This is a genomic window from uncultured Chitinophaga sp. (genome assembly GCF_937898475.1).
Lineage (GTDB): Bacteria > Bacteroidota > Bacteroidia > Chitinophagales > Chitinophagaceae > Chitinophaga.
Genome location: NZ_CALEJS010000032.1, coordinates 1 through 188,531, shown reverse-complemented (window position 1 = coordinate 188,531; position 188,531 = coordinate 1). Strand labels below are relative to the sequence as shown.

The 188,531-nt window shown below is 48.9% G+C and carries 164 protein-coding genes and 1 tRNA gene; 80 read left to right on the top strand and 85 right to left on the bottom strand.

The genetic code is table 11. The features are described from left to right. Nucleotides 1-92 precede the first annotated feature (92 nt). The 6 genes from Q0577_RS20385 to Q0577_RS20360 all read right to left on the bottom strand — a co-directional run bounded on the left by Q0577_RS20385 (nucleotide 93) and on the right by Q0577_RS20360 (nucleotide 4,666). Entirely contained in the window at nucleotides 93-476 is a 384-nt protein-coding gene (locus Q0577_RS20385; RefSeq protein ID WP_298739582.1) for a LysM peptidoglycan-binding domain-containing protein, read from the bottom strand. Nucleotides 477-494: 18 nt separating this feature from the next. Beyond that, nucleotides 495-980 (bottom strand): BON domain-containing protein, encoded by a 486-nt coding sequence (locus Q0577_RS20380; protein ID WP_298739579.1) that lies wholly within the window; start codon nucleotides 978-980, stop codon nucleotides 495-497. Between the two features lie 107 nt (nucleotides 981-1,087). Continuing rightward, entirely contained in the window at nucleotides 1,088-2,491 is a 1,404-nt protein-coding gene (locus Q0577_RS20375) for an MBL fold metallo-hydrolase (RefSeq protein ID WP_298739576.1), read from the bottom strand. A 193-nt stretch (nucleotides 2,492-2,684) separates the two neighbouring features. Next, entirely contained in the window at nucleotides 2,685-3,044 is a 360-nt protein-coding gene (locus Q0577_RS20370; protein ID WP_073084462.1) for a metalloregulator ArsR/SmtB family transcription factor, read from the bottom strand. Nucleotides 3,045-3,302: 258 nt separating this feature from the next. Beyond that, a complete protein-coding gene (gene tsaB, locus Q0577_RS20365) occupies nucleotides 3,303-3,998 on the bottom strand; it encodes a tRNA (adenosine(37)-N6)-threonylcarbamoyltransferase complex dimerization subunit type 1 TsaB (RefSeq protein WP_298739573.1) in 696 nt (231 codons plus the stop codon). Then, nucleotides 3,989-4,666, bottom strand: coding sequence for a 3-hydroxyacyl-CoA dehydrogenase family protein (locus Q0577_RS20360; protein ID WP_298739571.1), 678 nt, complete (start codon nucleotides 4,664-4,666; stop codon nucleotides 3,989-3,991). The genes tsaB and Q0577_RS20360 overlap by 10 nt, the downstream gene beginning before the upstream one ends. A gap of 70 nt (nucleotides 4,667-4,736) precedes the next feature. Here Q0577_RS20360 and Q0577_RS20355 point away from each other — a divergent pair, with 70 nt between their 5' ends. Next, a complete protein-coding gene (locus tag Q0577_RS20355) occupies nucleotides 4,737-5,117 on the top strand; it encodes a RidA family protein (RefSeq protein WP_298739569.1) in 381 nt (126 codons plus the stop codon). Between the two features lie 95 nt (nucleotides 5,118-5,212). On the opposite strand, the gene Q0577_RS20350 is transcribed toward Q0577_RS20355, so the two are convergent. Further along, nucleotides 5,213-6,847 carry a L,D-transpeptidase family protein gene (locus tag Q0577_RS20350; RefSeq protein ID WP_298739566.1) on the bottom strand — a complete coding sequence of 545 codons (1,635 nt, stop codon included), beginning with the start codon at nucleotides 6,845-6,847 and terminating at the stop codon, nucleotides 5,213-5,215. A 112-nt stretch (nucleotides 6,848-6,959) separates the two neighbouring features. On the opposite strand from Q0577_RS20350, the gene Q0577_RS20345 reads away from it, so the two are divergent. Then, complete coding sequence (locus Q0577_RS20345; RefSeq protein ID WP_298739564.1) at nucleotides 6,960-7,280, top strand: cupin domain-containing protein; 321 nt, start codon at nucleotides 6,960-6,962, stop codon at nucleotides 7,278-7,280. Between the two features lie 98 nt (nucleotides 7,281-7,378). On the opposite strand, the gene Q0577_RS20340 is transcribed toward Q0577_RS20345, so the two are convergent. From Q0577_RS20340 to Q0577_RS20330, 4 genes are all read right to left on the bottom strand, one after another. Then, a complete protein-coding gene (locus Q0577_RS20340; protein ID WP_298739562.1) occupies nucleotides 7,379-8,929 on the bottom strand; it encodes an Rne/Rng family ribonuclease in 1,551 nt (516 codons plus the stop codon). A 349-nt stretch (nucleotides 8,930-9,278) separates the two neighbouring features. Then, the gene (locus Q0577_RS27260; RefSeq protein ID WP_223233134.1) at nucleotides 9,279-9,374 is read right to left on the bottom strand and encodes an AURKAIP1/COX24 domain-containing protein; all 96 of its coding nucleotides are present in this window, start codon (nucleotides 9,372-9,374) and stop codon (nucleotides 9,279-9,281) included. Nucleotides 9,375-9,410: 36 nt separating this feature from the next. After that, nucleotides 9,411-10,259, bottom strand: a complete 849-nt coding sequence (locus Q0577_RS20335; protein ID WP_298739559.1) for a tetratricopeptide repeat protein — start codon at nucleotides 10,257-10,259, stop codon at nucleotides 9,411-9,413. 24 nt (nucleotides 10,260-10,283) lie between these two features. Further along, nucleotides 10,284-10,571, bottom strand: coding sequence for an HU family DNA-binding protein (locus Q0577_RS20330; protein ID WP_029464490.1), 288 nt, complete (start codon nucleotides 10,569-10,571; stop codon nucleotides 10,284-10,286). Nucleotides 10,572-10,942: 371 nt separating this feature from the next. On the opposite strand from Q0577_RS20330, the gene mutY reads away from it, so the two are divergent. The 7 genes from mutY (at nucleotide 10,943) to Q0577_RS20295 (ending at nucleotide 17,009) form a co-directional block, all read left to right on the top strand. Continuing rightward, nucleotides 10,943-12,007 (top strand): A/G-specific adenine glycosylase, encoded by a 1,065-nt coding sequence (mutY, locus tag Q0577_RS20325; RefSeq protein ID WP_298739557.1) that lies wholly within the window; start codon nucleotides 10,943-10,945, stop codon nucleotides 12,005-12,007. A gap of 97 nt (nucleotides 12,008-12,104) precedes the next feature. Beyond that, complete coding sequence (locus Q0577_RS20320) at nucleotides 12,105-12,557, top strand: single-stranded DNA-binding protein (RefSeq protein ID WP_298739555.1); 453 nt, start codon at nucleotides 12,105-12,107, stop codon at nucleotides 12,555-12,557. Nucleotides 12,558-12,761: 204 nt separating this feature from the next. After that, complete coding sequence (gene gldE, locus Q0577_RS20315; protein WP_298739552.1) at nucleotides 12,762-14,075, top strand: gliding motility-associated protein GldE; 1,314 nt, start codon at nucleotides 12,762-12,764, stop codon at nucleotides 14,073-14,075. Between the two features lie 30 nt (nucleotides 14,076-14,105). Beyond that, a complete protein-coding gene (locus tag Q0577_RS20310; RefSeq protein ID WP_298739551.1) occupies nucleotides 14,106-14,690 on the top strand; it encodes a hypothetical protein in 585 nt (194 codons plus the stop codon). Between the two features lie 68 nt (nucleotides 14,691-14,758). Continuing rightward, nucleotides 14,759-15,328, top strand: coding sequence for a DUF3109 family protein (locus tag Q0577_RS20305; protein ID WP_298739549.1), 570 nt, complete (start codon nucleotides 14,759-14,761; stop codon nucleotides 15,326-15,328). Between the two features lie 93 nt (nucleotides 15,329-15,421). Beyond that, nucleotides 15,422-16,801, top strand: a complete 1,380-nt coding sequence (locus Q0577_RS20300) for a LutB/LldF family L-lactate oxidation iron-sulfur protein (protein WP_298739547.1) — start codon at nucleotides 15,422-15,424, stop codon at nucleotides 16,799-16,801. A gap of 10 nt (nucleotides 16,802-16,811) precedes the next feature. Beyond that, on the top strand, nucleotides 16,812-17,009 hold the full coding sequence (locus Q0577_RS20295) for a YqaE/Pmp3 family membrane protein (RefSeq protein WP_298739545.1): 198 nt from the start codon (nucleotides 16,812-16,814) through the stop codon (nucleotides 17,007-17,009). A gap of 14 nt (nucleotides 17,010-17,023) precedes the next feature. On the opposite strand, the gene Q0577_RS20290 is transcribed toward Q0577_RS20295, so the two are convergent. The 4 genes from Q0577_RS20290 to Q0577_RS20275 form a co-directional block, all read right to left on the bottom strand. Next, on the bottom strand, nucleotides 17,024-18,694 hold the full coding sequence (locus Q0577_RS20290) for a GDSL-type esterase/lipase family protein (RefSeq protein ID WP_298739543.1): 1,671 nt from the start codon (nucleotides 18,692-18,694) through the stop codon (nucleotides 17,024-17,026). After that, nucleotides 18,687-19,265, bottom strand: a complete 579-nt coding sequence (locus tag Q0577_RS20285; protein ID WP_298739540.1) for a sigma-70 family RNA polymerase sigma factor — start codon at nucleotides 19,263-19,265, stop codon at nucleotides 18,687-18,689. Before Q0577_RS20285 ends, Q0577_RS20290 begins: the two co-directional genes overlap by 8 nt. 168 nt (nucleotides 19,266-19,433) lie before the next feature. Further along, nucleotides 19,434-20,948, bottom strand: a complete 1,515-nt coding sequence (gene purH, locus Q0577_RS20280) for a bifunctional phosphoribosylaminoimidazolecarboxamide formyltransferase/IMP cyclohydrolase (RefSeq protein WP_298739538.1) — start codon at nucleotides 20,946-20,948, stop codon at nucleotides 19,434-19,436. A 13-nt stretch (nucleotides 20,949-20,961) separates the two neighbouring features. Then, nucleotides 20,962-22,926, bottom strand: coding sequence for a ComEC/Rec2 family competence protein (locus Q0577_RS20275; protein ID WP_298739534.1), 1,965 nt, complete (start codon nucleotides 22,924-22,926; stop codon nucleotides 20,962-20,964). A gap of 1 nt (nucleotide 22,927) precedes the next feature. On the opposite strand from Q0577_RS20275, the gene Q0577_RS20270 reads away from it, so the two are divergent. After that, nucleotides 22,928-23,059, top strand: coding sequence for a hypothetical protein (locus Q0577_RS20270; protein ID WP_298739532.1), 132 nt, complete (start codon nucleotides 22,928-22,930; stop codon nucleotides 23,057-23,059). A gap of 405 nt (nucleotides 23,060-23,464) precedes the next feature. Then, on the top strand, nucleotides 23,465-26,683 hold the full coding sequence (locus tag Q0577_RS20265) for a S41 family peptidase (protein WP_298739530.1): 3,219 nt from the start codon (nucleotides 23,465-23,467) through the stop codon (nucleotides 26,681-26,683). A gap of 91 nt (nucleotides 26,684-26,774) precedes the next feature. Here the strand turns inward: Q0577_RS20265 and carB are convergent, their stop codons facing one another. Beyond that, complete coding sequence (gene carB, locus Q0577_RS20260) at nucleotides 26,775-29,591, bottom strand: carbamoyl-phosphate synthase large subunit (RefSeq protein WP_298739528.1); 2,817 nt, start codon at nucleotides 29,589-29,591, stop codon at nucleotides 26,775-26,777. A gap of 276 nt (nucleotides 29,592-29,867) precedes the next feature. On the opposite strand from carB, the gene Q0577_RS20255 reads away from it, so the two are divergent. Next, entirely contained in the window at nucleotides 29,868-30,905 is a 1,038-nt protein-coding gene (locus tag Q0577_RS20255; protein WP_298739526.1) for a hypothetical protein, read from the top strand. Nucleotides 30,906-30,993: 88 nt separating this feature from the next. On the opposite strand, the gene Q0577_RS20250 is transcribed toward Q0577_RS20255, so the two are convergent. Then, nucleotides 30,994-32,223, bottom strand: coding sequence for an MFS transporter (locus Q0577_RS20250; protein ID WP_298739524.1), 1,230 nt, complete (start codon nucleotides 32,221-32,223; stop codon nucleotides 30,994-30,996). Between the two features lie 34 nt (nucleotides 32,224-32,257). Next, nucleotides 32,258-33,004 carry a DeoR/GlpR family DNA-binding transcription regulator gene (locus Q0577_RS20245; RefSeq protein WP_298739523.1) on the bottom strand — a complete coding sequence of 249 codons (747 nt, stop codon included), beginning with the start codon at nucleotides 33,002-33,004 and terminating at the stop codon, nucleotides 32,258-32,260. 95 nt (nucleotides 33,005-33,099) lie between these two features. Between Q0577_RS20245 and Q0577_RS20240 the strand changes: the two genes are divergently transcribed. Continuing rightward, a complete protein-coding gene (locus tag Q0577_RS20240) occupies nucleotides 33,100-33,618 on the top strand; it encodes a 5'(3')-deoxyribonucleotidase (RefSeq protein ID WP_298739520.1) in 519 nt (172 codons plus the stop codon). Here Q0577_RS20240 and Q0577_RS20235 read toward each other — a convergent pair whose 3' ends face one another. Continuing rightward, nucleotides 33,619-34,149: a hypothetical protein gene (locus tag Q0577_RS20235; protein WP_298739517.1), complete on the bottom strand. Its 531-nt coding sequence runs from the start codon at nucleotides 34,147-34,149 to the stop codon at nucleotides 33,619-33,621. It lies immediately after the preceding gene. Nucleotides 34,150-34,379: 230 nt separating this feature from the next. After that, complete coding sequence (locus tag Q0577_RS20230) at nucleotides 34,380-35,009, bottom strand: helix-turn-helix transcriptional regulator (protein WP_298739514.1); 630 nt, start codon at nucleotides 35,007-35,009, stop codon at nucleotides 34,380-34,382. 415 nt (nucleotides 35,010-35,424) lie between these two features. Between Q0577_RS20230 and Q0577_RS20225 the strand changes: the two genes are divergently transcribed. The 6 genes from Q0577_RS20225 to Q0577_RS20200 all read left to right on the top strand — a co-directional run bounded on the left by Q0577_RS20225 (nucleotide 35,425) and on the right by Q0577_RS20200 (nucleotide 41,656). Then, the gene (locus Q0577_RS20225) at nucleotides 35,425-35,718 is read left to right on the top strand and encodes a hypothetical protein (protein WP_298739512.1); all 294 of its coding nucleotides are present in this window, start codon (nucleotides 35,425-35,427) and stop codon (nucleotides 35,716-35,718) included. 93 nt (nucleotides 35,719-35,811) lie between these two features. After that, complete coding sequence (locus Q0577_RS20220) at nucleotides 35,812-36,357, top strand: hypothetical protein (RefSeq protein ID WP_298739510.1); 546 nt, start codon at nucleotides 35,812-35,814, stop codon at nucleotides 36,355-36,357. Between the two features lie 136 nt (nucleotides 36,358-36,493). Then, nucleotides 36,494-37,651 (top strand): hypothetical protein, encoded by a 1,158-nt coding sequence (locus Q0577_RS20215; protein WP_298739508.1) that lies wholly within the window; start codon nucleotides 36,494-36,496, stop codon nucleotides 37,649-37,651. Nucleotides 37,652-37,689: 38 nt separating this feature from the next. Beyond that, a complete protein-coding gene (gene acs / locus Q0577_RS20210; RefSeq protein WP_298739505.1) occupies nucleotides 37,690-39,603 on the top strand; it encodes an acetate--CoA ligase in 1,914 nt (637 codons plus the stop codon). A gap of 94 nt (nucleotides 39,604-39,697) precedes the next feature. Then, nucleotides 39,698-40,681, top strand: coding sequence for an LptF/LptG family permease (locus tag Q0577_RS20205; protein WP_298739503.1), 984 nt, complete (start codon nucleotides 39,698-39,700; stop codon nucleotides 40,679-40,681). 27 nt (nucleotides 40,682-40,708) lie between these two features. Further along, a complete protein-coding gene (locus Q0577_RS20200; protein ID WP_298739501.1) occupies nucleotides 40,709-41,656 on the top strand; it encodes an alpha/beta fold hydrolase in 948 nt (315 codons plus the stop codon). Here Q0577_RS20200 and Q0577_RS20195 read toward each other — a convergent pair whose 3' ends face one another. From Q0577_RS20195 to Q0577_RS20175, 5 genes are all read right to left on the bottom strand, one after another. Beyond that, complete coding sequence (locus Q0577_RS20195; protein WP_298739499.1) at nucleotides 41,657-42,220, bottom strand: L,D-transpeptidase; 564 nt, start codon at nucleotides 42,218-42,220, stop codon at nucleotides 41,657-41,659. A gap of 225 nt (nucleotides 42,221-42,445) precedes the next feature. Further along, complete coding sequence (locus Q0577_RS20190; RefSeq protein WP_298739496.1) at nucleotides 42,446-45,391, bottom strand: M16 family metallopeptidase; 2,946 nt, start codon at nucleotides 45,389-45,391, stop codon at nucleotides 42,446-42,448. A gap of 575 nt (nucleotides 45,392-45,966) precedes the next feature. Next, entirely contained in the window at nucleotides 45,967-46,902 is a 936-nt protein-coding gene (locus tag Q0577_RS20185; protein WP_298739494.1) for a hypothetical protein, read from the bottom strand. A gap of 30 nt (nucleotides 46,903-46,932) precedes the next feature. Continuing rightward, nucleotides 46,933-48,279 carry a hypothetical protein gene (locus Q0577_RS20180; RefSeq protein ID WP_298739492.1) on the bottom strand — a complete coding sequence of 449 codons (1,347 nt, stop codon included), beginning with the start codon at nucleotides 48,277-48,279 and terminating at the stop codon, nucleotides 46,933-46,935. A gap of 2 nt (nucleotides 48,280-48,281) precedes the next feature. Beyond that, a complete protein-coding gene (locus Q0577_RS20175) occupies nucleotides 48,282-48,767 on the bottom strand; it encodes an RNA polymerase sigma factor (protein WP_298739490.1) in 486 nt (161 codons plus the stop codon). A 293-nt stretch (nucleotides 48,768-49,060) separates the two neighbouring features. On the opposite strand from Q0577_RS20175, the gene kbl reads away from it, so the two are divergent. The 6 genes from kbl (at nucleotide 49,061) to Q0577_RS20145 (ending at nucleotide 54,206) form a co-directional block, all read left to right on the top strand. Then, nucleotides 49,061-50,260, top strand: coding sequence for a glycine C-acetyltransferase (kbl, locus tag Q0577_RS20170; RefSeq protein WP_298739489.1), 1,200 nt, complete (start codon nucleotides 49,061-49,063; stop codon nucleotides 50,258-50,260). Nucleotides 50,261-50,644: 384 nt separating this feature from the next. Continuing rightward, nucleotides 50,645-51,454, top strand: coding sequence for a class D beta-lactamase (blaOXA, locus tag Q0577_RS20165; protein WP_298739486.1), 810 nt, complete (start codon nucleotides 50,645-50,647; stop codon nucleotides 51,452-51,454). Nucleotides 51,455-51,554: 100 nt separating this feature from the next. Then, nucleotides 51,555-52,583: a VWA domain-containing protein gene (locus tag Q0577_RS20160; RefSeq protein ID WP_298739484.1), complete on the top strand. Its 1,029-nt coding sequence runs from the start codon at nucleotides 51,555-51,557 to the stop codon at nucleotides 52,581-52,583. A gap of 2 nt (nucleotides 52,584-52,585) precedes the next feature. Beyond that, on the top strand, nucleotides 52,586-53,308 hold the full coding sequence (locus Q0577_RS20155) for a tetratricopeptide repeat protein (RefSeq protein WP_298739482.1): 723 nt from the start codon (nucleotides 52,586-52,588) through the stop codon (nucleotides 53,306-53,308). Between the two features lie 37 nt (nucleotides 53,309-53,345). Continuing rightward, complete coding sequence (locus Q0577_RS20150) at nucleotides 53,346-54,032, top strand: MgtC/SapB family protein (protein ID WP_298739480.1); 687 nt, start codon at nucleotides 53,346-53,348, stop codon at nucleotides 54,030-54,032. Next, nucleotides 54,033-54,206 (top strand): DUF433 domain-containing protein, encoded by a 174-nt coding sequence (locus tag Q0577_RS20145; protein ID WP_366884788.1) that lies wholly within the window; start codon nucleotides 54,033-54,035, stop codon nucleotides 54,204-54,206. A gap of 168 nt (nucleotides 54,207-54,374) precedes the next feature. Here Q0577_RS20145 and Q0577_RS20140 read toward each other — a convergent pair whose 3' ends face one another. The 4 genes from Q0577_RS20140 to Q0577_RS20125 all read right to left on the bottom strand — a co-directional run bounded on the left by Q0577_RS20140 (nucleotide 54,375) and on the right by Q0577_RS20125 (nucleotide 61,238). After that, entirely contained in the window at nucleotides 54,375-55,484 is a 1,110-nt protein-coding gene (locus Q0577_RS20140) for an efflux RND transporter periplasmic adaptor subunit (protein WP_298739478.1), read from the bottom strand. Nucleotides 55,485-55,489: 5 nt separating this feature from the next. Further along, nucleotides 55,490-58,714 carry an efflux RND transporter permease subunit gene (locus tag Q0577_RS20135; protein WP_298739476.1) on the bottom strand — a complete coding sequence of 1,075 codons (3,225 nt, stop codon included), beginning with the start codon at nucleotides 58,712-58,714 and terminating at the stop codon, nucleotides 55,490-55,492. Beyond that, nucleotides 58,711-60,126 carry a TolC family protein gene (locus Q0577_RS20130; RefSeq protein ID WP_298739475.1) on the bottom strand — a complete coding sequence of 472 codons (1,416 nt, stop codon included), beginning with the start codon at nucleotides 60,124-60,126 and terminating at the stop codon, nucleotides 58,711-58,713. Before Q0577_RS20130 ends, Q0577_RS20135 begins: the two co-directional genes overlap by 4 nt. Nucleotides 60,127-60,377: 251 nt before the next feature. Further along, on the bottom strand, nucleotides 60,378-61,238 hold the full coding sequence (locus Q0577_RS20125; RefSeq protein ID WP_298739474.1) for a helix-turn-helix domain-containing protein: 861 nt from the start codon (nucleotides 61,236-61,238) through the stop codon (nucleotides 60,378-60,380). Between the two features lie 159 nt (nucleotides 61,239-61,397). On the opposite strand from Q0577_RS20125, the gene ispG reads away from it, so the two are divergent. The 3 genes from ispG (at nucleotide 61,398) to Q0577_RS20110 (ending at nucleotide 64,944) form a co-directional block, all read left to right on the top strand. Next, nucleotides 61,398-63,353 (top strand): (E)-4-hydroxy-3-methylbut-2-enyl-diphosphate synthase, encoded by a 1,956-nt coding sequence (gene ispG, locus Q0577_RS20120; protein ID WP_298739473.1) that lies wholly within the window; start codon nucleotides 61,398-61,400, stop codon nucleotides 63,351-63,353. A 256-nt stretch (nucleotides 63,354-63,609) separates the two neighbouring features. After that, a complete protein-coding gene (locus tag Q0577_RS20115) occupies nucleotides 63,610-63,870 on the top strand; it encodes a hypothetical protein (RefSeq protein ID WP_298739471.1) in 261 nt (86 codons plus the stop codon). Nucleotides 63,871-64,044: 174 nt separating this feature from the next. Further along, complete coding sequence (locus tag Q0577_RS20110; RefSeq protein WP_298739469.1) at nucleotides 64,045-64,944, top strand: LysR substrate-binding domain-containing protein; 900 nt, start codon at nucleotides 64,045-64,047, stop codon at nucleotides 64,942-64,944. Between the two features lie 48 nt (nucleotides 64,945-64,992). Here the strand turns inward: Q0577_RS20110 and Q0577_RS20105 are convergent, their stop codons facing one another. The 6 genes from Q0577_RS20105 to Q0577_RS20080 all read right to left on the bottom strand — a co-directional run bounded on the left by Q0577_RS20105 (nucleotide 64,993) and on the right by Q0577_RS20080 (nucleotide 68,532). Then, nucleotides 64,993-65,496 (bottom strand): lipocalin family protein, encoded by a 504-nt coding sequence (locus Q0577_RS20105; RefSeq protein ID WP_298739467.1) that lies wholly within the window; start codon nucleotides 65,494-65,496, stop codon nucleotides 64,993-64,995. Nucleotides 65,497-65,573: 77 nt separating this feature from the next. Further along, nucleotides 65,574-66,071, bottom strand: a complete 498-nt coding sequence (locus Q0577_RS20100) for a hypothetical protein (protein WP_298739465.1) — start codon at nucleotides 66,069-66,071, stop codon at nucleotides 65,574-65,576. 22 nt (nucleotides 66,072-66,093) lie between these two features. Continuing rightward, nucleotides 66,094-67,086 carry an MvdC/MvdD family ATP grasp protein gene (locus Q0577_RS20095; protein WP_298739463.1) on the bottom strand — a complete coding sequence of 331 codons (993 nt, stop codon included), beginning with the start codon at nucleotides 67,084-67,086 and terminating at the stop codon, nucleotides 66,094-66,096. Beyond that, nucleotides 67,079-68,053, bottom strand: a complete 975-nt coding sequence (locus Q0577_RS20090; RefSeq protein WP_298739461.1) for an MvdC/MvdD family ATP grasp protein — start codon at nucleotides 68,051-68,053, stop codon at nucleotides 67,079-67,081. Before Q0577_RS20090 ends, Q0577_RS20095 begins: the two co-directional genes overlap by 8 nt. Nucleotides 68,054-68,121: 68 nt before the next feature. After that, nucleotides 68,122-68,289, bottom strand: a complete 168-nt coding sequence (locus tag Q0577_RS20085) for a microviridin/marinostatin family tricyclic proteinase inhibitor (protein WP_298739458.1) — start codon at nucleotides 68,287-68,289, stop codon at nucleotides 68,122-68,124. A gap of 75 nt (nucleotides 68,290-68,364) precedes the next feature. Beyond that, nucleotides 68,365-68,532: a microviridin/marinostatin family tricyclic proteinase inhibitor gene (locus tag Q0577_RS20080; RefSeq protein ID WP_298739456.1), complete on the bottom strand. Its 168-nt coding sequence runs from the start codon at nucleotides 68,530-68,532 to the stop codon at nucleotides 68,365-68,367. Nucleotides 68,533-68,900: 368 nt separating this feature from the next. Here Q0577_RS20080 and Q0577_RS20075 point away from each other — a divergent pair, with 368 nt between their 5' ends. The 4 genes from Q0577_RS20075 to recR all read left to right on the top strand — a co-directional run bounded on the left by Q0577_RS20075 (nucleotide 68,901) and on the right by recR (nucleotide 75,287). Continuing rightward, nucleotides 68,901-69,893 carry a lipid A deacylase LpxR family protein gene (locus Q0577_RS20075; protein ID WP_298739453.1) on the top strand — a complete coding sequence of 331 codons (993 nt, stop codon included), beginning with the start codon at nucleotides 68,901-68,903 and terminating at the stop codon, nucleotides 69,891-69,893. 63 nt (nucleotides 69,894-69,956) lie between these two features. Then, a complete protein-coding gene (locus Q0577_RS20070; RefSeq protein ID WP_298739450.1) occupies nucleotides 69,957-73,127 on the top strand; it encodes an ATP-dependent DNA helicase in 3,171 nt (1,056 codons plus the stop codon). Between the two features lie 67 nt (nucleotides 73,128-73,194). Beyond that, the gene (locus tag Q0577_RS20065; protein WP_298739448.1) at nucleotides 73,195-74,646 is read left to right on the top strand and encodes an Ig-like domain-containing protein; all 1,452 of its coding nucleotides are present in this window, start codon (nucleotides 73,195-73,197) and stop codon (nucleotides 74,644-74,646) included. Nucleotides 74,647-74,663: 17 nt separating this feature from the next. Then, nucleotides 74,664-75,287: a recombination mediator RecR gene (recR, locus tag Q0577_RS20060; RefSeq protein WP_298739446.1), complete on the top strand. Its 624-nt coding sequence runs from the start codon at nucleotides 74,664-74,666 to the stop codon at nucleotides 75,285-75,287. 88 nt (nucleotides 75,288-75,375) lie between these two features. Here the strand turns inward: recR and Q0577_RS20055 are convergent, their stop codons facing one another. Then, the gene (locus Q0577_RS20055) at nucleotides 75,376-75,591 is read right to left on the bottom strand and encodes a hypothetical protein (RefSeq protein WP_298739445.1); all 216 of its coding nucleotides are present in this window, start codon (nucleotides 75,589-75,591) and stop codon (nucleotides 75,376-75,378) included. Between the two features lie 397 nt (nucleotides 75,592-75,988). Here Q0577_RS20055 and Q0577_RS20050 point away from each other — a divergent pair, with 397 nt between their 5' ends. From Q0577_RS20050 to Q0577_RS20025, 6 genes are all read left to right on the top strand, one after another. Further along, the gene (locus Q0577_RS20050) at nucleotides 75,989-77,005 is read left to right on the top strand and encodes a homocysteine S-methyltransferase family protein (protein WP_298739444.1); all 1,017 of its coding nucleotides are present in this window, start codon (nucleotides 75,989-75,991) and stop codon (nucleotides 77,003-77,005) included. A gap of 17 nt (nucleotides 77,006-77,022) precedes the next feature. Beyond that, entirely contained in the window at nucleotides 77,023-79,761 is a 2,739-nt protein-coding gene (gene metH / locus Q0577_RS20045; RefSeq protein WP_298739442.1) for a methionine synthase, read from the top strand. Between the two features lie 39 nt (nucleotides 79,762-79,800). After that, a complete protein-coding gene (locus Q0577_RS20040) occupies nucleotides 79,801-80,565 on the top strand; it encodes an exodeoxyribonuclease III (RefSeq protein ID WP_298739441.1) in 765 nt (254 codons plus the stop codon). A gap of 5 nt (nucleotides 80,566-80,570) precedes the next feature. Continuing rightward, a complete protein-coding gene (locus Q0577_RS20035; protein ID WP_298739438.1) occupies nucleotides 80,571-80,873 on the top strand; it encodes a DUF4286 family protein in 303 nt (100 codons plus the stop codon). A gap of 306 nt (nucleotides 80,874-81,179) precedes the next feature. After that, the gene (locus Q0577_RS20030) at nucleotides 81,180-81,449 is read left to right on the top strand and encodes an HU family DNA-binding protein (protein ID WP_029465307.1); all 270 of its coding nucleotides are present in this window, start codon (nucleotides 81,180-81,182) and stop codon (nucleotides 81,447-81,449) included. 156 nt (nucleotides 81,450-81,605) lie between these two features. After that, a complete protein-coding gene (locus Q0577_RS20025) occupies nucleotides 81,606-81,722 on the top strand; it encodes a 30S ribosomal protein THX (protein WP_298739420.1) in 117 nt (38 codons plus the stop codon). A gap of 89 nt (nucleotides 81,723-81,811) precedes the next feature. Here Q0577_RS20025 and pdxH read toward each other — a convergent pair whose 3' ends face one another. Beyond that, complete coding sequence (gene pdxH / locus Q0577_RS20020; RefSeq protein WP_298739418.1) at nucleotides 81,812-82,459, bottom strand: pyridoxamine 5'-phosphate oxidase; 648 nt, start codon at nucleotides 82,457-82,459, stop codon at nucleotides 81,812-81,814. A gap of 84 nt (nucleotides 82,460-82,543) precedes the next feature. On the opposite strand from pdxH, the gene Q0577_RS20015 reads away from it, so the two are divergent. Then, nucleotides 82,544-83,668, top strand: a complete 1,125-nt coding sequence (locus Q0577_RS20015; protein WP_298739417.1) for a DUF3298 and DUF4163 domain-containing protein — start codon at nucleotides 82,544-82,546, stop codon at nucleotides 83,666-83,668. Between the two features lie 74 nt (nucleotides 83,669-83,742). Here Q0577_RS20015 and pyrH read toward each other — a convergent pair whose 3' ends face one another. The 8 genes from pyrH to Q0577_RS19975 all read right to left on the bottom strand — a co-directional run bounded on the left by pyrH (nucleotide 83,743) and on the right by Q0577_RS19975 (nucleotide 93,290). Then, nucleotides 83,743-84,456 (bottom strand): UMP kinase, encoded by a 714-nt coding sequence (gene pyrH / locus Q0577_RS20010; RefSeq protein WP_298739416.1) that lies wholly within the window; start codon nucleotides 84,454-84,456, stop codon nucleotides 83,743-83,745. Nucleotides 84,457-84,568: 112 nt separating this feature from the next. Next, nucleotides 84,569-85,393 carry a translation elongation factor Ts gene (gene tsf / locus Q0577_RS20005; RefSeq protein WP_298739415.1) on the bottom strand — a complete coding sequence of 275 codons (825 nt, stop codon included), beginning with the start codon at nucleotides 85,391-85,393 and terminating at the stop codon, nucleotides 84,569-84,571. Nucleotides 85,394-85,540: 147 nt separating this feature from the next. Beyond that, on the bottom strand, nucleotides 85,541-86,554 hold the full coding sequence (gene rpsB, locus Q0577_RS20000) for a 30S ribosomal protein S2 (RefSeq protein ID WP_298739414.1): 1,014 nt from the start codon (nucleotides 86,552-86,554) through the stop codon (nucleotides 85,541-85,543). A 109-nt stretch (nucleotides 86,555-86,663) separates the two neighbouring features. Further along, a complete protein-coding gene (gene rpsI, locus Q0577_RS19995) occupies nucleotides 86,664-87,053 on the bottom strand; it encodes a 30S ribosomal protein S9 (protein WP_298739413.1) in 390 nt (129 codons plus the stop codon). A gap of 14 nt (nucleotides 87,054-87,067) precedes the next feature. Beyond that, a complete protein-coding gene (gene rplM, locus Q0577_RS19990) occupies nucleotides 87,068-87,511 on the bottom strand; it encodes a 50S ribosomal protein L13 (RefSeq protein ID WP_298739412.1) in 444 nt (147 codons plus the stop codon). Nucleotides 87,512-87,835: 324 nt separating this feature from the next. Next, a complete protein-coding gene (locus tag Q0577_RS19985; protein ID WP_298739411.1) occupies nucleotides 87,836-89,236 on the bottom strand; it encodes a RagB/SusD family nutrient uptake outer membrane protein in 1,401 nt (466 codons plus the stop codon). A gap of 10 nt (nucleotides 89,237-89,246) precedes the next feature. Further along, nucleotides 89,247-92,315 (bottom strand): TonB-dependent receptor, encoded by a 3,069-nt coding sequence (locus tag Q0577_RS19980; protein WP_298739410.1) that lies wholly within the window; start codon nucleotides 92,313-92,315, stop codon nucleotides 89,247-89,249. Between the two features lie 249 nt (nucleotides 92,316-92,564). Further along, the gene (locus tag Q0577_RS19975; protein WP_298739408.1) at nucleotides 92,565-93,290 is read right to left on the bottom strand and encodes a zinc metallopeptidase; all 726 of its coding nucleotides are present in this window, start codon (nucleotides 93,288-93,290) and stop codon (nucleotides 92,565-92,567) included. Between the two features lie 589 nt (nucleotides 93,291-93,879). Between Q0577_RS19975 and radA the strand changes: the two genes are divergently transcribed. The 6 genes from radA to ricT all read left to right on the top strand — a co-directional run bounded on the left by radA (nucleotide 93,880) and on the right by ricT (nucleotide 100,012). After that, nucleotides 93,880-95,247, top strand: a complete 1,368-nt coding sequence (radA, locus tag Q0577_RS19970; RefSeq protein WP_298739407.1) for a DNA repair protein RadA — start codon at nucleotides 93,880-93,882, stop codon at nucleotides 95,245-95,247. 42 nt (nucleotides 95,248-95,289) lie between these two features. Continuing rightward, the gene (locus tag Q0577_RS19965; RefSeq protein ID WP_298739406.1) at nucleotides 95,290-95,985 is read left to right on the top strand and encodes a ComF family protein; all 696 of its coding nucleotides are present in this window, start codon (nucleotides 95,290-95,292) and stop codon (nucleotides 95,983-95,985) included. A gap of 87 nt (nucleotides 95,986-96,072) precedes the next feature. Beyond that, nucleotides 96,073-96,606 (top strand): glutathione peroxidase, encoded by a 534-nt coding sequence (locus Q0577_RS19960; protein WP_298739405.1) that lies wholly within the window; start codon nucleotides 96,073-96,075, stop codon nucleotides 96,604-96,606. Between the two features lie 133 nt (nucleotides 96,607-96,739). After that, on the top strand, nucleotides 96,740-97,276 hold the full coding sequence (locus Q0577_RS19955; protein ID WP_298739404.1) for a hypothetical protein: 537 nt from the start codon (nucleotides 96,740-96,742) through the stop codon (nucleotides 97,274-97,276). A gap of 20 nt (nucleotides 97,277-97,296) precedes the next feature. Then, entirely contained in the window at nucleotides 97,297-98,436 is a 1,140-nt protein-coding gene (locus Q0577_RS19950; protein ID WP_298739403.1) for a hypothetical protein, read from the top strand. A 271-nt stretch (nucleotides 98,437-98,707) separates the two neighbouring features. Beyond that, complete coding sequence (gene ricT / locus Q0577_RS19945; protein ID WP_298739402.1) at nucleotides 98,708-100,012, top strand: regulatory iron-sulfur-containing complex subunit RicT; 1,305 nt, start codon at nucleotides 98,708-98,710, stop codon at nucleotides 100,010-100,012. Between the two features lie 76 nt (nucleotides 100,013-100,088). Here ricT and Q0577_RS19940 read toward each other — a convergent pair whose 3' ends face one another. Beyond that, nucleotides 100,089-101,141, bottom strand: coding sequence for a nucleoid-associated protein (locus tag Q0577_RS19940; RefSeq protein WP_298739400.1), 1,053 nt, complete (start codon nucleotides 101,139-101,141; stop codon nucleotides 100,089-100,091). A 136-nt stretch (nucleotides 101,142-101,277) separates the two neighbouring features. On the opposite strand from Q0577_RS19940, the gene Q0577_RS19935 reads away from it, so the two are divergent. Further along, nucleotides 101,278-102,162, top strand: coding sequence for an SMP-30/gluconolactonase/LRE family protein (locus tag Q0577_RS19935; RefSeq protein ID WP_298739399.1), 885 nt, complete (start codon nucleotides 101,278-101,280; stop codon nucleotides 102,160-102,162). 72 nt (nucleotides 102,163-102,234) lie between these two features. Here Q0577_RS19935 and fabG read toward each other — a convergent pair whose 3' ends face one another. From fabG to lptB, 3 genes are all read right to left on the bottom strand, one after another. Next, the gene (fabG, locus tag Q0577_RS19930; protein WP_298739398.1) at nucleotides 102,235-102,984 is read right to left on the bottom strand and encodes a 3-oxoacyl-[acyl-carrier-protein] reductase; all 750 of its coding nucleotides are present in this window, start codon (nucleotides 102,982-102,984) and stop codon (nucleotides 102,235-102,237) included. A gap of 46 nt (nucleotides 102,985-103,030) precedes the next feature. Further along, on the bottom strand, nucleotides 103,031-104,488 hold the full coding sequence (locus Q0577_RS19925) for a GH3 auxin-responsive promoter family protein (RefSeq protein WP_298739397.1): 1,458 nt from the start codon (nucleotides 104,486-104,488) through the stop codon (nucleotides 103,031-103,033). Nucleotides 104,489-104,605: 117 nt separating this feature from the next. After that, a complete protein-coding gene (gene lptB / locus Q0577_RS19920; RefSeq protein ID WP_298739395.1) occupies nucleotides 104,606-105,370 on the bottom strand; it encodes an LPS export ABC transporter ATP-binding protein in 765 nt (254 codons plus the stop codon). Nucleotides 105,371-105,441: 71 nt separating this feature from the next. Between lptB and metF the strand changes: the two genes are divergently transcribed. Next, nucleotides 105,442-106,395, top strand: a complete 954-nt coding sequence (gene metF, locus Q0577_RS19915) for a methylenetetrahydrofolate reductase [NAD(P)H] (protein ID WP_298739393.1) — start codon at nucleotides 105,442-105,444, stop codon at nucleotides 106,393-106,395. Between the two features lie 186 nt (nucleotides 106,396-106,581). Here metF and Q0577_RS19910 read toward each other — a convergent pair whose 3' ends face one another. The 5 genes from Q0577_RS19910 to Q0577_RS19890 form a co-directional block, all read right to left on the bottom strand. Beyond that, entirely contained in the window at nucleotides 106,582-107,250 is a 669-nt protein-coding gene (locus Q0577_RS19910) for a porin family protein (protein ID WP_298739391.1), read from the bottom strand. Between the two features lie 194 nt (nucleotides 107,251-107,444). After that, nucleotides 107,445-108,149, bottom strand: coding sequence for a porin family protein (locus Q0577_RS19905; RefSeq protein WP_298739390.1), 705 nt, complete (start codon nucleotides 108,147-108,149; stop codon nucleotides 107,445-107,447). Nucleotides 108,150-108,360: 211 nt separating this feature from the next. Then, nucleotides 108,361-109,002 (bottom strand): porin family protein, encoded by a 642-nt coding sequence (locus Q0577_RS19900; protein ID WP_298739389.1) that lies wholly within the window; start codon nucleotides 109,000-109,002, stop codon nucleotides 108,361-108,363. A gap of 140 nt (nucleotides 109,003-109,142) precedes the next feature. Further along, nucleotides 109,143-109,844 carry a porin family protein gene (locus tag Q0577_RS19895; RefSeq protein ID WP_298739387.1) on the bottom strand — a complete coding sequence of 234 codons (702 nt, stop codon included), beginning with the start codon at nucleotides 109,842-109,844 and terminating at the stop codon, nucleotides 109,143-109,145. Between the two features lie 148 nt (nucleotides 109,845-109,992). After that, a complete protein-coding gene (locus tag Q0577_RS19890) occupies nucleotides 109,993-111,396 on the bottom strand; it encodes a TlpA family protein disulfide reductase (RefSeq protein ID WP_298739385.1) in 1,404 nt (467 codons plus the stop codon). A 158-nt stretch (nucleotides 111,397-111,554) separates the two neighbouring features. Here Q0577_RS19890 and rlmD point away from each other — a divergent pair, with 158 nt between their 5' ends. The 8 genes from rlmD (at nucleotide 111,555) to Q0577_RS19850 (ending at nucleotide 120,412) form a co-directional block, all read left to right on the top strand. Continuing rightward, nucleotides 111,555-112,970, top strand: coding sequence for a 23S rRNA (uracil(1939)-C(5))-methyltransferase RlmD (gene rlmD, locus Q0577_RS19885; RefSeq protein ID WP_298739383.1), 1,416 nt, complete (start codon nucleotides 111,555-111,557; stop codon nucleotides 112,968-112,970). Nucleotides 112,971-112,976: 6 nt separating this feature from the next. Continuing rightward, nucleotides 112,977-113,804, top strand: a complete 828-nt coding sequence (locus Q0577_RS19880) for a rhomboid family intramembrane serine protease (RefSeq protein WP_298739381.1) — start codon at nucleotides 112,977-112,979, stop codon at nucleotides 113,802-113,804. 27 nt (nucleotides 113,805-113,831) lie between these two features. Then, a complete protein-coding gene (locus Q0577_RS19875) occupies nucleotides 113,832-114,767 on the top strand; it encodes a rhomboid family intramembrane serine protease (protein WP_298739379.1) in 936 nt (311 codons plus the stop codon). Between the two features lie 106 nt (nucleotides 114,768-114,873). Beyond that, nucleotides 114,874-116,004, top strand: a complete 1,131-nt coding sequence (locus Q0577_RS19870) for an endonuclease/exonuclease/phosphatase family protein (protein ID WP_298739377.1) — start codon at nucleotides 114,874-114,876, stop codon at nucleotides 116,002-116,004. 55 nt (nucleotides 116,005-116,059) lie between these two features. Further along, nucleotides 116,060-117,178: an endonuclease/exonuclease/phosphatase family protein gene (locus Q0577_RS19865; protein ID WP_298739374.1), complete on the top strand. Its 1,119-nt coding sequence runs from the start codon at nucleotides 116,060-116,062 to the stop codon at nucleotides 117,176-117,178. Nucleotides 117,179-117,225: 47 nt separating this feature from the next. Further along, nucleotides 117,226-118,722, top strand: a complete 1,497-nt coding sequence (cysS, locus tag Q0577_RS19860) for a cysteine--tRNA ligase (RefSeq protein ID WP_298739373.1) — start codon at nucleotides 117,226-117,228, stop codon at nucleotides 118,720-118,722. Between the two features lie 28 nt (nucleotides 118,723-118,750). Beyond that, nucleotides 118,751-119,728: a M28 family peptidase gene (locus tag Q0577_RS19855; RefSeq protein WP_298739372.1), complete on the top strand. Its 978-nt coding sequence runs from the start codon at nucleotides 118,751-118,753 to the stop codon at nucleotides 119,726-119,728. Nucleotides 119,729-119,776: 48 nt separating this feature from the next. Beyond that, nucleotides 119,777-120,412 carry a DNA-3-methyladenine glycosylase 2 family protein gene (locus tag Q0577_RS19850; RefSeq protein ID WP_298739371.1) on the top strand — a complete coding sequence of 212 codons (636 nt, stop codon included), beginning with the start codon at nucleotides 119,777-119,779 and terminating at the stop codon, nucleotides 120,410-120,412. A gap of 13 nt (nucleotides 120,413-120,425) precedes the next feature. On the opposite strand, the gene Q0577_RS19845 is transcribed toward Q0577_RS19850, so the two are convergent. From Q0577_RS19845 to Q0577_RS19815, 7 genes are all read right to left on the bottom strand, one after another. After that, nucleotides 120,426-120,842 carry a hypothetical protein gene (locus tag Q0577_RS19845; RefSeq protein WP_298739370.1) on the bottom strand — a complete coding sequence of 139 codons (417 nt, stop codon included), beginning with the start codon at nucleotides 120,840-120,842 and terminating at the stop codon, nucleotides 120,426-120,428. A 13-nt stretch (nucleotides 120,843-120,855) separates the two neighbouring features. Then, entirely contained in the window at nucleotides 120,856-121,671 is an 816-nt protein-coding gene (locus Q0577_RS19840) for a hypothetical protein (protein ID WP_298739369.1), read from the bottom strand. Between the two features lie 225 nt (nucleotides 121,672-121,896). Next, nucleotides 121,897-122,904 (bottom strand): recombinase RecA, encoded by a 1,008-nt coding sequence (gene recA, locus Q0577_RS19835; RefSeq protein ID WP_298739368.1) that lies wholly within the window; start codon nucleotides 122,902-122,904, stop codon nucleotides 121,897-121,899. 229 nt (nucleotides 122,905-123,133) lie between these two features. After that, entirely contained in the window at nucleotides 123,134-123,826 is a 693-nt protein-coding gene (locus Q0577_RS19830; protein ID WP_298739366.1) for a hypothetical protein, read from the bottom strand. A gap of 9 nt (nucleotides 123,827-123,835) precedes the next feature. Next, nucleotides 123,836-125,344: an RNA polymerase factor sigma-54 gene (rpoN, locus tag Q0577_RS19825; RefSeq protein ID WP_298739365.1), complete on the bottom strand. Its 1,509-nt coding sequence runs from the start codon at nucleotides 125,342-125,344 to the stop codon at nucleotides 123,836-123,838. 122 nt (nucleotides 125,345-125,466) lie between these two features. Then, nucleotides 125,467-126,081, bottom strand: coding sequence for a ribonuclease HII (locus tag Q0577_RS19820; protein WP_298739364.1), 615 nt, complete (start codon nucleotides 126,079-126,081; stop codon nucleotides 125,467-125,469). A gap of 54 nt (nucleotides 126,082-126,135) precedes the next feature. Continuing rightward, the gene (locus Q0577_RS19815) at nucleotides 126,136-126,567 is read right to left on the bottom strand and encodes a hypothetical protein (protein ID WP_298739363.1); all 432 of its coding nucleotides are present in this window, start codon (nucleotides 126,565-126,567) and stop codon (nucleotides 126,136-126,138) included. A 211-nt stretch (nucleotides 126,568-126,778) separates the two neighbouring features. Between Q0577_RS19815 and Q0577_RS19810 the strand changes: the two genes are divergently transcribed. Both Q0577_RS19810 and Q0577_RS19805 read left to right on the top strand, forming a co-directional pair. After that, entirely contained in the window at nucleotides 126,779-128,935 is a 2,157-nt protein-coding gene (locus tag Q0577_RS19810) for a S46 family peptidase (protein ID WP_298739361.1), read from the top strand. A 251-nt stretch (nucleotides 128,936-129,186) separates the two neighbouring features. Further along, nucleotides 129,187-129,459, top strand: a complete 273-nt coding sequence (locus tag Q0577_RS19805; RefSeq protein WP_298739360.1) for an IPT/TIG domain-containing protein — start codon at nucleotides 129,187-129,189, stop codon at nucleotides 129,457-129,459. Nucleotides 129,460-129,513: 54 nt separating this feature from the next. Here Q0577_RS19805 and Q0577_RS19800 read toward each other — a convergent pair whose 3' ends face one another. The 5 genes from Q0577_RS19800 to typA all read right to left on the bottom strand — a co-directional run bounded on the left by Q0577_RS19800 (nucleotide 129,514) and on the right by typA (nucleotide 133,974). Beyond that, complete coding sequence (locus tag Q0577_RS19800) at nucleotides 129,514-129,915, bottom strand: nuclear transport factor 2 family protein (RefSeq protein ID WP_298739359.1); 402 nt, start codon at nucleotides 129,913-129,915, stop codon at nucleotides 129,514-129,516. A gap of 9 nt (nucleotides 129,916-129,924) precedes the next feature. Next, complete coding sequence (locus Q0577_RS19795) at nucleotides 129,925-130,428, bottom strand: META domain-containing protein (RefSeq protein ID WP_298739358.1); 504 nt, start codon at nucleotides 130,426-130,428, stop codon at nucleotides 129,925-129,927. Nucleotides 130,429-130,474: 46 nt separating this feature from the next. Next, nucleotides 130,475-131,344 carry an SIR2 family protein gene (locus Q0577_RS19790; RefSeq protein ID WP_298739357.1) on the bottom strand — a complete coding sequence of 290 codons (870 nt, stop codon included), beginning with the start codon at nucleotides 131,342-131,344 and terminating at the stop codon, nucleotides 130,475-130,477. A gap of 57 nt (nucleotides 131,345-131,401) precedes the next feature. Next, on the bottom strand, nucleotides 131,402-132,022 hold the full coding sequence (locus tag Q0577_RS19785) for an alpha-ketoglutarate-dependent dioxygenase AlkB (protein WP_298739356.1): 621 nt from the start codon (nucleotides 132,020-132,022) through the stop codon (nucleotides 131,402-131,404). A gap of 140 nt (nucleotides 132,023-132,162) precedes the next feature. After that, a complete protein-coding gene (gene typA / locus Q0577_RS19780; protein WP_298739355.1) occupies nucleotides 132,163-133,974 on the bottom strand; it encodes a translational GTPase TypA in 1,812 nt (603 codons plus the stop codon). A gap of 401 nt (nucleotides 133,975-134,375) precedes the next feature. Here typA and Q0577_RS19775 point away from each other — a divergent pair, with 401 nt between their 5' ends. Beyond that, entirely contained in the window at nucleotides 134,376-135,392 is a 1,017-nt protein-coding gene (locus Q0577_RS19775; RefSeq protein ID WP_298739354.1) for an alpha/beta hydrolase, read from the top strand. Here Q0577_RS19775 and Q0577_RS19770 read toward each other — a convergent pair. Both Q0577_RS19770 and Q0577_RS19765 read right to left on the bottom strand, forming a co-directional pair. After that, complete coding sequence (locus Q0577_RS19770) at nucleotides 135,358-137,622, bottom strand: patatin-like phospholipase family protein (RefSeq protein WP_298739353.1); 2,265 nt, start codon at nucleotides 137,620-137,622, stop codon at nucleotides 135,358-135,360. The genes Q0577_RS19775 and Q0577_RS19770 overlap by 35 nt on opposite strands. Before the next feature lie 81 nt (nucleotides 137,623-137,703). Then, complete coding sequence (locus Q0577_RS19765; RefSeq protein WP_298739352.1) at nucleotides 137,704-138,771, bottom strand: COX15/CtaA family protein; 1,068 nt, start codon at nucleotides 138,769-138,771, stop codon at nucleotides 137,704-137,706. A gap of 113 nt (nucleotides 138,772-138,884) precedes the next feature. Between Q0577_RS19765 and Q0577_RS19760 the strand changes: the two genes are divergently transcribed. Together Q0577_RS19760 and Q0577_RS19755 are read left to right on the top strand one after the other, a co-directional pair. Next, nucleotides 138,885-141,161 carry a hypothetical protein gene (locus tag Q0577_RS19760; protein ID WP_298739349.1) on the top strand — a complete coding sequence of 759 codons (2,277 nt, stop codon included), beginning with the start codon at nucleotides 138,885-138,887 and terminating at the stop codon, nucleotides 141,159-141,161. Nucleotides 141,162-141,317: 156 nt separating this feature from the next. Continuing rightward, on the top strand, nucleotides 141,318-141,746 hold the full coding sequence (locus Q0577_RS19755) for a hypothetical protein (protein ID WP_298739347.1): 429 nt from the start codon (nucleotides 141,318-141,320) through the stop codon (nucleotides 141,744-141,746). Between the two features lie 33 nt (nucleotides 141,747-141,779). Here the strand turns inward: Q0577_RS19755 and Q0577_RS19750 are convergent, their stop codons facing one another. After that, complete coding sequence (locus Q0577_RS19750; RefSeq protein ID WP_298739345.1) at nucleotides 141,780-144,734, bottom strand: glycoside hydrolase family 3 N-terminal domain-containing protein; 2,955 nt, start codon at nucleotides 144,732-144,734, stop codon at nucleotides 141,780-141,782. Between the two features lie 259 nt (nucleotides 144,735-144,993). Here Q0577_RS19750 and Q0577_RS19745 point away from each other — a divergent pair, with 259 nt between their 5' ends. The 3 genes from Q0577_RS19745 to Q0577_RS19735 all read left to right on the top strand — a co-directional run bounded on the left by Q0577_RS19745 (nucleotide 144,994) and on the right by Q0577_RS19735 (nucleotide 147,269). Beyond that, a complete protein-coding gene (locus Q0577_RS19745; RefSeq protein ID WP_298739343.1) occupies nucleotides 144,994-145,581 on the top strand; it encodes an adenylate kinase in 588 nt (195 codons plus the stop codon). A 93-nt stretch (nucleotides 145,582-145,674) separates the two neighbouring features. After that, nucleotides 145,675-146,718: a GTPase ObgE gene (obgE, locus tag Q0577_RS19740; protein WP_298739342.1), complete on the top strand. Its 1,044-nt coding sequence runs from the start codon at nucleotides 145,675-145,677 to the stop codon at nucleotides 146,716-146,718. 125 nt (nucleotides 146,719-146,843) lie between these two features. Beyond that, nucleotides 146,844-147,269, top strand: a complete 426-nt coding sequence (locus Q0577_RS19735) for a hotdog domain-containing protein (RefSeq protein WP_298739341.1) — start codon at nucleotides 146,844-146,846, stop codon at nucleotides 147,267-147,269. Here Q0577_RS19735 and Q0577_RS19730 read toward each other — a convergent pair. The 4 genes from Q0577_RS19730 to Q0577_RS19715 form a co-directional block, all read right to left on the bottom strand. Then, nucleotides 147,266-148,519 carry a multidrug effflux MFS transporter gene (locus Q0577_RS19730; RefSeq protein WP_298739339.1) on the bottom strand — a complete coding sequence of 418 codons (1,254 nt, stop codon included), beginning with the start codon at nucleotides 148,517-148,519 and terminating at the stop codon, nucleotides 147,266-147,268. The two genes, Q0577_RS19735 and Q0577_RS19730, sit on opposite strands and share 4 nt — an antisense overlap. A 76-nt stretch (nucleotides 148,520-148,595) precedes the next feature. Beyond that, nucleotides 148,596-149,471: an acyl-CoA desaturase gene (locus Q0577_RS19725; protein ID WP_298739338.1), complete on the bottom strand. Its 876-nt coding sequence runs from the start codon at nucleotides 149,469-149,471 to the stop codon at nucleotides 148,596-148,598. 101 nt (nucleotides 149,472-149,572) lie between these two features. Beyond that, nucleotides 149,573-149,645 (bottom strand) — tRNA-Thr (locus Q0577_RS19720). A 96-nt stretch (nucleotides 149,646-149,741) separates the two neighbouring features. Then, a complete protein-coding gene (locus Q0577_RS19715) occupies nucleotides 149,742-150,116 on the bottom strand; it encodes a hypothetical protein (RefSeq protein WP_298739335.1) in 375 nt (124 codons plus the stop codon). A gap of 134 nt (nucleotides 150,117-150,250) precedes the next feature. Here Q0577_RS19715 and Q0577_RS19710 point away from each other — a divergent pair, with 134 nt between their 5' ends. Next, nucleotides 150,251-151,003, top strand: coding sequence for a DUF72 domain-containing protein (locus Q0577_RS19710; protein WP_298739333.1), 753 nt, complete (start codon nucleotides 150,251-150,253; stop codon nucleotides 151,001-151,003). On the opposite strand, the gene Q0577_RS19705 is transcribed toward Q0577_RS19710, so the two are convergent. Further along, nucleotides 151,000-151,305, bottom strand: a complete 306-nt coding sequence (locus Q0577_RS19705; RefSeq protein WP_298739332.1) for a YbaB/EbfC family nucleoid-associated protein — start codon at nucleotides 151,303-151,305, stop codon at nucleotides 151,000-151,002. The genes Q0577_RS19710 and Q0577_RS19705 overlap by 4 nt on opposite strands. Nucleotides 151,306-151,398: 93 nt before the next feature. Between Q0577_RS19705 and Q0577_RS19700 the strand changes: the two genes are divergently transcribed. The 3 genes from Q0577_RS19700 to Q0577_RS19690 are packed head-to-tail and all read left to right on the top strand — an operon-like array spanning nucleotide 151,399 to nucleotide 156,334. Beyond that, nucleotides 151,399-152,637, top strand: coding sequence for an NAD(P)/FAD-dependent oxidoreductase (locus tag Q0577_RS19700; RefSeq protein WP_298739330.1), 1,239 nt, complete (start codon nucleotides 151,399-151,401; stop codon nucleotides 152,635-152,637). A gap of 48 nt (nucleotides 152,638-152,685) precedes the next feature. Then, entirely contained in the window at nucleotides 152,686-153,753 is a 1,068-nt protein-coding gene (locus Q0577_RS19695) for a DUF2891 domain-containing protein (RefSeq protein WP_298739327.1), read from the top strand. A 19-nt stretch (nucleotides 153,754-153,772) separates the two neighbouring features. Continuing rightward, on the top strand, nucleotides 153,773-156,334 hold the full coding sequence (locus Q0577_RS19690; protein ID WP_298739326.1) for a DUF3857 domain-containing protein: 2,562 nt from the start codon (nucleotides 153,773-153,775) through the stop codon (nucleotides 156,332-156,334). A 66-nt stretch (nucleotides 156,335-156,400) separates the two neighbouring features. On the opposite strand, the gene Q0577_RS19685 is transcribed toward Q0577_RS19690, so the two are convergent. From Q0577_RS19685 to Q0577_RS19665, 5 genes are all read right to left on the bottom strand, one after another. Beyond that, nucleotides 156,401-156,730, bottom strand: coding sequence for a Dabb family protein (locus tag Q0577_RS19685; RefSeq protein WP_298739324.1), 330 nt, complete (start codon nucleotides 156,728-156,730; stop codon nucleotides 156,401-156,403). Between the two features lies 1 nt (nucleotide 156,731). Then, nucleotides 156,732-158,042 carry an amidohydrolase family protein gene (locus Q0577_RS19680; protein WP_298739323.1) on the bottom strand — a complete coding sequence of 437 codons (1,311 nt, stop codon included), beginning with the start codon at nucleotides 158,040-158,042 and terminating at the stop codon, nucleotides 156,732-156,734. A gap of 39 nt (nucleotides 158,043-158,081) precedes the next feature. Beyond that, nucleotides 158,082-159,278 carry an FtsX-like permease family protein gene (locus tag Q0577_RS19675; RefSeq protein WP_298739321.1) on the bottom strand — a complete coding sequence of 399 codons (1,197 nt, stop codon included), beginning with the start codon at nucleotides 159,276-159,278 and terminating at the stop codon, nucleotides 158,082-158,084. A 16-nt stretch (nucleotides 159,279-159,294) separates the two neighbouring features. Further along, nucleotides 159,295-159,945 carry an ATP-binding cassette domain-containing protein gene (locus Q0577_RS19670; RefSeq protein ID WP_298739318.1) on the bottom strand — a complete coding sequence of 217 codons (651 nt, stop codon included), beginning with the start codon at nucleotides 159,943-159,945 and terminating at the stop codon, nucleotides 159,295-159,297. 70 nt (nucleotides 159,946-160,015) lie between these two features. Beyond that, nucleotides 160,016-161,806 (bottom strand): DUF4836 family protein, encoded by a 1,791-nt coding sequence (locus Q0577_RS19665; RefSeq protein ID WP_298739317.1) that lies wholly within the window; start codon nucleotides 161,804-161,806, stop codon nucleotides 160,016-160,018. Nucleotides 161,807-161,965: 159 nt separating this feature from the next. Between Q0577_RS19665 and Q0577_RS19660 the strand changes: the two genes are divergently transcribed. The 7 genes from Q0577_RS19660 (at nucleotide 161,966) to Q0577_RS19630 (ending at nucleotide 173,906) form a co-directional block, all read left to right on the top strand. Next, nucleotides 161,966-162,253 carry a YciI family protein gene (locus Q0577_RS19660; protein ID WP_298739315.1) on the top strand — a complete coding sequence of 96 codons (288 nt, stop codon included), beginning with the start codon at nucleotides 161,966-161,968 and terminating at the stop codon, nucleotides 162,251-162,253. 404 nt (nucleotides 162,254-162,657) lie between these two features. Further along, complete coding sequence (locus Q0577_RS19655; RefSeq protein WP_298739313.1) at nucleotides 162,658-165,903, top strand: TonB-dependent receptor; 3,246 nt, start codon at nucleotides 162,658-162,660, stop codon at nucleotides 165,901-165,903. A gap of 17 nt (nucleotides 165,904-165,920) precedes the next feature. Beyond that, the gene (locus tag Q0577_RS19650; RefSeq protein ID WP_298739312.1) at nucleotides 165,921-167,627 is read left to right on the top strand and encodes a RagB/SusD family nutrient uptake outer membrane protein; all 1,707 of its coding nucleotides are present in this window, start codon (nucleotides 165,921-165,923) and stop codon (nucleotides 167,625-167,627) included. 186 nt (nucleotides 167,628-167,813) lie between these two features. Beyond that, nucleotides 167,814-168,239: an SRPBCC family protein gene (locus Q0577_RS19645; RefSeq protein WP_298739311.1), complete on the top strand. Its 426-nt coding sequence runs from the start codon at nucleotides 167,814-167,816 to the stop codon at nucleotides 168,237-168,239. A gap of 193 nt (nucleotides 168,240-168,432) precedes the next feature. After that, nucleotides 168,433-169,497, top strand: coding sequence for an efflux RND transporter periplasmic adaptor subunit (locus Q0577_RS19640; RefSeq protein ID WP_298739310.1), 1,065 nt, complete (start codon nucleotides 168,433-168,435; stop codon nucleotides 169,495-169,497). A gap of 36 nt (nucleotides 169,498-169,533) precedes the next feature. Further along, the gene (locus tag Q0577_RS19635; RefSeq protein WP_298739309.1) at nucleotides 169,534-172,605 is read left to right on the top strand and encodes an efflux RND transporter permease subunit; all 3,072 of its coding nucleotides are present in this window, start codon (nucleotides 169,534-169,536) and stop codon (nucleotides 172,603-172,605) included. Nucleotides 172,606-172,607: 2 nt separating this feature from the next. Further along, nucleotides 172,608-173,906 (top strand): TolC family protein, encoded by a 1,299-nt coding sequence (locus Q0577_RS19630; RefSeq protein ID WP_298739306.1) that lies wholly within the window; start codon nucleotides 172,608-172,610, stop codon nucleotides 173,904-173,906. 9 nt (nucleotides 173,907-173,915) lie between these two features. Here Q0577_RS19630 and Q0577_RS19625 read toward each other — a convergent pair whose 3' ends face one another. Together Q0577_RS19625 and msrB are read right to left on the bottom strand one after the other, a co-directional pair. Beyond that, complete coding sequence (locus Q0577_RS19625; protein WP_298739305.1) at nucleotides 173,916-174,452, bottom strand: SRPBCC family protein; 537 nt, start codon at nucleotides 174,450-174,452, stop codon at nucleotides 173,916-173,918. Between the two features lie 114 nt (nucleotides 174,453-174,566). Beyond that, complete coding sequence (gene msrB, locus Q0577_RS19620) at nucleotides 174,567-175,037, bottom strand: peptide-methionine (R)-S-oxide reductase MsrB (protein WP_298739303.1); 471 nt, start codon at nucleotides 175,035-175,037, stop codon at nucleotides 174,567-174,569. A gap of 200 nt (nucleotides 175,038-175,237) precedes the next feature. Between msrB and mutL the strand changes: the two genes are divergently transcribed. Further along, a complete protein-coding gene (gene mutL / locus Q0577_RS19615) occupies nucleotides 175,238-177,121 on the top strand; it encodes a DNA mismatch repair endonuclease MutL (protein ID WP_298739302.1) in 1,884 nt (627 codons plus the stop codon). A gap of 47 nt (nucleotides 177,122-177,168) precedes the next feature. Here the strand turns inward: mutL and Q0577_RS19610 are convergent, their stop codons facing one another. Beyond that, on the bottom strand, nucleotides 177,169-178,638 hold the full coding sequence (locus Q0577_RS19610; protein ID WP_298739301.1) for a gluconokinase: 1,470 nt from the start codon (nucleotides 178,636-178,638) through the stop codon (nucleotides 177,169-177,171). A gap of 96 nt (nucleotides 178,639-178,734) precedes the next feature. On the opposite strand from Q0577_RS19610, the gene Q0577_RS19605 reads away from it, so the two are divergent. The 4 genes from Q0577_RS19605 (at nucleotide 178,735) to Q0577_RS19590 (ending at nucleotide 183,554) form a co-directional block, all read left to right on the top strand. Next, complete coding sequence (locus tag Q0577_RS19605) at nucleotides 178,735-180,474, top strand: GMC family oxidoreductase (RefSeq protein ID WP_298739299.1); 1,740 nt, start codon at nucleotides 178,735-178,737, stop codon at nucleotides 180,472-180,474. 62 nt (nucleotides 180,475-180,536) lie between these two features. Beyond that, entirely contained in the window at nucleotides 180,537-181,223 is a 687-nt protein-coding gene (locus Q0577_RS19600) for a gluconate 2-dehydrogenase subunit 3 family protein (RefSeq protein WP_298739297.1), read from the top strand. 39 nt (nucleotides 181,224-181,262) lie between these two features. Further along, the gene (locus Q0577_RS19595; protein ID WP_298739295.1) at nucleotides 181,263-182,717 is read left to right on the top strand and encodes a Gfo/Idh/MocA family oxidoreductase; all 1,455 of its coding nucleotides are present in this window, start codon (nucleotides 181,263-181,265) and stop codon (nucleotides 182,715-182,717) included. A 177-nt stretch (nucleotides 182,718-182,894) separates the two neighbouring features. Next, complete coding sequence (locus tag Q0577_RS19590) at nucleotides 182,895-183,554, top strand: hypothetical protein (protein WP_298739293.1); 660 nt, start codon at nucleotides 182,895-182,897, stop codon at nucleotides 183,552-183,554. Between the two features lie 7 nt (nucleotides 183,555-183,561). On the opposite strand, the gene Q0577_RS19585 is transcribed toward Q0577_RS19590, so the two are convergent. The 3 genes from Q0577_RS19585 to Q0577_RS19575 all read right to left on the bottom strand — a co-directional run bounded on the left by Q0577_RS19585 (nucleotide 183,562) and on the right by Q0577_RS19575 (nucleotide 187,290). Further along, nucleotides 183,562-184,887, bottom strand: coding sequence for a D-alanyl-D-alanine carboxypeptidase (locus tag Q0577_RS19585; RefSeq protein ID WP_298739291.1), 1,326 nt, complete (start codon nucleotides 184,885-184,887; stop codon nucleotides 183,562-183,564). 75 nt (nucleotides 184,888-184,962) lie between these two features. After that, the gene (locus tag Q0577_RS19580; RefSeq protein ID WP_298739290.1) at nucleotides 184,963-186,303 is read right to left on the bottom strand and encodes a Gfo/Idh/MocA family oxidoreductase; all 1,341 of its coding nucleotides are present in this window, start codon (nucleotides 186,301-186,303) and stop codon (nucleotides 184,963-184,965) included. Between the two features lie 45 nt (nucleotides 186,304-186,348). Further along, complete coding sequence (locus tag Q0577_RS19575; RefSeq protein ID WP_298739288.1) at nucleotides 186,349-187,290, bottom strand: formylglycine-generating enzyme family protein; 942 nt, start codon at nucleotides 187,288-187,290, stop codon at nucleotides 186,349-186,351. A 170-nt stretch (nucleotides 187,291-187,460) separates the two neighbouring features. On the opposite strand from Q0577_RS19575, the gene Q0577_RS19570 reads away from it, so the two are divergent. Further along, nucleotides 187,461-188,381: a TIM barrel protein gene (locus Q0577_RS19570; protein WP_298739285.1), complete on the top strand. Its 921-nt coding sequence runs from the start codon at nucleotides 187,461-187,463 to the stop codon at nucleotides 188,379-188,381. Nucleotides 188,382-188,531 lie beyond the last annotated feature (150 nt).

The window sequence follows — 188,531 nt, the reverse complement described above, 5'->3', positions numbered from 1 at the left end:
CTGTGTTAAAGGTCTTAATTTTTTAACCTTTGACACAGTTTATTTTACAGTCTCCGCAACCTGGCACATCAGCATTCAACACCTCCGTATAATTAATTAGATGGTATTTTCAGCTTCTGCCCCGGATGTATAAGGTTTGGGTCCTTGATCTGGTCTTTATTAGCCTCATAGATCTGCTGCCAGGTTAATCCAGGGTAATTCTTTGCTATCTTACTCAGACTGTCCCCTGATTTTACTTCGTAAACTTGTTCTCCCCCTCCGCCACCGGATACACTGATATCCAGCCTGGCATCTGCCGAGCGGAATTCAGGATCCAGCTGCTCATATGTGTCCCACAACTTTTGTTTCACCTCCTCAGAGGGCGCAGCGCCGGTGATATATAGTACATTATCCTGCTCGGTAATCTGCAGGTTACTCAGACCGGCAGCATTTGCCTGGTCTATCAGTGCTTTATATTTATCCTGTAGTGCGCTCATAGTAGTGATTTTTAGAGCTTATTGCAATTTGAGGTTATTCTTTACTTTCTTAGGCTTTGCTTCCTGCGCCGTTTGCATAATCTTACGCAGGTCGCTCTTCTTAGCGGTGCCTTCCAGTGTCACTTCCCCATTAGATACGCTGACAGTTACTCCCGAGTAGCCCGCTGCGCTGAAGGAAGAATCCAGCGATTTCTTCAGCATATCATCCGGGTTCATGGCAACCGGTGGAGGAGGGGGCAGGGGCACCTGTACGTTGATGTTATTAACAACAGACTTAATGCCTTTTACATTTTTGGCGGCGTCCTCCGCAGTTTGTTTGGCCGTTTCGTCTGATACGTCACCGCTCAGGGTTGCCACACCATCCTGAACAGTAGCAGAGACTCCGGGTGTAGCGGTCAGTTTTTCATTTACGGCCTGCTGCAGTTTACTGTCGTTGGGTTTGCATGCAAACAAACAAACGCCTGTAAACATAAGACAGGCTAATAATAAAGATCTGTAGCTCATGGTTAAATGAATTTCTTACAATAACAACCCAGACAAAGGCTTTGTTTAAAAACAAAAGCGGATGTGCTTTTGCACATCCGCTTTTTATAGCATTTTATGTATTGTAATCAGTTCAGTACGTTCTTTTCCTGTACAATCTCAATACCCTTCTCTTCCTTAATCTTTGCAAAGCCCCCTGCTACATTACGCAGGTTGTGAATGCCTTCTCTTTTGAGCAGTGAGCAGGCTATAATACTACGGTAACCGCCCTGGCAATGTACATACAGGTTATGAAGATCATCAAAATCTGCCATAGTGCCCGGATCTGTCATCTCGCTCAGGTTCAGGTTAATGGCGCCTTTAACATGTCCGTCTGCAAATTCAGCCGGTTTGCGCACATCTACCACTACGAGGTTCTCATCATGGGGCAGGTCCATCGCCAGCTCATCTGCTTCTACCGTAATGATCAGGTCTCTTTGTTCGCCGGCGGCAATCCAGGCTTCGTAACCACCTTCCAGGTAGCCGCTAACGTTATCAAAACCTACACGGGCCAGGCGTACAATTGTTTCTTCTTCCTTTCCCGGTGCAGTAACCAGTATAATTTCCTGGTCAAATGGCAACAGACTGCCGGCCCATTCTGCAAACCGGCCTTCCAGCCCGATATTTATGGAACCGGGCACAAAGCCTTCTGCAAACTCATTAGCCATACGTGTGTCCAGTATCAGCACTTCTGCCGCCATCTTTTCCTTGAAGGTGGCAATGCTGAGCGGACGCAGGCTTTTCTCCATCACGGCCTTCAAAGCATCATAACCTTCTTTATTGATCTTGGCATTTACCGGGAAATAAGAAGGCGGAGCCGCCAGATCAGTGGTTACCTGTTGTATAAAGGTATCTTTATCTGCTGCCAGCAGTGCATAGTTGCTGCGCTTTTCATCTCCGATAGTGCTGTACGTATCAGGGCCAAGATTCTTACCACAGGCAGAGCCAGGGCCGTGTGCAGGATAAACGATCACATCATCCGGCAGGGATTTAATTTTCGTGTTCAGCGAATCAAACAGCAGGCCGGCCAGTTCTTCCTTGCCAAGATTGCCGCTGAACAGATCCGGGCGACCTACATCGCCTACAAAAAGGGTATCGCCGGTAAATACACTGTGTGGCTTTCCACTCTCATCGTACAGTAAATAGCAGGATGATTCCAGTGTATGCCCCGGAGTATGTAACACTTCCAGTGTCAGGCCGCCTATTTTGAAACGCTCACCGTCTGCAGCCAGGTACACAGGGAACTCTGTTTCTGCATTAGGACCATATACAATAGACGCCCTGGTGGCAGCAGCGAGGTCCAGGTGCCCTGACACAAAGTCTGCATGAAAGTGGGTTTCAAAAATGTATTTGATGGTAACGTTGTGCTCTTTAGCCAGGTCAAGATAAACATCAATGTCCCTTACGGGGTCAATCACCGCTGCCTCTCCTGCGGATGCAATAAAGTATGCAGCCTCAGAAAGACAATTGGTATATAATTGCTTAATGAACATGGTTTTTGATTTACGCAAAAATACGAAGGTTTGCGCGTTTACAGAAAAGGCATAGTCATTAGTTTATTTTAACATCCGGCTGATTGATGAATGAAAAAATAAAGTTATAGTCAGGCTGGCGCCAATAAAAAAGTATCCCGCCTGCGGGCGGGATACTTCAATATGATTACTGGTGGGGGCTACTTTTTTACAATTAACCTACCAGCTCTTCCACAAACTTTGCCACTTCAGCAATACGCTGCTTGTTGATAGTATAGTGGATAAATTTACCATCTCTCTCTGTAATTACAATGCCCGCCCTGCGTAGTATCGCGAGGTGCTGAGATGCTACGGACTGCTCCAGACGAAGCTTTACGTAAATCTCAGTTACAGTCATTTTCTTATGATCTTCCAGCAGCTTGATCATCTGCTGGCGCAGCTTATGGTTAATTGCACGCAATACCATAGCCGCCTTTTTAACGGCAATGTAATCCAATTTGATTTGGTCTTTTTCATTGTTACCTCTAGAAATAATAAGAGTATTAGAAGAGGTCGTTAATAATGTTTTTTCCATCGCATAATAGTTTTTTAAAAATGATGAAATGAAAGGGATCAACGGACAGTTTCAAACCCACACCTGTTAGAAAACAGTACCGGGTATCGATTTATACAAAATTATAATATTTGTCACAATAAAAAAAACTTCTATACCTTATTTTTTCATATATAACCGGCCCTATCTGCAAATAAAGCGCAATTTGACAGTTTTATGACAATTTACAACGATAGTAGTAGGGAATTCAGGGGTAAATGTGGAAAGCAGGAGGCAAAATCAACTTTTTTTGTCATTTCTCCCTTGTGTGGGGGTATAAAATGGTTTCAGGTAAAAGGGACTGAAATATGCAAGATCTTCAAACAGGTTTTCGCGGAAAGCCGCTTCCGTTAAGGGTATCATATGTTCCGCGCTGATACGGTAAGGCGCAAAAACAGCGTTAGCTTGAGGTCCCAGCAGTTGCTCCCACTTCGTACTACCGTCGCCGAAAAAATACATCTTGTTTTTACCTAACCATTCATTAAAAGCATCCGCAGTTAATATGAGTGCTTTAGGTTCGATCACCGGGGCAAGTCCTGCGTCATATACGGCTGTATACACCTCCATACGGCGCGCATCCAGCAGCGGGCAATACAATGCATGCTGATCCTGTAATGCAGCACTAAGGCCCTGTGCCATCATTTGGAGAGTAGAAATACCGATCAGCGGTCTGTTCCAGGCATAACACAATCCTTTGGCGGTGGCCACACCTACACGAAGCCCGGTGTAGGAACCCGGCCCTCCGCTTACAGCAACAGCGTCCAGCTGTGCAGGCGTGATACCTTGTGTATTAAAGATTTCCTGTATGAACAAAGTTAAGGTAGCAGCATGGTCACGCTCCTTGTCATTTGTCAGCGTTTGTAATACAACGCCATCCTTTGCCAGTGCCACAGATCCGATAGCTGTAGCAGTGTCTATATTTAATATTAATGCCAACCGTTCGCTGTTTTTTGCGATTCTTCCTCCAGGAGCGCGCTAACGCGATAACGCTCATCTCCCGTTGCTTTATATACCGCAGTTAATACATCAAATACATGTTTAATACCTATCCTTTTCGCCCACTCAAAAGGCCCGTAAGGATAGTTGGTACCCAGTCGCATGGCAGTATCAATGTCCTGCCTGGAAGCGGTACCCTCTTCGGCAGTAAAATAAGCTTCATTGATGATCATGCACACCACCCGTGGAGTGACCAGGCCTACTGCATCCTGCACCAGGGAGTAAGACCAGCCCAGTTGCTGCATCAGGCGCTCAATCCCTTCCTGCTGCGCTTCGTCCAATATAGCCATTTCCGTAAGCGGCCGGTTAATAAAACCGGGTAGCCAGTTGCAGGCAACAATGTTAAAGCCCTGGCTGAAAGCGTGCTGGTGCATCAGTTCGGCCAGCGAAGATTTTGCCATGCTTCCCCATACCGGTACTTCCGGAGTCCTGGCATAAACTGCGGCATGTGCGGGCTCGTCGTCCAGTATCAGGTCTATCACCAGGTCAAAACGGCCGGGCAAAGATACTTCATCCGGGTTTTGCACCCAATGCAACCGGTGGCCTTCCAGTCCTTTTTGCTGCAGCTCTTTGTAACGTGCGGCATCTCCTACTACCAGGATGTTCATAGCTGAAATTTCTGCAAACCTACGGACAAATTCCAAATCCTGAATTTGGGATTTATTTACTTTTACACATATGGAAAAACAGATCATCAATACCAAACAGGCGCCGGAGCCCATCGGCCCGTATAACCAGGCTGTGAAAGCCGGCAATATGTTGTTTGTATCCGGGCAGATAGCACTGCACCCTGATACCAATCAGCTGGTAAAGGAAGATATCGTTGCTGAAACGCACCAGGTGATGCAGAACCTGAAACATATACTGTCTGAAGCGGGAATGGACTTTAATGACGTAGTAAAGGCCACCATCTTCATTACAGATATGAATAATTTTTCCCAGATCAATGAGATCTACGGCAAGTATTTTAGTAGTCATTTCCCTGCCCGTGAAACGGTACAGGTGTCTGCGCTGCCCAAAGGCGTTAATGTGGAGATATCGGTTATTGCCTGCAAATAATTAATAATTAACAATGAATAATTAACAATACTTACAGTACGTGTGACCTGAATGAATGGCAGGTTTCACAATTATTAATTATTCATTCTGCATAATTAATTACTAAAAAGCTGCGCAGCCAACCGTTTGTCGTGGCCATAAACATCGTCGCGGAAATTGAGTTGTCCCTTACTGTTCACAAATGCGGTGAAGTAGCCTATGAACACGGGTACCTGGACTTTCAGGGATACATATACTTCCTTATTGCCGTTCATAGCCTTCTCAATTTTTTCCGAATTCCAGGCAGGATCGTTCCGCAGTAACCATTCTGCCAGGCGTTTGGGTTCTGCTACCCGTATACATCCATGACTGAAAGAGCGTTTCGTTTCTCCAAACAGGTAGCGCGAAGGAGTGTCATGCAGATAGATGTTATATTCGTTCGGGAACAGGAACTTTACCTTACCCAAGGCATTGGAGCGCCCAGGTTTCTGCCGGATGATATACGGGAAACTGGAACCGGAATATCTGCTCCAGTTAATACTGCCCGCGGGGATCTCCTTGCCGCTGGCATTTACCACCTCCATATTCTGCCTTGTTAAATAGGCCCGGTTACGTTTCACTGCCGGCAACACCTCGTTGGCCAGTATGCCGGGCGGCACGTTCCAGTAAGGACTGAATACTACAAACTTCATGATCCTTGTAAAAATAACGGTGCTGGCGCCTGGTTTACCTACAACTACATTGCAGCTCCAGGCCAGCTTACCGCCTTCGTATACGTGCAGCTTAAACTCAGGGATATTTACGAGTAAATAGTTATCGCCTGGTTCTACCGGTACCCAGCGCATGCGTTCCATATTCAGCAGTACCTGCTGTATACGTTTCTGCAACGGCACATTCAGTGCGTTTAATACCGGCTGTTGTATAGTACCGTTCACGGTAAGGCCCATACGTTCCTGGAAATTACGTATAGCAGTATCGAGAGCGGGCGTGAACAACGAGCTGGTATCCGCCACCGGCAGGTCGCCCCAGGTATGCAGCCGGTGCTTTACCTGCGTGATCACGGCTGCTGTATCTCCTTTCTTATAGATCTTTTTATCCGCATAGATAGAATCCCAGCGACCGCTCTTGTCCATATCATCAAGCTTTTTCAATGCATTCCGGAGCAAGATATAATACCTGTTCACCGGCTCTTCAAACGTATTACCGGGACGCTGTACCAGTGAGTCCAGCAAACTTTCCATATCCAGCTTCTTACGTGGTATGAACCATTCCAGGTCTTTGGCAGTGTCTGAGGTCATACCTCCCCATTCTTTGCTGCCATAATCGAAGAACTGGCCGGTGAGCATCATTTCCACCCTGGACATATCTGCCGCAGTAACCCTGCCGCTGTCCTGCGCTATCTTATCGTACAGCTGCTGCAGCGATGCACGTACAGCGTTGCTGTCCAGCTGCGTCATATTCAGGAAGTTGCCTGCCTGCTCGGTAAGCCTGCCATCGCCGGATACCCAGGCATAGTGGTAATTTCTCTGCCGGTAAAAATTCTTCATCAGGTCGGCATAGCTACGGTAGGCGGTATCCTGCTGCAGAAAACTGTCCAACGCAGTGCTGTCCAGCACCCGGTCTATGTACTCTTCTTTTGTATAATGGCTGGTATCCCTCACAAGCGGGGGACCTGCTTTCTGGCCCCGGTGGCAGGCCGCATTCAATAACAATAACAACAACAGCAGAGCGCTTATTTTTCGTAGCTGCATAAACGTAAGGGGGATTTATTATGGTTCCAACAATGACGGGGGCTGCTGACTTTTTGGTAAAATGGCCCCATCCACCTATTTTTAAACAAATTTTACCTTAAATAAGTTTGCCATGCCACCCAAAGCGCTACACGACATTCCCGGCCGCCTTACTGTACCAGGCCACACCGGGCGTTTCATACACGGAGAAAAAAGCACCCTGGCCTTTTGGGAGATCACGGCCGGCTCGGTATCTCCCCTCCATCAGCATGTGCATGAACAGATCACCTACATTGCCGAGGGCACTTTTGAAATGCAGCTGGGAGAAGAGGTGTACACCCTGCACCAGCACGATACACTGATCATACCCTCCAACACACTGCACGGCGGGAAGGCTATTACAGACTGCCGTATCATAGATACTTTCTGTCCGGTACGGGAAGACTACAGATAAAAATAAGGGTTTAAGAATTTGAGCGTTGCATGTTTGTATGGAGACAATCTCAAACATTCAAACGCTCAAACTTTCAAACCCTTGAACCCTAAAGAATTTTATAGTTTAATTTCTTCGTCGCTTGCGTCAAAGAAGCGATACTCTGTAAGATGGTAATTGGTGTCTGCTTTTACCCTGATCCATTTGCGGAACTGAAAATACCATTTCCACTGGCGGCTGGTCAGGAAGCCTTTTGTGAGGAAAGCGCTTAAAATGGGGTGCACCCTGATGGTAAGACCTTTATGTTGGTGATTGATCAGGTACTGCAGGTTCTTTTCTATTTCATCAATGATCAGCACGGATGCGCCTATTTTGCCGGTGCCTTTGCAGGAGGGACAGTCTTCCGCTACTGAAATGGTCACTTCCGGCTTTACACGCTGACGGGTGATCTGCATCAAGCCGAATTTGGAGATCGGCAGGATGGTATGTTTAGCCCGGTCCTGGGCCATAAACTTTTCCATCGCTTCATACACCACCTTCTTGTTTTCCGGCAGCTTCATATCAATGAAGTCGATAATGATGATGCCGCCAAGGTCGCGCAGGCGTAATTGCCGGGCAATTTCCGCTGCCGCTTCCAGGTTGCTGGCCAGGGCGTTCTGTTCCTGGTTATTGCTGGAGCTTTTGTACCCGCTGTTCACATCGATCACATGCAGGGCCTCGGTCGCCTCGATAATGAGGTACACGCCGCTGTCAAGGTTCACCGTTTTACCAAAGGAGGCTTTCACCTGCCGGGTAATGCCATAGTGATCAAAAATGGGAGCGCCATTATGGTAATAAGTAACAATATCCTGTTTTTCAGGAGCTATTTTCTGAATATAAGCCCTGGTATCAGAATAAATGTTCTTGTCATTAATGACTATACGGTTAAAGCTTTCATTGAGCAGGTCGCGGAGAATGCTGGTGGTTTTGGCCTGTTCGCTGAGTATTTTCTGAGGAGGTTGTGCGCTGCGGAGGTTGGTCTGGATATTTTTCCATGTTTCTACCAGCGTGGTCAGGTCCTCATGCAGCTCTGCCGTTTTCTTGCCTTCTGCGGCGGTACGTACAATAACACCGAAATTAGGTGTTTTGATAGCCTCTACTATTTTCTGCAGGCGTTTTCTTTCTTCGGAAGAATGTATCTTTTTAGATACCGCTACAATATCGTTGAAGGGTGTTAACACTATAAACCTTCCGGGAAGAGATATCTCGCAGCTCAGGCGTGGGCCTTTTGAAGAGATGGGCTCTTTTAATATCTGCACCAGGATATTGGGCTTACCTCCTAATACATCCGTGATCTTGCCGGTCTTTACAATTTCCGGTTCGTTCTTAAATTTTGTAAAGTCAAATCCTTCGGGGGATTTATCAGAGATAGCAAGCTGGGTGAATTTGAGGATGGACCGGATATAAGGGCTAAGGTCGGTGTAGTGTAAAAAGGCATCTTTCTCAAAGCCAACATCTACAAAAGCTGCATTAAGGCCCGGGATCAGCTTTTTAACTTTTCCCAGGTACAAGTCCCCTACTGCAAAATTGGGATTGCCGCTCTCATGATGCAACTCCACCAACTTCTTATCCTCCAGCAACGCTATCTCCACACCAGTCGGTGCCGCATTTATAATAAGTTCCTTATTCAAGCGTCCAAAATTTTTACCATTATAACTTCACCTTCATTCATGGGTGATGCGGGCTGTGTTTTACAACTACCCACATACCAAAAATCGCTAACTGTACAACACAATCAGCTAATTCGTCACATACGTGATGATGGATTGCTTAAGGGTTTAGTGATCTGCAGGCGATGTCCGGGAAATGCTGTTGCGGGATCTGGTGGAAATTACCTGCATGACCTTGGCAATTTAACAAATTGAGAGCAATTCACAATAATAATGATTGCCGGAATCATGCAGGCTATATGAAAATCTTATCTGACCACGCGTAGCAATATACCTGTTTAGTATAAATGGCGGGAAACAGGAGAAATACTTATTTCTTATTTTTCTTATGCCGGTTTTTTCTTAACCTTTTCTTACGCTTGTGAGTGGCAATTTTATGTCTTTTTCTTTTCTTACCGCAAGGCATACTTTAATAAGTTTTTAAATGTTTGAAAATAAAATATTATTGAATGCTTTTAATATAACCGTCTATTTCTGCCTTGAGTGCCGGATCCTTTAATAGTTCCTTACATTTCTGGAATAAATCCACTGCTTTCTTCACGTCACCCTTGCTTCTGTAGGCTTCGGCCAGCACGAAATAGATCTTGGCCTCTTCCGGATGTCTGGGAAGCAAGGCTTCCAACCGTTCTATTGCTTTATCATACTGCCCTGATGTAATGGCCAGGTTAGCTAGCGTAACCTGTGCTTCCACATTATCAGGGTGTTCTGCCACAACTGCTCTCAACTTCTGGACCCCTGTCATGGGTTCGCCGGTGTTCATATACACCAGCGCCTGTTGTATCTTGAGCGAATCGTTGCCGGGATTGAGTGTGATTGCCTGATCCAGGAGCTCAATAGCCTGTTGAGCCTCCCACTTCATGATTCCCGGCTCCGGGGCATGCTGCAGGTGCTCCAAAAATAAATTGGCTGCAAAGGTGAGGCTTTTTTCGGAATTTTCCAACTTAGCTGCCTGGCCCAGGTAATAGGCGGCAACGGGTAACTGGTTAAGACTGTCCCAGGTGGCGTACAATGCCTTATAAGCAGCTATTTGCTGGTTCTTTACATCACCTCTTACCACTTTATTCTCCCAGGAGTTGATCAGCAAAAGCTTTTCGGCAGGGATCTTTTTCTTGGCAGATGAGAGCAGGTCACTGAATGAAATAGGTTGTACGTCCTGTCCGCTGGACATAGAAGCGGCAGTTGGCATTGCTTTCTGACCCTTTTCAGGCCGCGGTATGGTACGACCAAAGGCCAGCAATACAATCAGTAATGCTACAGCAGTACCTACCAGGAGAACTTGCGATTTTTGCATGCCTAAATTTATTAGGCAGCAAAATTAAGAACTTTTGAGCTTCTTTACTTCAGCAACAAATTCTTTAGAAGGTTTGAAAGCAGGAATGTAGTGCTCCGGTATCTCCACAGCTACATTCTTCTTAATGTTACGGCCAATCTTGGCGGCTCTCTTTTTTGTGATGAAACTACCAAAACCCCGGATGTAAATGTGCTCGCCATTTGCCAGCGCTTCTTTGACCTCCTTAAACATGGCCTCGAGTGTTACTAACACATCTACTTTGGGGATGCCGGTTTTTTCAGCAATGTTGTTTATCAAGTCAGCTTTTCTCATAATTGAAGCGGAGGATTACTTATTTCTCAAAAATATTTAAAAAAATTATAATTACTGGTTTTAAGTAAGATAAATTTTATCTTTTTTCCTCATACCACCCTTGCCAATCTTTACAACATGCTTATATTGAATTGGTTTCGATGTTCTCAAATATCATGCAAAGTACCGGCCAGAAAAGGTTTCATACTCACTGCGTAACACCTTTTATGAATGGTGGAGCGTGAAATGGAAAATTTCACAAAACCATTGAGTAACGAATATACAAAAAATAATATTCATATCAGATTATTTTTTTGTCTCCGGCCTGTTATTTATAATTATATCTCCCCAGCCGTTTTCTCATCAGCCCCCGCCTCCTATATTTGCAGCGCATGAAAATGTTTTTTACAACGCAGCTGCTGGAATGGAACCATCAACACAATAGCCGTACCATGCCCTGGAAAGGGATCAAAGATCCCTACCGTATCTGGCTTTCGGAGATCATTCTCCAGCAAACCCGGGTAGAACAGGGCCAGCCTTATTACGAACGCTTTATTACTACCTACCCCACCATACAGGATCTTGCCGCCGCGCCGGATGAAGCTGTATTCCGCCTCTGGCAGGGACTGGGCTATTATGCCCGTTGTAAAAATATGCTGGCGGCCGCCCGGCAGGTGGTACAAAGCTATCAGGGCCGCTTCCCGGATACTTACGAAGCAATACAGTCGCTCAAAGGCGTTGGTCCCTACACCGCCGCAGCCATCGCGTCCTTTGCCTTTAACAGCCACCATGCTGTGCTGGACGGCAACGTTTTCCGGGTGCTTTCCCGCTATTTTGGAATTGACACGCCGGTAGACAGTACCGCCGGCAAAAAAGAATTTGCAGCGCTGGCGCAGGAGCTGCTGCCCGCCGGCCAGTCTGCCGTTTATAACCAGAGCATTATGGATTTCGGGGCCTCAATATGCAAACCGCAACAGCCGCTTTGCCCGCAATGCCCCCTGTCAAAAAAATGTGTGGCACTCCGGCAGCAGATTGTTGCCCTGCTTCCCGTAAAGTCCAAAAAACTCGTCATAAAAAAACGATACTTCTATTATATAGTATTGGATTACAAAGGCCAGGTGTTTATCCGCAAACGTACCGGCAATGATATATGGCAAAACCTGCACGAATTCATATTGCTGGAAACACCCTCCCCCATCACCGTACAGGAACTGCAGGCTTCCTCCGGCTTCAAAGCGCTGCTGCAGGATGTATTTTATACCGTACAGGGTATATCTCCCGCTTTTAAACAGCAGCTTACCCATCAAACTATACATAGCCAGTTCCTGTTGTTATCTGCAGCAAAAAAGCCTGCTATAACAAATTATATGGCTGTACCCATTAACCGGCTGAACAATTATGCCTTTCCGAAAACAATCACCGATTTCCTTGAAAATAAGTCCCTGGGATTGTTTTAGCGCGATAAAAATTTCTGCGCTGATTGTAAAAAAATATTAACTTTAAAGAGGTTGTTTATAAGAAGAACATTTCATCAATAGATTAAATCCTACAACTATGAGAGGTGTTAATAAAGTAATCCTGATTGGCAACTTAGGTAGGGATCCGGATGTACAATTTTTGGAAGGCAATATCGCAGTAGCTAAATTCTCATTGGCGACTACAGAAACATTCAAGGATAGGGCAGGCAAGCTCATTTCCCAAACAGAATGGCATACAGTAGTACTGTGGCGCGGACTGGCAGAACTGGCACAAAAATACCTGCACAAAGGCAGCCTGGTATATATAGAAGGCCGCCTGCGTACCCGTAGCTGGGAAGACAAAGAAGGCAATAAGAAATTTGCCACGGAAGTGGTGGGTGATAACCTGGTAATGCTTGATAAGCGTATGGACATGAACAATGCAGAACACGCTATCCACCATAGCAACACAGGTAGCTCCACCGGCGAAAATTTCCCCAACGAAATACCTCCTTCCATGAGCGAACCGGCAGACGACCTGCCTTTTTAAATCTGATACAGGCGCAGCTCCGTTATCCATGAAAAATTATTAGTATTTTTACTGATAGTCCCAAATTGGGACATTCCCTTATATTTGCATAAGGGAAAGCGATTCGACGATCATAAGCCAGAATTTCTTTCCCCTTATTTTTGATTAAAAGTTAACAACTTGGATATCCATTCGGCAAGCATTTTATCCGGTAAACCATTCCTTTTGCAAGCCACCAATGCGCCAATCGCCACACCAAACGTGGTTATATACCTGCTGGTAATATTTATATTATTATTATTGGCATTTATAGTATCAGGTGCAGAGGTAGCCTTCTTCACCCTTAACTATAAGGACCTGAACGTACTGAAAACACGCCAGAATACCAGCGGTAAACTCATTACCAAGCTGCTTGAAAAGCCTAAATCACTGCTTGCCTCCCTTCAGATCGCCAGCATCCTGCTGGGCGTGGCCTTTATCATGGTCACCAATTACCTCATCACCCAGATGGAAGACCTGCAAACCCTGCCAGTGGTTTCCCTCCTGGTAAGGATCGCCTTCATCAGCTTTATTCTGCTATTTTTCGGACAAGTACTGCCCAGGGTATGGGCCGCCCAGAACAACATACGCTTTGCCACCTATTTTGCCTGGTTTGTCAGTATCATTCATGCTACCCTGGAACCAATCAGCGATTTCTTCGTAAACCTCAGCAACAGTATAGAAGACCGCCTCTTTCACCGCCAGAGCGGACACGTGAACTACCAGGAAATTGATCAGGCCATCGAGATGAGCGTTGATCCAACCGCCTCCCAGGAAGAAAAAAACATCCTGAAAGGCATCCTGAAGTTCGGCAACATCACCGTTAAACAGATCATGCGCACCCGCCTCGACGTGTCCGGCCTGGAATACGACAGCGGCTTTGAACAGGTAGCCAAACAGGTGGCAGACCTCCACTACTCCCGCCTGCCCGTTTACAAAGGCAACCTCGATAATATCGTTGGCGTGATTCATACCAAAGACCTGCTGCCGCACCTGGGCAAAGGCAATACCTTTGACTGGCATGAAGTAATGCGCCAGCCATTTTTTGTTCACGGCCATAAACTGATTGAAGACCTCCTCACTGAATTCCAGACCCGCCGCATGCATTTTGCCGTAGTGGTAGATGAGTTTGGCGGCACCAGCGGTATCGTTACCCTGGAAGATATCATGGAAGAAGTAATTGGCGATATTAAAGATGAATTTGACGAGGAAGAGTTCAACTACAGCAAAGTAGACAACTTTACCTATGTTTTTGAAGGCAAAACCATGCTGAATGATGTTTGCCGCATCATGAACGTACCGCCAGACACTTTTGAACATGTAAAAGGCGAAAGTGATTCGATCGGCGGACTTATCCTGGAGCTGGCCGGAAAATTTCCGGAAGAGAACAGCGTTATTAATTACGGGAATTTTGACTTCACCGTACTGGAAGTTAGCAAGATGCGTATTCAAAAGGTACAGGTCATTATCCGCCAGGATGAAGGCATTGCAGCCGGCTAAACCTGTTATCTGATTATCTAAAACCGTAAAATGAGGTACTTTCTTTTACTCTGTATAATATTGGGCGCCACCGCCTGCGAAGAGGTATATACACCCAAACCCCGGGGCTATTTCAACATCAGTTTCCCGGCAAGAGAATACCGCGTTTTTGATAAGCCCGGGTACCCCTATACCTTCGAATATCCTGTATATGCCAATATTACCCGCGACAGTAGCTTCTTTGGCGAAACGCCCGAAAACCCATACTGGATCAATGTAGAATTTCCCTCTCTCAACGGCAAGATCTACATGAGCTACAAAGAGATCGGGAAACATAGCAACACCCTGGAAAAGCTTGTGAACGATGCTTTTAAAATGACTTACAAACACACCTACAAGGCAGATTATATTGATGAAAAAGATATCCATACCCCAAACGGCGTAAGCGGCCTGTTCTACGAAGTAGGTGGTAACGCAGCCAGCGCCAAGCAGTTTTTTGCTACAGACTCGGGCCATCACTTCATCCGCGGAGCGCTCTACTTCGACGCTACCCCCAATGCAGACTCCCTCGCACCGGTACACAAGTTCCTCCAGGAAGATATGCTCCACCTGGTAGAGACCTTACGTTGGAGATAAAAGCTGTTAGCTTATTTTGTACCTTTGCCCCTGGCTAAAAGCCGGCAGCTAAAAGCTTACCGCTAACAATGATTATAATAGACGACAAATACATTAGTGACGAAGTAATTGAGGAGCAATTCGTCTGCAACCTGAGTGCCTGCAAAGGAGCCTGCTGCGTAGCCGGCGACTGTGGCGCCCCGCTTGAAAAACAGGAAATAAAAACCCTGAAAAAGATCTTCCCTAAAATCAAATCTTACCTGCGCGAAGAAGGCATACAGGAAATTGCCGCCACCGGCACCCATACCATCGACGATGAATACGGCTATGTAACGCCTATCGTCAACAAAGGCATCTGTGCTTACGCCGTTATTGATGAACATGGCATAGTAGGCTGCGGTATTGAAAAAGCATACAATGACGGCGTGGTCAACTTCAAGAAACCGATCTCCTGCCACCTCTATCCCATCCGCATTAAGAAATATGAGAGCTTTGAAGCAGTTAACTACGACCGCTGGGATATATGTGCGCCGGCATGCCGCAACGGTAAAAAGCTGCAGGTGCCTGTATACCGCTTCTTAAAGGAGGCGCTGATCCGCAAGTACGGCGATGAGTTCTATTCCGTGCTGGATAAGATCGCAAAGAAAGCAAAGCCTTAAAAGCTGGCCGGGTTTTTGACACCAATCCGCAGTTTTAGCCCTATCCGTGAAAGTTGCCTATCTTTATTTTGGATCTTGGAATTTTAGTTAGATATGCACCAAACAGCATCCACTTTCCTGGAAAAGAGCGAGCAAAAAGCTACCGATCTGGGTCACCGCCGCACTATCAATTTCAACATTGGTAAATATAATACTGCAGTAAAGGCAGGTAAACAGCAGTTCACCGACCTGCTGACGGCTCGCGAACGCGCCAAGAACATCAAATGGAGAGCACTGGAGCACCTGGATAAATACCTGGAAGAATTTGAAATGCACTTTACCCAGCGCGGAGGTAAAGTGATATGGGCAGAGAACACCCAACAGGTACAGGAAGAGATCCTCGCCATCTGTAAAGCCAAACAGTGCAAAAGCATCGTTAAAAGCAAATCAATGGCTACGGAGGAAGTGCACCTGAACAGCTTCCTGGCGCAACAGGGTATAGAATGTGTGGAAACAGACCTGGGAGAATACATTCAGCAGCTGGACGGAGAACCTCCCTACCATATTGTTACGCCGGCCATGCATAAAAGCAAGGAAGATGTAGCGCAACTCTTTGCCGAAAAATTAGGCACCCCTCCCAACCTTACACCCGAGGAACTTACACTGGTTGCGCGGGAGAACCTTCGACAAAAATACCAGCAGGCAGAAATAGGCATCACCGGCGCCAACTTCATTATTGCGGATGCCGGTGCTGTAGCCGTAAGTGAAAACGAAGGTAACGCCCGTCTGAGTACCGCTTTTCCCAAGACGCATATCGTGCTGGTAGGTATCGAAAAAGTACTGCCCTCCATCAATGACCTGGCGCTTTTCTGGCCATTGCTGGCTACCTACGGTACCGGGCAGCAGGTAACCGTATACAATTCTATTTTCAGCGGCCCCCGCCAGGAAGGGGAGACTGATGGTCCGGAGGAAATGTACGTGATCCTTATGGATAACGGCCGCACCAATATACTGGAGGATACCGAGGCCCGTGAAGCCCTTTACTGCATCCGCTGCGGCTCCTGCCTGAATGCCTGCCCCGTATACAAGAACATTGGCGGCCACACCTACGGCACTACCTACAGCGGCCCCATTGGCGCTGTTATTACGCCTTACCTTACAGACATGGATTCGTATGGCCATCTGAGTTATGCCTCCTCTCTCTGCGGCAACTGTACAGAAGTATGCCCGGTGCGTATCAACCTGCATGAGCTGCTGCTGCATAACCGCCACAAAGCAGTGGAAGAGAACTATACTTCCGGGGGAGAAAAAATGGCCTGGTTTGCCTGGAAACAAGCATCGCTGAGCCGCAGAATGATGAATATGGCCGGCGGAAAAATGAAGAACTTCTTTATAAAACGCTTTTTTGGGAAGGCATGGGGAGATGACCGGGAGCTGCCGGTGTTTGCTCCAAAATCGTTCAACCAGTTATGGAAAGAAAGAAATAACAGCTAATACTTTTTTTATGACCCTTATCGCTATACTGTTACCCTGGCTGTCCTTCCTGTTAAGGGGAAGGATCCTTTCCGGCATTCTCTGCCTGGTGTTACAAATTACCCTTATCGGCTGGCTGCCGGCAGCTATCTGGGCCGTGGTCTCTCTCAACAACGCCCGGGAGGACCGGCGGAACAGGGCTTTGATCAAAGCCATCCGGGAGAAATAGAGAAATAAACTTACTTACTGGATCTTTGCTGCCACCCGCTCAAACATGATGCGGTGCCCCAGGCCGTTCAGGTGTACACCGTCGCCACTATCATACTGAGGCGCTATATTACCGTCTGCCGTGCCCAGTCCGTCCCAGAAATCAATAAAATTGTTCCGGTAGCTGCTCATTATAATATCCCGCATGCGCTGCAGTTTCTTACGTTTGTCTGCAGTGGTATTACGGGGTTGTGTGGTTGTAATATAGTAGCGGATGCCCTGCTGACGTAAAATATCCGTCACCATCTTCAGGTTAACGCGGAAATCTTCTACAGAGAACCCTTCCGTGATATCATTGGAGGGCAGGTTAATGATGATAAGATCCGGCTTCAGGGATAGTGCCTTGTCAATATTATGTTCCAGGTCAGGCTTCGGTTTGTAGAAGGGTAAGTCCCGGCCTTCCGGCAATATCTTGTAGCTGGTGAAACCACCTACGGCAAGATTGGTTACCCTTACCGATGTATCATCTGATTGCAGGTACTCGCGGAGCAGGTTTACCCAGGCGCTGTCAGGCGTTTTAGGCCCCGTGCCTGCAGCTGTTGAAGATCCCAGTACCACAATGTGATGTGCACGTTGATGCTGATTGGCTTTGCGGGCACGTTTGGCCCTGCCAGACAGTTTTCCCATAGCCGTTACCACTACTTCACTTAAGGCCTCTCTGGACGGCTCCAGGGCCACCGTCACATTGTCCTGCTGTTTGTCAAATCGCAACTGCTGACTGTTATAGCCAATATAAGCCAGTTTCAATAAAGGAGATTCCGTCGTATCCAGTGGTATAGCGAAAGCTCCTTTACTGTCTGTTATAGCCGCTTTATTACCGGCGATGACATTTACACCGGGCAAAGGTTCGCCGCTCACCTTGTCTACCACTCTCCCGTTAAAAAAACGCTCAGCGGGAGCAGATAAGGCCACTCCCCGAACGGTTCTCCTCACCTTAGTCCCGTAGGCAGTTATCAACCCTTGTGGATCTCCGGCAACTGCATTTCCTTCCACTGCCTTATTTGTCACAAGCAAACCGGCGCTGATGCTGTCCTCCGTTCTGCTTATGGCAGCTATTTTTTCCGTTACTGCAGCCAACGCAGCATCACGGGCTTTAGCTGCTTCCAGAGCTACTTCCGGTGTATGCTCCTTCTCAAGCTGGCGCGCTTTAACAGGTGGCCGCGCGGTCGCAGGCAAAGGGGGCTTTTTGTGAGTTCCTGATTTGGCCGGTGTGTCTGCAGCAGGTGGGACCTGCACCTGTTTAGTACTGTCAATTGCTTTATATGCCCGGGGAGCCGGTTGCTGCTCTTCCGATCTGGCGAAATTCTTTTGAAGCTCGGCAGATTGTTGCCGGTTGATCCATAAAAAACTCAGGGCCAGTATTACCAGGATGGCAGCAGCGGATGCCCAACGGTAGTACAGCAAACGCAGCCGGCCCTTATCAGACTTTGCCACCCGCTGCTCCAGCCTTTGCTGCAGCTCTGCCAGGTGTGCAGACTGATCAGGTTCATGCCCGGCGTAACCTTCCAGGGCTTCTGCCAGAAAAGGATCGTCCAGGGCCTGCCGTTCCAGGGCATGCATAGCTTTATCATCCAGCTCGCCGGCCAGGTACTGGCGTATAAGCGCTTCGCTTACCCTTGGTTTATTATTTGAATGCTTGTCAGGCATGTTTCTGCTCCATACATATTTTCAGGTTACGCTTGCCGTTCTGTATATAGCTCTTCACTTTCTTCATTTCGTATCCTGTAAGTTCTGCCACCTCGCGGTAACTTTTCTCCTGCAGGTAGAACAGCTGCACGCTTTTCTGCTGTTCAGCCGGCAGGGTTTCCAGGCATTGCTCCATGGCCTGCAGGCGCCCTTCCAGGCTAAACCCGTTTTCATGATGTAATAATTCCTCGCTTTCCATAACAGGCCGGTCTTCCAGGGATACCACCCTTCCTTCCCGCGGTTTCATGGCCCGCAGCTTCATGAGGCAATGATTGCGCGTGAGCACATGCAGCCAGCTTTTGAAGTTTTGCACCTCGTGCTGCTGCAGCTTGGGGATCAGCTCTTCAAATATCTGCATCACAGCGTCTTTACTGGCAGTTTCATCAAAATAGCGCAGGCACACCCCATATACCAGATTCATATAGCGTTGATAGAGCGCAGCCAGGAACTCCAACTTGCCGGTGGTTTTGTACTCCCGGATAAGGCCGGCGTCTGTTGCGTCCTGCATGGTATTGTGGTGTAGGAATGCCATATCTTCTACAGCAATACTAATAAAAATTTTTCTAGCCTGTTAAGTGATATTATTTTAACGAAATGCGGGGGGATATAGAAAAGCAAGGATAGTGCAGGGATCAGGCAGTTAATATAGTATAATGTGAAGCTACCGTGCACCGGTTTGCGGCACACGGTAGCGTGCAAGTTAGTGTTTAAAGTGGCGCATACCCGTCATCACCATCACCATGTCATGCTGCTTGCAGAACTCGATGGAGTCGTTGTCTCTTACAGACCCACCGGGCTGGATCACGGAAGTGATGCCTTCGGTATGGGCAATGCGTACGCAGTCGTCAAAGGGAAAGAAGGCGTCTGAAGCCATGGCAGCGCCTTTCAGGTCAAAATTGAACTGGTGGGCCTTTTCAATGGCATGGCGCAGGGCATCCACACGGGAGGTCTGGCCGCATCCCTTACCGATCAGCTGCTTGTTCTTTACCAGGGCAATGGCGTTTGATTTCAGGTGCTTGCACACCAGGTTGGCAAACTGCAGGTCTTCTTTTTCCGCCTGGGAGGCAGGACGGGCGCCGGCATCGTTCCAGTCTTTGTAGCTACCTGCATCATTGTCCTGCACCAGTACGCCGTTCAGTACATTCTTAAACATATAGGGCTGTCCGGCAGGCTGACGCTGTTCTAACAATATGCGGTTCTTCTTGGTAGTGAGAACGGCCAGTGCATCTGCATCAAAGCCTGGGGCAATGAGTATTTCAAAAAATATCTCGCTGATAGACTCCGCAGTGGCTTTGTCTACCACTACGTTGCATGCCAGCACGCCGCCAAAAGCGCTTTCCTTATCGCCTGCCAGGGCAGCTTCCCAGGCCTCTTTCAGCGTGGGACGGCTGGCAATGCCACACACATTGGTGTGTTTGATAACGGCAAAAGTGGTTTCCTTAAACTCCTGTACCAGCTGGCAGGCGGCGTCTACATCCACCAGGTTGTTATAGGAAAGCTCCTTGCCGTGGAGCTTGTTGAACAGCTCCTGCAGGTTGCCGTAAAATACCCCACGCTGATGCGGGTTCTCACCGTAACGCATTACCTGGCCTTCCGCTACGGAAGACTGGAAGTACTGCGCAGGTTCATTATTCAGGAAATACCTGGAAATAGCCACATCATAATGGGCGCATACTTCAAATGCTTTTGCGGCAAATTTGCGGCGTTCTTCAACAGTGGTATTGCCTTTATTTTCCACCAGTACCTGCTCTAAGTCTGCATACTGATCTTTGCTGGCTACGATCACCACATCTTTGTAATTCTTACCGGCTGCACGGATCAGCGATACGCCGCCAATGTCTATTTTCTCGATGATGGTCTGTTCGTCGCTGGTGCTTTTTACGGTTTCCTCAAAGGGATAAAGATCTACTATCACCAGGTCAATTTCCGGTATTCCGTACTCCTGCAATTGCGCAAGGTCCTGCGGGTTACCACGACGTGCCAGTATACCGCCAAATACCTTTGGGTGTAAGGTTTTTACCCTTCCGCCCAATATGGACGGATAGGCCGTCAGGTCTTCAACCGCTACACATTGCACTCCCTGCTCCTCGATAAATTTCTGCGTACCGCCCGTAGAATAAATAGTTACACCTTGTTCACCCAGTTTCTTCACAATGTTCTCCAGGTTATCTTTATAGAAAACGGAGATCAATGCTGATTTAATTTGCTTTTGCATGAATGGAAAAACATTAGAAATTAATAAGATAGGCTCCCTGATCCGGAACCGAAAAGCAGCGCAAAGTTAGGGCGCTGCAATCATTTTTCCACTGCTGTATTTGCCATAATGGGTTGGAAGCGTCAAAAATGATCATCTTAAAAACAAACATATCCTTTAATTGCATGATACTCAACTTTGGACGATGAGACAATAGCAGATAGTCTGTCCGGAATTTTTTTAAAGGGATGGATGGCCGCCAGCTACTGTCTATGATCACCAGCCTTGTATTACCGGTGCAGATAAACCCGCTGCTTACACCTTCAGGGATTCCGGGCTGCTGTAGACCCGGCGTATAGTTGTCCTTTACCAGGTATTGCTGCCTGGATGGCTGCAGGTATCTTTCTACCAGCGCCTTGTTATGCAGTAAGCCGGTATCTCCTGCAAACTGTACCCGCCTTTCCCTGATAATATCCACGGCCGTGTAACCGGGAACGTTATACACGATGATCAGCCTTCTTTTCTGTGCCTGTATAAGGTCTATGGCATATACACCACTCCAGCAAAGAACAAATGCAAGGGCTGTTATCAGCCCCTGTTTCCACCGCCCCAGCCACAAGGCCAGCAGAGCTGCCATAATTATATAGGCAAACACGGTTGCATACAGCGGCATATAGATATGATCTGTTACCGCGTAGGGCAGGCTTTCAATAAAGGCGGCCAGTTTATTCATCCCATTGATCAGCTGTTGCAGCACCATACCCGCGTAATGAGCTGCTACAGGAAAAGGCGATAAGGCCAATAGTAAAATAAGACCATACAGGATAACCGTGGAAAGGGCCACTATTACCAGGTTAGCCGGCAGAAAAAGGTTCGGGAACTGGTGAAAATAGTACAGGCACACTGGCAGGGTAAGCGCCTGTGCCGCCACACTTACCGCTGCCCCCTGCCATAACTTATCCAGCCACCACCACCGGATAGGCCACAGCTCATACAAGGGGCGGTAACACAGTACGATGCCCAGCACCGCCAGGTAGGATAACTGGAATCCAACATCCAGCAGCAACCAGGGATCATAACACAACAACAGGAAAGCAGACGCCGCCAGGGTGTTATAAATATTGGCATAACGGCGCAACAGCAGCTCTCCCGCAGCAATAACGGTGAACATCACCGCTGCCCGTAAAATAGACGCAGCTCCCCCCGCCAGGAGGGTAAAGCCCCATAACAGTACGCAGATAAGCAGCATTTTGATCACACCGGAATACCGGTGTGCTGGCCACCACTGCAGTAACCATAACAGGCAGCTGTAGATCAGCGCCAGGTGCATGCCTGATATGGCAATAATATGCACCACACCTGCATTGGTATATGACTGCACCAGGGTGCTCTCGAGGTCATAACGGTAGCCTATCAGCAAAGCTGCCGCCAGTGCGGATTCCGGCCCTCTGCCCAGGTACTGTTGCAGCGTGCGGATACACCAGTTCCTTGCGGGCAACAGGTAACGGGCCTCCATCCCCTCTGCCTGCAGCGATGATCTTTTCCAGTAGCCTGTCCTGATATATGCCTGGTGAAAGATCTGCCTGGCGGCGCAATACCGGCGGTAATCAAAAGCGCCGGGATTACCGCTGCTACTTACAGGCTGCAGTTCTCCGCAGATCAGTACCAGGTCTCCGCAGGTTAAGCTGGCCGCGGCCGTATCCCGTTGGAAGTACAAGAGTAGTTTACCATTTGCCCTTAGCGCTTTTCCATTACGGATAAATGCGTCCACCACTGCCACGGCCTTATAACTGCGCGCTTTTTCCTGCAAGGGTTCCTGTAGCCTCACCAATAAGGAGTTCTTACTATAAAAATGCTTTCCGAAATGATCAGCGTGGCGCCTTGCATCCTTCAGCCATACCAGCAAAGCGCCGCTGCAGCAGATGAGCAGATACACCCACATGCTGCGCAGGTTTCTCAGTACATATTGTTGGCCTGTAGCCAAAAATCTGATCAACATCATGCCCGCAATTGATGTCAAAACCAGGCAGACCATCCACCGCCAATCGCAGGAAAGCCATAGCTGCAGCCCGATACCGGTAGTGAATGCAATGGATAAACGTAAAAAGGGTGCGGTACGCAATGGACGATAATTTGGATTAACAATGTTTTTTAAGCGAGCGAATGTAATCAATCAACACCCCAAAATATGTTTATCATGTGTTAACAGGTGCATGAAAAATCTACCCCGGATCGCCCCGGAAAAGATCAAAAAACGATGGGTTACGTTAAAATCCCGTTAACATATTAAGATAATACTTATTTTATTTATATTGATTATCAATATTGTTTGATTTAAATAAAATTCAATCTGTTATTGATTAGTTAACATCTTTTTAAATTATAATATTTATAGTAAACTGCATTACCGGTCACGCTATTTTATTCGTAAATAGTCGTGTCTTTAATGGTTATTTTGAGGGAAAAGAAAGAGCCTGATTTTTATCAGGCTCTGATTTTTTTTACACTATCTTACAAACCTCAATTTTAACAAGCCTATGTATTTACGTTACTGTGCCCTGCTCTTGACAGGGCTGGTTGTTTCCCTAACTTCCAATGCACAACAGGAAACTTTATTATTAAGATCGCCATCTGTAAGTCAGGATAAGATTGCTTTTGCCTATGCCGGTGATATCTGGGTAGCAGGTAGAGATGGCTCAAATCCGCGCCGCATCACGGTTAATCCCGATGTAGAAGCTGAGCCCATGCTGTCTCCCGACGGTAAGTGGATTGCATTCAGCGGCAATTATGATGGTAACAATGATGTGTATGTTGTATCTGCAAACGGTGGTATTCCCCGCCGCATCACCTTCCATCCTTACGGAGATATTGTAAGGGGATGGCATGGTAATGATAAGATAGTGTTCTCATCTGCGCGTGAATCTTATTCTCCGCGTTATTACAAATTGTTTGAAGCAGATATCAACGGCGGACTGCCACAGGCACTGAAAATGCCGGAAGCGCACCAGGGAAATATCTCTCCGGATGGCAAATACACTGCTTATATCAAAAGTCCTGATCCTACTGAAAAATCAGGCGTTTACAGGCCTTTCAAACACTATCGCGGCGGCAACATGCCAAAGATCTGGATCTTCAATAACCAGACGCTGGAAATCACTGAAGTACCGGCAGCAGGTGCTAACAACACACGCCCCGTATGGATGGGTAATGACGTATACTTCCTGAGCGACCGTAACGGCACTACCAATGTTTTCCGCTATCAGCTCACTGATAAACAGGTTACACAGATCACCAACCATAAAGACTTTGATGTAAAAACACTGGCTGCCAGCGGCAACAGCCTTGTATATGAGCAGGCAGGTAAAATACATCTCTGGGAGAACGGCCGGTCAAAAGCCCTTGAAATAGCCCTGCAGGCTGATCTGCCGTATAAACGGCCCCACTGGACAGGCGGCAGCGTACGTAATATGAAGATATCACCCACCGGTGTGCGCGCTGTTGTAGAAGCCAGGGGCGAGATACTCACCGTTCCTGCAGAAAAAGGCGATATCCGTAATCTTACCAATACAACAGGCGCACATGAACGTGATCCGTCATGGTCGCCAGATGGTAAATGGATTGCCTACTTCTCTGATGAAAGCGGCGAGTATACCTTAAAGCTTCGTGATCAGAAAGGTGAAAAGCCGGCTATTACTATTTCCCTGGGAGAGCCCAGCTTTTACTATGATCCTGTCTGGTCGCCCGATAGTAAAAAGATCATCTATCATGATAAACATCTTCGTTTGTACTATATAGATATTGATGCTAAAAAGCCTGTTCTGATCGATGAAGATACCTACGACCGGCCCGACCAATCCTTTGCTGCCAGCTGGAGCCAGGATTCCCGCTGGATCACTTATCATAAAAGGCTGCCCAACATTCTGCGTGCTGTATTCATCTATGATGTAGCTACAGGTAAAAGCCACCAGATCACCGACGGGCGCAGCGAAGCCAGTCAGCCCACTTTCAGCCGCGACGGCAAATTTCTCTTCTTTACTGCCAGCACCAACTACGCGCTCAATACAGGCTGGCTGGACATGACCAACTACGAACGAGATGTACAAAGCAGCATCTACGCAGTAGTACTGGCCAATGAAGCGCCTTCATTACTGGCGCCGGAAAGTGATGAAGAAACCATTAAAAGCGGCGATACTCCTGCAAAACCAGCCGCTGCAGATACATCAAAAGCATCGAAAGATAAATCAAAGAACATCCGTATCGATCTGCAGGATATTGATCAGCGTATCGTTGCATTACCGCTCTCCGCCAAAGCATACACACGCCTCAACGCCAGTGTGGATGGCAAACTGTTTTACCTGGATGGCGGCAATCTTTATGCTTATGATATTGCCAAACGTAAAAGCGATGTGGTCATCAATACCGTTAGCAACTATGAGATCAGCGCAGACGGTAAAAAACTGTTGTACGCCAGCGGCAGCAACCTGGGTATTGTGAGTACCAGCGGTAAATCTACCAACAGCGATGGCAGGCTGAATACGTCTGGGATCCGCATCATGGTAGATCCGGCAGCAGAATGGAAACAGATGTTTAATGAACTGTGGCGCATGGAAAGAGATTTCTTCTATGTGGCCAACATGCACGGAGCCGACTGGAAAGCAATCAGGCATAAATACGAGCAATTCCTGCCCTATGTAAGTCACCGCGAAGACCTCAACTATCTTTTTAATGAGATGATGAGCGAGCTGGTGGTAGGGCACAACTATGTAGGACTGGGCGATGCGCCTTCGCCCATAAACGTGAACGTGGGCCTGCTGGGTGCAGACTATACTATTGAGAACGGGCATTACCGTTTCCGCAAAATATACTCCGGCCTTAATTGGAACCCGCAATTCCAGGCTCCTCTTACCCAGCCAGGCATACTGGTGAAGGAAGGCGATTACCTGCTCGCCGTAAACGGTAAACCGCTGGAAGAGAAAGATAATATTTACGATCTGCTGCAGAACACTGTGGGTAAACAGGTGCGCATCCTGGTAAACAGCCAGCCCTCTGCTACCGGCGCCAAAGAATTTACGGTGGTACCCGTCAATGCTGAAATCAACCTTCGCAACATGGCCTGGGTAGAAGGTAACCGCCGCCGGGTAGACCAGCTCAGTAACGGGCAGCTGGCCTATGTATATATGCCCAATACCGGTAGTGATGGCTATACCTTCTTTAACCGCTACTACTTCTCCCAGCTGGATAAAAAAGGCGTGGTGCTGGACGAACGCTTCAATGGTGGCGGCTCTGCAGCAGACTATGTAATAGACCTGATGAACCGCGAACTGCTCAACTACTGGGCTACCCGCGATGGCAGACCGCAAACCACTCCGGGCAACGCTATCTTTGGCCCCAAGATCATGGTCACCAATGGTTATGCAGGCTCCGGTGGAGACCTGATGCCTTTCCTCTTCCGTGAAAAGAAAATGGGACAGCTGGTAGGTACCACTACCATGGGTATACTGGTGGGTATTTATAATTATCCCGTATTGATGGATGGTGGCTATGCCACTGCGCCCCGCCTGGGTATCTTCAGCAAAGACGGAAAATGGATCATCGAGAATGAAGGCGTTGCGCCGGATGTAGAGATAGAAATGACACCGTCAGATGTGATTGCAGGTAAAGATCCGCAGCTGGACAAAGCGGTAGAGCTGCTGATGAAGGAAGTGAAGAAAACCGCCGATGTAACAATACCTAAACCACCTGTCAGGGCAAAATAAAAACGATTAAAGAATAAAACGTTTAAGGGCTTGAAACGTTCGCGGATAACCGCGGCATTTCAAGCCCTTAAACTTTTAAACTTTCTAGCCTTTATTTACTCAGGTACATGCTCTTTTCTTTATACAACTGCCTGAAATAAGGATCACGCAGGTCTTTAATGAAGCGGATGGCTTCACCGGTAGACTTCATCTCAGGGCCCAGTTCTTTATTAACGCCCGGGAACTTGTTAAAAGAGAATACCGGTTCCTTAATGGCGAAACCGTCCAGTTTCTTCTCTATTGTGAAATCGGTCAGTTTATTGGCGCCCAGCATTACTTTGGTGGCAATGTTGAGGTAAGGTACCTGGTATGCTTTGGCAATGAAAGGCGTAGTACGGGAAGCGCGGGGGTTGGCTTCTATCACATATACCTTTCCGTTCTTAACGGCGAACTGTATGTTGATCAGGCCACGGATGTCCAGCGCACGGGCAATCTTCTCTGCATAGTACTCCATGGTTGTTACTTCCAGGGGACTAAGATTGAAGGCCGGTAATACAGCGTTACTGTCGCCGCTGTGGATGCCCGCCGGTTCTATATGCTCCATCACGCCCATCACGTGGAAGTTCTCACCGTCAAAGATGGCGTCTATTTCAGCCTCCTGGCAACGATCCAGGAAGTGATCTATCAGGATCTTGTTACCGGGCAGGTGTTTCAGCAGGCTGATCACCGCTTTCTCCAGCTCTTCTTCATTAATCACGATACGCATACGTTGGCCGCCCAGTACGTAGCTGGGGCGTACCAGCACCGGGTAACCTACTTCCTTGGCCACTTCAATGGCTTCGTCTGTAGTATAGGCGGTACCGTAGTTAGGATAAGGAATGTTCAGTTCTTTCAGCAGATCAGAGAAACGACCGCGGTCTTCAGCAATATCCATATTATCGAAAGAGGTGCCGATGATACGGATGCCTTTCTCTTCCAGGCGCCTGGCCAGCTTCAATGCGGTTTGTCCGCCCAGCTGTACAATCACACCTTCCGGTTTCTCCAGCTCGATGATTTCCCACAGGTGCTCCCAGAATACCGGCTCAAAGTACAGTTTATTGGCCATGTCAAAGTCTGTTGACACGGTTTCAGGGTTACAGTTCACCATAATGGCGTCGTACCCGCATTCCTGTATGGCCTGCAGGCCATGGGTGCAGCAGTAGTCAAACTCAATACCCTGGCCTATACGGTTAGGACCGGAACCCAGTACGATCACTTTCTTTCTTTCAGAAGGAATGCTTTCGTTCTGTGAATCAAAAGCGGAGTAAAAGTAAGGCGTCTTTGCTTCAAACTCTGCTGCGCAGGTATCTACCATTTTATAGGTACGCGTAATGCCGAGGGCTTTACGCTTTTCGTATACTTCTTCTTCGGTGAAGTCGCCAAAGAGGTGGGCGAGCTGTTTGTCTGAGAAGCCCATCTGTTTGGCTTCACGCAGCAGCTGGGCAGGAACACTTTGCAGATCATGCTCCGCCAGTTGTTTCTCCAGGTTCACGATATCGTTGATCTGGTGCAGGAACCAGCGGTCTATCAGGGTCAGTTGCTGGATGGTTTTTACAGATACCCCTTCCATCAATGCATCCTTGATACGGAAGATGCGGTCCCAGGTGGGCGTTTTCAGCCTTTCCAGCAGCTGGTCGCTCTTCATGAGTGATTTGCCGTAGTAGCCCAGGCCAATGGCTTCGTTCTCCAGGCTCTGGCAGGCTTTCTGAATGGCTTCGGGGAATGTACGGCCAATGGCCATTACCTCTCCTACAGATTTCATCTGCAGACCCAATGTTTCATCGGCGCCTTTGAACTTGTCAAAGTTCCAGCGCGGTACTTTTACAATCACATAGTCCAGCGCCGGTTCAAAGCAGGCAGAAGTATTGCCTGTGATCTGGTTGTTCAGTTCATCCAGCGTATAGCCAATAGCCAGTTTGGCGGCTATTTTAGCGATGGGATAACCCGTGGCTTTGGAAGCCAGTGCAGAAGAGCGGCTTACACGGGGATTTATTTCAATAGCAATGAGCTCTTCGTTCTCAGGGTTCAGTGCAAACTGTACGTTACAACCGCCGGCAAAATTGCCAAGGTCGCGCATCATCTGCATGGCCTTGTTACGCATCTCCTGGTAAGCAGTATCGCTCAGGGTCATGGCGGGCGCTACGGTAATGGAGTCGCCGGTGTGCACACCCATTGGGTCCAGGTTCTCCACGGTACAGATGATCACTACGTTGTCGTTCTTGTCGCGCAGCAGTTCCAGTTCAAATTCTTTCCAGCCCAGCACAGCTTTTTCTACCAGTACCTCGTGTATGGGAGAGGCCTGCAGGCCGCGGTTCAGCGCTTCATCCAGCTCATCCTTGCTGTGCACAAAACCCCCACCGGTACCGCCTAATGTAAATGAAGGGCGTATTACCAGCGGAAAGCCTATCTCCTGCGCAAACTCTTTTCCTTCCAGGTAAGAGTTGGCAGTTTTAGCGGGCGCTACAGGAACGTTCAGTTCTATCATCCACTGGCGGAACAGTTCACGGTCTTCCGCTTTGTTGATCGCTTTAATGTCTACCCCGATCAGGCGTACATTATACTTTTCCCAGATACCCAGTTCATCGGCTTCTTTACAAAGGTTCAGCGCAGTTTGTCCGCCCATGGTTGGCAGTACAGCATCTATCTGGTTCTCTTCCAGTATCTGCTCTATACTTTCCACGGTAAGCGGCAACAGGTATACCCTGTCGGCCATCATAGGATCCGTCATGATAGTGGCCGGATTAGAGTTGATCAGTACCACCTTTATCCCCTCTTCCCGCAGAGAACGGGCTGCCTGGGAACCGGAATAGTCAAATTCGCAAGCCTGACCAATAATAATAGGACCAGAACCGATAATGAGAACAGATTTGATAGATGAGTCTTTTGGCATTTGTATATAATCTATTGAAAATGAAAAACCCTGTTGATTTTCATGCCAAGTGATGGACAAAAAAAATCGTGCAAAATTAAGCGTTTCAAAGTATTGTGGGGAAATTAAATTTTCTTCAGGCGCTGTAAAATGCGCTTCCCTTAAACAATCGATTTAAAACATAGTATTATATGTTGTAGTATTTAACACGTATTCACCACATAAAGCATTAGTATAAATAGACATGTAAACCCTTACCTTTGCGCCGTAAATTTTATTTTTAATAACCTGATATCTATGAAAAAAATCTTTCTGTTCCTGTTAACCGCCGGTATAACCCTTTATGCCTGCAAGAAAGACAAAGACAACCAAGAGACTCCCGGTGTACAGATTGACCCGGCTGATGCCAAGGCGCTGACTGCCGCCGTAAAAGTGTTTCACGGCACCAACATTACCGGAGCAATTCCGCTCACGCCAGTTACGGAAGCTCCCGTATTGGCAGCCTCTTCCAACAACCAGACCATCATGGCGATCAGCGGACGTTATGCCGTGATCATCCCCGAAGTAGCATCCGGCGAGGTTTCCGGTTACTATGTACAGATCACCGGGGCTGATTCTTATTTCAAGGTGGATTATTCCAAGCCCGTCTCCGGCCGTAAAAAGCCCCGCACAAGCTCCGGTCTGTCCAGAATAACCGGCAGTAATGCAGATTCGGCCATCGTTATTGTACTGCCCGCCAATATAAAACCCGGTACTTTCTGCCTGGAATATGCGGCTTATGATGCTGAGAACCGCCTAAGCAATTTTATCAAAGCCTGCGTAACCGTTATTGCCGCCGGAACAGATGAAAGCGGAACGGCCATCCTTGGCAGCTGGAGGCTAAGCCGCGAACAAAGGGACGGCGAATGGCGGGATCCCTACAAGGCAGACAGCTCATTTAACCAGTATGCTTGCTCCGCGGATACGCTTGCAGCCTGCTCCCCCAACTTTACCAATTGCATTAGCGTAGCCCAGTATATTAACCAGGTGGTGACAAGCGAAGTCACCTTTGCTGATAATGGCAGGTTTGAATCTTATTTTTCTGAAAAGTACATGTATCTTTCGCTGGCGCGCACACCCTGTAACAATCCGTCCTACATTACCAATGATGAGAACTGGACGGATGCAGGCGGCTGGTCTTACAATGCAACCACCAAAAAGCTGACAGTGGTATATGATTATGACGATGGTGAGCCTAATTATGACGTGCTGATCATTCCTGTAGTTGAACTGAGCAGCACAAAACTGGTGCTGGAGAATGAGCCGGACGAGCGGTCTGAATACGTAAGAAAATAAAGGCAACCGCTTTTAATAAAGAAAGTCCCGGTAAGAACTTACCGGGACTTTCTGTTTTTATTATTATATGGCTGAACAAACTCGTTTTTTATGCTTTTACCCTGCTGCCCATAACAGCAATACAGGTACCCATCAGTGCAATAATGGAGAAAGAAATGCTTAAGTTGGACGCCTGCGCCACAAACCCGATCAGCGGCGGCCCTACCAAAAAGCCCAGGTAACCGATGGTAGATACGGCAGCCAGCGCCATGCCTGCAGACATTGATTTTGATTTTCCCGCAGCGCTGTACACCAGTGGCACCACCGAAGATACGCCCGCTCCCACCAGCAGAAAGCCGAATATGGCAGTGGCAAAATATGGCAGCAGTACTGCTATCAGCAGGCCGGATGCCGTTAAGGCGCCACTGAGCTGTAAAACCCTCCTGGAACCCAGACGGGTAGTAAGCCAGTCGGCTATAAAGCGGAAAGAAGCCATTGTACTCATAAAGGCCGCATAACCTATACCCGCCATACCATCCGGCGCCTTGATCACTTTCTTGAAATACACCCCGCTCCAGTCAAACATGGTACCTTCACAGATCATAGAGCAGAAAGCAATTACACCCAGTATGATCAGTGGCCACAGGATACGCAGTTTCCTCTTTGCCCAGATATAACGCACGCGCGCAAGCAATGCAGGGTTCCTCCATCTTTTCACAAATTTTTTAGCACGTCTTATTGCCCGCTCCCATATAGACATCGTTGCTTTCTTCAGCGCCGCTTCTTTATGCGGAACAATATGTCTGCCGCTTAATACAACAATCAATACGCCCATTACAGTGATCAGCAGGAAATGCTGGTAAGGCAGTATTTCCTGCCCGGCCATCAGCGCCCCTATGGCAGCCCCTGTAAAACCGGCCAGGCTCCAAAGTCCATGAAAGGAAGCCATTACTGATCTGCCATACATTTCCTCTACCGCTACGGCCTGCGTATTTACCGCTATGTTGGCCAGGTTACCGGTAAAGCCAAACAGCATCAGCACTGCAAACAATTGCCAGGGTGTTGCTACCAGGCCCAGTACCGGTAGCACTACTGCATAGAAAATACCGGCTACCAGCACCACCTGTTTGCTGCCGAAACGGCTCACCAGGTATCCGGCCACGGGCATGGATATCATTGAACCGATGGGAAGCGCCAGCAACACACCGCCAAGGCCGCCTTCGCTAAGGTGCAGCGACTGCTGTATAGCGGGTATGCGCGATGCCCAGCTGGAAAAACATAGCCCAGTTAAAAAAAACAGGGAGCTTACCGCAATACGAGCCACTCTTTTTGAAGACATAGCATCAATTGATAAAGATTGCAACATGTTATATTTATATCACTTTAATACCCAACTTCTGGTAGGGCGCTATTAATTCCGGCTCCAGGCGGTCGGTAATAATAGTATCCAGTTCTGACAGCTCACATACCTTAAATGCTTCTGCAGTGCCCATCTTATCACTGGTGGCCAGCGCCATTACCCGGCTGCCTGCCTGCACCATGGCATATTTCAATTCCGATTCTGCCAGGTCTATATTGGTAACCCCCGCCTCCGGATGCAGGCTGCAGATGCCCAGGAAGCAGATATCTGCCCTTACCCTTTCAAACATCCGGATGGTATCCAGGCCCGAAGTGATCTGCGAATTCTTAAACACCCGTCCACCGGTAAGGATCACTTCTGCAGATGGGTGCTCCATCAGCTGCATGGCAATGGGCACACTGTTGGTGATCACCGTAATCCGCAGCTGGGGCGGGAACATTTTTACCAGCGTATAGGTAGATGTACCGCCGTCCATAATAACCGTCTGCCCGTCATGCAGGAATGACAAAGCCTTGCCTGCAATGGTGCGTTTATCATCTTCATGTAAGCCTATCCGGTCTTTAAAAGAATAAGGATGGGGAGAATGAGGAATAGCGCCACCTCTTACCTTGATCAGCAGGCCGTTTTGCGCCAGCACTTCCAGGTCGCGGCGTACCGTATCCTCAGAAACCTGCAGATCATTGCTTAATTCTGTCTGTAATACCTTCTGATCTGTCTGCAGTTTCTTTAATATATAATCCAGGCGCTCTTCTTTCAACATGTTCTTGCTATTTTCTGCAATATTATGTAATTATTTGCAATATTCTACTATGATTATCGAGACTAAATGCATAATTTTGCACAAAACAGCAAGATATGGCAAGAATTGCAATAGACATGGATGGTGTGATGGCAGACAGCACACAGCATTATATAGACTGGTATGCAGCACGTTACGGTGTTAAGGTAGAGAAAGCAAGCCTGCTGGGAAAACCAGAAACCACCGGTTTCCCCCTGGAAGGCGTAGTTCGTCAGTTTCTGTACACACCGGGCTTTTTCAGAACAAAACCGGTTATTCCCGGCGCCCAGGAAGTGATCAAGGCCCTGCACGACAGACATGAAGTATACATTGTTTCAGCGGCCATGGAATTTCCGCAGTCGCTTTCTGAAAAACTGGCCTGGCTGGAAGAGTATTTCCCCTTCATCAGCTGGCATAACATCGTTTTCTGCGGATATAAGAATATTGTGGATGCAGATTATATGATCGACGATCATATCAAGAACCTGAGCACCTTCAAAGGGCAACCCCTATTGTTTACCGCTCCGCATAACGTGAACGTAGAGGGTTTCAAAAGGGTGAACACCTGGGAAGAAGTAGGTGAGCTGTTATTATAACTAATCCTGCTCATCCTCCTCGAAAACAGGTGGAGAGTACATCACGCCCGCACGGTTGTTGAACCAGGTGTAGGGGTAATAATCCGGGTTGCTCACAAACCCTGCTTTAACAGGTGCGGTGAGCATCCTGGCTTCGAAAGCTTCATATTCTCCCCTTGATCCAACGGGCAGGTGCTCTATATTACGCCATAATACATCATAGCCGTTATTGTGGCGGTTCACAAAACATTCAAACCATTCCTTCCTTTCGTCCTGCTGGTCAGCTTTAAGGCTTTCGCAAAGTTCTATGGCCGTATCCTTTACAAAGTCCTGCATCCATAAGGTGAGCGGCATCTTAAATGGTTGTACCAGCAGCATTACCTGGTCTGGCAATAACAAATGGCTCCTGATAATGATTTGCTGCTCTTCATGCGCGGCGTTCAGATGACGGGCAATGATGGCAGAATAGCGCGGCCGTGTCAACAGGTTGGGCCTTCCCATGACCGCCATAGATATAAACCATGTTTCCGGAAACTGCGGGGTGATTGACATAATTAACAATTTTTGGATCAGGATGAGTGGCCAGATATCAAAAGCATTCCTGGGCTACACAAACCTAAACAAAAATTGTTACTTACAGCAATTAATGTATTGTATCAATCCTCTTAAGATCAATATCGTTGTTATGGTTCCTATAAAAATTCAGGTCATTACATTTTTGTATACAGAATATAAATGTTTAAGAGGTGGTTAACATTGGAAGCGAAGTACAGTGGTTGTGCTTAAACTTTTTTGGAACGGCTTTGCTTACGCAGTAGTACAATATCCTTCTTGAAAGCATCCAGTGTTTCTTTTAGTGCGTTGTGTTGTTTTAACAACTGGTTGTAATCTTCCAGCAGGCGGTAATACTTTTCCCGCAGTGCCAGCAGTTCATCAGAATCTGAAGTTCGTACATCCTCTACCGTGTCAGGATGCAGAAAAGCGGCTGCTGTGATCTCCAGCGCTTTTGTTACTGCCTCGAGTTCGCCGGGCTCAAACAATGGTTTTTCAAAAAGGTTGTACATGGTTCTTCTGCTCATGTCTAAACGTCTGGCCAGCTTGCTCTTGTTCAGACCCTTTTCCTCTATCAGTTCTGTAAAGCGTTGCCCGTGGTGCGCTACTGTTGTTGCTGCCTGGCCTTTACCTCCTTTTACCACTACCATATTGTTCCACTGGTAAAACTCTTCTGCACTGATCCCTACAAGCGCGCAGAAACGTTCCAGGGTGGATCTTTTCATATCGCTTTTCCTGAGGTGATAGTGTGCTATCTGGTTGGTGAAGCCTGCCATTCTTGCGAAGTCAACAATCTTTATTTTTCTCTGTTTGAGGATTTGCTTTAAGCGCTGGCCCATGTGGATTAACCCGTGCTGCATGGTAAACTAAATTTTTTACACTTATTGTTTATGTCAGTTTTTCATAGTACATCATTATTACAATATAAATAATTCCTATTTCAATCAGCGAATTAAAATTTCGCAACAATAAGAAAAATATCATTAACACAATTCAGTATTCTTTGCTAAATCAATCTCCTGTTATATATCAGGCAGTCAGGCTGCGATACAAATTATCCACAATACAATTCACATTTCCCTGAGAACAGCCAGGAGCGCAGATCAGCAGCGTATTGGCGGAATGATAAAATAATAAGTAAAAAACATTCCGATTCAGATCATTATCAATATATTTGCTGACATTAAAGCAGGCAATTATCGTTTAACATGATGTATTATTAATTAAACCACCCAGTAATTTATCTGACATCAAATAGCCAAAAACCTTGAGACCATGAAGAAGTTAATACCTCAAACGCCGGTGCCTGTTAATATGCTGCAGGATATCCACTCCAGCCTGGTTAATCTTCCTATCCGTTTCCGCGAAAAAGTATGCGAAGAATGTTCCTGGAGCGTACCTACCTTTTACCGCAAAATGCGTGGGTTTGATAAACCCGCCGAAGCCAACCGTAAAATGGTGCCTGCACTCAGCAACGCGGAAAAAGAAAAGATCGTTGCCGTAATGGATGAAGTGTTCCGCGAGTTCTGGGAACATGGGGATAAGTATCGCAAGAAGCCGCAGCGCTGAACACTGTACCCGGATATTGGTTAACACGAAAGGAATATGGTAGTGCTGCAAAAAAATTTTACCTTGCAGCGGTTTTAATAAGAACATATACCTATGAAAAAATTCTTCGGGTTTTCCATCATCGCCACATTCATTGCGTTATCCACCATGCAGGTGGGCTTTGTTTCCTGCACAAAGGAAAATGACACTATCACCGTTCGGGATACAATTAAAGTGATCGACACCGTTACAGTGAAAGATACCATTAAAACGGTAGATACTACTGTTACCACCGAGATCCTGACAGCTAACAGCTGGAAGATCCAGGAGATCAGAGGCGTTACCGGTAATGCAAACGTGTATTACAAAAGAGGCAATACCGCCAACACCAATACACAAAACTTTGATAATGAGTATATCACTTTCAGAGCAGACAAAACAGGAACTTATGTGGATAATAACGGCGGCCAGAGCAGCCTGACCTGGGACTTTACCAATGCGGCGCATACAACCCTGTCCGTTACCGTAAACTTCCCTTCAGGCACCATTGCAATGACTTGGGACCATCTCTGCTATAGAAACAAAAGCATTAAATACGAAGAGTTCTATACCAGTAAAGGCGTTAACAGCCACTCCTACGGTCTGAGAATAATAAAATAACATTTCTATTTCTCCAATAAAAGAGAGGGCATTCACCAGCTGGGGGATGCCCTCTCTTTTTCCCCTCACCACCACCCCAACTAAACTTTTCGTTTTTATAAACTAAATACTTAGTTTTGCGGAAAGCTGATTTAACATGTACAAACCTATACTCTTATTCCTGCTACTGACCACCTGTTATTTTACACCTGCCAAAGCCCGGCAGAAAGATAGTATAGACAATGCCCTCGTAGTAAGCTGGTTCCAGGATCAGCAATATGATCAGGCAGCCGCATACCTGCAGAACCGCGTAAACCCCGCCAATACCAGTCAGCTGGCACTCCTGGGCTATGCATATTATCAATGGGGCAGATGGCCCGAAACCATTCAAACCTATCAGCAGATACTGCAATTGGACAGCCAGCACCTTTCCGCGCACCAATACCTGGCGGCTATCTTCATGCAACAGGAAAATCCTGTACAGGCCATCCCCCATTATCAAAAGCTGATCAGCCTGCGGCCGCAGCAGGCGCTTTATTACAGGCAGCTCAGCTTTGCATACTTTGCCGCCCGTATGCAGGATAGCGGCTTTGCCTGCCTGCAAAAAGCCTATGCCCTCAACCCCGCAGACGCCAAAGTAGTGGCCCGCCTGGCAGAAGAGTGGATGACCCAGCAACGCTATGCTGCGGCAGACAGCATCCTGCAGCCCTACCTGGCCACTGATTCCCTGCAAACCGCTGTCATCATCCCCGGCATCAAGAACGCTTTTTATTTAAAGGATTATCCCCGCGCCATCGCACTGGGCCAGCGTCTTATCCGCCTCAAAGTGATCTCCGCCACCGCCTACACATATGTAGCTGCCGCCTGCTATTATAACCGGCAATACCAGGAATGCATATACGTAAATGATTTCCTGACGCAACAGCAACTAAATACAGAAGCTACCATGTACTATGCCGCTATGGCCTGTACGGCATTGAAAGACTATACGCGCAGCAATGAGTTGCTGCAGCAATGCATTGATCTTTCCAAATCCAGAAGCCTGGATGATTATTACACAGCCATGGGCGCCAACTATGAAAATATGAAGGCCTATAGGAAAGCTACCGCCTGCCTGGATACCGCCTACTACCTCTTCCACAAGCCGCTCCGCCAGTATAGCATTGCCCGTATCTATGACGAGCATCTCAGCGATCCTGCCGCGGCCAAACGCCATTACCGCCGCTACCTGCTGATGGCGGCCCGCAGGGAAGAAGATCCCGCAGTTTTCAAATATGTACAGCAGCGGCTGGGAGAAATGGAGAAAAGAAAATAAATTTACTCTCCGTTGTAACCAAAAAACAAAAAGCAGCTATGGCCTACCCATATCAGATCAACAGTTTTGATGACTATCAGCAAGCCTATCACCAGAGCGTAGTAGACCCGGAAGGTTTCTGGGCCAACGTGGCAGAGAACTTTATGTGGCGCCGCCAATGGGATAAAGTGCTGGAATGGAATTTTAAAGATCCTGACATTAAATGGTTCCAGGGCGGTAAACTGAATATCACAGAAAACTGCCTGGATCGTCATCTGGGTACGCTAGGCAATACTCCTGCTATTATCTGGGAACCCAACGATCCGGAAGAACGCCACCGCATCCTTACCTATCGCGAACTGTATAACAAGGTATGCCAGTTTGCCAACGTATTGAAGAATAACGGCGTTAAAAAAGGCGATCGTGTCTGCATCTACATGGGCATGATCCCCGAACTGGCTATTGCCGTGCTGGCCTGCGCCCGGGTGGGAGCCATCCACTCCGTAGTATTCGGCGGTTTCAGCGCACAATCCATTGCAGACAGGATACAGGATGCGCAATGCAGCCTGGTAATCACCTGCGACGGCGCTTTCCGCGGTAATAAAGACATTCCTCTCAAAGCGGTGATAGACGATGCCCTGATGGCCTGCCCCAGCGTAAAACGCGTGATCGTTTGCACCCGTACCCGCACCCCGGTGAGCATGCTCAAAGGCCGCGATGTATGGTGGGAAGATGAGATCAAGGCAGTGGAAACCCAGGGCAACCCGCCTGCCCCTGCAGAGGAAATGGATGCAGAAGATACCCTCTTCATCCTCTACACCTCCGGCAGTACCGGCAAACCAAAAGGTGTAGTGCACACCTGCGGCGGCTACATGGTATATGCCAACTACACTTTTGTAAATACTTTCCAGTACCAGCCCGGCGAAGTGTACTTCTGTACCGCAGACATCGGCTGGATCACCGGGCATAGCTATATCCTCTACGGCCCCCTGAGCGCAGGCGCCACCACCCTGATGTTTGAAGGGGTGCCTACCTGGCCCGATGCCGGCCGCCTCTGGGACATTACGGATAAATTCAGGGTCAACATCCTGTACACCGCTCCCACCGCCATCCGCAGCCTGATGGGCTTCGGACTGGGCCCGGTAAATCATAAAGACCTCAGCTCTCTCCGCAAACTGGGCAGTGTAGGCGAACCCATTAACGAAGAAGCATGGCACTGGTTCAAAACACAGATCGGAAAAGATAAATGCCCGATCGTAGATACCTGGTGGCAAACAGAAACCGGCGGTATTATGATCACTCCCATAGCCGGTATCACCAAAGAAAAACCCGGCTACGCCACCCTGCCTTTACCTGGCATACAACCCATACTGGTGGATGAGAACGGGAAAGAGATTGAGGGCAATGGCGTGAACGGCAACCTCTGTATCAAGTTTCCCTGGCCCGGTATGCTGCGTACCACCTATGGCGATCATGAACGCTGCCGCAAAACCTATTTCGCTACCTACGATAACCTGTACTTTACCGGCGATGGTTGCCTGCGCGATGAAGACGGTTACTACCGCATTACCGGACGCGTAGACGATGTGCTGAATGTAAGCGGCCACCGTATCGGCACCGCCGAAGTGGAAAACGCCATCAACATGCACGCCGGCGTAGTAGAAAGCGCAGTAGTAGGCTACCCGCATGATATTAAAGGCCAGGGCATCTATGCCTATGTGATCGCAGAAAAAGCCACCCACGATGCTGAACTGACAAAAAAAGATATTATACAGACCGTGTCCCGCATTATCGGGCCCATTGCCAAACCCGATAAGATACAGTTTGTAAGCGGCCTTCCAAAAACACGCTCCGGTAAGATCATGCGCCGCATCCTGCGCAAAATAGCAGAAGGCGAGCTGGACAACCTGGGCGATACCTCTACCCTGCTGGATCCTGCAGTGGTGGAAGAGATCAAACGCGGAAGGCTGTAGGGAAGTACACAGCTGTCAGTTGACAGTTACCGGTTGCCAGTAAAAACGATTGCCAACCGGCAACTGTCAACTTTTTTTATTTTTACCAGCGCCTATGAACAAACACACCTGGCAATTATTTTCCCGTTACTGGTTGCGGCCGTTCGCTATCGTGCTGGCGATACTGACAGTACTATACTCCGCTTACTGCATTTATACCCTCCTGCCGGCTGCCCGGCACCTGTCTTTTCTCCGGCTGCTGAAATTACTGGCGCTGATATTACTGTACGCCGCCATCGCATGCCTGAATGCAGCGGCTTTCTTTGCAGCCGGCATTGCGGGCCGCGGATTGGCCAGGTCCTGGTACCAGCAGCCCATCAGGTTGTTCCCCGGCTTTCTGCTCATTCTCCTGCCCATGGCGCTGACCACCTTTATGCTCACGGCCTTTGTCAAACCGGCTGCGTCCTTCCGGCAGGCTAAACTGCTGCGCAATGCCGCCGCCCCCTCAGATACCCTGGGCCTCTTTGCATTATATGCGGCAGCCAAACCACTGCACCAGGAGCTGGCCGTACCCAGGAAACAACTGATAGACACTGTGGGTAAATACATGTCCAGGGACCAGGCCAACAGCCTTACCTGGCTGGACACCCTGACCGCACTTAACATCAGCGCCGAAGAAGTAAACTGGCATTATGTGGCTGATCCCCGTTATGGCTTTTACCCACCCGGTACCTTTGAGCTCCTGAAAGAGATGCACCGCATACAGAACAAGATCGATCTCAATATGCAGCAGCGCTGGAGATGCTTTCAGCAACCCATCTACCTCCTGCTGTTCTTCTCCCTGGGGCTTTTCCTGGGCGCCTGTTTTCTCCGCTACCCGCTTTGGGCGCTCCTGCTGTTTACCACGGTAGTTTATTTTGTATACCTGCTGATGATCAGCGAGGGCATAGAGAATGCCGCAAAAAAAGACAATTTTGCTTCCTGGGTGGCTTATCTCCTCCCGGTCTGGATCGTGCTGGCTGCCTGTGTTATTATGTATGTCTTCATCCGTACCACGCTTAAACCGGGCACACCCCTGCGGCGGATACGGATTCGTTAAGCTGTCGTCCTTACCTTTGTATCAGTTATGAGATACCTGAAGCGCGCACTCCGCATTATACTGGTGCTGCTGATGCTGTTCAACATCATCCTGGCTTTTCATGCCTGGAAATTCACCCATTTTTATGATGATGCAGGGCACCGCAACAAACGCCCCGAACAAATGAGCACCTGGGAAAAGACCCGCACCATATTGTTTGGTGTAGACCTTTCCAAACCTGTGCTCAGCGCCTTCCCGGAAGTAGCCTATGAAACCGTGCGTCTCAAAACCGCCAATGGCCTGAAACTGGAAGGCTGGTGGATTCCTGCCGCCCAAACGGCCAAAGGCACCGTGGTACTATTGCACGGCTACGGCAGTAACAAAGGGGCCAAACTGCCCGAAGCCCTGTATTTCCACCAACAGGGATATAACACCTTCCTGCTCGATTTCAGGGCACATGGCAACAGCGATGGCCATACCTGCAGTGTGGGCTATAAGGAAGCGGAAGATGTGAAGCTGGCTTATGATTATGTACGTCAACGCGCAACAGCACCGGTCATACTCTGGGGCATGAGCATGGGCGCCGCCGCTATCCTGAAAGCAGTGTCGCAGTACCAGCTGCAGCCCAATAAAGTGATCCTGGAAGCGCCTTTTGCCACCCTCACAGATGCCGTAAAAAGCCGCATGTGGGCCGTACACATGCCCGGCACTCCCTTTGCCCAGATCATTACTTTCTGGGGCGGTATAGAACAGGGTTTCTGGGCCCCCGGCTTCAGGCCGGCGGATGATGCCAGGCACCTGCATATGCCCGTGCTGCTTTGCTGGGGACGGACCGATATCCGCGTAATGGAACATGAGACCAACAGCATCTTCCGCCAGCTGGGCAGCACAAATAAAAAGCTCGTAGTGTTTGAACACTCCGGGCACCAGTCTTTTTACAGGAATGAAACAGAGAAATGGACGGCTGCAGTTAATGCCTTCCTTCATCAGCCATGATCAGCGGCGTATTACCACGGGCGTTCCTATTTTAAGCAGCTCATACAGCTCATTCACATCCGCATTCTTCATGCTTACACAACCCAGTGTCCAGTTAATGCGGCTGTCTACATAAGCATCCCGTATACCGGAGGCATATTCAACCCCATGGATACCGATCCCTCCGCCAATATCAGCATTGGGACCAATCAAACCCTGCTGCTGGCGCTGATGGAATTTTGCCCAGGAAGCTTCATTAGGATAATCCAGCAACATAAACCTGCTCCAGCGCCCGTCATAACGTTTAGCCTGGATGCGGAAAGTGCCTTCCGGTGTCTGGCGGTCGCCCTGTATCAGCTTATCAGCCATCTTGCGGCTTCCGAACACCACTTTATAGATCTTACGTAATTTTACATCTTCATACAGGTATAAGCGGTAATCGCTTTTATCTATCAGCAGGAAAACTTTGTCGGCATCAATATCATCCGGCCTCAGTTTTACGGTGTACAACCCGCTCTCATTATTAAACCCGCTTAAGGGTATCAATAATATCAGCAATAAACTAAACCAACTACAACGCGGCATCTCACAAGGGTTTTTTAGCTCTATGATAACGAAGGTCTTAAGAGTTTATTGTGCACACAATACCAAATTTCAAATTCCAAATACCAAATTCCAAAGTTGTGGCACGGATGTCCTGCTATAAAACAAGCGTCCCAAATTCCGAACCGGAACTTGGGACGCCTTTAGTATTCGCTTTTGGAATCTGGATTTTGGAATTTGGAATTTGGTGTTTGGTGTTCGCAACGCTTAGTAGCCAAACAGCTCCTCCAGGCTTACCTTCTTCACTTCACCGAATTTCTTGAGATCATCCAGGTTGATGTTCTTTTCAGAACCCAGTATGCAATAAGTGTAAGGCTTATTGGCCAGGTTCTCATCATGGAACTGTTTCACGTTATCAAAATTCAGTTTATCAACAGCTGCGTATACGTCTTTACGGTAGTCAGTGTTCAGTCCCAGTTTCTGCGCATTGAGATAGCTGAATATGATACCGTCCTGCGTGATACGTTGTGTTTCGATATCCTGCTTGAGGCTTTCCTTGGCGGTTTCCAGCAGCTTGTCAGAACGCGGAATATCATTCAGCAGTTCGTTCATGCCGTTGATCGCTTCGTTCATTTTATCTGCCTGGCTGCCTACGTAGGCCACAACAGAATAACGATCTTCCTTTTTATCAGGCTGCACATAGAAAGCGTAGGTAGAGTAAGCCAGCGCTTTTGATTCGCGGATGGTCTGGAATACGATAGAACCCATGCCGCCGCCGAAGTAGTTGTTGAACAGGTTCACCACCGCGGTGTTGGAGGGGTTGAAGTTGCCATTGTTCCGTACCCAGTTCACCTCTGCCTGTACCATATCATAGTCTGCAAACAATACCTGGTTGCTGGCCTGCGTGCTCTTTGCAAATTTCACGGCTTCCGGTGCAGCTTTGAAGGCAGCCGGTATGGGGTGCAGCTTCTTAACGGCAGCAGTGGCGTTAGCCAGTGATTGCGGACCATAGTAAATAACGGTATGCTTGTAAGATGGCAGGGTATGCAGTATCTCTGTCAGCTCTGCAGAAGTAAGGCCATCCAGCTCTTCTTTGCTCAGCTGGTTGTTGTACGGGTTCTTAGAACCATACATGCCATACTGTACCAGGCCCCGCATAATGGCTACCTTGCTCAGCTTATTATCTGTACGCGCTTTCAGCAGGCGTCCCTTGAGTGCTGCCAGGGCTTCTTCATTCGGCTGACAGTGTGTAAGCAGGTGATCAAACAGCTCTACTGCCTTATCAAAATTTTCCTGCAGACCGGAAATAGTGATCATCGTTACATCTGTACCGGATGACACGTTGAAGTTACAGGCAATGTTATAGAACTGCCTGCTGATCTCTTCTGTAGTGTATTTATCTGTTCCCAGGAATTGCAGGTACTGTGCTGCCAGCGGCAGTTTTTTATTGTTCCAGCTGCCCATGTCAAAACGGTAGTACAGGCGGAACAGGTCATTGGCTTTATTCTGTACATACAGTACTTCTGCAGGACCGATCTTGCTTTTCTGTATATCCTTGCTGTAATCCAGCCATTGCGGTTTCACCGGTGTGGCGGGAATGGCGGCAATAGACTGCAGGAAGGGCGACTGCGCTTCGCGGTTCACTTCTACCGGTGTAATAGCAGGCTTCAGCACTTTCTGGATGTTCTTGTCTTCGCCTTTGCGTTTGTACACCAGCACATAGTTATTGTTCAGGTACTTGTTGGCAAAATCAACGATCTGCTGTTTGGTAACCTTACTCATATCGTCTATCATCTTCACATCGCTCAGCCAGTTTTCTCCCCTGTGCTTGATGAAGCCGTCCATAATCGTGTTGGCACGGTTGTCGTTCCTTTCCAGGCCCTGTAATTCAGACAGCTTGGCGTTGTTAACGATGGCTTTTACCAGTGATTCGTCAAACTCTCCCTTCTTCAGTATCTCCAGCTGCCCAAGCAGCAGGTCTTTCACTTCTTCCAGGGTCTGGCCCTGCTTGGCTTTACCGCTCAATGCAAAAACAGTATAGTCTTTCCATTGCAGCTGGCTAACGCCTGCGTTCAGCACTTTCTGTTGTTTATTGATGTTGAGGTCCAGCAGGCCGGCCTTACCATTATTCAGTATCTGGCTCAGTACCTGGAGCAGTACGGTAGACTGTACGTCTGTTGCGCCGGGCATGCGGAAGGCGATGTTCACGTTCTCTGCATCAGGCCCAAACACTTCTTTTACTACAGGCGAGGTGATTGGCGCTTCAGGTGCAGCTTTGTATTCCTTCACAGGTTTGGGCTGCATGTAGGCAAACTGCTGATCTATCTTTTTGATCACGTAATCCGGATCAAAATCGCCGGCCATTACAATGGCCATATTGTTAGGCACGTAGTATGCTTCATAGAAATCCCGGATCGATTTCAGGTTCGGGTTTTTCAGGTGCTCCACGGTACCAATGGTAGACTGCTGTCCGTAGTTATGCGTGGGGAACAGTGCCGCCAGCATGGTTTCATACATCTTACGGCCATCATTATCCAGGCCGCGGTTCTTCTCTTCATACACGGCTTCCAGCTCGGTATGGAAAAGGCGGAAGATAGGCTGGCGGAAGCGTTCACTCTGCACGGCAAGGTATTTATCTACGGCGTTGGACGGAATGTCTTCCTCGTAGATGGTTTCTTCTACCCAGGTATGCGCATTGGTACCCTGGGCGCCCATGCCCGTCATCATCTTATCATACTCATTGGCAATGGCGTATTTGGCGGCCAGTCCGGAAACACTGTCTATCTTGTGATACACTGCCTTGCGGGCATCGTTGCCGCTGGTATGATTATAGGTATCATACAGGCCTTCTATTTCGTTCAGGTAAGACTTTTCCTTCTCCCAGTCCAGCGAGCCGAATTTATCGGTCCCTTTGAACAGCAGGTGCTCCAGGTAGTGGGCAAGACCGGTGTGATCTGCCGGATCGTTATTACTGCCTGCGCGTACCCCTATTAAGGTCTGGATGCGGGGTTCTTTCTTGTTCACGCTTAACACAACGGTGAGGCCGTTCTTCAGGGTATAGAAACGGGCCTGCATGGGGTCGTCCGTAACATACCTGTAGGTATAGCCTCCGGAATTTCCTTCCTTCCATTGATAATTAGCCTGTGCGTTGCTGGTTGAGTGCAAGGTACAGGACAAAAGAAGCAGGAAGATCGCTCTTTTAAGAATTGTCATACGGTGGTTTTTGAAAATTTAGTGACGTACCAAATATATGGAAAAGAGTATACGGGAGAACAGGGAATTTAGGGGGAAAGGTAAAAAATCATGAAAAAAGAAGCCCTGCCCATGGAACATTGGCTGTTCCCGGGCATTCATCCCGCCGTTAGTGATTGATGCGTGTTTCTTTCCGCGCTAACGGCCAATGATTAACCACTGGTATAAATTTATCTAGCTACCAAATAAATTACTGATGTATTACTTGTTGTGGCCTGAAGCGTAGCAGCATTGAATCGGCCTTGCCGGAGAAGGAACGCTTGTTGTGCAACAAGGTTACCAGGTAGGAGGAAGGAGCGTTATCAATTACTTTCAGTGAAGCAGCTGAAACAAGCTCTCTTACGTATTGGTCCCTCATAGAGTGTTGCCCTTGCCTGGCAACTGACTGTTTGGCAACCGGAGATTGTTGTATGGGTTGGGGTTGTACTCCTATTATTCTTGTGTCCCTTGAATGTGCCCATACAATAAACCCCGTACATGCCAGAAAGGTCATAAAAGTACGCATATCAAAGATTAGATCTGGTTACAAAGATATACTAAAACCCATTAAATCGTATACCTACGGAAAATGGATACTGTTCTAAGCCGTAATCATGCAATGGCGTGAGTGAAAAATTGCCGTAAAGTTTTACCGGGCCGTAGGCCAGCTCGCTTGTTAAGGCAAAGCGCCATTGTTTCAGGTTAAAATCGTCTGTACGCTTGATCTTGCCCCTTTCTTCACTGATCTGTTTAGTGCGCGATTTTACCAGGTATCCGCCCATCACGCCCATACTCAGTTCAAAAGAACGGCCCGGCCTTGCAGGGTTGGAATTGAAGTTCAGCATGAGCGGTACGCTCAGGTACTCGGCAAATAATTTATTCTTGGAAAAATTAACGGTATCCCGTATGATCTGCGTAGGATAACCGGGTACATAGGTAATATTGCGCGCATAGCGGTAATTATTCATTTCTACCCCTAATGCATATATAACGTTCAGTTTGTGCTTGTAGATGTTCAGACGCTGCTGGATGAGCCAGATATTTACATTGATAGACTTGCCCGTGATCAGTTTGAACTCATCAGGTGTTAAAGGCTCACTGCCGCCGCGCGGCGCAAAAGTATTCAGGCCATAAGCAGAATAGTCAAAGGATTTGGCCACCTGGGTGGCTGTCAGCGCATTGGGCGCATAGGAATACCGTACATCGCGGGATATAACGCTGGCCCCGGTATAATCGCTGCGGTCTATATAATTATTAAAGCCCACATCAATTACAAACCATTTGGTATGAAGATTCTTTTTAAGCTTATTGCGTGCGTATGTGGTATCGTTGTAGAATTTATAGGTGTTCTTGCCTCTTGCATCCTTGCCTTTGATAATGATCAAGCCTTTGATCTGGATGGTATCTGCCGTGGGAGCCGGCGCGGCAGATTGCGCCTGCACCTCCCTTACTGCCATCATTATCAATATCCAGAGTAGAATTTTATGCTTCATATTCAACAAAGATTAAAGGAACCTTGCCTGTTATTCTGATTTGTGACGTTTTTTCTTTGAAAAGAATTTAGCCACACTGGCTACACCGTTCAGCAGCCGGCTTTCACTGGTGCTGGTAACAGACATGATCAGCTCTCCCTGCACAGCAGGCGGTGCTGCCGGCTGCGCTTCGGGCGCCGCCATGTGTTGCAGTGTTTGCGTAGAAGCCAGTACCGGGCTTGGGTCGGTATTGACGGTGGCCATTTCCTGTACCGGTGGCACCGTGGCCTGTATGGTTTTTTCCATGTGCTGCTGCACAACTTCTTCAGAAGTAGCCCTGGGCTGTGGCAGCTGGGCCAGTACGCCCGCACTGTTGTTATTATTGTTCAGGCCTGAGTTGTTGCTATTGGCCACCGGCTGAGCGGCAGCTGCCGAAGGCTGTACAGCCCTTTCTCTCCCAGGTCTGGTATTTTTTGCAGCGGTTTCACCCGCTTTTGCAGCCGTTTCATCCGCTGTTGCGGCTGCGGGTGCGTTCCTGGCCAGGGTGGGTGCTTCCTTCACCGGCTGATCATCCAGGTCAATCCTGGCCGGCTGGCGGGCGGGCGCTGCTTGCTGCATTTGCTGTGTAGCCGTGCTACCGGCAGCCGGTGTTTTTTCATTGACAGATGCCAGGGGTGCAGTCTGCACATCCTGCTGCTGTAATGGCAGCAGCCATACCAGGCAACCGGCTATTACAGCGGCAGCCGCGCCCCACCACCAGGCGGGATGCAGCCTGCGGCCACGGTTCCTGTAAAGAGCTGCCTTACCAGGCATCTTCAGCTGCGGATCTGCCTGTAAGCGGGTACGTTCAAACAGCTGCAGCGTTGCCTGTAGCCCGGGATGTTCCTGCAGGAACGCATGCAGCGTTTGCTCCTCGGTCTCACTCAGCTCGCCATCAATATAACTAAGCAGGTATGTTTCGTAATTTTCGGGGGTGAGGGTGTCTGTATGACGGTACAGCATTTCCTTGTTCTCAAAGCGCATCCCCGCTTCGTCTGCCGGCAGGCGGGTGGCCTGCCAGGTATCCAGCTCCTGCTGCAGGTGCGGATGTTTCTGGAGGAAGGCGTTCAGCGCCTGTAATTCAGCGGCATTCAGCTCCCCGTCAATAAAGCTCAGGAAAAACGTCTCATAATTCTCTGTGGTGATCTGGGTGCTGTGGTACAGCACCTCCCGGTTGCCAAACACAACGGCCCTGTCAGGCTGTAGTACGGTGGCTTTCAGCAGCTCCAGTTCTTTTGCCAGTTCCGGGTGTTGCTGCAGGAAGGCGTCTACCGCTGCACGTTCTTCACCATTCAGCTCTCCGTCGATATAGCTGAGCAGGAACGCCTCGTAATTCGATATGTTGATGTCTACAGACAACTTTATATGACGTTTTCCATTTTTATCAGATAGTTTTTAAGATGGATCCTGGCCCGGTGCAGGTACACTTTCACCTGCGATGGGTTCAGGCCCATGATGTTGCTGATCTCTTCATAGCTGTAACCTTCATAATCTTTCAGCAATACCAGGGAGCGTTGTACTTCAGACAGGCGGTTCAGGGCCTGCTCCAGTACATTTTTCGCATTGTGGATCCGCTGCTCCGATATCTTCTCCTCCTCTTTGAACTGATCTACCAGGGTAATACGCTTTACCTTCCTGACGTGATCGATCATATTATGGTACGCTACTGTAAACAGGTATGACTTCGCCTTTTCAAAAGGGACGTCACTACAGTGCTTCCATAATATTTCAAATGCATTCTGTACCACATCCCTCGCGTCTTCAGTGTGTTCAAGGTTTTTAACAATGAAGCGAAAGAGGTTGTCCGCGTACAGGTCCACGCATTTATTGTACTCCTTTTCCGTCATCCGGTTGCTGCGGGATTTTAGTGCTAATGTCCGACAATTACTTGAATACCAAAAACCAGTTTACAGTTGACTGCCGCAGCTTAATGCCCGGTTGCGCTACACACATCAACGGTTACCCCGGCGGCCGTCCCTCCCATTTTCCCATGGTAAATGATAGTATTATGACGGAGAGCCATCCTGAAATGTTACAAGCAGGTCAAAAAATCCGCCCCCAACCGCCATTCCGCCCTGGAAATCAGGATATCATCCTACATTTAATGCCATAACTTTGTTATTCCTTAATTGTAACGTATATGAACCAGCAATTTATTACCCGCTTACAACAGGAACTGGACGAGATCAGAACGGCCGGCCTGTATAAAAATGAACGGATCATTACCTCCGACCAGGGGGCCGAGATACAGGTTGGCGGCAAAACCGTGCTGAACTTCTGCGCCAATAACTACCTGGGACTCAGCTCCCACCCGGCGGTAATAGCAGCTGCCAAACAGGCCATAGATACCCACGGCTACGGCATGAGCAGTGTACGCTTTATCTGCGGCACACAGGATATTCACCGTGAGCTGGAGCAGAAAATTGCCCAATTCCTGGGCACCGAGGACACCATCCTCTATGCAGCTGCCTTTGATGCCAACGGCGGGGTATTTGAGCCCCTGTTCAACGAACAGGACGCCATCATCTCAGACGCCCTGAACCACGCCTCTATTATAGACGGGGTACGCCTCTGTAAAGCACAGCGTTTCCGTTACGAACATAATAACATGGCCGACCTGGAAGCCAAACTGCAGGAAGCAGCGGGCGCCCGCAGCCGGATCATCGTTACAGACGGCTCTTTCAGTATGGACGGCACCATTGCCCAGCTGGACAAGATCTGCGACCTCGCCGATAAATATAACGCCATCGTAATGAGCGATGAAAGTCATTCTTCCGGCTTCCTGGGTAAAACCGGCCGCGGTACCCACGAGTACCGGGGCGTTATGGGCCGTATTGATATCATTACCGGCACCCTGGGCAAAGCCCTTGGCGGTGCATCCGGCGGTTTTACCAGCGGCCGTAAGGAAGTGATCGATATGTTGCGCCAGCGCAGCCGCCCCTACCTGTTCTCCAACTCCGTGGCCCCCAGCATTGTAGGCGCCTCCATCGCCGTACTGGATATGCTCAGCGAAACCACGGCCCTGCGTGATAAGCTGGAGTACAACACCCAATACTTCCGCACCAAAATGACCGAAGCCGGTTTCGATATCAAACCCGGCGATCATCCCATTGTACCCGTAATGCTGTACGATGCCGTACTGGCTCAACAGTTTGCAGACAAACTGCTGCAGGAAGGGGTGTATGTGATCGGCTTCTTCTTCCCGGTGGTGCCAAAAGGCCAGGCCCGCATCAGGGTACAGCTGAGCGCCGCCCATGAACAGGAGCACCTTGACAAGGCTATTGCCGCCTTTACCAAGATAGGCACCGAGCTGAACGTGATTAAAAAGACCCTGGCTTAAGGGCATAACATATTGCCAACCAATTAAAACGGGAGCCGGTCAGGCAGCAATCTGCTGTTGACCGGCTTTCCTGCTTTAGTCCCCTCCATGCCCATCCCATGCGGCCTTTTACTGGTTTTCAGCCTGAAACCTTGTACAGTTCTATGTTTGATAGGAGATATTTCCTTTATAAGCCCTTATTGATTCCTTACTGATCCCTTGTTCATCCCTTCCTTATAAGATAGGGAATATCAGCGGCTGTGCCAGATATCTATCTGGTATTTGCATGGTATCGCCCTAAAAACTACCATAAATATGCCGGCGGCGCCCAGAAGGCCGCGCCTAATCTTATCGTAAACCTATTGCCTGATTTACTACTTTTGCAGCCGACAAATGACTATACTGATGAAACGTTTCGGCTGGATCTTACTGCTGGCAACCATACTGATCAATGCCTGCGCGCCCAACAATGTAAAAGAGGAAAAGAACTGGGAAAAGTACTTTGCCGCGTATAAGGTGGAAGGCTGCTTTATGCTGTATGACAACAGCAAGGGCCTTTTCAAGGTATATAACCTGGACCGGGCCAAGGAACGTTTTCTGCCCGCATCCACTTTTAAGATATTCAATGCCCTGGTAGGCCTGGAAACCGGGGTGATCAGGGATACCGCCATGGTGATCAAATGGGACGGCATCACCCGCGGGGATTCTGCCTGGAACCAGGATCTGAGCATGCAGCAGGCTTTCCGCCTGTCATCCGTGCCCTATTTCCAGGAGGTAGCCCGCCGCATTGGCAAGGATACCATGCAGAAATGGCTGGATTCCATTAAATACGGTAACATGAAGATCAGCCGGGTAGACACTTTCTGGCTGGACAACTCTCTCCAGATATCCCCGGATGAGCAGCTGGGTTTTGTGAAAATGCTCTATTTTGACCAGCTGCCCTTCCGTAAAAGCACCATGCAATGGGTGCGCGCCATCATGCTGATGGAAAAAACAGGTAAATACGAACTGAGCTATAAATCCGGCTGGGGTATTGCCGGCCCTAAAAAAATAGGCTGGCTGGCCGGCTGGGTGGAAGAGAACGGGCGTCCTACCTTTTTTGTGCTGAACATCGAGTCTGAAGACCCGAACCTGGAAAGCCCCCAGCGCGATGTTCGCCTGAACATCCTGAAAAGCATCCTGGAGGAAGAAGGCTATTTTAAAGGCCTCAAATAGGTCCCAAACCGCCTGCAGCAGGCCCCATGCCTGTTAAAATTTCCTAAAACCCAGTATATCTGCTCTGTAAAACGTGGCAAAAAATTTATATTTGAGCCATATGTTACGTTTTCAGCATAGTGAATACTTATGGGGCCTCGTATTGCTGCTGGTGCTGCAGCTGGCATTTATCAGTGTTTCCTGGTGGAAACGCCGCTCTATCCGCAAGCTGGGCGACCCTGCCCTGGTGGAAAAGCTCTTCCTGGGCTATAGCCGCCGCTTATTTGTACTGAAGTTCTTCCTGCTGTTCTTTGCCTTCTTCCTGGGGGTAGTTGGCCTGGCCAATTTGCAGAAAGGCAGCCGTATGGATAAGATCACCCGCAAAGGGGTAGATGTGGTGATTGCCCTGGACGTAAGTAAAAGTATGCTGGCCGGCGATGTGAAGCCAGACCGCCTTACCCGCGCCAAACAGCTTATTACCAAACTGATGGACAAACTGGATAACGACCGTGTAGGCCTGGTGGTATTTGCAGGTAATGCTTACCTCCAGATGCCGCTGACCATTGACTACTCTGCCGCCAGGATGTACCTCAGCACTGTGAGCCCGGACATGATCCCCACCCAGGGTACTGCCCTCTCCCAGGCTATTCAGGTAAGCCACGATGCCTTCAACAAGAAAGAACGCAAACATAAAGCCCTTGTACTGATCTCTGACGGGGAAGATCATGACGCCGGCTCCCTGCAGAAAGCCAGGGCCGCCTTTGAAGACGGCGTGGTGATCAGCACCGTAGGCGTAGGCTCTCCCAACGGATCTCCCCTGCCCGACCCTGAGACGGGTGGTCCGAAGAAAGACAAGGAAGGTAATGTGATCATCTCCAAACTGAACGAAACAGAGCTGAAAGCCGTAGCTTCCGCAGGTAAAGGGGTATACACCCACCTGGATAATAATACCGAAGAAGTGGTTAATACCATTGTTAGCAAGATAGACGGGATGGAACAGAAAGAATTCGGAGAAAATATCTTTACAGACTATAATAGTTATTTTTACTACTTCCTGGCCGCCTGCCTGATCCTGATCGTGGCAGAATTCTTTATCCCGGAAGTAAAACGCAGCAAGGAAGAAGAAGTGGTCACCCTCGTTAAAGAATAATCATGCAGCGATCTACAATAACATATCGTATACTGGCCCTTGGCGCATTCCTGGCTATCAGCGCCGGAGCATTTGCGCAGAGCGGCAAAAAGTACATCCGCAAGGGCAACGAGCTGTATCAGAAACAGCAGTTTACCGATGCGGAGGCCAACTATAAAAAGGCCCTGCAACAGAACCAGCAGTCAGACGTAGGGCATTATAACCTGGGTAACTCCCTGTACGGTCAGAAAAAATTTGATGCGGCACGTACACAATATGCCAACAGTGCTAAAATAGCTGCCGACAAAACCACCAAAAGCGACGCCAATTACAACATAGGCAATACCTACATGGAGGCCAAGAAATGGGAAGAGAGCATCAAATCCTATAAACAGGCACTGAAACTGAACCCTGCCGACGAAGAAGCCCGCTACAACCTGGCATACGCGCAGGCCATGCTGAAGAAACAACAGCAGGGCGGCGGCGGAGATAACAAGGATAAGCAGGACAAGAAAAAACAGGAGCAGAACAAGGATCAGAACAAAGACAAACAGAACAAACAGGACCAGCAACAGGATAAAGACAAGGAACAGCAGGACCAGAACAAGCCTCAGTCCCAGCCCAGCAAACTGGACAGGGAAGAAGCTGAACGCCTGTTACAGGCCCTGAACCAGGAAGAGAAAAAACTCCAGGACAAACTGAAAAAAGCCAAAGGTCAGCAGGTACGTGTAGAAAAAGATTGGTAGTCTATTTGTAATGGTTTATTCATAAACTGCATAAACCATGTTAAGCACTTATGAGATCATTCTACGCCTGTTGCTGTCTGCCATATTAGGAGGCCTCATAGGAATAGACCGCGAAAAGCTGGAATGGGCCGCTGGTTTACGTACCCATATGCTGGTATGCCTGGGTTCCACGCTGGCCATGATCGTTTCTTCCTTCGGCTTTGATGATATACTCGGACATGATGGGGTGATCCTCGATCCCTCTCGTATAGCCTCGCTGGTGATCAGCGGCATTGGCTTTATAGGCGCCGGCACTATTCTTTTCAGGAAACGCAAGGCCATATACGGCCTTACCACCGCCGCTGGTCTATGGACGGTTGCCGCTATCGGCCTGGCAGTAGGCGGCGGCATGTATGCGGCGGCTGTAGCCACTACCTTCATTACCCTGCTTGTACTTATCGGTGTAAAAAAGATAGAGACCCGGTTTTTCAGTACAGATAAGAAAGACCTCAGTATCCGTATTCATTTTCAGCACGCCGCACTGTCGGTAAAAGACGTTTCCCTGTTACTGGAAGATCATGGCGTTGCCATTGGCGAGATCACCCTTATACAGCATGATAAAGAGCTGATGGAAGAGATGGAGATTGTGCTGGATAAATCTACAGTACAGCAGAAGATCATGGGGGCGATAGATGAGTTGAGGAAGCTGGAAGGTGTGCAGTCGGTAAATTTTGCGGCGATGTGACTGGAACGTATCACGCTTAAGCCCGGCTTATTGGGCGGGAAGCCAACCATACGCTGTATGCGGTTTCCTGTAGGCGATATCCCTGAAATGCCGGCTAACGGGATGACGGAGGATGAGGTACTGGAACAGCATCCAATGTTGGAAAGAGATGATATCCATGCTGCTCTGCGATAACCGGGTTATGTGGGACTTTCTAAAATCAAGTATTCATCAAGCGCTGAAGATGCTCATCACTGATGAAATTAATATAGTTGACCTCGAATAATAATATTAAAAAGCCCCGGCTTGTGCCAGGGCCTTCCCTTTTTTGTAAAGCTGCCATCCTTAAATTCTTCTGCTTAACTATTCTTTTACTGCCTGTAAGGGGGTGCCTTCCTTGATCTCGTCGCTGGCGTTTTTTACCAGTACGTCCTGGTCATTGAGCCCACCGAATATCTCTACCATTCCGTTGTATTCATTGCCGCGCGTTACAGGCACCCACCTGGATTGATTGTTAACTATCCTGATCACGAAGACTTTTTCTGAATTGCTTACGATCACGCTTTTAGGCACTACATATACATCCTGTTTCCCGGGCAGGGGCAGCAGCGCTTCTGCATACATACCGGGCAGCAGTTGCTTATCCTTATTGCTGATGTCCATTTCCAGCGTTTCTGTTCTCAGTCTGGTGTCCAGGCTCCCGGCCACACGTGCTACACGGGCCCTGAAGGTATCGCCGGGGAGTGATCTTACGGTAAAGCGCACTTCTCCCGCCTGCTGCAGACCGCCTGTATATACTTCGGGTACGGCTACGGCCAAACGTAGTTTAGACTGCTCTTCCAGGCGGAACATCGGCAGCTCTGCGCTCCTGGCTCCGGGGCCCACATACGTACCGGGATGCGCGTTACGCTGGCTGATCACACCACTGAAGGGGGCGCGTATCACCAGGTAGTCCAGCATGCGTTGCACTTCCTGGTAGGCAGAGCGGGCGGCCAGCAGTTCTGCGCTGTCTGCACTCATTTTAGAAAGGGCCAGGTCCAGGTCGTTGGGAGATATGGTACCGGGCACTTTACTGGTACGCAGCAGCCTTTCGTAGTTAGCCTTACTGGCCCTGAACACGGCTTCGCGGGTGTGCAAACGGGACCGGGCGCCCAGCAGCTGGCTGTTCATTTCAGGCGCTTCCAGTGTGGCCAGTATTTGTCCCTTGCTTACCTGGCTGCCCAGGTCTACCTGCACCTCTTTCACATAGCTGTTCACTTTAGCGTAGAGGTCTGCAAACTGGAAGGGCTTGATCTCTCCCGGCAGCTTCAGCGAATTTTCCAGCCGGCTCTTTTGCAGTACCAGCGTTTTAACCTGCACAGCCGTCTGCACCTCCTTCGTTTCCTCTTCCGCGTGAGACCCGTTGCAGGACGCCATCATCATCAGCAGCGGCGCACCGATCAGGCACAGATATGTATGTGTAGTTTGTTGCATTGTTGTTATTGATAATAGTATTGACTGTTCACATCTTCCGGGTCCAGCGAAACTGACCGGGTGCCCGCTTTCTCCCGCGCCCAGGCAAATATCAGCGGTAATATGAGCAGGGTGGCAAATGTGGAAGCGATCAGGCCGCCAATTACGGCGCGGCCCAGCGGCGCTGTCTGATCACCGGCTTCACCCAGGCCGCTGGCCATGGGTATCATGCCCACTACCATCGCGATGGTGGTCATAAGGATAGGCCGCAGGCGGATGGATACGCTTTCCATGGCCGACCTCAGGGCGTTGCCATTCTCCATCCGCAGCTTCTCTGCATTGGTTACCAGCAATACGGCATTGGCTACGGATACGCCTACAGACATGATCATGCCCATATACGATTGCAGGTTGAGCGTAGAACCGGTTAACAGCAGCATGATCAGCGATCCGGCCAGTACGGCGGGAATGGCGCTTACTACTACCAGCGCCACGCCAAAGGACTGGAAGTTGGCGGCCAGTAACAACAGTATCACAACAGCTGCTACCAGCAGGCCTGATTGCAGGCTGCCCAGGGTTTCATCCAGCAACTGGGTAAGGCCGCGCTTTTCCACCTTGATGCCCCTGGGCGGCTCGCCTGCCCGCTGGATGGCGGCATCTACATCATTGCTGGCCTGTCCAAGGTCCTGCTTGTGCACATTGGCGCCGATGGAGATGATGCGTACTGCCCCTACGCGATCATACTCTCCGGCAACGGTATCCGGTTGCAGGGTAGCTACATCCCCCAGCAGCGGACGCGTTCTGTCTTTCGAGATTGGAATAGCGGCCATATCGTTCATGCTGCTCATTTCATTTTCGGGTATGCTGATCTGCACAAAATAAGCGGTAGCATTTTTTTCATCCAGCCAGTTGTTCTTTTCCGTAAAGCGGCTGGAAGAGGTAGCAGCGGTCAGCGACTTTGCGATCTCTGTGATGCTCACGCCCAGCTGCCCTGCCCTTTCGCGATCAATATTGATACGGATGGCGGGGTAGTTCAGCGGCTGTACAATCTGTACATCACGCAGGTAGGGGATCTTCTTCATTTCCGCCAGCAGCTTCTGCGCAAAGGGTTTGCTCTGCTCCAGGTTCTTGCCCATTACGGCCACCTCAATGGGTGTGGCTGCACCCTGGCTCATTACTTTATCGGTAAGGTCTATGGGTTCAAAGCTCATCTTTACATCCGGCATGCGATAGTGGATACGTTTACGCAGGCGTTCCTTGAAGTCGTCCATATTTACCTTGTAATCTTCTTTCAGGTTCACCTGCATTACCGCCTCATTAGGCCCTGCCATGAAAAGGTAGATGGGACTGGTTGAATAGGAAGAAGGATGGGTGCCAATGAAAGAAGAAGTGATATCAATGTTCTTTTCTCCCGCCACTTCCTTCAGCACTGCTACCGCATCCAGCAGCATGGTTTCTGAACGTTCCAGGCGTGTGCCTTCGCGGGCTTTGAGCCGCAGCTGGAACTGCCCGTTATTGAGTTTGGGAAGGATGTCTCGCCCGATGACGCTGAAACATACCACTACGATGGCCACTATCCCTGCAAGGTAAATGATGGTAACAGGTTTACGCCGCAGCATCAGCTTTTCCAGGCGGGACATAAACCGGAGTTTGAACCTTTCAAAGCGGGAGATCTGTTGCACATGTTCCTGTTCATAATGCAACTCTTTTTCAATGTACGCGTCTGTTTTACTGCCGGTGGCGGATGATGCCTTTACATGATGCCTGCTGAATTTCTCCGGCTTCAGTATCCAGTTGGATAATACAGGCACCAGGGTTTGCGACAGCAGGTAAGATGCGATCATGGAAAAGCCAATGGCCAGCGACAGGGGCAGGAACATGGATCTTGGTACGCCTTTCATGGTAAAGGAAGGCGCAAACACAGCCAGTATGCAAAGGAGGATCAGTAGTTTGGGAAAAGCGATCTCCTTACAGGCATCCCAGATGGCCTTTGCTTTGGGTTTGCCCATTTCCAGGTGCTGGTGGATGTTCTCTATGGTAACGGTAGATTCATCTACCAGGATGCCGATGGCGAGGGCCAGGCCGCTGAGCGTCATGATGTTGATGGTTTGCCCGGCAAGCCTTAGTCCCATTACCCCGATGATGATGGATACGGGTATGGTAATGATCACGATCAGCGCGCTGCGCCGGTCGCCCAGGAACAGCAGCACCATAAGGCCTGTTAATACGGCGCCTATCACCCCTTCGCTGATCAGGCTTTTCACTGCATTTACCACGTACCTGCTCTGGTCAAATTCGAAGATCACTTTTACATCTTCCGGGAGCAGCTGCTGGATATCGGGCAATGCCGCTTTGAGGTTCTTTACTACAGACCAGGTAGAAGCGTTGGCGGTTTTGATCACGGGCATGTATACAGAACGTTTGCCATTGATCACGGCGTAGCTGCTGGTGATGTCTGCGCCGTCTTCTACGCGGGCAACATCCCGCAGGTATACGGAAGGGCCGCTTCCCATCAGGAGCGGGATATTTTCAAAGTCTTTGATCTGCCGGATCACCGTATTGCTGGGGGTGAGGTAGGTGACATCGCCAATGCGCACATTGCCTGCAGGCGAGATCTGGTTATTATCTTTTACCGCTGCAACGATCTGGTCGGGTGTAAGGTGGTGGCTACGCATCAGTACCGGGTCTACCCGTATCACCACCGTACGGTTGTTACCGCCAAAGGCGGCTGGTGAGGTAAGGCCCGCCACACGGGAGAACGAAGGGCGTACTACCGTCATGGCCAGGTCCTGTAATTCATTATTGCTGCGGGTTGGACTGCTCAGCGCCAACTGCCCGATAGGCAGCGTAGAGGCATCGAAACGGATAATGAACGGTGGTTGAGTACCGCTCGGCATTGATGAAAATGCACGATTAGCCATTGCCGTTACCTCTGCCGCTGCCTGGGCCATGTTGGTACCTTCATAGAAGGTGAGCTTAAGCATGGTTAACCCTTGAATATTCTTGGTTTCAATAGCCTTGATACCTGTTACGTACAGGAACAGGTTCTGGTAGTTGGTAGAGATAAACCCTTCCATCTGCTGTGGCGACATTCCACCGTAGGGCTGCGATACATAGATCGCAGGCAGGTTCAGATCGGGGAAGATGTCGATCCTGATATCCCGCATGGAGTTAATGCCAAAGAAAAGCAGGCCGATCACAATCACGAGAACGGATATAGGTTTCTGTAAGGCTATCCTGATCAAGTTCATAGCTGGTTCAAGAAAATGTTCAGATCTCCGGTTACCGCTGCCTTATATAAAAGCGCCTGCCATACACCGTTGTATGCCAGGTCTCGGTCCGTTTCTGCACGATTGATATTGTATAGCGCCTGCGCCAGGTCTGCAATATTGGAAAGGCCGTTCTCATACAGGGTGCTTTTCTGCAGAAAAGCGTCTGCGGCGGCTTTTACGCCCAGCGGTGCTTCCGCGTATTTGCGCACTGCATTGTGCAGCTGTTCATTTGCCAGTTGCAGCTGATGCTGCAGCCGGCTGTATACCTGGCTGTATTCATGTTTCAAGCCTGCAGCATGATGGGTTTCCCTGGCCACCTGCGCATGTGTGCGCAGCAGGTCGGTAACCGTCCAGGAAAGGTTAAGGCCCAGCAGGTAGTTGGTACGGGTAGGATGCACACCGTCCCACCAGGCCTGGCTGAAATGATCCTTATCGGCAGTAGCGGCGCCGTAATCGGCTGCAAAACCGGAGCCCCTGGTTTGTAATACGCCCATAAGGCTGAGCCGGGGCATTACATTCCTGCTGATGAGGCGGCGGTTGCTTTCTGTGAGCAGGATGCGATGCTGGTATAAACGCAGTAAGGGCTGTTCTTTGAGTACGGAATCTGTGGCGGCGGGCTGCATCATCTCTGGCGGGATGCGGGCCACAAAAAAGGTGTCCAGCGTAAAAGACTGCGGCGGTACGTCCATCATTTCCGCCAGTTTGTTGCTTTGGGCGGCTTCGTAGTTCTGTGCGTCTATCAGCGAAAGCCTCGCCCTGGATACTTCTGCGTTGGCAATGCTGCTGTCTACCCCGGCGTTCAGCCCGTTGAGCGCCCGGGTCACGATCATACGCTGCAGCGCTTCCGTACGGCGAAGGTTAGCTTCCATGGAGGCGCGCAGGCGTTGTGCCGCCAGCAGGTTAAGATAAGCGCCCGCAATGCGGGTCTGGTGTTCAAAGCGTTCCTGCTCCAGGTCGGCAGTGTTGGCGGCATGCTGCTCTTTCGCCAGCGCCACTTTAGCCTGCTGGCGGCCAAAGGTGACGAGGTCCCAGGAGATGTTGGCCAGGTATAGTCCGCCGAAGGCGGCGTTCCAGTTCTGTGTGGGTAGCGGCTGACCAGATGCGCCGGTGGTCCAGCCTTTATAACCCCAGAACGGACCGTTTTGCCCGTTGATGGTACCATAACTGTTCTGGGCGTTCAGGTTAAGGTCTGGCAGGTATTCCCGTTTAACGGCGCTGATATTTTCTGCTGCTGCACGCACGTAGCTTTCTTTGGCCTGGATAGACTGATAGCGCTGCAGACCCGTTTGCAAGGCCTCCTGCAGGGTTAATACCGCAGTTTGCCCCCGCGCCGGGGGGATTAAGCCTCCGGCGGCGATGAGTATCAGGCAAAGATGTTTGGCGGTATTCATGCAGTGATATAGCAGTTATTTGTTAAAAGATTGCTTCGTCGCGCTCTTCACTTTTTCCCTATAGCTCCTCGCAATGACGTTATGCTGAAGACCCGGGTTAATCACCAGCCACTTCACTTCTTTTAACTGTCGCAAAGTTAGCCGCGGCCCATCACCCTAGGTTGGACAAAACACCTATATACTTGTACTATTTGAACATAGAAAAAAATCAGCCGTAACAGCTAACAGCCAACCGCCGGCAGCTGGTTCAATCACCTGCTGATTGCCGCGCCACGAAATTCCTGGGGGCCCAGCCCTGTGTGGTTTTTGAAAAAGCGGCTGAAATAGGCGGGATCTTCAAACCCCAGCTCGTAGCTGATCTCTTTAATGCTTTTTTTGCTGAAGGAGAGGTTCCGTTTCGCTTCCAGCACCAGGCGGTCATGCAGCAGGTCGGTTACGGTTTTACCGGTTTTCTCGCGGGTGATCTCGTTCAGGCGCTTGGGGGTGAGGGCAAAGGCATTGGCATAGAAACCAACCTGGTGCTGCGCACGGAAATTCTTTTCCAGCAGCTGGCGCAGGTGTACAATACGGGCGTCTCCCTGCAGGGGAGCAATGGCCTGGGCGGCATTCCGCTTCTTCTCCCTTTCAGCCTGCAGTAAGAAGGCGCTGAGGTAATGTTTGATGATGCTCCGGCTGCCGGAACCGCTTTTTTCCCGGTACATCAGCTCTGCCAACAGCTGCAGGGAGGCGGCGGTGCGCTGGCTGATACGGATGGGAGCATAGCCATCGTAACATTCAAAGAGATTGGTAAAGTCGTATATCGTTTCCCGCTCGCGGCGGTTGCTGAAATAGAACTGTTCAGTAAAGGTGATGGCATGGCCCGCTTTGCCGCAGTCCAGCAACTGATGCACCTGGCCTGGCTGCAGCAGGAAAAGCATATTGTCCTGCAGTTCATAAGACACAAAATCAACGATATGCTGCCCACGGGCGCGGGTAAACCAGATCACCTGGAAATGGTCGTGGCGGTGAGGGAGTCGGGCCAACTCATTTTTGAAGGTATCCAGCTGAAAGATATTGAACTGCCCCGTAAAAGGCAGGTGCTGATAGGGTATGTCAATACCTTTGTGTAACATGCTTCTAATTTACGCCAATAAGACCCAGGCTGATTACCGTTCATACAAAGTTGACAGTTAACGGCGGCCGGTTAACAATATTTAACACAAATAAGGGGTCCTGACACTGGCAACCCATCACTCACCACTGACAACTCTTTTATTTACCTTTGCAGCACTATGCAGCTATACAGCCATTCACTGACAGCCTATAAGCGGTTAGCCACACTGGAAGTAAAAGTGGGCGACCTGCTCATCGGGAATTTCAACCCTATCCGTATCCAGACCATGACCACCACCGATACCATGGATACCGCGGGCACCGTTGCCCAGGCCATCCGCTGTATCGAAGCCGGCGCCGAGCTGGTGCGTATCACCGCACCCAGCAGGAACGAGGCGGAAAACCTGCTCCCTATCAAAAATGAGCTGCGTAAAAGAGGATACCATACCCCCCTGGTGGCGGATATCCACTTTACGCCCAATGCGGCGGAAATTGCCGCCCGCATAGTGGAAAAGGTACGTGTGAACCCGGGTAACTATGTGGATAAAAAGAAATTTGAGACCATCAATTATACCGACGCCGAATACCTGGCCGAAATAGACCGTATCCGTGAACGCTTCACCCCCCTGGTGAACATCTGTAAGGAATACGGCACCGCCATGCGCATCGGCACCAACCATGGCTCCCTGAGCGACCGTATCATGAGCCGCTACGGGGACACCCCTATGGGGATGGTAGAAAGCGCCATGGAGTTTCTCCGCATTGCGGAAGACCTCAATTACCGCAACATTGTGCTGAGCATGAAATCCAGCAACCCGCAGGTAATGGTGCAGGCTTACCGCCTGCTGGTGCAAACCATGCAGCAGGAACTGGGACACTGCTACCCCCTGCACCTGGGCGTAACAGAAGCCGGCGATGGAGAAGACGGCCGTATTAAATCTGCCGTAGGCATTGGCACCCTCCTGGAAGACGGCGTGGGCGATACCATTCGTGTGTCCCTTACGGAAGACCCGGAATTTGAGTTGCCCGTATGCCGCGACCTGGTAAAGCGTTATAACAACCGCGAAGGCCATGCCCCCATCGCTCCCATCAGCCAGCTGCCATATTCTCCCTTTGATTACAAGCGCCGGGAAACTATCGCAGTAGACAACATCGGCGCCAAACAGGTGCCCGTAGTAGCGGCCGATTTCCGGGAAGCATCCGCACCGGGGCTTAAACCCGAACACCTGGAGGCGATCGGTTATCAATATGACGAGGCTTCTGACAAATGGAATATTGCCGACCAGGCAGCGGATTATATCTTTTCCGACACCATCCTGCCCTTTGCATTACCCGGTACACTGAAGGTGATCATTCCTTATACTACCTGGCAACAGGCTGGTGATAAAAGCAAATACTTCCCCAGTATGCCGGTGACAGCATACCTGCAGGAAGGAGAACGGTCTGCCGTACTGAACCTGGTGGAAGTGCACAGCCAGGAGCTGCCCTCAGATGCGTTGCTGCAAAAGCTGCAGAACGATCCTACCGCGGTGCTCTGCATATCGGCGCCGCATAACCAGCACGCCATGCCCGAGGTACGCCGCTTTATTATGGCACTGATGGAGCAGCGTATCAGCACCCCCGTTATCCTGCTGTGCAGCAGCAAAACAACCAATATGGATGAAGCACTGCTGCATTATGCCATAGAGACCGGCGCCCTGCTGCTGGATGGAATGGGTGATGGCATCTGCCTCAGCCCCGGCGCTGAACAGCCTTACACGGCAGAAAGGATGGCCCGTATCAATACCATCGCCTTCGGCCTTTTGCAGGCTACCCGTACCCGTATTTCCAAAACAGAATATATCTCCTGCCCTTCCTGCGGCCGTACCCTGTTTGACCTGCAGGAAACCACCGCCCGGATCAGGGCCGTTACCAACCACCTTAAAGGTGTGAAGATCGCTATCATGGGCTGTATCGTTAACGGTCCGGGAGAAATGGCAGACGCAGACTTTGGCTATGTTGGCAGCGGCGTAGGCAAGATCACCCTGTACAAAGGCAAAGAAGTGGTAAAACGCGGCCTTAACAGCGATGTAGCCGTTACAGAACTCATTAACCTGATCAAGGATAACGGGATGTGGGTAGAGACCAGTAACTGATAAAAAAGAAAGTGTCCGTCTGGGGTGGGACGGACACGTTAGCAACAATAGGTATTTTTTGAGGTTAACAGGATGTTTGAGAAATGCTTTCACTACACTGCATCAATAGTGGTGGTGAAATACCGGGGCTAACTCATTTATTGGACAATACAAAGGTACATGCTCAGCGACCTGCCTTACAAGCGTATTTCTACGTGTTTTTGCGTGGAAAATACTTTTTATTATGTATCTTACTTTTCTAAAATATCATGTTCTGATGAAAAGATTGCTCACCGGTATCCTGATCTTGCTTATAAGTGCCTCCATATCAATGGTACAGGCGCAGGAGAAAAAGAGATCTGCCGGTAAAAAGAACAGAACCGAGCAAACAACGGCGGCCAATAAACCGCTGAAGAAAGATGGTACACCGGATAAAAGGTATAAGGTGAACAAAACAACCATCAAAGGCCCGGTAAAAAAAGACGGCACGCCGGATATGCGTTATAAGTCTAATAAAGACGCCGCTAAGAAAAGCTGAAAATAAGTAAGGTTTAAAACTGTTATAAGTAAAGAGGGGCTTCTGCGGAAGCCCTTTTTTGTGCTGCATGCGAAACGCAGAACGCATAATGATGGATACGGGGCTGAATATGTTCTGCATTAAACGTTTCGCGTTCAGCGTTTTGCGTTCAGCCTAATTTAGTAATTTCATCCCATGCTTGATTTCAGGTTAAAAGTATTTTACACCGTCGCCAAAAGGCTGAGCTTTACCAAAGCTGCAGAAGAGCTGTTTATTTCACAGCCGGCGGTTACCAAACATATCCATGAGCTGGAGCAGCAACTGGGCATTGCGCTGTTTGAACGCATCGGCAACAAGATCACCGTTACCCCGGCAGGTAAAATAGTCATGCGGCATGCAGAAGATATTTTCAGCAGTTACCGCAGCCTGGAATACGAGATCAACCAGCTGAAGCATGAAAGGGGCGGCAGGCTGCAGATAGGCGCCAGCACTACCATTGCCCAGTACTTTATTCCACCGCTGCTGGCCCGTTTTAACCAGCGGTATCCTGATGTAAAAACGTCCCTTATCAGCGGCAATACCGAACAGATAGAACAGGCACTGCTGGAAAAAAGTATCCAGCTTGGCATTATTGAAGGCAGCTCCAGGAACCCGCAACTGAAATACACGGAGTTTGCAAAAGATGAGATAGCGCTGATAGGAAATGTACAATACGAATACGGTAAGAACGAAACGCTCAGCGCACAGGAGCTGGCCACTATACCGCTGCTGGTGCGGGAACATGGATCCGGCACGCTGGAAGTGATCATAGAAGAGCTGAAACGTTTGAAGCTGAAACTGACGGATCTGAATATCGCCATGTATATGAGCAGCACGGAAAGTATGAAGTCTTACCTGCATTATGCCCCCAGCGCCGCCTTCCTCTCTTTACAGGCGGTGAACCGCGAGCTGGAGGCCGGTGAATTTAAGATATTGCCCGTAAAGAACTTCAAGCTGGTGCGTAAGTTTCAGTTCACCCACCTGCAGGGGCAGCAGGATAAGCTGGCCCTGCTCTTTATGCGCTTTGCAGGAAAGGAAATAAAAAATGAAAGGTGAGGCGTACTGAGTACACCTCACCTTTTATCTGTGTTCTTAAAACCTGAGTTATCTGCTTTTCTGCAGTGTATATACAATGTAAGCGCTCTTGCCTTCAAAATTCACCGGCGCTCTCCACACCATGCTGTTCCCATCTGCGGAGCTCAACTCTACCCGGTAACCTTCTGTTACGTTCTTTGCCTTTATGCCTTCAGACAGTTTCTTGAACTGGAACATGGTGCCGCCGGCCTGTTTGTACAGCGACCACATAATAGGCTGCGATACTGTATTGCAGCCATCTGAAGTGGATGACAGCGTGTAAGAACCTTTACCGTTAGACGGTAACACCCAGTTACTGCCCTGGAAGCAGCTATAGGAAGCCTCATCAAATACCGTTACTTTACTGTTTTCCGGTATTCCCTCGAACTGGATATCAGTTATCACCCAGTTGCCGGTAACACTGCCCTTGGAGATAGCAGCGCTGGTAGCGCCCGAAGAAGAAGCGCATGAAACGGCAAACAGGGATGCTGCGATAAGGCATAATGTTGCCAGTGTAAGATTTCTCATCTTCATCTGTTATGGTTTAAATTTTAATAGCTTCTGAGATAAGTGCAAAAGCAAGAAATATACCAATTAAACATCCCTGCGGGCTATTTTGTTGAAGCGGGGGCAGACTGGCTGGAAGGTTGCGGCTGTAATACCCGCTGTTCCATTTCATGGTACTTCCGGTAAAAATAGATATTGCTGGCCAATAGCGCCATCACCAGCATACAGAGGGCTATAAAGGCACAACGCCACCAAATGCTGACCTGTATATACCTGTTGGATGGTGTTTGCTGCAGGTTGATCACCGTATAGGCAGGCTCATCGCTTTGGCGGCGGCATCGTTGCTGCCGCCGGGCTTCCCGTTCGTCGCGCTGCAGTTCGCGGGCAATGTTATCCCATACTTCACCGGGTGGCTGAATGCCCCCTTCCATAGCCGCTTCCTGCAGCCTGTAAGCCGTATCAGCTATCTCAGACTCCAGCTCAGGGTATAAACGCAGCATTTGCTGCAGCAGCGCTTCTTCTTCCGCGCTGGCCAGGCCAAGCAGATAGCATTCTACCGCCCCACTATCTATGTATGCTCTGACATTCACGATGGATAGCAAAAATACACTATTTGAATCAGTTTTACCGCCTGCTGGCTTTGCCTGTTAGTACATGCGCTATCTGCCGGGAAATGGCATGATCGCAAAGCTTGTCCAGCCAGAAATATTCCCCGGCGGCATTCACTTCCAGGAAATAATACCGGTTGTCTGGCGACAGGATCAGATCGATCGCTCCGTAGTTCAGGCCGTATACATCCATAAAGGCCAGCAGCTTTTGCTGAATATCCTGGGGCAGTTCATAGGGCTCCCAGCTGTTTATCAGGGCAGCCCCGTCTTTACGCCAGTCGGTAGCTGAACGGTCTGACACCGCAGAGTTAACGCTGAAAGCAAAGATGGCATGCCCTACTATATTGATGCGCAGCTCCAGCTGCTTTTCTATTCTTTCCTGGAATACCATGGGGCAGTACTGCACGTTGTCTAACTCCTCCAGCTGAGATTCGTCAACGGTGTTGGTAAATACCACATGTTCCTCGCCTCCGCGATAGATGGCAAAAGCACTCTGCATTTTGGTGATCACCGGCGCATCTACCGAGCGGATGAAACGGCGTATTACTGCCGCATCGTTGCTGATGCAGGTGGCGGGGATGTTCAGTCCGCAGGCTGCGGCTATACGCAGCTGCTCTTCCTTACTGTCCAGCCGGCGGTACACGCTGTATTTTTCCAGCTGGAATATATCCAGGCCTTCTATCATGCCAAATAAGGTGCGCTTGCTTTCCTGCAGGGTAGCCGGCAGAAACTCTTTATCTATGAATTGTTCCAGGCCTTTGCCAATGTTATAGCTCCGCCTGTACCAGATACCTGCGGCATCGTGCAGAGTATGCAGGCCGCTTTCATTTTCCAGCATTATCTCCTGCTGGCCGTTCCGGTAAACAGAGCTGAGCCGGTTATGCAGGGGGTACTGATCTACGTTGAACCGTATCACTTCGCCGCCGGCTTCTTTTACAAACCGGCTGACGGTATCTACGGATATATTATCTGCCGAATGCGTTAATATGATCACCTTTTCTTTAGCCATGTTGAATCTTGTTTACGAGTTTTTCTGCGATAGTTTCTGCAATAGGATAGCCCAGGTATTTCTGCAGCATACCCCATTCGCCCTGGGGGTTTACTTCGAGGAACACATATTCCCCATCGGGCCGGCGTATCATGTCAATAGCGCCAAAGCTGAGGTCCAGCCGCTGCATAAGAACGTATATGCTTTCCTGTATGGAGGCCGGCAGTTCATAGGGCTCCCAGGGCAGTTGTGCGTTGGCCGCGCGCCAGTCTGTCTGCCCTTTCGCATCCTGTACAGCGTTGATCTTACCGGTATAAAAGGCGCCATCTGCATAGGCAATACGCAGCTCATACGCTTTAGGCACCTGCTGCTGGAATATCATAGGGCAGTAGGCCAGCGTATCCAGCTGTGTAAGGGCAGCTTCGGTAACACGTGTAGTGGGAAAGAACGCGCCGCTGCCGCTCATGCTCCTGCTAAGGGCGCCGTGCAGTTTCATAATAATGTTGCCCCGGCACTGTTCATAAAAGGTGCGTACATCGTCGCCCTGGTTGCTAAAAAGTGTAGCCGGTACCGTAAGACCGCTTTGCTGTGCGGCATCCAGCTGCCATAACTTATTGCTGCAAACGGCATGATCAGCCGCTATTTTATTTATCCAGGGCTGATGGCTGAGCGCGTCCAGGAAAATATGCAGGGTGGTATTATATTCCTTGTTAAATACAGGCAGGTATGCTGCATCCAGTTGGGGAGGGGTATTCAGCGCCCACAGTTTGCGGTACCATACGCCGCTGATGTCTGCCGCATGGATGCTGCGGCCCTGCTGATGCAGGCGCAGCCGGGCAGGCCCCTGATCCAGCGTGTAGCGAATGTTGCAGCTGGTACCAAAGGTGTCTGAATTAAAGCGCCAGGAAGGGTATCCCAGCTTGTCCAGGTGCTGTTGTACCAGGTCAATGGTATAATGATCCTGCGAATGGGTAATACAAAGTATCATGGTGGTATTAATAAAAACAAGCAATAGCGCGGTGGCTATTGCTTGTTATCCAGAATAGTCTTATGGAACTAGAAATCCCATTCTTCGTCATTGTCAGAAGGAAACTTCTGGGTTACATCACCGGGATGGTCTACAATTCTACCGGTAACGATGGACGTAAGCGGTTGCGCATTGCTGGCTTGTGATTCCAGGAATTGAGCGAAGAAGGGCTTTTGGAGTTCTTGGTTGGGTTGCATACTTAAATGTGATTTAAATTGTTAAAGAAAATGCAGCTATAGCTGCCATGCTACAATAAGAATTGCCAATGAAGACTACCAGTCTTCTTCATCCCAGTCAGAAGGGAATTTCAGGGTGGTCTGGCTTTCAGCCTGTTCAGCGGTAAGGCCGGCTTCCTGTTGGGCGGTAGTTACCTTGGCGTTGGCCTGGTTCTCCAGGAACTTCGCAAAGAAGGGTTTCTGTGCTTGGTTGTTGGGTTGCATACCAATTTGGGTTTAATGGTTAAGAAAAAAGAAATGTATTTATAGGGTATCAGTTTTTCATACGGAAACGGTTTGCATATTAAGTAAAAAATATGGTTAAAAGAACAACTGTTTTATAACGGCTTTGCAAACGCGGATGTTACGCTGACAGGAAAAATTTATAAGGTTATTTTGCTGAAATCGTACCTTTAGACCAACAACGGGGGCATAGTTATTGTGCATTTTTAACGCTGTCAGTTGTGATTCCTATACACCTGCAACTGTCATCCTACTGTATAACCAGCCTGTGCTGAACTTCAGTGCAGACGGTTAGTTTACCTGCCTGCAACTGCGAACGATGAACTGAACCAGATATAAACGGATTGGTTATGAGAGCATTAATGATTGCTTTGGCAATCATCCTATTTTCTATAAGGGCAAACAGCCAGGTGATCACTACTGCAGATAGTATTCACAGGATGCTGCGTATCTATGAGGATAATGACTTTATGAATGTACGTGGCAAAGGCACAGATGAATCTTATACAAATGGTACCCGGCTGGACTATTTCTACCAGCGCCAGTCAGCACCCCGGTTTATCGATAAATGGTTATTGCCCCGCACAGGCAAAAATGCCATCAATACCACACACTGGAGCCTGATGCATATTATGATCACCCCCGAAGACATCAGGACGCCCAAATACCAGCCCAATGACTATTCTTATGCCGCAGCCCTGATCCTGGCCCATGGCCTTGACTCTTATGATCCACAAAGAAAGTTCAGCCTGCAGTCTGAACTGATCATGGGTGTAATGGGGCCCCTGGCCTTTGGTGAGGAACTGCAGAAGTGGTTTCATAAGGTGTTGGGTTATACCCGGCCCAGGGGCTGGGATAACCAGCTGCCCAATGCGCCGCTGCTCAACTACAATTTCACCTATGAGAAAATGGTATGGCAACCCGGCCCCGCGCTGGAAATGATAGGCGGCGCCTCCGGTTACGCCGGAACGATGCTGGATGGCGCAGCAGTACATGCCACCCTGCGTGCAGGACATATGAATCCCTATTTCGGTATACCGCGGGGCAGCGGTCTGCAGGAAAAGAAATTCCAGGTATATGCATTTCTCCGTCCTACGGTGGAGTATACTTTGTACAATGCCCTGCTGGAAGGCGGACTTTTCAGCTGGCGTAACAGCCGTTTTGAGATTAACAGATCCTTTAAAACGGCTACCCTTAACCCCTGGGTATCCAGAATAGACTATGGCGTTACCCTTGCGTTCCGCCGCTATATACTGGCCTATACGCAGAAAACACAGAGCGCCTCCTTAAAAGGTACCCGTCAGCATGAAGTAGGAAATGTATCCCTATACATCCGCCTGTAGTTTTAACTTTTTAGTGAACGCTATACGGGGCCGCATAACGTAAAATGGTCGTATTTTTACATAATGTCCCGCGATTCTCAACAATACCACCAACGGTTCCAGGATGTTTACAGCCGGCTGAATGAACGCCAGCGTGAAGCTGTTGACAATACAGAAGGTCCTGTAATGGTGATCGCCGGCCCGGGTACGGGCAAAACGCAGATCCTGGCTTCCCGTATAGGCAAGATCCTGCGCGATACCGATTTCCTGCCGCAGAATATTCTCTGCCTTACCTATACGGATGCAGGTACCGTGGCCATGCGCAAACGCTTAACAGACTTTATCGGCCCCGATGCCTACCGTGTAAACATACACACCTTTCACTCTTTCTGTAATGAAGTGATCCAGGATAACCTGGCGTTGTTCGAGAAGAACGCCCTGGACCCCATTTCAGAACTGGAAAAGATACAGCTGCTGAAGAAACTGATAGACGGGTTTACCAAAGACAACCCGCTTAAACGTTACCGCGGCGATGTATACTTTGATATGAAGAACCTGGCGTCCCTGTTCTCTACCATGAAGCGGGAAGGCTGGACGGTAGACTACATCCGCGCCAGCATCAAGGCTTATATGGACAGCTTGCCGGAGCGCGACGAATACATCTGCAAACGCGCTACCAAAACCTTCAAAAAGGGGGATGTACGTACAGACAAAATAGAGATCGAGGCAGAAAAGATGGCCCGCCTGCAGGCTGCTGTAGAACAGTTTGATGTGTTCCAGTCTATGATGCATGCCGCCGGCCGCTATGATTTTGACGATATGATCAACTGGGTGATCCGTGCATTTGAACAGCACCCCCAGCTGCTCGCAGATTATAAAGAACGTTATCAATACATCCTGGTAGATGAATACCAGGATACCAGCGGTACGCAGAACCGCCTGATAGAACTGCTGATACGGGGCGAAGAACTGCCCAACGTGTTTGTGGTGGGCGATGATGACCAGAGTATCTACCGTTTCCAGGGCGCCAACATTGAGAACATGGAACAGTTTGCGGGCAGCTTTGCTGAAACGCTGCGTACCATTGTGCTCACACAGAACTACCGCTCTGTACAACCCATCCTGGATATATCCATGTCGCTCATAGACAATAACGGTCCATCCAGGTTGGTAAACCAGCTGCCGGGCCTCAGTAAAGAACTGGTGGCCAGTAACAGTAATCTTACCGGCTTATCCATACTACCGGTAATACAACGTTACAATACCCCCCGCGATGAAATGGCGGGCATTACACTGGCTGTTACCAGGCTGCTGGAGCAAGGTGTGAACCCCGGTAAGATAGCGGTGATCTACCGTGAGAACCGTTATGGTGAAGACCTGGCCCAGTACTTCCGGCTGAAGGGGCTGCCCGTTTACTCAAAGCGCAGTATCAATCTTTTTGAAGTGCCCTTTGCACGCAAGGTGCTGAACCTGTTGCGCTATGTGGCCTGCGAACTGGATACGCCCTACAGCGGCGACGATCTGCTATTCTCCATTCTGCATTATGATTTTTATAACATACCACCGGTAGAGATAGCGAAAGTAAGTATCCGCGTATCAGAAAAAGGATACGAACAAAAATCTTCCATCCGTCAGCACTTACAGGAATGGCTGAACACACGTAAGCCTACCTTGTTCACCGAAGCCCCTGCAGAAGCCATGATGCAGGTAGGGAAAATGGTGGAGAAATGGATACGCGATGCACATAACCTTACACTGCAACAGCTGTTTGCCAATATCATTAATGAAGGCGGCGTACTGGCCTTCGTGATGCAGTCTCCGGAAAAGATCTGGCTCATGAAAGTGTTGCAGGCGCTCTTTGATTTCATTAAAGAGGAAACCCGCCGCAACCCGGAGATGACGGTTACGTCTTTCATGGAGATGGCAGACCTGATGGAAAGCAACAAAATTCCGCTGCCGCTGATACAGGTGGCCGGCAATGATAAAGGCATTAACCTGATCACCGCACACGGTTCCAAGGGACTGGAGTTTGAGCATGTGTTCCTGGCCAGTGCCAATTCTCATCTCTGGGAAAAGAAAAAGAAGAACAACAGCGGTTTCTCCTTTCCGGATACAGTGTTCGTTACCCAAAGCACCTCTACAGATGAACAGGAGCTGCGGCGCCTGTTCTATGTGGCCATTACGCGGGCAGAAAAACATCTGTACATCAGCTACCCCGAGTTCAGGCAAGACGGTAAGCCACTGGAGCCCAGCCTTTTTATTACAGAAATTCTGGATCAGCACATCCTGCCTGACGAAAAGATCACGCTGTCTGAAGATGAGCTGTTTGAATTTGAGCTGCTGAACTATGCAAAAGGCCAGGCCCCGGAAATAGCACGGGTAGACCAGCAATTCATAGATACCCTGCTGTCTGGTTTTGTAATGAACGTAACAGCCCTCAACAACTACCTGGATTGTCCCCTGGGCTTTTTCTATAAAAACCTGGTGCGGGTGCCTACAGGCCGTTCAGAGAATACAGAGTTTGGCTCTTCTGTGCACTATGCGCTGGAAAAGCTCTTCTTAAAAATGCAGGAAGGCGGGCAAAACACTTTCCCCTCAAAGGAAGAGTTCCTGCGCGATTTTACCTGGAACATGCGGCGCAACCGGGAAGCCTTTACCCGGGAAGCTTTTGAGCGCCGGCTGGAATACGGGCGGGATATCCTTTCCCAGTATTACGATACCTATATTGACAGCTGGCCAAAGATCGTAAGCGTGGAGCGCAATATCCGCAACGTGGTAGTGAACGGGGTACCGGTAAAAGGGAAGGTAGATAAGCTGGAATTTGACGGTAACCAGGTGAACGTGGTTGACTATAAAACAGGCGATTATGAGAAGGCTATCAAAGAATACCGCAAATTTGACCGCCCCAATGAGCGCAATCCCAACGGGGGCGATTACTGGCGTCAGGCCGTATTTTATAAGATACTCCTGGATAACTACCGCACCAAAAACTGGCAGGTAGTGAGTACAGAGTTTGACTTTATCGAACCTAATAAACAGAAGGTATACCACAAAGAGAAGGTGACCATCACGCCCCAGGACCTCGCCGCCGTTAGCCAGCAGATTGTCAGCACCTGGGCAAAGATCCAGAATAAGGAGTTTTATGTAGGCTGCGGTAAGGAAGATTGTCCCTGGTGCAATTTCGTGAAAGACAACCGCCTGCATGTGGCCCTGCACAACCTGCAGGAGGAGGAAGAGGAGATAAGCGGTGAATAGTAAAAAAGTAAAGGCCGAAAGCACTAAGTTTGTAGTTTCGTGTGCCGTAAATAATCAACATACAACAATGAATCAATGTTTCCGGGGCTGGATCTGCTTCCTGATTGTCATAATATCGATTTCTCTCACGCGCTGCGCCAATATAGTGCCGCCTGGCGGCGGCCCCCGGGATACACTGCCTCCCCTGCTGCTGCAGGTGGATCCCCCGGACTCTTCCCTGCACTTTAACAGCACCAAGGTGCGGTTCTATTTTGACGAATATGTGGAGCTGGATAACATCTTTGACAAGATGATCGTCTCTCCTACCCTGAAACGCGTGCCTACGGTTACTTCCAAGCTGCGTACGGTTACCATGGAGATTAAGGATACCCTGGCGCCCAATACCACCTACACCTTTAACTTTTCTGATGCGGTGAAGGATGTGAATGAGCGTAACCCGATCATAGACTTTGCCTATGTGGTTTCTACCGGTGATTACCTGGACTCCCTGCAGATAAAAGGCCGTACCATCAACGCAGAGACTGGCAGAATAGACAGTAACGTGTCTGTAATGCTGTACCGCAATCATACCGATTCTGTTGTATCCAAGGAAAAACCGGTATACTATGCCCGCTCAAAAGGCAATGGCAGCTTCTGGTTCAAGAACCTGGCTCCCGGCGATTACAAGATATTTGCCATCAAAGAAGAAGACCGTGACCTGCAGTACACCCAGCCTGCTACAGAATCCATCGCTTTTGTAGACAGCCTGATCCACCTGCGCGAAGAAAATATCAATGATATTCCCATGATGCTGTTCATAGAAGAAGACAGTACTATGAGGCGGCCGGAAGACGAGGCGCCACAGGAAGAACCGTCTGAAGACGATAAAAAGAAAAAAAAGCCCCGCCTGCAGGTGGGCCCCGTGCTGGATAATAACCAGCAGGACCTGGATACCCCGCTGGTGCTGAACTTTACAATACCGCTCCACACGCTGGACAGTACGCAGCTGCACCTGGCAGAAGATACTGTTTTAAGGCAGGTGCCCTTTACAAGCCACCTGGATTCTACCCGCAGCAAGCTGACCCTCCACTATAAATGGAAGGAAGGCACTCCCTACCGGCTGATCATAGACAAAACCGCTGCCACCGATACCTTTAACCAGCAGCTGACCAAGGCGGATACCATCAGCTTCTCGTCCAAGAAGTTGTCTGATTACGGAAAGGTGCTCTTCCGGCTGAAGCTGAGCGACAGCACCACCAGGGCGCTTAAAGGCGATACCAGCATCCGTTTTGTGGTACAGCTGGTGAAAGACAAGGAGGTGAAATATTCCGGGACAATGGTGAACGGCAGCTGGAGCAAAGGCCTGATCATACCAGGGGAATACGAGATCCGTGTACTGCTGGATGAGAACGGCAACGGCAAATGGGACCGGGGCGTATACTATGGTTCACCTAAGCGCCAGCCGGAAAAAGTGGTCAGCTTCCCTGAAAAAAAGAACATCAAGGCCAACTGGGGGGTGAGAGAAGACCTGACCCTGTAAATGACTATTTTTGCATTATGATCTTTTCCTCCGCCCTGATTGAAACTGCGGTAAATGAATTTGCCAGGATGCCGGGTATAGGCAAAAAAACAGCACTGCGGCTGGTATTGCACCTGCTGAAGCAGGAGCCTGCACAGGTGCAGCAATTCAGTGAAGCAATTGCCCGTATGCGTCAGCAGATAAAGTTCTGCAAACAATGTCATAATGTATCAGATGAAGAAATCTGCAGCATCTGCGCCAGCCACTCGCGCAACAAGGGCATTGTATGCGTGGTAGAAACGATCCGGGATGTAATGGCCATTGAAAATACCCAGCAGTTTAACGGGCTCTATCATGTGCTGGGCGGTATCATCTCTCCTATTGATGGTATTGGCCCCGACCAGCTGAATATTCACTCCCTGGTAGAAAGGGTACAGCAGCAGGGCATTACCGAGGTGATCATGGCGCTTAGCCCTACCATAGAGGGAGATACTACCATCTATTACCTTTCCAAAAAACTACAGCAACCGGAACACCCGGTAAAGATCACTACTATTGCCCGTGGCATTGCCTTTGGCGGCGAGCTGGAGTATGCCGATGAAATGACGCTGGCACGCTCTATCACCAACCGGCTTCCCCTGGAAAATTATATGCAGAAATAATGACCGGTATGCTATAAAAAAATACAGGTGCTTAATAGCACCCGTGTGTGTTTAACCTGTAATTCCACGTTATGAAAAAGATAGCAGGCTATCTGCCCGCTGGTAATGCGTTGATGGGGGCTTCAGCATTTGCTGAAGATCTTTCCTGCAGCTTTTTCCATTGCTGCATTTCATACTTGTTCAGAAAACAGATCCTGAATACCCCTGGCTGGTCATTCTCTCCCGGCCCTTCTGCCGGAACCCGCTGCAAGCCCAATTTGGCAAGGTGCTGCTGTAAACTATGAATATGCTTTGATATACTCATGGCCGGTTATTGAAAGTCAACAATAGAAATGTAAGGCAGTAGCTCATTTGCAACAGCAGGACATGCACCGTGGGCGGCATGCTGCAGCGGAAAGGGAGTTGGTGGAGATCACCTTGGCAGATGGCAGTCTTTTGTTGTATTCGTATCGCATGATCTAAATAAATATACGGAGCTTATCTCCTAATTACCCTACAAATATAGTAGACTATATGGATTAAACAAAATTATTTTCTTTAACAAGCTGTTAACAATACCTACGCTCCTTTGGGTAGTGTGCAGCGGGCATAGACTATGGACTATTTTTATTAACTTTGCAGCCTCCGGAGGGTGGATTTGTTTATTGTTCGACCACCGGAAGCCACCTATTTTAAACCGTAACTAATAAACAAACCTTAACATGAAATCTTTGCAACAATGCGCCGCAGAGCGCATCCTGATCATTGACGGTGCTATGGGCACCATGATCCAGCGCTATAAACTCCAGGAATCCGACTACAGGGGAGAACGCTTCAAGAACCACCACAGCGATGTAAAAGGGAATAACGATCTCCTTAATCTCACACAGCCACAGATCATTTCAGCTATTCATAAAGAATACCTGGAAGCGGGCGCGGATATTATCGAAACCAATACTTTCAGCAGCACATCCATCGCTATGGCGGATTACGACATGCAGCACCTGGCCTATGAACTGAACGTGGCCGCTGCCCGCATAGCAAAAGAAGCCGCTGCCGAATACACTGCCAAAAACCCGGATAAGCCCCGGTTTGTGGCAGGCGCTATTGGTCCGCTGAACAAAACCTTATCTCTTTCTCCGGATGTAAACAATCCCGGCTACCGCTCCGTTACCTTCGACGAAGTAGCGGAAGCGTACACCGAGCAGATAAAAGGCCTGGTAGAGGGTGGTGTAGACATCCTGCTGATAGAAACCATCTTTGATACCCTGAACTGTAAGGCGGCAATCTATGCCATCAAACAGTACTTCCGTCAAAGCGGGCGGCCTGAGCTGCCTGTTATGATCTCAGGCACTATTACGGATGCTTCTGGCAGAACGCTGAGCGGCCAGACGCTGGAGGCGTTCTATATTTCGGTGATGCATGCCCAGCCATTCTCGATCGGGCTTAACTGCGCGCTGGGCGGTCAGCAGATGCGGCCTTATATAGAGGAGCTGTCGCATATAGCCGCGTGCCACGTTAGCTGCTATCCTAACGCCGGCCTGCCCAATGCCTTTGGGGAGTATGACGAGCAGCCGGAAGATACGGCACACATCATCGAGGACTTTGCCCGCGAAGGATTTGTAAATATTGTTGGCGGTTGCTGCGGCACTACGCCTGACCATATACGTCATATAGCATCACATGTGAAGGCGCTGCAACCCCGCCCCTTACCAAAACAGGAGCCTACACTCGCCTAAACACAAGCAGAGAAAGAATGAGTACAACAACAACGAATACTGATACCACGAACGGAACACTGGTGATAAAACCCTACCTGCGACTGAGCGGTCTTGAGCCGCTGGTGGTACGGCCGGAAACCAACTTCATTAATATCGGGGAACGCACCAACGTTACCGGGTCTAAAAAGTTTGCCCGCCTGATACGGGAAGGGCAGTACGAAGAGGCGCTGTCTGTAGCCCGGCAACAGGTGGAGAATGGCGCCCAGGTGCTGGACGTGAACATGGATGATGCCCTGCTGGACGGAGAAAAGGCCATGACCACCTTCCTCAACCTGCTGGCTGCCGAACCGGATATTTCCAGGATACCCATTATGATAGACTCCAGTAAGTTCAGCATCATAGAGGCAGGCCTGAAATGTATCCAGGGTAAATGTATCGTGAACTCTATCAGTCTCAAGGAAGGTGAAGCCAAATTCATTGAACAGGCCTTCATCTGCAAAAGCTTTGGCGCTGCCGTTGTGGTCATGGCCTTTGATGAACATGGCCAGGCAGATACGCTGGAGAAGAAAGTAAGCTTCAGCCACCGCGCCTATAAGATATTAACAGAGCAGGTAGGCTATGATCCCCAGGATATTATATTTGATCCCAACATCTTTGCCATTGCCACCGGCATTGAAGAACACAATAACTACGCGGTAGATTTTATTGAAGCTACCCGCCAGATAAAAGCCCTCATGCCGCTTACCCGGGTAAGCGGAGGGGTAAGTAATATTTCCTTTTCTTTCCGTGGTAACGATGTGGTGCGTGAAGCCATGCACTCCGTATTCCTTTTCCACGCTATTAAAGCAGGTATGGATATGGGCATTGTGAACGCCGGAATGGTGCAGATCTACGATGAGATTGAACCGCAGCTGCGTGAACTGTGTGAAGACGCCATTTTGAACCGCCGGGAAGATGCCACTGAGAGGCTGATCGCCTTCGCAGAAACCGTAAAGGCAAAGGGCAAGGCTGTCGAAAAAGATGAAAGCTGGCGTAACGGCACTGTACAGGAAAGACTGAGCCATGCACTGGTGAACGGAATTACCGATTATATAGAAGCGGATACAGAAGAAGCCCGCCAGCAATATCCCCGCCCGCTGGATGTGATAGAAGGCCCCCTGATGGATGGCATGAACATCGTGGGCGACCTGTTTGGCAGCGGTAAAATGTTCCTGCCCCAGGTAGTAAAAAGCGCCCGGGTAATGAAGAAGTCTGTGGCCGTACTTACTCCATATATAGAAGCAGAAAAACAGAAACTGGTAGAACAGAACGGCGGCCAGATAAAATCTGCCGGGAAGATCTTACTGGCTACCGTGAAAGGCGACGTGCATGACATTGGTAAGAACATCGTAGGCGTGGTATTGGGCTGTAACGGTTATGATATTATAGACATGGGTGTGATGGTGCCTGCAGAAAAGATCCTGCAAACGGCCCGCGAAGAGCAGGTGGATATCATTGGCCTCAGTGGCCTGATCACCCCCAGCCTGGATGAAATGGTGCATGTGGCCCGCGAACTTAAACGCCAGCAGTTTGATATTCCGCTGCTGATTGGCGGCGCTACCACTTCGCGCACCCATACCGCCGTGAAGATAGCGCCCGAGTATGATCATGGCGTGGTACACGTGCTGGATGCCTCCCGCAGCGTGACCGTTACAGGCAGCCTGCTGAACAAGGCCCTGAAAAAGAACTTCCTGGAAGAAGTGAAAACAGAATACGTAAAGCTGAACGACAATTTCAGAAATAAGCGGCCGGTTAAACAGTACCTCTCCCTGGCAGATGCCAGGAAGCTGCCCGCGGAAATTGACTGGAAGAACTTTACGCCTGTAAAACCCCGCAAGCTGGGTGTGCAGGTGTTCCGTGATTATAAACTGGCAGACATTGCTCCTTATATAGACTGGCAGCCTTTCTTTATTGCATGGGAACTGCACGGTAAATTTCCGCAGATCCTGCAGGATGAGGTGGTAGGTAAGGAAGCCACCCGCCTGTATAACGATGCGCAGGCAATGCTGCAACGCATCATTGATGAAAAATGGCTGGACGCCCATGCGGTGATCGGCCTTTTCCCTGCCAATGCTACAGGACCCGACAGCGTACAGATACAGCCGGAAAACGGCGAACCGGTACAGCTGGAATTCCTGCGGCAACAGATCAAAAAGGCGCCGGGACAGCCCAATTTCAGCCTGGCCGATTTTGTTGCCCCTGCCTCCACCGGTATCCGGGATTATATGGGCGCCTTTGCCGTTACCACCGGTGGCGGTATTGAAAAATGGCTGGAGAAATTCAAGGCTGATCACGATGATTACAGCAGCATCATGTTAAAAGCCCTGGCAGACCGCTTGGTAGAGGCCTTTGCAGAACTGATGCACGAGCGGGTACGTAAAGAGTGGTGGGGGTATGCCAGCGATGAGCACTTCAGCAACGAAGAACTGATCAAAGAAGCTTATTCCGGTATAAGGCCCGCACCGGGTTATCCGGCCTGTCCGGAACACACGGAGAAGTACAAGCTGTTTGGCCTCCTGGATGCTACCGCCAACACAGGTATCACCCTTACAGAATCACTGGCCATGTATCCTGCAGCCAGTGTAAGCGGCTGGTACTTTGCCAACCCCGCCAGCAAATACTTCGGTGTTGGTAAGATAGAAAAAGACCAGGTAGAAGACTACGCCCGTAGAAAAGGCTGGACAGTAGAAGAGGCTGAAAAATGGCTGCGTCCCAACCTGGAGTATGATATGTAACATTTAATAAAGTCAGCTGAGAGCTAACTACTAATAAATATGCGCATCGTTTCCTATAACGTTAACGGCTTACGTTCTGCCATGACCAAAGGTTTTGTTGACTGGCTGAAAACAGACCCGGGTGATATTATCTGCCTCCAGGAGATCAAAGCCCAGAAAGACAATGTAAACTACCGCCTGTTTGAAGACCTGGGCTATGAGCATTACTGGTTCCCCGCCCAGAAAAAAGGGTATAGCGGGGTAGCCGTACTTTCACGTATAACGCCTGACAATGTACAATATGGGAACGGCTTCATGCAAAGCGATGCGGAAGGCCGTGTGATCAGGCTCGACTTTAAAGATATTACCCTGCTCAATACCTACATGCCTTCAGGCACCAGCGGAGATGAACGCCAGACCTATAAATACCAGTGGCTGGAAGAATTCTTCGGCTATGTGGGCATACTCCGGGAAACAAGGCCCAACCTGGTTATCTGCGGCGATTATAACATCTGTCACAAACCGATCGATATTCATGATCCGGTAGGCAACAAGAAATCATCCGGCTTCCTGCCAGAAGAAAGAGCCTGGTTGGATAGGTTCTTCGAAAGCGGTTTTGTGGACAGCTTCCGTCATTTTAATCCGGATCCACATCAATACAGCTGGTGGAGTGTAAGGTCTAATGCAAGGGCCAATAACAAGGGCTGGCGGATAGATTATATCAATGTAAGCGCGCCGCTGCAAAGCCGTCTTAAACACGCTGAAATATTCCAGCAGGTATGCCATTCGGATCATTGTCCGGTATACCTGGAACTCCATCCTTAAACAGCATGATCATTTACAACGTTACCAGTAAGGTTACCAATGCCATCCATGAGCGCTGGGTGCAGTGGATGAAGGAAGTACACATTCCGGAAATAATGGCTACAGGCCTGTTTCATGATTACCGCATGTGTCGTTTACTGGAGCAGGACGATCAGGAAGGACCCACATTTACCGTGCAGTTCTTTACGGACAGCCTGGAGAACTATCATACCTTCCTTCACGAGCATGCTCCTATGCTCAGACAAAAGGGTTATGAGCAGTTTGGCAACCAGTTTATCGCCTTCAGAACCGTTATGCAGGTGGTATAAACCCGCAAACTTATCCACAGGAAATCCACTGTTTTCAGGGATTGGCCCTCTTACACAATACTTTCCGGAAACAGGCGTTTATTACTTAGTTCAAAGGAAATGCGCTGTGGGAGCGGATCTCATGGAAAACGTGGTATAAACAGCTATCTTCCCCAACAAGGGCCAATCAGCTGTAACCGTTACCAGTAGCCCCTTACAGCCGATAAAAATTTGAGCATTACTGGGGTAAAAAATTTGGTAATCTGATAAAACGCGCTATATTTGCTCACATCAAACATTTTTTTCACTAGTTAAATCTTACTAACTATGAACAAAGCCGAATTAATCGACAAGCTGGCCAAAGATGCCGCAATCACCAAAACCCAAGCTAACGAAGCTCTGGACTCTTTCACCAAAGCTGTTGCTGATACACTGAAAAAAGGTGGTAAAGTAACCCTGGTAGGTTTCGGTACCTTCTCTGTTTCTAAACGTGCTGCTCGTAACGGTAGAAACCCACAGACTGGCCAGATCATCAAGATCAAAGCTAAAAAAGTTGCTAAATTCAAAGCTGGTAAAGCGCTGTCTGACAAGCTCTAATCAGTTAGCACAACTTATTCAAGCAAGGAACATATGTTTCTTGCTTTTTTTTTGCCCTTATTACGACGCTGTTATGAATGCGATGAATTATGTAATTTGCGGCTGATTTCAGGCAGTGTAACAGCTGCCAATTGTAAACTGTAAACTATTATCAAAATGGGTAGAGGAGATATCAAAACCAAAAAAGGTAAGATCTCTAACGGATCCTTCGGTAAATCAAGACCCGCCAAAGTTCGTAAGACTGCTGCTGCTAAAGCAGAAAAGAAAGGGTAATGAAGAAGTAAAAAGAAAAAGTAAAAAAGAAAAAACAGCGCGAAGTACTGCATGGAGTTTTCAGTTTTTACTTTTTCTTTTTTATTTTATTAAGGCGCCAGCCGGTCTATCTGCCACGTTCCTCCTGCCGTTAAAGTATACTGCACCCTGTCATGTAAACGGTTACTACGCCCCTGCCAGAACTCCATCAGGGTTGGCTTCACAATATATCCGCCCCAGTGCTGCGGTCTTTCAGGCTCTTCCAGCACATACTTTGCTGCAATGATATTCACCTGCTCTTCCAGGAAACTCCGATGCGGTATTACCCTGCTCTGAGGAGAAGCAATAGCGCCAATACGGCTGCCCAGCGGGCGTGTACGGTAGTACTCATCGCTGGTGGCAGCATCTGTTTTGCTCACTGTACCGTCTATACGTACCTGCCTTTCCAGCTCACGCCAGAAAAACAAGAGGCTTACCTGCGGGTTGGCAGCCATCTCCACACCTTTGCGGCTTTCGTAGTTAGTGAAGAAAATAAACCCGTCTGCATCAAAGCTCTTTAATAATACAATGCGCGCAGAAGGCCTGCCTTCTGGTGTGCTGGTAGACAGCGTCATGGCATTGGGCTCATCCAGCTGGCTGTTAATGGCTTCCTGCCACCACAGTTCAAATTGTTGAAGGGGATGTTGTGCTACCTCGCTTTCATCTAAAGCGGCCAGGCGGTAATCTTTACGCAATGCTGCTATTTCTTGATTCAACATAAGGCCATGTTTATAATTACAAAGGTATTAATGAAGAGTCAAAATAATTATTTGTAAAATTGCAGCTGTTCAACATATGCGGTTATGAACAGAATCCTGTTATCCTTTATATTTATCACAGCCGGACTGGCAGCCTGCCATCAGCAGCCTAAGCAAGAACAGCAAACAACAGTAAATGCCGACACTGCTGCTGTCGCTTCTCCCTACTTCTACATGCAGCTAAAAGGCACTATCGCCAGTCAGCCGGTTACCATGCACCTGATGAAGACCAACCCGGATGTTTTCAGGGGGTATTACAGCTATGACCGCATCGGTGAACCGATAGATATATGGGGCGGACTGGATTTTAGCCAACAGTTAACCCTGTACGAAAACAGCCATACAGACGAGGAGATTACCTTCAAAGGCCGCTTTGATCCCGAAGGAAGTTTTAAGGGTACCTGGCGGGGTGCCGGCACCTCTCACCCCTTCTCTTTGAAAAAGAATTTTGATAAGGCCATACTGTTTGATGTGTACAGGGTTGTAGATTCATCCGCCCTTGTGCCTGGCCATCCGTATTCGCCTGTAGCTATTGCAAGCAACAGTATCCTGTGGCCTGCTGAGGGCACAGACAGCAAAACTGCAGACTTTATCAAAAGCGTGATGAGCGGCGGCAAGGCAGATATCACACCACGGCAGCTCGTAAAAAAAGAGGTGGATTCTTTCCTGCTTTTTTATAAAGGCAACGCTATAGACGTAGACACCTCCGCATTAAAAGAAGATAGTGTAAGCCCTATCTGGGACTGGACGGCTGAAAGCGATATGAAGGTGATCTGGAACCGCTATCCCCTCCTTGCACTGGAAAGCTTCTCATATGATTATACCGGCGGGGCGCACGGCAATGGCGGTGCTATCTACCAGGTACTTGATCTTTCCAGGCAAAAGGTACTGACAGCCGACGATGTGTTCAAGGGAGATTATAAAACCATACTGACCAGGGAGCTGGAGCAGGCCTTCCGTAAAAAGTACAGGGTACCTGAAGATGAACCTGTAAAAGGCATGCTGATAGTGGACAATATTGAACCGAACAACAACTTTATACTCACCAATAAGGGAGTTATGTTCAGCTATACACCCTATGAGATTGGCCCGTATGCATTAGGGCAGGTAAATCTGTTTGTGCCGTATGATCATATTAAGGATATCCTGAAGGAAGACTATTCAAAGTAGTAGTACTATTGCCACCATAAAAAAGAGGGGATACGCCGGCGGCGCATCCCCTCTTTCATTAATATCATCGCGGATCATCCGCTTACCAGTGTACCCACATTCTTACCCATGATCACCTGCAGCAGGTTACCGGGTTTATTCATATCAAATACAATGATTGGCAGTTTGTTTTCCTGGCAGAGTGTAAACGCGGTCATATCCATTACGTTCAGTGACTTCTGGTATACTTCCGCAAAGGTGATAGACTCAAACCGGGTGGCGGTGCTGTCCTTTTCTGGGTCGGCCGTGTAAATACCATCTACCCGGGTGCCTTTGAGGATCACATCGGCCTGTATTTCAATAGCGCGCAGGGAAGCGGCTGTATCTGTAGTAAAATAGGGATTACCCGTTCCTGCGCCGAAGATCACCACCCGGCCCTTTTCCAGGTGCCTGATAGCGCGGCGGCGTATATAAGGTTCCGCGATCTGCTCCATCTTAATGGCAGATTGCAGACGGGTATACAGGCCTACTTTTTCAAGGCCGCTTTGCATGGCCATTCCGTTGATTACTGTTGCCAGCATGCCCATATAGTCACCCTGAGCCCTTTCAATGCCTGTCTCTGCTTCGTTCATACCACGGTAGATATTACCGCCGCCAATCACAATTGCCACCTGAACGCCCAGGTCTGTAACGGCTTTAATATCATACGCATAATGTGTTATTACTTTAGGATCAATACCATAATTACCATCGCCCATCAGGGACTCACCGCTCAGTTTGAGCAAAATACGCTTATACTTTGGCAACATGACGCTATAATAAGATTGAAGAAGGTAGTTAGTTTAATATGATAAATATACAGGTATATGCACAAAAAAAAGGAGAGAATTTAGATTCTCTCCTTTTTCACAGGTTTTATATTTACCCTAATGCAATGCGTTTGAAGGCTGTTACAGTGAGATCAGCAGCTACTGATTTCAGGTAATCTGCAACAGATTTACTGTTATCCTTCACGAAAGCCTGCTGTAACAGGGTGCTTTCTTTAAAGAATTTATTCACCTTACCGGCGGCGATCTTTTCAGCCATTTCTGGTGCTTTGCCTTCTGCTTTCACCTGTTCGATGGCGATCTCTTTTTCACGGGCCACTACATCTGCAGGAACGCTGTCAGCGTCTACTGCGATGGGGTTCATGGCAGCGATCTGCATAGCAACGTCTTTACCAACTTCTCCGGCAACAGGTTTGGTGAAGCCAACCAGTACGCCCATGCGGTAGTTACCGTGGATATAGGCAGTAACGGAAGCTGCTTCTATTCTTTCAAATTTAGCGAGGGTGATCTTTTCACCGATCTTGGCTACCTGATCATTTACCTTATCAGCTACAGTTGCGCCGTCCAGTGTGGCTGCACCTAGTTCTTCAATGGTTTTGATACCACTTGCCAGGGCCAGGTCAACGATGGACTGAGCAAATTTTATGAAGTCTTCATTCTTGGCCACAAAATCGGTTTCGCAACCCAGACCTACGATCACGCCAGCTTTACCATCTTCAGCGGTTTTTGCGATGATCACACCTTCCTTGGTTTCGCGGTCAGAACGTAAAGCCGCTACTTTCTGTCCTTTCTTACGCAGGTAATCAACTGCTTTTTCAAAATCACCGTCACTTTCCACCAGTGCCTTCCTGCAGTCCATCATACCGGCGCCAGTTTGCTGACGCAGTTTGTTTACATCAGCTGCTGTAATTGTTGCCATGACTATAAATAGTTTAAAAGTTTACAAAGGTATTATCTTATGCAATTACGAATTACCAATTACAAAACCCATGTAGTTAATCATGCTGATCGCTACTTTGCGGTTCGTAAATGATAATTCGTAATTGGTATATGCTTGTGCTACTGATTAGGGTCGGGGACCACCACCGGGCCGGGGGCCACCAGGCCTGTTGCCGCCACCTGCTCCAGAAGGACGGCGCTGTCCGCCACCGCCACCACCGGGCCTGTTACCGCCGCCGGGACCTCTTCCGCCACCGCCGCCGGGCCTGTTACCACCACCTTGCCTGTTGCCACCACCAGGGCCTCTGCCGCCGCTGCCGGGGCCTCTGCCGCCGCCGCCAGGACCGCTTTTACGGCCTCTTTCACGGTCTTCACCGCCTTCCAGTTCAAAGCGGAGCGCCTTGCTGTCAGCTTCTTCTTCTTCCACTACGTCATCTGTTTTCTCAGTAGCCCTTTCAGCCAGGCCTTCTGCGATTGCAGCTGCGATATAGTTGGTTACGATAGCGATTGATTTAGTAGCGTCATCGTTGGCAGGGATTGCGAAATCCACCTTGGTAGGATCGGAGTTGGTATCTACCATACCGAAGGTGGAAACACCCAGGCGACGAGCTTCTGCCAGTGCAATGTGCTCGTGGCTGATATCTACGATGAACAGTGCAGCCGGAACACGGGCCAGCTGAGCGATACCGCCCAGAACCTTTTCCATTTTCTCTTTATCACGGCTCAGTGTCAGACGTTCTTTCTTGGTGATGTTATCGAAAGTACCATCTGTCAGCATTTTTTCGATGCTCTGCATTTTCTTCACGCTCTTACGGATAGTAGCGAAGTTGGTCAGCATACCACCCAGCCACCTTTCGGTAACGTAAGGCATGTTAACACGCTTGGCAGCTTCTGCTACTATTTCCTTAGCCTGTTTCTTGGTGGCCACGAACATGATCTTCTTACCGCTCTTTGCGATGGATTTCAGCGCGGCGGCTGCTTCCTGCAAACCTTCAACGGTCTTGTTCAGATCGATGATGTGAATACCTTTCTTTTCGGCGAAGATATATGGCAGCATCTTCGGGTTCCATTTTTTCTTCAGGTGGCCGAAGTGTACACCTGCCTCCAGTAACTGCTGCTGCAATGAGGTATTATTTTCCATGTGTATTATACTCTGTTAAAAAGGATCAATAAAATAATTAGCTTCTAGCACTTTTAGCTGCTAGCATTTAGCTAATGGGCTAAAGGCTATAGCTAATAGCTCCCATATACTAGCGTTTAGAGAACTGGAAGCTCCTTCTGGCTTTACGTTTACCTGGTTTCTTACGTTCAACAGACCTCGGATCACGGGTAAGCAGGCCAGCTGCTTTCAGGGCAGGGCGGAACTCAGGGTTCACTTCACACAGTGCGCGGGCGATACCCAGTTTCACAGCTTCTGCCTGACCTTTGATACCACCGCCGGCGGCATTTACTTTCACGTCAAATTTGTCCAGCGCATCAATGGTCTTCAGCGGCGCTTCCACCTGGTTCTGCAGGTAGATCAGCGCGAAGTATGTTTTATAATCCTTGTCGTTCACTGTAATGGCGCCGGTACCCTTGCTGATATAAACGCGGGCAACAGCTTCCTTACGACGACCGATGGTATTTTTTTGCTTTTCCATGTATCAGAGAAGAATTAGAAAGTTAAAGTTTGCGGTTTCTGTGCAGCATGCGGATGCTCAGCGCCAGCATATGCAAATAATTTTTTGTACATCTTGCGGCCCAGGCGGTTCTTAGGCAGCATGCCTTTTACAGCCCTTTCTATCACCACCTCAGGACGACGACGGATCAGATCCTTAGCCAGCTCTATTTTCTGGCCGCCGGGATAACCGGAGAAGGTCTGGTACTCTTTCTCGTTCATTTTATTACCGGTCAGGATTACCTTTTCTGCATTGATCACGATTACATAATCACCACAGTCGGTATGAGGCGTGTAGTACGGTTTGTTCTTACCCCTCAGAATGGCCGCAATCTTGGCGCTCATACGTCCAAGCGTCAGGTTGGTAGCATCCACTATGTACCAGTCACGCTTTACAGTAGCCTCATTGGCCGATTTGGTTTTGTAACTTAAGGTGTTCATTTTTATACGATAAAATTTACGTCAGTAAACAGTTATCCCGTAAAATCGGGAGTGCAAAGCTAAGTAGTTGCTATGGAATAACCATGGATTTCGTGGTCTTTTTTGCAAGACACCTCTGCAATTAACTGATTTTCAATAAAATTTTTGGCTAAAAGTTTTCAACACAACGTAGATGGGCCATCAGCCGGCGTGCTGGACAGGGCAAAAAGTATCACTTCTCAACAGGAGAATGATACTATTTACCCAAAACAGGATGAGAAGGATAGAGCAAGAATTGCGCAGGAATCAAATAGTTAATATAATATAACAGTCCCCGGGCCGGGGTTAGTTATCGTAGCCCGGGTTCTGACTGAGCAGTTCGTTCACGTCACGCTCCCGCTGCGGTACCGGTAACACCATTTTGGGATCATTATAGGACCGGGTACCGATATTCATTTTCAGCCGCTTACGCGTCCACAGCCAATCACCTTCAAAGGCCAGCTCCCGGAAACGTTCTTCCACCACCTGCTCTGCCGTAACGGTAGCCAGGGCTGCAGCATGAGCGCGGACCCTTACCGTATTCACATCCTCCAGCGGGGTCTTACCTCCAATAGTGGCTCCTGCCCGGGCATTGGCCTCAGCGCGTATCAGGTATATGTCTGCCAGCCTGATCACCGGGATAGCCCTGTAAAAGTCTTTCCACTTGCGGGAGTACTCCCCTATGCCGCCCGCAATGCCTGTACCCTCGTATATAAAAGCCCTGCGGTCGTCATGTTCCCCGTAGATTTTATAAAGATTGGTGTCCACGCGCACATCACCCCTTCCTGCCATAGGGGTGGCATTATAGGCCGCATACATGGTAGTTAATCCGCTGTTGGCAGAACCGCCATTGCTCTGGTCTGTCTGCAGCATGGCAAAAATATCTTCGGTAGAGCCGGACACATTATTAAACGCTTTATCAAAGGTAGCTGCCAGTGAAAAGCCGCCTTCGCTGATCACTTCTGTGGCGGCGGTGGCTGCCTCCGTGTATCTGGCCTGCGCCATGTATACCTTAGACAGGAGAGCCTGGGCGGCATACTTTGTTGCCCTGCCGTTATTGTCACTATATGATGCGGGCAGTGTTGCGGCAGCCGCTGTGAGGTCGCTGACAATCTGTTTATACACTGCATCCACCGTTGCCCTGGGTTTATTATCCTTTTCAGGATCATATACCGTTGTAGGCTCCAGCACCAGTGGTACGGCTTCATTCACGCCGATATTGCCTGCTGAGTAAGGTTGTCCGAACAGGTTTACCAGCTCATAATAGGTAAGGGCGCGTACAAATCTGGCCTCACCTTCAACAGCGTCTTTTTCGGCAGCATCCAGCAGGTCCAGCTTACTCAGTACCACGTTGGCGCCGTTAATGGTAACATACGAACGCTGCCAGATGCCCTGGGCGATGAGCGATTGCGCTACCTGTGCCTTGTTGAATATATCGCGGTATTCAGTGAAAGTGCCCACAAAAGATACCTGTCCCGCGCTGCCCAGCAGGTCTGGGATTAGAATATACCGTTCGCCGAAAGCGTTAAAGTCCTGCATGGATTTATAGGCGCCGAATAACACCGCCTTTACATCAGCCGCTGTCCGGATCTCATCCGGTGTAATATGCTGCCCGGGCTTTACATCCAGCTTGCTGTTACACGCTGCGGCTGTCAGCAGCAGCAGGCTGATAACAAATCTCAAAGGTATATGTCGGTTGCGCTTCATGTTGTGCTATTTAGAATTTAACATTCAACCCCACCACAAAAGTCCGCGCCTGGGGTATGGTGTAAAAATCCGTTCCGCCGGCTACATTGCGGTCTGTTTCTGAGGAGCTGCCCAGCGGAGTGGTATTTACTTCGGGATCGCTGATGTAATCTGTTTTTGTCCAGAGGTTATAGCCGGAAAGATATAACCTGCCGCTGTTGATCTTCAGCACAGACAGTACCTGTTTAGGCAGGGTATATCCCACTGTAAGCATTTTTAAACGGATATACGAACCATCGTAGATCCATCTGCTGGATGCACGCTGCCCGGTAGGATAGCTGATGCTTATACGCGGTACATCGGTAATATCGCCGGGTTTCTGCCACCTGCGCAATACTTCTGTTGTCTGGTTATCGAAGCCGCCGCTGAAACCGGACGACTGGTAAGCCCCTGCCCTGTTATAGATCTCATTGCCCTGTACAAATGTAAAAAAGGCACTCAGGTCAACACCTTTGTAGCTAAAGTTATTGGCAAAACCACCGGTATAATCCGGATTTGCGTTGCCCACCACTGTTCTTACTGCCTGGGCGTAGTTGCTGGTGGGCTTGCCATCTTTATCCATGTATTGTGCATCGCCGGTTGCGGGATCTACGCCCAGGTATTTGGGCAGATAGAACACACCGATCGCTTCTCCTTCTACGGCTCGCTGCTGGCCACTTTCAATGATCTGCCCCCGGAGGTCTGTTATCCTGTTCTTATTGAATGCAATGTTGAATGAAGTGGTCCACCTGAAAGCGCCGTCTATATTTACGGAGTTCAGAGTAAGCTCCAGGCCCTGGTTACGCAGTTTGCCCAGATTCCGGGTGATAACGTCAAAGCCTGTACTGGAAGGGATATTTACATTTAACAGGAGGTCTGTTGTTCTTTTGTTATAATAATCTACCTCTCCGGATAAACGATTAGCAAGGATACCAAACTCAATCCCCACATCTGCCTGTGCTGTTTTTTCCCAGTGCAGGTCCGGGTTGCCCAGCTGCGTGGGAACAAAGCCGGGTAGTGAAGGATAATTACTGATACCGTACAGGGACAGGTACTCGTATTCCCCGATCTCGGCATTACCTGTTAAACCATAGCTGGCCCGCAGCTTCAAAAAGTTCAGCACACTGGAACCTTTCAGAAAACCTTCCTCTGACAGTATCCATCCCAGCGATGCTGCAGGAAATGTACCGTAGCGCTTATCCGGGCCAAAACGGGAAGATCCGTCTGTTCTGACACTCAGCCCAGCCAGGTACCTGTCGTTAAAGCTGTAGTTGGCGCGAAGGAAGTAAGAAATAAAATCGTACCTGTTGTTAACGGAGCCTGCAAAGGTAATAGAAGTGGCGCCGGTAAGGTTCTTTATAGCATCTGAAGGATATTCCCTGCCCTGCGCTATTACCTCTTTAGCATCATTCTGCAGATAACTCATACCTATAACGGCAGAGAGCTTGTGTTGCGCGCCCAGCAGCGGTGAAACGGTAAAATAGTTATTGGTATTGAAACTGACGTTCTGCGCAGAAGCCGATTCTCCGAAGCCAACGCCACCGCCGTCTGTCGCGTCCTTTCCTATAAATCTTTCCTGGTAAAAGCTCAGCACATCTGCGCCGAACTCCGTGCGGAAAGAGAGCCAGGGCAGAAAATTATAATTGGCGTAAGCGTTGCCCAGGCTTCTGAAAGTGGTTTGTTTGTCACTGTTCAGGGCTGCATCCAGCAGACTGTTGGCGTATAAGGTCCTTTTATTGAGCTTTCCTGTGGCGGGATCTATGACCGGCGATATGGGCAGCTGGGCCACCAGCTGGCCTGGGGTAGAGTAGTTATTATCCTGTGTAACCCTGTCGAGTTGCGACCTGGCGATGCTTAGGTTGAGGCCTATTGACAGCTTGTCTGTGGCGGAATGTTCCAGGTTTAAGCGTCCGCCGTAACGGGTAAATTTATTGTTGATCACGATGGCGTCCTGCGCGTTGTAGAAGCCGGAAGCAAAGAAGCGTGTTTTCTCATTTCCGTCGGAGGCTGAGAGGTTTAGCTGGTTGCCCCTGGCTACGGAGCGGTAAATGGCGTCTTCCCAGTTGGTGTTCACCTCCTGGTTACGCCAGTCGGTACCAATGGCGTACCTGTCAAGTATAGCGCTTTCATAATACGCTTTGTAAACGTCTATTGCCTCCTGCTCTGTTCCAAAACCGTTATAGCCGTTGGCGAAATCTATACGGCCGTCGTTTACGGCAGCTTCTTCCACCAGGTCTACATATTGTTTAGCATTAAGGAAACCCCGTTTTTTGGTGGGCTTGCCCCAACTGCTGTTGAGGTCAAGGCTGATCACTGTTTTCTGACCTGCCTTTCCTTTCCTGGTGGTGATCAGTACCACTCCGTTAGCAGCCCTGGCGCCGTAGATAGCGGCAGCAGCGGCATCTTTCAACACCTCTATGGACGCAATATCGTTGGGGTTAATGTCAGCAACAGGGTTGGTGATCTCGTTATTGACGTCAGAAACACTGGCCGTCTGCACAGGCAGACCATCTATCACATATAAGGGCTGGCTGCTGGCAGAGATGGAGGAGGTGCCTCTGATCCGTACTTTCAGGCCCTGCCCTACTTTACCGCTGCCCGATTCTATTACCACACCGGCCGCCTTGCCCTGTATGGCAGACTCAAAGCTGGGAGCGGGAAAGTTTTCGATCTCCCCGGAGGATACTTTGGCAATGGCGCCTGTCAGATCACGCTTTGCCTGGGTGCCATAGCCTACTACCATCACTTCTGACAGGATTTTATTACCGGCAGATAGCCGCACATTTATTTCCTGCCGTCCGGCAATATCTACTTCCTGGTCTGTATAACCAAGAAAGGTAAAAACGAGGGTTTGTGCGGAGGAAGGCACACTAACAACGAAAGCGCCATCAGCGTTGGTGAACGCTCCCGCCGTAGTTCCTTTGACCTTTACAGTTACTCCCGGCAAAACAGCGCCGTCTGTCGCATCGGTTACCCGGCCCATCACTGTTCGTTGCTGCGCATAGCCCAATTGCAACATGCACAACAGCATGCCCATGAGAACTGCGTAAAATTGTTGCATAAGCAATATTTTGGTTCAATTATCTTGTCTTGAAGGGGGAAGGCCGGCGGCCCAACCGGACACTTCGTTAAACAGCAATATGATGAAGGCAATTTAGCCGCATTTGTCCCTACAGTCTAAAAGTATATATTTAATTAAAGGAAAATTAAATTAAAGCGAATGAATTTAATAGCTAAATTGAAAAAATCCCATTGCCGACTGACAAATGGGATTTTTTCCTTATAAGTGGTGCAATCCTGACAAAGTTTACTAGTCCCGGTTCCGGGCGCCCATGTAGATCATGAGGTACTGGAAAAGTGTAACGATAGACGCTACGGCGGCTACAACATAGGTCATAGCGGCCCACCAGAGGGCATCTTTGGCCTTGCTGTGCTCCTGGGGTCTCATAATAGCGGCGCTGTTTAACCACGCCAGTGCCCTCCGGGATGCATCAAACTCCACCGGCAGCGTGATCACAGAGAACAGAGTGGTTACGCCAAACAGTATAATACCGCCCAGCAGCAGGGCCGGGAACACGTTTACCAGCAATATACCGCCCAGCAGGACCCATTGTACCAGGCTGGAGCTGATCTGTACCGCCGGCACCAGTTTAGAGCGCATGGCCAGCCAGCGGTAGGAAGCAGCGTGCTGAACTGCGTGGCCGCACTCATGGGCGGCTACGGCAGCGGCAGCAACACTGGCGCTGCTATATACTTCCGGACTAAGATTTACGGTTTTATTGGCAGGATTATAGTGATCTGACAGGAAACCATCCACAGAAACCACCTGCACATCATAAATTCCATTATCCCGCAGCATTTTTTCGGCAATCTGCTTTCCGGTCATCCCGGATGAGGTAGGCACCTCGCTATATTGCTTAAACTTGCTTTTGAGGCGCCAGCTGACGAGCATGCTGATACCGATGAACAGCAGGGATAAGAACATCACGCCGGGGGGCATACCGGGCATAATAAATAACATCAAACTTGGTGTCATGCTCAATAGGTTAAAATATGTTGTAAAATTACTAAGGTAAATGATCAAATTTTCATCCAAACAATACGGTTCAGCCCTTTTTAAGGTTTCCTTAAGAAATGAAGGCTTAAGGCTGCGGCGTCTTGTCAGTTTAAAAAATTAACACTGTCATTATGACGCTGAACAAAAAGTACCCCCTGTCATATAAGACTATTTGACAGTAATTAAAACCTATATTATTAGGCTTTTTTCATATGTAAAATAAACGGTTATCACTCCTATTTATCAATATTTTACGACCGAACAATGCAAGTAATATTAAATTCAAAATGCGCTGAAACAAGCGATGGGAGCCGATCTGTCACATTATGAAAACTTTTCAAAAGTTATTCACATCAATTAAATAAACTTTTTTATTCTGAACCCATTTAGTAATTTAGACCTGAATTTAATGGGTTAGTAAGTAGAAAGAGTCAACGGAATCTTCTGTTGGCTCTTTTTCTTTTTCCTATGTTTGAGGTGAAGAATTGAAAGTTTAAAGTTTGAACGTTTGATAACGTTTTACCCCCTTTTCAAACTTTCCGATCTTCAGACGTTCAAACATTTTTTTATGAGCAAGATAAAGACCGCCTTCTTTTGTCAGCAATGTGGATACGAATCAGCTAAATGGAACGGAAGGTGTCCGAGCTGCGGACAATGGAACACGTTTGTAGAAGAAAAGATACAGAAAGATGTTCCCCTGCGTAATAATAACTGGAAACAGGAAGCGCCTTCCCGCTCTGATAACATCATTAACCTTTCGGAAATAAGCGGCACTGAAGAAGAGCGGCTGCTGACACCTGATGCAGAGCTTAACCGCGTACTCGGCGGTGGTATTGTACCTGGCTCGCTGGTACTGGTGGGTGGAGAGCCCGGCATTGGTAAGTCTACACTTTTCTTGCAGAACGCGCTGCTGCTGCCGCATATCACCACCCTTTACGTAAGCGGAGAAGAAAGTGCACAACAGGTAAAGATGCGTGCAGACCGCCTGGGAATAAAAAATGATCAGTTCTACCTTCTTACGGAAACGTCTACCCAAACTATCTTCCAGGAAGTAAAAAAACTGCACCCCCAACTTGTGATCATTGATTCGATACAAACCCTTCAATCGCCTTTCATTGAAGCAGCGCCGGGCAGTATATCCCAGATACGGGAAACTGCAGCAGAAATGCAACGTTTTGCCAAAGAAACACATACGCCTGTTTTCCTCATTGGTCACATTACCAAAGATGGCGCTATTGCCGGGCCTAAAATTCTGGAGCACATGGTAGACACTGTACTGCAGTTTGAAGGCGACCAGCACTATTCCTATCGCATTTTGCGAACTATCAAGAACAGGTTTGGATCCACCGCAGAACTTGGCATTTATGAAATGACGGGACAGGGTTTGCGGCAGGTTACCAATCCATCAGAAATACTGATCTCGCAGCGGGAAGACCAGCTAAGCGGAGTGGCCATTGCCGCAACGATGGAAGGCATGCGGCCTATGCTGGTGGAAGTGCAGGCGCTGGTAACCCAATCTGTGTATGGTACACCGCAACGTACCGCCACCGGTTTTGATCTTCGCCGTCTTCAACTGCTGCTGGCTGTACTGGAAAAACGTGGTGGCTTTCATTTTGGTGTAAAAGATGTGTTTCTCAACATTGCAGGCGGCATCCGGGTAGAAGATCCTGCCATTGATCTTGCCGTATTGTGTGCCCTGCTCTCATCATATGAAGATACAGCTATCGGCAGCAAGATCTGTTTTGCCGGTGAAGTGGGGCTCAGCGGGGAAATCCGCGCAGTGAACCGTATTGAACAACGCATTGCGGAAGCAGAAAAGCTTGGGTTCGATAAGATCTTTATATCCCGGTACAACAAGAAAGGCGGCGCCGGTAAATTTGATATTGAAGTAGTGCCGGTAGGCCGGGTGGATGAAGTGTACCAACAGCTCTTCTGAAAGCTGTAAGTGATTATCTTGCAGCTTTTAAACCCCATTGTTATGACCATGATCCGGAACCTGTTTGTTTCCCTGGTACATCTTTTTTATCCGCATGTCTGTGACAATTGCGGTGAAGGGCTTACTGCCGCAGAAGATGTGCTCTGCCTGCGTTGCCAGCACCGCCTTCCCCTTACCGGCTTCCATTTGTATGCCGATAATGCCCTGGAAAAGGTATTCTGGGGAAGAACAAAAGTGCATCATGCCATGGCCGCGTATTATTACAACCAGGGCGCTATGGTACGCCGCCTGGTTCACCAGTTCAAATATCACCGGCGACGGGACATTGCCCTGCATTTAGGCCGCCAGATGGGACTTATGCTGCAGCAAAGTACATGGCTAAACGAAATTGACTGCATTGTTCCCGTTCCCCTGCATAAAACCAGGGTTCGCCGCCGCGGTTATAACCAGTCTGCCCTGCTTGCCGCCGGCCTGGCTGAGATCATTCACCGCCCGGTGCTGCCGCATGCCCTGAAGCGGCTCAGTTATACTGATTCCCAGACCCGTAAGAACCGGGTATCCCGCTGGGAGAACGTGTCGGGTGTATTTACTGCGGCGGCAACCGCAGATCTGCGCGGGCGTCATGTATTGCTCATTGACGATGTGATTACTACCGGCGCCACCACGGAAGCCTGCTGCCTGGCACTCAGGGAGGCCGGTGCTATTGTAAGCGTCTGCGCACTGGCATTTACCCGCTAATTAATTATTGAATATTTTGACACAGGATATATTAACTTTACCAACTGATATCCACCAGCTAACTTTGCCTCATAAAAATGCGCTATTATGTTTAAATCATTGCTTATATCCATGGTGTTACTGTTATCAGCACCGGGAGCCTTTTATAGCTTTAAAGTAGAATCTATTGATGGCGGAAAGATCAATTTTGCCGATTATAAAGGCAAAAAGATCCTGATCGTTAACACTGCCTCCCAATGCGGCAATACCCCGCAATATGCCGACCTGGAAAAACTTTACAAAAAGTACCAGGGCAAACTGGTGATAGTTGGTTTTCCGGCTAACAATTTTCACGGGCAGGAGCCTGGCAGCAACAAAGAGATACAGGAATTCTGCAGCAGGAAATATGCTGTAACTTTCCCAATGGCAGCAAAAATATCTGTAAAGGGGGACGATATTCATCCTTTGTACAAATGGCTGCTGGCAGAGAGCAAGGCAAAACACTTTCAGCCGGAAGAAGTTACCTGGAACTTCCAGAAATACCTGATCGATGAAAAAGGTAACCTGGTAGCCGTATTTTCTCCAAAAACACAGCCCCTGTCAGAAGAAGTGATCGCTGCAATCGAAAAGCGTTACAATTGATGTATCAGGGCTGCTCCCTCTCATAACTATTGCCACCTTACCTGTGTAATGAACTGAACGCCTGTCCCGCAGCAAGCTTCGGGACAGGTGGACAGTCAAGCGGATAATAACTATTCAACCGAGTATAATACATATGCAAAGACAACTACTGTCCTTATTAACAGTGGCTGTACTTTCGGGAATGTGGTGTGCGTGTGAGAGTGGCAGTAATTCCCCTTCGTACAGTTGTTCAGGCTATACCATGCACCTGGCTTTCCAGGATAGCAGCGGTATTGATCTTGACATAAGTAATAACACCTTATTTCGCACCACCGCGGACACCGGGAACTATAAACACCTGGCCACCGAAGCCCTGATAGATTCTTTCAAGCTTATTATTAACCTGCTTGACGGGCCATATCATAACGACGCCATATGGGATGACAGCCTTCCCGAAAAAGTTTATTATTACAGCAAAACCAACCGGGGAGTGAACCAGGGACTGGTTTTGGCAGGTATAAGAGAGGGCACCACCATCAAATACTTTGAAACCGATACCTCCTGCGTGCTGCTAACCAAATGGGATCCTCAAAAGCTGACCATGACAGGCACCTACTACTTTGAAGCCAATAACCACACCGTAAAGGGCACCGGCACTTTTACCGACGTCTGTTTTGTTTCACTGAAATAGTGTGTTAGATTTGCTGCCTCATGCTATTCTCTGATATCATAGGACAGGAAAATATTCACCATCAGCTGGTGCAGGCAGTACAACAAAACCGGCTTAGCCATGCCATGCTGCTGCTGGCCCCGGAAGGCGCGGGCGGTTTACCCCTGGCGCTGGCGTTTACCCAATATCTTGTGTGTGAGAACAAGCAGGAGAACGATGCCTGCGGACAATGCCCGGCCTGCGTCAAAGCATCGCAGTATATCCACCCGGACATTCACTTTTCCTATCCTGTTATTCCGCGCAAGCCCGGCGATAAACCACTGAGTACAGATTATGCGGCTGAATGGCGGGAGTTTATCGGCACTCATCCCTATGGCAATGCCTATGACTGGCTGCAGTTTATCGGGGCAGAGAATAAGCAGGGCAATATTACGGCCAATGAATGTCATGATATCATCCGCAAACTCAGTCTTAAAAGCTTTGAAAGCCAGTACAAGATACTGCTGATGTGGATGCCCGAATACCTGGGCAACGAAGGCAACCGTTTGCTGAAACTGATAGAAGAACCACCGGCCAATACCCTGTTTATACTGGTAGCGGAAAACCAGGAGCAAATACTGGCCACCATTCTCTCCCGCACCCACCTGATCAGGGTTAACCCGCTTCCCAAAGAAGTGCTGGTTGATGCGCTGGTGAGCCGGGCCAGAGCAGCCCCTGCCAAAGCAAGACAGGCGGCTACCATTGCCATGGGAAATTACCGCGAAGCATTAACCCTTTTGCAGAATGCAGAGGATGATTACCATGAGCTGCTGCGCAACTGGCTGAACTTTATATTTACCGGCAATCGTCCTGCACTCCAGGCATGGATAGAACAGATGGCCAGCACCAAAACCGGGCGCGAGAACCAGAAACAGTTCCTTCGCTATTTTATCAACCTGCTGGAGCATAGCCTGCGTCTTCAGTTCCTGAACCGGGAACAGCTGGCATTTTCTGAAGAAGAAATGGATTTTGCCGCCAAGCTGAATAAGCTGGCCAACCTCCAACAAATGGAGAGCATCATGGAACTGCTGGATAACGCCTGCTATTATATTGAACGCAATGCCAATGCCAAGCTGCTATTTCACGCGCTATCCATCCGCCTGCAGTACATTTTCCGGAATAAACCCTTGCCGGTGCTCTAAAATTGGCGATCCCGCCAACCTTTCCCCGATTTTAGCTACCTTTGTGCCCACTGTCCTTTGTATCCTTTAAAATAATATGTATTTTGAAGGAGATCAGAGGGTAGGACTGGAATTGATATTTGGTAAAATTTAAATTAAACTGAACAATATGGCTTGTGCCGGATGTGGTACGGGTGCGGATGGGAAGCCAGCAGGATGCAAAAGCAACGGAGGATGCAGTAGCGGAGGATGTAACAGGCTTAATGTATTTGATTGGCTGGCCAATATTCCCTTGAGTGATAGCTTAGCACCATTTGATATTATAGAAGTAAGCTTTAATAACGGTAGTCGTAAAGATTTTTTCCGGAATGTTACCAGGCAGCTCTTTGAAAAAGGTGAAATGGTAACAGTGGAAGGCATCAGCGGTTTTGATATAGGAACCGTAAGCCTTACGGGCGAGTTAGTAAAGCTGCAGATGAAAAAAAGGCGGGCAGAAGATACCCCGGAGGTAAAAAAAGTGTTGCGCCGTCCTACGGCCGACGACCTGCACCGTATGAACGAGAACAAGGCCCGCGAAAGGGAAGCACTGATAAAAGCAAGGGCCCTGGCCCGCAATCTGGGCCTTGAAATGAAGCTGACAGAAGTGGAGATACAGGCCGATGGCCGTAAAGCTACTTTCTTCTATACTGCAGATGACCGCGTGGATTTCCGCGAGCTGATCAAGGTATATGCGTCTGAATTCCGGGTAAAGGTAGAAATGCGACAGATAGGCGCCCGGCAGGAAGCAGGTAAGGTTGGCGGTATTGGCAGCTGCGGACGTGAGCTTTGCTGCTCCACCTGGCTGTCTGATTTCAAAAGCGTGAACACCACCGCAGCCAGGTATCAGAACCTGTCTATCAACCAGGCAAAGCTGTCCGGGCAATGCGGCCGCCTCAAATGTTGCCTTAACTACGAGCTGGACACCTACCTGGATGCACTGAAAGACTTCCCCGAAGACGCCGATACCATCGAAACAGCAGCGGGAGTAGCCAGCCTGCAGAAAAGAGATATCTTCAAGAATCTCATGTGGTACAGCTACGACAGCAGCAATAAACAATATCCGCTCACTATTTCCCGTGTTAAAGAGATCCGCCAGCTGAACAAGCAGGGTATTAAACCCGAGGAACTCAAAGCCGTTGAAGTAGTGGTGTCCAAACCTAAGGAAACAGACCTGGGTTTTGCAGATGTAGTAGGCCATATCAGCCTTCGCTCCCTGGAAAAAACTGCGCACAAACGTAAGCAGAAGGACAAGGAAAAACAGAAGCAGCAACACCATCAGAAACAACAGTCGCAGCAGGGAGGTCAAAAACAATCCCAGCCGCAACAGCAGCCTAAAAGGGGCGGTGGTGATAACAGGCAGGAGCAAAAACAGCAGCACCAAAGACCAGAACAAAAACACCGGGAGCAGAAACAGCAACATCCGCAGCAACAAAAGCAGCGGCATGAAAAGCAGGGCCCCCGCCAGGATAACAGCAATAACCGGCAGGAACCAAGAGAACCAAGGGGCCACAGGGATCACAAACCGCGCCCTCCAAGGCCCAATAAAGGCAAAGAATAGTTAGTTTACTATACAACAGATAAAAAAGCGGGTATCGCCATTGGCTGATACCCGCTTTTATTTTATCTGCGTACACTCAGGTTTCCTGCTGAAAATGCAATTTGTAATAGTACATGTTTGTGCCCTCATCAAAACCACGTTCTATCAGATCGCGGTCGCCATGTATATAGATGTGAAAGTTGCGGTCCAGCTTTAATACACTCTTGAATACCTTTTGCTGTTTCTTTACAGCCGGGGCAGATATATCAAACTCGTCAGGTATTTCCTGGCGGAACTCCTGCTGGAAATGGTCACGATACTCTTTAAAAGAGGCAATGGCATCCGGATGCCCCAATACCTCCTGCGCAAAATCATCCAGCTGGAACTGCTCTTTTTCTTTAAAATAGGTAGCTGACTTATTGAGCAGGTCTACCTGGTCTACCCGGCTCATTTCATATTCATTGGGCAGCTTGTCCTGAATGAACAGTTTACACATGTTCACCGCGGTTTCTGTCTGAAGATAATTATCTTCCCGGCGCTGTACCTGTAAAAAAGCATCTTTCCAGTACACCGCCTCGTTCTGTTTGCTGATGCTGTCTATCACACTTACTTTATAACCGTTCTCTTCTTCTATATTGAATATCAGGCAGCCTTTGTCCAGTTTATTGATATTGATACCGTCCTCGTAATTTACCTGGTAATTGTCGTTGGAAAGAAATACCTTGAGGTACGTATCGCGGTTCTCCGATTTGAAGATGCCAATTGCCTCTGCCTCTTCACCGTCTGTAAGGCATTTGCTGAAATAGGCGAGGTATAGCTCACCGCCCTTTATCTTCGGGTGGGTGGAATGTTTATAGAGATGTTTGGCAATATTCACAGATTGCTCATAGAAATTGTCTTTGTCTGCAAAAATGCGCTTGCAGTACTGGAATACTTCATTTAACTGAAGATCGGCTTCATGATAAAAACGGAAATATTCGGCGTTATTATTAAACGGCTGTATAAAGTATGTAAGCAGCAGCTGGCTGATGGCTTCATCCTGCAAATCCAGCGGTACCTGTGAACAGATCAAAGGTTCATCCTGTGATGAATTACCTACTTTATGGATGGCCAGTTGCGCTAAATCCTGGAATGCTGAAACATGGATCATGGGTGCGAAAATAGTAAAAAAGCAGGCCATCTGTCACAGCACCGGATAGATATACAGGTTGCTTTCGCTGATAAAATTATATAGCTTCGCAAAGCCGCAGGCAGCGCCCTGCACACCATATTCAATCTGAACTAACATGCAAAGATCAATCTGTTTTTTAGCAGCTTTCATTATCATTTCTCTCTCTGTTACAGCACAGAAAAAGAAAGGATTGTATGAAGCTACTGACCTTACTCAGGAGAACATGTTCTCCCAGAACATTGAAGGGCCTAATTTTGACAAAGACGGCAACCTGTATGTGGTAAACTTCCAGCAGGATGGTACCATTGGCAAGATCAATACCAACGATGGCAGCGGAGAAATATTTGTGACCCTGCCGGAGGGCAGCATTGCCAACAGCATTGTATTTAACAGCGAAGGCAATATGCTCCTGGCCGATTTCAAAGGCCATAATGTACTGCAGGTGGATATGACTACAAAAAAGATCAGTGTATATGTTAATACCAAACAGTTCAATCAGCCAAATGATTTCTGCATTAACAGCAAGGGCCAGCTGTTTGCTTCTGATCCCAACTGGAAAGAGCAGAACGGACAACTGTGGCGTATAGACGATGGTGGTCACCCCGTGTTGGTTGAGCATCACATGGGTACCACCAACGGCATTACCCTGAGCCCTGATGAAAAAATCCTGTATGTAAACGAAAGTGTTCAGCGCAGAATATGGAAATACGATGTGGATGAGCGGGGAAATCTTTTCAATAAAAGACTTTTCACTGAATTTCCCGACTTTGGACTTGATGGTATGAAATGCGATAAAAAAGGGAACCTGTACGTATGCCGTCATGGCAAGGGGGTGATCGCTGTGTTTTCTCCGAAAGGACAGCTGATCCGTGAAATAGCCCTTAAAGGTAAACTATGCAGCAACCTGATATTTGGCGGTAAGGATAAAAAAACGGTGTATGTAACCCTGCAGGACAGAAAATGCATTGAGACCTTCAGGGTAGACACCCCGGGGAAATAATACTACGGCTTAGGGCCATATGACAATGGTCGATAGTCCACATAAATTCCGGACTATCGACCATTTTCTTTTTTAAATATTTAAACCGCCACAGGCACTGATCACCTGTCCGGTCAGATAATTACCCATATCTGATGCCAGGAACAGGCATACATTGGCAATATCCTCCGGTTTGCCGAAACGTCCCAGCGGGATCTTTTCTATATACGCTTTGGCGCCGTCACCATCTTTCAGGTAATGCGTCATATCCGTTTCAATAAACCCGGGAGCAACGGCATTGCAACGTATGTTGCGGCTACCCAGTTCCTGAGCGATGGATTTGGTAAACCCGATGATACCTGCTTTAGAGGCCGCATAGCTGCTTTGGCCTGCATTGCCTTTTATACCGATGATAGAGCTCATGTTAATGATAACACCGTTCTTGGCTTTCATCATAGGGCGTATTACATGTTTGGTCATGTTGTACACGCTCTTCAGGTTAATATCCATCACATCATCCCATTGGTCTGGACTCATACGCAGCAGTAGATTATCCTTTGAGATACCGGCGTTGTTCACGCAAATATCTACCTGGCCAAAATCTTTCAGTACATCATTCACCAGTGCTTCACAATCTTCATATAAGCCTGCGTTTGACTTATATGCCTTTGCCTTTACGCCTTTGGATTGCAGCTTTTGTTCCAGGGCCCTGGCTTTTTCATCAGAGCTTAAATATGTGAAGGCTACGTGCGCACCCTGTTCTGCGAATTTTTCTGCGATCGCTTCTCCGATTCCGCGGCTGGCACCTGTTACAATAGCAACTTTGTTCTCCAGTAATTTCATGTTGTCAGTTGATCTATTAAGTAGTTAAGAATGAGTATTGGAATATCTACAAAGCTTCAGCAAATTTCAGGATCTCTTCCACATAATGTCTTTCATTATTCAAACGAGGTACCTTATGCTGGCCTCCCAGTTTGCCTTTGCTCTTCAGCCATTCGGTAAAAGTACCTTTGGGCAGCACATGTATCACGGGCATGTGCAGTGCAATATCTTTATGCCGTTTGGCTTCATAATCAGAATTAACGGATTTCAGCTTATCATCCAGCGCCTGCGTGAACTGCCGGAGGTCTGCCGGGGGCGTTTCAAATTCTATCAGCCATTCGTGTCCGCCATTGCCCTGGTCACTGAAATAGATGGGTGCAGCTGTATAATCATTCACTATAGAACAGGTTACCTCACAGGCATGGGCAACTGCTTTATCTGAGTTTTCCACGATCAGCTCTTCCCCAAAAGCGTTAATGAAAGATTTGGTACGGCCGCTCACCTTGATACGGTACGGCGCCAGCGACACAAACTGTATGGTATCACCTACCAGGTAGCGCCATAGCCCGCCGTTGGTGCTGATGATGAGGGCGTAGTTTTTGTTAAGCTCAACATCCTGCAGCTGCAGGGTGCGGGGCTGTTCTTTCCCGTACTCTTCCATCGGCATAAACTCGTAGAAGATACCGTGGTTGAGGAACAACAGTAATCCCTCCTGGCCTATAATGTCCTGTGCAGCAAAGAAGCCCTCGGATGCATTGTAGGTTTCCTGGTAATACATATCGGGTTTGCGGATCAGTTTCCTAAACTGATCGCGGTAAGGCGTAAAGCTTACGCCACCATGCATGTACAGTTCTATATTGGGCCATACATCTGCAAGATTATCAGTGCCGGTAAGCTCGAAAATGCGTTTGATAAGCACCAGCGTCCAGGTAGGCACACCGGCTATAGATGTTACGTTTTCATGGATAACGGCATTGGCCATACGCTCTATTTTCTCTTCCCATTCATCCATCAGGGCAATGGAAAGATCAGGCGTGCGTATCATATTGCCATAGAAGGGCATGTTCTGTAACATAACAGCACTCAGGTCTCCATAGTAGGAGTCGCTTTCGGGTGAGAGTTTGTTCACCTGGTGGCTGCCACCTATGACCAGTGATTTGCCGGTGAGCAGATCTGAGTCGGGGAAGTTGTTGTAGAACAGGGAGAGCACATCCCTGCCCGAACGGTAATGGCATTCATCCAGGCTTTCTACAGACACAGGAATGAACTTACTTTTATCTGCTGTTGTGCCGCTTGATTTGGCAAACCATTTTATCGGGGTGTTCCACAGAACATTCTGCTGTCCTTCCATAACCCTCTGTATATAAGGTTTAATGGAATCGTAATTGTGTACAGGTACCCGTTGCTTAAATTCCTCTATTTTAAAGATGCTGGAAAAACCGTATTGCTTACCAAACTCAGTATACTGGGCGGCACTGATCAAACTTTGAAATACCTGCTGCTGCACCTGTAGGGGATATTGCATAAAATACTCTATGCGTCCCATACGCAATCGCGCCAATTGAGATATTGCAGGACTTAAAATTCTCATAATAGGAAAGGTTCATTTGAAGTTTTGAGGTCTGGCCCTCAATGATGTTATCTATTGTTGTTTAGCAGCTTCATCCAGGTAGTTTTTACGGCGCAGAATGAAATTTTGTCCAAGATACACTTTTCTTACCTGTTCGTCTGCTGCCAGTTCTTCGGCAGAGCCGGCCTTCAATATTTTACCTTCAAACAACAAATATGCCCTGTCTGTAATAGACAATGTTTCCTGTACATTATGGTCTGTAATGAGAATACCGATATTCTTGTACTTCAGCCTTGCAACGATAGACTGTATGTCTTCAACGGCAATAGGGTCTATACCGGCAAAAGGTTCATCCAGCAGGATAAATTTGGGATCAACGGCCAGGGCCCTGGCTATCTCTGTACGACGGCGCTCTCCCCCGCTCAGTACATCCCCGGGGCTTTTACGTACATGTTGTAACCTGAATTCGCTGAGCAGTGCTTCCAGCTTCTCTTTCTGCTGCGCCTTTTTCAGGTTGGTCATCTCCAATACGGCAGCGATATTATCCTCCACGCTTAATTTACGGAATACGGACGCCTCCTGGGGCAGATAACCAATGCCCATTTGCGCCCTTTTAAACATGGGAAGCTTGGTAATGTTCACCTCATCCAGGAATACTTCTCCTTCATCCGGCTTGATCAGCCCTACCACCATATAGAAAGTAGTGGTCTTACCTGCCCCGTTGGGGCCCAGCAAGCCTACGATCTCACCCTGCGACACTTCTACAGATACGTGGTTTACCACTGTCCTGTTACGGTAACGCTTAACTAACTGATCTGTATGAATTTTTAATGCCATATGTTCAAACTTAGCAAAAATAACCATTTAACCAAGATTATATTATTTTTGCCCCTCATAAAAATAACGGGATGAAAGTTACCGAACATATAGCTCAGGCAAAGGATACCCTGATCTCTTTTGAAATATTACCTCCGCTGAAAGGAAAGAGCATAGAGTCTATCTATGACCATTTAGACCCCCTGATGGAATTCAAGCCCTCATTTATCAATGTTACTTATCACCGCAGCGAGCATATGTTCAAAAAGAGGGGGGATGGTACTTTCGAAAAAGTAGAGATCCGTAAGCGGCCGGGTACTGTAGGTATTTGTGCCGCCATTATGAACCACTACAACGTAGATGCAGTGCCCCACCTGATCTGCGGAGGCTTTAGCAGGGAAGAAACCGAAAACGCGCTTATTGACCTCAACTTTCTAGGTGTGGATAATGTGCTGGTGCTGCGTGGAGACGCTCCCAGAAATGAAACCTTTTTTGAACCCAACCCCGACGGGCACCGCTATGCTATTGAGCTGCTGCAGCAGGTAGTACATATGAACAACGGTATTTACCTGGAGGAAGATCTGCAGGGCGGCGTAAAAACCAAATTCTGCATAGGCGTAGCCGGATACCCCGAGAAACATTTTGAGGCGCCCAACCTGCAGACAGACCTGACACATCTAAAAAAGAAGGTAGAGAACGGGGCTGATTATATTATTACACAGATGTTCTTCGATAACCGTAAATTCTTTGACTTTGTGGCGAAATGCCGCGAAATGGGCATAACGGTTCCGATCATTCCAGGGCTTAAACCACTTACCACCAAGAGGCAGCTTACGGTGCTACCCCGTACTTTCCATGTAGACATCCCGGATGATCTGGCCACCGAAGTATTGAAATGCAAAACAGACAAGGAGGTAGAAGAAGCAGGTACGCAGTGGCTGATACAACAGTCAAAAGAACTGAAAGCGTTTGGCGTGCCCGTACTGCACTATTATACCCTGGGCAAACCGAAGGTGATCAAAAAAGTAGTAGAGGCAATAGTATAAAGAAAATGCCAGTACGTAGAAACGTAATGGCATGTACGAATAACTGTCACACTTTTTGTTTTTTTGTCCTATGTCGATATCATTAAGACGGAAAACATAATATCTCCCCCTAAATAAAGAAGCAAAAAAACGTCCCGGCAAATGCCGGGACGTTTTCCTTTTAGTTGTACTATATTTCTATTATGGTTATTTCTTCTTTGTTTTGAACAGGTAACCAACGCTCACACCAAAGTAGTTGTTCTTTGATTTGCCACCATCCGGATCCAGGTTAGTCAGACCCAGGCTGTAGTTTACGCTGAACAGCAGACCATTTTTCAGTTCATAACCAGCCAGGAAGTTAGCACCGGCATCCAGGCGTTTCAGGTGCAGTGTTGCTTCGTCATCTTCGCCGATTTCTTCTGCTTTCCTGCCATCGAACTTAACTTTTCCGTCTTCTTCACCACTAGCCTTAGCTTTTCCGCTTAAGCCAAAGCCCAGGTAAGGACCAGCGCCTACGAAAATGCTACCAGCGCCAGCTTCGTGCTTATACATGAAGTTAACGGGCAGTTCCAGGTAATTCAATGTCAGTTTCTGCTCCGGGAAATTAAATTCAATACCTTCGATAGTCTCGGTGTAAGATGCTGATTTTACTCCTTTCATGATAAAGAGCAGTTGGGGCTGTAAAGAGAAATTCTCAGCCAGGGTGATGTCGGCAATACCACCGGCGTGAAAACCAGAAAGCCTTTTTGAAAGGTCACTAGCGTCTCCGCTTATTCCGGAGTTATTGTAACCAGCTTTAACACCGAAAGATACTTGGGCATAGGTAGACAGGGTTCCTACAAGGGCCAACAATACTAATACTACTTGTTTTTTCATTGTGAAAACTTGTTTTGTTAATTAATCGCCGCAAATATATATCACATATTCAATTTTAATAATTTGTTTATTTTAAATATTCGATTATTTTGAGCAGAAGACGTTTTAAGCAACATATTTATATATGATTAAAAAAACAAAAGTCCTGTCCAAGTAGTTTATGGACAGGACTTTATTAAACTATATTATTACCGTCAGTAATCTTCCCGGTTCAGTAAAACTCCCAGGCTGATACCCAGGTACCTGTTTTTAAGCGTGCTGCTGACCGATCTGTCAATGTCTGTTAACCCAATACTGTAATTGGCTCCCAATACTACCAGGTTGTTGAATTCCAGGCCCAGCATAATATTGGCTCCGGCATCCCAACGCCTCACCTGGGAATTGGTGGAGACAATATTAGTACGGTCGTTGAACCTGATCTCCTGGTGGGTATTTTCAACTACGCTTCCATTATAACGGATAGCCAGGTCGTATTTTCCATTCAGGGCATAACCGGCATAGGGGCCCGCTCCGGTGACCAGCTTCCCGAAAGAGAACGGGATCTTATATACAACGTTCAGCGGCAGCTCCAGATAGTGAAGCCTGATCTCCCTGGCCGATGGCATAAAAACACCTGCCGGGACCGCTGCCGGTGGTTCAAATTGAGCGCCCACTGTATTGTAGCGGAGCAGCGGCTGAATGTAAAGTCCTCCTTTCACCGGCATATTGACCATAAAATCCACATGCCAGCTGTTTAAGCGGGTGGGAGTACCGAGACCATTGTATTTGTAGCCAATGGTTGCATCTTTATAGCGCATATCTGCCAGGGTGTAGCCGCCTCGAAATCCAATACTAATCTGCGCATGTAGGGGTTGTCCGGCTAGGATAGCCAGGAATAGAAGATATGTAAAATTCTTCATGCATCTGTCCTGTTTAGATGAAAAACCTTTTGAAAACCGTTTTTTAAACTTTACTGTCCTTTTTTCCTTGATAGATCAGGGTCTCACAAACGTCTCTTCTTTGCACAGACCACGAAAGTACAAATTATAATAATGAGGTGCTTGTTAACATAAAAAAAACGGCCCTGAAACATTCAGGACCGTTTTGCAGATTTGCATGCGGTTACTGCTTTTACTTGCCACCGAATTTATAACCTACTGAAACACCGAAAGAGGTGTTCTTCCAGGAATAATCCACATTGTTGATCGTCTTTTCACTTACTACATTAACAAGACCCAGGTCAGTATTCAGTCCAAAATAAAGCCCTTGCGGCATTTCATATCCCACCTGGATACCTGCGCCAGCATCGAACCGGTTCAGTTTATAATCTCCGGCTTCATCATCAAAAGCTTTAACTTCTCCTGTGGCAGTACCAATAGTACCCTTTAGCTTACCTCCTACACCATAAGCCAGATACGGGCCCACGCCCAGCACCAGGTTACCGGTACCTACCTGTGGCTTGTACGTGAACAGGATAGGCAGTTGCAGGTAAGATAAATTGGCCTTGAAGCTTGCCAGGGCATTGTTATCCTTGTCTTTACCTCCCTTACCGGCGTATAATAAGCCGGTACCGATAAAGAATTCATCAGCCAGCGGAAGATCAGCCGTAATACCGGCCCTTACGCTGGTCTTCAGGCTACTTGTTTCTTTGTCGCTCCCTTCCTTGTTAGTATAACTGGAGAAGTTAGGGCCGGCTACTATGCCCCATTTAACCTGTCCGAAAGAAATTTCGGCGAACAACATGCCAACGGCGAACAATAGTACTTTTTTCATTTGTAAATGTTTTGCTTGGAAAGGCACCTGCAGGCCCGGTGCTGTCTCCTTTTTTGCTTGCATGGTTTATATAATAGGATGTGGCCTGCGCACATCATGATAAAAGCTATCCCTATATACAAAAGTTGAGGGTCAATTGTTTAGAACAGGTAACCAACAGATATACCAAATACGCGGTTCTTGTTCTTGTTATCGCTGCTGCTTTCTTCGCCTGAATTGATCTTGTTAAAACCAAGACCGTACTGGGCAGAAACCAGGAAATGGGATATTTCCGCACCTACCATTACGTTACCACCCCAGTCAAAACGCCTGTACTTATTCCGTCCCTGGTTAGGGTCATCGTTATTGAACGGGGTATCATCGTCCCATTCTATATCAGACTTACCACTGGTATTAACCACCCCGTTATTGAATTCATACTTGTTTTTACCGCCTACACCAAAGGCAAAATATGGACCAATACCTGCAAAGAGCCTGCAGTCTGAGCTTATCGGGATCTTACCTACAAAATTTAATGGAACCTCAATGTACCTGGGATTGGTTGTATACTTCGAATAAGGGTCTGTTACTGAGGGAGTGCCTTTGTTGCCTGACTCCAGTTTGGCCCCTTTACTGGAATAAAATACTCCCGGCTGAAAAGATAATACGTTCTGGATTAGCGGCATGTCGGCGATTACACCTACATGGTAAGACGGATAGGTCTTATTATTGTCAACAGTCCCATCGTTATTTACTGATATATTAGCCAGGTTGAGGCCACCTTTAACACCTACCCTCACCTGAGATACGGCCGCATATGATACGGCCAGGGCTGCAACGCATAGGATGATTCTCTTGCTCATAATCTAAAGGTTTAGTTCATGAAGAGTAAACCAAAGACTATGCCAATCGCTTTTTTCTCACTTTTATCTTACTGATTACAAACAGGTTACAGTATATCTTATCAGCAAACACGGCAAAAGCGTGTAGGCGGCATTCCCGTCCCGGGCATCATTTTGTTACCGCGGCGGTATCATTCTCCAACCTTTCCAGGAAACCATTCAGTTGTTCCACGCCTAAACGTTTGGCCAGGATCTTCTTTTTTTCGTCCAGCAGATAAACCACAGGAGTGCTGTATACATCGTACAGACGGCGGTAATTGCTTTGCGACTGGGGATCCCAGGCGTGTATCCAGCCGTTTAACTGGTACTTCTTTATAAATTGGAGCCATTCTTCCCGGGTTCCGTCTGTGCGTACCCCGATCATTACTACTCCTTTACGCTGCCAGTTGGCTTTAAATGCAGAATCCAGCTTCGGGACCTCCGTTTTGCAATGGCCACAGGTGGGGTCCCAGAAAACCAATACGGTATACTTTGCCTTTGTGCTGTAGAGTGACAGCGGCCTGGCAGCGGAATCCTGCATTTCCAGCGGAGGGGCTTGTTGTCCTATAAGATTGGGTGCAATTGCATAGGCCCTTGAAATAATCTTATTCTGCTGTTCTGCACTGAGCCAGTAGGCATCGCCGGGCACATAATATTTTTCCACCAGGTGCACAAATACCGCATCCATGCCCATGTACTGTGAGGTTTCATAGTGATAGGTGAGCCACCACAAGGTATATTTAAACATCTCCTTATCGTTGCGGGTCTTCGCCAGCAACTGATCACATTCTATTTTTGCTGAATCGGGATCTAAAGGCACCAGCTGCGTAAAGTATTTCTGCAATTTGCCCTCCAGAATGGGTGTGCGCACCAGTCTGCCGTCGTTCAGGTTTACATCGTCCCAGTAGTGCGTCTTAAAATAGCGGTAAGCAAAGGTAGAATCTGCATCAGCGGGTTTGGGTGGTATTTCCGGCTCTCTCATGGCCCTGAAGATGCTGGTCAGCAGCGATTCAGGATGCTTAGCCATAAAGTCATACCTGTAGTCCTGTATCTTTTTGTTCAAAGCCCCCTGCAGCGGTCTGGCCTTTGCACTGTCTGCCGCGGTTCTGGCAGCCAGCAATCGCTGCATTTCGCTTGATTCAGGGGCCAGGGAGGCCAGGAAACGGTTGTATTCCAGGAAAAGGTTGTTTTCAGGAGAATTTTTATAAACTGTTTTGCCTACCAGGTCGCTGGTGTCTGTCTCTATAGAGAAATGCTGCTTCTGATCCAGCAACATTTCAAAATACCGTTGCTTACCCGGGAAAACCACCAGGTAGATGCCGCCCGGCAGGGCTTCCTTACCTTTCAGCACGGCGGTGCCATCTGCACCGATCATAGCAGAATCGGCGAGGTAAGTGCCCTTACCCATATAATGTGCAAGGAACATCTTTCCACCGGTATATTGCTTGAAGTGTATAGTTAGCTCATAGCCCTGCGCCCACAGCTGCAGGTTGCCAAAGAGAAAGGTTGTGAGAATGAATATAAGTTTACGCATAGGATTAGGATGTGTAAATGTAAAATGATAAACGCAAAATGTGAAATATATGTTATGAGCTGCAAGCCCGAAGTTACAAGCCGTCAGCAGCTAATATATATGGCAAATCTTACAGTTTCTGGCTGATAGCTTATGTCTAATTAACTACCTTTGCATCCGTGAGGAAAAAAAATGTAGTACTGGAAAAAGTACCGGTAAGCGCTTATGCCGCAGAAGGTAAAGCCCTGGCCCGTAAAGATGGCAAAGTGATATTCATTGAAGGCGGCGTGGTACCCGGCGATGTGGTGGATATCAGGCTCAGTAAGAATAAAAAAGACTGGGCTGAAGGCAAGGCCATTCATATCCACTCCTATTCCAGCCAGCGTGTAAAGCCTTTTTGTGAACATTTTGGCACATGCGGCGGCTGTAAATGGCAGATGTTGCCCTACTCCCTTCAGCTGGAATATAAACAGCAGCAGGTGGAAGACCACCTGCGCCGTATAGGCAAGCTGCAGTTCCCTCCTATCGCTTCTATCCTGGGAGGGCAGCACAGCACCCGCTACCGTAACAAGCTGGAATTCACCTTCAGTAACAAGGCCTACCTTACCGATGAAGAAATTGCCCGGGAAGGCACTATTCCCCGCCGCAATGCCCTGGGCTTTCACATTCCCAGGCTGTTTGATAAGGTACTGGACATTCATACCTGCCACCTGCAGGACGAGCCCGTGAACAAGATTCGTAACACTGTCCGCGAATATGCCCTTGCAAACGACCTGTCTTTCTATGACATCCGGGCGCAGCAGGGCTGGCTACGGAACCTGGTAGTACGGATCTGTACCACCGGCGAGGTAATGGTGAACCTGGTGATCAACCATGAGGATGAACCGGCCCGCAAGGCTTTACTGGACCATCTGCTGGCGGCCGTACCAGACATTACCACCATTGTTTATACCATCAATCCTAAGAAGAATGATAGTATATTTGACCTGGAGCCCCGGGTGTATTACGGAAAAGGCTACGTTGAAGAGCAGCTTGAAGAATTCGTCTTTAAAATAGGCCCCAAGTCTTTTTTCCAGACAAATACCTACCAGGGCACGGTACTTTACCAGGTAACAAGGGAGTTTGCCGGACTGACCGGAACAGAAATTGTATATGACCTGTACTGTGGTACCGGCAGCATTGGTATTTTTGTATCCCGCAAAGCCGCCAAAGTGATTGGCATAGAACTGGTCAAAGAGGCGATAGACGATGCGAGGGAAAATGCAGCCCGCAACAAGGTAAACAATGCTACATTCTTTGCAGGCGACGTTGTTGACATCTGTGATGATAACTTCTTCGCACAACATGGCCAGCCAGACGTGGTCATCACAGACCCTCCACGGGCAGGTATGCACGAAAAGCTGGTTAGTAAGCTGCTTCAGATAGCAGCGCCTAAAATAGTATATGTAAGCTGTAACCCGGCTACGCAAGCCAGAGATCTGGCATTGTTAAGCGAGTTATATTCTGTTACAAAAGTTCAGCCCGTAGATATGTTCCCACATACCCACCATATTGAGAACGTAGTACTGCTGGAGAAAAAAACCATAGCTAAATAAGATACGATGAACGAATTCAGGCCCGGCAGATTTGAAATTCTTCCTATGGTGATCAAAAATCTATTGATCATCAATGGATTGGTATACCTGGCACAAGTAACCCTTGGCCCTATGATAGGCGACTGGGTTACAGATAGATTTGCCCTGCATTACTGGGGTTCAGACCTGTTCCGCCCACACCAGCTCGTCACTCACCTGTTCATGCATGGTTCTTTCGGCCATCTTTTCATGAATATGTTCACCCTCTGGATGTTCGGCAGCACACTTGAAAATGTATGGGGCCCCAAAAGGTTCCTGATATTTTATATTATCTGCGGTATTGGCGCTGCCCTGTGCCACCTGGGAGTGCTTACATACGACAATATTAATCTTACACGTGATGTCGAAGCATTCCTGAGAGATTCTTCGTTCTCTAACTTTGCCCTGCTTGATCGTAATTATGACCTGGATTTCGCCAATTTCAGGGTGGATGGTCTTAAGGCAGCATTTGCACAACACCCTGCAGATCCCCAGCTGATCCAGGAGGCAAGGATCTATGTACAAACATATGTTGCCTACTATCGCGATACCGCTACCCTGGGTGCTTCCGGCGCAGTATACGGCATACTGTTCGCCTTTGGCTACCTGTTTCCGAATGCCCTCATCTTTTTGTATTTTTTATTCCCGATCAAAGCAAAATACGTTGTTGGCATGTTGATTGTAACGGAAGTGTTTTTAGGGATACAGAATTCCGCCGGCGATAACGTAGCGCACTTTGCGCACCTGGGCGGCGTGTTAATCAGCTTCATTTTGTTGAAGATCTGGAACAAGAATAACCGGCGGCATTTCTATTAGTCGTAAATTTGTAACAAAGCGATCAGCATGCGTACAGTGGAAAAAGAAAGGATCCCCAGCCTAACTTTGGGAGAGGAAAGAAACATCGTTACCCAGATCCTGGTTGTAAATCTGACAATATTTATTTTGCTGCTGTTCACCAGGGTAATTTATAATATGGAAGGTTATGGTACCGAACGGTTTAACCAGGAGATCCTTTCCTGGGCAAGCCTTCCCGCCAACCCTGCCCGCCTGCTTACCCGTCCCTGGACACTGATTACCGCCATGTTTTCCCATATCAGCTTCTGGCAGGTTTTCAGCAACATGTTATGGCTTTGGTGCTTCGGCTCCCTGCTGCAAAGCCTTGCCGGTCATCAGCGCATCCTCCCGCTGTACCTCTTTGGCGGCATTTGCGGCGCTATCTTTTATGTGATGGGCATGCACGCCATCCCCTCTTTTGAATCTCTGCTGCCGCAGGCTTCCCTGATAGGCGCCGGTGCAAGCGTAATGGCCCTTGCCATAGGCGTTACCACCATCGCCCCCAATTATCGTATCTTCCCGCTACTAGGCGGTGGTATTCCTCTCTGGGTTATTACGCTTGTTTTTGTAGCGTCACATGTCAGTGCGCATATTTTCTCCGCTAACGATAATTCACATACCTATTTCCCTTCCCTGATAGGCGGCGGACTTACGGGTTTTCTCTACATGCTGCAATGGAAAAAAGGAAAAGACTGGGGTGCCGGCTTTAACCGCCTTACCTACAAGGCCAGCCATGTATTTCACCCTACAGAACAGGAACATCCCGATGTTACCATTATCAAGAAAAAGCTCACAGCCTCCGGTGGCAACAACCCTTATCGCAGAGTAGGCAATGTTCCGGAGCAACGGCTCAACGAAATACTGGACAAGATCAACGAACAGGGAATGAATGCCCTTACACCCGAAGAAAAAGAAACCTTGGTCAGGGCCAGCAAACAGGAATAACCCCATCATCTTATCATAAATTCCCCAGCACCATTTGGAAATTGACAAGTGGATAAGTAAATTTATCTTTTGTTAAACACCACAATAACTAAGAACCCCAATCACCGTGAAATTATTGCAAGTACTGCTACCCCGCATTCTGCTCTGCTGCAATTGCCTGTTAATAGCTGCATTGCTAATATCCGTGTGGCTTCCTCACCTCAGCCCGCAGCTATGGTGGCCCAGCGGTTTTGCAGGCCTGCTCTTCCCCGTCTTACTTTGCCTGAACCTGCTATTTATACCGGTCTGGCTCTTATATAAGAAAAACTATTACTGGCTCCCGGTGGCGGCCACCCTGCTGTCGTACAAAGCCATACTGGTCAGCTTCTCCCCGCAGCTGCCCCAGGAGCCGGCCATGGGCCTGCGCCCTCCCTCCCAGTTCACAGTAATGACCTTCAACACCAGCAGTATGGGGGTAAAGGGCTATAAACTGGATAAAGAATTGCATGCCTCCATCATCCATACTTTGAAGGAAGCCAGTCCCGATCTGCTCTGCCTGCAGGAGTTCTACACCAACGATGACCCTAAGCTGACCGATAATATTGCCACCATCCGGCAAAACCTGGGTTATGGGCACTACTATTTTACGTCAGACAAAACCCACTGGGATACCTGGCATTATGGTATCATTCTCTTCTCCCGCTACCCGGTGATTCATACACGCAAAATACCCTGCGGCTACAGTGAAGCTGGCAGCGGCAGTAGTATACTGGAAGCAGATGTGCTGATCAATAATGATACCGTCAGGATCTATTCCGCTCAGCTCCGGTCTTACATGTTCAATCCCACAGAGCTTTCGCAGATCAATGCCATTAAGCGCCTGAATGGCCATCATGCACAGCTGCCGGCAGCCCGGGCCCTTGCTTCCAAGATGCGGCAAACCTTTACCATTCGCGCCCGGCAGGCGCAATTACTGCATGGACTGGCTACAGCAAGCCCTTACCCGGTAATTGTCTGCGGCGATATGAACGATACCCCGGTTTCGTATACCTATTACACCGTAAGCCGCCAATTGCAGGATGCTTTCCTGGAAAAAGGCAGCGGTATCGGCCGTACGCTTTCTTTCCTGTCGCCCACATTACGTATAGACTACATACTGGCGCATAGCCAGTTTAACATTCATGGTTACCGCACATTCACCAACGCTTCTTTTGAACATTTTCCTGTAATGGCGAGTTTCTCCCTCAAAGGGAAGTAAAGGCGAAGGGTATTTAATATTCCCTATCTTTAAACAAAAAAGAGTCAGGTTACAGGTGAGATTCATCAGATTATTCGCGAAAAGTATTCTGCTAACAGTAAATATCGGGGTAGTATTCCTGTTTCTCCTGGCGTGCCTGGCGCCCTGGGTGTCGCCCCAACGCTGGTGGCCTATCAGTTTCATCACCCTCGTATTCCCCTACCTGCTTGTGTTGCTGGTATTGTTTGCCGGCGCCTGGCTCCTGCTTAATATTAAATACAGCCTCATTTCAATCCTTGCCTTGCTAATCGGCTGGAAATCCATCAGCGCATACATTGCTTTTAACTGGCCTTCCGCTGAAAAGCAGTTTACAGCACCGGAGAACAGTATTAATGTAATGAGCTACAATGTAGGCCTGTTTGGCCTATACCGCGAAAAAGACAGCAAATACAACCGGCAGGCTATGTTCGCGCTGATCAAAAAACAGGCGCCTGATATTGCCTGCTTCCAGGATTTCTATACCTCTGAAAAACAACACGATTTCAATAACCGGGAAGATATCTCCAGGGAAATGCAGCTGCCCTACCGTTATTTTTCAAGCGACTTTAACCGCGATGGAATGCAGCACTGGGGCACTATTATATTCTCCCGTTACGCTATCATACAATCAGAAAAGGTAAAATTGTCTCCCGGACCGCTTGGCGAAAGCCTCATCTATGCAGATGTAGTGCGGAAGAAAGATACTTTTCGAATCATTAATATGCACCTGGAATCTTATCGCTTCAATGAAAAAGATTACCGCTCTATAGAAAAGATCAAAAAGCAGGAAGATACCGGCCTTGTTGCCACCAAAGGCATTATGCAGAAGATGAGAGAAGCATTTCAGCGCAGAGGCAGGCAGGCGGATATTGTGGCGGATTTTATTCGTAAAAGTCCTTATCCTGTAGTGGTTTGCGGCGACTTTAACGATACTCCCGCCTCATATACCTATTTTACCATTAAAGGCGGGCTGCAGGATGCTTTCCTGGAAAAGGGCACCGGCATAGGGCGCACTTTTACCGGCTTGGCGCCTACCCTCCGCATAGATTACATTTTACCAGGAAAATCCTTTACAGTAAACAGTTTTCGTAAGATCAACTCAGATCTCAGCGACCATTATCCAGTTATTGCCAATCTCACCCCGGGCGGTCGCTAAGGACTAAGCACTAATTATTATCTTTGCAATCCCGGAAATAAATAAATATGTCAGAATTTAAAATATACAATTCGTTAAATCGCGAAAAGGAAGTATTCACCCCCTTATATCCCGGCCTTGTGGGTATGTATGTCTGCGGGCCTACCGTATCCGGCGAATCCCACCTGGGCCATGCGCGTCCCTATATCACCTTTGATGTATTGTACCGCTACCTGAAATTCCTTGGCTATAAAGTACGTTATGTACGCAATATCACCGATGCCGGGCATTTTGAGGAAGAGGGCCGTGCCGCAGAGGATAAGATATCCAAGGTGGCTCAGCTGGAAAAGCAGGAACCCATGGAGATCGTGCAGAAGTACACCAACCTCTATCACTGGGCAATGCATCAGTTCAACTGCCAGGATCCAAGCATTGAACCAACAGCAACGGGACATATACTGGAACAGATAGAAATGATCAAAAAGATCATGGAAAAGGGTTATGCCTACGAAGTGAACGGCTCTGTTTATTTTGACGTAAGAAAATACGCGGCAACGCACGACTACGGCAGACTGAGCGGCCGGGTGCTGGACGATATGCTGGAAACTACCCGCGAGTTGGAAGGACAGGAAGAAAAACGGAATAAAGTAGACTTTGCCCTTTGGAAGAAAGCGCCACCTGAGCATCTTATGCGTTGGAACAGTCCCTGGGGCGAAGGCTTCCCGGGCTGGCATATTGAATGCTCCGCGATGAGCGGTAAGTACCTTGGCCAGCAGTTCGATATCCACGGCGGCGGGATGGACCTTCAGTTCCCGCATCATGAATGTGAGATAGCGCAAAGTGAAATTGCCCACGGCGAACTCATGGCCCGTTACTGGATGCACAATAACATGATCACCATTAACGGCCGTAAAATGGGCAAGGCCTATAATAATACCATCAAGCTGACAGAGCTCTTTGCTGGCACACATCCCCTGCTGGAAAAGCCTTACAGCCCGATGACCATCCGTTTCTTTGTATTGCAGACCCACTACCGCAGCACGCTGGACTTCTCCAATGAAGCCCTGCAGGCGGCAGAAAAAGGCCTCCAACGCTTATGGGCAGCTTACGAGGTGCTGCAGAAACTGGAATACATCAGTAATGGCAGCCCCCTAAACGAAGAACTGGATAAACAGGTACAGCAATGGTGCCATGAATGCACTGAGTTTATCAACGATGATCTCAACACGGCGAAAGTGCTGGCCAACCTATTTGAACTGGTTCCTGTTATCAACTCATTAAAAGGCGGGCAGATAAAGATGCATGAGATCAGTGAAGATGCTTTCAAAGTCCTGCAGAAAACCTGGCAAACCTTCCTCATAGATATACTGGGCCTGCAACCTGAAATATTGGTAACAGACAATTCGATGCTGGACGGTACACTTCAGCTGCTGATAGATATGCGGAAAGAAGCCAAGCTCCGGAAAGACTACGCCACTTCAGATAAGATACGTAACCAGCTACTGGCCATTGGCATTCAGCTGAAAGATGAGAAAGACGGTAGCGTGAGCTACAGCATTTTATAAAATCACCTGATCCGGGAATCGGTTTAATATGCGCAAACTTTGGATGATCATTACAGGCATGGCTTTATACGCCAGCGCCTGCCAGCCTTCTGCAAAAGAAAAGGCCAGCGATAACACAACAACAAACAATACCGTTTCTAGTGTTAAGGTACCCGCTTTCAGCACAGATACCGCTTATGCCTATACGGAAAAACAGGTAAGCTTCGGACCACGTATACCCAATACGCCGGCACAAAGAAAATGTGCCGACTGGCTCATACAAACACTGAAGCCCCTGGCAGACACTGTGTATGTACAGCACACCACTGTTAACGGTCCTAAAAATACTCCCCTGCCCTGCGTAAATATTGTTGGCGTTTTTAACCCGGCAGCCACACAACGTATACTGGTGCTGGCGCACTGGGATACACGCCCTTACGCAGACCAGGACGCTTTTGACAAGACCAAGGCATTTGATGGAGCCGATGACGGCGCCAGCGGTACTGCCGTGCTGTTGGAGCTGGCCAGGCAATTCCGTCTGCAACGGCCTGGCATCGGTGTAGACCTTCTGCTCACCGATGTAGAAGATTTCGGGGTAAGTGAGGAAGAGAACAGCTACTGCCTGGGCACCCAATACTGGGCCAGGCATCCACATGTACCTGGCTATAAGGCCAACTACGGTATCCTGCTGGATATGGTGGGTGGCCGCAACACACAGTTCTTTATGGAAGCCACTTCCCAGCAATATGCACTGGGCCCCATGAAAGCCCTGTGGGATGTAGCCAACAGGCTGGGATATTCTGATTTCTTCCGGTACGAAGGCAATGGCGCTGCCATTACAGACGATCACGTATACGTAAATACCATCGCTAACATACCTACATTTGATATCATTGCCATGCAGCCTAACGGCAATTTTGCTCCTCACTGGCATACGCAGAACGACAATATGAGTGTGATAGACAAGCGTACGCTACAGGCGGTAGGGCAAACCCTCATGCAGGTAATATATGCGCAACCATTTTGATAACAAAGGGCAGCCTGTAGCTGCCCTTTGTCTTTAAAACTGAATGTTATGCCCAAAGCCACCACTCCATTGTATCATCAGCATCTCAGCAAAGACAAAAAGCTCTTCCGCATCATGGATGGCCCCTTACCGGCCATGCCCGTAAAAAAGAATATAACCCTGCGCCTTATTGGCGCCATTATGAGCCAGCAGTTATCTACCAGGGTGGCAGAAGTAATCTATCAACGCTTTCTGGATCTGTATGGCGGTAAAGAACCTACCGCACAACAAGTGCTGGATACCCCCGCTCCTCTGTTGCGCGGCATTGGCCTTAGTAATGCCAAAGTGAGCTATGTACACAATGTGGCGCGCTTTACCGTAGAAGAAAAACTGACGGATAAGAAGCTGCACAAAATGGACAACGATGAAGTGATTGCTTATCTGACACAGATAAAAGGCATAGGGCGATGGACGGTTGAAATGTTACTGATGTTCTACCTGGGGCGTGAAGATGTTTTTGCTATTGATGATCTGGGCCTGCAGCAAAGTATGATCAAACTATACCGGCTGGATACGGCTGATAAAAAAGCGCTACGACTGCGCTTGCTGGAGATCTCTGCTAAATGGGCGCCTTACCGCACTTATGCCTGCAGGTATCTCTGGGCCTGGAAGGATATCAAGCCCGTTGCGGGTGATAAACGGTAGGCTGTATTTATACTTATACCTGAGACATTATATAGCTGATCGCATTCCTTGTTTTCTCAAAAGAGAAGATCTTTGCCAGCACACCTTTAAAGTGTTCTTCATCACTTATGTCATAAAAAGTTTCCTCCAATATAGAGTAAAGCTGGAAGGGATACACCTGTATGCTGCCATGTATGATCCATAATAAAGGGAACTGGTAATTACCCAATGCTGGAACTTTGATGATAAATTCGTGTCTCAATCCATTTGCCGTAAGCGTGTCTTTATTTTCAGTGCTGATCAGTGCGGGTGATGTTTTTATATCCACTGTCAGAATGTTATTGCTCATTTTTGACAGATAACTAGCCTGATCCAGTAAAATGTTTTTTGGCAGTGTGATTTTTTTCTCTAAAATATCCTCCGGCCATAGATTGGGAGCTGCTTCACTCATATTTCATGTGTTTTTACAAGTTAAAACAAAACTTTATCGGCAGATGATCCGAGAATCGTCTCGAGTCAATTAAACCGGCCTCTGTCAAAAGGCTGGTTCCTTTTATTTCGGTAACAATATCCAAATATTCATCATCAAAGTAATCTATCAGTCCGGGCCGCATGATTACCTGATCAAACAGGTTCCAATGATAGTTAATAGGTTTTGCCGGACTGTAGTAATGCGTTCCCGACACTTTCCCCTTCCCCAGATCTCCCAGAAAGCCCCACATTGGGTTGTAAAAAAAATCAAACTCTACCCCCTCCACCTTTCTTACCAGCCTTTTGGCTATCACTCTTTCGAACGTGGTATGAAACCCTCCACTTTGTACCAACCCATGCTCAAAGGGATGCATGTTAAAATCGCCAAACACGACAGTTTGCTTATGTCCAACCAAACTTTCTACACTATCAATAAAAGATTTTACACCCAACAAATATGCTGCCTGGTCGTCCCCTGTCCAGTGAAGCTTGCTTGGAAGATGTAAACACAACAAAGTTATGTTATTGTTCAAAACCGGAGAATACAAATATCTGGCCGTCATTCTCCTTGTTTCAGACAATAGCCCCAATAATGAATCTTTAAATTTTGTATATATCTGGATCTTATCGCATGTAATACCGGCACAAAAGTAAAAGGCGTTGGTGTTCCTGTTCAGTTTTCTAAGTACGTCTGCGGGTTTCAGGTTACATTCTGCCAGAAATATAAGATCGATTTCTTGTTCATCTACCAGGTCATACAACAAATCGGCTAGGTCATGGTTATTGAGGTTCCAGAAGCAATAGTTCATCGGCTAATAGGTAATGCGGCTAATAGACCTAATATAAAAAATTAGCCCAATAAATCATAGCGCTATTTCCCTAAAAAAACTCCCCACCCAGAAATGAGCGGGGATTGTTAATTACTAACTAACCCAATGCTTATAACTAAAACAAACTGTAATAAGTTGATTTACTTTGCCCACGTTCTTCTGCAATGCAATATAACTGCGGGCAACACTATTTTCCTGCTTCACTTATTGTTGCTGTTGCTCAGCAATCTTTGCCTTTATCTTGGTTTCAACTTCTGTGGCCACTTCAGGATTGTCTAACAGCAATTGTCTAACAGCATCACGACCCTGACCCAGTTTATTACCATCATAGCTGAACCAGCTGCCACTTTTCTGTATCACGCCATACTCCACGCCCATATCAATGATCTCTCCCATCTTGGAGATACCTTCTCCGAACACGATATCAAACTCTGCCTGGCGGAAGGGAGGCGCTACTTTATTCTTTACTACTTTTACCTTCACCCTGTTACCTACTGCTGTATCACCATCTTTAATCTGTGTCATACGGCGAATATCCAGGCGCACAGAAGCATAGAACTTCAGGGCATTACCACCGGTAGTGGTTTCGGGGTTACCGAACATCACACCTATTTTCTCTCGCAACTGGTTTATGAATATGCAACAGCAATTGGTTTTGGAGATAGTAGCTGTCAGCTTACGTAAGGCCTGTGACATCAGGCGGGCCTGTAAGCCCATCTTACTGTCTCCCATTTCACCCTCCAGTTCTCCTTTGGGCACCAGAGCGGCAACCGAGTCAATCACTACCACATCAACCGCACCGGATAAGATCAGGCGATCTGCTATTTCCAGCGCCTGCTCACCATGGTCTGGCTGAGAGATCAGCAGCGCATCCACATCTACTCCCAATCGTTTAGCATATGTGCTGTCAAACGCGTGCTCCGCATCTATAATTGCGCAGATACCACCCTTTTTCTGGGCTTCCGCAATAGTATGTATAGCAACTGTTGTTTTACCGGATGATTCAGGACCGTATATCTCTATAATCCTGCCTTTGGGGAAACCTCCAATACCCAGCGCAATATCCAGGCCCAATGAGCCGGTTGATATTACCTCCATCGGGTCAGTACCTTTCTCTCCCATCATCATTACGGATCCCTTACCAAAATCTTTCTCGATTTTATCCATGGTAAGGCGGAGCGCCTTCAATTTATCTGCATTGGCTGTAGACATATTAGTAAGTGTTTTTTACAAATTTAATGGTGTGCTAAGTTATGATCTAATTTTTGAAATTCCTAAAAAATTTAGCATTTAATCTTAAATACTAAATACAGTAGCAAATAAACCGCTGCTAGTCAACCGATCTCTGATTCTTTCAATCCGATTATTCACAACTGCCCTACAAAGATGCATCTCCCTTACGCAATGAATATGCGCAGCGAAAAAATAAATTTTAAAGTCTTTAACCTATGACCGCGTAGGCCAGTAATTGGGAAAATATGCCTACCAGCAAACCTGCATAAACATCCGCCGAACTGTGGGCAGATAAGACCATTCGTGCAGTGGCTACCAGCGCGGCCACAAAAACTGTGATCACCAGGGCGATTGTTACATTCATATGCATTCCGAACATCAGGGCCAGCAGAAAGCCGATCACACCGCCCCAGCCCGTGGTATGCATACTGATCTTCACAAAGATGTTGGAAATAAAAGAAATGATCACTGCCAGGAACACGCCCAGGAAAAAGGCATTGAAGAACGCCGGAGCCACCCCCTGTCTTTTAAAGGAGTAGAAGGCCCAGAAGTAATAAACAATAGAGGCAACGTATGGTATAATGCGATCCTGCTGGGAGTGCAGGTAAATAGAGTCTATAAACCGGAGCGCTTTTGCCAGCATTACTGTCAGCAAGGGAAAGAGTACGCTGATCATGATCACCCTGAAATAAAGGGTATCATATGCAAAACGGAGACTGGCCTGTTTAAAATTTACAAAATATTCAGGCAATGCCTGAACCGTCAGGAAGGTAACAATAATTGGTATGAACAATGGATGCAGCAGGTAAGAGATCACCTGCGCTACTGCGCGCAGGGCAGGCGAGAACACCGGCAACGCTTCGCGGTCGCCATTCACATGCAGTACTGTTTCTTTATCCATTTATCTTTATTAAAGTTCTTTTCTTAACCTGGCCACCGGGATGTTCAGTTGTTCCCTGTATTTGGCTACTGTCCGGCGGGCAATATTATAACCCTTGTCCTGCAGCATCTTGGTCAGGTTCTCGTCGCTAAGCGGTTTACGTTTGTTCTCCCCTTCAATAAGGTCTGAGAGTATTTTCTTTACCTCGCGGGTGGATACTTCTTCCCCGCTGTCTGTAGACAAAGATTCGCTGAAGAAGAATTTAAGCTTGAAAGTACCGAATTCCGTCTGCACATATTTGCTGTTGGCCACGCGGCTTACAGTAGATATGTCCAGCTGTGTGATATCTGCAATATCCTTCAGGATCATAGGCTTCATGGTGGTTTCATCCCCTGTCAGGAAAAATTCCCGCTGGTACTCCATGATAGATTCCATTGTAGACAGCAGTGTGTGCTGCCGCTGCTTGATGGCGTCTATAAACCATTTAGCCGCATCTATTTTCTGCTTGATGAACAATACGGCTTCCTTCTGCCGACGGTCTTTCTTATCTCCCCTGTCGTATTCTTTCAGCATCTCGCGGTATCCTTCAGAAATGCGGAGGTCTGGTGCGTTCTTGGAGTTCAGCGTCAGCTCCAGCTTACCGTTATTGTTAAAGATAAAGAAGTCGGGCACCACATAGCTTTCCGCTTTATTGATGGTAGCGTAGTTGCCTCCGGGTTTGGGCGTTAACCGGATGATCTGGTTAATGGCTTCTTTCAGCCCTTCATCACTCAGGTTCAAACCCTTCTGTATCTTTTCGTAATGCTTCTTGGTGAATTCGTCAAAGTAGCTATCCAGTATCTGGTAAGCGGTCTGTACGCCGGGATCATCCTGGGGTTTACGTTTCAGCTGCAGCAGCAGGCATTCTTTCAGGTCTGTACAGCATACGCCCGGCGGATCAAACTCCTGGATCTTTTTGATCAGCAGTTTTATTTCCTCCTCATCTGTGGAGACATTCTGCGAAAATGAAAGATCGTCTACAATGGCGCTTACTTCCCTGCGCAGGTAACCATCATCATCAATGCTGCCTATGATCTGTTCTGCTATGCGTTGCTGACGTTCATCCAGCTCCAGCATTCCCAGCTGGCTCAGTAGGTGCTCATGGAATGAGGTCTCTACCCGTACCGGTATCGTCTTATTCTCGTCCGGATCCGGGTAGTTATCATCACGAAGTCGATAATCGGCTATGTCATCATCACCCTCGTTAACATATTCTGATATGTCTATATTATCGTATTCATTTTCGCTGCCGTCCGGCTCAAAATCCTCTTCCTCCTCACCTTCTGTGGAAGAAGAGGGCAGTAGGTCTTCCTGGGTTTCCTTATTGGGGTCTTCATCGTGCGTCTCATCCTCCCCATATTCCAGTGCAGGGTTTTCCTCCAGCTCTTCCTTGATACGTTCTTCCAGGTTGGCAGTAGGCACCTGCAGCAATTTCATGAGCTGAATTTGCTGAGGCGATAGTTTCTGCAATAATTTTTGCTGTTGTGTCTGCTTTAACATAAATCTACTCCCTCTTGAGAACAAAAGTAATAACAATACAATATAAGTAACGACTTAAAGCGCCTACACCATTTTCATTTAACAATTGCCTAATAAGTCTCCGGTGGCTACAGTTTGCTTCTTTATCCCTGGTTCATACCGAGGTCCAACTCCAGCTGTTCAGGCAATAACCGGAACGATTTGCGGTGATAGGGGGTTTCACCGTGTTCACGGATGGCGTTACGGTGTTGGAGTGTTGGATATCCTTTGTTTTCGCTCCAGCCAAAATGCGGGTACTCATCATGCAGGCGTTGCATATATGCATCCCGGTAAGTTTTAGCCAGTATGGAGGCCGCCGCAATAGAGGCATATGTTCCGTCGCCCTGAATAATACAGGCATGCGGCACTTTTCCATAGGGTGTAAAGCGATTACCATCCACCAGTATAAAACCCGGCTGACAGGTAAGCTGTTCCAATGCCAGGTGCATGGCCCGGAAAGAGGCCTGCAGTATGTTAATACGATCTATTTCAATATTGTCCACACTAGCCACCGCATAACAAACCGCCTCTTTCTCGATGATATACCGCAACTGTTCGCGCTCTGCAGGTTTCAGTTGCTTGGAATCATTCAGCAACGGGTGCCGGAACCGTTTCGGTAATATCACTGCCGCCGCAAACACGGGTCCGGCCAGGCATCCGCGGCCTGCTTCATCACAACCTGCCTCCGGCTCTATATGTTGATGATAAGATAGTAGCAAACCATTAAAATTGATACCGGTAAAGTTATAAAACTATTTTGTGCCGCAATAATTTTACTGGAACAGCTCCTTAAAGTCCTTTTTGAACGCCGTCCATTCTTTGTCCGATTTCTTTAATAATGTATCAATTTTTAGTTGGGTACTATCCCAGGTGGCTGCACTTGCCCCCTTCAGATCTTCCAGCTTTCTGTTGATATCGTTCCGCAATCCGGTTAGTTTCCTACGCGCCTGCACCGCCCTCCCGGTACTGTCGTCCCGTAATGCCTCTATCTTCTGGTCAATTTCCCTGCGGCGCTCCTCCAGGTCATTTGCCACTTTCTCTTTTTGTTCAGATAAATAGCCGGCGGCGGCATCCGCCGTCTCTTTCAGATCCTGCTGAATCTTTTCCAGGCCAGCCTTTACCTCCTCCCTTTTCTCTTCCCGGGTACTATTTTCCCGGCAGGCTAAAAAGGTCATTAATACTAATCCTGTCAGTAGTTTATTCATCTTCTGCATTTCAATTAACCAGAAACAGATAGCCCTCCCCGCATGCGGGGACAACAATTTTCACCCTATCAAAAGACGTTCCACTTTTTTCGTTCCGCTGAATGGCTTTCTGTCATATGCCCAAAATAACTATGTGATGGCGGGCTTCGTATACTGTTTTATCAAAAAAAAAGTTAGGTTTGGAGTCCTTTTACAAAATCGACACGCTTATATGAAGAGAGGTTTATTGATCTTTTTCCTCCTGCTTACTATCCAATGGGCCAGGGCAGATGAAGGTATGTGGCTGCCCTATTTACTGGGACAGCAGGTTTACAACGACATGGTTAAAAAAGGCCTGAAGCTCACCAAAGAACAGTTATACAGTATTAATAAGGCATCCGTAAAAGACGCCATCATTATTTTTGGCGGGGGCTGTACGGGTGAGATCGTAAGCAACCAGGGTCTGATCTTTACTAATCACCATTGCGGCTATGATGCCATTGCCAGCGCCAGCTCGGTTACACACAATTACCTGAAAAACGGCTTCTACGCCCAGAATATGCAACAGGAGATCCCCGCTGCTAAACTTTCTGTACAATTCCTGGTAAAGGTGGAAGATGTGACCAAACAGGTAACAGATACCCTGCAGGACCTCACAGGTCAGGAAAGGGTACAGGCGCAACAGCAGGTATTTGCACAGATCATCGCCAAAGCCACCGAGGGCACTGGTTATGAGGGCAGAATACTGCCTATGTTCAAAGGCAATCAGTATCTGCTGTTCATATATGAGCGCTATAAAGACATCAGGCTGGTGGCCGCCCCTCCTGAAAGTGTAGGCAAATTTGGCGGAGATACTGATAACTGGGAATGGCCCCGCCATACAGGCGACTTTTCTGTTTTCAGGGTGTATGCCGACAAGAACGGCAAACCGGCGGAGTATGCTGCTTCCAACGTGCCGTTAAAACCTAAATACTTCCTGCCCATCTCCCTGAAAGGTGTAAAAGAAAATGATTACGCCATGATCTTTGGCTACCCGGGCGGTACCAACCGCTACGAAACATCTTTCGGTGTAAAACTGAAAGAAGAAGTGGAAAACCCTGCCATTGTGAGCCTGCGCGACATCCGCCTGAAGTTTATGTTTGAACGGATGAAAAAAGATCCGGCCATCAAACTGAAGCTGTCTTCCTCTTACGCCCGTATCGCCAACTACTGGAAATTCTTTGACGGTGAGACCAAACAACTCTTAAAGTACAAAGTACTGGAAGAGAAGCAGGAACATGAAGCGACCTTTGAAAAATGGGCCCAGGGCAAACCTGCATACCAGTCTGTTCTGAAAGACTATGCCCAGATCTATAAGGAATGGTCTCCCTATACCAAGCATCGGATTTACATTCATGAAGGCATCCTGGGCTCTCCACTGGCCGCTTTTGCCGCCAGCCTGCAGGCGGTTGAGAAGGCCCTTACACAATCCGGCACAGCGCCTGATGCAATACGAAAGAGCCTTGAGGCTGCGGATAAAGCCCGCAACGCTTTCCTGGCAGAAGAAGATAAACCTAGCGACCAGAAAATACTGGCTGCCATTTGCCGCAGGTTCTATACTGATATTCCGCCGGCACAACATCCCATCGGGTTCTACGATGCTGTAAAGGCCAAATTCGGTAACCTGGATGATGATAACACCTACCGCCTCTGGTCTGCCGCCATCATGAACGGTACTATTATTTTTAAGGATGAAAAGTGGAAGGAGTTCATGGCCCATCCTGATGCAGTGACCCTGCAAACAGACCCGGCTTTTGCCTTTGCCAGCAATTTTACAAAGAACTACGCCGGTAAGTACCTGCCGCTGTATAACCAGTTCTTGCTTAATAATAATGATCTGGACCGCATCTACCTGAAAGGCCTGATGGAAATGGAACCGGCCAAAAAATGGTATCCGGACGCTAATTTCTCCATGCGCCTTAGCTATGGACAGGTAAAGTCTTATAGCCCGCGTGACGGCATGGACTATGATTACGTGTGTACCATGAAAGGCGTAATGGAAAAATACCAGCCGGGCGACTATGAGTTTGATCTGCCTGAGAAATACATTGAGCTGTATAAAAAGAAAGACTTTGGCCAGTACAAAGATATTAAACGTAACGACCTGGTAGTGTGCTTTATCACCACCAATGATATTACAGGCGGCAACTCAGGTTCTCCCGTACTGAATGGCAACGGTGAACTGATCGGCCTTGCCTTTGATGGCAACTATGAAGCATTGAGCCATAAGATCCAGTTTGACCAGGCATATAACCGAACTATTTGCGTAGACATCCGTTACGTGCTCTGGTGCATAGACAAACTGGGAGGCGCCTCCAACATTATCAACGAACTGAAGATTATTAAGTAGGTTGTAACCTGCACAATAAAAAGCCCCCTGGTCACCAATAACCAGGGGGCTTTTTATTGCTGCGTACTTATACGTAATTATTAAAGTCAAGGGTTACTACGCATATCCATTTCGTAGCGGCACATTAGTTTTGCATTCGTTTCAATCACCCCAAAAAATTAAAGTGTATGAAAGGTAGAGTAGTGATGGCCATAATGGCCACGATGTTGTGCTGGTTGTGCAGTTGCCATGTTAATCCCCAGCCTGATCAAATGACCGTAACAGTTATACCCCATGGCACAACCAGCACTTTTTTAGCCATTAGTGGCAAAGGCTTCAGCCCCAGCGCAGCTGAGAACCGTGTAAGCATCGGAAGTACGGAAGTAAGCGTTGTTAGCGCCAGTACTCACCGGCTGATCGTAAAGGTTCCCGGGCACCTGAAAGGCACCGTTCCCGTAACCGTAAAAGTGAAGGAACAGTCTTCCAATGTAGCATACCTGCGTTACCCCTCCAGCGGGGCCCTGGCAGATGCTGTAAGACCTTAAAAAAGTGAACAACAGCAAGAGGCTGTATCGTACTCTCGATGCAGCCTTTTTCTTTCAGGAAGGGTTGGTATTATTTACTGCCTTTCCGGGTCCTTCGGCACTTCTGATACCGCGGTAATAGAATTGCTGCTTTACGATCCTTCCGTTTTCCCAATGCTGCACAAAAGCCTCTTTCAAAAAGCGAAGGCCGCCGGTTTTATGGTAAAAGGTGATCATCATCTCTCCCATTACCACCTGGTGCTCTTCATCCACCACAAGGGTCGGAATACGGAAGATCAGTTCATTCACCTTTTCAAGGCTCTGCTTTTCCAGCTCCAGCAGGCGTTGTTTGCCTATAATGGTTTCCTCATCATTCTCCAGCTGATAAATGTCGTCATCATAGAACCGTTCGATCACGGCTATGGTATTGCCTTGTTCAAGCAGTTGTTTATATTGATCGGCCAGTTCGCGTAACATAAGAAGATTTTATGGTGCCGCCTGTGTAGATGCAGCCGGCTTATCCTGCATACCAAGCATGAGCACTACTTTCCCGCTATCATACAGGTTCAGCGTCTGATCTGCTATATCAAAAGTGTAACTATGATCGCTTAACAGGCGCAGGAAAGTGCTTTCGCGCTCATTGGCAGTATCATCCAGGCAGGCCATGCGAGTGCTGATTACCTGTTTGAACTGTATCTGCACGCTGTCTGCCTCATAATTGCCGCCTACCCGGTTACAGCCGCCATGGCCGCTGAAGCGTTTCTGTACAGTATCAAACTCCAGCCAGATGGGAGACTGAGTGAGTGTTGTACCATTCAGTTGTATCAGATTCCACCTTTTCTTTGCAATGAATGTCCAGGGATCAGGTCTGTCAGCGCCTGCCTGTTCCGTGACTTCGGGCTGCTTTTCGTTTGTGGTTTTACCCTGGCGGTTACAGGTGTTAGCCAGTAGCACTACGGTTGTTGCTGTCAGTATCAGTTTTGTGATCATACAGGTGGTTTTTCTTTGTAGATAAACATGTAATAAAGCACAAAAATTAAGCCTTCTTTATCCGGCTCAGCACCTCCTTGTAATAGGCCAGCTTGGTTTTGGCGCTGATGCTGACTATCTGCACATCATTGGCCGTCAGCATATCCAGCTTAAAGCCAGATGCTTTTACAAACTCCGCAGGAATATAATAGTACAGCTTATTGGGCACCTGTATGGTGTTATGCTGAAACTTCTGTCTTGCACGATAGGTCAGCAGCCACCACAGATCCGTTTCCACAAAATCCAGTGAAAGTCCGAATATATGGATATCCTTTGTAAAGAAGAGATCCAGCCAGGAATGTTCTTTCAGGGGCCCTTGCCTAAGCCGTCTTAACAAAGGTAGCTTAGGCGCGTATTTGGTGGTATAGGTGGTGCCAGACACCACATAATTGCGCATCTGCTGCAGCTGACCACCATAATGTTCAAAACCGAGGTTGATGCTCATAGGGTTCTGGCAGTCTCCGTGAATATGCCAGAAATGGGTCCCGTTCTGTGTATAGCGCCTGAAAATACTGAAAGACCGCTCTGATACCAGGCTGCTGCGCTGTGCGGGCGCACCTCCCTCCAGCGTATATTCGTAATTAGTGGTCAGTATATGTTCCGGTTGCAGGTTGCGTATCAGGCTATGCAGTTCATTGGGTGCAATGGCCGCTACCTTTGAGGCGATAAATGCTTTCAGCTCTTTCTCCCTGATATGAGACTGGCGGATAGCTGTCAGGAATATTTCTTCATATAGCAGTGGAAATGGCTTTTTATCATCCAGCTGTACACATTCGGTATTGCAAAATCTCAGTATTTCCTGCAGCAGGTCTTTCCAGCTCTGCCCCCTGGAAATATTATTGATGTCGTTGCCTACGAGTAAAATGGGGTGTTGCATAGGTCATGGATTTATACTGACTTGAAATTACTCGTTTTCATTGCAGGGTATTTGCGTTCAGGCCTTTATTACCCGAAAGGTAAGATTAATTCTCGAAGGCAGGGGGCGGGAGGTTTTAGGCACCTGGTGCTGCCAGTAATGCTGTATTGTGCCTTTCATGATCAATAAGGACCCATGCTGCAGCTCCAGCTCATATTTCAGGCGGTGATCGCTTTTGTAGCGCAGCATAAAGCGGCGGGTGGCGCCCAGGTTCACAGAAGCGATCAGGGGGTTAAGGCCCAGCTCAGGCTCATCATCGGCATGCCAGCCCATAGCGTCTTTACCATCACGGTACAGGTTCAGCAGCACGCTGTTAAATTGAACACCTGCTACCGGCTCAATACGTTGCCTGATCTCCGGCAAAGGCGGCGTCCAGGGTTGGGGACTGTAAGTTTTGCCCGAAAAAGCATAGGTACTCCCGGCATCTCCATGCCAGGCCATCAGCCGGGGAAACAACACCTGCTTACCGTACATGTTCATGGATTCCTGTTTCCAGTCAATCTTTTTCAACAATTGCTGTAATAAACGGTCAGCTTCCGGGATTGTAAAAAAATGCGGGTAATATTCCAGCGCACCATCTTTCAACAGTACCTTATGAGGAGCATCGTCTTCCGGAAATACAAACAGTTGCTGGTTCATTCAACAAAAGTAGGGGGAAAACCTAATAACAAATTCCAGATTCCAAAATTCAAATACCAAATTCCAGAACCAGATGGCAAAAAAAATCCCAGATTCCGTGTGAAGAATCTGGGATTTAAATATTGGAATTTGGTATTTTATTACCCTACCTGCTCTGTCTTCATTGATTTCTGCTGACGCTTTCTTTCTTCTTCATCCAGTATGGTTTTACGCATACGGATAAAATTGGGCGTTACTTCGATACACTCATCATGCTGGATGTATTCCATACATTCTTCGAGTGTCATCTGTATTTTAGGCGCAATGCTGGTGGCAGCATCGCTACCGCTTGCTCGCATGTTGGTCAGCTTTTTACCTTCATTGGGATTCACTACCAGATCGCCGGGCTTGTTGTTCTCACCGATGATCATGCCTTTATATACCTCTTCTCCCGGATCAACAAAGAAAGAGCCCCTGTCCTGCAGCTTATCCAGTGAATAACCGGTAGTGGTACCGGCTTCCTTGGCAATCAGCACACCGTTGTTACGGCCGGGGATAGGTCCTTTCCAGGGTTTGTAGTCATTGAAGCGATGTGCCATTACAGCTTCTCCTGCAGTTGAGGTCAGCATCTGCGTACGCAAGCCGATCAAACCACGGGAAGGAATTTCAAACTCCAGGTGCTGCATGTCGCCTTTGGTTTCCATGATCTGCATCTCACCTTTACGGCGTGTTACCAGGTCGATCACCTTACTGGCAAACTCCTGGGGAACGTCTACCACCAGGGTTTCATAAGGTTCATGCTTTTTACCGTCAATGGTTTTCACAATTACCTGGGGCTGTCCAACGGTCAGCTCATAACCTTCACGGCGCATGGTTTCAATCAATACGCCCAGGTGCAATATGCCGCGGCCATATACCATGAAGCTATCGGCGCTGTCTGTATCAACAACACGGAGCGCCAGGTTCTTTTCAGTTTCTTTTATCAGGCGGTCGCGCAGGTGACGGCTGGTTACGAACTTACCATCCTTACCGAAGAAAGGAGAGTTGTTGATACCGAACATCATGTTCATGGTAGGCTCGTCTACGCTGATCACCGGCAGCGCTTCAGGGTTTTCAAAGTCGGCAATGGTATCGCCGATGTTGAAGTCTTCCACGCCTACTACCGCGCAGATATCGCCAGCTACTACTTCTGATACTTTCTTCTTACCCAGTGCTTCAAATATGTACAGCTCTCTTACACGTCCTTTTTTCACGCCGTCTGCCTGTACCAATGTAAAAGGCTGGTTTTCCTTAATGCTGCCCCTGGTTACTTTACCTACGGCAATACGGCCCAGGAAAGAGGAGTAATCCAGTGAGGTGATCTGCAGCTGCAGGTTACCTTCAGATACTTTAGGTTCGGGCACATATTTCAGGATACCATCCAGCAGGGGGGTAATATCTTCACATTGTGTCAGGGAATCGTTGAACCAGCCATTCTTACCGGAACCGTAGAAGGTGGGGAAGTTCAGCTGTTCTTCGGTAGCGTCCAGGTTAAAGAACAGTTCGAAAACTGCATCATGAACTTCATCGGGACGGCAGTTGGGCTTATCCACTTTATTGATAACCACGATGGGCTTCAGGTTCAGTTGCAGCGCTTTCTGCAGCACGAAACGGGTTTGCGGCATCGGCCCTTCAAAGGCGTCAACCAGCAGGATAACACCGTCTGCCATTTTCAGTACGCGCTCTACTTCTCCGCCAAAGTCGGCGTGGCCCGGGGTGTCGATCACATTGATCTTCACACCTTTGTACTCCACAGATGCGTTCTTACTGAAAATGGTGATACCACGTTCCCTTTCCAGGTCGTTACTATCCATGATCAGATCGCCGGTTTCCTGGTTAGCCCGGAAAACGTTGGTCTGATGAAGGATTTTGTCTACCAGGGTGGTCTTACCGTGGTCTACGTGAGCAATAATAGCTATGTTACGAATATTCATATATACAATTCAGATGTCAAGCTTGCAGCGTCAGCATTTTCTGACCGCACAAAAGAAGGCGCAAAGGTACGAAAAGACTGCGAAAAATCAGGGAAATGAATTTAAATTAGTATGAACATTGGTGGCACGGAACAAATATGCTGACTCTCAGCCGGTTATAGCTGCACTGCCGGGACTGCCGCTATAAATTGTCTGTCTGACGAAGGTTTACTAAAACTTCACTAAGCTTACACTAAGATTGCAGGAGGGTCTGACGAAGGTGTAACGAAGATGGGACGAGGACTCCATGAGGAAATCACGAAGGTACCAGGAGGAAAACATGAGGAGTACACCGCGCTTTTGCCAACACCGGGCATTACTTTTGCGCTGCAAAAACCCGGTATCTCAAAAAATCCACTGCCATGATGTCCAGATTGCTGCAAAGAAAACGCCTGCTTTTCATATTACCGGCCATTCTTTCGACTGCTTTCGTGAAAGCCCAGCCCATCCCTCCCCAGGATTCCGTGCTCTCCGGCTTCCGGTATGCCTACCCAGTGCATTCTATTTCCCTGAACATCCAGGGCCAGGCATTAAAGATGGCCTATATGGACGTACCCGCCCAACGGCCCAACGGGAAAACCGTCATGCTGCTGCACGGCAAGAATTTTTGCGGCGCCTACTGGGACAGCACCGCTGCTGATCTGAGCCGCAACGGTTACCGGGTGATCATCCCCGACCAGATCGGTTTCGGAAAATCATCCAAACCCAGACAACTGCAATACAGTTTCCAGCTGCTGGCGCAGAATACAAAGGCAATACTGGACAGCCTGCAGATCACCAGCACCGCTGTACTGGGTCATTCAATGGGCGGTATGCTGGCCGTTCGCTTTGCGCTGATGTACCCTGACATTACAGAAAAACTGATCCTGGAAAACCCGATAGGGCTGGAAGACTGGAAAGTGAAAGTGCCTTATCAATCTATTGACAAATGGTGCCAGTCAGAGCTGCAGCAGAATTACGATAAGATCAGAAAATATCAGATGGAGAACTACTACGCCGGGAAGTGGAGCCCTGCATACGACAAATGGGCACAATTACTTGCCAGCTGGACCAAAGGTCCGGACTACCCCCTGATAGCCTGGAATGCCGCCCTTACGTATGATATGATCTTTACACAGCCGGTGTACTACGAATTTGAACAGATCCAGGCCCCTACCCTGCTGATCATCGGACAACGCGACCGTACTGCTCTTGGGAAAGCGGCCGCTCCCGAAGCCCTTCGTAAAACTTTAGGCAACTATCCTGAACTGGGTAAACGTGCCGCCCGGAGAATACCACATGCCAGGCTTGTACCGCTTGAAGGGGTGGGTCATCTTCCCCATATAGAGGCTTATCCGCGCTTTATTAGCGCTTTGCTGAACTTCCTGAAGCAGGATTAGTCATTCGCATTAAACGGAGAATATAGTCAAATCCGGCCTGGTTACCGGGGTTGTTCACCGCACCGGCAATATCCATCTTTTCCCGGGAGGTAAGGTGCCAGCTAAGCGCCGCCGCCTTATCTTCCCGCTGGGGAACATACTGGAAAATAACCCGGTGAAACTTACCCGGGAAATAGCCTTCTATGTAATTCACCTGGTTATCCTGCTCAAAATCCTGCATGGCGCTCCAGTGCTGCTGCATGGTGAACAGCGGTTCAAAGACCAGGTCTCCCAGGTCTTTTTGTTTTTTGATAGGCTGGATATCATTCTTACGGGTGTCGCGCACCTGTATGTACACAATGCCGCTGGTATTTTCGTTGATCCAGTGCCGGAAATTATAGAGAAAACGCAGGGTGGTTTCCTGTCCGAAATTGTCGCGGATACCGGCGTCCATTACATCCACAATGGGATTGCTGGGCAGGAAGACGTTTGGCAGTACATAGGGAAAAGTGGCACACATGCGGATGGCGCTGCTGATCTGCAAATCCAGCGCTTGCTGTGACGCAAAGTACTGTCCAAAATCTACGGCGTCCACATCGCGCAGGGGCCGGGTTGGATGCAGGTATTCCGGCGCACACAGATAGCTGATCGGCTGCGGCGAGATCATCAGGCGGCGGCCATCTGCATTAATGGTGGCATTCCAGATCAGCATGGGGATCAGGGCCTGCTGCTCCGGTTCGCGGTAGTCTTTCAGTGTTTTCTGCAGCACATGATCTGTATTCTCGTTCAGTTGTTTTTCAAAGTAATATCCCCGGTCTTTTCCATAATGGTTCTCCCCAATGTGGAACTCTCTGAAAGGCGTGATAAAATCATTCACGGCCATAGCAGAAAAAACAGAGTTGAGCAGGTCCCGTGAGATACGCTCGGTATAAACGCTGTCGTAGATATTGATGGCTTCGCCCTGCTGTTTCCGGTAATACAGCTCCCGGTAATAGGATGCGCCAATCATGCCGCCGGAGGCCCCGGTCATTAACATGGTATGCTTCATCAGCTCGCCGTTCATCATCGCATCCAGGTGTTGTAGTACGTTCATGCTCCAGGTGGCGGACCGCACGCCGCCTCCGCTGAAATTCATTACCACCAGTTTGGGCTTGTGCCCGCGGGGAAACCTGGATTTCCACCGCTCCAGGATCTGCAGGGTATGTTCCCGGTCTTTCTGCGCCAGTTCTGCTGAAAAGAACTGCTGTAAGGATGCTACGTTATATTCCGGCCGTTGTTTTTTCTGATGATAGTTAAGCCCGTAAGCTTTATTGCGGTTGTCGATCAGGTTATTTACCGTCATCCAGTTCAGGAGGAACATCATCACCAGCAAAGCCGGGATGGCCCAGGTTTGCAACAGGTAGGCATAGGCGCCGGCCACTCCTATCAGGAAAGCAAAGAACACCATTACGCTGGCGCCCGCCGGGATGCGGCAAACGTTGTAATCCATCAGGAAGGCCAGGATCACCAGGAACACCAACGCGGCGCCCACCGTGATCATAGATGCAAAGTGGTGCTGCTTCAGGATGCTGTCCAGGTAATGCTTGTTATAGTGATCCACATTTCGGGCCCGGCGTATCATGAACGGCGAAGAAAAATAATTGTGTACCGGCAGAGCATTTTCATCGCGCTCCTGGGTGGGTTTCAGCACCATACGCAAAAAGTTGCGGGGACTGCCAAACTTTCGCTCCAGGCGACGGCTGATGTTTTTATCTGCGTTAAAAAAGTAGAAGAAGGAAAAAAAGATCACGAACAGCAGGCCGCAGATAAACCCTTCTGCCAATAAAAGTATTTCCGGTACGGTGCTCAGTTGCTGGTACCGCTGGTATTCCCAGCCGCGGATCAGCACGCATATCACGAAGGTGAGGGGAATCAGGGAGTTGTTCAGGCAATACCTGAAAAATGGCTGAGAAGTGGTAGCCAGGAATTTAAAGCGCCCCGTATGCAGTATAAAAGTGGTAATATTCCAGCTCATGGTAAAGAACCCAGTGGCCAGGCCCAGTATAGTGGTGCTGTAAAAATTCACTTTCCCCAGGTACTCCGGCGCCAGGAACAGGGCGTCGCCACCGAACACTTTGGCAAAGCCCCCGTTAATGGTGCTGAAAAGTATAGCCCAGAATATGAGCAACACCTGGTACTTACGGAAATGTAACAGCAGGAGCTGGATAGGGAAAGAATAGTAAATTTTTACCAGCAGTAATTTCACTTTCACGTGCAAGATAGTTTGTGCCGGAGGGATGACGGCATCCAACGGGCAATTACTGATAAACTTACGAAAAATAGTCGTAAGTTATCAGCCTGCTATCTTAGCGGTGGCAGGGGCTTTTCCGTTACTTAAAAACAACGTCCACACCAGCGCCAGCAAGAGCAGCATGCCGGTAAACTGGTGCAGAATAGCCATCAGCATGGGTATTTTTACCTGGCTGTTCATCACGGTGAGCACTCCCAGTAATACCTGCAACAGCACCAGCAGTAATGGCAGGTAGCGGATACGGTGCAAACGGCAGAATACCGGCGTCTGGGCGGCTTTCCACCACCATATGGCTACCAGTATACTGATCAGGTAAGCCAGTCCGCGGTGAATGAACTGTATGGTGATCTGGTTATGAACGATATCTGTAAAAAATCCTCCCTGGCGAAACATTCCGGCCGGCCACCACATACCGTTGATATCCGGCCAGGTACTTGCGGCCAGTGCCGCGTGCAGGCCCGCCATAAAAGCACCGTATACCAGCTGCAGCGTTAAAAGTACCAGCAGCCAGATATTCAGTTTACGCAGCGATGGTGTATAAACCAGGTCTTTAGCCGGCGTACTTATTTTAAGCGCAAACCACAACACATAGCAGAGCAACAGCAGGGCCGCAATAAAGTGTACGGCCAAACGTATATGGCTCACATACAGGTTCTCTTCATTCAGGCCGCTCTTTACCATGATCCAGCCGATGGCGCCCTGCAATGCACCCAGCAGAAAGAGGATCAGCATAGGCTGTACCATAGACCGTCCTATCTTCTGTTTGGCCACGAAATAAATAAATGGCAGTGCAAATACAAGTCCCATCAGGCGGGCCCAGTCGCGGTGCAGCCACTCCCAGAAATAAATGGACTTAAAATCGGCCAGTGTAAAATGGCTGTTCACATATTTGAACTGTGCTATCTCCTTGTATTTGTCAAAAGCAGCCTGCCAGGCCTGTTCTGTCATAGGGGGCAATGCACCAAGGATAGGCTGCCATTCAGTAATAGAAAGGCCGGAACCGGTGAGCCTGGTAATACCCCCCAATAATACCTGTATGATGACCATCCCCACGCCTGTAAAAAGCCAGATGGCTACAGGACGGTGCTGCTGCAATGCGTTTTTTTCCATAACCGCTGCAAAATTAGGGAAGTTTACAATTGGTAGCGTGCTGTTCAGACTGAGTCTTATCATCAAAAATCCGGAATTGTTTCATTAAATTTCAGCCTCAGTGCATAAATGCTATGCTCCCACCGGGAAAAATGATCATACGCCTGCTGTTACAGCTGTCTGTTTACCTGCGCATCTTTATTGTATTTGCGGCCGCTATTGTGTTGCTGTTGCTGGCAGCCTGGTGTTTCTGGTGGTTACCCCAGGGAACAGACATGATCCTGAAGGCTACTGAAACCCGCTGGAGTGGAATTGTTCTGCTGCTGATGCTTTTTTTCTGGGCCTATGTGAACTGGTATTCCGGCCGCATACTGGCATTCAGGAAGAACCAGCGCTTTAACTGGTTCCCCGTAGGATGGGAACCGGTGTTCCTGAAACACCTGCCCGGCCTCCTGGGCTTCCTTTGTTTTACCGTGGTAGGCTTGGCCATTCTGCAGGCCCCCTCTGGTATTGGTAAACGGCCAGGGGCACTGCTGCCGGTCATCACGCTGCTGCATATCGCACTGTATGCATCCGCATCGCAGCTGATGAAGGTATGGGGCAACCGGCTGGCAGCGCGCAACCAGCTGCTACAGGTATGTACATGGCTACTGGTATCTGTGTTTGGCGCAATATTGCTTTGCGGATGGATCAATACCCCTTCTTCGCTTGTAACGGGCATCTGCTGGATGCAGTATGCCTGCCTCTTCCTGATAAATAACCGCGCCAAACTTAACCTGCTGAATACGAGATGGCTGCGATCACCCTTCTTTACACGCTTCCTCGAAAAAGTGTGGAACGACGCCGGCAGTGCACAAACACGCAGACCGGAAGAAGCCCTGCTCTTCGCTATCTTTAACGGCATCAGCCTGATAGCAGCCATCTGTTATTTCACCGCTATTTTTTATCTGCCGTTTGCCAACAGCATTGGCAGCTTCTCGTTTGCGCTGCTGGGATTGGGTGTGTTACTGGGTTTTGCCAATATCATATCCCTGCTTTCTATATTGTCCGGTATCAACTTTACCGTGGTATATATTGTACTGGTGGTAATAATCGGTTATTTGTTTGAACCACACAACGTACGCATTTACAAGCACCGTAACAGTACCGAAAAAGTGTTTGACGAACGCCAGCACCTGGAAGAGTTTTTTGTGCAATGGCTGCAGCAGCGGGAAACAGAAATCCGGCGGGACAGTATCTATCCAGTTTTCTTTGTATTGGCGGATGGCGGTGCTTCCCGCTCCGGCTACTGGACGGCAGCCGTGCTTACCCGCCTGGAAGAAGCATCTGACAGGCGTTTTTCCAGGCATCTGCTCTGCCTTTCTGGGGAATCAGGTGGCAGCATGGGCAACAGTGCATTCTTTTGCCTGCTGCAGCAGCGCGACAGTATCTACCAGACGGGACATACGCTTCAGCAGGAAGCAAAGGAATACCTTAAAAGTGATTTCCTGACCTATACCCTGGCCCGTATGATGGGGCCCGATATGTTCCGGCCGGTATTCCCCTTTCCCTTCATTTATGACCGCGCAGCAGCACTGGAGTATGCAACAGAGCATGCAGCACCGGATTCCATTATCATTGGCCGATCTTTCATGCAGTTGATGTCAGGCCTGATTGCACGACGCGGAGATAGCGCCTACAAGCTGCCGATCTTACACCTGAACACCACGCGCATGCAGGACGGTGCACCGGGACTGGTAAGCAATATCATCATAGACTCTACCATCTTTGGTAAAAGGATAGATGTGCTGGACCTGCTGGAACCCGGACAGGATATCCGTTTAAGCACAGCCGTTATATTAGGTGCACGCTTTCCTTACATAAACCCTGCAGGCCGCATTGGAAATAATTACTTTGTAGACGGCGGCTATTTCGACAATTCCGGCGCCGGGGCGGTGCATGAAATGATTATGCAGTTACATCAATGGTCCAACGACAGCAGCTGGTACAGCCGCTATCCGCGTCTGCGTACTTTGCAGCTGGCTGATAAACTGCGCTGGTATGTGATCCATATTACCAATGGCCGGCAAGACCCGCTGGTGCTGAGAAAAGTACACCCGGTAGTAAATGATCTTTTCTCTCCGGTGCAAACACTGATAGGTTCTTATAATACGCAAACTGTTGTTAACAATCTCCGCCTCATCCGCTACCTTGGAGAACTCAATAAGGATACTACCTATTTTCCCATCTCCCTGTATGAAAAGAATGACAGTAGTGTATACCCTATGAACTGGGCCATTTCAGACACCACGCTACGACGGATGAACAACCGGCTGGACCACTATCCCCGACTGGATTCCCTGGTAAAATGGGTCCGCAATAATTTCAATCTGCCTGCAGGCGATGTGTCAGAACTGGGCAGAGGCATGTAAATGCCCTTATCAGATTTTCACTTTCTCTTAACGAACGCGTAATATTCTGTTAACGCCGGCGCCGGATCTTTGCGGCAACAAAACAAAGGCATTAGGTATTAGCTAATATACTGCCCCATTAACACGAACTTTAAAAAACTTAATGTCATGTATAACATGCCCAGAACTATCATTATTGCAGCTGCTGCAATGATGCTTACCACCGCCTCCAGGGCTCAGCACAACGTTTTAGCCTATAACGGCCCCGCCGTAAACAAGACCTTATCACATGCCGTAACGAAAGAAGCACCTGTCCGTTTTAAAGTAAACCTCACCCGTTCAGGCGGCGATTCCCTGGTGTTTCGCCTGAGACTTGAGAACGCAACAGCAGAAAAAGTTGTATTAATGATCAAAGATAAGAATGCCAATGTGCTGCATCGCGAAGTGATCCCTGCTACGCCTGTATATGTGGGCCGTTATAACCTGCAAAGCCTGGAAGATGGCGATTACACTTTCGAACTAAGGAATGGCAGAGATAAGATTGCGGAGAAAACAATCGGGATCAGAACTGAACTGGCTGTAAACAGGATAGGATCTGTACAGTAATCGTACGGCCTATCCTGTTTGATAATAATGTCTTTACTTTACCATTGCTTTATAAAGCACTTCCATCACATTCTCGCGAATATGCATGGTGCTTAATTTAAGATTCGTACCGCCGCTTGGGTTTACCCGGTTACTCAGGAAAATGAACACCAGGTTATACTGCGGGTCTACCCAGATACAAGTACCTGTAAACCCGGTATGCCCGAAAGTAAGGGAAGATGCACTGGCCGAAGGATAAGGATCCTTTCTCTTCGCATTGTCCCTTTCGGGCTTGTCAAAACCTAAACCCCTCCGGCTGTACGAGCTGCCATAGGAGGTAAATAACCGGATCGTTTCCGGTTTAATGAACTGGATATCATTGTACCGTCCTCCATTCAGCAACATCTGCATGATCACGGCCAGGTCATGTGCATTCGAGAATAAACCGGCATGGCCCGCTACCCCACCAAACATTGCCGCGCCAGGATCATGTACATCTCCACGCAACAACTGCATACGGAAAACCTGCTCACGTTCTGTGGGTACTATCCGTTGCAAAGGAAACCGCTCCCTGGGCAGGAAGCCGGTGGTGCCCAGCCCAAGCGGGTCGTAAAAGGTTTCTTTTACATACTGGTTCAGCCGCTTACCTGTAAGCTGTTCTACAATCTTCCCGAGGAAGATGAAGTCCAGATCGCTGTATACGTATCCCTGGCGTAAATTAAGCTTGCTGTCCAGTATTTTTTTGAACATCATCGCCTGGTAAGCGCTGTCCATATACATGTTCTCTGCCACACGCACTGTGTGGGTAGCATCCGCATGTTTGTGATATAGTACTGTATCCGGCGTGCCGTCTGTATTCAATGTTTCGCGGTAGAAGGGAATGTAGGGTACCAGGCCTGCCTGGTGCAGTAATATGTCCCGTACGCGCAAACCTGCCTTGTTGGTGTTCTTTACCATGGGCAGATAATCACCCAGCGTTGCGTCAAGGTTCAGTTTTCCTTCATCGTACAAACGCATGATCGATATGGTGGTAGCACATACTTTGGTAACAGACGCCAGGTCATATATAGATGCAGGGGTGACTTCCTCCCAACGGTTGTAATCATAGTAACCAAAACATTTGTTATACACGATCCTGCCGTCTTTCATGGCCAGTATCTGCCCACCCGGGGCGGCTCCGTTATCCATCATATTTTTTGCCAGCCCGTCTATCTGCGTCATTATCAGTGAACGCATACCAACGTCTTCCGGTTCTACCGTAGGCAGGTTTGTGAAGGAGGGTAGCGAATAAGTGATACCCGCGCCGGAAGGGAAGTTATTGCATACTGATACGGGCAGCTTCCCTTTGGGGCCCAGCTTTCCGAAGAGCAGATCGGCAACGGCTTTATGCGTAATATCATCATCTTCATAAGCTGCTACCACAGCAGGCGCTTCGCAGAAATACTGGAGGGCGTAAGGATTGCCAAAGGCAACTGTTACTGTCGGCATTTCTTTCTGCAGCTGTCCTATCAGCACTTTTTCTGCTACAGAGATGCCGAAGCTGTTAGCTGGCCGCCGGTTATAATTGTGCAGTCCGATGATCACCGCCTTATAGTCGCGTTGCAGGCGGTTCATCAGTGGCGCCACTTCATGTATGGTTTGCCGGTTGGTAAATACAAAAACATCTGCGTCCGGCCGGTATTGTTTAACCGTTTGCAGAAAGTTGTTGCTGGCATCTGCGCCAACAGCTACCACGGCAATTTTCTGTTTACGCAGGGGAAATGGCTGGAACGGTATCAGGCGGTTATCGTTCCTTAGAAGTGTAATGGCCTGCTGTGCAATATGGCGGCGTAAACTGTCCGTTTGGGCGTTCAGATCATTGGTCAGGTTAACGGTATCGATCACCTGTGGGTTGTTCAGGCCCAGGTTATATTTGGCCCGCAGCACTTTTTTCACACGGCGGTTCACTTCTTCCCAGGAGATCTGGCCTCTTTTAATACCGCGCATAATGGCCTGTATGCTGCCTGTTGCGGTAGAGGGTAATATCATGAGATCATTGCCAGCCAGCAATGACCGTAAAGATTCTTCGCCGTTTGTATGGAACTTGGCAATACCCTTCATTTCAAGGGCATCTGTTACCACCAGGCCTTTGAAGCCCATTTCTTCCTTCAGCAGGTCTGTAACCGCCTTGTATGAAATTGATGTGGGCGTATTGGCTTTCCTGTCGATAGCCGGCACATACAGGTGGGCCACCATAATAGATCCCACACCGGCGTCGATGGCTTCTTTGAAGGGGTACAGCTCCAGTGAGTCGAGTGCGGCGCGTGATTTGCCGATCACCGGCAGGTCCAGGTGGGAATCTACATCCGTATCACCATGTCCGGGAAAATGTTTGGCGCAGGCCATAATACCGCCATCCTGCATGCCTTTGATCATGGCTACGCCCATACGGGCTACCTGGTACTTGTTTTCACCAAAAGAGCGGTCATTGATCACCGGGTTGTTGGGATTGTTGTTCACATCCACGTCCGGTGCAAAATCAATATGAATGCCCAGGCGACGGCACTGATTGGCCAGCAGGCGTCCGGCCTCATAAGCCAGGGTACTATCTTGCAAGGCGCCTATCATCAGGTTGCGGGGCAGGCTGATCACACTGTCCAGCCGCATGCCCAGGCCCCATTCCCCATCTATGGCAACCAGCAGGGGTACTTTGGAGATGGATTGGTAATAATTGGTCAATGATGCCTGCCTTACCGGTCCGCCCTGGAAAAAGATCACACCGCCTACCTTATTGTTGCGTACGTCGCTTACCACCTTGTCTATGTGGTCCTGTCCCAGGTTGGAGTGCGCCCTGATCATGATCAGCTGCGCAATGCGTTCTTCCGGCGTAAGAGAGTTAAAAACGCTGTCTGCCCATTGTACTGCCTTGTCTTGTAACGTGTTGTCTGTTGGTGCCTGGAGCCCGTTTTGTGCTTGTCCCGTCCTGAATATAGTGATGAGCCCCAGTAGTAGTAAATACTTCCTGATCATTTTATAAACTTACAAATATTTATATGAGGTTCAACGAATTAATAATATTATTTATATAACTATCTAACCTTCATAAAATAAATACGTTGCGAAAAATCATATTTCAATAAATTTTATGTTTTTAGACACTTTTTTAAATTGTGTTCACTATTACTCATAAATATTTCATATTATTTAATCAACCGTAATTTTTTTACCAATACATTCAATTGTTTGTTATATTTGCAATCTTGCTATTAAAGTATTTTTAACTAGAATCATGGTCAATATTATTTTATTTGGCCCTCCCGGTAGCGGCAAGGGCACACAAAGTGCTAACCTGATCAAGAAGTACGGTCTCATTCACCTGAGCACCGGCGATCTGCTGCGGAGTGAAATAGAAGCCCAGACCCCGCTTGGCCTGGAAGCTAAAAAGTTTATGGATGCCGGTCAGCTGGTGCCTGACGAAGTAGTGATCGGCATGATCAGTTCCAAATTAGATGCCAACCCGGACACACGGGGCTTTATATTTGACGGCTTTCCCCGTACTACTGCCCAGGCAGAAGCACTGGACAAGCTGCTCACCCTGAAGAAAACTTCCATCTCTGCTGTACTGAGCCTGGAAGTACCGGAAGATGAGCTGATCAAACGCCTGCTGAACCGTGGCCTTACCTCCGGCCGCAGCGACGATGCCAATGAAGATGTGGTGAAAGCACGTATTGTGGAATACCATAACAAAACTGCTCCTGTGGCTGATCACTATGCCAAATATGGCAAATTCAGGAAGATTAAAGGCAGTGGCACTATAGACGAGATCTTCGGCCTCCTGAGTAAGGAGATAGATGACCTGGTAGTGGAAAGAGTATAAAACCCGCAACCTTAGCGGATCCGATATAAAATTTATTGAACGCAAAGATCGTAAGTGACGTGGTTCCTGAAAATCACGCAAACTTCCCGATCTTTGCGTTTTTATTTATTGCAGGCCTGGCCTGCCCATGTAAATGCTAAAGCTTTGGAAAAGGGCAACTTTGTAGATTATATCCGTGTATTTTGTAAATCCGGCAAGGGTGGCGCCGGCAGCACCCATTTCATGCGCACCAAGTTTAACCCCATGGCTGGCCCAGACGGAGGCGATGGCGGCCGTGGCGGCCACATCATCCTGAAAGGCAATGCGCAGCTATGGACCCTGCTTCACCTTCGCTGGCACAAGAACGTGATAGCTACAGACGGCGGCAACGGCAGCCGTAACAATTGCACCGGGCCTAACGGGAACGATGTTGTGATCGAAGTGCCGCTGGGTACACAGGTGTATGACGAAGCCTCCGGCGAACTGGAAGCGGAGATTCTGGACGATGGCCAGCAGATCATTTTGCTGCCCGGCGGACAAGGCGGCCGCGGCAACGCTTATTTTAAGACCCCTACCAACCAGGCTCCTGAATACTCCCAACCCGGAGAACCAGGCCAGGAAGGCTGGAAATTGCTGGAACTGAAAGTACTGGCAGATGTGGGACTTGTTGGGTTCCCTAATGCAGGTAAATCTACTTTGCTCTCCACCATCACCGCCGCCAAACCTAAAATAGCAGATTACGCATTTACCACCCTTACTCCTCAACTGGGCATTGTTTCCTACCACGACGACCGGTCTTTCTGTATTGCCGATCTTCCCGGTATCATCGAAGGCGCCCACGAAGGCCGTGGCCTTGGGCACCGTTTCCTGCGGCATATAGAGCGTAACTCTGTATTACTGTTCCTCATCCCGGCAGACAGCAAAGATCACCGCCAGGAATTCAACATCCTTGTAAATGAACTGGAACAGTATAACCCTGAGTTGCTGGATAAACAATTTCTGCTGGCCATCAGCAAAAGCGACATGCTGGACGAAGAACTGCAGAAGGCCATCGAAGCAGAACTACCGGAAAACGTGCCGCATGTATTCATTTCAGCCGTTACCCAACAGGGACTGACAGACCTGAAAGACATGCTGTGGCAGGCGCTGAACGACTAATAGGCTGCCTTTATACCTGCATAAATAATTTCTCTTTGGGATGCGTTCGTTTCTTTCGGAACTTTGCACTGTCATTCAGTGCAAGGAAACCCCACCCTATCCGATAACTTCTTAAATGAATTAATATGCAATCACATCCCGAATTAAAATTCCGTACACGCAGATGGGTAAAACCGGAAGACCTCAATCCCAATCATACCTTATTTGGCGGCAGCCTGCTTAAATGGATCGATGAGGAAGCGGTGATCTATGCCATTCTGCAGCTGGACAATCCCAAAGTGGTTACCAAGTTCATATCAGAGATTAATTTCATCAGCGCACCACGGCTGGGAGATATCATTGAACTGGGCATTGTGGCCACCCATTTTGGCCGTACCTCCATCACACTGAAATGCGAGGTAAGGAACAAGATCACACAACAGCCGGTGCTGGCTATAGAGAAAATGGTATTTGTGAATGTAGATGAAAATGGTAAACCTGTTCCGCATGGTAAAACCGCCATCACTTTCGCAAAAGACCGTTTGAAAGACGATCCTGCCACGCTGAATTAAGCAGCAGCATCATTGAATTGCGCAGCTGTCTGTGCGGTCTTTCTTGCAACGCCCCGCCGTATGAAATAGCTGCCGGTTAAAAGCACACATAAAGCAAGCAGGGAGCAACCCGCCATAACGCCGGTCATCGGGAATGCAGTATGATCATACTTGCTCAGCAGGCTAACCGCTACGGATGCCAGTGCTCCCAGCCCCATCTGCAAAGCGCCCATCAGGGCAGACGCACTACCTGCATGCTGGGCAAATGGCGCCATAGATAGCGCAGACGCATTCGGAAAAATAAACCCGGCACAGGAAAGGAAAATAAAAATTGTAGCCAAAGTGCCCGCAAGCCCCAGCCAACCATTACCAGCCCCGGTAACCAGTATAATGCCCGTAATAGCCTGAATGGCCAGGGCCACGATGATGATCTGCTCACTTTTATATTTCCTGAGTAAAACGCTGTTCACCTGCCCGGAACCGATCAGTCCTGCTGCCAGCGCAGCAAAGATCAGGCTGTACTGGGTGCCCGATACCCTGAAGATCTCCAGGAAAACATACGGCGATCCGGCTACATAAGAAAGCAGCCCGGCAAATACCATGGCGCCAGCTATTGCATAGGTGGTGAAGCGTGGCTCTTTTATAACAAACAGAAAACTGCGGATAATAGGGGTGGGCATCAGTGAATAGTGCGGATCCGGCTGATAGCTCTCCGGCAGTTTCCAGTAGGAAGCCGCCAGGATAACGGCCGCCAGCACCGTCAATATGATAAAGATGTAATGCCATCCCATGAACTCCGTTACATATCCGCCAATAGCAGGCGCCAGCATTGGCGATACCCCTACCACCAGCAACAGCATTGAAAACACGCGGGCATTCTCTTCTACCGGGAAGAGATCACGCACCATAGCAGTTGCGGCCACCGTACAGGCGCAGCACCCTAATGCCTGCAGAAAACGTAAGGCGATCAGTGCATCTACAGACGTTACGAACACGCAACCCAGGGAAGCCAGCAGGTAAACAACCAGACCAATATGCAGCGGACGTTTTCTGCCAAAACGGTCCAGCAGCGGCCCATACAACAACTGCCCAAAAGAAACGCCTATGAAAAAGCTGGACAGTGAAAGGGAAACTTCTGCTATGCTGGAGTGCAGATCCTTTGCTATAGCCGGGAAACCCGGCAGGTACATATCAATAGAAAAAGGCGCCAGTGCAGTAAGGGCGCCTAATATCAGTATCAGTAAAAAATGGTTGCGCTTATTGTAGGTCATGATATCCGGAATAATCATACAAAGCTAGCGCTCCTCGTGTTCACTTACATGTACCAAATCCCGGTATTCATTGTACTTATGAAGGGTTGATCTTGTTACTTTCCTTTACCTTCACCGGTACGGGGCGGATATCCCATACTATGCCCAGGAATCCCAGGAAACGGATGATATAATAGGTAATATCTATCTCCCACCAGTAAAATCCCTGCCGGGCAGCACTCTGGTAATAGTGGTGATTATTGTGCCAGCCTTCTCCCAGTGTAACCAGGGCCAGTATCAGGCTATTGCGGGACTGATCTCCTGTTTTGTAACGCTGACGGCCTATCTTATGCATCAGGGAGTTGATGGTAAAGGTGCCATGGAACAACAGGATAGTGCTCAGGAAAAACCCGATGAACAGGGTGGAAAGCCCCGCGCTCCAGTCAAAGAAACCGGTGCCGTTCACTTTATTGCCGATCAGGTATACCGCCAGCGCCAGTATTACAGGTGGTACAAAGTGATATTTATTCAGCCAGTACAGTTCCCGGTGTTTCATATCCTTGATCAGATCATAGCGGGTAGGTTTGTATTCTGGCCCCATGATCCAGCCAATGTGGGCATACCAGAAACCATACAGGTTTGCAGAGTGCGGATCCTCAGGTGTATCACTATGCTTGTGATGAATGCGGTGATTGGCGGCCCACCACAACACGCCTTTCTGAAAACTGCTCTGCGCCCCGAAAGCCAGTATGAACTGAAAGAAACGTGAAGTCTTGAATGCGCGGTGGGAAAAATACCGATGATAACCGCCGGTTACAAAAAACATACGTGCCACATACAGTACGACACATACAATCCAGTCAAACGCATGCACAGTGGTAAAGAATGCCAGGAAAGGTACCAGGTGAATGCCTATAAAATCGAGCTCATGAAGCCAGTCAGGTTGTTTCCGTATTTGTTTTGCGGTATTCATTTGCCAAAGATAGGTTGATTACATTTTGCAGTCAATGATATAAATCATTTCGCCGACTGACGGTTTGCAAAATCGCTAATCCTGATTACTATGTTTTCTTGAGCCAACCATGGGATTCGAACCCACGACCTACAATTTACGAAACTGTTGCTCTACCGGCTGAGCTAGGTTGGCTTGACCGGTACAAATTTAATCATCCCCGCGTTATTAAAAACAGCAGCAGGAAAATTTCTGCGCTGTACAGGCTGCCCTGTATGCATACTATCCCTTTTATTGTTTATTGATCTGAGGAACATCTCCTATCTGATGCTGTATGAACAAGGTATACAGTGACGCGGGTATCAGTGAGTAAAATTTTATACGGTAAGCACCATCGGGAACCGGCAGGCAGGACAATGCGGGCAGAAAGTGTTGTTCAATTGCGCCTTTTACTACCTCGTTACCGCGATCATATAAACGGCCGGCTACTTCCAGGCACTCGCCTGCAACACTGTAGTTCTGTTCTTCCAGCTGTTTGCGGGTATAGTTGCTCAGGCAGGTCATCGTTTCATATACATGAAACACTGCCGGGAACCGGTGCAGCGGTTTTCTCAGTTCCGGTATTGCGTCTTCAATCAATGCCGGTACTTCATATTGATTGATCATAGTAGCAGGTGTTTGGTGCTCCACTATCATCACCAGCAATTGTGCCAGTATATTGATATTCTTACTCCGCCACAGTTGTTTCCGCGTATACTGAAAACAGGTACCAATCTTGTGTACTCATCAAAAAAAGCGGTATGAATAAAAAGCGCGCTGCCTGGCAAATAGGCACTTCAGGATGGAGTTATAAACACTGGAAAGGTTTGTACTACCCGGAAAAGATGAAGCCGGTGGATTACCTGGCTTTCTACAGCCAGGAATTCACCTGCACCGAGATCAATACCAGCTTTTACCGCCTGCCTAAAGGAAAAACGGTGCAGGACTGGGTGGAGAAAGTACCGGCGGACTTTATATTCTGCCCCAAGCTGAGCCGCTATATTACCCATATGAAGAAACTGCGGGACCCGGTAGCAGGCATGCAGGTTTACTTTAGTGTTTTTGACCTGATAAAGAAACGGCTGGGGCCAGTATTGGTACAGCTGCCGGAACGTTTAGCTTTTGATGCGGGTGTGGCAAAAGAATTTTACAGCCTGCTGGCCAATACCTATAAACACTATGATTTTTCCTTTGAAGTACGGCATACCAGCTGGTTCAGCCGGCAAAGCCTGTCGCTGATGGAAGAATATGGAGTTGGGCTGGCAATAGCGCATTCGGGTAAGCGCTTTCCTTACAAAGAAGCGGTAACCGCTCCGCATATCTACCTGCGCTTTCATGGTCCGGGCGATCTCTACGCATCCAATTACGCCACCGTTTCACTGCGGGCATATGCTCGTAAATGTAAACGCTGGATGGAAGAAGGTCACAATCTATGGATCTTTTTCAACAACGATGTGCATGGCTATGCCCTGGAAAATGCAAAAAAACTGAAAGCACTCATTGCTTCTGCCTAAAGTCCCAGCCCGCCCAGCATACCGCCGGCAACGCCTTTCATTTCAGACTCCCAGGCGTTCTCCGCATTTTTCAAGGCACGGTTAAGCGCTGTAATCAGCAGGTCTTCCAGTTCTTCTTTGTTGTCCGGGTTCAACAGGTGCTCTTTTATTGTGATACCCTTTATTTCGCGGTTCCCGTTAACAGTTACTTTTACATCGCCATCACCGGCGTCCCCATCTACCGTAATATTAGCCAGCCTTGCTTTTCCTTCCTGCATTTTTTGCTGCGCTTCCTGTAGCTTTCCAAAGAGATCTCCGAACATATAACATGTTTTAACATCACAAAGATATAGCATGTAGTGTTATATGCTTATATGTCTCAATTCCTTATCTTTCCGGTCAATTTCATGACTGGCATGATCGAAACAAAGGTTTGTATTATTGGCGCCGGACCGGGAGGAGCCACTGCTGCCCTGCAGCTGGCGCAACTGGGCATAGGCTGCGTAGTGGTAGACAAGGCTGTATTCCCGAGAGATAAAGTTTGCGGAGACGGGCTGAGCGGAAAAGTGCTGACCGCGCTGGAAGCAATTGACAAGGAGGTGGCAGAACGCCTGCGCCAGTATACGCAGAAACTGGGCAGCTGGGGCGTCACTTTTGTATCACCCGGCAGGGTAGCTATGGATGTGTCCTATAAACCTGATTACGACCGCCATACAGACGAACCGGCCGGCTTTGTGTGTAAACGTATCCATTTTGACAATTTTCTGGTAGAGGAGCTGAAACGCAGGCCTGAGATACAACTGTTTGAAGGCGTTACAATAGAGAAATATGAGCTGCAGGAAGACGCTTACGTGGTTACAGATGCTACCGGCAATTTTACCGTAAAGGCGCAATTGCTGATCGTAGCCAACGGGGCGCATTCTTCTTTCACCAAAGAAGTAGCCAACATCCGGATGGAACCCGCCTACTACGCCGCCGGCGTAAGAGCTTACTACAAGAATGTAAAAGGAACCCATCCCGATAATTTCATTGAGCTGCATTTTCTGAAACCCCTGCTGCCAGGTTACCTCTGGATCTTTCCCCTGCCCAACGGCGAAGCCAATGTGGGCATGGATATGATCAGTGAAGCGGTACGCAGCCGGAAAGTGAACCTGAAGAAATTGCTCACCGAAACCATTGAGAACGATCCCGTTTTCAGGGAGCGTTTCCGGGATGCGGAGATGACCAGCAGCATAGAAGGTTATGGCTTGCCGCTGGGCAGTAAGAGAAGAAAATTATCCGGCGAGCGTTATATGCTGGTTGGCGATGCCGCCTACCTGGTAGACCCTTTCACCGGCGAGGGTATTGGCAATGCGCTATACGCCGGCCGGTTCGCCGCCCAGCAGGCCGCCGCTGCGCTCAAAGCCAACGATCTTTCTGCAGCAGGCCTTGCGGCTTACGATGAACGTGTATACCGGGTGCTGGGGCCAGAACTGAAGCTGAGCCATCGTCTGCAGAAACTGGTAAAATATCCCTGGCTGTTTAACCTGCTCATGAAAATGGGCACACGTAACAAACAGCTGAAAGAGCTGATCTCATGCATGTTCTATGAGGTTGACCTGCGTAAAAAGCTGGCCCGGCCTTCTTTCTATATCAAACTGTTATTAAACAAATAACCACCTGTGAAGAAGCGTTTATTCCTATCAATCTGCACAACCGTGTTTATGGCAGCCAACAGCAATGCCCAGCAAGGGCTTTATATCCACGATGAGGCAGGACACCTGCAGCTCACTATGGCAGGCGCTTCCCATCTTGCCGCCCTTCCACTCAAATGCATGCAGCAGGAATTTCCGTATAAAACAGGTGTGGTATTTACAGACAGCTCGCTGGTAAAGCACCCGCGGGATTATCACCCGGCTTTTTACGGATGCTATGACTGGCACAGCAGCGTACATGGCCACTGGATGCTGGTAAAGCTCTTAAAATCGTTCCGCGATATTCCACAGAAAACACAGATCCGCACAAAACTGGCAGAAAACCTTACGGCAGATAATATCCGGATTGAACAACGCATCTACCACGAAAAAGAAAATAAAGGCTTTGAGCGCATTTATGGTTGGAGCTGGCTGCTGCAGCTGCAAAGAGAGCTGCTTACCTGGCAGGACCCGCTGGGCGCAGCACTGAGCAAAAACCTCCAGCCACTGGCCACCCAATTTTCAAGGTCCTATATCGCTTTCCTTGATAAGCTGGTGTACCCTATCCGGGTAGGTGAACATACCAACCTTGCCTTTGGCCTGCGCCTTGCCTGGGACTATGCCGCCGTTGCAAAGGATACTGCGCTGCAGAGCGCCATCAGCAAAGCGGCCCTCCGCTTCTATGCAAAAGACAAGGGCTGCCCCATCAACTGGGAGCCGGGAGGCTACGACTTTCTTTCTCCCTGCCTGGAAGAGGCAGACCTGATGTGGCGTATCATGCCCGCAGCGCAATATAATGCATGGGTGCAGGACTTTTTACCGGGACTATTCACTGACCCTGTTAACATTCTTTCCATTGCACGGGTAAAAGACCGTACTGATGGTAAACTTGTACACCTCGATGGACTTAATCTCAGCAGGGCGTGGTGCCTGTACGGCATTGCCCGCCATGTAACACACAACCGTGCCGCCATTCGCGAACTGGCGCGCCAGCACCTGGAGGCCGCACTGCCGCATGTGGCCAGTGGGGATTATGCCGGCGAGCACTGGTTAGGCTCTTTCGCTGTTTACGCATTAACAGTGGAGAATAATGAATGATCAGTTTTAAAATATAGTTATGTTCCGCCTTTTTTATCCCTGTATGCTGGCACTGCTGGCAGTGTCACTTTGTTTTCCCATGCGCAGCGGCGCACAAAACAAGCGTTTCAGTATAGGCCCCGCCCCTGATTGGCTGGTGCCGTATCAGCCCGATCTTCAGAAAACGCCGGATCCCAATGAAATAAGCGACGGCTATTACATCCGTTTATATGAAGAACAGTATCATGCCGAACGTAAAAGCCAGTACCGCCATGTAGTGCGGCAGATCGTTTCGGAAGCGGGCGTTCAGAACGGCGCTGAGGTATCTGTTGTCTATGATCCTGTATACGAACAACTTAAATTCCATCAGCTGGTAGTACGCCGCAACGGCGCCGTTATTAACCGGCTGAACGCAGGCAAGTTCCGTTTCCTTCAACAGGAAAAGGAACTATCCCGTTTCATTTACAGTGGCTTATACACCGCCTATTTCATAGTAGATGATGTTCGCAAAGGCGACCAGATAGAATATGCTTACACCCTGGAGGGACATAATCCCATCTTCGAGGATAAATATTTTAACACCTTCCACTTTGGCGCCAGTGAGCCGGTGATGAACTTCTATAAAGCGCTGATAGCATCTCCTTCCCGCCGCCTGCAATTCAAAGCATTCAATGATGCACCACAACCGCTCAGAAAAGCTGCTGGCAACATGACCGTCTATGAGTGGAACCTGGTGCAGATCACGCAGCCACGGGCCGGAAATTATGCCACTCCTTCCTGGTACAGCGCTTATCCGTTTGTACAGGTCAGCGAGTATAACAGCTGGGAGGAAATTGTGAACTGGGCTGTGCAGGTCAATACCATAGAACACGCCATAACACCGGCACTGCAAAACAAGGTGGATGCCTGGCTGAAAGCAGGCGCCGGTAACAAAACAGCCTATCTGCAAAGCGCTGTAAGATTTGTGCAGGATGATATCCGCTATATGGGTATAGAAATGGGCGAGTATTCCCATCGCCCCAGCCAGCCCGATAAAATACTCAGTCAACGTTTTGGCGACTGCAAAGACAAATCCCTGCTGCTGGCTACATTGCTGAAGGCCGGCGGCATTGATGCAAATGTGGCCTATGTGAATACCGGCGCCAAGGGTACGGTAACAGACTACCTGCCCTCACCTGTCATGTTTGATCACGTTATTGTAAACGCCCATCTTGATGGCAAGAGCTATTGGATAGACCCTACTATCAATTATCAGCGGGGGCCTGTTACCAGCATCACTATACCGGACTACCAGAAAGCACTGGTGATCAAAGCAGGGAATAAGGCTTTCAGCGAGATACCGCAAACCAACACCAGCATTACCACCATACGGGAAAACTTTACCCTGCCTGCAGACAATGAGCAACCAGGCAAACTGGAAGTGTTTTCCAGCTACACTGGCCGGCATGCAGATAATATCAGGGCAGAGTTTGCGGAAGCCAGCCAGAAAGATTTGCAGCAATCCTACCTGAATTATTACAAAAATATCTATGGCAATGTAACGGCAGATTCCTCTGTCCGCTACTATGATGTGGAAAACGGACCCAATGTGATGGAGGTGGTAGAACGATACTCCCTGCATGATCCCTGGACCATAGACAGCACAGATAAGAATAAGCAAACATTTTATCTCAGGTCCAAAATACTGACAGACTTGCTCCCGCTACTGGAATCAGATACTTTTGATGCCCCGCTGGCACTGAGATATCCTTATTCGCTGGACTATACCCTGACATTTGACATGCCGGAAAACTGGTCTTTTGAAGATTCCCAGCTGCACCTGAAAAATAAGTACTACCGGCTTGACTTTAATTCTGCTGTTTCCGGGCGCACTATAAAGCTGCATTATCAATACACCGCTTACCAGGATCACATTCCGGTAGAAAGCCTGGCCGCCTACCGCAAAGACCGGAAGGAAATCTCGGAGAACGCCGCATTTACACTAACCTGGAATAAAGCGTTGAGTAGTTCGCAACCAGGCGGCGGTAGTGGCATAAGCTGGGTACTGCTGGTGCTGTCCCTGCTGTTTGCAGGTATCTTCGGCTATATAGCAGCTAAATTTTATGAACGGTCTGTACTGCCGGTAAGATACAATCTTGATCCCTGGAATATAGGTGGATGGCTTGTCCTGATGAGTATAGGCATTGTCTTCTCTCCACTGTCAATCCTGATACAGACAATTAAGGGAGGTTATTTTGCAAGCGCTACCTGGGAGGCCTACATTCGGGCACAGAATAGCCAGTCGTTGATACTGCTGCTGATCGCAGAAGTGGCAGCTAATGCATTCCTTTGGGTATATTCCATTCTGCTGCTCATTCTTTTCTTAAAGCGGAGAGATACTTTCCCGGCAGCCTGCATTGTGTATTACGGGGCAAACCTGGTGATCCAGCTGCTGGATGCTGTTGCGGTCAGTGCCATCAATCCGTCCTTTAACTGGAGCGATGAATCAATGCCTACCATCATCCGCACAATTATTGCCGCCGCTATCTGGATTCCTTACCTGCTGAAGTCAGAGCGTGTGAGGAATACCTTTGTTGTTCCGCACTCTTCAGCTGTACAATAACATGATCTCAAAACAGCGGTTAGCTTTCAGCATACCAGTTGAAAGCTAACCGCCAATAACTTTCTGTTAATAATCTATTGTCTCGGAGTCAAATATCACCACCTTATCCCACAGGTGCTGGCAGTTCTCAACAAATGCCTTGTGAATGGGATGCTCCTGGTAGATATCATGATCTTCAATGCTGTTGAACACCGTCAGCTCGCAATAGCTGTAGCTTTTATCTATCACAGGGCGATCTGTGCTGGCAGGCTTGCCCAGGTTAAATACCTGGATCGTTTCTATTGCGGCCAAAGAACTTACGCCATCCTCAAACTTCTTAATATCTTCGGCGGAAAGTCCGGGTTTGAGGTAAAAGTTTACCACGTGTACAAATTTCTTATCCTTCGGTTTAAGCATATCAATCATTTTTTGCGGTTCCCAAGTTAGCCGTTGTATTTTTAAAAATCAACCCGTCTTTCATAACAAAGCTTACACGGCCCATGCTTTGTATATCCTGTAAAGGGTCTCCGTCTACAGCCACAATATCTGCCAGCTTGCCGGGGGTAATGCTGCCCAGCTTATCTTTCATACCCAGCAGGTCTGCTGCCTGTATGGTAGCCGCCTTAATGGCTTCCATGGCCGGCATGCCCGCTTCTACCATGTAGGTGAACTCCAGCCAGTTCTTGCCGTGCACATATACACCTGCGTCTGTACCAAACGCGATCTTCACACCAGCTTTATAGGCCTTGGCAAAAGTGCCCTGTAACCTGGGGCCAATAGAAGCTGCTTTTGGCTGCACCAAAGGGGGATAGTACCCGGGAATTTTGGAAGAGTCTGCAGTAGATTTTCCGGCGATGATAGTGGGTACATACCAGGTACCGTATTGCTTAGCCAGGGCCATGGTCTCATCATCCATGAAGGTGCCGTGCTCTATAGAGGTGATACCGGCGCGGATAGCGCGCTTCATACCTTCTACCCCGTGTGCATGGGCTGCCACGGCAAACCCGTAATCTTTAGCCGTTTCCACAATCGCCTTCAGCTCTTCTTCCGTGAATTGCGGGCTGCTGCCGTCTTTGGCAACGCTCAGCACACCGCCAGTAGCGGTGATCTTGATAAGGTCTGCCCCATTTTTATACGCCTGGCGTACGGCTTTCCGGCATTCGTCAGGGCCATTCACCACACCGGATTCAGGGCCCGGATCACCCATCAGGTCACGGCGGTATCCGTTGCTGGGGTCTGCATGGCCTCCGGTGGTGGCAATGGATTTGCCGGCAGTAAATATTCTCGGCCCCTTTATCAGGCCTTTATTGACCGCGTTGCGCAACGAGATATTCACCCCGCTGCCGCCAAGATCGCGTACGGTTGTAAAGCCTGCCATCAAAGTGCGGTCTGCAAACACTACGCTCTGGAATGCGTAGTCGGCAGGGTTCATCGTGAACTTTTCGGAATAGGCGTTCTTGCTGGTTTCTGATTCCATGTGCACATGCATGTCCATCCAGCCGGGCGTAACAGTTTGTTTACGCAGGTCAATGATTTTGTCCTGGTCATTGCCTTTTACAAATCCGTCTTTTACATCACTGATCTTGTTGCCGGTGATGATAACGGATACATTTTTACGTGGTGCATTGCCGATGCCGTCTATCAGCGAACCGCAATGCAGGATCGTGTGCTGGGCACTGACGCTGCTGAGGCCCAGCGCAAACAATACGGTCAGTAAGTTGGTCTTCATACAACAGGTACTGGATTTAATGGTTGACAAAATGAGTAACTAACTATGTTGTGCTATGTATTTACGAACGCTGCGCAGGTTCACCGCATACACCAGCAGCAATACCAGTATGGCGGCTGCCAGCGTGCCCGACCCCGGCCAGGCAGATACATACATGGAATGCGCCGTTAGCAGGCGCGCTGCCTGCCATTGCAACAAGGCTACCAATAGCAGGGCAACAATACCGGTAACAAGATATAACGGTGCAAACTGCCGCATCAGGTAGCGCCTCAGCTGCCCGGGCCCTGTACCCAGCATGATGAGCAACTGTATCTCCTTTTTACAGGAGGCGATCACGAGCTGAATGAACATGCTGAACACCAGCAATGCAAACAGCAGCAACACCACGCCAAAGAAGCCGATCACCGATACAATGGTTTGTACGATCAGCTTTGTCTTACTGTACTTTACTTTGTCCTGGTTGGTGCTGTAGCCATTCTCTTCCAGGAAACTGACCAGCGCCGGGTTGGCCGGATCACGGGTTTTGATCACCACTCTTGACGGCGCAGCAGCTGTTCCGCTGCCAAAACGCCGGTTGGCCCATTCCATAAATGTTGCGGGCACCAGGAAGGAGGAGATACGATCAGAAAACCCAACGATCCTGCCGGTGAACTGTTCAGACAGGAGCCCCTTTGAAATAGTGATCTTTACCGGCAGGTTCTTTACCGTTTCCTGCGATACCTGTGGAAGGTTCTGGCTCAGCGCAAATCCGAAATTATACAGGTTCAGAAAATCATTGGGAAGGATAATGGGGATATTGCGCGCTCCTTCTTCCCATTGCCATTCGTCGTTCTTTACATCGATAAATGAATCAGGTACCGATTCAAAAAACATGTCTGTATAAAACTGCAGATCGCCAGGGGCAGCAGCTGTTACCTTGAACTGGCTGGAGCTGATGAAGCCGGCAGCTTCCACAAAGGGTTGCTGTCTTATCTTCTCCATCTCTTCCGGCGTGAACACGCTTTTTTCCGGCTGTCCCATCATGGCATTTGTGATCTTTTTGTTGATCACCAGGAAGTCTGCACTCTCGTTCTGGTTTTGCCGCCCGTACAGCAGCTGGCTGAAATTGGTATGGGCCTGTATGGCTATCAGCAACAGCACCATGGCAATACCCAGACCTGTAGTGGCCATCAGGAGCCGGGCCTTACCTACGCCAGTTTGTATGATCTTCTTTAATAGCGTGAAAAAAGGGAACATGTGATCGGCTTTTAGCTCATAAATTCATCTGCACATCGTAAGGAAAACGGGCATCGCTGTCCAGGTCTGTCAGAATGAACCCGGCCTGACGCGCCCTGCACTCTGCTGCGATCAGTGCCGCCGCCCGCTGTGCATTCTCTTCATCAAGATGACTGAAGGGCTCATCCATCAGCAGCCATTTGAAAGGCTGTACCAGGGCCCGTATAATGGCAATACGCTGCCGCTCTCCGTAAGACAGGGTACGGCCGCTCTGCCGCAGCACATGGCTTACCTGCAGTTTAGCCGCCATCTCTTCCACCTTTTCGCGGGTACAATAGGGTTGCGGCAGCATCACCCGTTTCAGTTCAATATTTTCCAGCGCCGTCAGCTGCTCAAACAGCCGGAGGTCCTGAAAAATAATGCTGACCTGCTGCTGCCGCATGGCAGCGAGTGCTTCTTTATCATAATCCTGCCATGATCTTCCATTAACGAGCACCTTACCCGTATAGTCAAACCGTACATGATACAGGTAATGAATAAGGGTGGTTTTGCCGGTGCCGGATGGCGCTTTGATCTTCACAAACTGTCCCGGCGGGAACTGAACATCTTTATTCCAGATATCTGAATCCCTTTGTTCCAGTTTTTCCCGCAGGGGCAAAGGTATCAGGCGTTGCAATTGGATCAGCATATATTCGATAAACCTAAAATGGACGAGCGCCATCTGTTGATAGCGCTCGTCCTGATATGGATATAATCACTTATTGTCCGGATGCTGCAGATGCGCTGTCTGCCTGCATTGCATCTGCAACGGCAGCAGCGGCGGCGGCGGCGCCTTCCTGCTCGTGTTCCCTGTAATATTTGGCTACAGCCGTACCCAGGTTCACCAGCTGTACCAGGCTGTTCTCCTGCCCATTTCTGAAGGTCAGGATCACCTGGGATTCCTGTAGTTTGCCGTTAAAGGGTTGGCTTACGGCCTTCAGGTCTTTCAGCAGGCTCTTTGCCTGCAGGGCCAGTGGCTTACCATCTTCCGGTATCTCATTCTCAGGAATATTTTTTACCAGTTTCTCGATGTTCACATAAGCGCCCATCGGGTTACCTTTTATTTTACCGGCAATATCGCCGTCCAGCTTTGCTTTGCTTTTGCCTGCCAGGTATTGCTGCAGCCACATACTGTCTGAAGCGGCCGTTATAAATTTATCTGTGACAGACAAGGCAGGCATGTTAGGAATTTGCTGTTCCAATACATAGTTGTCGCCTTCCTTATGGAAAATGTTGCTCAACAGCGAAGAGTTCATCAGCTTTTCAAAAGCTGCTTTGTCACCAACTTTCATGGCAAATACCCATTTGCTGTCAGGACGGGTAGTGCTGTCCTGCGGGAAATACGCCAGGGGTTTCTTCTTTACGGAGAAATCAGAAGCCGCAAAGATCATCTGTCCTTTAAAGGCATTCAGCACATCATCCAGCGTAAGACCGGATTTACCCATCATCATATTCACAATACCGTCTGTACCGGTGCTTTTAATAATATCGCCTACCATGCGCAGGTCAAAACCGTAAGCCAGGAACATGTCTATAGAATCGCCCGGATACTTTTCAAGCATATCCACATCCAGCGCATTGTTGCCGTACTTTTTATAGATGTCAGACATTTCTTTACCCGCATAAGACTTGCCGTTCATTACCACCTGTCCATTGTCAAAGTTCACAGAACCGGCATAGTAACAATCCTCCAGCAGTTTCTTTAAATTGGCCGGCAGCATGGTTACCTGGTTATTGTAGATCACTTCGGGGTGGATGAAGAAAGTCATGTCAGCACTTTCTTTCAGCAGACCTTTGAATGCCTCAATGGAACCTGCTGTTTCGCTGTCCTTCAGGTGGAAGAGATTGTCCAGCACCCCGGCCCATTGCTCTTCTATTGCCGCATCAACGGTAACAAGGGCGGCTGGCGCGGCAGTGGCTGCATCGTCCTCTTCTTCATCTATACTGTCCTGGTCATCCGGGCCAGGAATGCCGGGTACCGGTACTCTTCCTTTGTTTTTCAGTTTGTCCAGGTCAAAAGGTTTCAGGAAAATCACGCTGGACTTTGTCCATCCAACAATAGATTCGTTATCCTGCAACCAAGCATAGGTAAAATCGTTTTGGGTTTTGGAGCTGAAACCGGGGCTGTTCTCTTTCATGAAAGCCTCAAATTTCGCGGCATCTTTCAAACTGCCGGTAAAGCTGGCATAAGACTGTTTTCCCGGTCCGAACACCATCGCTGCAAAGAAATTACTGTTCAGGTCCACGCCGGAGTCCTCCAGGCTTTTCAGGGCCTTGGCAGCCTCGCTGCTGGTGTCTTTACCCTGCAGGGCGGTAAAAAGTTTGTCTACCGTTATACCGCTGGTAATCAGCTTCTGTACGATCTGCTTGCTGTTCACCCCCACAACAACCCCGGCAGATTTAGGGATGTGTTTGCTTTCTTCAGGAATTTTGGAACAACTGCTGAACACAATTGCCGCAGTAAGGGCGGTTAACAGAACCCGGTAAATTGTACTGTGCTTGAAATGCATAAGAAGGGATTCAAAAGATTTAAAATATGATGAATACCGTGAAATTACAGAAAAATACTCCCCTGTGCGCACAATAAGACAATTCCTCCGATTGTTTTATACCTTTGCAGAACGGGTTTTAACTATTCCTATTAACTGAACACTAAGAACAGCGCCAACATGTTCCTCATTTTGTTGCAATACATCCGGCCGTTAACGGCTATAGAGCACTATCTTGATGCCCACAATACATTTCTCGAAAAGTATTATCAAAGCGGACAATTTATCCTGTCTGGCCGCAGAAAGCCCAGGTCTGGCGGATTAATTCTCTGCAAAGCCTCCAGCCGCAAGGAAGTAGAAAAAATTATTGCGGAAGACCCGTTCGATAAATATCAGCTGGCACTTTACGAGATCATTGAATTTGAGCCTACTACCTACGTTAATGAGCTGCAGTCCTACCTTTCCTGATCCTGCACAGTGATGTTTTAAGTAAGCCTATACCTCGTACCACCTTTTTATAAGTTGTAACCCACATCTTCGGTACCTTCCGGGGCATGGGGATTTCTTTTTCTTTAAAAAAGGTTGCAATCGAATGTAAAAGTTTGTACCTTAATTGCACCGGGGAGTTTCCCGGGTGTATTCACGTTATAAAACAAGCGTTATGTTGTCTTGCTGTTGTAGCATGATGTTGCCCGTAGTGTAGTGTAGATAATTTCCGCTTTTATTGCCGAAACCAGATATTGTGAGCTTCCACGTTGCTCAGGGGGAGAGGTGTGCCCGCACAATCCTGCATCGCTTCCCCGCCCTCGCCACACGCAGAAGTCCGTAATATAATCTATCAACCATCCTTCTACACTTAAAACCAGCGACTCATGAATGTTCACGTCAATTTACGTCTGCCGCTACGTGCTGCCCTATGGCTGCTCCTATTGCTGGGCGTAACACCTGCTTCTGCCCAGCAGAAAAAGATCACCGGTACGGTTACCGATGAGAAATCACAAACCCCGTTGCCCGGCGTTACCGTGGTGGTAAAAGGCACCAACCGTGGTACCGCCACTACTCCCACCGGCACTTTTGCCATCGACGCCAGACAAGGCGAAACCCTTGTATTTTCTTTTGTGGGTTATAGTCCCAAAGAAGTATCGGTAGGTGAAAGCGCTACCATGAACGTTGCCATATCCGAGAATATCGGCAACCTTAATGAAGTGGTGGTAACCGGCTATGGCAGCCAGTCTAAAAAAGACATCACCGGCGCAGTAGCGACGGTGGATGTCAAGAAACTGCTGTCCACCCCGGCCTCCAACATCGGTCAGGCACTCCAGGGCCGTGTTGCCGGCGTTACCATCGGCACAGACAACAGCCCCGGTGGTAATGTAATGGTACGTATCCGCGGATTTGGTACCATTAACGACAACTCTCCGCTTTACATTATTGACGGTGTGCCCACCAAAGGCAACCTCAATACCCTCAACCTGGGCGATATAGAATCCACCCAGATTCTGAAAGATGCCTCTGCCGCCTCCATTTACGGTTCCCGGGCAGGCAACGGAGTAGTGATCATCACCACCGTTAAAGGTAAACTGGGAAAACCCAAGGTGAGCTACGACTTTTACTACGGCACCCAGCGCCCCGGTAAATTCCTTGACCTGCTCAATACCGAAGAATATGCCAACCTGCTCTGGGAATCCCGCAAAAATGCCGGTAACGTAGGGGCCAACGGCAACCCTACCCACGCCCAGTTTGGTAACGGAGCCACTCCCCGCATACCGGACTACATCTTCCCCGAAGGGGCCATGGAAGGCGATCCCCGTGTGAACCCCGCAAACTATACAACGGATATCGAAAGCCCTGACTTCAGGAAAAGCAAATGGCTCATTACGCGCGCCAACAAAACAGGCACCAACTGGATGGACGAGATCTTTGATCCGGCCCCTATCCAGAACCACCAGCTGAAAGTGTCCGGCGGCAGCGAGACTGGCCGCTACGCTATGTCGCTCAACTATTTCAACCAGGACGGTATCCTGATCTACACCGGCTACAAACGCTACTCTGTACGCGCCAATACGGAGTTCAATGTTTCCAAATCCATCCGTGCGGGCGAGAACTTCCAGGTAGCCTATGGCGAGCGCGTAGGCCAGCCGGCCGGCAACCAGAACGAAGGCAACCCCATCTCCTTTGCTTACCGCATGCAGCCCATTATACCAGTTCGCGACATCATGGGTAATTTTGCGGGTACCAAAGGCGGTGATCTTGACAATGCCAAAAATCCTGTGGCCGCCCTGTATCGCAATAAAGACAACCTGTCAAAAGAGCTCCGTCTCTTCGGTAATGCCTGGGCGGAGGTAGACATTCTCAAGAACCTGACCGTACGTACCAGTTTTGGTGTGGACTTTAACTGGCTGAACTACAAGAACTATGTGATCCGCGACATAGAATCCAGCGAATCTGCCAGTGTAAACAGCCTCACCATCAATACCAACTACGGCAATACCTGGACCTGGTACAACACACTTACTTACCGCTTTGACCTGGGCACCATGCACCACTTCAACATCCTTGGTGGTACAGAAGCTATCTCCAGCATGTTTGACCCGCTCACGGCAGGCCGCCAGCGCTTCTTCCTGGATGACCTGGACAACCGCTACCTGGATGCGGGCAACGGTAGTACCGCCACCAACAGCGGCGTGTACAATAACTGGAGACTGGCCTCTGAATTCGGTAAGATCAACTATGGATATAATGATAAATACCTGGTAGACTTTACGCTGCGCCGCGACCGCTCTTCCCGTTTTGCCAAAAGCAACAACGTGGCCCTGTTTCCCGCAGCCAGCGCCGGATGGCGTATCTCTGAAGAGGCGTTTATGAAATCAGTTACCGCGGTGAACGATCTTAAACTGCGTGTAGGCTGGGGTAAAACCGGTAATCAGGAAATCGGGAACTACACCCCTTATACTACCTTCTCTACCAACCCAACCAACTCGTTTTACGACCTGAACGGCTCAAAAACTTCCTCCCTGCAGGGATATGAACTGAGCCAGTTCGGCAACCCCAACGCTAAATGGGAAACCACCACCAGTACCAATATCGGTCTGGACGCTACCATGCTGAGGGGTAAACTTGGCTTTTCCGTAGATCTTTACCAGCGCAAAACCAGCGACATGCTTTTCCCGGTAGAGATACAGTATACACAGGGCCAGGCCACCAACCCCTTCCGGAATATTGCCACCATGGTGAATAAAGGGATAGAACTGGGACTGAACTACTATGGCGATGCCATGAAAGGCGACTTTACCTACGATCTGAGCGTAAATGTCAGCGCCTATAAGAACGAAGTGCAGAAAACCGACGGTAATCCCAACACCCGCTTCTTTGGATTTACCACCCGCCTGCCGGCGATGACGGTTACACAGGCAGGCCATCCCATTTCCTCTTTCTTCGGGTATGTGATCGATGGTATCTTCCAGACAGATGATGAAGCCGCCAAAGCACCGCTGCAGTTCAGCAACACCCTGGGCGCCAATAACAAGGCGGGGCAATTCCGCTTCCGCGATGTGAATGGCGATAATAAGATCGATGCCAATGACCGTACCATCATCGGCAGCCCTCACCCGGATTTCACTTACGGCTTCAACGCGGAAGTTAAGTACAAACAGTTTGGCCTTACCCTCTTTGCACAAGGCGTTCAGGGTAATCAGCTGTTTAACTATGTAAGGTACTGGACAGACTTCCCCACGTTTGCAGGCAACCGCAGCCGCCGTATGCTGGAAGATTCCTGGCGTCCTGGCAAAACAGACGCTAAACTGCCACAGCTCCGCTCTAATGACGTGATCAGCAGCAACCCTTCTACCTACTACCTGGAGAATGGTTCCTATCTGCGCGTTAAGAACGTTATGCTTTCCTACAACCTGCCTGAAAGCCTGCTGAAAAGGCTGGGCATCAGCTCATTGAAAGTATATGTACAAGGCCAGAACCTGCTCACTTTCACCGGTTATACCGGTCTTGATCCGGAGATCAACCTGCGTAATTACGATCCTAATAACGACCGTCATATGGGCGTGGACGAAGGCGCATACCCGATGTCCAAAGTGTACCTGGTTGGAGCTAACCTTACTTTCTAAACACCAAACTATCTGTTATGAATACACGCAAATTAATATATACCGCGATGCTGCTGGCCCTGTCAACGGCCTGCAGTAACAGCTTCCTGGATCTCAAGCCCAAAGGCGTGCTGCTGCCTGAGCAGCTGACCACGCCCAATGGTGTAAATGCACTGCTTATTTCTGCCTACTCCCTTTTAGACGGTGTAGGCGCGGGTAATACTGTTTACCACAGCTCTGCCGACAACTGGGTGTACGGCAGCGTAGCTTCAGACGATGCCTATAAAGGAACCACTGCCGGCGACCAGCCCGCCATCAGCTTCATTGAAGTGTACAAGATCCTGCCGGATAACGATTATTTCCGCGGTAAATGGCGCGCTGTTTACGATGGTATCGCCCGTACAAACGATGTATTGCAAACACTGGCCCAAACAGAAGCCATCGGCGACGAAGACCGTGTGCGCATCACGGCAGAGTGCCGCTTTCTACGCGCACACTATCACTTCGAGGCCAAGAAAATGTGGAACAAGGTGCCGTATATAGATGAGACCATTTACAACCCGGAAGACCCGGAAAGCACCAAGGTTACCAATACAGAAGACATCTGGCCCAAGATCGTGGAAGACCTGCAGATGGCCTATCAGAACCTGCCCCATCGCCAGTCTCAGCCCGGCCGCGCCACCAAATGGGCTGCAGCCGCACTCCTGGCCAAAGCATATATGTTTCAGCACAAATTTACAGAGGCTAAAACCCTGCTTGACCTGATCGTAACCCAGGGCGGTTACCGGCTGGTAGACCGCTATGCAGACAATTTCCGTGCGGCCACCAACAACAACCCGGAATCCATCTTCGAGGTACAGCACTCCGTAAACGATGGCGCCCCCGGTGGGCAGAACGGTAACGAAGGCGTTACACTTAACTACCCCTACGGCGGTCCTACCAACTGCTGCGGATTCTTCCAGCCCTCACAAAACCTGGTGAATGCCTTTAAAACAAACAACGGCCTTCCCATGCTGGACAATTTTAACGATGCAGATGTAACGAACGACCAGGGCCTTGAATCCAATGCGCCCTTTACGCCTTATGCAGGCACCCTGGATCCCCGGCTTGACTGGACCGTGGGCCGCCGTGGTATTCCCTACCTCGATCACGGCCTGCACCCGGGAAAAGCCTGGATCCGCGACCAGGCCTATGCAGGGCCCTATTCCCCCAAAAAGCACATGTTCTATAAGTCAGACATCGGTAATGCCACTTCTACCAACAACCCGCGGCAGAACGCGAATAACTACCGCATCATTCGTTATTCCCATGTGCTCCTGTGGCTGGCAGAATGCGAAGCCGAGGTTGGCTCCCTGGAACGTGCCCGTGAACTGGTGAACATGATCCGCCAGCGCGCCGCCAACCCCGATGGCTTTGTAAAAATGCCCGATGGCACCAATGCCGCCAACTACAGCATTAGCCTGTATACTACCCCATGGGCAGACAAGGCTGCCGCCCTCAAAGCCATCCGCTTTGAAGATCGCCTGGAATTTGCCATGGAAGGTCACCGTTTCTTTGACCTGGTACGCTGGGGCATTGCCAAAGATGTATTAAATGCCTACGTTGAAAAGGAAAAACTGAAACGCACTTACTATAATGAAGCTGTATTCGGAGATAACAACATCTATTATCCTATTCCCCTGCAGGAAATTGTGAACAGTTCGAAAAACGGACAACCCACACTTACGCAGAACCCCGGGTACTAGTGTAAACAGCTATTTAGAAGAAGGCCGTTCGCCAGCTGGTGAACGGCCTTCTCTATATACCGGAAGTGCAACATGTCGCATAATACCCCTAATAAGTCCCATACCACCATTTTCACTTCCTTATTTCCTGCCTATGTTTGTATCATCAAAACAAAATAATTCTACAACTAAAAAAATAGCAGCATCATGGAAACAACAGCCAACAAATCAATCACCGTTCAAAGCACTGTTAATGCACCGGTAGAAAAGGTGTGGAAATACTGGTCAGAACCCGCCCACATTATGCAGTGGTGCCAGGCCTCTGACGACTGGCATGCTCCCCATGCAGAGAACGACCTGCGCAACGGCGGTAAATTCAGCACCACCATGGCGGCTAAAGATGGCAGCTTCAGTTTTGATTTCAGTGGTGTTTATGACAATGTGGAAGAACACAAGCTGATAACATACACTATGGGCGATGGCAGGAAAGTATCCATTGTTTTCACCGCTAAAGGAGACCAGACGGAAGTAGTGGAAACTTTTGATATGGAAAACACTCACTCTGAAGAAATGCAGCGGAGCGGCTGGCAGGCAATACTGGACAATTTCAGAAAGTATACGGAAACGAATTGATCATCCTCTGAAAATATGCTGACTTATATTGCCAGGCCGCTGTTAAGGTTGAGCGGCCTGGCCGTAAGGTTCAGCCACTACTGTTAACTACTGTTAACACGTTTCAACGCTCCATCCTCCCTGCCCACCGATACTAAGCGCCCATTTACCGACAGCCCTTCACCCTCCCTCCCCTTATCTCTAGTTTTGTTGAATGGCAAAACTGATTACCGGAATATTAGGAGCATACGTGCTGGTTGCCGGTTGTAAGGGAAAAGCAGAAACGCCGCACGCTACCCCTCCACCCAATCCGCCTGCTATAGTGGACGTCATTGTGACCAGCACCACCCCTGTGAACAATACCATAGAGGCCAGCGGCACCATTGTGGCCAATGAATATGCAGAACTGCATCCCGAAATAAGCGGCCGAATTACCTATCTCAATGTGCCCGAAGGCACACAGATCGCAAAAGGTACACTCATTGCCCGTATTAATGATGCAGACCTCCAGGCGCAATTAGAAAAGTCCAAAGTACAGCTGGACCTTTATCAGAAAACCGAAGAACGCGACCGCAAACTGCTGGCCATTAACGGCATCAACCAGGCAGATTATGACCTGGCCCTCAATAATGTGAACAGCACAAAAGCAGATATAGATTATACCCAGGCACAGATAGATAAAACCATTATCCGCGCACCCTTCAATGGTATCATTGGCTTGCGCCAGGTAAGCATCGGTGCCTATGTAAGTCCCGCTACTGTGATCGCCACCATTCAGCAGCTGGATAAGATCAGGGTGGATTTCACCCTGCCGGAGCAATACAGCAATGTAGTGAAGAAAGGTGCAATAGCAGATGTAATGTTAGATGCAGCCGGTAACATTCACCGCAAAGCACAGATCATTGCTGCAGAGCCGCAGATCACTCCCACCAGCCGCAACCTGAAAGTGAGGGCCGTGCTGGAGGACGGCAAAGGTCGCCCGGGCGCATTTGCAAAAGTGTACATCAACGCGGGAGCCGATGCAAAGTCTATCCTGGTGCCTACCAACGCCATCATCCCCAACGATAAGAACAACCAGGTCATTCTTGTAAAGAACGGCAAAGCCACTTTTACAGATGTACGCACCGCCGTAAGAGAAGCAAATAATATTGAAATAACAGAAGGTGTAAACCCCGGTGACACGGTAGTGGTCACCGGCGTGCTATTTGCCAGGCCGGGTGCTAAACTGAAAGTACGCAGCGTAAAAACGCTGACCCAGCTGGCAGCAGAACAGCAATAACATCGTTAGACGGAAACCAGACTTAAGACAGTAACCATGAATATTTCTGAACTGTCACTGAAGCGCCCCGTGCTGGCTACAGTGATGAACCTGTTGATCATTTTGTTCGGGGTAATTGGATACAGCTTTCTCGCTTTAAGGGATTATCCTGCCATAGACCCACCGGTGATCACCGTAAGCACAAACTACACCGGCGCTAACCCGGACGTGATAGAAAGCCAGATCTCTGAACCGCTGGAAAAACAGATCAATGGCATTCCCGGCATCCGCACCATATCATCCACCAGTTCCCTGGGCAATAGCTCCATTACCGTAGAGTTTAACCTGGGTGTGGACCTGGAAGCCGCCGCCAGCGATGTGCGGGACAAAGTAAGCCAGGCCACCCGCTCTCTACCCCTGGATATAGATGCCCCTCCCGTAGTGACCAAGGCAGACGCCAACAGCGATCCTATCCTGATCCTTGCCGTACAAAGCCATACCAAAAGCCTCATGGAGCTGAGCGATTATACAGATAACGTGCTGCAGCAGCAACTGCAGACCATCGACCAGGTAAGCTCCGTTAATGTGTTTGGCGATAAGAGCTACGCTATGCGCATCTGGCTGGATCAGGCCAAAATGAACGCCTACAATATTGCCTTTAACGATATCAGTACCGCGCTTAATAACGAGAACGTACAGCTGCCCGCCGGTAAGGTATACGGCAACAATACTGAACTTACCATCAATACCCTGGGCCGCCTTACTACTGAAAAGGATTTCCGTGATCTTATCCTGCGCGAAGACAGCAGCGGCATTATTCGCCTGAGCAATGTGGCGCGGGTGGAACTGGGCCCGCAGATAGAAGAACAAAGCTGGAAATACAATGGCGTAAACGCCATTGGCCTGGCCATCATTCCCCAACCCGGCGCCAACAATATCCTGATCGCAGATGAATTCAACAAACGGCTGGAGCAGATCAGAAAGGGAAATAAAACTGACGTGGAATTTCATGTGCTGATAGACAACACCCGTATCATCCGCCAGTCGCTGGCAGAAGTAAAGGAAACCCTGCTCATTGCCTTTGCACTGGTGGTGCTGGTGATCTTCTTCTTTTTCCGCAACTGGCTCATCGCCATCCGGCCGCTGATAGATATTCCGATCTCGCTCATCGCTACCTTCTTTGTAGTATACGTGGCAGGCTTCTCTATCAACATCCTTACCCTGCTGGGCATTGTACTGGCCACAGGACTGGTAGTGGACGACGGCATCGTGGTCACGGAAAATATATTCCGCAAACTGGAACAGGGAATGCCCATTCACAAGGCCGCGCTCGAAGGCAGTAAGGAGATCTTCTTTGCCGTTATTTCCACATCCATCACGCTGGCAGTGGTATTTATGCCGGTGCTCTTTCTGCAGGGCTTTGTGGGCCGCCTGTTCCGCGAGTTTGGAGTGGTACTGGCCACCGCCGTGATCATCTCCGCCTTTGTGTCCCTCACCATTACGCCGGTATTGAATGTATACCTGAACCGGAAGAAACCCGGGCATGGATGGCTGTACGACAAAACAGAGCCATTCTTTACCGGTATGGAAATCGGCTATAAGCGCATACTGCAGGGCTTCATGAAATTACGATGGCTGGCCTGGGTGATCATTGCCGTTTGCGGCATCATCATCTGGCTCATCCTCCGCAGCATCCAAAGTGAGATCGCTCCGCTGGAAGACCGCAGCAGCATCCGCTTCTCCGTTACACTGCCCGAAGGATCCAGCTTTAACTATACGCAGCAGGTAACAGATCGCATTGCCAATTACCTGTATGATTCCATACCCGAACGCGACTTTGTATTTGCCAGAACGCCCGGCGGCAACGGTACGGTAATGAATACTTCCCAGCCCCGTATCGGTCTCATAAGTCCGCGCGAACGAAGCCGCAGCCAGAATGAAATTACCAACGACCTGCAGCAAAAGCTGCGCCGCTTCAATGATGCGCGCATCTTCGCCATCCAGGAACAAACCATCGCGGTGGGATCAGGATCCAAAACCAGCCTGCCCGTACAATTCGTGCTGCAAAACCAGGACTTGAACAAACTGAAAGCGGTGATCCCGAAATTCCTGGATGAAGCGCGGAAGGATAAAACCTTTTCTAATGTGGATGTAGACCTGAAGTTCAATAAACCCGGTGTAGAAGTCAGCTTTGACAGGATCAAAATCAAAGACCTGGGCCTCTCTACCAGCGATGTGGCCACCGCCCTGCAATCAGCCTTCAGCGGGGGCAGGCTGGCCTACTTCATCATGAACGGCTACCAGTATTATGTGATCGCGCAGATGGAAAGAGGGGAAAGAAATACACCGGCAGATATCACTAATATTTATGTGCGCAATAAGAATGGTGATAACATCTCCCTTTCCGCCGTTGTGCATATCAATACCAATATCAGTCCCTCTACCCTCTATCACTTTAACCGCTACAAGGATGCTACCATATCTGCGTCGCTGGCGCCGGGCAAAACCATTGGCGATGGTATAAAGGCTATGCAGGCTATTGCCAACCGTTTACTGGACTCCGGTTTCCACACATCGCTGGCAGGCGCATCACGTGACTATGCAGAAAGTTCCTCCAACATTGTATTTGCATTCACTTTAGCACTGATCCTGATCTACCTGGTACTGGCAGCACAGTTTGAAAGTTTTATCGATCCGCTGACCATTATGCTCACTGTGCCGCTGGCGCTGGCGGGCGCACTGTTAAGCCTGTGGATATTTCATCAGACACTAAATATTTTTTCAGAAATAGGTATGATCATGCTCATTGGCCTGGTTACCAAAAATGGTATCCTGATCGTTGAGTTCACCAACCAGAAACGGGAAGCCGGTATGTCTAAAACCGAAGCGGTGATAGAAGCAGCCTCTCAGCGTTTACGCCCTATCCTCATGACCAGCCTGGCCACCTCCCTGGGCGCGCTGCCCATTGCCCTCAGCCTGGGCGCAGCATCCACCAGCAGGATACCCCTGGGTATAGTAGTGGTAGGCGGCATTTTATTTTCACTGGTGCTCACGCTCTTTGTAATACCGGCCGTATACACTTACGTTTCCGGTAAGCACAAAGCGCATGTTCCCGTAATAAACGAATAAGCATGAACAAATGGATCTTATATATCGCCTTCCTGTTTTTTCCGGCCGCCTTGCAGGCGCAGCAGCTCAGCCTGCGCGATGCGGTGGAGATTGCCCTGAGAAATAACATGGGCATACAGCTGGCCCGCAATAATACTACAGCCGCGGGTATCAGCAACAGCTACGGCATGGCAGGCGGCCTGCCGCTAATTACGGCCACCGGTACGGATGTGGAACAGGTAACCAGCATTAAGCAGGAATATGCCAACCCGGCCAATAACAAAACCAGTAACAATGCCTCTTCCAATAATCTGAGCGCTTCGCTCAACGCCTCAATGCTGCTCTATAATGGTAACAAGGTACAAAATGCGCACCGGCGCCTGGGGCTTATTGAATCACAGAGCAGGCAACAGCTCAACTCCCGGGCGCTTACCCTGGTGTATAATGTAATGCTGCGGTATTACGATATCATCCGCCAGCAAAGCTATGCCCGTACGCTCAGCGCTTCAATAGATGTTTCCCGCGAAAAGCTGGAGATCGTTAAGGCGCAGCAAAGCGCAGGGGTGGCCAACAATGCAGACCTGTTCCAGGCACAGGTGGATCTTAATACACAGGTGCAAAACCTGCAGGCGCAACAACTGGTGATTGCGCAAGCCAAAACGGACCTGCTTACGCTGCTTACCCTTAAACCAGATTCTGCGCTCAATATATCCGATACCATCGTAGTAGACAGGTCAGTAGAACTGGGACCTGTGATCAATGCCATACAGTCTAACCCGGACATCAGCGCGGCAGACCAGCAGATCGCTATCAACGAATACATTGAAAAAGAAACCGCCGCCCAGCGCTACCCATCCCTGAGCGCCAATGCAGGATATAACTTCAGCCATACAAAGAATGCTGCAGGCTTCTCGCTCCTGAATCAAAGCTATGGACCCTTTGCAGGCGTGGGGGTGAGCATTCCCATTTTCAATGGCAGCATCTTCAGAAAGCAAACGGAAATAGCGGGTATCAATGTGAAGAATGCACAATTACAGAAAGACACCCTGGTGCTGAATTACACGGCTAACGCGGTGAAGAACTGGCAGGCTTACAATAATAACCTGCAACAGCTGGAAACGGCCAAAACCAATTATGACCTTTCCGGAAAATTACTGGACCTGGTGTTACAACGCTTCCAGCTGAAGCAGGCAACCATTGTAGATCTGAAAAATGCGCAGGACAGTTTTGAAAATGCGGGTTACCTGCTGGTGAATGTCAGTTTCTCTGCCAAAGCCGCAGAGCTGCGGCTGAAATATTATGCCAACCAGTTGCAATACTGAGATGCCGTCTTAGCGTACCGCTGCTGTTTCTGCCCGGTGCTTGAGCTCCTGCAGGCCATTATCGTAGTCTTTTTTCAGCGAACCTTCCATGAACAGGCCCATGATGTTCTGCGGGCGCGGAAACTCGGAGTCAAATCCCCAGGCCACGGTAGTTTTACCTTCTGCTTCATTCAGCTTGAAATAACAGCTGGCAACAGATTCCCAGGGCTTGATGAAATACAGCTTTTGCTGCACATTTGTATAGGGCTCCAGCGAAACATTCTCCAGTTTTCCTTCTCCTATCTTCTCTCCCTTCCATGTGCTGGCGGCGCCCACCGTACCATCTTCACCACTGAGGGTATGCTGAGCGCCCGGGTCCATTTTATACCAGGGATTCCATTTGTTGAACTCCTCGAACTTTACCAGATGCGGCCATATAACGTTGGCCGGTGCGTTGATCACTACAGTCCGTTCAATATGCATTTTTGTAGGGGCCGTAAACAGCAGGATAAGAAATACGACAACCAGGATGCCGATGATCCAGAGCAGTATTTTAACTACTTTCATGACAGTTGAAGGTTTAGTTCAACTAAATATACGTGATTTCCCGCTGCAAAGACGGTTCGGGGCGCCACTCATCCTTCTTCCGGTATCGGCTGGCAGCCATGGTAAGTTTAAATACTACTCTTTCTTATTATCGTAGGTTTTCTGTGCCTCCTGGGCTTTTTCAAAATCAAGTATCACAGAATTGATACAGTAACGAAGCCCGGTAGGCGGGGGCCCGTCATCAAACACATGTCCCAGGTGGGCTTTGCAACGGCCGCACATCACCTCGGTGCGCTGCATGCCGTGAGAATTATCAGGCGCATAGATCACGCTTGTTTTTGTCAGGGGCTGGAAAAAGCTAGGCCAGCCGCAGCTGCTTTCAAACTTGGCGTCTGATACAAATAGCGGGTTACCGCAGGCAGCACAGTAATATGTACCCTTCTCCTTGCTGTTCCAGTATTTACCTGTGAATGCCCATTCTGTTCCTTTCTCCCTGGCAATATGATAAACATCCGCCGGCAATATCTTCTTCCATTCTACATTATCCAGGCTTACTTTTGCACTATCGCTGCGGGAATAGATTTCGTTCTTTTTTCCTTCTTGCATGGTGGGATTTTTTTCTTACACGCATATACGCTCAATCATCACTGTTAAACTATAAGTTAACAGATTTTATTATATAAAGGTATCCTTTTTTACTATTAAGTTACAAAGACCGCTCCAATCTGGCTTGTACCGGTATGTTAAAATTCTCTCTTTCGGGCATGGCATTATAATTCCTAACTTTACGCCAAAAGGTGTTTTAAGTGGCCGATATCATAAATTTACTACCCGACAATATTGCCAACCAGATTGCAGCCGGTGAAGTGATCCAACGACCCGCCTCTGCGGTGAAAGAGCTCCTGGAAAATGCGGTGGATGCCGGTGCAACAGAAATTCAACTCATTATCCGCGATGCAGGTAAGGAACTGGTGCAGGTGATAGACAACGGCGCCGGGATGAGCGAAACAGATGCACGCATGTGCTTTGAGCGCCATGCCACTTCCAAGATCCGGTCTATTGATGATCTTTTCGGCATCCGCACCATGGGCTTTCGTGGCGAAGCGCTGGCCTCTATTGCTGCCGTGGCGCAGGTAGCCCTCAAAACCCGCCGGCACGATTCCCCCATCGGCACTTATATAGAAATAGACAACAGCGTGGTACGCAAACAGGAGCCCTGCCAGACAGCAGAAGGCACCAGCTTTGCCATGAAGAACCTTTTCTTTAACGTACCTGCGCGTCGTAACTTCCTCAAAAGCAACGCTGCAGAAATGCGGCACATTGTAGATGAGTTTATCCGGGTGGCCATGGCCTTCCCGCACCTGCAATTCACCTTTACCAGCAACGGCCAGCAGATGTTCTACCTGGAAAAAGGCTCGCTCAAACAGCGGGTGATCGCCATCCTGGGACAGCATTATAATGCCCGGCTGGTAACGGTAAAGGAAAGTACAGACTATGTAAACATACACGGCTTTGTAGGCAAGCCGGAAACGGCCAAGAAAACCCGGGGTGACCAGTTCTTCTTCGTGAATAACCGCTTTATCAAAAGCCCTTACCTGCACCACGCCATTATGAGCGCCTTCTCGGAAATGATCCCCGCAGACAGCTTTCCGCTGTATGTGCTCTTTATTGACCTGGATCCCGCCCATGTGGATATCAACGTGCACCCCACCAAACAGGAAATAAAGTTTGACGACGAAAAGATATTGTACGCCTTCGTGCAGTCTGCCGTTAAACATGCCCTGGCCCAGTTCAATGTTACGCCTACGCTTGACTTTGACCTGGACCCCGGCATTCAGCAGCTCGACGCGGTGAGTAAACCCTTTACAGAACAGCAGCAGCAACGCTCTGCCAGCGGCTCCCTGTACAAAACGTTTACCCAGGCCAACCAGGCTCACGTGATCGATAAAAGCAGCGGGAGCAACCTGAAACACTGGAAGGATATTTATGAGATCGGCAGGTCTGATTTTAACCGCCCCGCTGCAGCAATGCCGGCCGCCAATGGCGATGACAATGAGTTTGTGAACCGCCCCTCCACCGCCTCTGTGATAGATGAGCGCTGGCAGGAGGCCGCTACTGATACCAAGGTACCCGTACAGGTACACCAGCAATACATTCTTTCCCAGATAAAATCCGGCTTCATCCTGATAGACCAGCAGGCCGCGCACGAAAGGATACTGTATGAAAGGTACCAGCGCGCCCTCCAGGAAAAGCCCATGCCCACACAGCAAAGTCTTTTTCCGCAAACCCTGCAGCTGCTACCCGCAGATGCGGCCCTCATCAGTGAAATGCTGCCAGATCTGCATCTGCTGGGCTATGACATGGAGCCCTTTGGCAACCACACTTTTGTAGTGCGGGGTACTCCCGCAGACATCCAGAGCGGTAACGAACAGGCCAGCATTGAAGGCCTGCTGGAACAGTTCAAACACTTCAGCGCCGAACTGAAAGTGAATAAACGCGAACAACTGACCCGCTCTATGGCCAGGAACAATTCCATCCCGGCCGGTAAGGTGCTCAGTACCCGTGAAATGCAGAATATTATTGACGAACTGTTTGCCTGCAGTATGCCCAATGTATCACCAGGCGGCAAGTATACCTATGTTTCCTTCAAGCTGACAGATATCAACCGTATGTTCGAGAAAGGGAATTAAGGAGTAATGATAGTATGCTCCCCGGCCTTTTTGTTAATATAGTATTATCAGAGCAGGCCTTTCAGCCGTTTGTACAGTTCCAGGTACAGGTGGTAGTGCTCCCGGTATATGTACTTACCTTCTTCACGGGGCGTAAATACGGCCTCTTCCACCGCTGCAGGACTGGTATAGGGCAATCCCAATGCCTCATAGCCTACCATGGCGGCCCCCAGGGCCGAAGCATCGTGCTGCTGCGCCAGGTACATAGGCTGCTGGAAGATGTCTGCCATCAGTTGTATCCAGCCCGGCGAATGGGTAAAGCCCCCGCTTACAGAGATCTTACTGATGGGCCCCGCTGTTTCCTGCAACGCCTGCCCTATGCTGAGCAACCCGAAGGCCACACTTTCCAGGAGGGCGCGCATAAAATGCAGCGCGGTATGCTGGGGTTGTATACCGATGAAGGCCCCTCGGGCGTGCGGGTCCCAAACCGGTGCGCGCTCTCCCAGCAGGTAGGGCAGACATATTACGCCTTCTGCGCCGGGCGCTATGACCAGGGCCTGTTCAATAGCGGTGTTCAGGTCTTCCGGCCCCTGTTGCTGCAGAAAATCCCTTACAAACCATTGCAGGGCCACGCCTCCGTTGTTCACAGGACCGCCCGTAACGTAATGTTTGTTATCTAATATATAGTTGAATAAGCGCTGTTCGGGATCATCAACCGGTGTGGGAACCGTCATCCGCATGGCGCCACTGGTGGCAATGGTAAGCGTGGCATGGCCGGGCGCCAGGGCGCCGCTGCCCAGTTGCGCCAGGCAGCCGTCACTGGCGCCTGTTACCAGCGGGGTGTTTGCCGGTATGCCTAAATCGGCAGCAACCGCTGGATGCAGTCCGGGTAATATATAATTTGCCGGAACCGGTTCCGGTAACTGGCTGGCCGTAATACCGGCAAAGGCCAGGGCGTCTTTACTCCACTGCCGCTGGCGGATGTCAAACAGGCCGGTGGCAGATGCTACGGAATGATCTATAACATAACGCCCTGAAAAACAATGCAGCACATACTCTTTGATACCCAGGAACATGTGTGCCTGCTGAAACAGGTCTGGCGCTTCTTCCCGCAACCAGGCTATTTTGCAGAGCGGCGACATGGGATGTACCGGCACGCCTGTTTGCTGGTACAGGGCCTTGCCCTCTGCTGTGGGCTGCAGGGCGGTGGCAATATCCTGGCTGCGGTTATCCGCCCAGATGATCAGCGGCGTCAGTGCCCGGTGCTGTGCATCCATTGCCATCACGCTGTGCATGGCACTGCTGAATGAAATTGCCGCCGGTGCGGCGCCCATCTGCCGCACTACCTCCCTGATCCCGTGTTTAACCGCCCGTAAAATATCTTCCGGGTTTTGCTCACTATACCCCGGCTGGGGCAAATGAGTGCTATATGCCTGCTGCTGAACCGCCTGCACGCTGCCGTTTGGCAACAGGGCTATCACTTTGGTGCTTCCGGTGCCAATATCGGCGCCGATCATGTAAATTAATGGGCTGCTCATACCTTAAAAGGTTCTCAAAATAAAAAACACCTTTCATTTTCTACGTTTAATTTATAGATTTAAAGCCTTTTATGAGTCAAAACATATCCACGTATTATGGCATTTGAAATAAAGCAGCAAGGCAAGGTCTATGATGTCTGTATTGTAGGTTCAGGAGCCGGTGGCGGTATGGCCGCCAAGATTTTATCAGACGCAGGACTAAAAGTGGCGTTATTGGAAGCAGGGCCAAAATACGACCCGGCAGACCCGGAACAGGCCACCCAGTTAAAGTGGCCCTGGCAGTCTCCCCGCCGCGGAGCAACCACTACCCGCCCCTTCGGCGATTTTGACGCTGCCTACGGCGGCTGGGAAATTGAAGGAGAGCCTTACACCACAAAGAACGGCACGCAATTCGACTGGTTCCGCTCGCGTATGCTGGGCGGACGTACCAATCACTGGGGACGTATATCACTGCGCTTCGGTCCCCGCGACTTCAAACACAAAAGTTATGATGGCCTGGGTGATGACTGGCCCATCTCTTACGACGACGTAAAACCTTTTTACGACCGCGTAGACAAGATGATCGGCGTATTTGGTACCAAAGAAGGCATCTTCAATGAACCGGACGGCTACTTCCTTCCTCCGCCCAAACCGCGCCTGCACGAGCTGATGATCAAGGGTGCCGGCGAACGTTTAGGCATCCCGGTAATTACTGCCCGTATGTCTATGTTAACACGTTCGGTGAACAAGGACCGCGGCGCCTGTTTTTACTGCAGCCAGTGTAACCGCGGCTGTACCGTGTATGCCGACTTCTCCTCCTCTTCCTGCCTGGTAAAACCAGCCATGAAGTCGGGCCATGTTGATCTCTACACCAACGCAATGGCGCGCGAAGTAATAACAGATGATAAAGGAAAGGCAACCGCCGTTTCCTATGTTGATAAAACAGACCTGCAGGAGTACCAGGTTAAGGCCAGAGTAATTGTACTGGCAGCCAGCGCCTGTGAATCCGCCCGTCTGCTGCTCAACTCTAAATCTGCTACCTTCCCCAACGGCCTTGCCAATGGCAGCGGCGTGGTGGGCAAATATCTGCATGACTCTACCGGCTCATCCCGCGGGGCATTCCTTCCGCAGCTGATGGACCGTAAACGCTATAATGAAGATGGCGTGGGCGGTATGCACGTTTATATTCCGTGGTGGCTGGATAACAAGAAACTGGACTTTGCCCGCGGGTATCACGTTGAACTGGGTGGCGGTATGCATATGCCCATGTATGGTTTCGGTTTTGGTATTGAGCGCCTGAATGGCAAGTACGGCGTTCCTGCCGGAGAAACCAAACAGGCCGGCGGTTACGGCGCGTCCCTGAAGAACGACTACCGCCGTTTCTATGGCGCCACCATTGGATTTGCAGGCCGCGGCGAGTGTATTGCCCGTGAAGACAATTACTGTGAGATCGATCCGAATGTAGTAGACAAATATGGTATACCCGTACTGCGTTTCAACTACACCTGGAGCGACCATGAGATCAAACAGGCAAAGCACATGCAGGATACTTTTGAGCAGCTCATTCACGAACTGGGCGGGGTGCCCCTTGGAGACAAACCCGGCGCCGATACCATGTATGGCCTGGAAACACCCGGCCGTATTATACATGAAGTAGGTACCACCCGTATGGGCAATGATCCGAAACGCTCTGTACTCAACAAATACAACCAGGCGCATGAGGTGAAGAACCTCTTTGTGGTAGATGGAGGCCCCTTTGTGTCCCAGGCAGATAAAAATCCTACCTGGACCATCCTGGCCCTCTCTATGCGCGCCTCTGAGTATATTATAGATGAGCTGAAGAAACAGAATTTGTAAAAATCAGTCCCTGGTCATTAGCAGCTGCTTTAACCAAGGACTAGTAATTAAACTGACTAAACATGGATAGAAGAGAGTCCCTCAAAGCCCTGGCTGTCGGGTCTTTTTCTGTAAGCACTTTCCTCGCCGCCTGTAAGGACAATAAGACGACCGTAAAGGAAACGAAGGATGGCGCCGGTGCTGAAGTGTATGGCCGCACCGCCGAAGAAAAGGAAAGGGATGCCAGACTGATGGGCGATAAGTTCTTTACCAATGCGGAGATGAAAACCATCACGGCGCTGGTGGCCCTCATCATCCCGGCAGACGAGCGTTCGGGCAGTGCGGTGGATGCCGGTGTGCCTGATTTCATTGAGTTCATGGCAAAAGACCAGCCCCGCTACCAGCTGCCGCTGCGCGGCGGACTTCGCTGGCTGGATGTGTTCTGCCTCAAGCATCATAAAAAGATCTTTGTAGAATGTAACGCCCAGCAGCAAACCGCTGTGCTGGACGTCATTGCCTACCCGGAAAAAGCCACCCCCGAAACAAGCCAGGGGGTGATGTTCTTCAGCACACTGCGCAACCTGACCGCTACCGGCTTCTTTACCAGCAAGATAGGTATAAAAGACCTGGGCTACGTTGGTAACACGCCGAATGAATGGGATGGGGTGCCGGATGATGTACTGAAACAGTACGGGCTGGCTTATGATGAGAAACTGCTGCCGCTTTACCTCAAAATGGAGGACAGAGGCAAGCTGATGACATGGGATTAAAATCTTTTTTAATTATATTATCCAAAATTTTTGTTACTCATGGTCCAGGAAAAGAATAACCAGGAAAATTCAAATTCCGTTTCCCGCAGATCGTTCCTAAAGAATGGCGCATTAACCGCCGCCAGCTTTATGATCATTCCACGTCATGTACTGGGAGGTAAAGGATATATAGCGCCCAGCGATCGCCTCCGCATTGCCGGTATAGGTGTTGGCGGTAAAGGGCAGAGCGATATTGCCGAATTTGCCAAAGGCCCCGCAGATATTGCGTTTCTGTGCGATGTGGATGAGCGCCGCGCGGCCAATTCCGTGAAAGCGTTCCCGAAAGCGAAATTCTATAAAGACTTCCGCGTTATGCTGGAAAAAGAGCACAAGAACATTGACGCGGTCTCTGTTTCCACGCCAGATCACCAGCACGCCGTGGCCGCCATGGCTGCCATGCAGCTGGGCAAGCACGTATATGTGCAAAAACCGCTTACCCACGATATCTACGAAGCACGTATGCTTACCAAAGCAGCTGAACGTTATAAAGTGGTGACCCAGATGGGTAACCAGGGCTCCTCCGGCGATGGCGTTCGCCAGCTGATGGAATGGTACAAAGCAGGCCTGGTGGGCGATGTGCACACCGTATACTGCTGGACAGACCGTCCCGTATGGCCGCAGGGTATTCCCTGGCCCCAGGCAAAGGCAGAAGTGCCTAAAGAACTGGACTGGGATCTGTGGCTGGGTACTGCCCCCTACAGGGACTATATAGATAAGTTAGTGCCCTTCAACTGGCGCGGCTGGTGGGATTACGGTACCGGCGCCATCGGCGACATGGGCTGTCATATCATTGAGCCGCCCTTCCGCGTGCTGGACCTGGGCTACCCTACTGCCGTAGAGTGCAGCGTAGGCAGCGTTTATGTGGATGAGTTCAAACGCGGCTATTTCCCTGAAAGCTGCCCGCCTTCTTCTCACGTTACGCTGAAGTTCAAGGGCAGGAACGGTAAAGATGTGACCATGCACTGGATGGACGGTGGCATTCAGCCTGAGCGCCCCGAAGAGCTGGGCCCCAACGAAAGGATGGGCGACGGCGGTAACGGCGCCCTGTTCATAGGCGATAAAGGCAAAATGATGTGCGGAACCTATGGTATGTTCCCCAGCCTGCTGCCCACATCCCGCAACCAGCAGGTAAATGTGCCGAAAACTATTGCCCGTGTGCCCGAAGGCCACTACCAGCAATGGGTAAATGCCGCTATTGCCGGTTATAACAGCGATAAGGCAAAAGCCCTCAGCTCTCCCTTCACCATAGCCGGCCCGCTTACCGAAACCGTGCTGATGAGCAACCTCGCCATCCGCAGCTTCGATATCAAGAAAGAAGTGAACGGCAAATCCAGCTTCCCCGGCCGCTATATTAAACTGCTGTGGGATGGCGAAGCCATGAAGATCACCAATTTTGACGAGGCCAACCAGTTCGTGAAGCGCCAATACCGCGACGGCTGGAGCCTGGGTGTGTAATTAATTGGTCTATATACTGATGTGCGGATCTGCAGCTGCCTGCACAAGGCAGTTTGCTCAGATCCGCACTTTCTTTTTAGCCCCCCGCAGATCATCATATTAAAATATTCCTGGTGTGATTTTCGTTTAGTACAATACGAATACTATTTTTACATCGCCAAACCATATCCCAGTTATATGCGGAGAAATTACTTTTGGCCGCTTGCCTTGATGATAGGCGGTCTGATCTTATGGGCCTGTAAAAAGGAGGTAAGCCGTGAGGGTGAATCTCCCGGAACAATTCCCAGTACCTGCGGGTATGCCCCCTATACCAGTGGCTCTACGTATAACTATGAGACCTACCGAGGTGAAACAGGTGATACCAACTACTTCACCGTTACGGTTACAGGTGATAGCACCATCAACGGGCTGTCTTATAAAAAGCTTTCTTCAGACACCGCCACCACTTACGACCGTTGCGATAACGGCACCTACCGCCAGCTGGTAAAAGGCCTTTCGTATATGGGATATTCTGTGGACAGCATAACCTCCGTTTACCTGAAAGATTTTGTGCCGGTTGGCAGCAGCTGGTCTGATACCGTTACCGTAAAGGATGGCGGTGTTAACGTAAACGTATATCTCACGTACACCATTACCCAGAAAGGGATCAACAAACGTGTATTTGACCTGGACTATACCGAAGTAATAGCAGTAAGACTGGCAGCAGCCACCAGAGTACTGGGACAAACTATTTCGCTGGGCACCCTGGTTACCAACTATTACGCCAAAGATATTGGCCTGATACAGGCAGACCAGGCCGAAGATACCACCCGTCTCAGAAGCTACAATATCCAATAGGGATCAATCAATACTGATCCCTTACAGCAGTGAGGAACTTCTCTACCGCCCTTCTTACAACAGCAGAGGAATTGTTGGTGTGATTATTTACCAGCACGCTGAACACCAGCGTTTTACCCTTCTTAGTTACCAGGTAGCCGCTCAGTGCTACACAGCCATTCAGGGTGCCTGTTTTGGCATGCACAAACTGCCCCGGGTAGTAATTGCGTAATGTGCCCTTACCCCCTGTAGGAAATATGCTCCACAACCTTGCTTCCGGCACCTGTTGACGCATCTTTGTCAGCACGCTCACAAAATCCCTGGGAGTGAATAGATTGTACCGCGATAGCCCCGAACCATCTGCCCATTTCGGCGTATCGGGCAGAAACCGCAGGTAATCCCGCTGCATATACCCGATCGTCTTTGCGGTGCTGATCGTATCCCACTGCCTCGCCGCGCACATCATCAGTATCTGTTCAGCAAAGAAGTTATCACTGCGATGCATCATCGGGGTAAATAAAGTATCTACCGGCTGACTGTGTAAGATCTTAAAGGCAGCGTCGTTTAATTGCGGCGAGCCTTCCGCTGCATACACCGGTTTATGCAGGGTGTCCTGCAGGCGCCTGGCAATGTCCTGCAGGCTGCCGGTGATAAACGGGACTTCAGCCAGTAATGGTCCGTAGTCATTGCCTGCAAACTGCAGGGAGAACCGGTTACTGCGTTCATCCCTGTCTGTAAAGGCCTCTTCCAGCGTATCATTCCGCTGCCAGCTGAAATGTTCAGGATCGCTGAACTCAGGGGGGGTTATACTGATGGTATCCCGGTGATGCCTGATGCGGGCCACATTGCCGTAGATGGGCCACTCATTCAGCTCGGGCTGGTAGTAGTCTGCATAATCGCTCCAGCCCCATCCCGGGCCAAAACGTTTATTGGTGTTAACGGCAGGCAGCAGTACAATACGTTTATCCGTTTGCGTAAGCAGCTGCATTACGGGTTGTGTAATAAAATCCGGATGCAGGAAGGAGGGATCGGCAGTACCTTTTATGTACAGAACAGAATCAGTTTCCAGGTATCGCATACCCGGCAGGCTGTCGCCCAGTAACTGCAGGCCGGTGAACAGGGTGAAGATCTTGGTATTGGACGCCGGCGTAAAGTACTTGTCCGCCTGGTATTGGTACCAATAGTTCTGGCTGGCGGGATCGTAGATGCAGATACCTACGTGCGCCTGTTTGATGGCCGGGTTGTTCAGCAGTACCTGCGCTGGTTTACGGATGCCCGGCTGCTGCGCCTGCAGGGCTGTTACTTGCAATAACAGTACAGAAAGGAATAAGGTGAGTGTAACCTTGTTGTTCATGTGCGATGTTTAAAGAAAAGCTCCGGGAGTTGGTGACATCCCGGAGCATAAGGTTTCCTGGTAGTATAATAATGTTTAGCTGAAATAGCGGGTGGTGCCTGGTTTTGCGTAGGCATAGAAACCATCACTGTCCGGCATTACCGGCGGATTGGCGTCAAATGCATAAGTGGCCGGTTGCAGGTTAATGCCTGAGTTCAGTGCCTTGTCCCAGGGTATAATTTGCCCTGAATAGGTGGCCATACGGCCGATGATGGCAGAGAGGGTGGCCTGCGCCCCACGTTCAGCATCCCAGAACTTGTATTCGCCTTTGGCAATGGCAGCAAACAGCTCATCGTGTTCTGTCTGATAAGGATTGTTTTCCTTCTTTTTATCAAACTGGTACAGCACTTTTCCTTTGTGGTCCTGTATCAGCCCTTTATCGCAGATGATACGGCCCCGGGTGCCTACTATCTCTTCGTCTACCCGGCTGGCGCTGTCTTTCCAGTGGCGGCACTGGCTGTTCATCACCACACCGTCGGCATAACGGTATTCTACGTAGTGGTGGTCAAAGATCTCACCGGTATCTTTACCGGTGCGTACGGCACGGCCGCCCATACCAACGGCAGATGCGGGTGTTGCGTTCTTGAACCAGTTGCCAACATCAATGTTGTGGATGTGCTGCTCTACAATATGATCGCCGCACAGCCAGTTGAAGTAGTACCAGTTACGCATCTGGTATTCCATTTCCGTATACTCGGGTTTGCGTGGCCTTATCCACAAAGCGCCCTGGTTCCACCAAACCTGCATGGAGAGGATATCGCCTATCATACCATCCTGCACGCGTTTGTACAGTTCACGGTAGGAGTTCTGGTAACGGCGTTGCAGGCCTACTACCACATTGAGCTTTTTAGCCTTAGCCTGTTCTGCCGCCTCCAGCACTTTCTTGATACCGGCAGGATCCGTGGCCACGGGCTTTTCCATAAATACATGTTTATTCTGTTTGATGGCCTCTTCGAAATGAATGGGACGGAACCCGGGAGGGGTAGCCAGCACCACCACATCTGCAAGTGCTATGGCTTTCTGGTAGGCATCAAAACCAACAAACTTGTGCTCTTCTGTCACCTTCAGACGGTCTGCCTTGCCTTGTTCTTCCAGGGCCTCCTTAATATTGTTGTAACTATCTTTCAGCCGGTCGGCAAAGGCATCTGCCATAGCCACCAGCTCTACATTTTCTTTTGTGCTTAATGCTTGCGTAGCGGCGCCGGTTCCACGGCCACCGCAACCTATAAGGGCAATCTTAATGGTATCTTTCGCGCCGGAGAAGTAATTGGCGTGGCTCAGTACAGGCATCGCAAGCAGGCCGCCGGCCAGTAAGCCAGACTGCTTCATAAAGTCCCTGCGGCCCTGATCGTGGAATGTTTGTTTTTCGTTCTTCATACATGCGTTTTTATAGCGGTTAGAATCAATTAATAATTAATTTCCTCAGCGGGCTCCAACGTATTTGTCGAGAACTTCGGCAAAGAATTGTTCCGCTTCTTCTTTTGTAGGCTGCTTTACGGGCCGTACTATCCTGAAACCGATAAAGGGTGCGTCTGCATTCCACCATTTGCTCTTAGGTATCTGCGGATCGCGGCGGTTCCAGTTGGGATCAGATCTTAACCTGGCGGCGCTGCGTACTTTGCCGGCATCGTCCTGGTAGTTACCACCCTTAATGGTACGGGGCGTTTTGCTGGTGGGCTTGTTCCATGGGTCAGTAGCTTCGGCATGCTCCAGGAACCGGGCATCGTACTGGTCCAGCGTCCATTCTGCCACATTACCCAGCATATCATACAGGCCCCATGCATTTGGTTTCAGCTGCCCTACTTTGTGATATTTTCCCTCGCTGTTGGCGGCGTACCAGGCATATTCTTTCAGCTGTCCTTCCTCATCACCAAAAGGATAGGCGGTAGTGGCGCCCGCACGGCAGGCGTACTCCCACTCAGCTTCAGTGGGCAGCCGGTAGAAAACCCCGGTCTTTACGTACAGCCAGCGGCAATAAGACAGGGCGCCATACTGGCTCATACTGTTGGCAGGATATCCGCCGGTTTTACCCATACCAAGAGTAAGATCTATATAGGGAGGGCTGGGCCTTGTCATGCCGTCGGGAACGGGGGTTTTATCTTTTTCAGGATCCGCATATACATCGTATTCGTCAAAAGTCACTTCACAGGCGCCCATCCAGAAAGGGGCGATGGTCACCTTTTTCTGCGGGCCTTCATCGGTGCCGCGGCCTTTTTCTCCGGCAGGACTGCCAATGGTAAAAGATCCGCCCGCAATAGGCACCATTTTGAATGCGATCTCTGTTCCGGGTATTTTTTCTTCATACGAGGTAAAGGCTGTGTTACCGTTACCACCCTGTTGTGCCAGTACGGTTTGAGTCAACAACAAGCCTAAAGTTACTGCTGTCAGTTTTTCCATCATGTAGCTGAAAAAGATGAGAAGGTAAATTATTAAATCTGAGGATGGAATGCAATATTATTTTGACGGGATAGAATATGATGGGATGAATTATTAAATTTAAGCCTGTATCATCTACATTTAACCTGTTAAACGTTATGGAAAGAAGAACATTCCTGCAACAAGGCACCCTGGCGGGCATCTCTGCCCTGGCTTTTGGCGGCGTTCAGGCGGCCACCGGCCCTGCAGCAGCAAAAGCGGAAAAGACCTTTAATATGAACTATGCCCCGCATGATGGCATGTTCAAGAACAGCGCCGGCGCTGATTTCCTTGACCAGATCCGCTTTATGCATGATCAGGGTTTCCGTGCCATTGAAGACAATGGCCTGCTGAAAAGGGATACTGCCATGCAGGAAAAGATCGGCAACCTGCTCGCCAAACTGGGTATGACCATGGGCGTGTTTGTAATAGACAGTGGCGATAACTGGAAAGTTTCTCTGACCACCGGCAAACAGGAATTCAAAGATAATTTCTTAAAGACCTGCCGCACTGCCGTAGATGCTGCCAAACGCGTAAATGCCAAATGGGCCACGGTAGTGCCGGGCTTTTTTGAACGTAAACTGCCCATTGGCGTACAAACCGGGAATGTTATAGATGCCCTGCGGGCCGGCGCCGAAGTACTGGAGCCCAGCGGACTGGTAATGGTGCTGGAACCGCTCAGCGACACGCCGGAGCTCTTCCTGCGCACTGCAGATCAGACCTATGAGATCTGCCGCGCCGTAAACAGTCCCTCCTGCAAGATCCTGTATGATATTTACCATATGCAGCGTAATACCGGCCATCTTATTCCCATGATGGATATGTGCTGGAGCGAAATTGCGTATATCCAGATCGGTGATAATCCCGGGCGTAAAGAGCCGGGCACCGGTGAGATCAACTACAGGAACATCTTCAAACACCTGCACGAAAAAGGCTACAAGGGCGTGCTGGGTATGGAGCACGGCAACTTCCACGAGGGCAAGGAAGGAGAAGTAGCCCTGATCAAAGCCTATCGCGAATGCGATAACTTCCTGGCTTAAGTAAAGGCAATTCTGACTTTGGTTTAAAATAACAAGAGGGTGTATCAGTTTTGATACGCCCTCGTTATTTAATGACTGATCCGGCTGAAACCCAATCCAATCAGAAATTGGTGATGTTATGCCGACTGTTTGGCAAAACAAGGCATGCCT

Bases quoted from the DNA above. Each gene is read 5' to 3' on its own strand.
- Q0577_RS20090 (WP_298739461.1), bottom strand. From the start codon at position 68,053: ATGATACTTTGTATTACCCATTCGCAGGATCATTATACCATTGACCTG.
- Q0577_RS20245 (WP_298739523.1), bottom strand. From the start codon at position 33,004: ATGTTGAAAGAAGAGCGCCTGGATTATATATTAAAGAAACTGCAGACA.
- Q0577_RS20105 (WP_298739467.1), bottom strand. From the start codon at position 65,496: ATGAAGATGAGAAATCTTACACTGGCAACATTATGCCTTATCGCAGCA.
- metH (WP_298739442.1), top strand. From the start codon at position 77,023: ATGAGTACAACAACAACGAATACTGATACCACGAACGGAACACTGGTG.
- Q0577_RS20335 (WP_298739559.1), bottom strand. From the start codon at position 10,259: ATGCAAAAATCGCAAGTTCTCCTGGTAGGTACTGCTGTAGCATTACTG.
- Q0577_RS20285 (WP_298739540.1), bottom strand. From the start codon at position 19,265: ATGGCATTCCTACACCACAATACCATGCAGGACGCAACAGACGCCGGC.
- Q0577_RS19705 (WP_298739332.1), bottom strand. From the start codon at position 151,305: ATGTTCGGAGATCTCTTTGGAAAGCTACAGGAAGCGCAGCAAAAAATG.
- Q0577_RS19625 (WP_298739305.1), bottom strand. From the start codon at position 174,452: ATGAAAGTAGTTAAAATACTGCTCTGGATCATCGGCATCCTGGTTGTC.
- Q0577_RS19775 (WP_298739354.1), top strand. From the start codon at position 134,376: ATGATGTCCAGATTGCTGCAAAGAAAACGCCTGCTTTTCATATTACCG.
- Q0577_RS19640 (WP_298739310.1), top strand. From the start codon at position 168,433: ATGGCAAAACTGATTACCGGAATATTAGGAGCATACGTGCTGGTTGCC.
- Q0577_RS20305 (WP_298739549.1), top strand. From the start codon at position 14,759: ATGATTATAATAGACGACAAATACATTAGTGACGAAGTAATTGAGGAG.
- recA (WP_298739368.1), bottom strand. From the start codon at position 122,904: ATGTCTACAGCCAATGCAGATAAATTGAAGGCGCTCCGCCTTACCATG.
- Q0577_RS20205 (WP_298739503.1), top strand. From the start codon at position 39,698: ATGAACAAACACACCTGGCAATTATTTTCCCGTTACTGGTTGCGGCCG.
- Q0577_RS19855 (WP_298739372.1), top strand. From the start codon at position 118,751: ATGCGCAAACTTTGGATGATCATTACAGGCATGGCTTTATACGCCAGC.
- Q0577_RS19810 (WP_298739361.1), top strand. From the start codon at position 126,779: ATGAAGAGAGGTTTATTGATCTTTTTCCTCCTGCTTACTATCCAATGG.
- Q0577_RS20015 (WP_298739417.1), top strand. From the start codon at position 82,544: ATGAACAGAATCCTGTTATCCTTTATATTTATCACAGCCGGACTGGCA.
- Q0577_RS19880 (WP_298739381.1), top strand. From the start codon at position 112,977: ATGAACGAATTCAGGCCCGGCAGATTTGAAATTCTTCCTATGGTGATC.
- Q0577_RS19655 (WP_298739313.1), top strand. From the start codon at position 162,658: ATGAATGTTCACGTCAATTTACGTCTGCCGCTACGTGCTGCCCTATGG.
- Q0577_RS19905 (WP_298739390.1), bottom strand. From the start codon at position 108,149: ATGAAGAATTTTACATATCTTCTATTCCTGGCTATCCTAGCCGGACAA.
- typA (WP_298739355.1), bottom strand. From the start codon at position 133,974: ATGAATATTCGTAACATAGCTATTATTGCTCACGTAGACCACGGTAAG.
- Q0577_RS19645 (WP_298739311.1), top strand. From the start codon at position 167,814: ATGGAAACAACAGCCAACAAATCAATCACCGTTCAAAGCACTGTTAAT.
- Q0577_RS20275 (WP_298739534.1), bottom strand. From the start codon at position 22,926: ATGTTGATCAGATTTTTGGCTACAGGCCAACAATATGTACTGAGAAAC.
- metF (WP_298739393.1), top strand. From the start codon at position 105,442: ATGAAAGTTACCGAACATATAGCTCAGGCAAAGGATACCCTGATCTCT.
- Q0577_RS20185 (WP_298739494.1), bottom strand. From the start codon at position 46,902: ATGAAGCATAAAATTCTACTCTGGATATTGATAATGATGGCAGTAAGG.
- Q0577_RS19785 (WP_298739356.1), bottom strand. From the start codon at position 132,022: ATGAACCAGCAACTGTTTGTATTTCCGGAAGACGATGCTCCTCATAAG.
- Q0577_RS20195 (WP_298739499.1), bottom strand. From the start codon at position 42,220: ATGCCGCGTTGTAGTTGGTTTAGTTTATTGCTGATATTATTGATACCC.
- Q0577_RS20385 (WP_298739582.1), bottom strand. From the start codon at position 476: ATGAGCGCACTACAGGATAAATATAAAGCACTGATAGACCAGGCAAAT.
- Q0577_RS20095 (WP_298739463.1), bottom strand. From the start codon at position 67,086: ATGGCTAAAGAAAAGGTGATCATATTAACGCATTCGGCAGATAATATA.
- Q0577_RS20230 (WP_298739514.1), bottom strand. From the start codon at position 35,009: ATGCAGCACGGGTTAATCCACATGGGCCAGCGCTTAAAGCAAATCCTC.
- Q0577_RS19670 (WP_298739318.1), bottom strand. From the start codon at position 159,945: ATGCTGATCCAATTGCAACGCCTGATACCTTTGCCCCTGCGGGAAAAA.
- fabG (WP_298739398.1), bottom strand. From the start codon at position 102,984: ATGAAATTACTGGAGAACAAAGTTGCTATTGTAACAGGTGCCAGCCGC.
- Q0577_RS19735 (WP_298739341.1), top strand. From the start codon at position 146,844: ATGCAATCACATCCCGAATTAAAATTCCGTACACGCAGATGGGTAAAA.
- Q0577_RS19715 (WP_298739335.1), bottom strand. From the start codon at position 150,116: ATGATCAATCAATATGAAGTACCGGCATTGATTGAAGACGCAATACCG.
- Q0577_RS19795 (WP_298739358.1), bottom strand. From the start codon at position 130,428: ATGATCACAAAACTGATACTGACAGCAACAACCGTAGTGCTACTGGCT.
- Q0577_RS20040 (WP_298739441.1), top strand. From the start codon at position 79,801: ATGCGCATCGTTTCCTATAACGTTAACGGCTTACGTTCTGCCATGACC.
- Q0577_RS20225 (WP_298739512.1), top strand. From the start codon at position 35,425: ATGAAGAAGTTAATACCTCAAACGCCGGTGCCTGTTAATATGCTGCAG.
- Q0577_RS20350 (WP_298739566.1), bottom strand. From the start codon at position 6,847: ATGCAGCTACGAAAAATAAGCGCTCTGCTGTTGTTGTTATTGTTATTG.
- Q0577_RS19975 (WP_298739408.1), bottom strand. From the start codon at position 93,290: ATGACACCAAGTTTGATGTTATTTATTATGCCCGGTATGCCCCCCGGC.
- Q0577_RS20160 (WP_298739484.1), top strand. From the start codon at position 51,555: ATGTTACGTTTTCAGCATAGTGAATACTTATGGGGCCTCGTATTGCTG.
- Q0577_RS19890 (WP_298739385.1), bottom strand. From the start codon at position 111,396: ATGCGTAAACTTATATTCATTCTCACAACCTTTCTCTTTGGCAACCTG.
- Q0577_RS20215 (WP_298739508.1), top strand. From the start codon at position 36,494: ATGTACAAACCTATACTCTTATTCCTGCTACTGACCACCTGTTATTTT.
- Q0577_RS19675 (WP_298739321.1), bottom strand. From the start codon at position 159,278: ATGTTCCCTTTTTTCACGCTATTAAAGAAGATCATACAAACTGGCGTA.
- Q0577_RS19850 (WP_298739371.1), top strand. From the start codon at position 119,777: ATGCCCAAAGCCACCACTCCATTGTATCATCAGCATCTCAGCAAAGAC.
- Q0577_RS20030 (WP_029465307.1), top strand. From the start codon at position 81,180: ATGAACAAAGCCGAATTAATCGACAAGCTGGCCAAAGATGCCGCAATC.
- Q0577_RS19815 (WP_298739363.1), bottom strand. From the start codon at position 126,567: ATGAATAAACTACTGACAGGATTAGTATTAATGACCTTTTTAGCCTGC.
- Q0577_RS20130 (WP_298739475.1), bottom strand. From the start codon at position 60,126: ATGAATACCGCCAAACATCTTTGCCTGATACTCATCGCCGCCGGAGGC.
- Q0577_RS20075 (WP_298739453.1), top strand. From the start codon at position 68,901: ATGAGAGCATTAATGATTGCTTTGGCAATCATCCTATTTTCTATAAGG.
- Q0577_RS20110 (WP_298739469.1), top strand. From the start codon at position 64,045: ATGCTTGATTTCAGGTTAAAAGTATTTTACACCGTCGCCAAAAGGCTG.
- cysS (WP_298739373.1), top strand. From the start codon at position 117,226: ATGTCAGAATTTAAAATATACAATTCGTTAAATCGCGAAAAGGAAGTA.
- Q0577_RS20355 (WP_298739569.1), top strand. From the start codon at position 4,737: ATGGAAAAACAGATCATCAATACCAAACAGGCGCCGGAGCCCATCGGC.
- pdxH (WP_298739418.1), bottom strand. From the start codon at position 82,459: ATGTTGAATCAAGAAATAGCAGCATTGCGTAAAGATTACCGCCTGGCC.
- Q0577_RS19610 (WP_298739301.1), bottom strand. From the start codon at position 178,638: ATGAGCAGCCCATTAATTTACATGATCGGCGCCGATATTGGCACCGGA.
- Q0577_RS20220 (WP_298739510.1), top strand. From the start codon at position 35,812: ATGAAAAAATTCTTCGGGTTTTCCATCATCGCCACATTCATTGCGTTA.
- Q0577_RS19595 (WP_298739295.1), top strand. From the start codon at position 181,263: ATGGTCCAGGAAAAGAATAACCAGGAAAATTCAAATTCCGTTTCCCGC.
- rpoN (WP_298739365.1), bottom strand. From the start codon at position 125,344: ATGTTAAAGCAGACACAACAGCAAAAATTATTGCAGAAACTATCGCCT.
- Q0577_RS19985 (WP_298739411.1), bottom strand. From the start codon at position 89,236: ATGAAGCGCAACCGACATATACCTTTGAGATTTGTTATCAGCCTGCTG.
- Q0577_RS19980 (WP_298739410.1), bottom strand. From the start codon at position 92,315: ATGCAACAATTTTACGCAGTTCTCATGGGCATGCTGTTGTGCATGTTG.
- Q0577_RS20140 (WP_298739478.1), bottom strand. From the start codon at position 55,484: ATGCAACAAACTACACATACATATCTGTGCCTGATCGGTGCGCCGCTG.
- Q0577_RS19750 (WP_298739345.1), bottom strand. From the start codon at position 144,734: ATGATCAGGAAGTATTTACTACTACTGGGGCTCATCACTATATTCAGG.
- Q0577_RS19955 (WP_298739404.1), top strand. From the start codon at position 96,740: ATGCAAAGACAACTACTGTCCTTATTAACAGTGGCTGTACTTTCGGGA.
- Q0577_RS20155 (WP_298739482.1), top strand. From the start codon at position 52,586: ATGCAGCGATCTACAATAACATATCGTATACTGGCCCTTGGCGCATTC.
- Q0577_RS19580 (WP_298739290.1), bottom strand. From the start codon at position 186,303: ATGAAGAACGAAAAACAAACATTCCACGATCAGGGCCGCAGGGACTTT.
- ispG (WP_298739473.1), top strand. From the start codon at position 61,398: ATGCAGCTATACAGCCATTCACTGACAGCCTATAAGCGGTTAGCCACA.
- Q0577_RS19660 (WP_298739315.1), top strand. From the start codon at position 161,966: ATGTTCCTCATTTTGTTGCAATACATCCGGCCGTTAACGGCTATAGAG.
- Q0577_RS20235 (WP_298739517.1), bottom strand. From the start codon at position 34,149: ATGTCAATCACCCCGCAGTTTCCGGAAACATGGTTTATATCTATGGCG.
- Q0577_RS19665 (WP_298739317.1), bottom strand. From the start codon at position 161,806: ATGCATTTCAAGCACAGTACAATTTACCGGGTTCTGTTAACCGCCCTT.
- Q0577_RS20035 (WP_298739438.1), top strand. From the start codon at position 80,571: ATGATCATTTACAACGTTACCAGTAAGGTTACCAATGCCATCCATGAG.
- Q0577_RS27260 (WP_223233134.1), bottom strand. From the start codon at position 9,374: ATGCCTTGCGGTAAGAAAAGAAAAAGACATAAAATTGCCACTCACAAG.
- Q0577_RS19695 (WP_298739327.1), top strand. From the start codon at position 152,686: ATGGCAGCCAACAGCAATGCCCAGCAAGGGCTTTATATCCACGATGAG.
- Q0577_RS19585 (WP_298739291.1), bottom strand. From the start codon at position 184,887: ATGAACAACAAGGTTACACTCACCTTATTCCTTTCTGTACTGTTATTG.
- Q0577_RS20115 (WP_298739471.1), top strand. From the start codon at position 63,610: ATGAAAAGATTGCTCACCGGTATCCTGATCTTGCTTATAAGTGCCTCC.
- Q0577_RS19940 (WP_298739400.1), bottom strand. From the start codon at position 101,141: ATGATCCATGTTTCAGCATTCCAGGATTTAGCGCAACTGGCCATCCAT.
- Q0577_RS19605 (WP_298739299.1), top strand. From the start codon at position 178,735: ATGGCATTTGAAATAAAGCAGCAAGGCAAGGTCTATGATGTCTGTATT.
- Q0577_RS20065 (WP_298739448.1), top strand. From the start codon at position 73,195: ATGAATCAATGTTTCCGGGGCTGGATCTGCTTCCTGATTGTCATAATA.
- pyrH (WP_298739416.1), bottom strand. From the start codon at position 84,456: ATGTTGCCAAAGTATAAGCGTATTTTGCTCAAACTGAGCGGTGAGTCC.
- Q0577_RS20380 (WP_298739579.1), bottom strand. From the start codon at position 980: ATGAGCTACAGATCTTTATTATTAGCCTGTCTTATGTTTACAGGCGTT.
- acs (WP_298739505.1), top strand. From the start codon at position 37,690: ATGGCCTACCCATATCAGATCAACAGTTTTGATGACTATCAGCAAGCC.
- Q0577_RS20270 (WP_298739532.1), top strand. From the start codon at position 22,928: ATGCCCGCAATTGATGTCAAAACCAGGCAGACCATCCACCGCCAATCG.
- Q0577_RS20290 (WP_298739543.1), bottom strand. From the start codon at position 18,694: ATGCCTGACAAGCATTCAAATAATAAACCAAGGGTAAGCGAAGCGCTT.
- Q0577_RS19745 (WP_298739343.1), top strand. From the start codon at position 144,994: ATGGTCAATATTATTTTATTTGGCCCTCCCGGTAGCGGCAAGGGCACA.
- Q0577_RS20265 (WP_298739530.1), top strand. From the start codon at position 23,465: ATGTATTTACGTTACTGTGCCCTGCTCTTGACAGGGCTGGTTGTTTCC.
- Q0577_RS19635 (WP_298739309.1), top strand. From the start codon at position 169,534: ATGAATATTTCTGAACTGTCACTGAAGCGCCCCGTGCTGGCTACAGTG.
- Q0577_RS19895 (WP_298739387.1), bottom strand. From the start codon at position 109,844: ATGAGCAAGAGAATCATCCTATGCGTTGCAGCCCTGGCCGTATCATAT.
- Q0577_RS19790 (WP_298739357.1), bottom strand. From the start codon at position 131,344: ATGCAACACCCCATTTTACTCGTAGGCAACGACATCAATAATATTTCC.
- Q0577_RS20125 (WP_298739474.1), bottom strand. From the start codon at position 61,238: ATGTTACACAAAGGTATTGACATACCCTATCAGCACCTGCCTTTTACG.
- Q0577_RS19935 (WP_298739399.1), top strand. From the start codon at position 101,278: ATGCAAAGATCAATCTGTTTTTTAGCAGCTTTCATTATCATTTCTCTC.
- Q0577_RS19730 (WP_298739339.1), bottom strand. From the start codon at position 148,519: ATGACCTACAATAAGCGCAACCATTTTTTACTGATACTGATATTAGGC.
- recR (WP_298739446.1), top strand. From the start codon at position 74,664: ATGATCTTTTCCTCCGCCCTGATTGAAACTGCGGTAAATGAATTTGCC.
- Q0577_RS19925 (WP_298739397.1), bottom strand. From the start codon at position 104,488: ATGCAATATCCCCTACAGGTGCAGCAGCAGGTATTTCAAAGTTTGATC.
- Q0577_RS19700 (WP_298739330.1), top strand. From the start codon at position 151,399: ATGATCGAAACAAAGGTTTGTATTATTGGCGCCGGACCGGGAGGAGCC.
- Q0577_RS19630 (WP_298739306.1), top strand. From the start codon at position 172,608: ATGAACAAATGGATCTTATATATCGCCTTCCTGTTTTTTCCGGCCGCC.
- Q0577_RS19725 (WP_298739338.1), bottom strand. From the start codon at position 149,471: ATGAATACCGCAAAACAAATACGGAAACAACCTGACTGGCTTCATGAG.
- Q0577_RS19680 (WP_298739323.1), bottom strand. From the start codon at position 158,042: ATGAAGACCAACTTACTGACCGTATTGTTTGCGCTGGGCCTCAGCAGC.
- Q0577_RS20135 (WP_298739476.1), bottom strand. From the start codon at position 58,714: ATGAACTTGATCAGGATAGCCTTACAGAAACCTATATCCGTTCTCGTG.
- Q0577_RS20330 (WP_029464490.1), bottom strand. From the start codon at position 10,571: ATGAGAAAAGCTGACTTGATAAACAACATTGCTGAAAAAACCGGCATC.
- Q0577_RS20345 (WP_298739564.1), top strand. From the start codon at position 6,960: ATGCCACCCAAAGCGCTACACGACATTCCCGGCCGCCTTACTGTACCA.
- Q0577_RS19800 (WP_298739359.1), bottom strand. From the start codon at position 129,915: ATGTTACGCGAACTGGCCGATCAATATAAACAACTGCTTGAACAAGGC.
- Q0577_RS20190 (WP_298739496.1), bottom strand. From the start codon at position 45,391: ATGACAATTCTTAAAAGAGCGATCTTCCTGCTTCTTTTGTCCTGTACC.
- Q0577_RS20320 (WP_298739555.1), top strand. From the start codon at position 12,105: ATGAGAGGTGTTAATAAAGTAATCCTGATTGGCAACTTAGGTAGGGAT.
- Q0577_RS19910 (WP_298739391.1), bottom strand. From the start codon at position 107,250: ATGAAAAAACAAGTAGTATTAGTATTGTTGGCCCTTGTAGGAACCCTG.
- Q0577_RS19690 (WP_298739326.1), top strand. From the start codon at position 153,773: ATGTTCCGCCTTTTTTATCCCTGTATGCTGGCACTGCTGGCAGTGTCA.
- Q0577_RS20295 (WP_298739545.1), top strand. From the start codon at position 16,812: ATGACCCTTATCGCTATACTGTTACCCTGGCTGTCCTTCCTGTTAAGG.
- Q0577_RS19960 (WP_298739405.1), top strand. From the start codon at position 96,073: ATGTTTAAATCATTGCTTATATCCATGGTGTTACTGTTATCAGCACCG.
- carB (WP_298739528.1), bottom strand. From the start codon at position 29,591: ATGCCAAAAGACTCATCTATCAAATCTGTTCTCATTATCGGTTCTGGT.
- Q0577_RS20240 (WP_298739520.1), top strand. From the start codon at position 33,100: ATGGCAAGAATTGCAATAGACATGGATGGTGTGATGGCAGACAGCACA.
- Q0577_RS19755 (WP_298739347.1), top strand. From the start codon at position 141,318: ATGCCCAGAACTATCATTATTGCAGCTGCTGCAATGATGCTTACCACC.
- Q0577_RS19710 (WP_298739333.1), top strand. From the start codon at position 150,251: ATGAATAAAAAGCGCGCTGCCTGGCAAATAGGCACTTCAGGATGGAGT.
- Q0577_RS20255 (WP_298739526.1), top strand. From the start codon at position 29,868: ATGAAAAAAATCTTTCTGTTCCTGTTAACCGCCGGTATAACCCTTTAT.
- Q0577_RS20300 (WP_298739547.1), top strand. From the start codon at position 15,422: ATGCACCAAACAGCATCCACTTTCCTGGAAAAGAGCGAGCAAAAAGCT.
- rpsB (WP_298739414.1), bottom strand. From the start codon at position 86,554: ATGGAAAATAATACCTCATTGCAGCAGCAGTTACTGGAGGCAGGTGTA.
- Q0577_RS19590 (WP_298739293.1), top strand. From the start codon at position 182,895: ATGCGGAGAAATTACTTTTGGCCGCTTGCCTTGATGATAGGCGGTCTG.
- Q0577_RS19600 (WP_298739297.1), top strand. From the start codon at position 180,537: ATGGATAGAAGAGAGTCCCTCAAAGCCCTGGCTGTCGGGTCTTTTTCT.
- radA (WP_298739407.1), top strand. From the start codon at position 93,880: ATGAGCAAGATAAAGACCGCCTTCTTTTGTCAGCAATGTGGATACGAA.
- Q0577_RS19805 (WP_298739360.1), top strand. From the start codon at position 129,187: ATGACCGTAACAGTTATACCCCATGGCACAACCAGCACTTTTTTAGCC.
- Q0577_RS20150 (WP_298739480.1), top strand. From the start codon at position 53,346: ATGTTAAGCACTTATGAGATCATTCTACGCCTGTTGCTGTCTGCCATA.
- Q0577_RS20080 (WP_298739456.1), bottom strand. From the start codon at position 68,532: ATGCAACCCAACAACCAAGCACAGAAACCCTTCTTTGCGAAGTTCCTG.
- purH (WP_298739538.1), bottom strand. From the start codon at position 20,948: ATGCAAAAGCAAATTAAATCAGCATTGATCTCCGTTTTCTATAAAGAT.
- blaOXA (WP_298739486.1), top strand. From the start codon at position 50,645: ATGAAACGTTTCGGCTGGATCTTACTGCTGGCAACCATACTGATCAAT.
- Q0577_RS19900 (WP_298739389.1), bottom strand. From the start codon at position 109,002: ATGAAAAAAGTACTATTGTTCGCCGTTGGCATGTTGTTCGCCGAAATT.
- Q0577_RS20375 (WP_298739576.1), bottom strand. From the start codon at position 2,491: ATGTTCATTAAGCAATTATATACCAATTGTCTTTCTGAGGCTGCATAC.
- Q0577_RS19685 (WP_298739324.1), bottom strand. From the start codon at position 156,730: ATGCTTAAACCGAAGGATAAGAAATTTGTACACGTGGTAAACTTTTAC.
- Q0577_RS19950 (WP_298739403.1), top strand. From the start codon at position 97,297: ATGCTATTCTCTGATATCATAGGACAGGAAAATATTCACCATCAGCTG.
- msrB (WP_298739303.1), bottom strand. From the start codon at position 175,037: ATGCAAGAAGGAAAAAAGAACGAAATCTATTCCCGCAGCGATAGTGCA.
- Q0577_RS20085 (WP_298739458.1), bottom strand. From the start codon at position 68,289: ATGCAACCCAACCAAGAACTCCAAAAGCCCTTCTTCGCTCAATTCCTG.
- Q0577_RS20370 (WP_073084462.1), bottom strand. From the start codon at position 3,044: ATGGAAAAAACATTATTAACGACCTCTTCTAATACTCTTATTATTTCT.
- mutY (WP_298739557.1), top strand. From the start codon at position 10,943: ATGAAAATGTTTTTTACAACGCAGCTGCTGGAATGGAACCATCAACAC.
- Q0577_RS19845 (WP_298739370.1), bottom strand. From the start codon at position 120,842: ATGAGTGAAGCAGCTCCCAATCTATGGCCGGAGGATATTTTAGAGAAA.
- Q0577_RS19875 (WP_298739379.1), top strand. From the start codon at position 113,832: ATGCGTACAGTGGAAAAAGAAAGGATCCCCAGCCTAACTTTGGGAGAG.
- Q0577_RS20250 (WP_298739524.1), bottom strand. From the start codon at position 32,223: ATGTCTTCAAAAAGAGTGGCTCGTATTGCGGTAAGCTCCCTGTTTTTT.
- Q0577_RS19840 (WP_298739369.1), bottom strand. From the start codon at position 121,671: ATGAACTATTGCTTCTGGAACCTCAATAACCATGACCTAGCCGATTTG.
- Q0577_RS20200 (WP_298739501.1), top strand. From the start codon at position 40,709: ATGAGATACCTGAAGCGCGCACTCCGCATTATACTGGTGCTGCTGATG.
- Q0577_RS19760 (WP_298739349.1), top strand. From the start codon at position 138,885: ATGCTCCCACCGGGAAAAATGATCATACGCCTGCTGTTACAGCTGTCT.
- Q0577_RS19965 (WP_298739406.1), top strand. From the start codon at position 95,290: ATGACCATGATCCGGAACCTGTTTGTTTCCCTGGTACATCTTTTTTAT.
- Q0577_RS19765 (WP_298739352.1), bottom strand. From the start codon at position 138,771: ATGGAAAAAAACGCATTGCAGCAGCACCGTCCTGTAGCCATCTGGCTT.
- Q0577_RS20070 (WP_298739450.1), top strand. From the start codon at position 69,957: ATGTCCCGCGATTCTCAACAATACCACCAACGGTTCCAGGATGTTTAC.
- Q0577_RS19830 (WP_298739366.1), bottom strand. From the start codon at position 123,826: ATGGATAAAGAAACAGTACTGCATGTGAATGGCGACCGCGAAGCGTTG.
- Q0577_RS20050 (WP_298739444.1), top strand. From the start codon at position 75,989: ATGAAATCTTTGCAACAATGCGCCGCAGAGCGCATCCTGATCATTGAC.
- Q0577_RS20055 (WP_298739445.1), bottom strand. From the start codon at position 75,591: ATGAGTATATCAAAGCATATTCATAGTTTACAGCAGCACCTTGCCAAA.
- Q0577_RS20175 (WP_298739490.1), bottom strand. From the start codon at position 48,767: ATGACGGAAAAGGAGTACAATAAATGCGTGGACCTGTACGCGGACAAC.
- rplM (WP_298739412.1), bottom strand. From the start codon at position 87,511: ATGAACACCTTAAGTTACAAAACCAAATCGGCCAATGAGGCTACTGTA.
- Q0577_RS20360 (WP_298739571.1), bottom strand. From the start codon at position 4,666: ATGAACATCCTGGTAGTAGGAGATGCCGCACGTTACAAAGAGCTGCAG.
- Q0577_RS19570 (WP_298739285.1), top strand. From the start codon at position 187,461: ATGGAAAGAAGAACATTCCTGCAACAAGGCACCCTGGCGGGCATCTCT.
- kbl (WP_298739489.1), top strand. From the start codon at position 49,061: ATGAACCAGCAATTTATTACCCGCTTACAACAGGAACTGGACGAGATC.
- Q0577_RS19650 (WP_298739312.1), top strand. From the start codon at position 165,921: ATGAATACACGCAAATTAATATATACCGCGATGCTGCTGGCCCTGTCA.
- rpsI (WP_298739413.1), bottom strand. From the start codon at position 87,053: ATGGAAAAGCAAAAAAATACCATCGGTCGTCGTAAGGAAGCTGTTGCC.
- lptB (WP_298739395.1), bottom strand. From the start codon at position 105,370: ATGGCATTAAAAATTCATACAGATCAGTTAGTTAAGCGTTACCGTAAC.
- tsf (WP_298739415.1), bottom strand. From the start codon at position 85,393: ATGGCAACAATTACAGCAGCTGATGTAAACAAACTGCGTCAGCAAACT.
- Q0577_RS20310 (WP_298739551.1), top strand. From the start codon at position 14,106: ATGAGGTACTTTCTTTTACTCTGTATAATATTGGGCGCCACCGCCTGC.
- Q0577_RS20025 (WP_298739420.1), top strand. From the start codon at position 81,606: ATGGGTAGAGGAGATATCAAAACCAAAAAAGGTAAGATCTCTAACGGA.